This window comes from Streptomyces sp. NBC_01176 (genome assembly GCF_045039825.1).
Taxonomy (GTDB): Bacteria; Actinomycetota; Actinomycetes; order Streptomycetales; family Streptomycetaceae; genus Streptomyces.
In genome coordinates, this window is record NZ_CP108601.1 from 114,959 (window position 1) to 345,644 (window position 230,686).

148 protein-coding genes, 1 tRNA gene and 14 pseudogenes (1 of these 163 only partly in view) are annotated in these 230,686 nt (G+C 70.0%); 78 read left to right on the plus strand and 85 right to left on the minus strand.

Translation table 11 applies throughout. The annotated features are described in order from the left end of the window. Nucleotides 1–458: 458 nt before the first annotated feature. Complete coding sequence (locus OG199_RS44100; protein WP_331727893.1) at nucleotides 459–770, minus strand: replication initiation protein, RepL2; 312 nt, start codon at nucleotides 768–770, stop codon at nucleotides 459–461. Next, on the minus strand, nucleotides 767–1,219 hold the full coding sequence (locus tag OG199_RS44105) for a MarR family transcriptional regulator (RefSeq protein WP_331727896.1): 453 nt from the start codon (nucleotides 1,217–1,219) through the stop codon (nucleotides 767–769). The genes OG199_RS44100 and OG199_RS44105 overlap by 4 nt, the downstream gene beginning before the upstream one ends. A 1,157-nt stretch (nucleotides 1,220–2,376) precedes the next feature. Between OG199_RS44105 and OG199_RS44110 the strand changes: the two genes are divergently transcribed. Then, nucleotides 2,377–3,629, plus strand: a protein-coding gene (locus OG199_RS44110) for an IS3 family transposase (protein ID WP_405830692.1) whose coding sequence is annotated in 2 segments (ribosomal slippage) — nucleotides 2,377–2,659 and nucleotides 2,659–3,629 — 1,254 coding nt in all. Because the reading frame shifts where the segments join, the coding sequence is not laid out codon by codon here. A gap of 518 nt (nucleotides 3,630–4,147) precedes the next feature. Here OG199_RS44110 and OG199_RS44115 read toward each other — a convergent pair. The 4 genes and pseudogenes from OG199_RS44115 to OG199_RS44130 all read right to left on the minus strand — a co-directional run bounded on the left by OG199_RS44115 (nucleotide 4,148) and on the right by OG199_RS44130 (nucleotide 7,920). Next, nucleotides 4,148–4,579 carry a hypothetical protein gene (locus OG199_RS44115; RefSeq protein ID WP_331727899.1) on the minus strand — a complete coding sequence of 144 codons (432 nt, stop codon included), beginning with the start codon at nucleotides 4,577–4,579 and terminating at the stop codon, nucleotides 4,148–4,150. A 133-nt stretch (nucleotides 4,580–4,712) separates the two neighbouring features. Continuing rightward, nucleotides 4,713–5,283 (minus strand): annotated as a pseudogene (locus OG199_RS44120) (DUF2637 domain-containing protein); the annotation flags it as partial. Nucleotides 5,284–5,563: 280 nt separating this feature from the next. Continuing rightward, nucleotides 5,564–6,670 carry a ParB/RepB/Spo0J family partition protein gene (locus OG199_RS44125; protein WP_331727901.1) on the minus strand — a complete coding sequence of 369 codons (1,107 nt, stop codon included), beginning with the start codon at nucleotides 6,668–6,670 and terminating at the stop codon, nucleotides 5,564–5,566. Next, nucleotides 6,667–7,920: a ParA family protein gene (locus OG199_RS44130; RefSeq protein ID WP_331727904.1), complete on the minus strand. Its 1,254-nt coding sequence runs from the start codon at nucleotides 7,918–7,920 to the stop codon at nucleotides 6,667–6,669. Before OG199_RS44130 ends, OG199_RS44125 begins: the two co-directional genes overlap by 4 nt. Nucleotides 7,921–8,214: 294 nt before the next feature. On the opposite strand from OG199_RS44130, the gene OG199_RS44135 reads away from it, so the two are divergent. Next, a complete protein-coding gene (locus OG199_RS44135; RefSeq protein ID WP_331727907.1) occupies nucleotides 8,215–8,589 on the plus strand; it encodes a DUF6193 family natural product biosynthesis protein in 375 nt (124 codons plus the stop codon). Nucleotides 8,590–10,091: 1,502 nt separating this feature from the next. Here the strand turns inward: OG199_RS44135 and OG199_RS44140 are convergent. Beyond that, nucleotides 10,092–10,541, minus strand: a complete 450-nt coding sequence (locus tag OG199_RS44140; protein WP_331727909.1) for a MarR family transcriptional regulator — start codon at nucleotides 10,539–10,541, stop codon at nucleotides 10,092–10,094. 1,263 nt (nucleotides 10,542–11,804) lie between these two features. On the opposite strand from OG199_RS44140, the gene OG199_RS44145 reads away from it, so the two are divergent. The 4 genes from OG199_RS44145 (at nucleotide 11,805) to OG199_RS44160 (ending at nucleotide 14,340) form a co-directional block, all read left to right on the plus strand. Next, complete coding sequence (locus OG199_RS44145) at nucleotides 11,805–11,948, plus strand: hypothetical protein (protein WP_167519167.1); 144 nt, start codon at nucleotides 11,805–11,807, stop codon at nucleotides 11,946–11,948. After that, complete coding sequence (locus OG199_RS44150) at nucleotides 11,945–12,670, plus strand: IS3 family transposase (RefSeq protein ID WP_331727915.1); 726 nt, start codon at nucleotides 11,945–11,947, stop codon at nucleotides 12,668–12,670. Before OG199_RS44145 ends, OG199_RS44150 begins: the two co-directional genes overlap by 4 nt. Nucleotides 12,671–12,839: 169 nt before the next feature. Further along, nucleotides 12,840–14,039, plus strand: coding sequence for an IS30 family transposase (locus OG199_RS44155; protein WP_331728576.1), 1,200 nt, complete (start codon nucleotides 12,840–12,842; stop codon nucleotides 14,037–14,039). Beyond that, nucleotides 14,020–14,340, plus strand: coding sequence for an integrase core domain-containing protein (locus OG199_RS44160; protein ID WP_405834926.1), 321 nt, complete (start codon nucleotides 14,020–14,022; stop codon nucleotides 14,338–14,340). Before OG199_RS44155 ends, OG199_RS44160 begins: the two co-directional genes overlap by 20 nt. A 793-nt stretch (nucleotides 14,341–15,133) precedes the next feature. Here OG199_RS44160 and OG199_RS44165 read toward each other — a convergent pair. The 3 genes from OG199_RS44165 to OG199_RS44175 all read right to left on the minus strand — a co-directional run bounded on the left by OG199_RS44165 (nucleotide 15,134) and on the right by OG199_RS44175 (nucleotide 18,186). After that, nucleotides 15,134–15,787, minus strand: a complete 654-nt coding sequence (locus OG199_RS44165; RefSeq protein WP_405834928.1) for a hypothetical protein — start codon at nucleotides 15,785–15,787, stop codon at nucleotides 15,134–15,136. An 819-nt stretch (nucleotides 15,788–16,606) separates the two neighbouring features. Continuing rightward, the gene (locus tag OG199_RS44170) at nucleotides 16,607–16,747 is read right to left on the minus strand and encodes a hypothetical protein (RefSeq protein WP_331727920.1); all 141 of its coding nucleotides are present in this window, start codon (nucleotides 16,745–16,747) and stop codon (nucleotides 16,607–16,609) included. A 776-nt stretch (nucleotides 16,748–17,523) separates the two neighbouring features. Then, entirely contained in the window at nucleotides 17,524–18,186 is a 663-nt protein-coding gene (locus OG199_RS44175) for a hypothetical protein (RefSeq protein ID WP_331727922.1), read from the minus strand. A gap of 302 nt (nucleotides 18,187–18,488) precedes the next feature. Between OG199_RS44175 and OG199_RS44180 the strand changes: the two genes are divergently transcribed. Continuing rightward, nucleotides 18,489–18,788 carry a hypothetical protein gene (locus tag OG199_RS44180; protein WP_331727925.1) on the plus strand — a complete coding sequence of 100 codons (300 nt, stop codon included), beginning with the start codon at nucleotides 18,489–18,491 and terminating at the stop codon, nucleotides 18,786–18,788. Between the two features lie 108 nt (nucleotides 18,789–18,896). Here the strand turns inward: OG199_RS44180 and OG199_RS44185 are convergent, their stop codons facing one another. Continuing rightward, nucleotides 18,897–19,097: a hypothetical protein gene (locus tag OG199_RS44185; RefSeq protein ID WP_331727928.1), complete on the minus strand. Its 201-nt coding sequence runs from the start codon at nucleotides 19,095–19,097 to the stop codon at nucleotides 18,897–18,899. Nucleotides 19,098–19,299: 202 nt separating this feature from the next. Further along, nucleotides 19,300–21,084 carry a hypothetical protein gene (locus OG199_RS44190; protein ID WP_331727930.1) on the minus strand — a complete coding sequence of 595 codons (1,785 nt, stop codon included), beginning with the start codon at nucleotides 21,082–21,084 and terminating at the stop codon, nucleotides 19,300–19,302. A gap of 257 nt (nucleotides 21,085–21,341) precedes the next feature. On the opposite strand from OG199_RS44190, the gene OG199_RS44195 reads away from it, so the two are divergent. Both OG199_RS44195 and OG199_RS44200 read left to right on the plus strand, forming a co-directional pair. Then, the gene (locus tag OG199_RS44195; RefSeq protein ID WP_331727934.1) at nucleotides 21,342–21,845 is read left to right on the plus strand and encodes a hypothetical protein; all 504 of its coding nucleotides are present in this window, start codon (nucleotides 21,342–21,344) and stop codon (nucleotides 21,843–21,845) included. Then, the gene (locus OG199_RS44200; RefSeq protein ID WP_405834929.1) at nucleotides 21,827–23,002 is read left to right on the plus strand and encodes a hypothetical protein; all 1,176 of its coding nucleotides are present in this window, start codon (nucleotides 21,827–21,829) and stop codon (nucleotides 23,000–23,002) included. The genes OG199_RS44195 and OG199_RS44200 overlap by 19 nt, the downstream gene beginning before the upstream one ends. A gap of 97 nt (nucleotides 23,003–23,099) precedes the next feature. Here the strand turns inward: OG199_RS44200 and OG199_RS44205 are convergent, their stop codons facing one another. The 4 genes from OG199_RS44205 to OG199_RS44220 form a co-directional block, all read right to left on the minus strand. Further along, nucleotides 23,100–23,360 (minus strand): hypothetical protein, encoded by a 261-nt coding sequence (locus OG199_RS44205; protein ID WP_331727940.1) that lies wholly within the window; start codon nucleotides 23,358–23,360, stop codon nucleotides 23,100–23,102. Next, nucleotides 23,357–23,653 carry a DUF6247 family protein gene (locus OG199_RS44210; protein ID WP_331727943.1) on the minus strand — a complete coding sequence of 99 codons (297 nt, stop codon included), beginning with the start codon at nucleotides 23,651–23,653 and terminating at the stop codon, nucleotides 23,357–23,359. The genes OG199_RS44205 and OG199_RS44210 overlap by 4 nt, the downstream gene beginning before the upstream one ends. Nucleotides 23,654–23,793: 140 nt before the next feature. Next, nucleotides 23,794–24,357, minus strand: a complete 564-nt coding sequence (locus tag OG199_RS44215; RefSeq protein ID WP_331727946.1) for a hypothetical protein — start codon at nucleotides 24,355–24,357, stop codon at nucleotides 23,794–23,796. A 26-nt stretch (nucleotides 24,358–24,383) separates the two neighbouring features. After that, a complete protein-coding gene (locus OG199_RS44220) occupies nucleotides 24,384–24,776 on the minus strand; it encodes a hypothetical protein (RefSeq protein ID WP_405834932.1) in 393 nt (130 codons plus the stop codon). A gap of 207 nt (nucleotides 24,777–24,983) precedes the next feature. Here OG199_RS44220 and OG199_RS44225 point away from each other — a divergent pair, with 207 nt between their 5' ends. The 3 genes from OG199_RS44225 to OG199_RS44235 all read left to right on the plus strand — a co-directional run bounded on the left by OG199_RS44225 (nucleotide 24,984) and on the right by OG199_RS44235 (nucleotide 27,599). Beyond that, a complete protein-coding gene (locus OG199_RS44225; RefSeq protein WP_331727953.1) occupies nucleotides 24,984–25,727 on the plus strand; it encodes an SOS response-associated peptidase in 744 nt (247 codons plus the stop codon). Nucleotides 25,728–26,192: 465 nt separating this feature from the next. Beyond that, nucleotides 26,193–26,702, plus strand: a complete 510-nt coding sequence (locus OG199_RS44230) for a lamin tail domain-containing protein (RefSeq protein WP_331727956.1) — start codon at nucleotides 26,193–26,195, stop codon at nucleotides 26,700–26,702. 540 nt (nucleotides 26,703–27,242) lie between these two features. After that, the gene (locus OG199_RS44235) at nucleotides 27,243–27,599 is read left to right on the plus strand and encodes a hypothetical protein (protein WP_331727959.1); all 357 of its coding nucleotides are present in this window, start codon (nucleotides 27,243–27,245) and stop codon (nucleotides 27,597–27,599) included. Nucleotides 27,600–27,915: 316 nt separating this feature from the next. Here the strand turns inward: OG199_RS44235 and OG199_RS44240 are convergent, their stop codons facing one another. The 5 genes and pseudogenes from OG199_RS44240 to OG199_RS44260 all read right to left on the minus strand — a co-directional run. Further along, a complete protein-coding gene (locus tag OG199_RS44240) occupies nucleotides 27,916–28,101 on the minus strand; it encodes a helix-turn-helix domain-containing protein (protein ID WP_331728578.1) in 186 nt (61 codons plus the stop codon). A gap of 12 nt (nucleotides 28,102–28,113) precedes the next feature. Then, nucleotides 28,114–28,521: pseudogene (locus OG199_RS44245) on the minus strand (recombinase family protein); the annotation flags it as partial. A 201-nt stretch (nucleotides 28,522–28,722) separates the two neighbouring features. Then, nucleotides 28,723–31,260, minus strand: coding sequence for a hypothetical protein (locus OG199_RS44250; protein WP_405834934.1), 2,538 nt, complete (start codon nucleotides 31,258–31,260; stop codon nucleotides 28,723–28,725). 337 nt (nucleotides 31,261–31,597) lie between these two features. Then, entirely contained in the window at nucleotides 31,598–31,882 is a 285-nt protein-coding gene (locus OG199_RS44255; RefSeq protein ID WP_331728581.1) for a Tn3 family transposase, read from the minus strand. 17 nt (nucleotides 31,883–31,899) lie between these two features. Further along, nucleotides 31,900–33,108: pseudogene (locus OG199_RS44260) on the minus strand (DUF4158 domain-containing protein); the annotation flags it as partial. 624 nt (nucleotides 33,109–33,732) lie between these two features. Between OG199_RS44260 and OG199_RS44265 the strand changes: the two are divergent. Further along, the gene (locus OG199_RS44265) at nucleotides 33,733–34,257 is read left to right on the plus strand and encodes a hypothetical protein (RefSeq protein WP_405834936.1); all 525 of its coding nucleotides are present in this window, start codon (nucleotides 33,733–33,735) and stop codon (nucleotides 34,255–34,257) included. 309 nt (nucleotides 34,258–34,566) lie between these two features. On the opposite strand, the gene OG199_RS44270 is transcribed toward OG199_RS44265, so the two are convergent. Together OG199_RS44270 and OG199_RS44275 are read right to left on the minus strand one after the other, a co-directional pair. Then, nucleotides 34,567–34,917, minus strand: a complete 351-nt coding sequence (locus OG199_RS44270) for a hypothetical protein (RefSeq protein ID WP_331727969.1) — start codon at nucleotides 34,915–34,917, stop codon at nucleotides 34,567–34,569. 256 nt (nucleotides 34,918–35,173) lie between these two features. Further along, nucleotides 35,174–35,743, minus strand: a complete 570-nt coding sequence (locus tag OG199_RS44275) for a hypothetical protein (protein ID WP_331727972.1) — start codon at nucleotides 35,741–35,743, stop codon at nucleotides 35,174–35,176. Here OG199_RS44275 and OG199_RS44280 point away from each other — a divergent pair. From OG199_RS44280 to OG199_RS44295, 4 genes are all read left to right on the plus strand, one after another. Then, nucleotides 35,718–36,161: a hypothetical protein gene (locus OG199_RS44280; RefSeq protein ID WP_405834938.1), complete on the plus strand. Its 444-nt coding sequence runs from the start codon at nucleotides 35,718–35,720 to the stop codon at nucleotides 36,159–36,161. The genes OG199_RS44275 and OG199_RS44280 overlap by 26 nt on opposite strands. Before the next feature lie 144 nt (nucleotides 36,162–36,305). Next, nucleotides 36,306–37,520 (plus strand): hypothetical protein, encoded by a 1,215-nt coding sequence (locus OG199_RS44285; protein WP_331727977.1) that lies wholly within the window; start codon nucleotides 36,306–36,308, stop codon nucleotides 37,518–37,520. A gap of 236 nt (nucleotides 37,521–37,756) precedes the next feature. Beyond that, a complete protein-coding gene (locus OG199_RS44290; protein ID WP_331727979.1) occupies nucleotides 37,757–38,047 on the plus strand; it encodes a WhiB family transcriptional regulator in 291 nt (96 codons plus the stop codon). 278 nt (nucleotides 38,048–38,325) lie between these two features. Next, entirely contained in the window at nucleotides 38,326–38,925 is a 600-nt protein-coding gene (locus OG199_RS44295) for a hypothetical protein (RefSeq protein WP_405834940.1), read from the plus strand. A 42-nt stretch (nucleotides 38,926–38,967) separates the two neighbouring features. Here OG199_RS44295 and OG199_RS44300 read toward each other — a convergent pair whose 3' ends face one another. The 5 genes from OG199_RS44300 to OG199_RS44320 form a co-directional block, all read right to left on the minus strand. Then, complete coding sequence (locus OG199_RS44300; RefSeq protein ID WP_331727985.1) at nucleotides 38,968–40,500, minus strand: HEPN domain-containing protein; 1,533 nt, start codon at nucleotides 40,498–40,500, stop codon at nucleotides 38,968–38,970. Nucleotides 40,501–40,681: 181 nt separating this feature from the next. Further along, the gene (locus OG199_RS44305; protein WP_331727988.1) at nucleotides 40,682–40,807 is read right to left on the minus strand and encodes a hypothetical protein; all 126 of its coding nucleotides are present in this window, start codon (nucleotides 40,805–40,807) and stop codon (nucleotides 40,682–40,684) included. Between the two features lie 434 nt (nucleotides 40,808–41,241). Continuing rightward, nucleotides 41,242–41,318, minus strand: a tRNA-Met gene (locus OG199_RS44310). A 170-nt stretch (nucleotides 41,319–41,488) separates the two neighbouring features. Continuing rightward, complete coding sequence (locus tag OG199_RS44315) at nucleotides 41,489–42,493, minus strand: IS3 family transposase (protein WP_331727991.1); 1,005 nt, start codon at nucleotides 42,491–42,493, stop codon at nucleotides 41,489–41,491. A 17-nt stretch (nucleotides 42,494–42,510) separates the two neighbouring features. Beyond that, a complete protein-coding gene (locus tag OG199_RS44320; protein WP_212728002.1) occupies nucleotides 42,511–42,894 on the minus strand; it encodes a hypothetical protein in 384 nt (127 codons plus the stop codon). Nucleotides 42,895–42,999: 105 nt separating this feature from the next. Here OG199_RS44320 and OG199_RS44325 point away from each other — a divergent pair, with 105 nt between their 5' ends. Then, nucleotides 43,000–43,956, plus strand: coding sequence for a hypothetical protein (locus OG199_RS44325; RefSeq protein WP_331727998.1), 957 nt, complete (start codon nucleotides 43,000–43,002; stop codon nucleotides 43,954–43,956). A 758-nt stretch (nucleotides 43,957–44,714) separates the two neighbouring features. Then, nucleotides 44,715–45,194: a hypothetical protein gene (locus OG199_RS44330; RefSeq protein ID WP_331728000.1), complete on the plus strand. Its 480-nt coding sequence runs from the start codon at nucleotides 44,715–44,717 to the stop codon at nucleotides 45,192–45,194. A 299-nt stretch (nucleotides 45,195–45,493) separates the two neighbouring features. Here OG199_RS44330 and OG199_RS44335 read toward each other — a convergent pair whose 3' ends face one another. After that, complete coding sequence (locus tag OG199_RS44335) at nucleotides 45,494–46,018, minus strand: YbhB/YbcL family Raf kinase inhibitor-like protein (protein ID WP_331728003.1); 525 nt, start codon at nucleotides 46,016–46,018, stop codon at nucleotides 45,494–45,496. A 439-nt stretch (nucleotides 46,019–46,457) separates the two neighbouring features. Further along, nucleotides 46,458–47,291 carry an alpha/beta hydrolase gene (locus tag OG199_RS44340; protein ID WP_331728006.1) on the minus strand — a complete coding sequence of 278 codons (834 nt, stop codon included), beginning with the start codon at nucleotides 47,289–47,291 and terminating at the stop codon, nucleotides 46,458–46,460. A 1,196-nt stretch (nucleotides 47,292–48,487) separates the two neighbouring features. On the opposite strand from OG199_RS44340, the gene OG199_RS44345 reads away from it, so the two are divergent. Genes OG199_RS44345 through OG199_RS44355 form a run of 3 tightly spaced genes read left to right on the plus strand, consistent with a single transcriptional unit; the run spans nucleotide 48,488 to nucleotide 51,398 of the window. Then, nucleotides 48,488–49,480 carry a bifunctional DNA primase/polymerase gene (locus OG199_RS44345; protein ID WP_405835041.1) on the plus strand — a complete coding sequence of 331 codons (993 nt, stop codon included), beginning with the start codon at nucleotides 48,488–48,490 and terminating at the stop codon, nucleotides 49,478–49,480. Then, on the plus strand, nucleotides 49,477–51,000 hold the full coding sequence (locus OG199_RS44350) for a phage/plasmid primase, P4 family (RefSeq protein WP_331728009.1): 1,524 nt from the start codon (nucleotides 49,477–49,479) through the stop codon (nucleotides 50,998–51,000). Before OG199_RS44345 ends, OG199_RS44350 begins: the two co-directional genes overlap by 4 nt. Next, nucleotides 50,997–51,398 (plus strand): DUF6009 family protein, encoded by a 402-nt coding sequence (locus tag OG199_RS44355; protein WP_266944159.1) that lies wholly within the window; start codon nucleotides 50,997–50,999, stop codon nucleotides 51,396–51,398. Before OG199_RS44350 ends, OG199_RS44355 begins: the two co-directional genes overlap by 4 nt. A 157-nt stretch (nucleotides 51,399–51,555) precedes the next feature. Here the strand turns inward: OG199_RS44355 and OG199_RS44360 are convergent, their stop codons facing one another. The 4 genes and pseudogenes from OG199_RS44360 to OG199_RS44375 all read right to left on the minus strand — a co-directional run. After that, on the minus strand, nucleotides 51,556–52,095 hold the full coding sequence (locus tag OG199_RS44360) for a hypothetical protein (protein WP_331728014.1): 540 nt from the start codon (nucleotides 52,093–52,095) through the stop codon (nucleotides 51,556–51,558). A 459-nt stretch (nucleotides 52,096–52,554) separates the two neighbouring features. Next, complete coding sequence (locus OG199_RS44365; RefSeq protein WP_331728016.1) at nucleotides 52,555–52,995, minus strand: SsgA family sporulation/cell division regulator; 441 nt, start codon at nucleotides 52,993–52,995, stop codon at nucleotides 52,555–52,557. Between the two features lie 595 nt (nucleotides 52,996–53,590). Next, nucleotides 53,591–54,025, minus strand: a complete 435-nt coding sequence (locus tag OG199_RS44370; protein ID WP_331728019.1) for a universal stress protein — start codon at nucleotides 54,023–54,025, stop codon at nucleotides 53,591–53,593. Between the two features lie 196 nt (nucleotides 54,026–54,221). Then, a pseudogene (locus tag OG199_RS44375) lies at nucleotides 54,222–54,701 on the minus strand (YceI family protein); the annotation flags it as partial. Between the two features lie 643 nt (nucleotides 54,702–55,344). Between OG199_RS44375 and OG199_RS44380 the strand changes: the two are divergent. Next, nucleotides 55,345–55,773 (plus strand): hypothetical protein, encoded by a 429-nt coding sequence (locus tag OG199_RS44380; RefSeq protein ID WP_331728022.1) that lies wholly within the window; start codon nucleotides 55,345–55,347, stop codon nucleotides 55,771–55,773. A gap of 367 nt (nucleotides 55,774–56,140) precedes the next feature. Here OG199_RS44380 and OG199_RS44385 read toward each other — a convergent pair. The 3 genes and pseudogenes from OG199_RS44385 to OG199_RS44395 form a co-directional block, all read right to left on the minus strand. Further along, nucleotides 56,141–56,475, minus strand: a pseudogene (locus tag OG199_RS44385) (aldehyde dehydrogenase family protein); the annotation flags it as partial. A gap of 185 nt (nucleotides 56,476–56,660) precedes the next feature. Further along, a complete protein-coding gene (locus tag OG199_RS44390; RefSeq protein WP_405834946.1) occupies nucleotides 56,661–57,887 on the minus strand; it encodes a hypothetical protein in 1,227 nt (408 codons plus the stop codon). A gap of 982 nt (nucleotides 57,888–58,869) precedes the next feature. Next, a complete protein-coding gene (locus OG199_RS44395) occupies nucleotides 58,870–59,151 on the minus strand; it encodes a hypothetical protein (RefSeq protein WP_405834948.1) in 282 nt (93 codons plus the stop codon). Between the two features lie 1,710 nt (nucleotides 59,152–60,861). Here OG199_RS44395 and OG199_RS44400 point away from each other — a divergent pair. From OG199_RS44400 to OG199_RS44410, 3 genes are all read left to right on the plus strand, one after another. Further along, on the plus strand, nucleotides 60,862–62,403 hold the full coding sequence (locus OG199_RS44400; RefSeq protein WP_405834950.1) for a phage/plasmid primase, P4 family: 1,542 nt from the start codon (nucleotides 60,862–60,864) through the stop codon (nucleotides 62,401–62,403). Between the two features lie 200 nt (nucleotides 62,404–62,603). After that, nucleotides 62,604–62,981, plus strand: a complete 378-nt coding sequence (locus tag OG199_RS44405) for a DUF6009 family protein (RefSeq protein WP_331728031.1) — start codon at nucleotides 62,604–62,606, stop codon at nucleotides 62,979–62,981. A 547-nt stretch (nucleotides 62,982–63,528) separates the two neighbouring features. Beyond that, entirely contained in the window at nucleotides 63,529–64,368 is an 840-nt protein-coding gene (locus tag OG199_RS44410) for an N-acetyltransferase (protein ID WP_331728034.1), read from the plus strand. A 306-nt stretch (nucleotides 64,369–64,674) separates the two neighbouring features. On the opposite strand, the gene OG199_RS44415 is transcribed toward OG199_RS44410, so the two are convergent. Both OG199_RS44415 and OG199_RS44420 read right to left on the minus strand, forming a co-directional pair. Continuing rightward, the gene (locus OG199_RS44415; RefSeq protein ID WP_331728037.1) at nucleotides 64,675–65,982 is read right to left on the minus strand and encodes a hypothetical protein; all 1,308 of its coding nucleotides are present in this window, start codon (nucleotides 65,980–65,982) and stop codon (nucleotides 64,675–64,677) included. Nucleotide 65,983: 1 nt separating this feature from the next. Next, the gene (locus OG199_RS44420) at nucleotides 65,984–66,724 is read right to left on the minus strand and encodes an ABC transporter ATP-binding protein (protein ID WP_331728040.1); all 741 of its coding nucleotides are present in this window, start codon (nucleotides 66,722–66,724) and stop codon (nucleotides 65,984–65,986) included. Between the two features lie 377 nt (nucleotides 66,725–67,101). Here OG199_RS44420 and OG199_RS44425 point away from each other — a divergent pair, with 377 nt between their 5' ends. Next, nucleotides 67,102–67,470: a glycosyl hydrolase gene (locus OG199_RS44425; RefSeq protein ID WP_405834952.1), complete on the plus strand. Its 369-nt coding sequence runs from the start codon at nucleotides 67,102–67,104 to the stop codon at nucleotides 67,468–67,470. Nucleotides 67,471–67,701: 231 nt separating this feature from the next. Here OG199_RS44425 and OG199_RS44430 read toward each other — a convergent pair whose 3' ends face one another. Together OG199_RS44430 and OG199_RS44435 are read right to left on the minus strand one after the other, a co-directional pair. Beyond that, nucleotides 67,702–68,142 (minus strand): hypothetical protein, encoded by a 441-nt coding sequence (locus OG199_RS44430; protein ID WP_331728045.1) that lies wholly within the window; start codon nucleotides 68,140–68,142, stop codon nucleotides 67,702–67,704. A 357-nt stretch (nucleotides 68,143–68,499) separates the two neighbouring features. Then, entirely contained in the window at nucleotides 68,500–68,991 is a 492-nt protein-coding gene (locus OG199_RS44435; RefSeq protein ID WP_331728047.1) for a MarR family transcriptional regulator, read from the minus strand. Nucleotides 68,992–69,205: 214 nt separating this feature from the next. On the opposite strand from OG199_RS44435, the gene OG199_RS44440 reads away from it, so the two are divergent. After that, a complete protein-coding gene (locus OG199_RS44440) occupies nucleotides 69,206–69,802 on the plus strand; it encodes an isochorismatase family protein (RefSeq protein WP_405834954.1) in 597 nt (198 codons plus the stop codon). Between the two features lie 251 nt (nucleotides 69,803–70,053). Here the strand turns inward: OG199_RS44440 and OG199_RS44445 are convergent. Then, nucleotides 70,054–70,739: pseudogene (locus tag OG199_RS44445) on the minus strand (enoyl-CoA hydratase/isomerase family protein). A gap of 776 nt (nucleotides 70,740–71,515) precedes the next feature. Here OG199_RS44445 and OG199_RS44450 point away from each other — a divergent pair. Then, nucleotides 71,516–72,856 (plus strand): FAD-binding oxidoreductase, encoded by a 1,341-nt coding sequence (locus OG199_RS44450; RefSeq protein ID WP_331728058.1) that lies wholly within the window; start codon nucleotides 71,516–71,518, stop codon nucleotides 72,854–72,856. Between the two features lie 179 nt (nucleotides 72,857–73,035). On the opposite strand, the gene OG199_RS44455 is transcribed toward OG199_RS44450, so the two are convergent. Further along, a complete protein-coding gene (locus tag OG199_RS44455) occupies nucleotides 73,036–73,692 on the minus strand; it encodes a helix-turn-helix domain-containing protein (protein WP_331728062.1) in 657 nt (218 codons plus the stop codon). 115 nt (nucleotides 73,693–73,807) lie between these two features. Between OG199_RS44455 and OG199_RS44460 the strand changes: the two genes are divergently transcribed. From OG199_RS44460 to OG199_RS44480, 5 genes are all read left to right on the plus strand, one after another. Further along, nucleotides 73,808–74,332 carry a YceI family protein gene (locus OG199_RS44460; RefSeq protein WP_331728064.1) on the plus strand — a complete coding sequence of 175 codons (525 nt, stop codon included), beginning with the start codon at nucleotides 73,808–73,810 and terminating at the stop codon, nucleotides 74,330–74,332. Between the two features lie 594 nt (nucleotides 74,333–74,926). Beyond that, entirely contained in the window at nucleotides 74,927–75,763 is an 837-nt protein-coding gene (locus tag OG199_RS44465) for an N-acetyltransferase (RefSeq protein WP_331728067.1), read from the plus strand. Between the two features lie 1,372 nt (nucleotides 75,764–77,135). Next, a complete protein-coding gene (locus tag OG199_RS44470) occupies nucleotides 77,136–77,969 on the plus strand; it encodes an alpha/beta hydrolase (RefSeq protein ID WP_331728070.1) in 834 nt (277 codons plus the stop codon). Nucleotides 77,970–78,095: 126 nt separating this feature from the next. After that, nucleotides 78,096–80,816 carry an AAA family ATPase gene (locus tag OG199_RS44475; RefSeq protein ID WP_331728072.1) on the plus strand — a complete coding sequence of 907 codons (2,721 nt, stop codon included), beginning with the start codon at nucleotides 78,096–78,098 and terminating at the stop codon, nucleotides 80,814–80,816. A 69-nt stretch (nucleotides 80,817–80,885) separates the two neighbouring features. Beyond that, nucleotides 80,886–81,545, plus strand: a complete 660-nt coding sequence (locus OG199_RS44480; protein WP_331728074.1) for an NAD(P)H-binding protein — start codon at nucleotides 80,886–80,888, stop codon at nucleotides 81,543–81,545. Here the strand turns inward: OG199_RS44480 and OG199_RS44485 are convergent. Both OG199_RS44485 and OG199_RS44490 read right to left on the minus strand, forming a co-directional pair. Beyond that, nucleotides 81,538–82,101, minus strand: a pseudogene (locus OG199_RS44485) (RNA polymerase sigma factor); the annotation flags it as partial. The gene OG199_RS44480 and the pseudogene OG199_RS44485 overlap by 8 nt on opposite strands. 216 nt (nucleotides 82,102–82,317) lie before the next feature. Further along, a complete protein-coding gene (locus OG199_RS44490; protein WP_331728076.1) occupies nucleotides 82,318–82,590 on the minus strand; it encodes a hypothetical protein in 273 nt (90 codons plus the stop codon). Between the two features lie 313 nt (nucleotides 82,591–82,903). On the opposite strand from OG199_RS44490, the gene OG199_RS44495 reads away from it, so the two are divergent. Next, entirely contained in the window at nucleotides 82,904–83,386 is a 483-nt protein-coding gene (locus OG199_RS44495) for a hypothetical protein (RefSeq protein WP_331728079.1), read from the plus strand. Between the two features lie 10 nt (nucleotides 83,387–83,396). Here OG199_RS44495 and OG199_RS44500 read toward each other — a convergent pair. Then, a pseudogene (locus OG199_RS44500) lies at nucleotides 83,397–83,880 on the minus strand (SDR family NAD(P)-dependent oxidoreductase); the annotation flags it as partial. Between the two features lie 200 nt (nucleotides 83,881–84,080). Here OG199_RS44500 and OG199_RS44505 point away from each other — a divergent pair. From OG199_RS44505 to OG199_RS44530, 6 genes and pseudogenes are all read left to right on the plus strand, one after another. Beyond that, nucleotides 84,081–84,554 carry a DNA starvation/stationary phase protection protein gene (locus OG199_RS44505; RefSeq protein ID WP_331728082.1) on the plus strand — a complete coding sequence of 158 codons (474 nt, stop codon included), beginning with the start codon at nucleotides 84,081–84,083 and terminating at the stop codon, nucleotides 84,552–84,554. Nucleotides 84,555–84,704: 150 nt separating this feature from the next. After that, the gene (tkt, locus tag OG199_RS44510) at nucleotides 84,705–86,807 is read left to right on the plus strand and encodes a transketolase (RefSeq protein WP_331728085.1); all 2,103 of its coding nucleotides are present in this window, start codon (nucleotides 84,705–84,707) and stop codon (nucleotides 86,805–86,807) included. Between the two features lie 325 nt (nucleotides 86,808–87,132). Beyond that, nucleotides 87,133–87,381, plus strand: a complete 249-nt coding sequence (locus OG199_RS44515) for a DUF2630 family protein (protein WP_331728089.1) — start codon at nucleotides 87,133–87,135, stop codon at nucleotides 87,379–87,381. 14 nt (nucleotides 87,382–87,395) lie between these two features. Continuing rightward, nucleotides 87,396–88,925 carry a glucose-6-phosphate dehydrogenase gene (gene zwf / locus OG199_RS44520; protein WP_331728093.1) on the plus strand — a complete coding sequence of 510 codons (1,530 nt, stop codon included), beginning with the start codon at nucleotides 87,396–87,398 and terminating at the stop codon, nucleotides 88,923–88,925. Beyond that, nucleotides 88,922–89,842: a glucose-6-phosphate dehydrogenase assembly protein OpcA gene (opcA, locus tag OG199_RS44525; RefSeq protein WP_331728097.1), complete on the plus strand. Its 921-nt coding sequence runs from the start codon at nucleotides 88,922–88,924 to the stop codon at nucleotides 89,840–89,842. Before zwf ends, opcA begins: the two co-directional genes overlap by 4 nt. Before the next feature lie 54 nt (nucleotides 89,843–89,896). Further along, nucleotides 89,897–90,484: pseudogene (locus OG199_RS44530) on the plus strand (histidine phosphatase family protein); the annotation flags it as partial. Between the two features lie 355 nt (nucleotides 90,485–90,839). Here OG199_RS44530 and OG199_RS44535 read toward each other — a convergent pair. Then, nucleotides 90,840–92,228 carry an FAD-dependent oxidoreductase gene (locus tag OG199_RS44535; RefSeq protein WP_331728100.1) on the minus strand — a complete coding sequence of 463 codons (1,389 nt, stop codon included), beginning with the start codon at nucleotides 92,226–92,228 and terminating at the stop codon, nucleotides 90,840–90,842. A 550-nt stretch (nucleotides 92,229–92,778) separates the two neighbouring features. On the opposite strand from OG199_RS44535, the gene OG199_RS44540 reads away from it, so the two are divergent. Further along, nucleotides 92,779–94,836 (plus strand): BTAD domain-containing putative transcriptional regulator, encoded by a 2,058-nt coding sequence (locus tag OG199_RS44540; RefSeq protein WP_331728103.1) that lies wholly within the window; start codon nucleotides 92,779–92,781, stop codon nucleotides 94,834–94,836. 670 nt (nucleotides 94,837–95,506) lie between these two features. Here the strand turns inward: OG199_RS44540 and OG199_RS44545 are convergent. From OG199_RS44545 to OG199_RS44555, 3 genes are all read right to left on the minus strand, one after another. Next, nucleotides 95,507–98,848: a right-handed parallel beta-helix repeat-containing protein gene (locus OG199_RS44545; protein ID WP_331728106.1), complete on the minus strand. Its 3,342-nt coding sequence runs from the start codon at nucleotides 98,846–98,848 to the stop codon at nucleotides 95,507–95,509. A gap of 534 nt (nucleotides 98,849–99,382) precedes the next feature. After that, on the minus strand, nucleotides 99,383–100,231 hold the full coding sequence (locus tag OG199_RS44550; protein WP_331728109.1) for an MBL fold metallo-hydrolase: 849 nt from the start codon (nucleotides 100,229–100,231) through the stop codon (nucleotides 99,383–99,385). 159 nt (nucleotides 100,232–100,390) lie between these two features. Then, complete coding sequence (locus OG199_RS44555; protein WP_331728111.1) at nucleotides 100,391–101,386, minus strand: helix-turn-helix domain-containing protein; 996 nt, start codon at nucleotides 101,384–101,386, stop codon at nucleotides 100,391–100,393. Between the two features lie 70 nt (nucleotides 101,387–101,456). Here OG199_RS44555 and OG199_RS44560 point away from each other — a divergent pair, with 70 nt between their 5' ends. Both OG199_RS44560 and OG199_RS44565 read left to right on the plus strand, forming a co-directional pair. Beyond that, the gene (locus tag OG199_RS44560; RefSeq protein WP_331728113.1) at nucleotides 101,457–102,392 is read left to right on the plus strand and encodes an NADP-dependent oxidoreductase; all 936 of its coding nucleotides are present in this window, start codon (nucleotides 101,457–101,459) and stop codon (nucleotides 102,390–102,392) included. A gap of 36 nt (nucleotides 102,393–102,428) precedes the next feature. Next, nucleotides 102,429–103,268, plus strand: coding sequence for an MBL fold metallo-hydrolase (locus OG199_RS44565; protein ID WP_331728115.1), 840 nt, complete (start codon nucleotides 102,429–102,431; stop codon nucleotides 103,266–103,268). An 83-nt stretch (nucleotides 103,269–103,351) separates the two neighbouring features. On the opposite strand, the gene OG199_RS44570 is transcribed toward OG199_RS44565, so the two are convergent. The 8 genes from OG199_RS44570 to OG199_RS44605 all read right to left on the minus strand — a co-directional run bounded on the left by OG199_RS44570 (nucleotide 103,352) and on the right by OG199_RS44605 (nucleotide 114,993). After that, nucleotides 103,352–104,626 (minus strand): MFS transporter, encoded by a 1,275-nt coding sequence (locus OG199_RS44570; RefSeq protein WP_331728117.1) that lies wholly within the window; start codon nucleotides 104,624–104,626, stop codon nucleotides 103,352–103,354. Nucleotides 104,627–104,697: 71 nt separating this feature from the next. After that, entirely contained in the window at nucleotides 104,698–105,309 is a 612-nt protein-coding gene (locus tag OG199_RS44575; RefSeq protein WP_331728119.1) for a flavodoxin family protein, read from the minus strand. Between the two features lie 640 nt (nucleotides 105,310–105,949). Next, complete coding sequence (locus tag OG199_RS44580; RefSeq protein WP_331728122.1) at nucleotides 105,950–106,819, minus strand: aldo/keto reductase; 870 nt, start codon at nucleotides 106,817–106,819, stop codon at nucleotides 105,950–105,952. Nucleotides 106,820–106,997: 178 nt separating this feature from the next. Continuing rightward, nucleotides 106,998–107,717: a hypothetical protein gene (locus tag OG199_RS44585; RefSeq protein ID WP_331728125.1), complete on the minus strand. Its 720-nt coding sequence runs from the start codon at nucleotides 107,715–107,717 to the stop codon at nucleotides 106,998–107,000. Between the two features lie 31 nt (nucleotides 107,718–107,748). After that, a complete protein-coding gene (locus OG199_RS44590) occupies nucleotides 107,749–108,591 on the minus strand; it encodes an alpha/beta hydrolase (protein WP_331728128.1) in 843 nt (280 codons plus the stop codon). A 326-nt stretch (nucleotides 108,592–108,917) separates the two neighbouring features. Next, nucleotides 108,918–110,291 carry a hypothetical protein gene (locus tag OG199_RS44595; RefSeq protein ID WP_331728131.1) on the minus strand — a complete coding sequence of 458 codons (1,374 nt, stop codon included), beginning with the start codon at nucleotides 110,289–110,291 and terminating at the stop codon, nucleotides 108,918–108,920. A 162-nt stretch (nucleotides 110,292–110,453) separates the two neighbouring features. Continuing rightward, complete coding sequence (locus tag OG199_RS44600; protein ID WP_331728134.1) at nucleotides 110,454–113,570, minus strand: hypothetical protein; 3,117 nt, start codon at nucleotides 113,568–113,570, stop codon at nucleotides 110,454–110,456. A 502-nt stretch (nucleotides 113,571–114,072) separates the two neighbouring features. Beyond that, nucleotides 114,073–114,993, minus strand: a complete 921-nt coding sequence (locus OG199_RS44605; RefSeq protein WP_331728136.1) for a LysR family transcriptional regulator — start codon at nucleotides 114,991–114,993, stop codon at nucleotides 114,073–114,075. Nucleotides 114,994–115,181: 188 nt separating this feature from the next. Here OG199_RS44605 and OG199_RS44610 point away from each other — a divergent pair, with 188 nt between their 5' ends. The 6 genes from OG199_RS44610 to OG199_RS44635 all read left to right on the plus strand — a co-directional run bounded on the left by OG199_RS44610 (nucleotide 115,182) and on the right by OG199_RS44635 (nucleotide 120,303). Next, complete coding sequence (locus OG199_RS44610; protein WP_331728591.1) at nucleotides 115,182–115,913, plus strand: amino acid ABC transporter ATP-binding protein; 732 nt, start codon at nucleotides 115,182–115,184, stop codon at nucleotides 115,911–115,913. A gap of 151 nt (nucleotides 115,914–116,064) precedes the next feature. Beyond that, nucleotides 116,065–117,027: a glutamate ABC transporter substrate-binding protein gene (locus OG199_RS44615; protein WP_331728140.1), complete on the plus strand. Its 963-nt coding sequence runs from the start codon at nucleotides 116,065–116,067 to the stop codon at nucleotides 117,025–117,027. Between the two features lie 5 nt (nucleotides 117,028–117,032). Then, entirely contained in the window at nucleotides 117,033–117,680 is a 648-nt protein-coding gene (locus OG199_RS44620) for an ABC transporter permease subunit (RefSeq protein WP_331728142.1), read from the plus strand. Next, complete coding sequence (locus OG199_RS44625; RefSeq protein ID WP_331728145.1) at nucleotides 117,677–118,603, plus strand: amino acid ABC transporter permease; 927 nt, start codon at nucleotides 117,677–117,679, stop codon at nucleotides 118,601–118,603. Before OG199_RS44620 ends, OG199_RS44625 begins: the two co-directional genes overlap by 4 nt. A 175-nt stretch (nucleotides 118,604–118,778) precedes the next feature. Then, a complete protein-coding gene (locus OG199_RS44630) occupies nucleotides 118,779–119,531 on the plus strand; it encodes a class II glutamine amidotransferase (RefSeq protein ID WP_331728148.1) in 753 nt (250 codons plus the stop codon). 208 nt (nucleotides 119,532–119,739) lie between these two features. Further along, nucleotides 119,740–120,303, plus strand: a complete 564-nt coding sequence (locus OG199_RS44635; RefSeq protein ID WP_331728151.1) for a sigma-70 family RNA polymerase sigma factor — start codon at nucleotides 119,740–119,742, stop codon at nucleotides 120,301–120,303. Nucleotides 120,304–120,499: 196 nt separating this feature from the next. Here the strand turns inward: OG199_RS44635 and OG199_RS44640 are convergent, their stop codons facing one another. The 4 genes from OG199_RS44640 to OG199_RS44655 form a co-directional block, all read right to left on the minus strand. Beyond that, complete coding sequence (locus OG199_RS44640; protein WP_331728154.1) at nucleotides 120,500–121,462, minus strand: LysR family transcriptional regulator; 963 nt, start codon at nucleotides 121,460–121,462, stop codon at nucleotides 120,500–120,502. A 1,232-nt stretch (nucleotides 121,463–122,694) separates the two neighbouring features. Then, the gene (locus OG199_RS44645; protein ID WP_405834961.1) at nucleotides 122,695–123,360 is read right to left on the minus strand and encodes a LuxR C-terminal-related transcriptional regulator; all 666 of its coding nucleotides are present in this window, start codon (nucleotides 123,358–123,360) and stop codon (nucleotides 122,695–122,697) included. 888 nt (nucleotides 123,361–124,248) lie between these two features. After that, nucleotides 124,249–124,497, minus strand: coding sequence for a hypothetical protein (locus tag OG199_RS44650; RefSeq protein ID WP_331728159.1), 249 nt, complete (start codon nucleotides 124,495–124,497; stop codon nucleotides 124,249–124,251). Then, on the minus strand, nucleotides 124,494–124,838 hold the full coding sequence (locus OG199_RS44655; RefSeq protein WP_405834963.1) for a transposase: 345 nt from the start codon (nucleotides 124,836–124,838) through the stop codon (nucleotides 124,494–124,496). Before OG199_RS44655 ends, OG199_RS44650 begins: the two co-directional genes overlap by 4 nt. Nucleotides 124,839–124,942: 104 nt before the next feature. Between OG199_RS44655 and OG199_RS44660 the strand changes: the two genes are divergently transcribed. Together OG199_RS44660 and OG199_RS44665 are read left to right on the plus strand one after the other, a co-directional pair. Next, nucleotides 124,943–125,491 carry a transposase gene (locus OG199_RS44660; protein WP_405834965.1) on the plus strand — a complete coding sequence of 183 codons (549 nt, stop codon included), beginning with the start codon at nucleotides 124,943–124,945 and terminating at the stop codon, nucleotides 125,489–125,491. Next, entirely contained in the window at nucleotides 125,379–125,813 is a 435-nt protein-coding gene (locus OG199_RS44665; protein WP_405835050.1) for a hypothetical protein, read from the plus strand. Before OG199_RS44660 ends, OG199_RS44665 begins: the two co-directional genes overlap by 113 nt. 319 nt (nucleotides 125,814–126,132) lie before the next feature. On the opposite strand, the gene OG199_RS44670 is transcribed toward OG199_RS44665, so the two are convergent. Next, nucleotides 126,133–126,999, minus strand: a complete 867-nt coding sequence (locus tag OG199_RS44670) for an MBL fold metallo-hydrolase (RefSeq protein WP_331728167.1) — start codon at nucleotides 126,997–126,999, stop codon at nucleotides 126,133–126,135. A 474-nt stretch (nucleotides 127,000–127,473) separates the two neighbouring features. Then, complete coding sequence (locus tag OG199_RS44675; RefSeq protein WP_331728171.1) at nucleotides 127,474–127,932, minus strand: RICIN domain-containing protein; 459 nt, start codon at nucleotides 127,930–127,932, stop codon at nucleotides 127,474–127,476. A 1,305-nt stretch (nucleotides 127,933–129,237) separates the two neighbouring features. Between OG199_RS44675 and OG199_RS44680 the strand changes: the two genes are divergently transcribed. Beyond that, on the plus strand, nucleotides 129,238–130,812 hold the full coding sequence (locus OG199_RS44680) for an ABC transporter substrate-binding protein (protein ID WP_331728174.1): 1,575 nt from the start codon (nucleotides 129,238–129,240) through the stop codon (nucleotides 130,810–130,812). A gap of 55 nt (nucleotides 130,813–130,867) precedes the next feature. Here the strand turns inward: OG199_RS44680 and OG199_RS44685 are convergent, their stop codons facing one another. Together OG199_RS44685 and OG199_RS44690 are read right to left on the minus strand one after the other, a co-directional pair. After that, nucleotides 130,868–131,821 carry a helix-turn-helix domain-containing protein gene (locus OG199_RS44685; protein ID WP_331728178.1) on the minus strand — a complete coding sequence of 318 codons (954 nt, stop codon included), beginning with the start codon at nucleotides 131,819–131,821 and terminating at the stop codon, nucleotides 130,868–130,870. A 292-nt stretch (nucleotides 131,822–132,113) separates the two neighbouring features. Beyond that, a complete protein-coding gene (locus tag OG199_RS44690; RefSeq protein WP_331728181.1) occupies nucleotides 132,114–132,953 on the minus strand; it encodes an alpha/beta hydrolase in 840 nt (279 codons plus the stop codon). A gap of 639 nt (nucleotides 132,954–133,592) precedes the next feature. Between OG199_RS44690 and OG199_RS44695 the strand changes: the two are divergent. After that, a pseudogene (locus OG199_RS44695) lies at nucleotides 133,593–134,077 on the plus strand (hypothetical protein). 119 nt (nucleotides 134,078–134,196) lie between these two features. On the opposite strand, the pseudogene OG199_RS44700 reads toward OG199_RS44695, so the two are convergent. Next, a pseudogene (locus tag OG199_RS44700) lies at nucleotides 134,197–134,941 on the minus strand (MBL fold metallo-hydrolase); the annotation flags it as partial. 192 nt (nucleotides 134,942–135,133) lie between these two features. Between OG199_RS44700 and OG199_RS44705 the strand changes: the two are divergent. Continuing rightward, nucleotides 135,134–135,310 (plus strand): hypothetical protein, encoded by a 177-nt coding sequence (locus tag OG199_RS44705; protein ID WP_331728184.1) that lies wholly within the window; start codon nucleotides 135,134–135,136, stop codon nucleotides 135,308–135,310. Nucleotides 135,311–135,328: 18 nt separating this feature from the next. On the opposite strand, the gene OG199_RS44710 is transcribed toward OG199_RS44705, so the two are convergent. Beyond that, nucleotides 135,329–137,014 carry an FAD-dependent oxidoreductase gene (locus OG199_RS44710; RefSeq protein WP_331728187.1) on the minus strand — a complete coding sequence of 562 codons (1,686 nt, stop codon included), beginning with the start codon at nucleotides 137,012–137,014 and terminating at the stop codon, nucleotides 135,329–135,331. A 423-nt stretch (nucleotides 137,015–137,437) separates the two neighbouring features. On the opposite strand from OG199_RS44710, the gene OG199_RS44715 reads away from it, so the two are divergent. Further along, the gene (locus OG199_RS44715; RefSeq protein ID WP_405834968.1) at nucleotides 137,438–137,800 is read left to right on the plus strand and encodes a hypothetical protein; all 363 of its coding nucleotides are present in this window, start codon (nucleotides 137,438–137,440) and stop codon (nucleotides 137,798–137,800) included. Between the two features lie 208 nt (nucleotides 137,801–138,008). Here the strand turns inward: OG199_RS44715 and OG199_RS44720 are convergent, their stop codons facing one another. The 7 genes and pseudogenes from OG199_RS44720 to OG199_RS44750 form a co-directional block, all read right to left on the minus strand. Then, complete coding sequence (locus OG199_RS44720) at nucleotides 138,009–138,482, minus strand: helix-turn-helix transcriptional regulator (RefSeq protein ID WP_331728192.1); 474 nt, start codon at nucleotides 138,480–138,482, stop codon at nucleotides 138,009–138,011. Continuing rightward, nucleotides 138,479–139,924, minus strand: a complete 1,446-nt coding sequence (locus OG199_RS44725) for a LuxR C-terminal-related transcriptional regulator (RefSeq protein WP_405834970.1) — start codon at nucleotides 139,922–139,924, stop codon at nucleotides 138,479–138,481. The genes OG199_RS44720 and OG199_RS44725 overlap by 4 nt, the downstream gene beginning before the upstream one ends. A gap of 516 nt (nucleotides 139,925–140,440) precedes the next feature. Then, nucleotides 140,441–140,908, minus strand: a complete 468-nt coding sequence (locus tag OG199_RS44730) for an SsgA family sporulation/cell division regulator (protein ID WP_331728198.1) — start codon at nucleotides 140,906–140,908, stop codon at nucleotides 140,441–140,443. A gap of 959 nt (nucleotides 140,909–141,867) precedes the next feature. Next, nucleotides 141,868–142,151: pseudogene (locus tag OG199_RS44735) on the minus strand (transposase); the annotation flags it as partial. Between the two features lie 271 nt (nucleotides 142,152–142,422). Beyond that, a complete protein-coding gene (locus tag OG199_RS44740; RefSeq protein ID WP_331728205.1) occupies nucleotides 142,423–143,259 on the minus strand; it encodes an alpha/beta hydrolase in 837 nt (278 codons plus the stop codon). Between the two features lie 462 nt (nucleotides 143,260–143,721). Beyond that, complete coding sequence (locus OG199_RS44745; protein ID WP_331728207.1) at nucleotides 143,722–145,080, minus strand: helix-turn-helix domain-containing protein; 1,359 nt, start codon at nucleotides 145,078–145,080, stop codon at nucleotides 143,722–143,724. Between the two features lie 156 nt (nucleotides 145,081–145,236). After that, on the minus strand, nucleotides 145,237–145,488 hold the full coding sequence (locus OG199_RS44750; protein WP_331728210.1) for a Smr/MutS family protein: 252 nt from the start codon (nucleotides 145,486–145,488) through the stop codon (nucleotides 145,237–145,239). 611 nt (nucleotides 145,489–146,099) lie between these two features. Here OG199_RS44750 and OG199_RS44755 point away from each other — a divergent pair. The 6 genes from OG199_RS44755 (at nucleotide 146,100) to OG199_RS44780 (ending at nucleotide 163,251) form a co-directional block, all read left to right on the plus strand. Beyond that, entirely contained in the window at nucleotides 146,100–150,212 is a 4,113-nt protein-coding gene (locus OG199_RS44755) for an amino acid adenylation domain-containing protein (protein WP_331728213.1), read from the plus strand. Further along, nucleotides 150,212–159,775 (plus strand): amino acid adenylation domain-containing protein, encoded by a 9,564-nt coding sequence (locus OG199_RS44760; protein ID WP_331728216.1) that lies wholly within the window; start codon nucleotides 150,212–150,214, stop codon nucleotides 159,773–159,775. The genes OG199_RS44755 and OG199_RS44760 overlap by 1 nt, the downstream gene beginning before the upstream one ends. A gap of 14 nt (nucleotides 159,776–159,789) precedes the next feature. Continuing rightward, complete coding sequence (locus tag OG199_RS44765) at nucleotides 159,790–160,860, plus strand: GSCFA domain-containing protein (protein ID WP_331728219.1); 1,071 nt, start codon at nucleotides 159,790–159,792, stop codon at nucleotides 160,858–160,860. Then, entirely contained in the window at nucleotides 160,805–161,500 is a 696-nt protein-coding gene (locus OG199_RS44770; protein WP_331728222.1) for a hypothetical protein, read from the plus strand. The genes OG199_RS44765 and OG199_RS44770 overlap by 56 nt, the downstream gene beginning before the upstream one ends. A gap of 70 nt (nucleotides 161,501–161,570) precedes the next feature. Next, the gene (locus tag OG199_RS44775; protein ID WP_331728225.1) at nucleotides 161,571–162,449 is read left to right on the plus strand and encodes a TauD/TfdA family dioxygenase; all 879 of its coding nucleotides are present in this window, start codon (nucleotides 161,571–161,573) and stop codon (nucleotides 162,447–162,449) included. Between the two features lie 34 nt (nucleotides 162,450–162,483). After that, the gene (locus tag OG199_RS44780; RefSeq protein ID WP_331728227.1) at nucleotides 162,484–163,251 is read left to right on the plus strand and encodes a hypothetical protein; all 768 of its coding nucleotides are present in this window, start codon (nucleotides 162,484–162,486) and stop codon (nucleotides 163,249–163,251) included. An 18-nt stretch (nucleotides 163,252–163,269) separates the two neighbouring features. On the opposite strand, the gene OG199_RS44785 is transcribed toward OG199_RS44780, so the two are convergent. After that, nucleotides 163,270–163,584: a putative quinol monooxygenase gene (locus OG199_RS44785; RefSeq protein WP_331728231.1), complete on the minus strand. Its 315-nt coding sequence runs from the start codon at nucleotides 163,582–163,584 to the stop codon at nucleotides 163,270–163,272. A 712-nt stretch (nucleotides 163,585–164,296) separates the two neighbouring features. Between OG199_RS44785 and OG199_RS44790 the strand changes: the two genes are divergently transcribed. Together OG199_RS44790 and OG199_RS44795 are read left to right on the plus strand one after the other, a co-directional pair. Further along, complete coding sequence (locus tag OG199_RS44790; protein WP_405834974.1) at nucleotides 164,297–164,716, plus strand: hypothetical protein; 420 nt, start codon at nucleotides 164,297–164,299, stop codon at nucleotides 164,714–164,716. 17 nt (nucleotides 164,717–164,733) lie between these two features. Continuing rightward, nucleotides 164,734–164,985: a helix-turn-helix transcriptional regulator gene (locus tag OG199_RS44795; RefSeq protein ID WP_331728236.1), complete on the plus strand. Its 252-nt coding sequence runs from the start codon at nucleotides 164,734–164,736 to the stop codon at nucleotides 164,983–164,985. A 399-nt stretch (nucleotides 164,986–165,384) separates the two neighbouring features. Here the strand turns inward: OG199_RS44795 and OG199_RS44800 are convergent, their stop codons facing one another. Together OG199_RS44800 and OG199_RS44805 are read right to left on the minus strand one after the other, a co-directional pair. Next, the gene (locus tag OG199_RS44800) at nucleotides 165,385–166,980 is read right to left on the minus strand and encodes an ABC transporter substrate-binding protein (RefSeq protein WP_331728238.1); all 1,596 of its coding nucleotides are present in this window, start codon (nucleotides 166,978–166,980) and stop codon (nucleotides 165,385–165,387) included. Between the two features lie 317 nt (nucleotides 166,981–167,297). Continuing rightward, a complete protein-coding gene (locus tag OG199_RS44805) occupies nucleotides 167,298–168,095 on the minus strand; it encodes a thaumatin family protein (RefSeq protein ID WP_331728241.1) in 798 nt (265 codons plus the stop codon). 794 nt (nucleotides 168,096–168,889) lie between these two features. On the opposite strand from OG199_RS44805, the gene OG199_RS44810 reads away from it, so the two are divergent. Both OG199_RS44810 and OG199_RS44815 read left to right on the plus strand, forming a co-directional pair. Beyond that, on the plus strand, nucleotides 168,890–171,196 hold the full coding sequence (locus OG199_RS44810) for a molybdopterin-dependent oxidoreductase (protein WP_331728244.1): 2,307 nt from the start codon (nucleotides 168,890–168,892) through the stop codon (nucleotides 171,194–171,196). 307 nt (nucleotides 171,197–171,503) lie between these two features. Next, a complete protein-coding gene (locus OG199_RS44815) occupies nucleotides 171,504–172,658 on the plus strand; it encodes an MFS transporter (RefSeq protein ID WP_331728594.1) in 1,155 nt (384 codons plus the stop codon). 324 nt (nucleotides 172,659–172,982) lie between these two features. Here the strand turns inward: OG199_RS44815 and OG199_RS44820 are convergent, their stop codons facing one another. After that, nucleotides 172,983–174,257: an ArgE/DapE family deacylase gene (locus OG199_RS44820; protein ID WP_331728246.1), complete on the minus strand. Its 1,275-nt coding sequence runs from the start codon at nucleotides 174,255–174,257 to the stop codon at nucleotides 172,983–172,985. A gap of 416 nt (nucleotides 174,258–174,673) precedes the next feature. On the opposite strand from OG199_RS44820, the gene OG199_RS44825 reads away from it, so the two are divergent. Continuing rightward, nucleotides 174,674–174,931, plus strand: a complete 258-nt coding sequence (locus OG199_RS44825; RefSeq protein WP_331728676.1) for a hypothetical protein — start codon at nucleotides 174,674–174,676, stop codon at nucleotides 174,929–174,931. On the opposite strand, the pseudogene OG199_RS44830 reads toward OG199_RS44825, so the two are convergent. Next, a pseudogene (locus OG199_RS44830) lies at nucleotides 174,931–175,148 on the minus strand (hypothetical protein); the annotation flags it as partial. The gene OG199_RS44825 and the pseudogene OG199_RS44830 sit on opposite strands and share 1 nt — an antisense overlap. Before the next feature lie 3 nt (nucleotides 175,149–175,151). On the opposite strand from OG199_RS44830, the pseudogene OG199_RS44835 reads away from it, so the two are divergent. Next, nucleotides 175,152–175,324, plus strand: a pseudogene (locus OG199_RS44835) (LacI family transcriptional regulator); the annotation flags it as partial. A 65-nt stretch (nucleotides 175,325–175,389) separates the two neighbouring features. Here OG199_RS44835 and OG199_RS44840 read toward each other — a convergent pair. The 4 genes from OG199_RS44840 to OG199_RS44855 form a co-directional block, all read right to left on the minus strand. Further along, nucleotides 175,390–175,848, minus strand: a complete 459-nt coding sequence (locus OG199_RS44840) for a DUF5709 domain-containing protein (protein WP_331728597.1) — start codon at nucleotides 175,846–175,848, stop codon at nucleotides 175,390–175,392. 331 nt (nucleotides 175,849–176,179) lie between these two features. Beyond that, nucleotides 176,180–180,274, minus strand: a complete 4,095-nt coding sequence (locus OG199_RS44845; protein ID WP_331728248.1) for a discoidin domain-containing protein — start codon at nucleotides 180,272–180,274, stop codon at nucleotides 176,180–176,182. A 402-nt stretch (nucleotides 180,275–180,676) separates the two neighbouring features. Beyond that, complete coding sequence (locus tag OG199_RS44850; RefSeq protein ID WP_331728250.1) at nucleotides 180,677–182,959, minus strand: SpoIIE family protein phosphatase; 2,283 nt, start codon at nucleotides 182,957–182,959, stop codon at nucleotides 180,677–180,679. A 215-nt stretch (nucleotides 182,960–183,174) separates the two neighbouring features. Further along, a complete protein-coding gene (locus OG199_RS44855; protein WP_331728252.1) occupies nucleotides 183,175–183,471 on the minus strand; it encodes a WhiB family transcriptional regulator in 297 nt (98 codons plus the stop codon). 428 nt (nucleotides 183,472–183,899) lie between these two features. Here OG199_RS44855 and OG199_RS44860 point away from each other — a divergent pair, with 428 nt between their 5' ends. Then, entirely contained in the window at nucleotides 183,900–185,084 is a 1,185-nt protein-coding gene (locus OG199_RS44860; RefSeq protein WP_331728254.1) for a S8 family serine peptidase, read from the plus strand. A gap of 649 nt (nucleotides 185,085–185,733) precedes the next feature. Here the strand turns inward: OG199_RS44860 and eccCa are convergent. After that, on the minus strand, nucleotides 185,734–189,729 hold the full coding sequence (gene eccCa, locus OG199_RS44865; protein WP_331728600.1) for a type VII secretion protein EccCa: 3,996 nt from the start codon (nucleotides 189,727–189,729) through the stop codon (nucleotides 185,734–185,736). 331 nt (nucleotides 189,730–190,060) lie between these two features. Here eccCa and eccD point away from each other — a divergent pair, with 331 nt between their 5' ends. The 9 genes from eccD to OG199_RS44910 all read left to right on the plus strand — a co-directional run. After that, the gene (gene eccD / locus OG199_RS44870; RefSeq protein ID WP_331728256.1) at nucleotides 190,061–191,458 is read left to right on the plus strand and encodes a type VII secretion integral membrane protein EccD; all 1,398 of its coding nucleotides are present in this window, start codon (nucleotides 190,061–190,063) and stop codon (nucleotides 191,456–191,458) included. 22 nt (nucleotides 191,459–191,480) lie between these two features. Then, a complete protein-coding gene (gene eccB, locus OG199_RS44875) occupies nucleotides 191,481–192,974 on the plus strand; it encodes a type VII secretion protein EccB (protein WP_331728258.1) in 1,494 nt (497 codons plus the stop codon). A 337-nt stretch (nucleotides 192,975–193,311) separates the two neighbouring features. Beyond that, nucleotides 193,312–193,692 carry a hypothetical protein gene (locus tag OG199_RS44880; RefSeq protein WP_331728260.1) on the plus strand — a complete coding sequence of 127 codons (381 nt, stop codon included), beginning with the start codon at nucleotides 193,312–193,314 and terminating at the stop codon, nucleotides 193,690–193,692. 45 nt (nucleotides 193,693–193,737) lie between these two features. Next, entirely contained in the window at nucleotides 193,738–194,049 is a 312-nt protein-coding gene (locus OG199_RS44885) for a WXG100 family type VII secretion target (protein ID WP_331728262.1), read from the plus strand. 107 nt (nucleotides 194,050–194,156) lie between these two features. Further along, nucleotides 194,157–194,591, plus strand: coding sequence for a type VII secretion system-associated protein (locus OG199_RS44890; protein ID WP_331728264.1), 435 nt, complete (start codon nucleotides 194,157–194,159; stop codon nucleotides 194,589–194,591). Between the two features lie 4 nt (nucleotides 194,592–194,595). Beyond that, a complete protein-coding gene (locus OG199_RS44895) occupies nucleotides 194,596–197,901 on the plus strand; it encodes an AAWKG family protein (protein WP_331728266.1) in 3,306 nt (1,101 codons plus the stop codon). A gap of 90 nt (nucleotides 197,902–197,991) precedes the next feature. Beyond that, complete coding sequence (locus tag OG199_RS44900) at nucleotides 197,992–198,429, plus strand: YbaB/EbfC family nucleoid-associated protein (protein WP_331728268.1); 438 nt, start codon at nucleotides 197,992–197,994, stop codon at nucleotides 198,427–198,429. Next, complete coding sequence (locus OG199_RS44905; RefSeq protein WP_331728271.1) at nucleotides 198,422–198,754, plus strand: hypothetical protein; 333 nt, start codon at nucleotides 198,422–198,424, stop codon at nucleotides 198,752–198,754. The genes OG199_RS44900 and OG199_RS44905 overlap by 8 nt, the downstream gene beginning before the upstream one ends. Before the next feature lie 90 nt (nucleotides 198,755–198,844). Then, nucleotides 198,845–230,686: the 5' portion of a hypothetical protein gene (locus OG199_RS44910; protein WP_405834979.1), read on the plus strand. 27,096 nt of this gene lie beyond the right edge of the window; 31,842 of the gene's 58,938 nt are visible here — the first part of the coding sequence; it begins with the start codon at nucleotides 198,845–198,847; its stop codon lies off the right edge, out of view.

Below are 230,686 nucleotides of genomic sequence, written 5' to 3' on the forward strand. Positions count from 1 at the left end.
GAGCGGCCCGCACCCGGTGGGGCGGCCCGCTCGAGGCGGTGATCCGAACCGTGGCAGCCACCCAATTGGTCGTAGTGACGCTGATCCCCGGCCGACCTGCGGCACTCTGGCCAGCTGGCAGGCGATGGGCAGAATGCGCGGCGCCAGCAAGTCAAGCCCGTGCCGGAAGGTCGTACGGACGGCGTAACACAGCCACATGAGCCCGTACTGCTGGCGACCGCTGCGCGTTGCCTGATCTTCTATCTGCCAGCGGCATGGCCTCTGGAACCGGATTCGCCGTCGCGGACGACCGAGTCCTGAGCACTCAAGGCAGTCCGCGCCCCCACGGCCAAAGGGGGATGCCTTCACCGTGTCCGCAAGGCTGCGCCGACGGTGGTTATTGCTTGGACGACACAGAAGACGTTTTAGGGACCGCACCTCATGTACGTGACGTCAATAAGGTGCGGTCCCTAGGACGGTCAGGTTGCGCGTCGAAGCGGGATGACGACGTTTTCGCCCATCCTCTTCGGATCGATCCGGAAATACTTGATATGTCCGATGCTCTCCGTTTGCTCAAGCCACCCAGCTTCGATGACCTGCTTCCGGGTGCGGGAGAAGACCGAGGGCGCCATGCCCACGAGGTTGGCCAGCGTGGCTGCTGTCTCCAGAACGGCACCGGACCGGTCGGTCGGATGCAACGCGTACAGCATGACGACGAGACGTTGGTTGGCTGTCATGCCAGCTGTCTTCTCAAGCAGATCCAGGTTCTTCTGCTTATCGTCGATCATCACTGGGCCTCCCACTTGGCAGGGGCGTTTACGTTGAAACCGGGGATGTCCGGCGGGTTGCACGTCTTCACCGCTTCGCGCTGCTCCAGCCCTGTTCCGTGGAAGGCAATGTACGGGCTGATCCGGTAGAAGCTGTAGTTGCCGATCTTTCCTCGTACGATCAGAATGCGGTGCTTGGTCAGCTTCCGGTTGATCTTCCCGACCGCGTCAGAGGACATCCCCACGCGCTTCGCGATGTCCGCCCCGGTAGCCCTGAGCGGCTCCAGACCTTCCGGTGAGACACCGATCCACCACAGGACGAGGAACTTCTGGCTCGGCGTGAACGCCTTGGACTCAGTGATCGCCTCGACGCGCGCCTTGTCAACCTGAGTGTGCCGCCCAGAGAAGGCGTACGGCGCGTAGGGGACCGGCTCGCCTGTATCAGCGTCAACCAGTCTACGTGCTGCTCCCAACGGACCCTCCGTGCTTGGGCGTTGACCACTCGTTCATATGAACGGCCGTGAGGCCGACCAGATGAACATAACGTACATGAGCAGGAAGTCAATCAACCCCGCCTGACGGCCGTGTCGATTGATGTCGCCCCCTCAGGTCTTTGCCTCCTGTCAGGTGCAGCTCTCTTCGAAAGTCATGTACTTCACGTCAATCTGGTGCGTCTGTAGGGTCGTGCTACCCCGTTCCTACAGTCGTGGTGTGCGATCCCATAGTCGTTGTTCCAGTTCTCTGAAACTCCTTGGCAGGTTCCTCAGACTGAACACAACGACCAGCAGAACTTGGTACTCAGACCTTGTGGCCGGTCTGCCTGGCCGAGGGATCTGCATGCCAGTTCCAGGAATCTTGGCGCACAGCATCATTTCTCCAGGTCAGAGGCCATATACTCGGCGGACTCTCTTACCTAAGGCTGAGCTGCCACCACAGGCGCAGCTTCAGTAGTCACTTGTAACTGCGCCAGCTGCGGCGCTCTCCATGGTCACCTGGACGTACCGATGGGAATCCACCGCCACTACGAACGTCAGGTATCACACGCGGGCCCTGCTCTCATGTGCAGTCGACCTGCCTACCTGGTCGTGGAGGTGCGCTCCTAACGGGCCGCGGCTTGACACAGAACCCCGTTGCTTCCTGGCGCGTACAACCAGGACCACCACGAAACGGTCTCGCGCCAGGAAGTAACGGGGCAGCGGGGTCCAGGGGCCGGCGAAGGCCCCTGGTACCACGCTGCCAAGCCCTCGCCGGATGCATCGCTCACTAGTAGTCCCGCAACTGCCTGCCCCACCCCGACAATCGGAGGGGGCAGTAACCTGATGGTTGGGCACCGGCCTGGAGGAGATCTCTGCGACCTGCTTGAGCAGGCTCGGACAACAGTTCCTTGGGTACCTCTCAGCCGCCGACGCTCTCTTGTCATTTCCGGTGCAAAACCCTCCGGCCATGAGTTATGACTTGGCCATCTGGGAACGGGACCGGCCGACGGATGACAGGACGGCCAGCCGAGTCTTCACCTGATCCGGTCTGCCACTGCCTGTCGCAATCTCCAGGGCGAATCTGCACGACAGCCAGGCACTCATTGAACCGTTCCGGGTTCAGTGGAGACTCGATTCCGTGAAAGGATTGAGTCATGGCACGCCCTTCCTCCTATCCCCTTGAGCTGCGCAAACGAGCGGTCCGTATGGTCGCCGAGGTCCGCGGTGACTACCCGAACGAGTCGGCCGCGCTGAGGGCGGTCGCCCAGAAACTCGGCATCGGCTCGGCCGAGACACTGCGGAACTGGGTGAAGCGGGACGAGATCGACTCCGGACAGCGTCCAGGGACGACCACAGAGGAATCCGCGCAGATCAAAGCGATGAAGAAAGAGATCGCCGAGCTGAAGCGAGCCAACGACATCTTGAAGGCCGCGGCGTCTTTCTTCGCGGCCGAGCTCGACCGGCCACACACACGCTCGTAGCGTTCATCGACGAGCACCGGGCCCGCTTCGGCGGTGTCGAGCCGATCTGCCGCGTGCTCACCGAGCACGACTGCAAGATCGCCCCTTCCACGTACTACGCGGCGAAGAAACGCGCGGCCGCGCCCTCGGCCAGGCAGGTGCGGGATACCGCCCTCAAGATGCTGATCACCGAGATCCACGCGGCCAACTTCCGTGTCTACGGCGCCAGGAAGGTCTGGCGTGAGCTGCACCGCCAAGGCCACGTCGTGGCCCGGTGCACCGTCGAACGCCTGATGCGGGAACTCGGTATCGCCGGCGCCATCCGCGGAAAAAAGGTCATCACCACGAGCCCTGACACTGCCGTCGAGCGGGCACCGGACCTGCTGGACCGCAAGTTCGTCGCGTCGGCGCCGAACCGCTGCTGGGTCGCCGACTTCACCTACGTCAGCACCTGGTCCGGAGTCGTCTACGTCGCCTTCGTCGTGGACACCTTCTCCCGCCGCATCGTCGGCTGGTCAGCGGCCACATCAAAGGAGACCCGCCTCGTCCTGGACGCCCTCGAGATGGCCCTGTGGCAACGCGACCGAGACCAACACCCGCACAGGAAAGGCGAGTTGATACATCACAGCGATGCCGGGTCGCAGTACACGTCGTTCGCGCTCGCCGAGCACCTCGACCGGGCGGGCATCGCCGCGTCGATCGGGTCGGTCGGTGACGCCTACGACAACTCCCTGATGGAGTCCACGATCGGCCTGTTCAAGACCGAGCTGATCAAGCCCCGCCGCCCCTGGAAGACTCTCTCCGAGGTCGAACTGGACACCGCCGAGTGGGTCGACTGGTACTGCCACCGCCGACTCCACGGTGAGATCGGGCACATCCCACCCGTCGAATACGAAACCAACTACTACAGCAAGACCGCAAAACACCAGGTCACAGTCAAGATCTAGAGTCTCGATCAAACCCGGAACGGTTCACATCCCCCGGGTCGAGGGCAACCCGCCGATTCGCAGCCGCCTCGAACAACGGCGACGCAGACCGGGCAAGCTCCACGCCAACAAGGGTTAAGACACATCCCTCTTCCGGCGATGGTTGCGCAGCCGTGTCGATGAACGCAGGGCGTCGAGAGGCTACGGCTGCACGTCGGCCTGCAGACGGGACAGAATGCGCCAGCGCCGCTCGAAGTCCTCGGACTCCTCGGCAACGTAGGAAGAAGTGACCAGCGCGCCGTCCGCGTACCCGGGGAAACGGCAGCCTGCTGTACTGGGCCGTGATGCCCCAGTCCGCGCATACCTGTGCCACATCCGAGTACACAGGTGTCTCAGTGTGCGCCCGTTGCTCGGCCCACGCGTTGTACACGCGCCAGCGCAGAAAATGCCGACGCAAGTTGCCCGGGCTGATCGGCCGACGACCACGACCGAGCAGCCCCTTCTCCGCGCAGAAGGCAGACAGTTGCTCATCGCTGGGCTCACTCCCCGTCTGCTCCTGATACTCCATCCACGCGAGGTAGTACCGGTGGAGCAGTGAGGCCGCCACGCTCAGCACCAGACTGCTGCTCATCGAGAGACGCGTCCACACAAGGTCTCTGCGGTTCCGCTGCGGCCAGCACATCACCCTCATCTGTACGCTCGTCCATAGAAACGGTGCTCACGGTACCCGCCGACTCGTCAGCGTGGAGTTTCAGATCTCCGACTTTGCGCTCCTCGAAACTCGCGACGAAGCCCGCCAAGTCCGATCCTGTGATGGGCTGACTCCCGTCACCGGTGATGGCGTCCCGCTCATACAGGTACACCGCGAGAGCAGCAGCATCGGGGAAGATTCCATGCTGCTGCTTGTACTCCTGCCACGCACTGTGGAAGTAGTCGTACCAGGACTGGTCAGCCGGCTCCTCCTCCCCCACCCGGCTTTCGGAATCGGCTGTCGCGTAGCGGACCCGCAGGACCTGGAGAAGGGGCTGCAGTTGCTCTCCGGACAGTGGCTCGCCCGCGCCGGTAGAAATGCCATACCGGTCACGGAGCCACAGGCCCCACTGTCATCCGGCGCCACAGGAGGAAGGTGGGGAGCGGGGAGAGCATCCAGCGGGTGAGGTGGACGCCCTCCATGTGCTTGTCGGCGGTGATGTCCGCGATCCGGCCGATCGCGTGCCGGGCCGCCTCGACGGAGACCACGAACAGGACCGGGATCACGGCGTGCATGCCGACGCCCAGCGGGTCCGTGCCGGGCCGCCTCGACGGAGACCACGAACAGGACCGGGATCACGGCGTGCATGCCGACGCCCAGCGGGTCCGGCCAGGCCGCCGCGCCGTTGAACGCGATCGTCGCGACCGTCAGCAGCCACGCCGTCTGGCGCAGCAGCGGGAAGGGGATCCTGATCCAGGTGAGGAGGAGGTCCAGTGCCAGCAGGACGCAGATGCCCGCGTCGATGCCGATCGGGAAGACGTACGCGAAGTTCCCGAAGCCCTTCTTGAGGGCCAGCTCGCGCACCGCCGCGTACGAACCCGCGAAGCCGATACCCGCGATGACGAGCGCACCGGCGACGACCACACCGATCAGGATCCGGTGTGCTCGAGTCAGTTGGGGTATCGCTCCCCTCTCAGCAACCACGTCCGACCCCCTACCGGTACCTCACACCACGACGGATTTCACACTGCCACGGTCCGGGCGAACTCGTACCGCCTGAAGGCTTCTTCTGGCCGATCGTCGACAAAAGTGATCACGCGCACCGTTCCCAATCCACAGACCGCCGCAACTCTGTTGTGCGCGGCAGGCATTCTGACCACCAGCGGAAGGACGGAAGGCTGGGAGGACGCGCCGGGCCTGCCACTGACCCAAAGGCAGTGACAGGCCCGGTATCGCTTCGGGGAGGCGTCCATCCCTGTGTCCGTCAGGCGGTCCGGCGCGCGGCGACCTTCTTCTCCTGGTGGTCATTGAGCATGTGGAGCATCTTCGTGAACTCGATGTCGTTCATCTTGGCGATGAGGTGGAGGGCGATAAAGACGCCGTCGTCATACGGGAGTTTGGGCGGAGTCCGTGGGGGCGCCTCCGTGTTCTTAGCCGCTGTGGAGGCAGGCTGCGTACGGGGCTCTGGGACGGTCTCTGCGGGCTTCGGTGCCGGCGCCTCGCTGTGGAGCAGAGGGCTGGTGACGTCGGCCGGCGGGTTGTCCTCTGCCTCCACCACCGTGGTCGGCGGGGTAGAGGTTGAGACGGGCACGGCCTCGGGCGGCTGTGAGACTGTCTCCCGCTTCTCTGCCTTCTGTACCTTGCGTTCTTCCTTTTCGGCTTCCTTGCGGGCCCGCTGCTCCTTGAGCTCCTCCAGGACGTTCTGCTGCTGGTCGGCAGGCTTGTTGCCCACCGCCCGGAGGAGGTCGATGGGCTCCTGGCCGATGCGTGCCTGAAGTTCCGGCGTCAGGTTGAGAAGAGCCAGGCGCTGTGAGACCCATCCCTGAGAGCGGTGGAGGCGCTTGGCGAGGGCTGTTTGACTTCCGTGGATGGAGAGCAGCCGTTCCAGAGCACGCGCTTCGTCGAGTTCTTCAAGGTCTTGGCGGTGGATGTTCGCGACGAGAGCTGACTCGAGAAGCTCGTCTGCGGTACCGCCCTGGTCATCGCTGACCATGACTTTGACAGCACTGAGACCGGCATCGCGCGCGGCGGCCAAGCGGCTGCTGCCGTCGATGACGACGTGGGTGGTGTCTGGTTCCAGATCACCTTCGCGATCTGGGTTGGCCTTGACGTAGGCATCGCGGTTCATAACCGTGATGGCTTGCTTCTGGCCGTGGTCCTTGAGGCTTCCTGCCAGGTCGCTCAAGTCGCCAAGGCTGGTACGGGGGTTGTCCGGGTTCGGACTGATGCGATGGACTGGAAGCTCTGTCGGATCGGCGATGCCCTCGGTGGGTACACCGGTAGCGGCGGCCACTGCCTGGCGGCGGGCGCTGACGCCGCGGGTCTGAGCGCCCGCGAAGCGGCCGGCGCCCAGCTGGTCGGCCTTGCTCATGAGATCTCCCGGGCCAGTGCGCGCATGCCGATGGCCTGCTGTGACTTGGGGGCGTAGGACAAGAGAGGCTTTTTCACCCGGACCGCCTCCTTCTGTTCCTTGAGGTCTCCGATGAGGCCGACGACCCGCGGGTCCTTTATATCGACCCAGCCCTGCAGGGACGAGGTGGCGATGTAGCCGCGACGTCCGTCGTAGAGGTTGACGACGATGCCGAGATAGTCGATTTCAATCTTGAGGTCGTTGCGGAGATCGTCGATCTGATTGGTAAGCAGCTCGTAGGCGTCCGCCGAGCTGTCTTCGGCCTGCACGACGATGAGCGCACCAGACTGGCCCGGCTTCTCGCCGTCACGGCGGCGCCCGTAGTAGGCGGCCGCGTCCATGCTCAGACCGAGGCTTGGCGGGCAGTCGACGAGGATTACGTCGTAATCCCCTTCAAGGGGCTCCAGGGCGCGCTCCAGCGCGGCTTCGCGGGCGCGGACGGCGGAGAGCCGCACGTCGAGAAGGAAGGCGTCGTTGCAGGCGGGGAGGAGGTGCAGGCGACCGTTGAAGGACTCCTCTTCGATGGAGACGATCAGGTCGCGCAGGTCCCCCTTGGGGGATCCGGCCATGTGGTTGGTGAGGCTGTCCCCGTCCATCGCCAGCGGTGTAGCGCCGAGTTGGTTGGTGAGGTGGCACTGGGGATCGAAGTCGACCAGGAGGACGCGCAGCCCGAGGCCGGGCAGGTCTTCGGTGTCGAGCGGGTTGTCACTGACGACCGCGCTGTCCGAGCCTTCGATGGCCGCAGCAAGCTGCTTGGCGATGCGCACTGGGTAGAGCTGGGCTGGATCTTCGGCGAGGGCTTCCCCAGCGCCTGCGGTGATGGCGGTCTTGCCGACACCGCCCTTCTGGTTGCAGACCACAACGCGGCGCGTGATCAACGGCCGTTCGATGTGGGGAGCGGGGTTGGAGTCGAGCCACAACTGCACAGACTGTGCGAGGCCTTGGATGAGGGACACGCGCCGGTCTGTGGTGATGCGCTTGAAGTCGTCCCACTGTCCCGCCGGAAGGTCAGTGGCGAAGGAGTCGGCACCGCCGGTGTCGATGGCGGCTGTTGCTGATGCCAGGGTGCACCAGTCGTTGATGCCCTGCTCCACTGCATCCTGGATCTTGATGTGCAGCTGGGCGGCTCTGATCTTCAGATTCTGCCGGAGCCAGCCCGGCAGCTTGGAGACGACCTTCTCACGGTCGCTCGGGGTGGCTGGCGAAGTCATGGAGCTACCTTACTAACGTTCAAGATCCTTGGTGTCACCGACACGTTAGTTAACCGTAGATATAGAGTCCGATCAGCGCGCCACTCCCCCATTACGCCGTAATGTCCAGTCCCATGACACCACAGGACGCACCGCTATTACGACGTAATAGGCCACCCGCACCCTGAGGGCCGAGCAGAGCGCCGCCGCACCACCCGTAGACCTAGCTCAGCGAAGTTTGGCGACTCGCATGGAAGTTCGACCATCAGGGTGGAGCGGCTTGTCCTGCCCGAACGCAGACGTCGTGATCACGGGATGGCTGAGGAGACGTTTGTCGAGAAGACCTGGCGGCTCACGTTGGAGGGGCATCCCACGGCGCGACGAGGAGAGCCCGCAGTCATAGAGGCCGCCTACGCGGAACCCCGCCTGCGGGCCCTGTTCCCATTTCCGAGCCACGGGGCGCTCGCCTTCCACCGCAACACGCAGTTCCCGTGGAGCAACGACCTGCCGTTCATCGTGGGCGACGCGCAATCGTGCATCGTGTACGCACCGCTGAGCGCGTCGCCGCGTGTCCTGGGCGAGTCACTTACACCGAAAGAGGCGGCCGCGTTGGTGGTGGCCCACCTGCCACACGACTGCGGGCCGGCCATCGAGGGGCCGTGGCCCCCAGCGGACAGCTACACCGACTGACATCAGCCGCAGAGCAGCAGCCGCCGTGCCAGCATAACTTCACTGAGACTGGTGGGGCTTGGATGAGACGAGCCACCCGTGCTGCAATGTAAAAGAGCCACTGCGCACTGAAGCCCACCACCGATAGCCACGGCGCATGACGCACCGGCAGTCTGGTGTGCGACGACTGCGCGCTGCTCTGCCTCCAGCGCGGCTAGCTTGGAACCACCGAGCTCTTCGAGCGCAGCCGCTATAGGCCTATACAAAGCGCCAACTTGCTGAGGCCTCCCGTCAGCCCTTCGCCCGTCGAAGCCCAACCCCCAGGACAGGCTCTGGAAGCGGCTGCAACTTCGCAATACAGACCGCCCACGAGACGGCGGCGCAAAATCTCGTCAGCGCAAGAGCATCTACCGCTGCCCATGAGCTCCAGCCGATAGCGAGGGGTACGACTATCAACCTGTCCGAGTCCAAGCGCCGCAGCTCGCTGACTGCCCTGCCCACATAGAGATTGTCCGAGCCGCACAGGGGGGCAAGACACACACTCCCATCCCCGAGACGTGCCAGGTCCGCGGCGGAACCGAGCAGCACTACCAACGCGAGCCCGCCAGATAGTTGTCGCCGAGCCCCGGGCGTCGGCACCGCCGTGATGCTCGCCGTGGTTGCCCAGGAGCTGGACCGCTTTCCCGTCGAGACCCACCTGACACTTCGCCACCTGCGGCTGAGCCGTGCGAAGGGAAGAGAACTCGGCGAGGTCCTCGTCCAACTGGTCGATGAGGCCGAAGACGATGCGGAGTGCCGGCCCGTGCACGGTGTGTTGGCGGTGTTCTATCAGCAGGCTTTGCCGACCAGACCCACGGGTTCCGGCTGGGGGCTGTCCCGGAATCCACGGTGGATCGGGCGCGCGGGGCGAGGCCGCGCGGCACACGATGCGGCAGGCACAAGACGTGCGGTCTGTCTCGACGGACCGAGTCCACGCGCCTCACCCGATCAAGTCCACGCGGGTGGCACGTAGACGACCAACCTCGATGAGCCAGGACACCAGCCTGCCTCGTTGCACCGGTGCTGGCTATTACGACGTAATAGCCAGCACCGAACCCGGCTGTCTTCTCGCTGGGTCCACGCACCCCTGTCCCATCTCACCCAACGGATGTGGTGCGGGTCTTGGATGCGCTCACCTCGCGAGGCGTCACGGTGCTGTTCCAGGCCGATGCTGAGTGGATGCGCGAAGGCAGGAAGCCGTGAACATTCGTTGCGAGCGGAACCCCATCGGAACACGACCGATTGCGGACACAACAGCGTGGCGCCTCACGGCGCTGCCTGGAGACGAGCTTGCCGTTTGATCCGGGTCAGGTGCGACCGGGTCCTTGCTCCGGCAGGTGGTGCAACAACGTCAGAGCCGTCGTCTGTCAGGCAGGACGGCTCTGACGTTGTTGCGTTAACCAGGATCGGTCTCATACCTCCTCAGACTGGCTGCGACGCGAACGGATACACGTATCGCCTACCGCGTAGGCCTCAGGTAGTCGCTACAGATCGTCCGCGGCCATCAACAGCCCGTCCTGGAGGCGGTCGAGGAGACAGTTCAGATCGCTCAGCTCCCTGCCTTTCAATGTCCCGAGGTGCGCCCGTAGTGCTCGCTCTCTCGCTGCAACTCCGACCAAAAGCGTGGTGGATCCCTGGGCCGTCAGACGGACCAACTTGCAGCGCCTGTCATCGGGGTCAGGTGTTCGCGCGACAAGACCCCGGTGCTCGAGCGCTTCCACCGATTGCGTAACGGATCGAGGTGCCTGGCCGAGTGCTTGGGCGAGTACCGACTGCCGGACGGCGCCCCGGAGATTCAGCACCTCCAAGATCCTCGTGCGGGCGAGCGAGAGTCCATCCCTCGCCATCGCGCCGTCGACCGTCTGACCCAGGCGGTATGCCAGCGAGAGGTATCGCAGCCCGACCACTTCGGGAGCCCTCCTCGGATCGCTCATGACAGCTATTCCTCCACGCACTCGTTGAGTCTCCCCCGGACCTTCGCCTTGAAGGAACGGACACTTCATGAGGTACCTCATGAAGTGTCAGGGGAGAGGCCCGTCAATCCGATCCCACCCAGCATCGTGGCCCACCGAAAGAACTGTATGGACGCACTCAGGGGCCTCTCCATGGCCCTCTCACACGGGCCTCGAAGCGAACTTGTCTCGGCGTCTCACGACGGGCGAGCCCGACAAGGCCTCCGTCACCTGGCCTAAGGGGCCACCTGCGCCGTCGGCGAGATAGGCAGAGGCAGTGAGACCGACGACCGTCGGTTGGATGAAGAAAGTGCCGTCGGCCGCTGTGCGCTGGCTGAGCCACCCGTAGATGTGATGCTGGCGCATGTCGGTCCAACCGGTCTCTGAGGACTCGTCGCATTCCCTCGGCTGTACCTCCTTCCGCCTGGCTGCTGCAACGGATACCAGTAGAGACCAGAGCGCACGGCTCCTACGCGTCGTGCTGACAAGACACACCTGCCGGTAGCAGAGCAAGACCGCTGTGCAAGGTGTTCACGGAGTCAGCAGACCCCCGGCTGTAGAGGGTGGCCAGACGTAACAAGGTCCCGAGGCCAACCTGGTGAGCCGAGAACGTCTTCCTGGACACGGGATTACGGAACGACAGGCGAACGATCCCAACGACCGCGGCCACTCCGACACGGCGAACATGCCTTCCCCCATGCCCTGAGCAACAGCCCAGCTCGCCGCCAACAACCCGAGTGCGGATGCCCCACCCGATCATTGTGCAGTGGCGGAACGCGCACAGAAGTCGTACGTGGTGCCAGCATGGAGCGACACGACATGATCCCGACTAGCCGTTCCCACCTCTGAGTATTACGTCGTAATAGCCGTTCCTCCTTGGAGGCTTCAGCGAGGAAGGGAACCGGGAGTCGCAGACCCTGCCTGGGCCCCAGAAGACCGGAGGACAGGCCGCTTCTGACCTCGCTCCCAGGAGGTCGGGGCCTCCCCCTGAGTGGTGGACACGCTGATACTGGATCTGCTTGATCCGGAGGAAGCGAGAAGACCGCCGATGGCGATGAAGGACTACTCGGACGAGTTCAAGGCCGATGCCGTGGCCCTGTACGAGTCCACACCCGGGGCGACCTACAAGAGCATCGCCGCCGACCTGGGCATCAACCGGGCCACCGCGAGTGGGTGCTGCGGGACCGCGAACGCCGCGGTGTCACCGCCACGGCTGCAAAGCCGGCCGTCCAACCGGGGACGGCGGTGCCGTCCGACGCTCCGGACGAGCGGATCCGGCAGTTGGAGGCCCGGGTGGCCGAGCTCGAGGCGAGTGAGCGCAAGCTCGCCACCGAGCGGGACATCCTCCGCAAGGCGGCCAAATATTTCGCCGGAGAGACGAACTGGTGATCAGCCGCTTCCAGTTCGTCGACGACCACCGGGACACCTACGAGGTGAAGCGGCTCTGCCACGTCCTGGACATGAACCGGTCCAGCTACTACAAGTGGCTCGCCGGCGCCGAGGCCCGGGCCGCCCGGCAGCACAAGGACCGGATCCTGGCCGAGGAGATCCGCGAGATCCACGGCGAGTCCGGCGGCGCCTACGGCTCCCCGCGAGTGACCGCCGAGCTCCGCGAGAAAGGACGGCGGGTCAACGAAAAGCGGGTCGCCCGGATCATGCGGACGTTCTCGATCACCGGCATCCGCCTGCGCAGACGCGTGCGCACCACCGTCCCGGACCCGGCAGCCTCACCGGTTGCGGACCTCTTCCAGCGGGACTTCACCGCCGCCGATCCGGGACGGAAGTACATGGGCGACATCACGTATCTCCCGCTCGCCGGCGGGGAGTTCCTCTATCTCGCGACCGTGCTGGACTGCTTCAGCCGCAAGGTCGTCGGCTGGTCCATGGCCGACCACATGCGCACCGGCCTGGTCGCCGACGCGCTGCGGATGGCAGCCGCGACCCGCGGCCGTCTGGACGGCGCCGTGTTCCATTCCGACCACGGGACCCAAGGTGGATTCAACTGGTCGTCGCAACACCCTGATCTCGGAGGTGTGCGACGTGGCCACGGCGGACTGGAGTTTGAAGACCAGCGATGTTGCGGAGGGGCGGCGTCGGCAGTGGCGCGCTGATCGTGCGTTGCGGCCGGCGATGCGCTCGCCGGGGCGGCCTGATCCGTCTCGGGTCGTGCAGCGCCAGTTCTGGCGACTGATCGCCACGGGGGTCACGACGGCGGAGGCGTCGCTGGCGGTCGGCGTGTCGTGGCCGGTGGGTGCGAGGTGGTTTCGTCACGCTGGCGGCATGCCTCCGATCTCGTTGGCCGAGCCCTCGGGCCGGTACCTCACGTTCGAGGAGCGCGAGGAGATCGCGATCCTGAGAGCGATGAGCAAGGGTGTGCGCGAGATCGCCCGCGCTCTGGGGCGTGACCCCGGGACAATCTCTCGCGAACTGCGCCGCAACGCCGCCACGCGCGGCGGCAAGCAGGAGTACCGCGCGACGGTCGCCCAGTGGAAGGCTCAGCAGGCGGCCAAGCGCACGAAGAGCGCGAAGCTCCTGGGCAATGACCGGTTGCGTGGGTACGTTCAGGAGCGGTTGTCGGGGAACGTTCTCCGGCCTGACGGGATGGTCGTCGCGGGACCGCAGACGCCTCCGTGGAAGGGGCTGAACAAGCCGTACCGGCAAGACAGGCGGTGGGCGACAGCATGGAGCCCGGAACAGATCTCGCACCGGTTGAAGGCCGACTTCCCCGAGGATGAGTCCATGCGCATCAGCCACGAGGCGATCTACCAGTCGCTGTTCATCGAGGGCCGTGGTGCGCTCAAGCGTGAGCTGGTCGCCTGCCTGCGCACCGGGCGGGCGCTTCGGGAGCCTCGGTCGAGGTCACGGAACAAGCCGCAGGGGCATGTCACCGCGGATGTCGTCCTGAGTGAACGTCCTGCAGAGGCCGCGGACCGCGCGGTCCCGGGGCATTGGGAAGGCGATCTGATCATCGGGACGGGCCGGTCCGCGATCGGCACGCTCGTCGAGCGCAGCAGCCGATCTACACTCTTGGTGCATCTGCCGAGGATGGAGGGCTGGGGCGAGGTGCCGCCGGTGAAGAACGGCCCGGCGTTGGGCGGTTACGGCGCCGTCGCGATGAACACTGCCCTGACGGTGTCGATGACGAAGCTGCCCGAGCAACTCCGCAAGACCCTGACCTGGGACCGCGGGAAGGAACTCTCCGGGCATGCCCAGTTCGCGCTCGAGACCGGGACGAAGGTGTTCTTCGCCGATCCGCACTCGCCCTGGCAGCGACCCACAAACGAGAACACGAACGGGCTGCTGCGTCAGTACTTCCCGAAGGGCACCGACCTGTCCCGGTGGTCCGCCGAGGACCTCGCAGCCGTCGCCCTGGCTATCAATAACCGACCCCGCAAGATCCTCGGCTGGAAGACCCCGGCCGAGGTCTTCGAGGAACAGCTACGCTCACTACAACAACCCGGTGTTGCAACGACCGGTTGAACTCGCCCAATACGGATCCCGGGCCTTCGCCGGCCTCTGCGACCAGCTCGGGGTCACCCGCTCGATGGGCGCGGTCGGCACCAGCGCCGACAACGCGGCCTGCGAAAGCTTCCACACCTCCCTGAAACGCGAGACCCTCCAGGGCGCCCACGACTACGGTGACGCCGGCACCTGCCGCCGGACCGTCTTCGCCTGGCTGACCCGCTACAACACCCGCCGCCGGCACTCCGCCAACGGCCACCTCAGCCCCAACGAATACGAACACCGACACCACACCGCTAAACTCACGCTCGCCGTGTGATCAATAACCGCGTGCCCACCTTCACGGGGGAAGGCCCGTCTACCCGGTAAGCCAGGCTGCTCATGAGCGCTCTGGAAACGGCACCCATACATGACCCGCCTTGCTGACGTCCGGCGAAATAGAACGAGACTCCAGGCCAGATCGGAGGTGGCTCCGCAGAGAACCTGACCCAGACGGCAGTGCCGACTCGATCCCCGGAAGATGCAGCTGTCACACGGAACGATGAGGGACACGTGAACATCGACGAAGCATCCAACGCTCCCCGTCGTCTATTACGACGTAATAGACAGGTCGCTTGAGCGTCAGCGCCTACATCGGGAGCACTCGCGTAGCTGACCCGGTCACACTCCAGCGTGCCATCGGCCCCAACGTATCGAGAAGTTTCAGCTTCAGGCGCACCGCGCTCCTCGCGCGGCCGACAGGGCTGGGCTTACCGCGGCTCTGTTCTCGTCACGGTCAGACATAGGCCTCGCTTGCGTGTCGGTGCAGAATGCGTTGCAGGGAGAGGCGCACGATCTCCGGTCACAGACGCCACTCCGAGACCCCAGCGCCCAGCGACCAGATCCGCCCCACGGCTGCGTGTCTGTTGGTGACAGCGATGTCCCGTCTCGATTGATCTCGTTCGGAGTCAGGGCTGGGACCTGTGGGGACCAGATCACTTGAGATGGTGAGCTCCCTCGAATCTCATGTGATCTAGTCCGCCGCCCGCAGATGGTGTCCGTCGTCTCAATCGTTGTGGTCCGCCGGCGGCGTTTCGAAGTGACTGCAAGACTGCATGTCGAGCCAGGCCTGGCTACCCGCCCGCGAAACGTGCTGCCAGGTCCATGGCGTCCTCTGTGAGTTTGATGTGCAGGCCGGCGTCGTCCTGGGTGGCGACCTGGGTAAAGCTGCCCTCGTGCCACCAGAACACCGAGGGGCTCAGCGCGCCCGGTGACTGCTCGAAGCCCATGGCGGCGAACCGGGCCATGGCGTGCAGCGAGGAGGCCACGTTCCTGTCGCGGACGACGTGGAAGGCGAGTTGGTGCCGGTGCGGCAGTGCGACCAGGATTCCGTCCGGCGCCGGTGCGTCCTTGGTGTAGCGGAGTACGACCTCGTCCAGGACCAGGGCGAGGCTCGCGATGAAGTACGAGCCGCCCATCAGCACGTCGAAGTGGGAGCCGTCCTTGTCCCTGACCACGTTGTGCTTGTCAACGCGTACGGCTCGTAGGTTCTGGAACGCATGGTCCCGAAGGGCCGTGATGTCACCCAGGTCGGAGAGGGAGTCCGCGGTCAGCATGTCGACGGTTTCCGGGAGGTCGAGCGCCAGCACCTCCAACAGCCCCGGGACCGATGGGGGACCGTACCCGAAAGCCTTCAGGAGCGCGGGATCGCTGGGAATGAAGCGGGGGTAGAGCTGGGCCAGGAGCTGTTCGTGCGGCAGGGCCTTGAGAGCCTGAGGTCCATCCATCGACCGGATGACCCGGTCGACATGTTCGTCTACGAGCGCCCGCCAGCACCGGGGGCCGCGGCTGTCGTTGTGGCACACGGCCGCAAGATTGGAGAGGCCGAAGCGCCAACCCGAGTTCGTGGTCACGCGGCCCGGTTCGACCGTTACCTCGATGCCGCGCTCTGCGAATGCCTCGCGGACGAAGGTACGCAACCGGGCAGCCTCCGCCTCGGACAGGAACGCGAACTCCCCGTCGCGCGGCCGGTCCACCCCATCACGACGCTCTCCGCGCCGAAATATCCCCACCAGGTCCCCAATCGCTCGAAGATGCGGATCATAGCCGCGACCGGCCCAGGCACCTTCTTCAGGTGTGCACGCCCTGGTAGGGGCGTGGACGCCGACGGCTCCTCGATATCCCTTCGTGGTGGCTTGCTCCCACGCCAGGAGCCAGATCACCTGAGGCGACGAGCGAAACGGACCAGATCATCTGAGATTCCGACCAGACCGACTGAGACGGGACAAGCGATTCCGTCTCCGCCTCTCCTTCAGCAGATGTCCTGTCTCAACGAAACCAGTCGACCCCGATCCACTGACCAGGGACGACTAACTTCGTTGAGACAGGCCTCCTTGGAGCGGGCCCGCGACAATGATCCGTCAGCCTGCGGCGACTGGATTCGCCGAGACGGACGGTGGCGACTCGGTTCGCTGAGACAGGTCACAGCCTGGCCCGTCTCACTTGAAGGTTGGTCAGTCTTACCGAGCTGGGCGGGGAGTTGCAGAGGCTGCGCGGACGACGACTGGTGCTGCCATGCGTGTAACCCTTCGCCATCGTGCGGCATCTCATTCAGGAGCCGGGTCCTCGGCGATGACGAGTGCCAGCAGCATCCGGGCTTCCTGGGTGCGGGGGTGGGCCGGATGGAACAACTGCTCACAGGCGATCAGTGCCCGGCGGGCGGTGGCTTCAGCCTCGCCGCGGTTCACCAGGCCGTGTAGGGCTTGAGGGACAGAAGCCCGAACGACTCGGTTCGTTGAGAAAGCGACTCGGTTAAGTGAGACGGGACAGCAGAGCCTTAGGAGCCACCGCAATCTACGAGACCGTGCTCTGCGCCTATTACGGCGTAATAGAGGGAGGCATGTCTCGGCGTCCCAGAGATCTCTACCGTGACAGCGAGTATCCCGCACGGTTCCTTGCCAACCGCCGGTCACGAGGGCGCTCTGACCGTGGAGTGAGAGAAGACTGGAGACCTCGAAAACACCGAGGTCCCTCTATCCGTAGGCGATCGATGTTGGCGGCACGTTCCCTGTGGCCCGGCTCGCCGACGTCCAGGAGGCACTTGGTGACCGTGGGGGAGTAGAGGCTCGCTACGGTCGTGCCGTCAACGCGGGTCACATGCCTCCTTGATGCAGCTCGGCTACTCGCAGGGAGACGGGGGTGACCTGTGAGCACCCGAGTCCTCCACCAACGTGGCTCCGAGCCCAGCGACATGAGCGCTCTGGTCTGGATGGTTGAAAGGCGGGGGAAGCGCCGGGAGATCCTGCAGGTGCTGGATTCCTCTACCGCAGGACCGCCGACGGCGGAATCGTGGTTTTCGAACCACTACCGTCCGAGACCCACCGGCACTGGTGAACGCCGGCCGGTCGCTGGCACCATAAGCATTCGCCCCGGACGGAAGTCTCTGGCAACACAAGTACTTGGCCAGCGCAAGACGAAGGTCGGCTGTGGGATGCAGGGTCCGGCGAAGCAGACAGCCTGATGCTCAAGCCTGTGGCAGGATTTCGGCCGCAGCTGCGCAAGCTGCTCTCGCCTCGTCTGTCATCCCAGTCCGGTAACCCGTGCTGCGCTCGGCGATACGCACCTCGCGAACTACGGCCTTCACGAAAGTGGCCAGGCTGACCAGTTGGGTTGGAGTCTCGCAAGAGGGCAGCACGGCCTCGATCTCGTCGAGCCAGTAGGTGACGTCGTCGCCGTCATCGAGGCAAGTCCGGTGCTGGAGGAGGCGGGCCGCTACGGGCGCTAGTAGTCCGTGCCGGCGGGCGGCTTCCTGCTCGGCGCGACGTTCGGCTTCCGCCCGCGCGGTGGCTTCTTGCTGGGCTTTGAGGACAGCTTCGGGCGTGCGCCGTACTCCCGCTTCCTCGCGTGTGGCGTCTGACAGAGCAGCGGCGCGTAGGCGTAGGGATTTGTTGTAGGCGGCGCTGGATGTGTTGACGGCGAGTGCGGGAGCGAGGTGAGCCCATTCCACGTGCGCTGTTCGGGCGTCTTCGACAGCCTTTGCCTGATGGATCTCGGCCTGTTCGCGGAGGTACTGCCACAACGTCACGCGGGCCACTGCGGCCTTTTGCCGGGCACCCAGTGTCTTCAGGGCCCCGTGGTGTGCCTCGAGGTATCGCAGTGCAGCGAACAGTTCGTGGTCTTCAGGCATGCGGTGGATGTCTGGGTCTTCTGCCTCCTCATGTAGTTCGCGAAGCTCTCCGATGAGCGCGGCGAAGTCGAGTCTTCCGACGCGTGTAGCCGGTCTGACCAGAGGTTTTGTGGGGGAGGGGGACTTTCGAGACCTGCGTGCCATACATCCGATTCTGCCAGGAGGGGCCGATTCACAGAATGTGAATCGGCCTGGTTCGCACACGGACTGCTGCGAGAAGCTCCGGTCTCTCAGGCTGGTCGGATGTGACGCAGTGCGCGGTCTGTCCTCGCTCGACGAGACGGGAGTGATGTTCCTGGAACTTGCTCAGCCGGAGATCCGGTATCGGAGCGTTCGGGCCCGCCACTGGCGACGACGGCGACACCCTGCCCGGGTCCGCTGCCGTCTCTCCGTGGTCCGACCCGCGCGTCGTCGTCCAAGGCAGCGTGGATCTCGACCGCAGCGACCGGCCCTTCGCGTGGTTCGCGTTCTTCCTCCAGGAGGCGGGGCACGGCGTCGTCGACGACCGCAAGTGCGTGAACCTCTGGCCGGTCGGCGTACGCCACGACGACGCCCTGTTCTGCGAGACCGGGATCACCGGATCCTTCGGCCTCGAGACCTGAGCTGTGCCAGGGCTCGCCGTCCACCAGCAGGTCACACGTCGCGGGCAACCCGTCTGGAACGCGCGGAGGGGACGCCACCACCGGTGACGGCCCCTCCAGCTGTTCGGGTCAGAAGCGGCTCTGCACCCACACGACGACCAGGCTCACGGCCCCGCTACCGAGGCCGTAGGCGGCGCCATGGAGGACGTGATCCTGAACGCTCCGTCCGCGTCGGCCGATCCATTTCCGCAGGTCGAAGCGGATACGGGCGCGGCGTTTGACCGTGCGCGAAGGGTTCCATGCCGAAATTCTGCGGATATCCTTATCCACGTGGTGTTCCTTTCGTCGTCCTGACGTGCCGGGACATTGCGCAAGGAGCCCTCCGGCGCAGGCCTCGACAACCCGCCGGATTCGAGGGCTCCTTGTGCGTTCGCAAGAATCTACCGGTAGCCCTTCCGAACGCGATTCGGCCGACTGCGAATGGGGTGCGGTGGGGTGTTGACACCACCTCTGTCCGCAAAGCGGGGAGAGATCAGACCGCCGCAGCAGGGGAAGGTGCCCCGGCAGATTGAATGCTGTCGAGGAGCTGCCCGAAGGTGATCTCGTCGTCGGTCGGGCCCCGGTCGAGAGCCACGCTCAGGGCAGTCCAGCATTCCGGCTGGTTGCCGCACTGCGCGAGCAGGTGCGTCAGCGCGTCGCTCGGGTCGTTTCCGGTGATGACGTCGCCCGCGGGCAGTTGGCGAAGATGGTCCAGGGTGCGGTGCCGGGAGCGGAGAACGGCCTGGTAGACGTTGCCCGACGACCACAGACTGTCGGTCCGGGGAGCGTCGAGCCAGGACTGCAGCACCCTGCCCGGATCGGGGTGCTGATCGAGTTCATTGTCTGTGAGCAGCCGCAGCACGGCGGTTTCGTCGTCTTCCGGTGCGAGCGCGGCCGCGGCGCTGTGCAGCCAGTCCGGGATGCTGTTCTGCTGGCAGATCCAGGAGAGTTCCACGGGGTGGAAGGCGGGGAGCGCGTCGGTGACGGCGGCGCGCGGGGTGTGTGGGTTTGTGGCGAGAGCGGTCAGTGCGGCGACCCGCTGGTGCTGGTAGTCGCGCTCCAGGAGCTGCGCGGGGGTGGGCCGTTCGGCGCCGGCGGCGAAGAGGTACCGGCCGGTGCCGGGCGGATCGGACACGACGGCCGGCTGTGGCAGCCGCAGGAGCAGGGCGCAGGCCTTGGCCAGGTGTGATGGGTTGATGCTGAGCAGCGCCAGGTTTTCGACAAGGTCGGAGACCGTGTGGCGCTTGGCCGTTTTCGACGCGCGGGGCGCTGCGAGGAGCCGGCCGCGGCGCACGCATTCGTCGGCTGCGGCATGTACCTGGTCGGCGGCGAGTTCGAGGAGGCGGGGCCGCTTGCGGATACGATCCGCGATCCGGTTGAGGCGGAGCGCTGCGCTCACGCTCGGCTTGTGGAGGCCAGCCATCTCCGGAAGGCACAGGGCCGGCAGGCAGGATTGCAGCACGTCGCCGGTCAGAGCCGGTCCGGTCGCGGCGCCTGCGACCAGAGCCTCGGCGTCGGCGTCGGAGTCTGCGTCGTTCGGTGCCCCGGCGTGAGGCTGCGCCACCGCGGCGTGGTCGAGCAGGACATGCTGAACGGCCGGGCCCAGGACGGGATCCGCGGTGAGAGTGAGCCAGCGGTCGGGGCAGGCGGCCAGGACCGTCCATCCGGGACCTTCGTCGAACTGGTGGGGCAGCCCGAGATCCAGGCGCTGGCAGGTGTCCCAGTCCTCGTTCCGGCCAGGATCGGCGAGGAGCAGCGCGAACGGTGTCAGGGCGTATTTCAGCAGCCCGTCGAGAAGGCGAGCGGGAAGGGGCGGGGGCGAAGCGGCGTCTGGTCCGTACCGGGCGGGATTCCACCATTGGACGATGCTCTCCAGGTCGTGGCCCGACAGGTGGCAGAGCAAGCCGACGGCGTCGTCCACCTGATGAGGGTGCCGGGCAAGACCGATCACCAGTTCCGGCGTCAGGAGCTGGGCCGCCAGGACGGCGGGCAGGTCCGCGGAGGCCACCAGCCCTTGCTCCGCGAGCACGGCGATCTTCCTGTCGTCCGTCTGCTGCAGCAGACGATCCCGCAATGCGCGATCACTCACCCGCCGCAGCAGAGCCGGCAGGGCGGCATCACGGGCTTCCCTGCGCCAGTCCTCACCGCGGCTGTCGACCCCATGCGGAAACAGGGCCGGCGTACACAGCACGGTGATCACCGTGGGCAGTGCCTCGTCCGGCAGGTCTTCGGCGACGGCGAGATGCCGCCACAGCGGATACGTCCGGGCCTTCATCATCTCCGGTCCCTCCCGAGCCGCGACCCTTCGTGATCGCCACGTCACTCCACCTGTGGGGGCGACGCTACGCGTCCGGCCCGCCCCGCCGTCCCGGAACGCGGCAACGCACTGCCCGACGCGTCCGTGACGTGTCTGCGTTCGGGCTCTGGAGCACGGATACCGGCAGTGGGACGATGAGTTGAAGCCGAGGAGTGGGGGTTCCTTGCGAGAGGACAGGCGCCAGATCCAGACGGCGGTGCTGGGCAGCGCCGAGTCAGATGACCCGCTGCTGCTGCCACTGGAAGCGCCAGACGGCGGTGCTGGGCAGCGCCGAGTCAGATGACCCGCTGCTGCTGCCACTGGAAGCGATCGAACTCGGTGCCTTCCGTCGCGCGCACGCCGCCGACACGTTCTGGTGCGGCCTGCTGCTCGGCGGCTGCGGTGGTCAGCTGACCACCAAACTTTATACAGACAGAGTCTGTCATTTCGCTCACCATCCGGACCCGGACGGTGAACTCCACGAGTGCCGGCGCCGCGCCCGGGGCGTGGACAGCGCCGACCACCTGTACGTGAAGTCCGCGGCCGACGCGTGGCTGCGCGGCCGCGGGGAACAGGTCCGCTTCGACTTCGGCCAGGCCGCAGGCCTACCCGTCGGCTCCGTCGTGGACATCCAAGTCACCGACCACAGGCTGCGGGTGCACCTGGACCAGACGGTGGCCCCGGCATGGGACAGCGAGCACGAGCCGGTAGCACGTCGATGCCGGTGGACCGCGACACGCTGATCGAACGCTGGTATGTCCACCGCATCCGGCTCCACAGCGAAGGCACCGCCCGGCAGGTCCGCATCGGCACCGAGGCCTTCGCCCGGCCCGTCGAATGGTTCACCCTCAACGACTGCCACATCACAGAGCGAGGTCTCTCGACGCCTGCCGTCGAACGCATCGTCCGCGCGCACAGCGCTCCGCCACCGTCCCGGTGGGCGCCGGGCAAGACTAGGAAGGTGCCGAAGCCGGACGCTCATGCCGAAAGCCTGCTGCGCCGCCTTTTGTACGGACGCCGTATCGAATCCTCGCTCCTGGTGAAACAGGTCTGTCGGGAGATCGAGGGTCTGCGCCTGGTGAGCCCCGCCGTCCAAGAAGAGCTGGAGACCGCGGTACGCCACGCCCACATCTGGCTCGACGAGCAAAACGGGGTCTGCCGCAAGCTGTTCGCCCGCCTGGACCGGGCCGTCACAGACCGTAGAGCCGGGAAGGTCCGCCGGCTTCTGGTCCGCGTGAACGCGACAGCCGCGCACAACCGAACACAGAGCGAGAAATCCACCGTGGCGGCGGCCAGCGACTACCTCAACAGCCTCGACGACCTCACCCACGCAGCCCTGGACGCAGAAGCGGCAGCCGAACGCGAGGGTGTCGAAGCCGCCCGCGGTGTCCGCACCATATTGCAACGCCTGCGCCGCCACGACGCCTACACACACGATCTGCTGGAGGACATCGGCACTCTGCTGCGGCTGGCGGCCGTTGCCGGCGAGCGTCTGACCAGCAGTCAGTCCCGAGGCCTCGACGTCTGGAAGGCACGTGCCGATGCAGGAGCGTGGTTGCCGAGGACCCCGCTGCATGAACAGGTCGGCCGCCGGCAGTGGTGGTCCAAGCCCTGCCCGCGCTGCCACGCTGAGGTGCAGGAACGATGCGTTCTGGTGGAGGGAAGCCGGGTCGGCAGCCTGCGCGATGTCCCGCACGATGAGCGGCTGCAGCCGATCATCGCCGAGCGGAAGGCGCAGCGAGCAGCTTCTGCGGGGCGATGGCGAGTGGATGAGGTGACCTGCCCGGACTGCCGTAAGGGCTACCACACGCCGTGTGACAGCCCGAACGGGCCGCATCGCTCACGTGTCGAACTGGCCCAGGAATACACGCGACTTCGCAGGCCGCGGACGAGGAAATAGCGGCCTCCCCCTGCATCGGTTCGGCCAGCGGATGCCCGTCTGCGCGAGACTCGGTCTCCACGAACGCAGTCGCGAACCGGCTCGACTTGAACCAGGGTCAGCCGAGCCAGACGATGTCCAGAACAGACAGATGCCGCAGCGGCCGGTTGATGAAATAGACGACGGACAGCTGCCCGATCGATGCGGCCCGGACGTCCTCCCCTTCGGCGTCACCCGTGTTCCACTGCGGCCATCCCCACGGGGTCCGGGCGGCAAGATCGAGGACGTCGCGGACCATCTCCGTCGCGGGCCCCGGAAGCCCGGTCAGGATTTTCGCGGCCTGCGGCGACAGCCGCACGCCCCATGGCGCATCGGTCACCGGCGGGCACCGAGGACATCGTCCAGGTCCACGAAACCGTTCTCGTCGCAGCCGGAGTCGGTGAAGGCGTCGACGGCCGGCGCCGCGGCGACGCGCAGCTGCCAGGACCGGACGACGTCGTGCAACGGCGTGAGGCTGTAGGTGTGCCGGGAGTCCTCGAGGGCCTTCACCCAGTCCCGCTCGAAAGCGGGCACCCACGAAGCCGCCCGACGGTCGGCGCGCAGCTGAGCGAGCAGGTGGGCGGCGGCCGCGGGTGCCGGCGGTGCGGGGGCTTCCTCGGGCTGCGCGCTCACAGGCTCCTCCATCCAGGTCGTACTGCCACGGTAGCCGTGTGCAGCCCGGCAGGGGAGGGCTTCGCACCGTCGTGGCCCTCCGCCCGTGGGCCCGGCGGCCGCGGTCTGACCGGCGGCGGCCGCCGGGCCCACGGCGCGGGTCAGTCTGGTTCGACGAGCTGGCCGGTGGCGGAGACCGGGCACTGGAAGAGATGGAACGGGCCGCCCTGCCGGGACAGAACGGTGGGATGAGCGGTGAGGGACAGCAGTTGCCAGCGGTAGCGCCAGCCCGTCCCGTACCGGGAATTCGGGACGGCTGCCGGGTTGGTGGCCCATTCCGCGAGGTGCTGGACCAGGGCTGCGAGCGTGTCGGTGTCCTGGGCTGTGGTGGCGGGCGAGGCGGGAGCCTCCTGCAGCACGGCGACGATCGTGTGGGCGGTCTGCGCACTCAGCCAGGTCGTCGGCCGCTGATCGGCGACGCTGGTCCGCAGCCGCACCAGCGTGTTTTCGAGCGGGTCAGCGGTCCACGGCTTGCTGTTCTCCAGCGCCGGATCCTCCGTCAGCCACTCCAGAGTCACCGCGCACTCGCGGGCGTTGAGACCGACGCCCTCCAGCCCGGCGAACAGTGCGTGGAAGACCCGGAGCAAAACATCGCGTCGGCGCGGCTGCTGACGGCGCTCGACCAGGCAGTGCCAGCACAGCCAGCCCATCTGCTCGTAGGGCACAGCCTGGGCGAAGGGGGTCCGGCCGATCAGATCACCGGTCGCGTAGCTGTCGCCGCACAGGCTGCAGGCGCCCGCGGCCGCGGCTGCTTTGACCGAGCGAGGCCGGGGGAGCCGCCCGATCCCCTGAGGCCGGTCACCTGCGTGATGCGCTTCAGCCTCTTGCGGTAGACGCCCGCACCTTCCTGGGTGCAGACGCGGACCTCACGGAGGACCTCTCGCAGATCGTGGTCGTCACAGTCGCCCGGCCGGGGGCGGTTGACCATTTTGAGGACTCGCGTCTGCATGGCTGGCGGATCCTCACCGACGACCGCGGACAGCGCGGAAAGCGCCTCGTTCACCTGCTCACGCAGCGCATCCCCGGAAAGCGACGCTTCGTTGCCGGACGGGAGGACCTCCTCGACTCCGAACAGGGTCATCAACTGGGCCCGTCTCTCTGCTCTCTGCGTGGACTGGTCGACCCACACACTGCACCTACAGCCGGGGAGCCTGCGGACCTCGTCACACAGACGGCGTAACACCAATCACCCGTTGGTGTCGGTGCGGCGCAGCACACCACGAGCGCTCTCCCGACACGCGGCGCCCGTTGGACGGCGGTGCCACCGGGCGGCGGTGGCACAGTGGCCTGCATGTGCGGCCGCTACGTCTCGACTCGCAGTCCCCAGGACCTGGTCCAGCTCTTCCACGTCGCCGACTGGCGTCCCGAGGACGCACTGGCGCCGAACTGGAACGTCGCTCCGACGAACGAGGTGTGGGCGGTCCTCGAGCGCGCGCCACGAGAGCAGGGCGACGACGCGTCGGCGGAACGTGAGTTGAGGCCGTTGCGCTGGGGTCTGGTCCCGTCGTGGGCGAAGGACGTGAAGATCGGTGCGCGGATGATCAATGCGCGGGTGGAGACGGTGCACGAGAAACCCGCCTTCCGTCGCGCCTTCGTCAAGCGCCGGTGTCTGCTGCCCGCGGACGGCTTCTACGAATGGCAGCAGGCAACGGATGAGGCCACCGGCAAGGCCCGCAAACAGCCATACTTCATCCACCCCGAAGACGACCAGGTAATGGCACTCGCCGGCCTGTACGAGTACTGGCGCAACCCCGAGATCCAGCGCGACGACGACCCGACCGCCTGGCTGATGACCTGCACCATCATCACCACCGAGGCCACCGACGCCGCCGGCCGGGTGCACCCTCGCATGCCACTGGCCCTCACACCCGACCACTACGACGCCTGGCTCGACCCCCACCACCAAGACCCCGCGGATCTGCACGCGCTGCTTACCCAGCCCGCCGACGGGCACCTCGACACCCGGCCGGTCGCCACAGCTGTCAACAGTGTCCGCAACAACGGCCCACACCTCTTGGACAAGATCACCGCCTAGCTCGAGCCGGGAGCAGACCAACCCTGCTCGCACGCGTGAGGCTGGCCAGCGGCACGGGACCGACGGCTCCGTTCAGGGCGTGGATTCGTACACGTGGGCAGCTACCGTTTCACTGTTCGCTTATCGGCCGATGTCGGCTGTTACTCATCGAATAGTGCTCTGACAGGAAGTGCACAGGTGGCGTGCTGCAGGCGCGCGGAGAGCTAGAAATCGCTTCCACCGCGATGGCCACCGGGTGGATGGACCCTCCCGCGAACTGAGCGGCACCGCCTGCACGGTTGGCTGAGCACTGCAGGCGGCCGTCACGGAAATGTCCGCATACAGCAACATGAAACGGCGCATCTCCCATCGAGTCTGGCGGGCGGCCAAGCTGTGGGTCCTCGGCACCAGTCGGGATCCGCACATCGCTCATCGACTGCCGGTCAACGCCGGCAGGTTGTGGGCTTGCACCTCAGGGGAGTGCTCATGTCTTCTCGTTCGATCCGCCGTATCGCCGCCGCGACGCTGGCTGCGGGTGCCGCACTCGGCGCGGCCGCGCTGCCGGCCTCCGCACAGTCCAGCCCCCACCAGGCCGCCGCGTACCGCTCGGCTGTGGTCATCAGCGACGTGCAGGCCGACTCCCCGGGCTTCGACGACCGCAGCAACCGTTCCCTGAACCGGGAGTGGATCGATGTCACCAACACCTCCCGCCGCAGCGTGAACCTCGACGGCTGGACCCTGTCCGACGAGGACGGCCACACCTACACCTTCCACCACTACCGCCTCGACGGCCGTTCCACCGTTCGCGTCCACACCGGTATCGGCCGGGACACCTACCGCGACGTCTACCAGGACCGCCGCAACTACGTCTGGGACAACCGCTCCGACACCGCCACGCTGCGCAACGACCACGGCCGGTTCATCGACGACGCCTCCTGGGGAGGCCGTCACCACCGCGGCGACCACGACGGCAACCACCACGGCCGCCGCCTCTGACCCCTCCCGCCCACTGGTGACCACACAGCCGGTCACCACACCGAGCACAGCCCAGTGGCGCGCGGTGGCCCACCCGGCCACCGCGCGCCGCCGGCGCGTGACCGGCCGACGCCGTCACCTATGTCACGCCCGACCGGGCGTTGGAGGCGCCCACGGTCCGCTTTGCTCTTGGTGAACCTGTGCGGGCATCACTGACCCGGTCCGACGCCGGCACAGTCAAGCCTCTGCGGGCGGACGCCTGTCGGCGGTCGACTTTTGCTGGTTGACTTGTCCTCCGGGGAGGCCGCCATGGTCAGGGGAGCGCGTGCATCGGCGGCCGCCGTGCTGGCAGTGATGTTATTGGGAGGCTGCTCAACGGGCGGGGCACCGGAATCCTGCACGTCCAGTGGACAGGGGCCGGACGTGCAGGGCTCCGCCCGTTCGCGTCCGCCCGCGAGCACTGGTGTTCCCTCCCGGTCCGTCTGGTGCCGGAGTGGAGAGGCACATGGCCGACTGGCTTCGCGACCGCCGTCCGGCAAAACTGATGTCGTCGTCGGGCCGTTGCGCTTCTCCGGTCTCAAGGGCTGGCAGGACGGCCGCCGGACAGACTTCGGCGGCCGTACGGGGGATGGCTGGCACTACAAGATCGGCGCTGAGATCGAGCGAGGCTCGGTGGTGACGGTCTCGGTGGCACCTGAGGCGCGGCGGCGCGCCAGCCTGAGCTACGGCCAGAAAGATGGGTACACCCCGGCCGCAGAGGTGACGTTCAGCGCCTGCCCTGACTCGGACACGGTGTACATCGGCGGCTTCTTCATCTCCGGCGACGGCCGCTTCTGCCTCCCACTCGACGTCCAGGTGGGTAAGGCCGCACCGCGGAGAATCGTGATCCCTGTGTTCAGCGGCGCCTGCCGAGCCTGACCCCCACCGATGGCTCGCCGCAACAACAGTCGAGAGCGGTTCCGTGCGGCAGTCGGCGTTGCCCGAGGTGCTGGAGTACGTCACGACGCACATGGCCGCACGCAGAGCGCGGCACACCCGCGGTGAGGACCGGTGGCGGCAGGCGGAGCTGGGGACGCACCCGGCGACACACTGCTGCACCGGGTCGCCCGGCATCACTCCGGCGGCGCATCCGGTCCCCCCTCCGGATGGGGGTCCCCGTAGTAATCGCCGAAAAACCAACGGATATCCTTGACCAGGGATGATGCAGCCTGGGTCAGCGGTCAGCGGTCAGCGGTCAGCCGTCCTGGCCAGCATGTTCGATGGCGGCGCTCTCGCGGTGTTTGCGTAGTTCCCGGTAGAGCGTGGAGCGGCTGACGCCGAGGTCGGCGGCGACCTGTTCGGGGATCGCGCCGTCCTTGATCCGCTGGGCGGCTCCGGCTCTGGTGGTGGCGTTGAGCTTCGCCGGGCGGCCGGTCGGCAGTCCGCGGGCTTGTTTGGCGGCGCGGGCGCCGGCGGCGCGTTCCAACATGTAGATCCGCTCCATCTGCGCGAACATGGCCAGCAGTGCGATGGCCATGTCGGTACCGGGCCCGGAGTCGCTGGTGTCCACGGCGAGCTTGTCGCCGAGGGTGCGCAGGAAGACGCCGCGCTTGGTGAGGTCGTGCACGAGGTTCAGGGTCTCGCGCATGTTGCGGCCGAGTCAGTCCAGGGTGAGTACGTTGATCCGGTCGCCGAGCCGGGCGAAGCCGAGTAACGCGGTCAGGCCTTCGCGGTCCATGTTCGCGCCGGTGCGCTTGTCGACGTAGATGTGTTTCTCGGCGACTCCGGCGGCGTGCATCGCGTCGATCTGCCGGGCGAGGTCCTGAGCGGTCGTGCTTACACGGCAATACGCAAGATCCATCCCGCGGCTGTCCCACAACTTGACGCCGTGACGCGGGTTTTGACCAAGCCTTATGACACCAGCTTCTGACACGGTGCGACCTGCGGGAACGTGATCACGCCTTGCCGGTCGGTCGCCTGTGTCACATCCATGCTTGGACACTGGCGAAAACTCTCCGGTCGGCTACGCGCCGAGGCTGGGGGAGTCGCGGCTGGACCATCGCTACTGAGTGATGGAAATGGAGGGAACCCCGAGAAGTGCGGCGAGTTCGCGCTTTGTCTTCGCCACCAGACCGGTCTCCGTAATGAAGGCGCCTTCCGATTCGCCGAGATCGCGGATCGTGGCACTGGGAAGGTGTTGGTGAAGGTACTTGCTACAGCCTGCGGTGGAACCTCCGATGAGAGAGATGGCCCAACCATCTCCTGTGCCGATCGACACGAGTCTTCTGATGCCAAGCATCAGATCGGTTCGACCTATCCCTCCACTTGCGAGGGAATCGCTGTGGATCATGAATGCCAGCGAGCCGTTGTGTCCACACACGGCAACGCAGGGCCCAAGGTCGGTGGTGTGGAGGACGGAGTTGCTCTGATTGGTGGACGCCCCGTTTCTATTACCTTGAAGAATATATGTCCCAGGCAGGGTTGCTTGCTCTGGCCCATCGGTCGCGGCCGGGCTTGCCCCTGGATCGGGCAGGGCGGCGCGGTAGGGAATGCGCCGCTCTATAGCGCCTGACAGGCTCAGTGGCAAGCCGCTGCCGTCGAGCAGCGCCGCCGAGGAAGTGGGGCTCATCAGGGTGAGCAGTTCCGGCTGGGAGGTGATGCGGCGGGTCACCGGGTGCTTTGCAAAATCGACTTGCCAGACCCCCGTCTGGTCAGGGTGATCGGGGTCCCTGCCGTGCACCACCAGAATCACGTGATCGTGCTGGTTCTGCCGGGCCAGCCGCACCACCGCGAGCCGTTCCGGCTCCTGCATCAGTGTTTTCGCCAACTGGGCCGGATCGGGCCACAGCTCGGGCACTACCTTCAGGATGTCCATCAGCCCCAGCCAGTCCTTCTTGGCGATCACCCGATCGCCAGCCGCGTCCTCTGCCTCCGCACTGCGATTACCCGTCCGCCCGTACGCCGCCGCGAATCCCTCCGCCGCCAGTGGCACGCAGTCGTCGGCCAGATCCGCGCCACCGTCCAGCGCGGCCCGCCGCTGGTTCGCGCGCTCAGGCGCCCACTCCAGCAGCCGCTGCGCCGGCAGTGTCCGCATACCGGCATCGAAGCTCCAGGGCCGGGGGGTGGCGGTGCTGTGGGTGGGTGTCCGGGTGGTGTGAACCGACCCCCGCAGCACGGTATCGGCCGGCAGCGCCCTGTCCGTGCGGTCTCCCGGGGCTGGAGCCGGGGGCAATGTGGTAGACGTGCCGGTAGTGGTCGTGGCTGTCCACACCGGAGCGGTGACGCGGCTGGTTGCGGGTAGCAGCGCGATGCGCGCCCTGGGAACGCCGTGTTCCGAGTCCTCGTCGAGGAACAGGGTCGACGGTGCGTTCACGGTGATCAGCTTCGCGCCGCCGAGAGCCCGCGCGAGCTGCTCGCGTGCGCTGTCGGAGACCGCGTCGAAGTCGGTCGACAGCAGCACATACGACGGCACCTTGCCCTGGGCCGGCCCGCCAGCCTCGGCCAGGTCCTTGCGCAGGCGCAGGCCGAAGGCCCCCGGCGTCTCCCAGTAGGTTAGGTCCTGCCACGCGTCGTAGACGGCGAACAGGCCGTCGGCGAAGTAGCAGACCACGAGCGCCACGCTGTCGGGGTCGAAGGGCAGCTCGCCCAGTTCCCGGCTGTGCCAGGGGCGGGCCGCCGCGCGCAGTACCCCGGCGGGCGGTGCGGTGTGCGCCGAAGTCCCCGGCTGGTAGGCGTCGTTCGGCGTCCACGCCACGTACGAGGAACCCAGTACCGGCGCGGCAAGAGCGGACGAGCGGGATGCGTGGTCGCGCCGGTCGAAGTAGCACAGGCCCAGGGCGCGTTTGCCGCCGATCGGGTACGGGCGCAGCCCGGCCGGGGCCCGGGTGCCGGGCGCAGCGGAGCGTTCGACCAGCCAGCCGGCGGGGCGGGAGGCGAACCGGGAACGGTAGGCGAATCGCACCCGGTCACCGGCAGGACCCTGGGGGTAGGACGACCTGAACCGCCCGCCCTCGCCATCCGCAGTGCAGCGCACACCCAACCGCACCTTGCCCCCGGCCGCGCGGCCGACCGCATCCAGCGGCTTGACGCCCACCGTCATCTCACCGTGCGGAAACCAGACCAGGCGCCCGACCAGGTCGGCGAGCCGCGGGCGCACCGCACCCGTGCTGCACGTCAAGGCCACCACCGGGTCCTCCAGCGGGCGCTTCGAGGTATTCAGCTCCGGCAGCGCCCGCAGCCACGAGCCCAGCGCCTGATCCGTGACCGGCCGCGCCTCGCCGTCCACCATCAGGCACAGCTGGTTGTGCGGAGACGAATGCGCCATCAGCAGAAACGGTTCGAGGCCCGGCGGCCACGGCCACGTCCGCCAGTCCGCAAGCAGCGGCCGACTCGGCGGAAGACCCTGAAGGTAGTAACCGGTGACATCGGCCACCGCCCCACCAGAGACCAACTGCGCCGCGATCGGATCCCCGGCCGCGACGCTCCCCGGAACGAACCCAGGCAGGGAAGCGTGCACGACGCCCCCTTCCCCTGGCAAGGAACGGAGGGTGACATCCCTGCCGTCCAGCTCCGTCAAAACCGGAGCGTCCGTCAGCAGCACGACGGCCCCCTCGCAGGGCGAGATCGAGATTCGATAAGGCTTAACATCCGTCAAATATTACGATCTACGTGCCAATTGGGTTCAAGATCTCCCCGGTCACCCGGGTGACAGCGATCACAGCGTGCGGGCCCGATATCCACAGGTTGAGCGGTACTACCTCGCGCATCTCATGGACGAGGACCTCGCCCTGGCCCCCGCCACCCGGCCCGACGGTATCTGGGACCGCCCCTGGTGGTCTCCCGCCGACGGCGTTCCCCCCGTGGTCAGGCTCTCAGTGATGAGATTGCTGAGTCCGATCGGATAGAAACAGATAGACGGTCTCCGGGGTGGACCGGCCCTATGCGCGTTCCGGCCGCCGTGACCGCAGCGGCCGGTAGCCGGCCGGGTCGAGCTTGGCGAGTTCGGTGTCGACCTCGACGTTGATCGTGCCGTGGTAGTTGACGTTCTCGCTGTGCGCCGGGGAGATGTGCGCCAGCAGCTCGTCATCCACCGCACGGCCCTCGGCCCGCATCTGCGCGACGGCCAGGCCGTAGTACTCGCTCGTCCAGGTCACGACCGAGTTGGTCAGCACGGTCAGGCACCACGCCTGTTCGGTCTGTCCGGCCAGGAACCGTTCGCGGATCTTGCCCTGGTGGGCGTAAAGGAGATGGCCCGCAGCACGTCCGGGGTGAACTGCCGCAGGTAGGCGTAGGAATCATCCAGCATCGCCAGGTGCCCGTGGTCACGCGGCAACCGGGGGGTGGCCTCGGTGGCCGCGGCCCGCAGCCGCTCCATACCGATGGTGTTCCGCAGCCGTCCCCCGACCTGCTCGTCCTCGATGGCCGGGTCCAGCAGCACCGGCAGGATCTCGTCCAGCAGCGCCTGGCGCCCCTCCCCGGCCGCAGCCCGTGCCACCAGCGCGGCGCGCATCTTGGTCCGGGCACGGCTCTCCCGCGCCGAGACCGCCTGGTCGAACAGACCGATGACCTCGTCCAGCACGTCGACGGCCGACTGCGCGAGGACCGTCAACAGGATCGGGTGGCGGCGCTGGGGCTCGCGCCGGTCCAGCGACTGCGGCGTCAGCCTGCGCCCCACCTGAGCCAAGAACCGGCGCCGCTCGGCGGGCAGCGCGGTCAGATCCAGGGCGTGAGCGTCCAGACCGCGCAGGAACCCCAGCTTCTCCAGCTCCCTCTTGACCGCGTTCGCTGAGTCCCCGGTCGCGCCTGTGGACAGCCAGTTCAACCTGGTCGCCCCAATCACCGGATCCGCGCTCAACAGGCCGTCAAGCTCACCCATCAGCGTGGGCGTCAGTAGGTGCCTGACCCGCTGGTAGGTCTCCCGGCCCGCCTCCGCCCGCGCGGCGGCCACCCGCTCCAGCAGACTGATCACCCCGGGCCGCACCACCCGCGCGGCCGCCAGATACTCGCACGCCAGACGAAACAGCAACGAGGGCGAGTCGTGCTCCATCGCCCTCGCGAGCAGGAACTCATCCAGCTCCTTCAGCTGCAGCGCCTTGGCGCTCTTCCAGTTCAGATACCCCGACACCTCCCGCAGGTGGTCGGTCCGGGTCTGCTTACGCGTCCCGTAGAACCGCAGCCCACCCACCGGTATCTGCAGGCGTTCCGAGAGCCGGGCCACCGCCGCCGGCGGGGCCGAGGTCACGTCATCCGGCACGAAGCCGAGCCAGGGCAGCGTGCACAGTTGCACAGCCATCCCGATCCGGTCCTTGGGGCTGCGACCGCGTCCCGGATCGATGAACCCCGCGTCCGCCGGGGTCAGAGTGAAGAACCGGATCAGCTCTTCCTTGTTGATCTCCGGGAAGCCCCGCAGCCGTTCCAGCTCGTCATCCGCGAACACACGGGTCGCCACCCGGGACCTCCACCTCAACCGCCCACGCCTCGTGGGCATCGTGCGCCACACCGTAGAGTCCGTGGCGGGACACGGTCAGACAAACGGCCGCATCACTGCAGGTCCACTCAGCCCAGAAAGACCAGCATCGAGGCGCATCCGTGCAGGTCAGAGATATCCGTTGTTTTTTCGGCGAATACTACGGGGACCCCGGATGCGCCGCCGGCCTGCCCGCGCCCCGTGGGGAGGCGGCGGGCGAAGTCGTAACGGCTGAGCAGGGGATGTGCGGGGCGTTGCCGCGAAAGTGGCTCGCGTCGGCGTTTGCTCGGATCGGGTGCGGCCCGTCTGTTCAGATCGTCCATCTATGCGGTGAATGCACCAGATTGGCGTGCTGCCAGCCGCGGCACCCGTACGGGGACCAGTGTCCGAGGGAGTTCCCGGAGGTCTGCTGGCCTGGCCGGGGTGAGCCGTAACTCGAAAGTGGTTCACACTGCGCTCCAGATCGCCACGTCGTCCCACCCCCGTGCAGGAAGTCATGGGCGCCGCCCGGCGGCCGCCGAGACGGAATGCGGGCAATCTCGTTCCAGAGAGCTGATGGTGCCTCTACGATGGGTAACCACGCACGGGGCATAGCCGGGGGTCGCCATGGAGCCGAACACCGAGGCCGAGGCGATCAAACCGCGCCCGGACTATCCGCCGAGGACCCCTCCGCCCCCGAAGAAGCCGCCGTCGCCGCCCCCGCCGCAGATCCGCCTGGGCCCTTCTTCCCTGCCGCACCGCCAGCGCTCGGGCCGCGGCGGCCGCCCGGTCATGAGGAACCGTCAGGGCGCGGCGTGGTCCCTGGAAGCGCAGCCGTGGGCGCCGGGCAAGGGGTTCACTGCGGTGGCCGACCGGCTCAGGAAGTGGGGACTGACCGCTCCCGACTGTCTTGAGGACCTGGTACGGCACCTGGTGGCGACGGTCGTCGCCGACGGCGGCCGCCACGTCAGTCTCCATCTCGCCGAACAGGACGGGCAGATCCTTCTGCTGGCCTTCAGCCACCAGCCACAGCTTCCGGACCTGGAGGCCGACGTTCTGTCCCGGCTCCGGGAGCTCGGCGCGGGGAGCTGTGGCACGGAGACGGCCGTCGACGGTCGCCAGGTTTGGGCGGTCTTGGACCTGACCGCGTAGTGGCCTGCGCCGACGCGGCCAGGTCCGCGCGCCGGCGGCGGATGCCGGCACCAGCACGGCGGAGGCGCCTCATCCGCGGGGCACGCGGCGTTCACTAACGAAGGGCTGCCGATGCCCATTCGTAGGGCGAAACGGGCCCTGCCTGCCGCCGTCCAACTGCCGGCTCTCGGGGACGCACGTTGCTCATGCGCCGCAAACCAGATCGCGGCGTAGCTGTGGTGGCACCCTGTCCACCGGGAGCGGGAGGCCCCGGCGAGACCGTGAGACGGGTGCGGACAGCAAGGGAGGACGAGCAGTTGCAGAACGCAGCTACGCGTCAGGGTGAGTTGAGGTCAGCGCGGCCAGCGCCGCCGTGGCCATTTCTTCAGCTGGATCTGCCAGATCGGCGGTTGCCAGCCAGTCGTAGAGGTTGGTCTCGTCGTCCAGGTCGGGCTTGAAGGTTGCGGCCTGTCGGGGAGGGCGGCCGGACTGCGCAGCAGCCAGCGCGAGCTGTTTACCCAGTGGATCGGCGAGGGCCACAACCCAGCTGCCGGTGACAGCCTGGAGGATGAACGCGGTCCGTCGTTCGGGGTCGCTCGAGGCCGCGGGGTGCCAGGACGGGCCGAGTGCAGCGGTGAGAGCGGTTGCCAGGCGGGTGACGGCAACGGTCTGTGTATTCATGGCGTTGTTGGTCCTGCCCGATTTCTGAGCCCGCCACGGACGGGACCGAGGTCAGCGCATGGCTGCACTGGACGGATGCGGAGTGCGTGTGTCGGGCGTCATCGCCGGGCGGGATTCCCGGAGCGCTGCGTGCTCTGCCGGAAAGGGAGGGCCCGACGGCCCGGTGGTGCGTGTGGAGGAGCGGCCAGCCGTCCCGGACATCTGCAAGCGTCGCGCGGATCGGGCTGACGCTGGCGGGCTGGTGCTTGTGGCCGCGCTACACGGGCCTTGGTGTCGGATTCGCCCCTCCGGAGGTGCGGTCGAGCGCGGACATGATCTGGCGTTCACGTGGTGTCAGGGGAGGTGCGGACAGGGCGGGCAGGGGCGGTCCGGTGATGGCGTGCGGCAGGCTCGCCGGTCGCAGCAGATGCGTGGGGCCTGCTTTGAGGCCGGTCACCGTCCACAGCGCGGATGCGGCGGCGTAGGAGCCGGTGGCCGCTTTGGTGAGGCGGCGGGTGTAGCGGGCGGCCAGGTGGTCGACGAGGGTCGGGGCTCCGCCGCGGACTTCGGGATAGAGAACGTCCTGGCTGACAGCCAGGGTCCAAGCCGCTTCGACGGACCGGGCGGCCGCACGCTGGATGGTGCGGGCGGCGCCGGGTACGTGCAAGGCGTTCCGCCTCGCTTCACGGCCCGGGACCTGGGCTCCGAGCGCGGCCACGGACATGCCCTGACCGTAGGCGGGGTTGAAGGTGGCGAGGGCGTCGCCGAGAACGACGAGGCGGTCCGGCCATTGGCGGGCCTTTTCGAGGTAGCGGCGGGCGTTGCTGGTGCTGCGGCTGACGACCACGTCGGTGAGCGGTGGCGCTGGAGCGCCGGGCGATACGCGCCTTGGCTTCCGCCAGGCTGAGCTCCTTCCCATCGGCCGCCTTAAGGGCCACGTATCGGTGCGCTTCCGCCGGGTCGTGGGCGATCTCGGCGAGTGCACGTACGTCCGGCATGCCCTCGGTGTTGCGCCAGATGACCGGGCATTCGTCGTCGAGGATGGCGGCGAAGACCTCGGCGAGCAGCAGGTTCGCGTGGGCCTGGCCCTCGCGGGTGTCGCCTCCCAGGCGCACCAGAACCGCGGCCATCTCCTCGCCCGTGGCGTCCCGAGCGGCCGTGACGAGCATCTCTCGCGCGGCGGCCCGGATGTCGTCGAACGTCGGACGGCTGGCCATGGCGCGCTCCTCAGGGCCGGACTGAATCTGGGGACCAGGTCACCGTAGCGGTTGCCGCCGGTCGTCACCTGGGCCCCAGCGATACACGCCAATTCGCGGTGCTCTATGCAAAGGACGTCACGGAGCGGGCTTCGTGCTGGCTAGCCTTGATGCGCGTGGCCGCGGGTGCGGCTGCACGGCGAGAGGAAGTCGATGCCCGACCAGGACCAGGCCCCCACCGAGTCCCCGGCCAAGGCGGAACCCCGCACCCTGACCATGGAGTTCCGGCATGTCCACCGGCTGGCCGATCCCGCCGCGGAGGGCGTCCAGGCCTGGCAGATCTCCCTCACGGCCGACGACGAGACCGTGGCGCGGGTGCGAGCAGTGCGCGGGCAGTACTGGAAGGCCCACAACCTTGGCGAGCGCCTGGCCGACGAGCAGTCCCTCGCCGCCGCGGCAGCAGGACAGCTCTTTGACGCGGAGGGTCAGTTCCTGCCCGTCTACGAGGCCTTCGTCGAACTGCCGGGCAATGTCCTGGTGATCGACGGACTCGAGATCGCCGCGCCCTGGGACGATCCGTGGACCGTCGCCGGGATGATCTCCAGCATCATCGACCGGTTGAGCGATAACCAGTACGCCGTGATCCTGCCCCGGGCCTCGGGCGACGCGAAGGACGCGCTGCTCACGGAGGCGGGAGTCCTGCTGAGCGCCGAACCGTTCTCGGACGAACTGCTGATCATCGACACGTCGCTCGCCGTGCCCGAAGAGGCCGCCCACCGGGTGAGCGAGCATCTGCGCCACCGTGGCCGCTACGGCGAGGCCGGCCTCTTGAGCGAGGACTGGTGCGAAGAAGACGACGAGGGGGAGGAGGTCCTTACCGCGCGGACGCGAGCGGTGCTGGCCCTTGTGCTTCGGGAACTGGCGGACCAGGCGTGGCAGGAGGTGTCCGCGCTGGGGGAGCAGCCGGCCGCGCGCACCACCGGCGGAGTTTTCGGGTCGCTGCCGCGGGTGACCTGGCACCAGGACAGTTCGTGGCGGCGGCAGATGGCCCGGGCGTTCGACGACCTGGCCGCCGACTGCACGTCCGGCGCCGAGGTGGAACCCCGCTGCACCGGCGAGGAGATGGCCCTTCACCTCGGCATCGCCCGCGCCCAGGACCTCACGCACAACCGGCCCCGGCTCGTGTCCGAAACGGTGGCCGGCCTGCCCGAAGCACGCGGGGACGGCGACTGGGACGCCTGCTCCGACGTCCTCTTCCAGGACCACGACGTGCTGATGCTGTTCGACGACTCTCTCGTCGGGATCGACGACGCCGAAAACGATCTTCACCAGTCGATGGGCATGGTCAACCTTGCCCCGCTCGACTGGTTTACGCCCTTTGACACTGAGCACGTCCGTGACCCCGAACGCGGCTACCGCCACGCGTGAACCCGTCCTACGCGACCCTCCGCGCCCGCCAACCGTGACGCCGCTGAATACGTCACGCGATGCCCCCGGCGTGGACCGCCGGCCGAAGTACGAAACTCACGACTCGATTACCGTCGGCCGTAGTCGGGCTCCAAGGCGTTTCGCGAACAGTGCGCACGACGACGGCCCGGGGGTGAGCTGGGATGGCACCTTCCTCAGCGCACTATGGTTGGACGGTCGTGGGGGAGAGGGAAGTCATGACGAGTACGAAGGCCGACTGGCGAGAGAACTCCGCCTGCGGCAGTTCCGACGCAGACGACCTGTTCGCGGACAGTCCACGCCAGAAGCAGGCCAAGGCGGTCTGCGCGAGGTGTCCGGTGCGCACCGAGTGCCTGGCCGAGGCCCTGGATGAACGTATCGAGTTCGGTGTGTGGGGCGGCATGACCGAGCGCGAGCGCGGAGCTCTCCTGCAGCGTAGGCCGAACGTCGCCTCCTGGCTCTCCGTACTGGAAGCAGCCCGGAGCAGCATGGCGTCCCGCTCCAGCTGAGTACGCGGTTCTGTTCACTGGTTTCGACAGCCGTAGTTCAGTTCGTCGGGAGGCACGGAATCCAAGGCATGTCCAATGCCCACGCGAAGCGACAGCACTCGGCCCGACGAGCTACTGGATACGTCGCCCGATGCGCGGGTTCCTGATCGACGGCGGCAACGCGTAGACCGATACGACACCGGCTGCAGCTACGGCGTGTAAACGAGCGTCCTCGTTGCACGCTTCGTTGAGTAGGGGTACTCAGGCACGCCACCATGAGCGGGAGCGATGATCAGGGCATGTCGAATCGCCGCAAGCTGTCCATCGCCGTGTTCGCCTCGGCCGCGCTCATGACGGCCTGCGGAGTGCGGGCCGAACCCTCCGGGGACGACAACGCCCTGGCGTCAGCCACCGCCACGCCCTCGCCAGCGCCCACACCAAGGCCCGAATGCGCCAAGGGAGCCACTGAGAGTGTGCCCTCGTCATCATCGTCGGAGGCCGCGACAACCGCTCCGGCCAGCAGCGCACTCCCGGAGAATCCGCACTACGACGAGAACCACGCGTACCGCATGTCCGAGGAACTCGCCCCCGAGAACCGGGCGGCGGGGGAGGCCAGCGTGCGTCTGCTCCATCCCGCTCTGGAGATGATGCGAAAGAACAAGCAGTTCGCCGAGAAGGACGTACGGACCTTGATGGCCAAGTGGGGATGCGGCGACGACAACGGGCTCGCGATCAGCTCCGGGTGGCCCCAGTACGAGCGAGTCCAGTTCTCCTTCCACAACGGTAGGGCCTGCGTTTCCGCCGAGATCACGCCGAAGGGCGTGACGACCGAGGTCTACGGCGCTTATGCCGAACCCGACCTGTCCGGGCCCTGCGTCGAGAACCGGGGCGGACACTGAGCAGACCCTCCGCAGGATCGACGGTGAAGTCGGATCCTGTGCCTATTTTCGTGAAGGTGGCTGCACGTGCGGTGGGGATGTGGCGGTGGCTGTCTCCTGCGGGAGGACGGGGAGGGCCTCGTTCTCCCCGGTGTTGTCGGATGGCGACTCAGCCTCGGGGGGCGCCCACAGCCGTGGGTTGATCCGGTGCGCGAGCGCGGGCCAGTCGGCGATCGTCTGATGTGAGAGCGAACGCATGCCACGGTGTCGCTCGAGTCGGTCAACGAGGCTTGCGCCAGAGGGGAGGCCCGCCTCAACGAGAAGGCGGAGCGTGATGACGGCTTCCGTCAGGCGCAGTGCTCCCGCGAGTGCTCCGGCATCTTCATGGACGCCGTCGGATGCCGTGAAGCCATGGCTCAGGACGTTGCGGATACGAGCGGTGACGAAGGCCCAGGGGCGGACAGCACCGCTGAAGAGCCACGTGCAGACCTCCGATCCGAGGCCCTCGGCCAAGGCGAGCAGGCGTTGTTCCAGGGACACTTCTGTGAACTTGACCGCGTCGCGAACGGCCCGTCGCTCACGGGACGTGAATGTGATCGTCTCTGACTGTTCGAGAGCTTTCCGCACGCGTTCAGCGAAGGGATGCTCGGCTGGATCGGCGTACAGGGACCGATGCAGAGTCTCGGCCGCGTTCACGACGTCCAGGAGCTGGAGCTGGAGAGAGCCCGAGCGTGAACGCGGCTCCACCGAGTCCAGCGAGACCGAGCAGCGGCGGGCCAACTCCAGCCATGCGGGGAGGAACGACGGTATGTCCTCGACAGCAGGCGCCAAGGGAAAGGGAGCAGGCACGGATGAGGGGAGCGTTTCGGGTTCCTTGCCGTCATGAGGATCGACATCGAGGAACCTTGTGAGAGCCTCTCCGTGAGGAGATCCGGCCGGAACTAGGCGCAGGTTGAAGACGCTGACCGGTTCGTCAACCCCGATGGCCACTAGCGCCCTCAGGGGCCCGGCAACGTCCTTGTCGACGTCGTCCAGGGTGAATCCGGACGGCCTGCCGGCCATGGCAATCACACGTTCACGCAACGACTTTCCACGTCGCCCGGAATGGCGCTCCGTCCGGACTCCAATGGTGATCGTTCCGCCGTTCAGAGGTACGACGACGTCGTCCGGTGCGGTGTAGGCCCCTGCGCGCACGTGTGGACCGCGTAGCCCGCTCAAGGGCCACCACGCGGGAAGGCCAGTGATCTCGAATGCAGCGGCGGAGAAACGGGTTGTGTCGGTAACGCTGCCGCCACGTACGAGCCTGGCGACGCGCCACTTCATCACCCACTGGTCGCTCGTGCTCTCGGTGGCATGGGGGTCAACACCGGTCACGTCGGCGAGGTAGCAATGCAAGAGCGTGTATGGGATCCCCAGGCAAGAGCCCCAGATAGTTGTCGGCGGGACAAGGTGAAGCCCTTCTCCCCCGCCCCACTTCACCAGCAGGCTGCCGATGAGGTTCAGCTGCCAGCCACCGTCGATGCCGGTCAGCGTTCCTGGTACACGCACCGTCGGCGCATCGGGAGTCCACCAGGCGCCGTGAAGCTGCTCGCTCACAATCCCCCCTGCTTGTCTCTCCGAACACTGTATGAGTTGGACGCCATCACCTGACACCAGTCAGCCACAGCGCACGCCACTGGTCGCCTGCTGAGTCCACATACGGCGCTGAACTGCCGTGGCTACAACCGGGCGGTGGCTGCTGCTGGGGACCCCACCGCGAGGGTGAGGGCCCCGACCATCATGGTGTCCACAGCGGGGATGCGGGGCGTGCTGCTGAGGAGTCGGCGAGCAGCGACATCACGCCTCCAGGGATGCCGAGTTGCGCCAGTGCCCAGTCGAGCGAGGCAGCTTCGCTGTCGCACATTCTGGCGATCGCGCTCGTTTGTTCCGGTAGCAGGATGCGGCGTGGGATCGCGGGCCATGGCCTTCAGCGCACTGGACGAGCGCACCGCACCGGGTGTGACGCGCGGGGAGCAGAAGCGGAGATCGACCGGTTGGCCGTGCACGGCCCGACCGGTTGCGAGTGTCGTCGCCGTAACGGCTGGTTGGACAGGAGGACGTGGCACGTCACGATGCAGTTCAGGCCCGGGTGCCAGCCGTGGAAGGCACATGGGCCGACATGCGGTGGCGTTGGAGAAGTTCCGTGGCAACCGTGACGGAGTGACCAATCGTCCTGCTGGAGGACACCGGCGTGGAGCGTGAGCCTCTGCCGACCTGGACGAAGGTTCGGGGCGAGGTCATTCACCGTGCCGGACAACGCATCCGGACCCCGTGACGTGGGGTCACGGGGTCCGGAGTTGGTAGCGGGGACAGGATTTGAACCTGCGACCTCTGGGTTATGAGCCCAGCGAGCTACCGAGCTGCTCCACCCCGCGTCGATGGACTGCAGCCTACGGCATGTGAGTGATCCAAACGGACCATTACTCGGGTGTCCTGCCGACTCGTTGAATCTCGGCTTCCAGCTGCCGGGTGCGCTGGTGCGAACGGCTTCGGAGCGCCGGACCAACGGACGGAAGATTTCAAGTCCAGTGAGACGGTCGTGAGGCTATGAGATTTGTGGTGCGGGTTCCCTGCGCTTGGCCGGGTCGTTGATCCATGCCTGCTGGGGTATCCGGGGTGGTCGGGGGCGGCGGCCGAAGCGTTCGGGGTGGCGGGCGTATGCCTCGGCGAGGGTGACGGCCCGCTGGTCGCGGACCTCCTCGGCGGTGCCGAAGTGCACGCTGGCTGGTGTGTGCCAGCCGATGCCCGAGTGCCGGTGCTCGTGGTTGTAGTACGCGATGAACGCGTCGAACCAGTCGCGGGCGTGGGCGAGCGAGTCGAACCGTTCTGGGTAGTCGGACATGTACTTCGTGGTCTTGAACTGGGCCTCGCTGTAGGGGTTGTCGTTGGAGGTCTTCGGCCGCGAGTGCGACCGGGTGACGCCGAGGTCGATCAGCAACTGCGAGACCTTCTTCGAGGTCATCGAGGTGCCGCGGTCCGCGTGCACGGTCTGGGGCACGATGCCGTTGCGGGCGATGGTCTCGATCAACTCCTCGGCCCGCGCTGCTGATTCGGCCCGCTCGACGGTATGGCCGACGATGTAGCGGCTGAAGATGTCGAGGATGACGTAGGCGTGATACCAGACGCCCTTGACCGGTCCGGCCGCCTTGGTGATGTCCCAGGTGAACACCTGCGAGGGCCCGGTGGCGACCAGTTCGGGCACCGACTTCGCCGGGTGGGTGGCCTGTCTTCGGCGCTCGCCGGACTGCCCCTTCTCGCGCAGAATCCGGTACATCGTGGAGACGGAGCAGTGGTAGCGCCCGGCATCCAGCTCGCGGGCCCAGATCTGGGCGGGCGGCAACTCGGCGTACTCGACGCTGTTCATCAGGTCCAGGACCGCAGCCCGCTCCTTGGCCGTCAGAGCCGAGGGCTGGACCTGCCGCTTGCGGGGTCCGCGCGGCGGCGCCGGACGCAGCCGACGGTAGTGGGTGGCTCTGGAGCGGCCGGTCAGCCGGCAGGCGGCCGTGATATCGAGCTCGCCCTCGATGCCGGTGAACGCGTCGTCGGCCACCGGGTCGACGGCAGCGTTCAGTCCGCGCCCTCGGAGATCATTTCCAAGAGCGCGGAAGCTTTTCCCATGACTTCCAACGCGGCCTTGTTCCGGGCCAGTTCCTTCTCCAGACGCTCCACCTGGCGGCGCAGCTTCTCGTTCTCCGCCACGGCAGCAGACTTCTTCGGCCTCGCCGGGCCGGTGCGCTGGTCGACCAGCTTCTCCAGGGCCCCGGCATCCCGCGCGGCCCGCCATTCCTTGACGTGCGAGTGGTACAGGCGCTCGCGGCGCAGGACCGCGCCCTTCTCGTTCTTGGGCGCGGCGTCGTACTCGGCCACGATCCGCAGCTTGTACTCGGGACTGAAAGTGCGGCGCTTCGGCCGGGGAGCCGGATCGGATCCGGCGGGCTTGGTGCTGGTCATGAGGGGGTGGTTCTCCTGTCGTGCCCTCTCAGGCTAACCCGACGAAGCGGGTCGTCTCACCTAAGGCTGACAGAGAGGGGGACGGGATGGCCGTCGGGGCCGTCAGTGAGCCAGGATCCGTCGCCCAGGGACACCGGCTCGAGCTCATCCGACACGGTCCACGGCGACGTCTCCACATCGCACCAGACGCTCAACTCCCGCATCAGACGCGGCGATCAGCGCCCCTCTTCCCGTCGAGGACCCTGGCCGGGCGCCCAGACCCGCTATGAAGTCAAGGCCGACGGATGGCGGGCCGTCGCCGGCGTCCTCGAAGAACACCGTCCCGTCCTGTACTCCCGGCAGGTAGGTGACCTCAGCGCAATGGCCCCAGAAGTCCTGGACGAGCTGCGCGACATGCCGGTCGGAACGGTGCTGGACGGAGAGCTGTGCGCCGTGGTCGGCGACCGCCTCGACTTCACCGCGCTGGCCCGCCGCCGCGGCCGTGACCGCCGGCGCTGGCCACCGATCGTGTACCTGGTCTTCGACTGCCTCGCCATCACCGGCACCGACCTGCGCCCCCGCCCGCTGCAGGAACGCCTGGACCGGCTCGGCGAGTTGTTGAGGCCACGGCCCAGTGTGATCCAGCCGGTGCCCGCCACCACCAGCCGCACGGAGGCCCTGGCCTGGTGGGAGCTCCGGCCCCATGGCCTGGAGGGCGTGGTCGCCAAGGGCCCGGGCAGCCCGTACGCGCCCGGCCGCACCCGCTGGCTGAAGATCAAGCATGTCGACACGGTGGACACGGAGATCGTTGCGATCGCGGGCTCCCCGGGCCGCCCCGCCTACCTCGTCGTCCGGCTCCCGGACGGCGCCCTCGCCCAGACCGCGCAACTGGACAGCACACAGCGCTCCACCGTTGGCCGGGCAATCGGCGCCGGCGTCCGGGAGGCGCTGCCCGGCGGTGGCCACCGGGTGGTCACGCCGCTGCTCGCTGAGATCGAGGTGGGAACCACCCGGCACCGGACCGTGCGGTTCGTTCGTCTCCGCGCGGACCTGGGTCCGGCCGAGCCGGGGCCGTCCGGGTGAACGGCGCGGTGTCGCGAGCGCCCTGACCGTAGCCCGGACGTTACAAGGAGGGGAACCGGCGCGGGAAGGAACGGGCGGAGGACGGATGGCGACATGGCAGGACGAGCCGGGCGCCCGGGAATGGCGCCAGGCCGTGGAGACGGCCGACTGTGCCCACGGCCCAGGCGTCCCCCCGGGCGAGCTGCCGGGCTACCTCCAGGCTGTGCTGCGATCGACGAGGTGGTGCGACTTCTGGCCGACCCCACCGTGCCCGGCGCGCTGACCGCGGCTCGGTCGGCGATACGGCGCGCACTGCGAGTGATGCCCCAGTCTGGGCCTGACCAGCTGTGCTACGAACAGCGCTGGCGCGGACGTCACCGATGGGACGGTCCGCTGCAGGTGTGCGACCGGCCAACCTGCGGCCGCTGCCTGCCACTGAAGGCCGCGGCGGAAGAGGCACGCCCAGCATGAGCCACCGTTGGACGGTCCGAGGCGAGGCCACTCCCGAGAACGCATGAGCTGCGGGCGCTGCGATCGAGGACGCGAGGCTGCGTAGCGGGAGCAATATAGGATCCATGAACGTGGCACACACATTCGATGGTCTCGTGCGGCCGATGAGGCACACGGCCGGGTACTGGAGCTGCGAGACACCTACGGCCGTCCCACGGTGACCCCGTGGCGGCCAGAGCAGACCGAGGCGTCCGAGAAGACCTGGCAGCACTGGCCGGATCTGGCTGCAGCAGTCCAGGCCGCCGTCACCGAGCACGCGCAGTGAGCGTTTGGTTCTCGGGCGCCGAGCGGGGACGCGTGCCGGGGTCGACGGCGTCCGCCAGGTGTGGACCGGCGCCGCGCTGATTGCCGCGGCCGGTGCCGAGCCTCCGCCCCTCGACCACGCCCGCTACGCCTCCTCGACCCTGTGGCGCCTCGGCTGCGGCTGTGACGACTGCCTGGCCGTGCGCCGCCGACACCCGCTGCCGGCGGCGCACGGCCTCCGACGCCGCATTCCCCAGCAACGCCGCCGCGAGTTCCTTGAGTTGCTCGCCAGCGGCGAGGTGGCGAGCCTCGCGGAGGCCACCGAGCGGGCCCGGGTGACGGCGGGCCAGGTGCTCGGGCTCGCCAGCCGCGACGACGATTTCCGCGACGCGCTGGACGAGGCCGGGATGGCACTGTGCGCCGGGCGGCAGCGGATGCTGCGGCCCGGTGGGCTACCGCAACGGCTCCTGCGGACCGCCTGTTGGCGCGCACACCGCCTGAAGTAGACCATCGCCGTGAACCAGGCGGCGGCCTTGCGCGGGTGCTTCAACTGCAGCAGGTTCACATAGGCGTACATCAGGCAGCGAGCGGGCCGCTTGTCGAGCAGGCCATACGGCAGGACGTGGCTGAAGGGGTAAGGCCGCCCACTGGACGCTCTGCCCTGTCTGCGGCGGTACGGCTTGGTTTCAGGCTGGGAGCCGACCCGGCGGGCTCCCAGCAGCGGCCTGTTCAGCCAGGGCGCGGTGGCGACGGGGACCGGACCGGGCCTTCCAACAGGCCTGCTGCCATGCGAGGCAGCGGGCCGTCAGACGGAAAACCGGGCGGTGATGACCGCACGGGCCAGCGTGTGGCCGGAGAGATTGAATCCGAGGAACGCCGGGGGCATGCGGTGATCGAGGCCCAGGGTCTCCACGTCCACGGCATGTACGGCGATGTAGTAGGTGTGTTCACCACTGCCGGCTGGCGGAGCGGCACCGACGTACCGCCTCATACCGGCGTCGTTCGCGAGCTGCCAGGCCTTCTCCGGGAGCCCAGGCCCCGACTCGTCGCCAGCGCCAGCGGGCAGCGCAGTCGTCATGGCCGGGATATCGGCGACCGCCCAGTGCCAAAAACCGCTGGCGGTCGGGGCGGTGGGATCGTAGACGGTGACGACAAAGCTCTCGGTCTCCTCGGGGAAACCCGACCAGCTGAGCTGGGGAGAGGTGTCGGTGCCGCCTGCCCCGAAGATGCCGCTCGCCTGGGCACGCGGGAACACACCGCCGTCGGTGAAGTCGGCGCTGGTCAGCGCGAAGGATGGGACCTCGGCGATGAGGTCGTAAGGAGTGGACATGGCTTTCCTCTCGGTACGCGCGGTCGGTGAGTGCCGCTGCACGCGCTCGGCGCGCAGGACGCGGCCGTATCGCGACTACAGCCGCTGAACGTGTTGATGCCGCGTCCGGTGGAATCCGCGGACGGCCGCAGGCACGAGGGGGTGCGCCGTACGTGAGCCGCCCGGCAGTGGAGAACGGCGTACCTACACTTCGGATCCTGTCGAACGGGAAGCATGCAATGCGGGCGCCGTACACCGCCCTCGGTTTATGCTCCGAGCGGGCTCCGGTCCCGCACGTCCATCCTGGCGGAGCAACGGCCGGAGGCGATCCGTCGATCGACTGTCACTCGCTCAAAGCGTCACCGGCACGGATCGACTCCGCTAGGTGATACCCGCAGTGGCTGGCTCGTCTGCCAGGGGACCTCTCTGGAAGATGTGTAAGGAAACAGGCCTCAGTTGCTCAGCGCAGGAACGCCAGCACGTCTTCGGTGAACTGGTGGTGGTGCTGAAAGAGAAAGCCGTGACCGGAATCGGGATATACCTTCATTTTTGCGTTCGGCAGTGCACCAGCCAAGAGATGAGACGTGCTCGGGGGTACGACGAAGTCGGCGTCCCCTCCGGCCACGAACACCGGGTGCTCGATGGCTGCCAGTCGCTGCAGGGCCCGGTGGTCGGGCACCCCCCACTCGACCACAGCTTCGTACTGGTCAGCCCGGGCCGCTGCTGAAACTGGCGTGTCCCTGCCGTGCTCACGTTCAATATAGCGGCCGATGAACTCCAGACCGAGGCGCTGGCTGGTCTCGGTGTGATTGAAGAAGGTGTACAGGTAGTCCTGGATCCCGGGCCTGTCGAAGTCCACATGCGCGAGGACGTCGTCTGAGTAGCCCTGTATTTCGGGGGCTCCGCGAGGAGCGGTGGCGGCAAGAATCAGACGCCGTACGGAATTAGGACGCACCAGCGCCAGCTCTTGCGCGACGAATCCGCCCATTGAGTGGCCCAATAGGTCTGCCTGCCGCACCGCCAGGGCCTCCATGAAGGCCAAGGTGTCAGCAGCCAGGTCGCGGACGGTACGGCAGACCCGCCCGGTGCTGAGGCCTACGCCAGCACTGTCAAAAGCGATGACATCGTGTTCGACGGCCAGACGGTCCACGAGTGCGGTGTCCCAGCTGTCCAAGGTTCCACGGAAGTGCGACAGCAGCACGAGAGGTGTGGCTCCTGAAGGGCCGCAGCGACGGTAGGTGTACCGCACTCCGTTGGCTGCCTCGATCGTGCGGTTGGGCTCGGCGACGTACATCTCGTTCCTTCGTCGTGGAGGGCGGCGTCAAGAACGCACGAACGAGGCTGAGTCTGCCCGCCGGGGCGGTTCTGGCCATAGGCCATTTGACGGTAGACGTGGACACGGCCGTCACCTTTTCTCAGTTGCCACGCCCATTCCCTGTCGGCGACCTCTGAGGAGGAGAGGTCTTCTTCTCGCCTCGCTCTTGGCGTGCGTGCGCGTTCCAGTTCAGCGCGCTAGGTAGTTGCTCGTCGAGTACTCGAGCATGCCGTGGAACCTGCTGGCACTCGTCACAGGGCGATATGTCGTGTGACTCGAGGACCGTCGGGAAACGGCAACAAAAAACGACCTGGCCGGGCCCGTGAGTCGTGCCTGGGCATCGGTGACCCGTCCGCCGGGACAGCCTGCAGCGCAGGAGCGATCGGCGGATGCGTCGCCGATCGTCGAAGAACTGCCAGGGGGAGGGGCAGCACGGGCCGGCTGCGGGTATCTGCTGACAGCGCCCCTCTTCGACTCAGATACCTACGTCGTCGTGCTGGGAAACGAATGCCGACGGGCACGCCTGGACTGCCGGAGTCACAGTGGCTCACGCTGGGCCAGCAAGGTTCCCTCAAGAACCAGACCATTGTGTTCGCACAGTTTGCGGACTTTGCCTGGATTCCGTCGCCGCTGACCAGACGCCTTCGGTAGCCCAGCGACTCAAAATGCAGCGACCCAGCGGACGTTCGGTCGCTGGGTCGCTGATGGAAGACTGCCAGCTCAGAAGCTTAGAGGTAGTACCGCAGCGACTCAAGCGACTCAAGTTCGGGGTATATGAAGACATTGGCGTGTGCGTGTGTGCGTAATATATAGAGACCTTCAGTCGCTTCAGTCGCTGTCGCGATCCGGAAACTGCTCCTGAACAGGCTTTTTGAAGATTCCCTTACCTCAGCGACTCAGCCGCTCACAGTCGCTGCCCCCTGGTCTGAGTCGCTGTTCGCCCCAGCCGGGCGATCAACAAGTCTCGCCTCGTGTTTCACCCGCGCCTCCAGTCTCTGTTCAGGACTTTCGCTAGTCTGTGTTCGTCATTGAGTCGCTTCGGTCGCTGATAGGGGGTGCTAGTGCCTGCTGAGCTGCAGTTTCCTCACAGCGACCCAGGGACCCTGCGAGTCGGCGACGGTCGCTCGCTGGCCGTCGCCCGCTGGTGCGCCCGCCGAGGATGGCCCGTACACCCACTGGCGCCCGGCCGTAAGACCCCTACCGCCAACTGCGTTGACTGCCGTACGTCCCCGCACAAACCAAATGCTTGCCCATGCCTTCCCGCAGGCCGTTCCTGCCACGGGTTCCACGCGGCCACCCTGGACCGACAACGGATCGACCACTGGTGGGGACAGCATCCGGACTTTGGGGTCGGTGTCGCCTGCGGCCCCGCGAGACTGGTTGTGATCGACATCGATGCGCACCATGCCGAGCTCCCGGCCCGCGACCGTCTCCTGCCGGGGATTCCGATCGGGGACCACGTCGATCTTTCCGGGCTGGAAACTGGATTCCACAGCCTCGCCGTCCTGGCCGCGCTGCGCGGCCTACCCAGCCCAGCTGAGGACTGCACCACCTTGCGTGTCAGAACCCCCTCCGGAGGCATGCACGTCTGGTATCGAGCCACGGACAACCGCCGCTGGCAGTGCTCAGCGGGTTCCAGCGCACGCCGGGCGCTGGCCTGGCAGGTCGATGTGCGGGCACACGGCGGGTACATCGTCGTGCCTGGAACAACGACCGCGCAGGGCGAGTACGTCGCCATCGGCGATGTGCGGGAGCCGGCCCCTCTTCCTGGCTGGCTGGCACAGGAACTGGAGCGCACCGGCCATCTTCCGGCCCCGAACGTTCCGGCGCCGCGTGCCGTCCCACCAAGGGCTCAGCAAGCAGTCGTCGCGGCCGGTGGAGGGCGTCAGCGCCTCTCCCGGACCCTGACGGCAGTCCTCGCCCCAGTGCAGGCCTGTGCGCAGGTGTCTGAGGGCGCTGGCTTCTCGGACGCGCTCAATCGTGCAGCCTTCACCATCGGCGGACTGGTCGCGGCCAACAGGATGACTCGGGAAGAGGCCGAGACAGCTCTGCGGGAGGCCGCAGCCCAGGCGCGCCCAGGCCAGGAAAGGCGCTCCGAGCAGATCATCCGCAGTGGACTAAACGCCGGCCTCGGCAAGCCGCTATTCACTCAAGGGGGGCGGTCATGACGTCGCCCCGCAACGAGACACTCTTCGACTTCGACGCCGCATCGGTTGCCGCCCAGATCCGCAGCCAGGGTCACGTTCAGTTGCCCACGCAGGGTGAGGTGGAGCGCGGGACGGCTGCCGTGGACGCAACAGCGGCCGGACTGCTGCCCGACACGCTCTCCGACCGGGGCAACGCCAAGCTGTTCGTCAAGCTGTACTCCAACGACTACCGGCACGTACCAGGCATCGGCTGGTACCGCTGGGACACCACCCGCTGGCAGATCGATGAGGACGACACCGTACTCTGGGCAGCCGGAGACCTTGCGGAAAATATCGCTACGCACGATGCACGCGGCCTGTTCACCAGTCAGGCGCTGCAGCAACACCGGCGCCGCGCTCTGTCCACGACCGGTATCAACGCGATGCTGACGCAAGCGAAGTCGGCTCCGGGCATGGTCCTCAACGCCGCGCTGCTCGACGCTGACCCTTACGCGTTGTGCACGCCCGACGGCATCGTCGACCTGCGGACGGGTGTGGTGAAAACACCCGATCCCAACAGGGACTTCCACTCCCGCTCGACCTCTGTCGGGCTGGAGCACGTGGCCACTCCACGCTGGCATCGTTTCCTCTCCGACACTTTCGGAGAGGACGTCGAGGGCCGCGAGATGATCGGCTACCTGCAACTCCTGCTGGGATATTCCATCACTGGTGACGTCGGAGGCCAGGTCCTGCCATTCCTCTTCGGCTCCGGCAAGAACGGCAAGTCGGTCCTGCTGGACGTGTTGATGAAGCTCTTGGGCGACTACGCGGACGCGGCCCCGCCCGGCTTCCTGATGTCCCGTCCCTACGAGGGACATCCCACGGATCTGGCCGAGCTCCACGGCCGGCGTGTCATCGTGTGTTCTGAGGTGAAGCCGGGAGACCGGTTCGACGAGGCCCGGGTCAAGCTGCTCACGGGCGGCGACAGGATCAAGGCGCGCCGCATGAGGCAGGACTTCTTCAGCTTCCAGCCGACGCACAAGCTGTGGTTGCTCGGTAACCACCGCCCCGAGGTCGGAACCGGGGGTTTTGCCTTCTGGCGGCGTATGCGCCTCATTCCGTTCGAGAGAGTGGTCTCCGACGACCGGAAGATCGACAACCTGGCCGACATCCTTGTCACCGAGGAGGGCTCCGGCATCTTGGGCTGGCTAATTGAGGGCGCTCGCCGTTACCTGGTGGGTGACCGTGATCTCACTGGCCCCCAGCGGGTGCGCATTGCCACCACGGCCTATGCCGAAACGGAGGACCATACCGGACGCTTCTTCGAGGAGTGTTGCTCCCTGGCCCCTGGACTACGAACGGAGCAGGCAGGTCTGTACGCGGTCTACAGGTCCTGGTGCCAGACCGAGGGAGCACCTGCATTGTCTTCGAGAGCGTTCGCGGCTCGCGCCCGTGAACTCGCAGGCCTCGCCTCACCCAAGGAGATGATCCTGTCCAACCAGCGCAAGTATTACCCGGGTATCGGACTGCTCAACGACGAGGGAAGGGAAGCATCCGCATGAGCTCCCTGATCACTGATGACGAGATCAGCGACGAATCCGAGATCGTCTGGCTGGAGGACATCGACGACCTGGATTACGTGCGTCAGAGCCTCGACCGGTTGCCCTCCCGCCGGGGAAAACCGGCTTATCACCGTGACGGGAGGATGGTCGGATACGCCCTGCTCGGCGCAGCGGCGAAACCGTCGCGTTCCTCGGGCACATTCCGCCGCCGTGTTTTCTGGTTGCTGCCGCACGACCGCGACTCAGAGCCTGCGGGCCTCTACGCCAAGGGGGCGCCTGCGGAGGCCGTGGACCCCCGTACGCTGGCCGCGCGTATCAGGGGCTACAAGACGGAGCGCTCCGAGGGCGGGCCTCCGTCGACGGCTATGCGGGAGCTCGGCATAACGCTTCCGCTGTGAAGCCGCCCCGCGCCGCACCTTTAAGCCTGCGGTGCCCGGTGCGTAGCACTGCGCGACATGCTCTGCCGCGGCGCCGCCCGGTACAGAGGGGCGGCGCCGATGCTGAGGTGAACTCTCAGGGGACGGCGGAGTCCCTTGCTGCCCTGTTCTTGTTCTCCTAGTCGCCCGGCGGCACGACGGTGTACATCACCGAGCGTCCCTGCCTGTGCCGTTCGATGAGCCCCTTGGCGACCAGCCCCTCCAGCGTGTTCCTAACGACCTGCGGTGTCGGAACGCGCTCAGGATGCTTGGACATCACTTCCTCACGAAGCTCTGCGGCCTGTCGTGGCTCGACGTGCTCCTTGAGAAGGGCGAGCAGGAGGTCCTTGAGGAGAGGACCGTGTTCCTTGCCCGGCCGCCGCCCACCTGTGCCGGCCCGTTTGGTTTGAGTCGGTCTTGAGCGGGGCGCGCTGGTCTGTGATACCGGGCTTCCGGACGCGACGGGTGAGACGGAGGCTTCTTCGCCCTGTGCCTGTTCGGGCACGCTCGCGGATTCCTCAGCCAGGCTGAGGATGTCCAGCAGCAGTCTTTCCTCCTGCCGGAGGGTGTCCAGGTGGGCGATCAGGTCCTGCTGCTGGCGGCGGTTCTCTTCCAGGTCCGACGCGGCTTGCTCTATGTACCGTGACCGCACCGTGGTGCTGGCTGACTTGCTGAGCACAGCCTTCTCTCCCTTGTGTATGGATGACCCTGCGCATCGTACTCACGGGACCGCGTCGCGGCCGTTGGATGAGCGATGAAAGGCTTCCAAGGAACACCGGACAGCAGTGTCCCAAGACACAATAAGGGAAAAAGGGCGTTCTGTGTCACACGTATGTTCCCTGAGGTCGCTCGATGGCCCGTCGTCTCGTCGTCGCTCGGGCGCCGGTGGATGTGCCGACCGCCTCGTCACGGAGGGCGGCGGAGGGGAGCGCTGTGAACATTCCCCTCCGTGACGGTCATCCACAACCTGCCGGGACCCTGATGCGCTTCTGCATGGTGTGCAACCGGTCTTGGCGGGTCTTTCAGAGATTCGAGGTACCGCTGCTGCCTCGGAAGGCACGCCGTGTCAGAGGTGAACCTTACGGCCTGCCGTTTCGTGGCAGGCATCGACACCTACCCACCTCACCGGTACAGTGTTTTATGCGGGCGGCAGCAGGTCGGCGGCGAGGGTGTCCCAGTCCATCTGCAGGTTTTCACTGCCCGCGGGCACCACCGTGTAGGTCGTCTCCAGCCACTGGCGTATTGGATGCAACTCGCCGGCGAATGTAGCGGTGCGGTGAGGACGATCCAGCCGCAGGTACAGGGAGGGCGTCTCTGTTTGCTGTCGGGAGGGCCAGATTTTGACGTCGCCCTCCCCGCTGAGTTCTTCTGTTCCGGCCAGCAGCAGGTCGCGGCCCACAACCCATGTGACGTGGTCGCCTGGAGAGTTCACCAGGCTGAGACGGATGGAGTAGGGATTGTCCATGTCGTACCCGAAGCGACAGACGACGGTCGCGCTCTCAGGTGGTGCCGCCAAGTTGTGGAGCGTGGTGAGCAGCGTCAGTTGTTCCCTGTGGTGTTGCAGCCACTGCTGATCCATGCGTCCGTTCCTTTGCAAAGTTGCCATCGGTGACCCGTCGGTGATCTCGCTTGACGCTGGCTCGTGACGCTGAGCAGCGATCCGGCTCTCGTAACCGGCGCACTGACCATGCGTATGGCTGGCTTGGTATCGCCGTGTCGGACGGTCCGTGTAGTGGTGCCAGGCTTGAACACCGAGGGTGGAAGACCAGCGACGTCAGTGCGGCAGCTCTGTAGCAGGCACGGAACGCCGCTATAAGCGCGCCGTTCACTTTCACTTAGCCTGTTCCAGGAACCTGTGTCGCGGAGGGGAACAACGACTCCAGACCCGTGAGCGGGACCGAGCCGGTCGGCCGGACCTCCGCAGGCGCTGGCTGCAGCATGGCGGCCTGGTCCTGATGGGCCTGTTTCATGGATCCTCCCGGGAAGCCGGTGTGAAGGGTGTGGTACTCACCTTTCCGTGGTGGCACGACCGGCGCATAGGTCGACTGACTAGGCTTCGGGTCGTGTTCCCTGTCGAGCCGCTGACTGAGAGCGAGATTTGAGGCACCTGTCCGTCCTGGGGTAGTGGCTCGGTGTGCCTGTATCGCGATCCGTGTCGACATCTGTGTCCTTTGTCACTCCTGCTCTGCGGGCCGCTCCGGGGCGAGTAGGACTGCGATATCGCTCGTGTGTACGACTGCATCGCTCACTCGGGGGGTCAGCAAAGCCGCGAGTGAGCCGCGGTGATGAGGGCTGAGCACCAGAAGGTCTGCCTCGAACTCGTCGGCGGCGTCAGAAATGAGACGCGGTATCACCTGCGTTACGCCACGTGTGAGTCGACCCTCGGCCTTGAGACCCGAGGCCTGCAGCGTGCGCACCGCTGCCTCGAGGAGCATCGTTCCCTCGGCGTCGGTCTCCAGGCTCACCACCGCGTCTCCTGCCACGGTGAACGGAACGACGTGCAGGACGCGGACCTCGGCTCCGGTGGACCGGGCCAGGTCGCCGGCCATGCGCAGTGCCGACTCGTGCGAGGGGCTCGGGTCGAGGGCCACCAGGATGCGTTCGAACATGCGATGTTCTCTTTCGTCGGCTCAGCCCGCTCTGGCAGGACAAGCTCCAAATTCAATGTGACTGCTTCATGAACGGTGACGCGTGTGTTGGCATCGTCCGCGTGTGCGGTGCACGCCAACAGCGGTCACTCGGCGACTCTTCGCGTACAGCCGCAAGGACGGCCTTGTACGAGTTCCGCCGCTGTGATCGGCGAGGTCAGGCAGCGTGTTCCGAGGAGCGGTGCAGCTTCAAGTCGAGGCACACGGCCACCTTCCGGCCGACCAGGAACGACGGTCCGTAGCGTACCCCCGCAGCCCGCCGGTCGAGCGGGGTGGTTGCGATGACTTTGGCTGCTTGGTCATCGTTCTGCTCGGCCCGGACCGTCAGGTGTATCTCACTGGTGACCTCGCGCAGGGTCAGTCGGCCCTTGACCAGCCAGGTACCCGGTTCCTGCGGCACAACGGCCGTGGAACGGAAGGTGAGGTGCGGGTGGGCGTCCGCATGCAGGAAGTCTTCGCCGCGTACATGCGTGTCCCGCTTCGGATGGTCGGTCGAGAGGCCGGCAGCGTCCAGCGTGGCTGTGACGGTCGAAGGAGCCCCGTCGGCGTCTACCAAGACTTCGGCGGACAGGATCGGGAACCGACCATGAACCGTTTTGAAGATCATGTTGCGGACGGAGAATGCGGCCGTGCTTTTGCTCGGGTCGACCGATCACGTGCCGGCCTGGATTGAGTTCGACATCCTGGACTCCCTGTTCGCGGGCGGAAGGCAACGCCCATAAAAACCGAACGATACTCTGATTTTATTCCCAGCCGCAGCACCGATCGGTTCGGGTGCCGGGCGTAAGGCGCGAGCGAGACAGACGACCTCACCGCGGATGGCAATCGGCGACTACTGCGAGCAACCGGCAGTTACGCCGCGGCCGACGCGCGCTTGCGGACGTTGTGGACGCCGCATCCCGACTCCATCGCCAAGCACTCCGGGCCCTCTCTGTTCGCGGCCAAGGACGCCGACGGCTGCCGGCTTATGTCGTGCAGACCTGATGCGGCGGCCAATCGTACGGTCCTACGGCGTGGCACAGCCGATTCAGCCCCCACGCCCCGTCGCTCAGGGTCGGTACAGGATCTCCCTAGCACGCAACCTTCAAACGTATCTCGACGGATGTGGTCATCAGCTCAACTGACTTGTAATGAAGGTCAGTTGTTGACCAAAAAAGGCGACACACGTATCTAGGAGTCGGTTACGCTCGGCGCCCGACCAGCCACCTCCGGAACATCTCGGTGTGGTGGTCGGCTCTATGCGCCATGTCGCAGAACTTCCGGTAGAGATAGGACGTCACATGACTTTGTCAAAAATCGGACGGCGGACGGCACTGGGCGCCGTCGGAACCGGACTCGTGTTGGCCGCGGTGCTCGCCACCTCCGGGACCGCTTCGGCGGCGATCGGCAGAGGGCATGTCGAGGTGTGCTCGAACGGGAACTTCGCTTCGTACCTGAAGTGGTACGACGAGGATTACCAGGTGCAGGGCCGCAGTGCCACCGTGCCTGAGGGCACGTGTCAGACGTTCGCCGTGCCGGCGAACAACATTCTGGCGGAGCTGTACGGCATCTGGAACACGCAGCCGGATCAGAGCTTTCTCGTCGGCGGTGCCGACGAGTCGACGGATTCACCGGCCACGCTGATCCGCGCCAAGGGCACCACCACGAACCCGTGGTTCACCGTGCAGACGTGGGGCACCGACCCCACGCCGCCTTACATGCCGCGCTAGGCGGGCTGCCGGCTTACTGGGCCGGCCCGGGGCCCAGGCAGCCACCGCGATCCGGTGAGATCACGCCGGCGCATCCGCGGCCTGAAACCGACACCCGCGCAGCCCTGAAGGATGCCTTTACACGGGATCCACGCCGTCGTACCGAGAATGAGACCAGTCAAAGGGTTGCCCGTCAGCGGTGCTGGGTGCCGGGTGCGTGTGCCACTGCCGGCACGGCCGCCCAGTGCCGTGTGGCGGAAAGTCGGAGAGGACCGCCAAGTCCCCGGCGTCGCCGCGCACCCGACCCTCTCTGCGGCGACTCGCGAGACGACAGGTGAGGCATCCCTCGCCAGAGCGCGTGCCCCCGTGGGGCCTGTCCGTCGCGCGGTCAGCCGGCGATGGTCTTGTACTCGACGTACTGGCCGAGGCCGACCGTGCCGAACTCCCTTCCGATGCCGCTGTTCTTGAATCCTCCAAAGGGTCCGTCTCACGGACAACGGGGCGCCGGTGATGGAGAACGTTCCGGTGCGCACGTTCCGGGCGATGTCCAGGGCGCGGGACTGGCGGTCCAGCCGCCGCCCAGGCCGTAGGGGGAGCCGTTGGCGATGCGGACGGGATGGACGGCGTCGTCGAAGGGGATGACCACGAGCACCGGGCCGAGATCTTCTCCTGCGGGATCCGCATGGAGTTGTCGACATCGGCCAAGAGGGTGCGGGCCACGTAGTAGCGCGGTCCTGGCGTACAAGCTGGCGACGCTCGCGGCTCTGGACGACATGGTGAGGACCGGCGCGCACTTCCAGGACGCCTTACGGTGCATCACCGGCGGGATGTCTTTCGACACATCCCTTCCCAAGTCTGCACAGCGGTGGAGCCCGACGGCTGGCGCGCCGCGGCGACTGGGGTATCCCTCAGCCCGAGGCCGTCCCTGCCTTGTCGGCCGGGTTCCGAGTAATCATGCTCGGGGTGGGCGCCCTGAGAAGTGCGCTCAGCGTGCCCGTGCGCACTACGTCGAAGCTCTCGTCCTTGCGCCAAGCGGTGAGGGCACGTCTCAATTGTTGGACCGCTCGACGATCGGCTGACGAATCGCATGCGGCTGCCGCAGGCCCGTCGAGTTCGCGCAGCAATACGGCGTTGCGTTGTCCCCTCTCCGCCCGCAGCCTCGCAAAACGGGTTCCAGGCGGGAAGAGCACGACGTCCGGGTCGCCGGCCTCCAGAAGGGCCGTGCGGCGCCCTGCGGTAGAGAGGATGACCAAGTCCGTGTTACCGCGTCGGCCTGGCCACCCGGAGATGGTGCCCGCGCACCAGTCCGTCGCTGTGGCCGTGCTGTGTGCCGCATACCGTGCCAGGTCGTTGTCGGCAAGTTGGACTCGCAAGGTGACGGGCCCGGTGAAGGCGGGGAGTTTGCGCAGCCCCGACGTCAGCCGCCGACCGAGCTCATCCGCCAGGCCGTCGTCGGCATCGAGCGCCGAGGCGACAAGGGGATGCCCGTCATGCAGCAGGTACAGACGCAGAGCCGCCAGCTCCCGGGCTGCCTCCTCGGGTGACTGATCACCGCGCAGAGCGGGGTGCCGACGTAGCAGCTCCTGGGCGAAAACGACACACGGCTCGTACGCTTCGCTCCAGGTAGCGCGGAGCTGGTCATCGACGGTGAGGGAACCGGCTTCTGCGGCCGCCGGCCGGGCTGGCGCGAAGTCTTCGACGGAGACGGTCGGTGCCGCTGTGGGCCGGACGGCGAGGGGGAAGTCGCCGAGTGGCGCAGGTCGGCTCCCCGGCGCCTCGAGGTGCACGCCGGACACTTCAACGGGGACGGAGTAGTCGGCGGTCACCCGGAGCGCGATGTCCTGGGCGAGTTGCCGCAGCGCCGGAGCGGTCCGGGGATCACCGTCGTCGTACAGGACCCTCTCGTGCGACTCGTCCACCGGCAGGGTGCGGGGCCCGGCGTGCGCGGGTTCGGCCGCACCACGTACCCACAAGCCGCAGCGCAGGACTTCCACCACCACGTCCGGGCCGTGCTGATGCACGCCGGGACGGATCAGCGGCAGGGTGTCGACCGGCCATCGGTGATCCGTGATGACCGGGGTGGAGTTCGACGCTCCGTCACGGGTCGGCGGGAAGTGAACCACTTCTCGGGTCATCAGCGGTCGGCTCGGCGTACCGTCGGGGCGGACCACGACGACGGGATCGTCAGCAGGGCTGCGGTCCGTGGAGCAGACGGGGAGCCCGGTGTACGACCGGATCGTCCCGCTGACCGTGGCGGCCAGCGCCTCCCCGAACGATGCGCCGGCCGGGAGGACGACTGGGCCGAAACAGCTGAACCACGTGTGAGGGCGCAGATGTTCAGGCAAGGACGTCCAGAACCGGGCGATGTCCGCGAGAGGCACGGCGACGGCACCGGGAACTCCTACGACCACGGTGAGCGCGTCCGGTCTGCTCCGCACACGCGTCACGAGGAACGAGCGGTGCTCTGGGAGCGAGTCCGGCGTCTTGCTCGGCCGAAGCCACAGGCCGGCCGGAAGGGGTTCGGCGCGCGTCCACTCTGAGATGGACGCGGGCATGCCACGGAGGTCGTTTTCCCAGGCGGGGCACGGAAAGCGCCAGGCCACCCACTCCGTGTCACCGCTCGGAGTGTGGCGGGTCCATCCTGAGCCCCTGTCCGGGCTGATGAACAATGCGCCCTCGGCGGTGGGCCACGGACGGCCTTCCGCCGTCACCACGTCCCGTCCCGTCCGGGTGGCCAGCCACTGGGCGGCCTGTGCGCCACCACCCGCAGGGACTCGACCGAAGAGAAGACGCAGACCCTTTCTGCCGGGCGGCAGAGCGCGCACGACGGCGTCCAGGACGTCCGGTGGAGCGTCCTCCGGAATGTCGATCACCACCAGGGTGAACTCGGAGTCACGCGCCAGCCCAGTCGCGTATATGTACGAACGCTGGTCCACCGCGCCGACGGGGTGGACCAGCCAGGCGTCACCGGCACGCCGGGCCGCCATACGCAGGGTCTCTGACCGTGTCCGCGTGCTCGATCGTGGGGCTGTCACCGGTGTGCCGGTCGCTTCCCGCAGTCCGTGTGCCTGCCGGGGCGAAGCCGCGCGCACGGCGTGCTTCGCCTCGCGTGCTGGTTCAATGACCGGTCCCCGTCTGCCACAGCACGGTTTCTTCGAGCCGGATCTGCACGTTTCCGTCGTAGGTGATCACTAGGACTGCTCCTGGATGGCCGTTGGTGTGCGACGACCAGTGGACGTCGCCATGTGGGTCGTAGACGGCCAGGAGGCCGTCGTCCTGAAACACCGTCTGGAGGTCCGAGCCCGCGGTGTGCGCGGACCAGCGGGTCACGTTCCGCTCGTCGGTGACGACGAGGTCGCCGGACGGTGTCATGGCCAGGGTGGCTTTGCCGTACGGCACGGACTGCCCCGGCCGGATGACCCGAGTGGCCTGGATGACGTAGGGCTTCGCCGTTGGAGCCGGAGTGGAGCCGGGCGCCGCGGTCGATCCCGGGCGGGTCTGGGAGGCGGCAGGTGCGGCGTGGATCGGTGTCGACGCCTCCACCGGTGTGGCGCTCGCGCCCGGGCCTGAAAGGGTACTTGCCTGGGGGGAGGCAGAGGAGTGGTCGCCCGTGCGGGCCGGGTGGGGCGTGGATGAGCGCGTCGCTGAGCCTTCAGCACCTGCCGACGTGCGTGTCTCCTCATAGGGAACGGCGCTCCGTGTCGCTGCCGCTTCTCCTGACTCGTCGCCGCCGGCCCGTCCGGAAATTAGTGCCGTGGCCACCACGACGATTCCGACGCACGTCGCGGCGGTCAGCATGGCCGTTCGTGCGCGCCCACGTCTGCGAGGAATTCCGGCGGCTTGAGCGTCGTCGGCCGGTGCCGGTCCGGCGGGGGTCAGTTGAGATACGGAGGCGCTGGCGGGCTCCGACCTCAGCTCGGACGGCCCGGACACAGCCGGCCCCGAGACCGGGACTGGGTCGGCGGGTGCCAGCTCCTCGGGCCGGGCGGACCGGACGCCCGCAGGCGTGCCGTGCGAGGGGCTTGGGGCGACGGGTGAGGGCTCAGGCGCCCCGACCTCGTCTACCCACGGAAGCTCCTCGCCCCACAGAGGCGGCTCGTTGGTTTCCTGCCGTGCCCCCGGCAGGAATTTTTCCGCGTGGGGCGCCGATGGTGCACCCTCGTTCGGCCGCGGTGCCTGGTTGACACTCATGTATCCCACTTCGTCATCGCGGTTTGCCGCCCGACCTGTCAGCGGATGTGCAAGGGGAACTCTGAGCACACATGTGCCGGGATCGTTCCGCTGTCCTCGCAGGAGACCTGCTGAGTGGAAGCGGAGTGGTGAAAAAATCCGGTGGCTGCGGTCCGAAGACATGTGCGAGCGCCAGCGCAGGCTAACACAGGCGCTGACCGTCGGAAATACCCGGACGGGAGTGGTCGTTGCGTTTCTGATCATGAAGGGTTGCACACGTGCATGTGCGGCAGGTTTCATGCCGCGGGCCTCAGCGGCAGCAGAGATACCCGCTTGGAACGCGCAGCGGCACAGGGACGGGTGGAACTGGCCCGCTGCCCCTGGCTGGCGAAATGTTCCCGCAGCCGATCACGCGCCGGACGATCTTGGTTCCACGTCGCATGCTGCCCGGGACGCACACGGCAAGGTTGGACAAACACCTCTCGGGCGGTACCGCAGCACTATGTCGATTCCCGGAGACGCGAAACAAGTGACGAGAGGAAACCCCTACCAGTGTGCGAACAGCTTGTGAACACACGTTTCTTGAGATACCTGGGGCACACTTGAGTGTCGACCGGCCCTACACTTCTGCAACGCAGTCCCTTTGGTCCCTGAACCGAACCCCGTCGGATGCCGAACAGTCGACACCCGACATCGACGTGACTAGGACTACCGCGTGCCACGCCAGCACATCTCCCACGCATCTGGTGAGGGAGGGAACATGTTCCGCAGAAAACAGGTCACGAGCCGCATCGCCCTCGGTGAGGGCTTGCCGGTCCTGGCCCTGACCCCGGCAAACGTCCGGCGGGGCGACTGCGCCCGACGGCCCCGTCGATCGTGGCTCCAGGACGCCCGCAGTTCCGTGGGACAGGCAGAGCCACGCGGCATTTCGTGGCGCCGATGAACAGCACCGCACCGAGGCCCAGTCCGAGCCGCTCCAGCTTCCCGAGCCCATACCCAACCGCGGAAAGCACCGCATCAGTACTGGTGGAGACGGCCCGCCCCCTGCCCAGCAGGCCAGAATCAGGCGACACCCAGACCCGGCAGTACGCCGGGCACCGTCTGCCGTCGACGCTTTCCGACCGGGGTAACGCCCGGCTTTTCGCCGAGCTGCATCACGACCGGTTCAAGCACGTCGAGGGGCTGGGCTGGTTCATGTGGGACGGCTGCCGCTGGCGGCGCGGCGGTGCGGAGAAGGCCGCTTTGTGGGCTGCCGGCGACATGGCGGAGCAACTGCCCGACCGCGACCCACGAGGTGTCTTCGACGATCGCGAGGTGGCCGCGCACAAGCGGCGCACGCTGTCCACGGCCGGCTTGAAGGCCCTCCTGTGCCAGGCGAGGAACTCCCCCGGCCTCTCCCTGGATCCCGACCGGCTCAACGGCGACCCCTACGCCCTGTGCACGCCAGCCGGGATCGTCGATCTGTTCAGCGGGCGGGTGCGCCCCGCGGAGCCGGTCCGGGACTTCCACTCCCGGGCCACCTCGGTGGCCCCGCTCTACATGGCGACCCCTCGCTGGCACCGGTTCCTGTCCGACACCTTCGGTGAGGACGCCGACGGTCGGGAGATGATCGACTTCGTCCACCTGCTGCTGGGATACTCGATCACCGGGGACGTCGGCGCGCAGGTGATGCCGTTCCTGCACGGTGAGGGCAAGAACGGCAAGTCGGTTCTGATGGACACCATGATCCAGATCCTGGGCGACTACGCGGACGCCGCCCCGCCCGGCTTCCTGATGGACCGGGGCGCCGTCGCCGAACACTCCACCGAGCTCACCGAGCTCCATGGCCGCCGCCTGATCGTCTGCAGTGAACTCAGGCCCAGCGACAGGTTCGACGAAGCACGCGTCCGCCTCCTGACGGGCGGCGACATGATCAAGGCCCGACGCATGCGTCAGGACTACTTCTCCTTCTCCCCCACCCATCACCTGTGGTTGCTGGGCAACCACCGTCCCGAAGTGTCGACGGGCGGCTACGCCTTCTGGCGCCGCATCCGCCTTCTCCCCTTCACCCGCACCGTCCCGGCCGAACGCAGGATCGGCAACCTGGCTCTCGAACTGGTCCGGGACGAAGGGCCCGGAATCCTGCAGTGGCTGATCGAGGGGGCCCGGCGGTACCTCGCTACGAGGGATCCCCTGGACGGGCCGGAGCGGGTTCACACGGCCACGAGTGACTACGAGCATTGCGAAGACCACATCGGGCGCTTCCTGACCGAGCGCTGCACCAGGTCCAGGGGGGCCGCCCCGGAACTGCGGGTGGAGCAGGGCGCCTTGTACGCGCAGTACACCGCCTGGTGTCACGCGGAGGAGGATGTCGGCCCCGTCACCCCCCGTGCCTTCGCCCATCGGGTCCGGCAGGAGATCGGTGCCACCTCCCCCGCCGACATGATCAAGTCGAACGGCCGGAAGTACTACCCCGGCATCAAGCTGAGGGAACCCGGATGAGTGCCGCGCGCAGGAACAGGTGCCGGCGACAGATCCCTTGCCGGGACGTCGCCGGGATCTAAGATGACGCCGAGCCCCACTGATCACATACGCTTCCTGCGCTCCGTACCGTGGGCCTCTGCGCGGGCCGCAGCCGTCACAGCCGCCCCGGGCCGCGTTTCACCCTGCGGAGCACGCCGACAAAGGAGAGGCCGCGGCCCATGAGCTCGCTGTTGACCGAAAGCGACCTGCTCGACGAGGAAGAAGTGGTGTGGCTGGAGGGTCTCGACCACTTGGACTACGTCCGTCAGACGCTCGACAAGACCCGGCGCAGAGCGAGCAAACCGCCCTACGGGCGGGACGGACGCATGGTCGGCTACGTTCTCCTGGGCACCCGGGCCATGCCTGACCCGGACAGCGGACAGTACCGCCGCCGGATCTTCTTTCTGCTTCCCCATGACCGGGACACCCTTCCCCAAGGCCTGTATCGGGAGGGCTCGCCCGGCGAAGCGATCGATCCCCGCACCATCGCGCCGCGGCGGCCCGGAATGAAGACAGTCCGCTCCCAGTTCGGCCTCGGCGCGATCCGTGTTCGCTGAAAGCCTCACCGAGGGTCCGGGCCGCGTCGCCTGTTGCGTTCCCGGCCTGACCCCTAGCGACACTCGCGGTGCGGCCGCATCAGCCCCCACGGGACCGGTCGGCCCGCGGCTCCCTGGTGCAGTACGGACGCTGCGAAGAAGCTGTATCGGAAGACATCGGCGACCCCGGAGTTGCTTCTCGGCCTCTCGCACCGCGCTCTCGTCGCGGTCCAGTTCGGTCCCCACCCTTCCAGATCACCCCGAGGGGCCCGGAGGCGGACAAGGACTCATGGAGACGGCGGCCGCGGTTGGGTAGCACCTGCCCTCCCAAGCACCCCCAACCCCTTCCCCGTCTCCGGGGACGGACGTGCTCGGCTCGATGCAATCGACGTACCGGGGTGGTGGTCACACCTATGACTTCGTTTGCCTTCTCCGCTTCACATGTGAGATACACCCCCAGAAGCCTGACGCAACGCAGTGCGGTAGAGGCCACTGGGAACGTGGGGAATCCCCCCTCTCGCCGTAGCCCTTCTGGACTTGTACACACCCGAGAGATGGGAGAAGTGGCATGACGACCACCGTGCCGCCGTTCGTGCTCGCCGAGCAGACCGAGATACGGGCGTACGTGGACTTTGTGACAGGGGCTGCGGCACCGGTGCGAGAGGCGCTGGGTATCGACTCCCTGCGTGCGGGGTCGGCGCTGGCGCTGGCGATCCGGGAGGATACGAGTCGCTTCTTCAACAGGGCCGGAGGATTCGGGACAGATGAGCCGATCACCGTAGACGTCCTGGCGCAGGTGTGCGACTTCTATCGTGAGCGGGGCCTACTTCAGGGGGCGCTCATGGTTGCGCCGTCGTTGCTACCTCCGGACTGGGCCGCAACCGCCGATGAATGGAACCTGGGCCCAGGCAATCGTCTCGTCAAGCTGGGATGCGACATCGAAAGCGCACTCTCCGCGACGGACGGTGTTGCGGCGCTCGACCCTAGCCTCCGTGTGGAGATGGTCGAGTCCCACCACGCTTACGAATGGGCCACCGTCATGATGACCACTTTCGGGTTCACGACGCCGGGCATGATCGACATGGCTGCGTCGAGCGTGGGCAGGCCTAACTGGCGGCAGTACGCGGTGTGGGAAGGCGAGCGCATCATCGCGGTCGGAAGTGTCTTCCTCAACGGACTTTGCGCGAACATGTTCGGCGGAGCGACCCTCCCCGAGGGCCGCGGGCGCGGCGCCCAGTCGGCACTGCTCACGGCTCGCGCCCGGGCGGCCCTGGCTGCAGGTTGCCGATGGCTCGTCGCCGAAACCGGAGCGGAAGGCCCCGGCGACCACAACACGTCTCTCCACAACATGCTGAGGGCCGGGTTCGAACCGCTCTACGAGCGGCTCACCTGGCTCTGGCACGCATAGTCGAAGCCAAGCAGGAAGGCCGTGCGGCCCGCGCCCTCCCTCCTGCTGGAGCTGCCCGAAGAGACGCAGCCGTACCCATTCGTACGCGGGCACGTCTCCCTGAGCGATCGCACTTCCGCCGGTGGACGATCGCCGGCTGACCGATCCTGTTCGATTCCACGTACTCGCCGCGTCCGTCGGCACGGATCGTGTCCCTGGCCCGGGAACTCACGCCCACTGGCACGCTGCATTGGTGTCCCCGGCGCGCCGGGTGCCCATGCCGACGCCCGACCACGGTGCGCCAAGGCGCTGGTCGAGAGGAGTACCTCATTCCGTGGCGAGCGCGCGTATGACATTCCTGCGCAGGGCCAAGTGCGCCGACAACACTTCGGAGCACAGGACCAGAACGAGTCCCGTGACCGCAACCACAGCAACCGCGCCGAGCCCGAAGGAGGGCGGCACGCGCAGTGCCCAGGCACCGATGAGTCCGGTGGCGATCACGGTCGGAACGGCGAGAACGGTGGCCGTGACCGCGTAGATCACCGCCTCGGCGACGGCGGCAGCCACCACTGTCGTGGACGTTCCACCGCTGACGAGGAGAAGCGCCACCTCATGATTGCGTTGCCGGCCTGCCATGAACAGGGTCACCGTCGCTCCCGTGAGGGACAGCAGCACTGGCCCTCCCAGAAGCAGCACGACCCCCCCGGCCGAAAGGGTGCCTCCGCTCGAAGCCGTGCCCTGAGAGGCGTAGAGACCTCCGGCCAGGGACATGGCCAGGACGAGGGGATTGATCACCGCTGCGCTCTGGGTGGCGCGGTGCACTGCGGCCTGACGGGCGAGGTGCCACCAGCTGGACAGCGACGCGGGGACGACCGCGGTCCAGGCACGCAGCAGCCGTGCCATGAACACCGGGCTGAGGGCAGACAGGAATGCCGCGCTCAGCGGCCCGATGAGCATGAGCGACGTCGCCGCCTTGTCGGGATCCGTACCGGGCAGGCCGATGACGATGCTGGACAGCACGAGGACGAGGGCGGAACAGGTGATCCAGCGCGTCGCGCTCATTCCCCGGCTGGGCAGCTCAGGATCGCGCAAGGCCTGAATGGCGGGTGTCCGGCCGGCGCGGCGGGCACCGCGCGCACCCCCGACGAGCACCGTGAGCAGGACATAGGCGATGACGGACATGGCCGCGGCCGGGCTGTAGACGGGCGTCAGGCCGCGCAGCTGGGGAACATCGGCGAAGCAGAACGCGAACAACGGCTTCAACAGGGGTACCGCGATCACGGACCCGGCGGCACCGCCCAGGAGAGCCATGAGAGCGATCTGTACCTGTACCACCGTACGGACTTGACCCGGTACGAGGCCGACCAGCTGCCACAGGGCGTAGGAGCGCTGGTGCAGAGTGACCGCCAGGTTGGTGATCGAGCCGAGGACGACCACCGTCGACACCGCTGTGAAGAGGATGACGGTGCCGCTGATGCCGTACAGGGCCAGGCCGGCGGTGCCACCCACTGCGAGGGCGGTCTGGATGTCACCGACGACCACCGCGCCGACGACAGCGGCCACGGCGGCGACCAGCGCGGCGCCCACCCAGATCCGCAGGCTCTCGATGAGATCGCCGAGGACCAGTCGCCACATGTCAGACCACCTCGTCTTCGCGGAGTGCGACGGCGTCGAAGACCTCGGCGGCGCTGGGGTGGTGCAACTCGTGCTGGACGGCGCCGTCTCTGAGGACCAGGACCCGGTCGGCGCGCGCGGCCGCCTGCAGGTCATGCGTCACCATCACCACCGAGCAGCCGTCGGTCGCAGTGTCCCTCAGGAGATTCAGGACCTGCGCTCCTGCCTCGGTGTCCAGGGCTCCGGTCGGTTCGTCGGCGAACACGACGTCGGGGCGCATGGCGAAGACTCGAGCGAGGGCCACCCGCTGCTGCTGCCCGCCGGACAGCGTCGCGGGCTTCTGCCGGGCCTGCGCGCTCAGGTCGACCGCCGCCAGGGCAGCGTCGACCCTGCTCTGGTCGGCCTTGCGGCGGGCGAGACGGGCGGGGAGCGCTACGTTCTCCCAGGCCGTGAGTGAGGGAATCAGGTTGTACGACTGGAATACGAAGCCGACGTGATCACGTCGCAGCCGGGCCTGAGCCTTCCGGTCGAGGTGGGCCAGGTCCTGACCGAGCAGGCTGACCCTCCCCTCGGTGGGCAGCTCCAGTCCGGCCATGCAATACAGCAGCGTGGACTTCCCGGAGCCGCTGCGGCCGACGATGGCTACGAACTCGCCACGGGCGACGTCGAGCGAGATTCCCCTCAGCACCGTGGCCGGGGTCTGATCGGGGCCCGCAGGCAGCACCTTGTTGAGGTTGCGTATTTCGAGGAGGTGTTCGCTCATGTATGTGATCCTGACGGGCGGAAGGTGTGAGTACGTCATTCCGCAGTGTGTCGTGTCTCCATCCCCAGGGGGACGTTCCCCCTACGGGGCCGCCGCCGTACCCGCCGCGACCGGCCGCACTCACCTGAACGAGCGGTCGACTTCCGGTTGGTCATGCCCTGCTGCCGCAATCCTGTCCGCACGGGGCGGCAGAGCCGGGACGCCGATCCGCCGGACGGGATGAGCGCCTGGCATCCGGTCGGGATGATGGGCGCCGACGGCCCGCCATGTGTCATTTCCGGCGTCAACCTGCGTTGTCCGGGGTGGGCACGGACTCTCCGATCGCGCAGACTTCGACGACCGATCACTACGACCTCGGCCATGAAGGGGAACGAACGATGCGTACGAACAAGAGGGCCGCTGCCCCCCTTTCGGCCGCGGCGATGCTGTCCGGCCTGCTGACCTGGGTCGCCGCCCCGGCGGCCGACGCCGCGGACGGCTGCAACAACGACAACGGCAGGACCGTGCGCACGGCGTTCGGGGGCCGGGGGCAAGGTACCGAACTCCGGGTGAACGGCTCTGGAAGCAGCACCTGTGCCTGGGGCCGCATCATCGGCGGCGCGCCGGGCATGCACGTCTGGGTGGACCGCAGGAGCGACGGCGGCCGGACCTGGGGGCCCCAGCTGGGCTGGATCGAGATCAGCAGCGGAGGCAGCGTTTGGACCGAGGCGTGGCGGGACGCCAACGGCAAACTGATGCGCGCCTGACGCGACTCGGGCTACGACACCGCGATCACCTGCACCGGTTGGTACTGAAGTCAGGTATCTCGCCGAACCTCCGGAGCCTCGTCACGCCCGGCTCGCGGAACAACGGGAGGTCGTCTGCGTCCGATCAGGACGTGCGGGTGTCGGCTTCCGGCCGTGGGTGCGCCGGTGCGTAGCTCACCGGATCGCGCTGAGTGTCCGCGCGCTGGCGCCGGGCCGGAAGCCGACGGGCCGTCAGCTTGCCTGGCGCGGCATGGGCGGAGGCGGCGTGGGGTCAGTACCCCACATCTGAACGGTGAACCACGGGTTGGTGGTGGTGCCCTGGGCACGGATCAACGTGGCCGGGGAGTCCGTCGACTCGTCGGTGCCGCCGGCCAGGAAGCTCTGGTCCGGGTGGGTGTTCCAGACGCCCCAGAGCTCCGCCAGGACGTTGTTCGCCGGGACGGCGAAGGTCTGGCAGGTGCCAGCGGGCACGGTGGCACTGCGGCCCTGCACCTGGTAGTCCTCGTTGTACCACTTGAGGTAGGAGGCGTAGTTCCCGTTCGAGCACACCTCGATGTGCCCGGTGCCGATGGCCGCCGAAGCGCTCCCGGACGTGGCGAGCACCGCGGCCATCGCGAGCCCCGTTCCCACGATGCCCAGCGTCGTCCGCCGTACCTTGTTCGACAATGCCATGTGATGTCCCATCTGTCGGATGCGTCGAGACACGACGCCCGGAGCCGGCCATTCCGCCAGGAGAGTCCCGCGCGGCCGGTCGGGCGTCAGCGTAACCTGATCGGGCGAGATACGTGTGTCGATTCGAGGAACGACAACCGGCTTGTGACACCGCCGAGTTGACCTAGGGGAACACGTGCGGTCGAAATACTTGTATGCGGGCGTGCGCACGGACGGCTGTGCTCTAGCGGCAACCGACGGACCCCCGACTGGCCGGTCTCGAAAAGCGGCACGAGTCCGGCCATCGCCGCCAATCGTCAGCGCGCGCCAGGCCCGGTAGGGGGCCCCAGTCGGCGAGCCGGACGAGTCACCCGGGGGTCAGATGCAGGAACCCGAGACGGGCGCTGCGTCGGCGAAGGGGCCGAAGGCCAGCTCACGCAGCAGCGTGACCAGGAGCCGACGCTCCTGCGGCCTCACGCCCGCCAGCAGCTCCTGCTCCGTGAGTGAGATCTCCGTCGCCGCACGGTCCGCGACGTCGCGGCCGCTCTCGGTCGCTTCACAGACACGTGTTCGCCGGTCGCTCACGGAAGGGCGCCGGACGACGAGGCCGGCACCTTCCAGGCGGTCGAGTACCGCGGTGAGCGTCGTCTTGTCCAACCCGAGGTCTTTTCCGAGAGCGAGCTGACTGGTGGGTGTGCCTTCGGCGATGGTGCGCAGGACGACGTAATCCCGCACCCCGAGGCCGTGCCGGCGGGCCACCTCGTCCTGTGCGCTGCCGAGTCCGGCAGCGACCCGGTGCAGCAACCAGTTGAGGTCGGTGGCGAACGGGTGCTCACCGCTGCTCTGCGTCGCGGACGTCGAGGGTGCCATGGCCGAATTCTAGCAGTGTTCTGACGCAAGACGTTCCGATCCAAAAACTTCCGAACTAAGAATTTCTATCTCCAGAACTTCTTGCCCTGGAACACCCTGATGCGTAGCGTGTCTGTCTGCCGGAACCCGTCGACATGTGTCGACGGAAACTGCCGGCATCCAGTAGAAGGGGACCGTCATGCCTGTTCTCCAAGCCGAGGAAACAGCGCTTGTGATGATCGATCACGCTGTGGGCTTCGCCAACCTGTTCCGCTCACACCACCTGGCCGAGCATGTGAACAACACCGTCGCTCTCGCGAAGACCGCGTTGGTCTATGACCTGCCTCTCGTAGTGACCAACGGCGCCGACACCTCTCCCTCAGGTCCGCTCTTCGGCCAGTTCAAGCAGGTGCTGGGTGACAGGGAAGTCGTCGTACGGCAAGGCAACTTCGATGCCTTCGCCACCGAACGCTTCGCCGAAGCCCTCGCCGCGACCGGCCGCCGGAAGCTGCTGCTGTCGGGTCTGATGACCGAGGGGTGTGTGCTCCAGACCGCTCTGTCAGGGCTGGAGCGGGGGTACGACGTCCATGTCGTGGTCGACGCCGTCGCCGGTGAGACTCGAGAGATCCATGACGCGGCCGTCCAGCGTATGGTGCAGGCAGGAGTGGTGCCCGTGACATGGCTGTCCGTGGCATCCGAACTCCAGGGCACCTATGAGAACCTGGCGACCGTCGAAGGGTTCATGGGGCTCATGGCGGAACATTCGCCCACCCTCGGCATGTATCTCCAGTACTACGGCGCCCTACGACCCGGCGGTACCGCGGCCGCCTGAGGGCCGGCGCGGTCGAAGCACCGCCGGTCGGCCGGCCACCGTCCGAGCCGGCACCCGGCTTCGGCCGGCACGAACTGGGCCGACAGTCCCGTGCCCTTGGACTGCCTGGTGGGCGGCGTTCCCTCATCGTAGGCGGGAACGTGGTCACGACCATCGCAAGCGGCCGCCCGAACCGCTGCCGCGGCCCGGCGCTCCAGGACGACGGCACCCACCGGTCTGGCGGGCAAGACGCCACAGACACCCTTCCTGTTCTACGAGGCAGCAGAGCCGACTGGGCTGCCGCCACCCGCCCCGAGGCCTGCGGTGAGGCCGGAGAACAGGCGCCGCTCCGCGCTGACGGCCTCGTGGAATGGCAGCCTCGATCCGGTGACGATCGACTCCTTGGCCGCGAACAGAGCGGGCCCGAAGTGCTCGGCGACGGAGTCGGCCCAGCGCAATGCCGCCTGCCGGAAGTCCTCGGCCGGCAGGACGGTGTTGACCCAGCTCACCCGGAACGCCTCGTCGGCGGAGAAGGACCTGCCGGTGAGGATCACTTCAGCAGCATGGGCGGGGCCGATCAGCCGGGGCAGTCGCACGCTGCCTCCCCCGCCGGGGATGAAGCCAGCGGTGATCCCGGTTGCTGGAAGCGCGCATGCGTGGAGGCGACACGGAGGGTGCATGCCAGGGCGGTTTCGTTGCCGCCGGCGGACGCGAGCCCGTCGATGGCCGCTATGGTCGGCTGCGGAATGGTCTCGAGCAGGCTCAGCGCACGCCACCAGGACCCGAGTTCCTCCTGGCTGGCCTGACCGGCCCCGGCACGGGCCAGGTCGGAGAGTTCGGCGTGATCGATGAACTTCCCGTCCAGTCCGCCGGCCAGCATGACCACCCGCACTCGTTCGGTGTCCCGACCGAATTCCTCCAGCAAGTCACGGAGTTCGAGCACGGAACGGAAGTCCATGACGTTCTCCGGGGCTCTGGTGAACGTCGCTACGGCAACGCCACCGACGCGCTCGACGGTCCATGTGGTCGTGGTCTACTTCCGATCTCTGGCTGACAGGCGGGGAAAGACGGCGGGTTCGCTGGATGTGGCGGCCGTACCGAGAAAAGGATGCGCCGCGCACAACGCGCCGGCCATGCGTCATGTGACCCAATTCCTGGCCTGGTCCACCATCCGTCCCCGGGGTACGGCGCTCGGTTGGCACCGTCCGTTCCTCAGACACACCCTCGGTGCGCGATCTGCCACCGGAATCGCTTGTCCACCTCACGTCGATGCCCGGTGGAGACGAATGACCCGATCAAATCGGTACCCGGGGTCCCCCGAGCTGACGACCGGATCCGGACAAGGCTGCGCGCCCGGCACCCCGGTGAGCCCCACACTCCGCTGTGCGAGTTCAGGCGGGGCCTGGGTCTCCGGACGAGCGACCCCGAGGCCTACGCCACGGAACGCCAAGAACACACATGTGTCGTGCCACTCCTACCGCCTGCGCGGTTCGCGGGTGTGCGCCCGCGGCTGTCAGGGTCGGCCGGGCGGCGGCCACCAATAGGTGTCGCGGCCGCCGGGTTGTTCGCCGAGTCGTAGCAGCAGCCGCTGCACTAAGGTCAACATGCTGCGGGGTGCGCGCACAGCCGCCCGGACGACGACCGCGTCATCGGAAGATTCCCGGGCCGCGCGTCGTTACGTCGACTCATCAGCTGCGGCACACCTCGTTCTGCCCGTCGTCGAAAGGCTTGCCCATGCCTGTTCCTGCCGGCTCCTCGTCCGCTCTCGAGTTCACGCTGCCCGAACCTCTCGCGGCCATCGCGACATGTCCCGGTGACCCCGGTTACGAGGCCGTACGCCACACCTACACGCGTCCGGGCTCTCCCGCCGCAGTGCTGCGGGTACGGAACGAACGGGACATCGGGGCGGCGCTCGCCTTCGCCCGCCAAGAGCATGTGCCGCTCACCGTGCGCAGCGGTGGCCACGGCATCAGTGGACGGTCCACGAACGACGGGGGACTGGTCATCGATCTTTCGCTCCTCGCCTCGGTGACGGTGCTCGACGCCGAATCGGGACTGGTGCGGGTCGGAGCGGGGGCGCGGTGGGGAGATGTCGCCGCCGCGTTGGCGCCCCACGGACTGGCGGTGTCCTCCGGAGACACCGGAGACGTGGGTGTCGGGGGACTGGCCACCGCCGGCGGCATCGGCCTGATGTCCCGCAGGTACGGGCTCACGGTGGATCACATGCGAGCGGCCGAGCTGGTCCTGGCGGACGGATCCCCCGTGCGCACGGACGATCTCCACGATCCCGATCTGTTCTGGGCCGTCCGCGGCGCGGGAGCGAACTTCGGTGTCGCCACGGCCTTCGAGTTCCACGCATCCTCCGTGGAGGGGGTCTGTGTCGACGTCAGCCTGTACGACGCCTCGGACACGGCCGCCGCGCTCACCCGGTGGGGCGAGGCCGTGGAGGCGTCCCCCCGCGAGGTGACGAGCTTCCTCACCCTGGTGACCGGGCCGGGGGGCCGCCCGGTCGCCCAAGCGATGACGGTGTACGCCGGCACCGACCTGGAGGCGGCCGACCGTGCGGTGCGGAACCTGCGATCCGCGGGACCTCTGCTGCACAACCGGCTGTCCGCCACCTCCTACCACCGGCTGGTGCCGGCCGGGCACCAGCCGCAGCGTGCGCAGCAGCCGTTGTCGGTGGTCCGCTCAGGCCTGCTGCACCGGCTCGACACCGCGGTCACGGAGGCCATCGCCTCCGTGGCCGAGGCAGCCGGGATCGTACAGCTCCGCTCCGTCGGAGGGGAGGTCAACGACATGCCCGCAGCGGCCATGGCGTATGCGCACCGCAGTCAGAACTTCTCCCTGATGGCGGCGACCGTGCCCGCCCTGGCGAACGAACTCGACCAGCGCTGGGAAGCCCTCACCCCGCACGTCGACGGGCTGTACCTGAGCTTCGAGACGCGCACGGGGATACGGCAGTTGCGGGACGCCTTTCCCGGGCCCGTACTCCCCCGGCTGATCGCCCTCAAGGCTCACTACGACCCTGAACACCGCTTCGACAACAACTTCGCGCTGCCCACGGGTCCCGCCTGATTCCACGGACCCGGCATAGCGGTGCCGTCGGGCGCCTCCGTGCGCCGCGGCACCGGGCCATGTCCCACAGGCAGGCACGCCTGGTGACAGCCGCGTTCGGCGAAAGCACGCGCGGCGGCGTCCAGAACAGCCTGACGGTGCGGCTCCGGACGGCGGGCCGGGGCGCCGGCCCTACGGCTTCACGGCGGCGTCAGTCCGCCGCCGTCGGTGACGACGCCCCGCATCAGCATCTCGAAGTGGCCCCGAACGTGCTCGACGACGTCGAAGGAGGGGTCGATGAGCCACTGCGCCGTCAGTCCGTCCGCCACCGCGACCAGGGAACGGCCCAGCGCTTCCGGATCGACGTCCGCCCTGACGAGTCCAGCCTCGATGGACGCCTGCACCGCGCGGGCGTTGTTCACCCGCATCAGTTCGAACCGCCGCCGGAAGTAGTCATGCGCCGGATGTGCCGGGTCGGTGGCCTCACCCGCGGTCGTCGTGAACAGGCGGGTGAGACCGGGGGAGGGCACCTCTTCCCGCAGCATGTCGAGCATGTGCTCGAGCAGCCGTCGCAGGCCGTGCGTCGGCGGGTCGAAGCGAGAGGCCCACGACCGGTCCTGGAACTCAAGGACGGCCAGCAGGAGAACGTCCTTGCCCTTGAAGTGGTGCAGCAGTCCCGTCTGCGACACACCTGCAGCCCTGGCCACCTGCGCCAGTGATGTCTGGTGGTAACCCTGCTCGGCGAAGAGCCGGGAGGCGGCCTCCACGACGGCCGCACGGCGCGCGTCGGCCGCGGCGTAGCTGCCGGTGGCCCTTCGCCGACGTCGGCTGCCGTCCGTGATGAGGTCGTCTGTCACTCTCGCACCCTACGCCGAGGACCGGACCGACCGAGCCGCGAGCGGAATAAAACCAGAGTAGTATTCGGTTTTTAAGGGCGTCTCGTTCCGTCGCCCTACAAGCAGGGAGTCCAGGATGTCCAGCGCGATCCAGGCGGGTACATGGTCCGTCGAGCCGACCGGAAGCACCGCCGCCTTCTCCGTCCGCAACATGATCTTCAAGACCGTTCAGGGCCGGTTCCCGATCGAGTCCGCCGAGGTCTCCGTAGACGCCGACGGAGTTCCCCGGTCCGTCACGGCCACGCTGGACGCAGCCGGCTTCTCGACCGATCACCCGAAGCGGGACACACATGTGCGCGGCAAGGACTTCCTGCACACGGACGCCCATCCGCACCTCACCTTCCGTTCCACGGCCGTCGTACCGCAGGAGCCCGGCACCTGGCTGGTCAAGGGCCGACTGACGCTGCGCGAGGTCACCAGCGAGGTGCACCTGACGGTCCGGGCGGAGCAGAACGGCGACGACACTGCCGAGGTCGTCGCCACCACCCTGCTCGACCGGCGGGCCGCGGGAGTCGGCTACGGACCGTCGTTCCTGGTCGGTCGGAAGGTGGCCGTGGAACTCGACCTGAAGCTGCACCGCGCCTCGGAACACGCAGCCTGACGTCGCCGGTCCCTGCGGCAGAACTGGAGTCTCTGACCGGGCCAGCCGCCGTACCTGAAACAACGCCGTGCGCAGGGCGGCCGTTGGCGCACGCCGTGTCGCGGATGCGGGACAGCCCGGATCGCTCCGGCGGAACGCAAGTGGTGAGGTCCCTGGTTCCGGCGGTACGGCTGCCACAGGGCTGCACCGCATCGGAGTCCCACGGGGCCGGATGCGGCCGGCCCGTGGCCCCGTGGCCATGGCCCGGCACAGGCGCCTCGCTGACTCCGTACCGGACGACGGCATGGAGACGGCGGCCGAAGAGACGGGAGCCGTCGTTCGACGCCGGCCTGATCCTCCGGGGGCCATCACAGCAGTCAAGGCTTGGAACGCAGTGGAAGAGGCACGCAGAGTGAAGGGCCGCCGACGAGGAGTCGTCCGTCGGTAGCCACGGGGCGTCTGCCCGGCTTAGCCTACGAGATGCACGCCGGAATGCTGGACGTACTGCGTGCGAGATGCGCGGCAGCGGCCGCTTCGGGTACTTCGAGGAAGCCGACGAGTCCGCCGCAGCTGTGCTGGACTTTCGTACACACCCACGAAAATGGGGGAGTTGGCATGACGACCACCGTGCCGTTCGGGCTGGCCGAGCAGACTGAGATCGGGGCGTACGCGGACTTCGTGACCGGGGCCGCGGCACCGGTGCGAGAGGCGCTTGGCATCGGCTCGCTGCAGGTCGGACCGGCGCTGGCCCTGTCGATCCGCGAAGACCCGAGTCGCTTCTTCAACAGGGCGGGGGGATTCGGGGCAGGCGAACCGATCACCGTGGACGTCCTGGAGCAGGTGTGCGCCTTCTACCGCGAGCAGGGCGTATCCCAAGGGGCGTTCATGGTCGCGCCGCCGCTGCTGCCTCCCGACTGGGCCGCAACCGCCGGCAAATTGAACCTCACCCCAGGCAATCGGCTCGTCAAACTGGGTTGTGACATCGAGGGCACACTTTCCGCGGCGAACGGCGTCGAGGCTCTCGACCCCGGACTGCGTGTGGGCCCGGTCGAGCCCCATTATGCGCACGAATGGGCCACGGTCATGATGAACACGTTCGGGCTCGCGACGCCACGCCTGATCGACATGGCCGCCTCGTGTGTAGGCAGGCCGAACTGGCGGCAGTACGCAGTGTGGGAAGGCGAGCGCATCATCGCGGTCGGGAGTGTCTTCCTCAACGGACGGTGTGCGAACATGTTTGGGGCAGCGACCCTCCCGGAGAGCCGCGGCCGCGGAGCTCAGTCGGCACTGCTCACGGCCCGCGCACGGGCAGCCCTTGCTGCAGGTTGTCGATGGGCCGTCGCCGAGACCGGAGCGGAAGGCCCCGGCGAACACAACACATCTCTTCACAACATGCTGCGGGCCGGGTTGGAGCCGCTCTACGAACGCGTCACCTGGCTGTGGCGCGCGTAGCCGAGGCCGAGCAGAAAGGCCGTGCGGCCCGAGCCTCCCCCTTCCGATGCCGGAAGCGCTTTGGGTCGGTTGAGTTGGGGCGTGCAGAAGAACAACACGCTGATTCCGGTTCTGGGGCAGATCGTTGTGGTAGACCTCGGCGACCAGGAAAGATGCGACGTTAGCCGTCGCTGTAGAGCGTGGCGTCCACGACGGTGGTCAGGCAGATCCTGCAGCTCAGCGAGCCGTTTACCACATGACGGCGCACGCGAATCAGACATCAGCGTGTTGTTCTTCTGCGAGCCCTTGGTACCGCCCTGTTCCCGGCCGGATGGCGACCTGCCCGGTGGTGAGCACCTCGCCGGTGCGTGACCGGTCCGAGGTTTTCGCTCGGTTCCGCCCGAGTGCCACCGCTTGGTGACCGCCGACAAGCTGATCCGGCCGCACTGGACGCTGTCAACGCCGCTGAAACAATCAACTCGGCCGGACGGAGCGCACGTTGTCCTGGGGCAAGGCCTGAAGGGACAGACGGTGGAATCTGCGAGGACATGATCGTATGCATCATTTCTCCTCGTCACCCCGCGCCAGAAGGACAGCCGATCCCTCAGCGGTGAACGCTGTCTTTCCCGAAGCGGCGGTAACGCAGACTTTTCCAGGTCAACACTGACGGAGTCCACCGGTACGTCCTGGGCAACATCCACCTGCGCACCCTGGACGGCCGCCGTCCACGGCACGGAGTTCTCGGCGGTCGCGAAGGACGCGGTGCGGGCCGTCGTATGCATGCCCGACGCCCGACCAGAGACGTCGAACCCGGCCTCGCGGCTCCTGGCGGAGCTACGGGACGCCGTCCTCCTGCCCGACCGAGCGGGCACAAGAACCGCTGCGCTCCCGGATAAGGTCGAGTGGCAGCGGCTCGACGGGGGCCGGACCGCGGTGACCCACGCTCTGCAGGCACTCGACCCGAGCACCTGCGCGCTCGTCATGGAGCTTCCCCGCAGACCGTCGGTGTCCGGGACGACGGCCGGCTCCTGCCCGACGACGCCACCATCTTCGGGGACGACACCGTCGTCGCCCTGTTCGACGGGACAGGCGTACCGATCAGACACCTCGACAACGTGACGGGTCCCTCCCACACCGGCACCACCCGGCCGCAGGCCGTGACCGGCGTCCAGGTCGCTGACGCAACCAGCATCCACAACCGGGCCACCGAAGAAATCGCCACCGAGGACATCGACGGGTCCGGCCGAGACGTACCTAGGAGGCGTGTCGAAACGGGGAGAGGGAAGGGCCTGTCCTACGGTCAAATGGCCGATGGCCAGGCTCCAACGGACGGGCACACTCGACCTTGTTCATGCGTTCTCCGTGCCGCCCTCCACCATGATGAAGGATCGAGATGTACGTCGACGAGCCCAACCAGGCCATCGAGGCCGCCAACGGAGTGCGATACGCCTATCGCCGCTCCGGGCCCTCCGGCGCTCCCTCGCTCGTGTTGCTCTCGCACTTCCGTGGGACGCTGGACAGTTGGGATCCCGCGCTCGTCGACGCCCTCGCCGTCGAGCACGACGTGATCGCCTTCGACAGCGCCGGCGTGGGGCTCAGCAGCGGATGGCCCTGCCGGACCGTCCGTGACCTGGCTGCTGACACCCTGGTCTTCCTGGAGGCCCTGGACGTGCGGCAGCCCGACCTGCTGGGTTACTCGATGGGCGGGTTCGTCGCGCAAGAACTGGCTCTGCTGCGTCCTCACTCCGTGCGCCGTTTGGTCCTCGCGGCCACGGCTCCCCGAGGAGGCCCCGGCATACACGGCTACCCGGACGACGTCCTCGCGCATGTCGGCGTGGACAGGCGCGGGGTCCAGGACTACCTCTACACCTTCTTCAACCACACCGAGACGAGCCAGCGCAGTGGTCTGGAGTTCGTGGGCCGCTACATCGAACGCGAGCATGACCGAGACGCGCCGGTCTCGGCGGCGGTCTGGGCCGCACAGTACGAAGCCGTGGTCGAGTGGGGCGTCCCCGACCACGGAGCCCTGGAGCGACTGGCGGCCGTCGACCACCCGGTGTTCGTGGCAGGAGGCGGCAACGACCTGGTCGTACCCCCGCGCGCGTTGCATCTCCTGAGCGCTGCGCTGCCGAACGCAAAGCTGAAAGTGTACCCCGATTCCGGTCACGGTTTTCTCTTCCAGCACCACCGGCAGTTCACGGAAGACGTGTTGGCGTTCCTGCGCTGAGTGGCTGGATATGTTTCTTCGACGACCTAAGTCAGCTGACATATGTGTTTGCTGCCAACTGCAAGCAGGATTCATCCTACCGTCCGGGCACCGTGCCCCCCCGGTTTTGGAGGAGCCTTGTCTCTGGTGGGTCGCACGTCCGAGCTGAGTGTTCTGGAAGAGGTGTTGGTAGAGGCCAGCGTCGGGGGCAGGGCCCTGCTGCTCGAAGGCGACCCGGGAGTCGGTAAGACCGCCCTCCTGGAGGCCCTTGCCGCCTGTGCCCGGAACCACGGAGCGCCCATCCTGCGCGTGGTCGGGGTGGAGACGGAACAGGAGCTGGCGTTCTCCGCCCTGCACCAGCTGCTGTACCCGCTTCTCGACCAACTGCCCAGGATCCCTGCCTTCCAGGGTCAGGTGCTGGAACAGGCGCTGTCCATCCGTGAGGGTTCACCCCCCGGCCGGCTCGCCATATCCGCCGCCGCCTTGGCGCTGTTGCAGGTGGTGGCCAAGGAAGGCCCCGTTTGCGTCGTGGCCGACGATGCGCACTGGATCGACCAGTCCAGTGCCGAGGTGCTGCTCTTCATGGCGCGCAGGCTGACCGGCTGCCGGGTGGCGTTCGTCATGGCCGCCCGCAGCGGGTGGAACGGTTTCGTCGATCCGGCCGGTCTGCCCATACTCACCCTGTCGCCCCTGGACGCCGGGGATGCGCGGACCTTGCTCGAACACCGTCATCCGGGACTCGCGGAGACGACTCGGCGACGGTTGCTCGACGAGGCCGAGGGCAACCCATTGGCGCTGATCGAGCTGCCGCAGCAACTCAGCGCGGCACAGCGCCGCGGCGAAGAGTCGCTCCCCGTCAACCTGCCGCTCAGCGCGCGCCTGGAGAGTGTCTTCGCCGACCGGATCCGACTGCTCACCCCGACGATCCGGTTCCTCCTCCTCCTGGTCGCGCTCGACGGACAGCGCGGCAACCTCCAGCTGATCCGGGAGGCATGGGCAACCACGGGGGAGCAGTGGGAGGACACGCTTCTGGAGGACAGCGAAGCCAGCGGGCTGGTCCGCATACACCAGATGGACGACAAGGTGGCCTTCTACCATCCCATGGTCCGTTCGTGCCTCGTCTACATGTCATCGGCGGGCCGGCGGCGAGCCGCTCACCGCGCGCTGGCCGCCGTGCTGGGCGACGCGCCCGACCGGCGTGCCTGGCACCTGGCCCACGCGGCGGAAGGTCCGGACGAAGCGGTTGCGCTGGAACTCACCCAGGCTGCCGAGAGTGCTCTGGCGCGGGCCGGAGCGGCAGAGGCGGCGGCGGCCTATCGCCGGGCGGCCGAACTCAGTCCCCACCGCGAGGCTCGCGCCCGGCGCCTGGAGGAAGCGGCCTTCGCCGCCGGGATCAGCGGCCAGCTGGAGGCAGCCAGCGAGCTGGTCGCCGCGGGCTCGGCGGAGACCCTGCGCGGAGCGGTGGCCGCCGCCTACGTCCTCTTCCACCGGGACGGGGACAGCGACGCGGTGTTCCGCTTCCTGCTCCCGGTGCTGCGGCAGGGCCCCCGCGGTGACCGCCCCGAAGACCTGGCGGCCTACGACGACGCCTTCTACGTCCTGCTCAACTGCGCCGTGTGGGCAGGTCGGCAGGATCTGTGGCCGTCCGTCTACGAAGTCCTCGACCATGTGTCGGCGATGGCACGCATGTGTTTCGACTGTGTCGCCGATCCGGCGCGCACCGCGCACGACGTGCGAGAACGCCTCGACCGGGCCACGGCGGAGCTGCCCGCCAACACCCCCTTCTGGCGGGTGAACTGGCTGATCTACACCGCCCTGTATCTGGACTGCTTCAGCTACTACGACAGCGTGTGGCGCGACTTCGTTGGACATGATGCCTACGACAGCCAGCGCTTCGTTCTGCTGGCCCGCGCCCACGACTCGTACATGCGAGGCGACTGGGACACCACCCTGACGCTCGCTGGCGAAGGCAACAGCGACGCGGCGGGGCACGGATACAACTTCACTCACATACTCTTCACGTACGGACTGGCCTCCGTCGCCGCCGGGCGCGGTGACGAGGAGGCGCTGCGCAGGCATTGCGATGTCATCGAGGCATGGGCCGGCCCCAGGAAGTTCCAGCTGATGCTGGCAGCGGTGAACGAAGCCCGTGCCCGGGCTGCCATCGGCCGGGGCGACTTCGAGGAGGCATACCAGCAGGCCGCAGTGGTGACCCCGCCCGGGGTGCTGCCAGCGCACTACCCCCACGCGCAGCGTGTCTTCCTCGATCTGGTTGAGTCCGCCGTGCGCACCGGGCGGATCGACGAGGCACGTGCTCACGTCGCAGCCGGCCGGCAGGCGCGCCTGGACGTCATATCACCGCATCACGCGGTCATCCTCGCCGGCGCAGCCGCGGTGGCCGCGCCCGACGAGGAAGCCAGGGAACTCTACGAGGCCGCCCTGGCCATCCCGGACGCCGCACTGTGGTCCCACGAGTACGCCCGGCTGCGTCTACTCTACGGCGAGTGGCTGCGCCGGCGCCGGGACTACACGGCCTCGCGCGTTCACCTCGGGGCGGCCCTGGAAATGTTCGAGCACCACCTGAAGGCCCCGCTGTGGGCTCAGCGCGCGCGCGACGAGCTGCGAGCGGCGGGTGTCACCGTGGGTGTCTCGGAGGGCTGGGACGCGGCTCTGATGAGTGCCCAGGAGCGTCGGATCGCCGAACTGGCGGCCGGTGGGCTGTCGAACAAGGAAATCGGGCGCAAGCTCAACATCTCACCGCGTACCGCGGGGTCCCACTTGTATAAGGTCTTTCCCAAACTGGGCGTCACGTCCCGCGCGGCATTGCGCGACGCCCTGGCCGAGCTCGACCGACGTGGTAAACCGTGACGGCCCGGGGGGCCGCCCAGGGTGATCGAAGTGAAGTGCCGGCAGGCACCGGAACCAAGGGAGCGGAACATGCGAGTTGCGATTGCCGGAGGGCACGGGCAGATCGCCCTGCGCCTCGAACGTCTGTTGTCAGCGCGTGGTGACGACGTCATCGGGTTCATTCGCCGCGCCGAGCAGGCAGCCGACCTGCGTGCTGCGGGAGCCGTGCCCGTGGTGTGCGATCTCGAAAAGGCGTCGGTCGCGGATGTCGCGGCCCACCTGTCGGGGGTGGACGCGGTGGTCTTCGCGGCGGGTGCCGGGCCTGCCAGTGGTGCGTCGCGCAAGGACACCGTCGACCGGGCGGCCGCCGTCCTGTTCGCCGACGCCGCGGAGGCGGCGGGGGTGCCCCGTTACCTGATGATCTCCGGGAAAGGCGTCGGCACCGAACCCCCGGCCGGTACCGACCCTGTGTTCGCCGTCTATCTGAAGGCAAAGGCGGAGGCCGACGCCGACCTGCGCGCCCGGGTGGGACTGGCCTGGACCATCCTCCAGCCGGGGCCGCTGACCGACGAGCTGGCCACCGGGCGTGTCACTCTCGCGGAGTCCACTCCCCGCGGTGACGTCTCCCGCGACGATGTGGCACTCGTCCTGAAAGCGCTGCTGGACGAGCCGGGCGTGGCGGGTCGCACCCTGGAACTGGTCGGCGGCGACACTCCCGTGGCTGACGCCGTGCGCGCGGCAGCGAGTTAAGCTGCTTCTTCATACGTTGCACCCGTACCGCGGCACGCCGGCCCGACAGGCCCAGCGCGGCCGCGAGTTCGGCGCGTCGCAGCTCGCCGGTCTCCTCCAGCCACCACAGGGACAGCAGATCCTGATTGTCCTGGTCGAGCCAGCGGGTGGCCACCGCGACCTCGCGGCGCTGCTCGGTCAGACCGAGGCGCAAGGTGGTGAGTCCGGCGAAGTCCAGGGCGGGATCCGCGATCGTGTCCGCATCCCTCAGATCGATGTCGCGTTCCCGGGCGGCGGCCCGTGACCGCACGTGTTCTTGGGCGTGCCGGATGGTGATGGCCACCAGCCAGGACCGGAAGGCACCGGGATCCCGCAGCGTCGGCAGTCCCCGCACCATGCGCAACAGCGTCTCCTGAACGACGTCGTCCACGTCAGCATGACCGTTCAGCGCCCGGCCGACGATGTTGTACACCAGGGAGAGGCACTCGGCGACCACGGCCGCCAGCGCCTGTGTGTCTCCGGCCTGTGCAGCAGCCACCACCCCGCTGTCGGGGCCGCGCCGGTGGTTCCTGCGCATATGGCTCCATTCCCTCAAATGTGGCGCCCGCCGGGTCGACGGACGCGCCTCTGCTCAGGGAGACGAACATTGACCGCTTCCACTACAGAAATTCGGCGGCGACGCCGGACACCGCAGGAGTTCCGGGCCGCGCCGCGCCCGAGGTCGGGCTCCGGTCGGACTGGGGTACGGCTTTCCCGGGCGGGGCGTTGCCACCGGCCGCCCGGGAAAGCGGCGTCAGTCGGCGCAGGGGACCAGCAGGCCCGCCAGGTTCCACTCGTCCACGCGCTGCATGAGCTCTTGGTGGATCACCGCGGGGTTCAACCCCCACACACCCGCAAGACGGTCGGCCGCGGCGTGCGCGTTCCCGCCCTGCTCCTGCAGCGCGAGCCACATCGCGGTGGCCTCGGGCGGACACAGCGACCAGTTGCCGCCCGGAGCGTGAAAGAGCATCTCTCCGCTTTCCAGAATGGTGAGCAACACCCCGGACACGGGACGGAACCTGGGCATGTCGTCTAGCTCTTCTCGTCCGTTCACGTGGGGTGGAGACGCGTACGGGGCGCGGCTGCGCTGCGCCGGGACCACGGTCCCCGCTGTCAGGAATCACGGAACACGTGGTCTCCGGCTTCACACCAGTATCACACGTGTGAGTATTGAACCCCGTGCCCGATCGTTCTCGTGTCTCAGTTGAGGTGCTCTCCGGCTCGGGGAGGTCTCCGCCTGCCGCCTGGCGGTGTTTCGTGACCACCGATCGGTGAAGGGACGGCATGTGTCCTCTTGTGTGATCTTCCGCGGCACCGCCTCCTTCAGGCGGTGACCGGGGATGCCGGATGACTGGCTGGACGAAGCAGCCGAGGTGCCTCTGGGCTGGCTGGCCGCTGAGGGGACTGCCTGGTGGCTGCTGGAGTGCGGGGATGTGTGCTGGCCGTGGTCGCCCTTCGAATGCCGTGCCACGCACGAGGTGTTGGCCCTCACCGCTCTGCTGACGGTGCCGATGGGGCACGCCGGACCGTCCCCCGGTCGGCGGCTGCCGGATCTGCGGAAGTTGGTCGAGGACGACCGCGCGTGGGCCCGATGGTGTGCGGAGAGTCTGGTCTCTCCTCAGGCCCAGTTCTCTCCTGCCGATCTGGCCGTCGCGGTCATGACCTGGCAGCGGCTGGTCCAGCCGCACGGGCTGGGACAGGAGGCGGACCCATGGGATCTGACGGCATCGTCCCCTCCGCTCATCAGCTTCCAGGTCGGTGTCAGAGGGGCCCGCCGACTGCTGGACGACCTGCTCCAGCGCTGGTACGGCTACCTGCCCTGAGTGATAGCGGCTACTTCGCCAGTTGCGGGTAGAGAGTGGCGAGGTCCTTGAACAGGCCGCCTGCACATGGCGGGTCACGTCGTCGGCCAGCACCTCGTACCTCGTACGCATCGGGCTCACGCCGTCCAGCGCGAGTGCCGCGACGTCGTGTGGGGAGGACTTCGCGGCCTCGATGTTCGGCGTCATGTCGGTGTCCACGTAGCCCACGTGCAGTTCGGTGACGGAGATGCCGCGGGGCTGGAGCGCGAGACGGAGCGAGTTGGTCTGCGCCCACAGTGCGGCCTTGGACGCGCTGTAGGATCCGGCGACCGCCAGCCAGGACAGCACCGAGTAGACGGTCAGGATGTGGCTCCCGCCGTTACGCTCGGCTCGATGAGCGGTACGAACGCACGGGTCACCAGCAGTGGTCCGAAGAAGTTGGTTTCCAGCTCGCGGCGCACGTCGTCGACTGGGGAGTCGAGGAAGGAGGCACCCATCGAGACACCCGCGTTGTGTCCCGTCTCGCCGGGACATCCCGTCGGCTGCCGGCGTCGTCGTAAGTCAAACGACGGATCAGCGCAGTCGGAGGGCCGCCAAGAATGAGGGCACAGGCCCCGGTTACGGCTGCACGAGTCAGCCGCCGGGAGAGGTGTTCTCCACCGGACAGGACTTCCACGTCGATGCCGGACGGAGACGTACGACGAAGGAACGCAGCATGAGCATCATCTCCAGTCCGCTTCCCGAGACGGAACGCAAGGTGACCGGAGCCGCCCTGCAGGACACCCTCGTCGACCTGCTGGACCTGTCCCTGGTCGCCAAGCAGGCGCACTGGAACGTCTACGGTCCGCGTTTCCGCTCCATCCACCAGCAACTCGACGAAGTGGTCACCATCGCGCGTGACTATGCCGACCAGGTCGCCGAGCGTGCGGCCGCGCTGGGAATCAGCCCCGATGGGCGGGCGGGAAGCATCACCGTCGGTAGCGGCCTCCCCGGCTTCGAGGCCGGCTGGATCGCGGACAGCGCCGCGGTGGAAGCGCTGGTCCAGGCATTCTCGGTGCTCATCGACCGCGTGCGCGCCCGCATCGAGCACACCGGTCAGTCCGACCCCGTGACCCAGGACCTGCTGATCGGGCTGACCGCCGAACTCGAGAAGCAGAGCTGGATGTTCCAGGCGGAGAACCGCAGCTGACGCGGGCGGCGGGAGGCGCTCCGCCGCCGGACGGATGTGACGTGCCACCGGCACGCGGACCGGTTTGGGTCCGAGTCGCCCGCACCGACATCCCGGCGCGCCGCGCCAGCCGTGGTCGGCCTTCATAGCAGACAAGATCGAGGAGAGACGATGCCTTCCACGCCGCCCCACCTTGACTGGACCGAGTTGGACCAGCGTGCCGTGGACACTGCCCGCGTCCTGGCCGCCGACGCCGTACAGAAGGTCGGCAACGGCCATCCGGGTACGGCGATGAGCCTGGCGCCGGCGGCGTACACCCTCTTCCAGAAGGTGATGCGGCACGACCCGTCCGACCCCGACTGGGTGGGCCGCGACCGTTTCGTGCTGTCCGCCGGTCACTCGTCGCTGACCCTCTACACGCAGCTCTACCTGGCCGGCTTCGGCCTGGAGCTGGAAGACCTGGAGTCCTTCCGGACCTGGGGCTCGAAGACCCCGGGCCACCCGGAGTACGGCCACACCAAGGGCGTGGAGACCACCACGGGACCGCTCGGCCAGGGTGTCGCCAACGCCGTCGGCATGGCCATGGCCGCCCGCTACGAGCGCGGCCTGTTCGACCCGGACGCGCCGCAGGGCGAGTCCCCCTTCGACCACTTCATCTACTGCATCGCCGGTGACGGCTGCCTCCAGGAGGGTATCTCCGCCGAGGCGTCCTCGATGGCCGGCCACCAGAAGCTCGGCAACCTGGTCCTGCTGTGGGACGACAACCACATCTCGATCGAGGGCGACACCGAGACGGCCGTCTCCGAGGACACCGTCAAGCGCTTCGAGGCGTACGGCTGGCACGTCCAGCGCATCGCCCCGAAGCCGGACGGCGACCTGGACCCGCACGCCATCTACAACGCGATCGAGGCCGCGAAGAAGGTGACGGACAAGCCGTCCTTCATCGCGATGCGCTCGATCATCGCCTGGCCTGCCCCGCACGCGCAGAACACCGAGGCCGCCCACGGCTCGGCGCTCGGCGAGGACGAGGTCGCGGCCACCAAGCGAGTCCTTGGCTTCGACCCGGAGAAGTCCTTCGACGTCGCCGAGGAGGTCCTCGCCCACACCCGCCAGGCCGGCGAGCGCGGTGCCGCCGCCAAGGCCGAGTGGGAGAAGTCGTTCCAGCTGTGGCGTGACAGCAACGCCGAGCGGGCCGCCGAGTTCGACCGCATGGCCGCGGCCGAGCTGCCCAAGGGCTGGGAGGAGAAGATCCCGGTCTTCGAGCCCGGCAAGGGCGTCGCCACCCGCGCGGCCTCGGGCAAGGTGATCCAGGCGCTCGGTGCCGTGATCCCGGAGCTGTGGGGCGGTTCCGCCGACCTCGCCGGGTCGAACAACACGACCATCGACAAAGACAGCTCGTTCCTGCCGGCGGACAACCCGCTGCCGGGTGCGAACCCCTACGGCCGCACCATCCACTTCGGTATCCGCGAGCACTCCATGGCCGCGGAGATGAACGGCATCACCCTGCACGGCAACACCCGTGTCTACGGCGGTACGTTCCTCGTCTTCTCCGACTACATGCGCAACGCCGTGCGGCTGTCGGCGCTGATGCACCTGCCGGTGACGTACGTGTGGACGCACGATTCCATCGGTCTCGGCGAGGACGGCCCGACGCACCAGCCGGTCGAGCACCTCGCCTCGCTGCGCGCCATCCCCGGTCTGAACGTGGTCCGCCCGGCGGACGCCAACGAGACCGCGATCGCCTGGCGCGAGATCCTCAGGCGCTACACCAAGGTCTTCGGCAAGGGCGCTCCGCACGGCCTGGCGCTGACCCGCCAGGGCGTGCCGGTGTACGAGTCCAACGAGGACACGGTCAAGGGTGGTTACGTCCTCTTCGAGGCCTCGAACGGCACCCCCGAGGTCATCCTCATCGCCACCGGCTCCGAGGTGCACGTCGCCGTCGAGGCGCGCGGGCAACTGGAGGCCGACGGCGTGCCCACCCGGGTCGTCTCCATGCCGTGCGTGGAGTGGTTCGAGGAGCAGGACCAGGGGTACCGGGACAGCGTGCTGCCGCCGTCCGTCAGGGCACGGGTGTCGGTCGAAGCGGGTATCGGCCTCACCTGGCACAAGTACGTCGGGGACGCCGGCCGCATCGTTTCTCTGGAGCACTTCGGTGCTTCCGCCGACGGCAAGGTGCTCTTCCGCGAGTTCGGCTTCACTGCCGAGAACGTGGCCGCCAAGGCCCGGGAATCCATCGCCGCCGCCCAGCGGTTCACCGCTGCCGGGAAGAGGTGACCCTCTTGACCTCTCAACCCGGGCAGCCTGTCGGCCGCGAGGGTCGGGAGCCTGCTCTTGCAGAGGGCGGTTTCGCAGGCGACGGCCACTGCCAGCAGGGCTCCTACCTCTCGCCCGCAAGGCGGCCGTCGAAGAGACCATTCGTTTGACCAATACGGCCGACGTCCGCGGCGCCGCCGACACCCTGCACCCGGTCCAGTCAGGACGTCACCACCGCGAGAGCGACCGACCTGCTGAAGTCCACCCAGGCGGAGTTGCCATTCCACCGGAATGACTCCCGTGCGGACGGCCACCGTCGAACAACGCGAAGAAGGAGCGACACGATATGGACGAGAACCAGGAGATCCTGCACCGGATCACGGAAATGGCCGAGGAGGAACGGTCGTTGCGTGACTCCCTGGGAGCAGGCGACGGAGACGGTGACGCCGAGCGGGCCCGTCTCGGGGACCTGGAACGCGAGTTGGACCAGTGCTGGGATCTGCTGCGGCAGCGCAAGGCCATGACAGAGTTCGGGCAGAACCCCGACGACGCGCAGGCCCGGCCGCAGTCCGTGGTCGAGCACTACGTGTCCTGACGGCGGATCCGCAGATGAGAGGCATCGACAGCAATCCGCTTCGTGATTCCGCAGACCGACGGCTCCCGCGTATCGCGGGGCCGTCGGGCCTGGTGATCTTCGGGGTCACGGGTGACCTGTCGCGCAAGAAGCTGATGCCCGCGGTCTACGACCTCGCCAACCGGGGTCTGCTGCCGCCGGGCTTCTCCCTGGTCGGCTTCGCCCGCCGCGAGTGGGCCAACGAGGACTTCGCCGCCGAGGTCCACGACGCCGTCAAGGAACACGCCCGCACCCCGTTCCGCGAGGAGGTCTGGCAGCAGCTCATCCAGGGGATGCGCTTCGTCCAGGGCACCTTCGACGACGACGACGCCTTCGAGCGGCTCCGCTCCACCATCGAGGAGCTGGACAAGGCGCAGGGCACCGGAGGCAACTTCGCCTTCTACCTGTCCGTCCCGCCGCGGTCCTTCCCGGTCGTCATCCAGCAGCTGAAGAAGCACGGCCTAGCGGACCAGAGCAGCGGCTCCTGGCGGCGCGCGGTCATCGAGAAGCCCTTCGGCCACGACCTGAAGTCGGCCGAGGCGCTCAACAAGGTCGTGCACGAGGTGTTCGAACCGGACCAGGTGTTCCGGATCGACCACTACCTCGGCAAGGAGACCGTCCAGAACATCCTGGCGCTGCGTTTCGCCAACACCATGTTCGAGCCGATCTGGAACCGGTCCTTCGTGGACCACGTGCAGATCACCATGGCCGAGGACATCGGTATCGGCGGCCGCGCCGGCTACTACGACGGCATCGGTGCCGCCCGTGACGTCATCCAGAACCACCTGCTCCAGCTGATGGCCCTGACCGCGATGGAGGAGCCCGCCTCCTTCGACGCGGACGCGCTGGCCGCCGAGAAGGAGAAGGCGCTCGGCGCCGTACGGCTGCCGGACGACCTGGGCAAGCACACCGTGCGCGGCCAGTACGCGGCTGGCTGGCAGGGCGGCGAGAAGGTCACCGGCTACCTCCAAGAGGACGGCATCGACGGCAAGTCGAAGACCGACACCTACGCCGCGGTCAAGGTCGAGATCGACAACCGCCGCTGGGCGGGTGTCCCCTTCTACCTGCGCACCGGCAAGCGTCTGGGCCGCCGCGTCACCGAGATCGCGGTGGTCTTCCAGCGGGCCCCGCACTCCCCCTTCGACCACACGGCGACGGAGGAGCTGGGCCAGAACGCGATCGTCATCCGCGTCCAGCCCGACGAGGGCATCACGGTCCGCTTCGGCTCCAAGGTGCCCGGCACCTCGATGGAGATCCGGGACGTGTCGATGGACTTCGCCTACGGCGAGTCGTTCACCGAGTCCTCGCCGGAGGCTTACGAGCGGCTGATCCTGGACGTGCTGCTGGGCGACGCCAACCTCTTCCCGCGCACGGAGGAGGTCGAGCTGTCCTGGAAGATCCTCGACCCGATCGAGCAGTACTGGGACCAGCACGGCAGGCCCGCCCAGTACCCGTCGGGCACCTGGGGTCCCGCCGAGGCCGACGAGATGCTCGCACTAGACGGACGGAGCTGGCGCCGGCCATGAAGACAGACCTGACGGACACCACGGCAAGCAAGATCAACGCAGCACTGATCGACGGCCGCAGGGCCACGGGCGCGCCCGCTGTCGGCATGGTCCTGACCCTCGTCATCGTCACCGACGAGGAGAACGCCTACGACGCTCTCAAGACGGCCAACGACGCCTCGCGCGAGCACCCCTCGCGCACCCTCGTGGTCATCCGGCGGCACACCTCCCACGGCCCCCGCCCGTGGTCCGGCTCCCGGCTGGACGCCGAGGTGCTGCTCGGCGCGGAGGGTGAGACGGTGGTGCTGCGCACATACGGTGAGGCCGCCGACCATGCCGACTCGGTGGTGCTGCCGCTCCTGCTGCCGGACGCCCCGGTGGTCGTGTGGTGGCCGGTGGCCGCCCCCGACGACCCGGTGAAAGACCCCCTCGGTGCGCTGGCCCAGCGCAGGATCACGGACCTGTATACCGCCGAGCGCCCACTGGAGGTCCTTCGGACCCGAGCGCTCTCCTATGCGCCCGGTGACACGGATCTGGCCTGGACCCGGCTGACCCTGTGGCGGTCGATGCTGGCCGCCGCTATGGACCAGGCCCGGGAGAAGGTGACGTCGGCGGCCGTCGAGGCCGAGGCGGATAACCCGAGCGCCGAGTTGCTGGCGCGCTGGCTGGGCGCCCGGCTGGGTGTCCCGGTGGACCGGGTGGTGACCGGCGGGCCGTTCGTCACGGCCGTACGGCTGGGCACGGAGCACGGCGAGATCGTCGTCGACCGGCCCGCGGGACCGCTGGCCACGCTGACCCTGCCGGGCCAGCCGCCGCGCACCCTCGCCCTGAAGGTCCGCCCCACCTCCGAACTCATCGCCGAGGAGCTGCGCCGCCTCGACGCCGATGAGATGTACGCCACCGCCCTGCAGGGCGAGGCCGTCAAAGTAAACGTCTGAGATGGCCCAGTCAGCGTTCGGCGGCCACGCCGTAGAGCGGGCCAGGTGACCGGGGTGGGCGAGCTGCTGCTGGTACGGCACGGGGAGACCGGGTGGACGCTCTCGCGCCGGCACACCAGCTTCACCGACGCGCCCCTCACAGAGCACGGGAGCGGCAGGCCCGAGCCCTCGCGCCGCTGCTGGCAGGGCGCCGGATCAGCAAGGTGCTGGTCAGCCCCTCGCAACGGGCGCTTCGCACGGCGGCCCTGGCAGGGCTGGCGGACTGGACCGAGGACGCGGACCTCCGCGAATGGAACTACGGAGGCTACGAGGGCGTCACCACCGCGGAAATCCACCGCGCGCGGCCGGACCGGAACCTGTGGACCGAGGGCACGCCCGCGACACCCCACGGCCGGCCTGGGGAGAGCCCCGGCACGGTGGCGGCACGCGCCGACCGTGTGCTCGTCCGGGTCGCGGAGTCGCTGCGTGCCGCGGACTCCGCCGATGTGGTGCTGGTCGCCCACGGCCATCTGCTGCGGGTCCTGACCGCCCGGTACCTGGGTCTGCCGCCCGCCGCAGGGGGGCCTGTTCATCCTGGACACCGGAGCGCTGTCCAGGATGGGCAGCGAGCACGGCCGGCCGGCGCTGATGGCCTGGAACGTCACGGACGCGTCGACCGGAGCGAGCGAGCACGGCTCGTGGCGACGGGGTGCGGCTGACCCCGTGTGCCGGTGCAGGGACCGAAGGGATCGTCGTGTGAGATCACGGCAGAATCTGTGGTCCCTGCGCGACGCTATGCCCGGGCTTGGGTCGCTTGAGTCGCTGTCCTGTGAGCGTGCAAGCTCTGACCTGCGGTTTCGCAGTCTCCTGAGTTCATCGACCGAAGAGTAGCTCGGTCGCTGAACTCAGGGGACAGCTTGTTTCCGGGCGCCTGGCTGCACGCTGGCCGGGCTTTTGATCCCTTTTTGCGCGGCGCCGACGTGTGGGGGACGGCCGATGTCCGCCCCCCACACGCACCTCAGTCCACCCAGCTGGTGAACAGTGCGTTCAGTCCCTCGGCCATGGTCGGATGCGCGATGATTCCGTCCCGGAGCCGGGTGAAGGGCAGGCCGGCCCACATGGCCGTCTGCACCACGGTGAGGACTTCGGAGGAGTCGGGGCCGAGCAGGGCCACGCCCAGAATCTCCTCGGTGTTCCGGTCCACGATCGCCTTCCACAGGCCACGGGTCTCGCGCATGGTGCGGGCCCGCGGAATGGCCTTGACGGGCAGCCTGGCGACCCGGATGTCGCGGCCCGTGGCGCGAGCCTGCTCCTCGGTCAGTCCCACCCGGGCCAGTTCCGGGTCGGTGAAGAGGTTCCACGGGACCAGGCGCCCGGTGGTGCTGCGCGTACCGCCCGTGATGTTCTCCTTCACGATGCGGTAGTCGTCCAGCGAGACATGCGTGAACTGCGGACTGCCCGCCACGTCCCCCACCGCCCAGGTGTGCGGGGCGTCGGTGGCAAGGGTGTCGTCCACGCGCACGAAGCCGCGCTCGTCGATCCGCACCCCCGCCGCGCCCAGACCCAGATCGCGGGTCACCGGGTCGCGCCCCGTGGCCGCGAGCACGTCGTCGGCGACGAGAATCCGGCCGTCCTCGAGTACAAGGCGCACGGCATCCTCGTCGCGGGCGGCCTCCTTGACGGTGACACCCGCGAGCACCTCGACCCCGTCCTCACGCAGGCACTCGGCGAGCACCCCGGAGATGTCGCCGTCCTCCCGCGGCAGCAGACGCCGATTGCGGTCGAGCACCGTGACCCGGCTTCCGAAAGCCGCGAACATCTGCGCGAACTCCAGGCCGACGTAGCCCCCGCCGATCACCACGAGGCGCTCCGGGATGCGCTCCAGATTCATGATCGTTTCGCTGGTCAGCGGTTCCACATCGGCCAGCCCCGGCACCGAAGGCATGTGCGGAACCGTGCCGGTGTTGATCACGACGTCCGTGCCGCGCACCACCCGGCGTCCGCCGTCGTTCAGGTCGATCTCGACCGTCCGCTCCGCCACGAAGCGCGCCGTACCGAGGACGAGGTCCATCCCGCTGTCCAGGAACTGGCGATGGTTGAGGTCCACCATGTCCGCGACCACGCCCTCCTTGTGGGAGCGCAGCATGTGCAGGTCGACCTCGAGCTTGCCGAGGCTCAGTCCCAGCGACTGGGCGGCGGCGGCCCGGCGGGCGAGCCGGGAGCTCGTCACCAGGGACTTGGTGGGGATGCACGCCACATTGATACAGGTGCCCCCGATCATGCCGCGCTCGACCATGACGACTCTGCGACCGGCTCGCGCGAGATCCATGGCAAGGGTCTTTCCCGCCTTACCGCCGCCCACCACCAGCAGGTCGACGTCCTCAACGACGTCCTGGGAATCGATCATGACTGTGCGTCCTCCTCAGAGGTGAACCGGTTGTGGACGGCGGTGACCCGGAGCCACGCCGTGCACGGGCCCGGTTACCCCCACTCCGTAGGATCGCCTTGTCCCGGACGCCTGGCATCCGTCGATTGACTTGTGTTCCGGCGTCAGCTGTCCTGACCGGCCGCCGGACCGGCCCGCACCAGGCCTCTTTCGCCGGGGGAGCCCGTCGGGCACCGTGCCCGCCCCGGCTGCTCGCCGCGCCCGCCCGGTCCCGGCCGACGTACGAGGCTCTCCGAGCGGGGGTGAGTCATCCGACCGATGCCCGATGTCGTGGCGGACCCTAGGTTTGTCCCGCGGGACCGGCCGGATGGCGCATCTGCCCGGGTCCCGTCGTGCGGGCGCTCCTGGTTGCCCGGATACGGGCCGCGGCGCGCCGAGGTCCGCCGGTCCGGCCCGGGAGTGCCCGCACCGTGACGAGCGTCCGTGCCGCACTGTCGCCACGGCCGGGTCCGATGGCGGGCCGGCACCCAGCGGGATGCCGAGGCCCGCGCAGGAACGAGTGGAGACCGCCATGATCACAGCACACCCCACCGCGGGGAGCGACCCGCGCGGTGACGACGTCCGCTTCCGCGTCCTCGGTCCGGTACGCGCATGGCGGGCGGGCGCGGAGTTGCCACTCGGTCCCCGCCAGCAGCGACTCGTCCTGGCGGCGCTGCTGGCCCGGGCGGGACGTCCCGTCTCACTGACGGAACTGGTGGCCCTCCTCTGGGAGGAAGACCCGCCCCGCAGCGCGGCCAACGCGGTGCACCGGTACGTGGGTGTGCTGCGGCGCCTGCTCGAACCGGGGCTGCCGGCTAGGGCGCCCGGAAGGTGGCTCGTACGGCAGGGCGGCGGCTACCTGATGCGGGTAGGCCCGGACCAACTCGACCTGCTGGCGTTCCGCGCCTCGCTGCGACGGGCTCGGGCCGCGGTCACCGCGGGAAGCACGCAAGAGGCGGTGAGCTGGTTCTGCGCGGCGCTGGAGCAGTGGCAGGGACGGTGTGCGGCCGATCTGGAGGCCGCCGTGGGCGATCACCCGCTGTTCGCCACCCTGGAGTTCGAGATCGTCGCGGCGGTGACGGAGGCGGCGGACGCCGCGCTGCGCAGCGCTGCTCCTGCTTCCGTCCTGCCGGCCGTGCGCCAGGCGGCGCAGCGTCACCCCCTGGACGAGCGGCTGCAGGCGCGGCTGATGCTCCTGCTCGCCTCGGACGGCAAACAGGCCGAGGCGTTGCTGATGTACCGGCGTGTGAGCACCGTGCTGAGGGACGAACTCGGTGTGGAGCCGGGGGTGGAGCTGCGTGCCGCGCACAAGTACGTCCTGCGCGGCCAGGCGGAAGGCCCCCGTCCTTCGCAGGCCACCGCGACGGATTCGGACACTACGGTGCGCTGGAACGCCGCGGTGGGAACGGGTGCGGGTATCGACGTACGACCGGGGCCCGCCATGGAAGAGGAGCCCCGGACCCCGCCACTGGTGCACCCGGTGCCTGCTCAACTGCCGGCGGACCTGCCCTGCTTCACCGGGCGGGAACACGCCATGAAGCAGGCACTGGATCTCGCCGGGGAGACGGGCGGAGCCCTGCCCGTGCTGGCGATCGACGGCATGCCCGGGGTCGGCAAGACCGCTCTGGCGGTGCGCCTGGCCCACCGGGTGGCGCCGCGTTTCCCGGACGGCCAGTTGTTCGCCGACCTCGGTGGCTTCACGTCCGGCAAGGGCCCGTCGGACCCGGGCGCGGTGCTGTACGGGTTCCTGGAGGCACTGGGTCTGCCGCGGGGGCGCATCCCCGAGACGACGGACTCCCGGGCGGCTCTGTTCCGCAGTGTGCTGGCCACCCGCAGGGTTCTGGTCGTGCTGGACAACGTTCTCGACGTGGAGCAGGTGCGCCCGCTGCTGCCGGGTGCCTCGCAGTGCATGGTGGTGATCACCAGCCGCCGGCGGCTGAGCGGACTCGCCGCAGCCCTCGGGGCCCGGCTGACCGGTCTGGACGTGCCCTCCGGCACGGAGGCGATCAGGTGCTTCCTGCAACGGGTCGGCGTCGGCCGCCCCGACGCGGACGCCGGTGCGGTCAAGGAGATCGTCGAACTGTGCGGCCGCCTGCCCCTCGCCCTGAGCATCGTGGCCGCCCGCGTGCTGGGCCGTCCGGACCAGCCGCTGAGCCGGATGGCTGTCGAACTGGCCGCGGCCGGTGAAGGACTCGACGGGTTCAGCGACGACGACCGCGGCAACGACCTGCGTGCCGTCTTCTCCTGGTCCTACCGCACGCTGGGTCCCGACGCGGCGCGGATCTTCCGTCTGCTGCCCTCGCACCGGACGGCCGAGTTCGGCACCGGGGAGCTGGCGGCCGCGGCGGGTCTGTCGCTCCAGGCGGCGACCGTGGCCCTGGGGGAACTCGTACGCACCCGGCTTCTGACCTCCGTACGGCGTGACCGGTACGGAGCACATCGCTTGGTCATCGCCTACGCCGCTGAACTCGACCGCGCGGTGCGGCAGCGGCCCGCAGGAGTTCCGCGTGCGAACGTCCGTCGGGCCACGGAGCACCTGGAGGTGACCCAACCCGGCAGGGACGACGCGCGCATCATGACGGCCGCGTGAGCGGTGTTCCGGGCACCCGGGACGCCGACCGGACCGGCCCGGGACGCCGACCGGACCGGCCCGGGGTGCCGCTGGCCGGCACCCCGACGGGCGCTCGTGCTGCCTCTGATGGCGGGTGCTGGGACTGCCGGTGGTGATGCGGGAAACGGGCACACCCTGCCGGCACCGAGTCTGCGGACACCGGGAACTTCTCCTCCGGGGCCGTGGACGGCGACTGTGCGTATGCGGCTGCCGGTCGGAGGGGCCCTGGCGCCGGAGCGGACGCCGTGCGGCGGCGGGGACGGCTCACGCGCTCGGGCACCCCGGGGGGAGGTGCGGGAGCCGTCGGCGTCGGGGGTACGCCGTGCGTGAGCCGTCCGACGCCGGGCCCGGCAAGTGGCCGGGCCGGGGGAGGGTTCCTTGTGCGGCCGGTGCGGCCCATTGGAACAGCAGGCGTCGCCTGCTGTCCAAGACGGATCCGTCATCACCTGATGCCGGGCAGGCATCGCCGACCATCGGTCATCTCGTCGGCGGGTGCCGACGGGCTGACGACCCACTCGGAGGGCGGATCGTTACCGTCACGTGTGCCGCAGCATCAGCGGCGGTCACGGACCACGTCGTCTGCGGCGGGCGGGACGGGTGGACCTTGCCCATCCACGGGTGTCCCGGGCGCACTCTGCGAACCGCCCTCTCAGGCCGGCGTCTCGGCGGCCGTCGCAGCGAAGAAGGGTAGGTCCTCCGGCAGCAGCCTGGTGAGCGCGATCACATCCGGGTTCACCACACCGCCCAGCCGCCCCGCCTGGCGAGTCATCATCTGTTCGACCAACTGCCGGGCCAGACGGGCGTTGCCGAAGGACCGCGAGCGGGGCAGGGCGTCCAGATGGACGCGCAGAGCCTCCAGCGTCTCCTGGGCGCACTCGTACCCGGCCGTGCCGGCCTGCTCCTGGACTATGGCGAGCAGTTCGTCCGTGGAGTAGTTCTCGAACTCGACCCTGCGGGTGAAGCGGGAGGCCAGCCCGGGGTTGGACTCGAGGAAGCGGCCCATCTCGTCGGGGTAGCCGGCGACGATGACGACCACTTCGTCGCGGTGGTCCTCCATCAGCTTCAGCAGCGTGTCCACCGCCTCCCGGCCGAAGTCCTGCGGCGAGTTCTCCGGTGTCAGAGTGTAAGCCTCGTCGATGAACAGCACACCGCCGACGGCTCGTTGAAACGCCTCGGTGGTCAGCTGGGCGGTGTGGCCGATGTAGCGGCCCACGAGGTCGGCTCGCGCCACCTCGACGAGCTGGCCGCGCGGCAGGACACCGAAGGAGCGCAGCAGGTCGGCGTAGAGGCGCGCGACCGTCGTCTTACCGGTGCCAGGCGGCCCGGAGAAGATCAGGTGGTGGCTGATCCGGGGGGTGGGCAGCCCGACCGCGGCCCGCTGCCGGTAGGCGGACAGCAGGTCGACGATGCCGCCCACCTCGCGCTTGACGGCCTCCAGACCGGTCATGGCGCGGATCACCGCGAGGACGTCGCTCTCACCGGGCCGGCTGGTGCCGGAGCGGATCTGCGCCGCCTCCTCGTCCCCCACGTCCTCGGGCAGCATCAGGGTCAGGTCCGACTCGCCGGCGTCCGGCAGGGACGCCAGCCGGAGCGACTGACGGTCCACCATCTCCTCGAACACCTTGCGTGCGGCCCGGCCGTTGCCGAAGGTCGCGTCACGGCGCATGCCGGAGAAGTGCAGATGCAGCGCCTGCCGGGTCTCCGGGTCGAGCCGGTAGCTGTGGCTCGTGCACATGTTCTCGGTGATGGTGACGAGTTCGTCCACGGAGTAGTTGTCGAACTCGATGGTGCGGGTGAACCGGGACGCCAGACCGGGGTTGGCGGAAAGGAAGTCCTCCATCTCCTTGGAGTAGCCGGCGACGATGACCACCGCCTCGTCTCGGTGATCCTCGATCAGCTTGACCAGGGTGTCGATGGCCTCCTGTCCGAAGTCGACCCCCGAGCCCTTGCTGTCCGACAGCAGGGTGTACGCCTCGTCAATGAAGAGCACGCCCCCCAGCGCCTTGCGGAAGGCCTCGGTGGTCTTAATGGCGGTGCCGCCGATGACCTGGGCGACGAGGTCCGACCGGGACACCTCGACGAGGTGCCCGGACGGCAGCATGTCGAGGCGGGCGAGGATCGAACCGTACAGCCGGGCCACCGTGGTCTTGCCGGTGCCGGGCGGGCCCGCGAAGACCAGGTGCCGGCTCATCGGCGGTGCGGGAATGCCCAGTTGGGCGCGCCGCTGGGTCAGTCGGCCGAGGCTGACCAGCATGTTCACCTGCTGTTTGACCCCCGACAGACCGACCAGGGCGTTCAGGTCGGCGAACGGGCCCTCCACCGGGGGCCCGTTCTGCGGTGCCGCGGCCGGACCGGTACCCGCCGTCTCTCCGCCGCCCGTGGCCGGTTCCGCCGTCTGCCAGTCGTCCGGCAGGCCGTTGTCCGAACTGTCCAGGCGCTCCACCGTCAGGGCCGGGCCGGGCCTGGTGTGCCGCAGTCCGGCACCCTGGTTGGAGTGCACCGTGCAGCCCGCGACCGTGATGGGCGCGGTGCCGTCCAGGCGGATGCCGTCACCGGTGTTGCCGGTGAGCACGCAGTCGGTGAGGGAGCCCTTGCCGCCGGCTGACACCAGGACACCGTGCGCGCGGGCGCCGCTGGCCCGTACGCGCGTCAGGGAGACGTCGCCGCCTTTGTCCACCGCGATTCCCGAACCGGCACTGCCGGTCACGTCGCAGTCGCGCAGGGAGGCATTGCCGCCCTGCGCGACGGACACCCCCGCCTTTCCGGCCGTTCTGAAGGAAGAGCCGCCGAACTGCGGGTGCCCGCCCTGCTCGACCCGCACGGACGGTCCCGTGCTGTCCTGGACCTCGCAGTTCTCGAAGCGGCCCTTGGCGCGGTCACCGACGACGATGCCGGCGTCGCGGACGGCCGTTACCCGTACCCGTCGCAGCAGCGGGCGCGCCCCGGACCGCAGGACGACACCCGGACCGTACGTGCCCGAGACGTGCGCGCCCTCGATCTCCCCCTCGGCTTCGTCGGTCAGCAGGAAACCGCACTCGCCGCCGCCCTCGACCTCGGTGTTCAGCAGGTGGGGCGCGCTGGACTGCTCGACGTGCACGGCCGCCTGCGCGGCTTCGGCGAAGACGCAGTCGGTGTACCGACCCCGGGCACGTTCGGTCAGGAACAGCCCGCTGCCGCCCGTGTGGCTGGTCGAGCAGTGTGACAGCTGCGGGTCCGAGCGGTTGGCCACGGCGAAACCGTGTCCCGTCGTGTCGTGCACCCGTACGCCGGTCAGCACGGTCCGTGCGGTGCTCGCCAGGTAGACGCCGAGCGCGCAGTCATGCACGGTCGTGCGGGTCACGCCGATACCGGTCGTGCCCTCCAGGGCGATGGCGGGCCGGTCGGTGGAGGATATGTCGCAGCCTTCCAGCCGGCCTTCGGAGCGGCCGTTGGCCAGGACTCCGTTGCCGCGGGCGTCGCGCAGGGTGCAACCCCGTACGACGATGCGCCCGTCCTCGCTGATCACGATGGCGGAGGTGCCCATGTGCTCCAGGGTGCAGTCCTCCAGGACGCTGCCCACCGCCGAGGTTTCCACCACGCCCGCGCCGTCCGGGTTGGTGACCCGGCAGTTGCGCATCGCCAGGGACCCCGTGCTCCGGCTGAGCAGTGCCGTCCAGCCGGATCCGAGCACCTCGCAGCCGTCCAGAGCCACCTGCCCGCGGACCGCGTCGACCACCGGGAGGTCGTCCTCGTTGCCGCGCAGCACCAGGTCGGTCAGGAGGACGGCGTCCGCGGCAAGGGTCACCGCCGTACCGTTGCGGGGTGCCAGTTCCACCGACCCCCTGGGACCGTCGGCCACGATCGTGACCTGCGCGCGGATGGTGAGACTCTCGGCGTACACGCCGGGTCGGAGCCGGATGACCGTGCCCGCGCGGGCCCGTGACAGGGCGGCCGCGATGGTCGGGTGGTCACCGGCGCCATCCTGGCTCACGGTCAGTGTCGTGCGTGCCACGGCCGATCCTCCTCAGTATGCAGCCGCAGGTCGTTCCGGCTCCGGCTGCCGGCCGGCAACCGGACCTCTGCGGTGATGCGGGCCCGGACTCCCGTATCGCCGCCGGGCCGCCCTGAGCGGCCGAGATGCGCGCGGCAGTTCGGGTGGTGCACCTCTGAGGGTATCCAAGGAACACATGTGGCCACGAGCCGACTGCACATGAGGGTCCGCCGGAACGCACTCGCCGTGCGTTCCCGCTGCACATGTTGCCCCGGATCCATCACACATGTGCACCTGGACCTGTGCCCGACGGGGTGCGCGTGCGGGTGGAAGGAGAACGGCCCAGGCGCCGACGGCCCGTCAGGAGCGCAGCGCGCCCGGCGCGACGGCGACGTCCTCGGTCACGGAGAAGGACTGGTCCGAGGTGGCCGTGGCGTGCAGTCTGGCGCCGTCGGCCTGGGCGGCGCCGGCCCGGCCCCCGCCTGCGACCGCATGCGGGAGCCGGGGAACGGGCGGCAGGGAAGCCCTGATCCCGGACGGGGACCGGGTGCTGTGTCAGGAGACGGTGGTGCCGGGGTAGAGGTGCTCGGCGGACTGGAAGAGGATCGTGGGGTTGATCCGGGCGAGGTGCCGCGCCGTCATCAGGTCGGCGAACTCCTTGGCGTCCCGTGCCACCGTGCTGAGTTCTTCGACGTCCTTGAGGTACTGGCGGGTCTCGTCGAGGTGGCGGGGGTCGTCATCGCTGCCGGGGGCTTTGTGCCCGGCGACAACGGCCTTCGGGCGCAAGGCCCCGATCTTGTCGATGGCTGAGACCCAGTCGCGGCGGCGCTGGGCGTCACCCCCGGCCAGGAAGAGGTGCACGCCGTTGTAGACGATGTCGCCCGCGACTGCGAGACTGAGGTCGGGAACGTGGACGAAGGTGGTGTCCTGGGTGTCGCTGTCGCCTGCCTCCACGAAGCGGACTTCGTGGCTTTCGAGGTCGAAGGTGTGGCCGTCGACCGGCGTCGGCACGATGACGTCCTTGACGATCTGGCCGGGGAACTGGCTGTTCCAGTAGTCCATGAAGCTGGTCGTCTGGTACTGGGCGAGTGCCACGGTCCCCTTGGTGCCCAGGATCTGCGCGTCGGGGAATCGCTTGGCCACCTCCGCGAAGCCGAACCAGTGGTCGCCGTGGCCGTGCGTGGCATACATGGCGAGCAGGTTTTTGCCGGATGCGGCCACCCAGTCGGCGACCTCGCGGGCCTTGTCCTCGGTGTGCGGAGCGTCAACCAGGATGGCGTCGCGCTCGCCGTAGATGAGGGTGGAGGCGATCGGAGACCAGGCCGGGACCGGCCGTACCGAGGTGCCGTCGGGCAGTACCGCCGGCGGGGGGAGGGTCACCAGGACGTCGTAGCCGAGAGCCATCACTTCACCGCCTGCCGCGTCGTGCCGGTCGCCTGGAACTCACCGCAACGGTGCGTCAGCGTCGTATTGTTCATGCATCCACGGTCCGGCCTGACCCAACGCCGGGCAAGGGAGCGACGGCCAACTAGCGCCAGAAGTCTGCCAATCGGGGCCGGAGTGCTACGCGGGTGCCTCGGCACGGTCCGACCGGACGGTCGCGGCGGCAGCCTGGAAGGTGCGGCGGTAGGCGAGCGGAGAGACGCCGAGTTCCGCGTTCATGTGCTGGCGCAGTGAGGTGGCGGTGGCAAAGCCGACGTCGGTGGCGATCTGGTCGATGGTGAGGTTGCTGGATTCCAGCAGGTGGCGGGCGCGGTCGAGGCGCTGCTTGATGATCCATTGACGGGGTGGCAAGCCGGTCTCCTCGCGGAAGCGGCGGGCGAAGGTGCGCAGGCTCATGTGGGCGTGTTCGGCCAGTCGAGGGACGGTGAGCGGCTCGGCGAGGTGTTCCAGGGCCCACTGCCGGGTGGCGGCGGTGGAGGAGGCAGGGTCGTCGGGGACGGGTCGGGCGATGTACTGGGCCTGGCCGCCGTCGCGGAAGGGTGGGACGACGCAGCGGCGGGCCGCGCGGTTGGCGAGTTCGCTGCCGTGGTCGGTGCGGATGAGGTGCAGGCACAGGTCGATGCCGGAGGCGGCGCCGGCGGAGGTGAGGATGGCGCCGTCGTCGACGAACAGGACGCCCTCGTCGAGACGGATGTGTGGGTACCAGCGGCGGAAGTAGGCGGCGCATTCCCAGTGGGTGGTGGCGGGGCGTCCGTCGAGCAGGCCGGCGGCGGCGAGGATGAACCCGCCGGTGCAGACGGAGGCGATCCGGGTGCCGGGGCGGATCCGGGAGAGTGCGGCCGCGACGGGTGCGGGCAGGTCGCGGGTCAGACGCGTGGGCTCGATCGGGGTGACGACGACAGTGTCGGCCTGTTCCAGGATGTCCGGCCCGTGCTCGGGCATGACGGAGAACCCGGCGTTGGTCGCGACCTGGCCGCCGTCCGCGGAACAGAGGCGGACGTCGTAGTGGCCTTCGGCGGCGCCCAGGATGCGGGCCGGGATGCCCAGTTCGAAGGGATAGACCCCGTCCAGGGCGAGGACGGCCACGCGGTGCGGAGCGCACCCGGAATGGTTCATGGCAGAATTCTATCGAGTATTGGCGTATCGGCCATTGCCCGTGATCGTCCAAGGACAGACGGTGGGAGGCATGAACGACACGATGCTCACCATCAGCCAGGACGAGCTCGGCGGCCCCGAGGTCCTGAAGCCCGTCACCGCCCCTGTTCCGAAGCCCGGCCTCGGCGAGATCCTGATCCGGGTGCACGCGGCGGGTGTGAACCCGGTCGACACCTACAACCGCGAGGCCGGCGTGCTCGTCGGCGAACCACCGTTCGTGCTCGGCTGGGACGTCTCCGGAACCGTCGAGGCCGTCGGTGCCGGCGTCACCCTGTACGAGGCGGGCGACGAGGTGTTCGGGATGCTGCCCTTCCCACACGGCCACGGCGCCTTCGCCCAGTACGTCCTCGCGCCGACCCGCGCCTTCGTGCCTAAGCCGGAGAATCTCGGCCACGTGCAGGCCGCGGCCCTGCCACTCGCCGGGCTGACCGCCTGGCAGGCCCTGGTGGAGACTGCCCGTACCGGCAAGGACAGCCGCGTCCTGATCAACGGCGCGGCCGGCGGCGTCGGCCACCTGGCCGTCCAGATCGCCAAGGCGCAGGGCGCGCACGTGGTCGCCGTGGCCTCCACCCGCAACGCCGACTTCGTACGCTCGCTGGGCGCCGACGAGGTGATCGACTACACCACCACCGACTTCACGCAGACCGTCCGTGACCTGGACGTGGTGCTAGAGGCCGTCGGAGGCGACTACCTCGTGCGCGCCCTCAACTGCCTCAAGCCCGGCGGCGTCCTCGTCACGACCCTGCCGCATACCCTCGCCGACGCACTGCCGGAGGCGGCCCGCCGAGGCGTCCGCGCCGCGGGCCTGTTCGTCGAGGCCGACCGGATCGGCATGACCGCCCTGGCCGAACTCGCCGCGACCGGGCGGCTGGTCCCCACCGTCGGGGCCACCTACCCGCTGGAGCAGGTCGGCGCCGCACAGAGCGCCAAGCCGGGCCGCGGCAAGACGGTCCTCACCGTCGCCTGACGCCTCTGCCCGCCCCGCAGAGGAGAAAGCACGGCCATGGCCTCGCTGCACTTCTCCACGCTCGCCCAGGACGGCGTCCCGCACGCCGGTGACCAGCGCATGCCCGACGGCAACCGGCTGGTGTCGTCCCCGCTGACCACGACCCTGATCCTGGGCGAGCGTGAGGCCGCCCTGGTCGACCCACCACTCACCAGGGAGCAGACCCGCACCGTCGCCGACTGGGTCGAGCGCTCCGGCAAACGACTCACGCATATCTACGCCACCCACGGTCACGGCGACCACTGGTTCGGCACCGCCGAGCTGATCCGCCGCTTCCCCACGGCCCGCGCCTGGGCACTGCCCGGCGCCATCGAGATGATGCACCGGCAGGCCACCTACGAGCGGGCAGAGATGTGGGACCGCGTCTTCCCAGGCATGGTCGGCGACACCCCCGTGCTGGCGGCCCCCGTTCCCGAGACGGGCCTGCTTCTGGAGGGGCACGAACTGCGCGCGGTGGAGACCGGGCACACCGACACCGACGACTCCAGCGTGCTGCACGTCCCCTCCATCGGCCTGGTCGTGGCCGGAGACGTCGTCTACAACAACGTCCACCTGTACCTGTGCGAAGGCGTCCTCGGCGGCTTCACCGCCTGGCTGCGCGCCCTGGACATCGTCGAGGACCTGGAGCCCGACTCGGTCGTCGCCGGTCACCAGGACCGCACCCGACCCGACACACCCGACACGATCGCCCAGACCCGCGCCTACCTCCACGATGTCGAGGACCTCCTCACCGGCGAGCCCACCCCCCACGAGTTCTTCGACGCGATGATCCAGCGCCACTCCGGTCGCCTCAACCCCGCACCGCTGTGGTACGGAGCCTTGGCTCTGCTCGGCTGAGCCGGCCCCGGCTGCCCCGAGACGCGGCGCAGGACGTCCTCGGCGCGCTCGACCAGCCGGAACTTTCCACCCACCCGGGGCGTTCACGTTCCTTCGGCGAGCCGAGGCTGGTTGGTGCGGCGCGCCCGCAGGGCCAGTGAGAGGGCCGCAGCCGCGGCGAGCAGGGCCACCACTGAGCCGTAGACGATGACGGTGGCGGTCAGCGGGACGAAGTCACTGGCGATACCGGCCAGCAGGACCGGCGCCCCGTACGCGGTGTAGGCGACGAGGTAGACCGCGGCGAAGAGGCCCCCTCGGCTGGCGTTGTCCGCGAGCGGACCCAGGATGCGCAGGGAGGAGCCGAAGGCCGCGCCCTGCCCGGATCCGCCGAGGAGCGCGCCGACGATGACCAGCGGCAGGCTGCCAGCCGCGACGCCGACGACTGCGAGGGCGGCGCCCACGAAGATGAGAAGCGCGCCGACGCGGGTGGCCCGCTCGGCGGCCAGCCGGCCGAAGGCGATGCCCGCCACGGCCGCTGCCATGGGCTGGATGGCGACGATCGCGCCGTTCACGGCCGCGCTGTGGATGCCGAAGACCGAACTGTCGAAGGACGGCGCCAGGCCGAGGAAGAGGCCGGAGAACATCCAGCCGGCTGCGACCAGGGGCACCAGGGACCAGAACCATCCCCGGGCCGCCCGGAGGACGCTGAGCCTGGGCCGCAGCGACGCCAGGACACCGGGGTGGCGGTCGGCGGTCTCGGGGGCGGCCAGCACGGAGGCGATGCCATAGACCAGGACCACCGCCAGGCCGATGAACACGACCGCCGTCGGGTGATCACTGGTCTGGACGGCAACGCCGGCGAAGAGGGCCCCGAGAGCCAGTCCGCCCACCGGGGCGGCGCTGGTCAGCACGGTCATGACGGGCCGGCGCCTGGGGCTGGCGAGTTCGATGATCGCCGCGGTGAACGTGCTGGTTGCCGCTCCGGTGGCCATGCCCTGCACGGCCCGCGCGGCGATGATCCAGCCGATGTTGTCGGCGGCCAGGAAGAGCGCGCTCGTGACCAGCAGCAGGAGCATGGCCCCCACCAGGACCGGTCGGCGGCCGATGTGGTCCGAGACGGAACCGGCCACGAGCAGGGTGGCCAGCAGCGTCACCGCGTACACGGTGAACGCCGTGGTGAGCTGCCAGGCGGGGAAGCCCCATTCGCGCTGGTACAGCACGAAGAGGGGGCTCCCGGCGCCGGCTCCGAAGGCGACGGCGATCGAGGCGGTCACCACGCCGAAGGTGGCCAGGGGCCGCCCGGAGCCGGACGGCCGGGCGGGCGCCGGGCGTCGGGGTGGGGGAGTGGTCTGATGTGGCGTGACTGCAGAGAGCTTCACGGCGTCTCCTCGTGCCGGTCGTCCGGGCGGGTCGGGGGGCGGCGTACCGCCCCGGAAGGTCGCGTCGACGCTCAGACCGTGCCGGCGAGGGCGCGGCGTCCGGCGCTGATCAGGGCGGCCTGCCGGGCGACGCGCGCGCCCAGGTGCTCGGCCGTTGCGATGTCCGCCTTGTGGACGGTGTCGACTCCGCCGTCCAGCGGGGTCTGTGCGCCGGCTCCGCCCCAGTAGCCGAGGCGGTTCAGGTCGTGCTCGGAGGCGGAGCTGGAGTTCCACCCCGGAGCCAGGCCCAGGCTGACCCACAGCATCCGGTGCTGGGCGGCGAATGCCGCGAAGAAGGCCAGGGTGTTGTTCTTGTCGCCGCTCTTGGAGGCCGAGTTGGTGAATCCCGCCGCAAGCTTGTCCGCCCAGCGTCCCTCCGCCCAGCGGCCGCTGGTGGCCTCGGCGAAGGTGTGGAAGCCGGCCGAGGCGCCGCCCATGTAGGTGGGCGATCCAAAGATGATCGCGTCCGCAGCGTCCAGCCGGTGCCACTGCTCGTCGGTGATGGTGGTCACGTCCACGAAGATCACGTCGGCTCCGGCGTCGGAGGCCCCGCGCCGCACAGCCTCGGCGAGCACGGCCGTGTGCCCGTAGCCGGAGTGGTAGGTGACGGCGACGGTCGGGCGGGGGGCGGTCTGCTCGGACATGCTCTGCTCCTGTGGGTCGAGTGCGAAAACGTTCGGCGGGGGCGCGGTCGCCTGGGTACTTCCTGGCCCCTCGAGGTCGACTGCGCCGTTAACTGGCGTAGCCACGCAATGAATATGGCCGGTCGCCTTGATTCAGTCAAAGCGATTCCGCCCTGCCGTAATTCCCGGGATCCGCCGCAGCGTGCGGGCGATCTTCCCGGCAGCGGTGCCATCCCGTGTCCCGAACAGACGCGACCGACGCCGTCCGGCGCGGCCCCGGCCGGCTGGGACAGCGGCGGTCGGTGGTGGTCGACGACTTCGGTGGGACCCCATGCCCCGGGCGAAGCCGGCCCGTCCCCGGCGGGGAAGCCGTACCAGTAGGGCACCTGTCCGGTCGAGTGGGTCCACGTGCGGGCGGAGACGTTCGAAGCGACCCTCCCGGGCGGTCGGCGAGGTCAGCGGCAGCGCCGCCGCGACGGATCGGCCGCGCCGATGGTGCGACGCGACCGGATCACGCTCGTGCGGCTGAGCCGTCCCCGGCCGCTCCCGCATCCCGGGGCGTCGCCGTCGGCGAGCCCCGCCACCGAAAGACCCGCCGCACGCACCGATGCCCGCGCCCTTCGGGGTCTCCGTGGGGCCTCGGGCTCGTGCCGGGGTGGTCTCAGCCCCGGGAGAACGGATCGCTCAGAGCCTCGAAGTCGGCCGGCGACAGCTCCAGCGAGGCCGCCGCCACGTTGTCCTCGAGGTGCTCGACCGACGACGTGCCCGGGATGGGCAGCACGACCGGTGAGCGGCGCAGCAGCCAGGCCAGCGCGGCCTGGGACGGCGAGGCGCCCAGGTGGGCCGCGACGCGGTCGAGGGGACCGCCCGGCCTGGCAAGCTGCCCGGTGGCCAGCGGGAACCAGGGCAGGAAGGCGATGTGGTTCGCCTCGGCGTACCGCAGCACGTCCTCCGAGTCGCGCTGGGCGACGTTGTAGAGGTTCTGCACGGAGGCGACGGGCACGATGCGGCGAGCCCGCTCCAGCTCGTCGACACCGACCTCGGAGAGCCCGACGTGAGCGATCTTGCCCTCGTCGCGCAGCTCCTTGAGGGCGCCGATCTGGTCCTCGAACGGAACAGAGGTGTCGATGCGGTGCAGCTGGAAGAGCGGGATGCGTTCCAGCCCCAGCCGGCGAAGGCTGGACTCCGCCTGCGCCCGTAGATACGTGGGACGGCCGTTCGACCGCCACTGTCCGGGGCCCGGGCGGGTCAGTCCGGCCTTGGTGGCGATCACCAGGTCCTCCGGGTACGGGTGCAGCGCCTTGTGCAGTAGCTCCTCCGCCGTCCCGGGTCCATAGGAGTCGGCGGTGTCGAAGAGCGTCACGCCGAGCTCCACGGCGCGGCGCAGAACGCGCACACCCCTGTCCTGGTCGGGGAAGGGACCCCACACTCCCGGCCCCGTCAGCTGCATCGTGCCGTAACCGAGTCGGTTGACCTTCAGGTCACCGCCGATGGTGAACGACCCGGAGGACGCCGCTGAGATGCTACTCATTGCTGTCTGCCTTTCTCGTTCGGGCCACCCGCGGTCGGGGTGGCCCGACGGCACCGTGAAGCGCCGCGATCCGTGTTCGTGTCGCGCGGCCGCCCGCCGGGGACAACCGACCCCGCCGCGCGTAGCGGCCGGACGGGAACGGCGGGGCCGCCCGTCGCACGACAGGGTGCCGGGATGTTCAAGAGACGGTGACGTTCTCCAGGTGCACCGAGACGACCAGCGGCTCGGGCACCTTGTGGCCGTTCTCGTCGCGGCTGTAGATCATCCGGGTGGTGGGAATGACCAGGCCGGACACCTCCTGGTGCCCGGAGATGTAGTGGGCGGCGGGGGTGTCGCCGGCGATCGCGACGCTGTAGTCGCGCCGGCGGATCAGCCCGGAGCCGTCCACGTACAGGGTCTGCTCGGAGCTGAGGGTGGCGATGCTGTCGGGGAAGACCACGTGCAGGCGGCGGAACTTCTCACCGTCCTCCGTCCACGTGCCGATCTCCTCGGTGCGTACCCCGGGGAAGGTCAGCGAAAGCGGCTCGGCCAGGTAGGTCCACATGGCGCTGCCCGAGAAGTAGGCCAGCTGCAGCCTGCTCCACGGGGTCATCAGATCGTGGCCGGCGAAGGAGGCACGCGGGTCGAGGAGTTCGTCCACGAGGTTGCCCTCGGTGTCCTCCACCGCGACCCGGTCCCCCGTGAAGGTCACGCGGTGGCCGTCCTCGAAGAAGGGTTCCTGCCGTACGTACTGCCGGCGCAGGCCGACGGTCACGTCCACGTCGTTGAGGGCCCCGGGATGCCCCTTCATGCCCCACAGGGCGCCGCCGAAGAACTGGCGGGCGCTGATCCGGTCGGCCTCTTCCCAGCGGGCGCGGCCGCCGTAGGCGTCGAAGATGGTGTTGAGAAGGTCGGACACGGTGCGTCTCCTGGTGGCGGTGCGGTGGGTGTCAGCTGAGGAACTCGTTGACGTCCTTGGCTGCTTCGGTCGGGTACTGGAACAGCGACGCGTGGGCGGCATCCGGGTAGATGCGGATCTGCGCGTCCGGGATGAGGCCCGCCATCAGGTGGCTGCCCCGTGTCGGGATCATCAGGTCGTTGTCGCCCTGCAGGATCAGCGTCGGGCACTGGATGCCGGTCAGCCGCTGCAGCGCGCCGTGGTCCGGGATGCCCCACTCCAGCACGGCGTCGTACTGGGCGTCGCGGGAGGCCAGGCTGCTGGGTACGTCCCGGCCCTCGGTGCGGGCCAGGAAGCGGCCCAGGAACTCCACGCCCTTGGCCTGGCTGGTTTCGGTGTGGGCGAAGAAGATGTAGAGCAGGTCCTCGCCGGTGGGCACCGCGGCACGGGCGTGCGTCTCGATGTCCTTGCGCCAGCCGTGCATGCCCGGGGCACCCTTGGGACCGGTGCCGACCAGGATCAGGCGGCGGATCAGCCGCGGCCGGACCAGAGCCATGTCCTGCGCGACAAAACCGCCGATGGAGAAGCCGAGGAGGTCGATCTGCTCCAGGTCCAGCGCCGTGGTGAAGCTGATGATCTGCTGGGCCATCTGCGCGACGGTGGTCGCCGGCGTGCCGGTGGAGGAGGATACACCGGCGTAGTCGACCAGGATGACCTCGCGCTCAGCGGCCAGCGCGTCGACGAGGGCGGGGTCCCAGTTGTCGAGGTTGCCGGTGAAGTGCTGCAGCATCACCAGTGGTACCCCGCCCTCGGGGCCGAGCCGGCGGTAGGCGTAGCGGACGCCGTCCGCCTCTGCGAACTGCGTGGGGGCGGTGTGGTGCGTCTCTGAGGCCATCGCTTCTCCCTGGCGGACTGTATGTGCGTGCGGACCGGGTGTGTGGGCGCCGGGTCACGAACGTGGGCCGACGCCTGGCCCCGGTCTTGCGGCCGGCCGGGTCTGCCCGACTGCTCGGTGCCACGCGACGAGCATGACCGTCACATGTGGAAAGTTTGTGGCGCACTTCTTGCACACATCGTGCCGGGAGAAGGATGGTGACGCGAACGCCCGGCCGGGCGGAGCCGGCTGGGCGTTCGCGTCTCAGGCGTCCAGAGGGCCACCTGGACGCCCGGGCCGCGGACGGGGGCGGTCCGCCGCGTGCGCAGCGTCCCTCCGTCCCGCGGTCAGTGCTGCGTACCGGCCGACCACAGGACGGCGTGGCCGGCGGACTGGATGACGACGTTGCCGTCGGCCTGTATCACCAGTTGCGCCCCGGGGTTGCCGGCGGTGCCGGACGACCACGCCGTACCGTTCGCCTGCGTGTAGACGACCAAGTGACCGTCGTCCTGGAAGACGGCCTTGTACCCGGTGCCTCCGGTGTGCGAGGACCACCGGACCGTCCCGTTCTCGTCGGTGATGACGAGGTTGCCGTCCGTCCGCATGGTGACCTTCATACGGTCTGACGCCACGCTCTCCCCTGGACCGAGGACGGTGGTGGCACTCACCACGCGCGTGCTCCACTCCCGCTTGGTGGTCGCAGGCATGGCCCTGGCGGTGGCCCGCACCGGCGTCGCGGCGGGGCCGGCCGTGGTGGTCCCGGCCTTGGCGGGCGTGGCCCTGGTCGTCGCGGTGCCAGACGTCCTGGCCGCCGTCGTCGTCGGCTTGCCCGCAGCCGACACCGCGGCCGTGCCCGAATGCGCGGAGGGCTTCCGCTCCCCGGTGCGCTGCGTGGCCGACGCCGTATTCCCGGCGCCCGTCAGGAGGCCGAGCCCGGCCCCGGAAGCCCCGGACGCGTGGGCCGCGGCCTTGCCGGCCGACGGACGCAGCAGCCCGGCATGCTTGCCGTGCGTGCCGGAGGCGGCCGGGGCAGGGCGGGGTGCGGCGCCGTCGGAGGTTTTGTGCACGATCCTGGGCCCGGCCGCCGGCGCCGGCGTGGGGACGGCACCGTGGGTGTCGTCCCCTTCCGCGGCCGGCGAGGGCGCCACCTGTGGAAGGACCGGCCCGGCGGTGCCCTGCGCGGGGTCCCGCAGCGGCTCGAGGCTCGGTGTTCCGTCGGTGACGGTCGCCGTCCCGTCGTCGGCCGCGCCCGGAGTCTCGGAGGCGATGGGGACCTGCCGCCCGAGTCCTTCGTAGGAGGTCCGGCCGCCGTGATGCGAGATCAGCGGTACCGACGCCAGGACGGCCCCGGCGAAGGCGGCGGCCATCAGGAACGGCTTGCCGGTCCGGTGGCCGGCGGGTGCCCGGCCCGCGCGAGGGCCGGTGGCGCGTCCGGGAGCGCTGAGCATGCCGCGCAGGCCCTGCTCAGCCTCGGCTTCCGACTCCTCGTTGCCGGGTGCGGCGGCTGCGGCTCGGGGGGCGGGCGGAGTCAGGTCAGAGCCGGTGGAGGACCCTTCCGCCTGCGGCCCGCGTGCGCCGGCGGGGCCGGATACTGCGGGAACCGGGGCGGGCAGGGATCGGGAGGCGCTCAGGTCTCCGCCGTAGACGGTCCCGGGCCGGGCCGGTGCGCTCTCCGGGAGGGGCGGGTGTGCGGCGATGCCGTCCGCGGACGGCAGTGCCACGGCGCGCCGGATCCCGCGCGCGTCAGCTGTCGGCGCAGACGGCGGGGCGCCAGAGGACGCTGGGTACGTCGATGACATCCGTGCTCCTTCGAAGGGAGGTGTTTTCGGGCAGACCGTCCGCACCTCGTCGTCGGCGCGGTGGGGACGGGGTTTCGGGAAGAGTCACCGGCCAGGGGCGGCGGGCGAGGCGTCCGGCATGATCCCCAGGACGCCACGTCGTCCGGCGGCCCAGACCGGGTCGCCGTCCCGCCCGGCGGGCTCGTCGGCCAGGGCGCGCAGACGCTCCAGGACCGGGACGTCTGCCGTGTTGAGCATGCCGGGAGCGGTCGGCGGGGTGCCCGGGGGGACCTCCCGCAGGACCACCACGCTCACTTCGCCGCGGTCGCGCACCTCCAGCACCCTGAACCGGCTGCCCGGCCCGAAGACCACGTCGGTCGACGCGGCCGGACCGGCTTCCCTGAGCGACCCGACCCTGCGTCCGGTCGACGACCAGATCAGGTAGTGGTCGTCCGCCAGCGTGGGGTACCAGGGTTCGCCCACCGCGCGGCTGATCACCGGGACGGTGGCGCCGACCTCCTCACCGGGCAGGAGCATCGCGGTGCCGTCGTCGAAGACGCCGGCGGTCAGCACGGTCGCGCCCCGGTAGGAGGGGAGCCTGCGCAGTCCCGAGGCCAGGCAGGCCAGGTAGGCCACCGCGTCGGGATCCCGGCGGTCCAGAGCTGCCGCGAGTTCCCGTTCGCCCAGGCGTCCCTCGCCGGCGCCGAGGTAGGCGTACAGGGCCGCGAGATCGGCGATCGGGTCACCGTCCTCCCCTCCCGTCGGGCGCAGGCCCGGCAGTGTGGTGAGGGTCCGCTGGGCAGCGCTGGTGTGGCGCTCCCAGTCCGCGCCCACGTGGGAGCGCAGACCCTGCCGCTCGGCGGCGCTGCTGCGGTGGTTGGGCAGTACGGGCACGTAGGTCACCTCGCGCAGAACGGCCTGTCCAGGTGCCTCGGAGGGGCTTTCGGGCGACGCGGATGGCGCTTCCTCCGGGTCGGCTGCCGCGGTCTGCGGGGCCGTGCCGTCGGGGGACCAGGAGTTGTCGCCCGGCTCGAAGCCGGTGGAGGAGGTGAACAGGGGGGTGAAAGGTTCAGGCTCCGGCAGCGGCCCGGTGGGCTGAGGTGCGGACGGCGGAAAGAGGGGGTCGGGCGGTGGCCACGCGGCCACGGGCTCCGCCGACCGGATGGCGCCCTCCTGGGGATCGGCCGGGTTGGGGCCGGGAGTCTGCGGTGCAGGGCTCACCCGCACGTCGTCCGCGTCAGCGTCGGTGGCCCGCGCGGTCTGTGTGGTGGACGTGGTCGGCACGCTGGGGCTGGCGGACTTTGGGCCGGCCCACCTGTCGCTCATGTCACCGTCGGTGGCCCGCGCGGCGTAGGGCTCGGCCGGTATGGGGGCCTGGAGGGAAGGGTGTTCTTCCCGAGCCGGCCCGTCCGCGGAGTGCGGGTCGCCGCCGGAGGGGTGCGGCGCGGAGGGGCCAGCCGGGACGGGGGCGGCGTCACCGGCCGTGGCCCGGGTCGGCACCGCGTCGCCGGTGCCCGGACGGGCGGTGCCGCTCGTGTGCGGGTCGAGGAGCGGCGAGGACGCCTGCGCCTGGGGCGTGGAGGCGGGCGTCGCGGCCGTGGTGGCGTGCCGCGCCTCGGGGAGGTGCGGTGAGTCCGGCTCGGGGGCGCCCGCTCGCGGGTCGGGGCTCAGCGAGTACTCGGCCGGGCCCGTTCCCCCAGTCGTGGTGACGTACTGGACGGGCGGTGCGATCGGCGGGGCCTCTGGCAGGGGCGGCCCGGCGTGCGGGCCGGGGGTCGGCGCGGCGGGCTGCCCGGGGTGGTCCGCGAGAGGGACGCGCAGCACCTGGGCGGTGTCCGCACGTGCGCTGGACCAGCCTTTGGGCGCGAGAACCATGCCGTGCCGTATCGCCAGGCGCCGCAGGGTGCGCTGGCCGGTCGCCCCGGTGTTGCCGTGCACCTGAATCATGGCCCGCTCCCGGACCTCGTCCTCCAGCGACGCGAACAGTCGATCGAGCGACGGCCAGAGCGAGTCGTCGATGGCCCGGCCCGGTCCGCCGAGGTCGATGGCCACCACGTCGCCGTCGGCCGGCCTGGCGGCGGTCAGGGGCGGCCGGTCGCCGTGGCGCCCCACCCACAGGCCTGACCAGGTCAGTGTGGTCTGCCAGCGGTCGTCGAGGAGGAAGACGCCGGGTTCGGAACCCTCCTTCAGCCAGGCCGCGGGGGAGCGCAGGTTGCCCATGCGCGGCTCCGGCGTCCGATCGGCTCCGGCCGGAGAGCAGGTGACGCTCTCCACGTAGGGCTCCCAGGCCGGGCTGCCGTCCGGGCCGACGATCACGGTGCGCGCGGTGCCGTCCAGCGGGTCCGCCGCCAGCAGCACCGGCAGGCCGCTGGTGACGTCGACATCGAGCCCCAGTGTGTCCGCGGTCTCCTGGCCGAGGGCGAGCAGGTCGCGCCCGTTCGCCGGGACGAGCCTCACGCTCGCACGTACGCGGCTCGGCAGCGCCGCAAGGACGTCGGCGACGGCGTCGGCGCTCACTTCCGGCGCGTCGGGCGCGTCGGGCGCCCCCACGAGCAGCAGGGGCCTGCCGGGATCGACCGGAACGGCGAAGCCGAGCGATTCGGGGCCGCCCGACGGCGCCGACACCGGCCGGACCAGCAGCCCCGCGGGCATCTGCTGCACGACGTAGTCCTCGGCCACGACGGCCGGCACCCGTGCGAGGTGGCTCTCCCAGGCGGGCCGCGGAAGACGCGCGCCGATCCGGCGGGGCACCGCGCCGGGGACGAAGAGCCACCAACCGCCGAGCGACGTGCTGCCGTCGGGGGAGAACAGCGAACCCCCCGGCACGATGAGCGCGGGTCCGCTCGGCGCGATCACTTCCAGTCCCCAGTCCTCGCACAGCCGCCGGGCCGGCGAGGGCGCCGCCCGGCGATCGAGGGCGCCCTGGGACATCACCAGGCGCACCAGCCGTACGCCCCTCGCCCGCAGTCCGCCGACCAGGGGGGCGAGAGCGCGGGCGAAGGCATCCAGTTCCTCGTCCGCCGGCAGGGCACCGACGAGTACGGTGGCCTGCCCGGGAGCGTCGTGCAGCGCTTCGGCGGCCTCGGCGAGCGCCTCCGGGAGATCCTCCTCGCGGTGCACCAAGTGGACGCCCTTCACCCCGGTCACCGTGAAGGCGGCGGCCTGCGCGCCGGCGGGGGCGTCCGGGGTCCTCTCCTGCGCCCTGCTGACCCGCCGGACCATCAGGCGGTCCGCGCCGACGGACTGGCGGGCTGCGGGTGACGCGGTCGTGTGCCGCGAAGCGTGAACCGGTGCACTCGGCCGAACGAAACGGTCATGGTCGGCTCAACTCGCCTTCATCCGCAGGTCTCCCGTGCCCGTGACCCCGTGGTCGGCGGACGTGTCGCGCGGTGGGTGACACGTCCGCCGACCACGGGACGGACCGGCGCCGGGGAACGGGGAGGGTGTCGCCCAGCGTCGGAAACTAGAGCAGGCATGGCCACGCCCGCGCCTTCGCACTGTGACACATGTGCTGGGAGAAACCTAACAGGTGGCTGGCATCGAAACAGCCGTCCACGTCAGGGTTTTACCAAAACCGACATGCCGAGCTCAGGTGTCCGGAGGGGGTGTGGAGACAGGTGTGTACGGGTTCCGTGGCCGGTCGTCGTGGCTCGTTCAACATAGGTGCAGCGTCTGGCACTGTGATGTCGCGTGCTCGCCGGGGCGGGGGCTTGCCCACGGCCCGTCAGGGCCCCGGTCCGCCGAAGCGTTCGCGCAGCTCACCGGCCACGGAGCGGACCTCGCGCAGCACCGTGGCGACCGCAGGCACCCTGGCCATGTCGGGCCAGAGCAAGGCATAGGTGTGCCGGAGCGGCCAACTGCGCAGCGGCCGGTGGACGACCCCGGGGGCCAGGTGCGCGTGCAAGGCCAGTTCGCTCATGAGGCTGACGCCCAGGCCGGAGGCGACCAGGGCCTGGATCGCGCTCACGTCGTCGATCGTGGCGGCGATGACCGGGCGGTACCCCAGGTTGGTGCAGGCCGCCAGGAAACGGTCCCGGAAGGACTCCATCACCCACTCCCGGGAGGCGAGGTCTGCCAGGTCGACCGTGCTGCTCGTGGCCAGCGGGTCGTCCTCGCGCATCAGCACGCACCTCCGGTCGGTCATCAACTCGGTGCGCAGCATCGCTCCTTCGCCGTCGGGCAGGTCGTCGCCATCCCAGTCGCACAGCAGACCGAGATCCGCCTCGCCCGCCCGCACCATACGCCGCGCGTCGGCAGGTTCCGCCTGGGAGACGGTCACTTGCACATGCGGGTGCGTGGTGCGCAACCGGGCGACGAGTTCGGGAACCAGCGTCACGCAGCTGCTCTGGAACGCCGCTATCCGCACCAGTCCGCCTCCACGCGCCACGACCGAGGCGACGTCCTGGTCGGCCGCGCGCAGGGTGGAGAACACGGCATCGGCGTGCCGGACCAGGACCGTGCCGATCTCGGTGAGGCGCAGCTCACGGCCGGCCTTCACCACCAGCGGCGCTCCGACCGACTGCTGCAGGCGGCGCATCTGGTAGCTGACAGCCGGCTGGGTGTACCCCAGGGAGGCGGCCGCCGCCGTGTAGGAGCCCGTACGCGCCACCTCGGTCAGCACACGAAGCTGGTGAACGTCCAACATGCAGCCACCATAAGTGACTTCAATACATGGCAGAAAACATCTTCGTTGGACACCGTGCTCATACGTCCGGTCAGAATGGAGCACTTGGCACGCACAGCACGCTTCATCCGCAGGAGTTCACGGTGATCATCACACCTCTGGCCGGCCCGGCCGTACCGCGCGGGACCAGCGCCGGCGGTGACCGGCGGATGCTGGTACGGATCCAGGGCGTGGACAAGTACTTCGGTGAGCACCAGGTGCTCCACCACGTCGACTTGGACGTCGCGGCCGGAGAGGTCGTGGCGGTGGTCGGTCCGTCCGGTTCGGGCAAGTCGACACTGTGCCGGTGCGTGAACGGCTTGGAGCGGTTCGACAGGGGCAGTGTGCTGGTCGACGGGGTGCCCCAGCCCGCCGAGGGCCGTGGACTGGCCCGCTTCCGCGCCGACACCGGCATGGTCTTCCAATCCTTCAACCTGTTCGGCCACCTCACCGTGGAGCAGAACATCACGCTGGCCCCCGTCAGGGTCCGCGGCATGTCCCGGGCCCTGGCCCGGGTCCGGGCCGCGGAACTGCTGGAGCGCGTCGGCCTGGCGGACAAGGCGCGCGCACACCCGGCCCAGCTGTCCGGCGGTCAGCAGCAGCGGGTGGCCATCGCCCGCGCCCTGGCCATGGACCCCAAGGTGTTGCTGTGCGACGAGCCCACCTCCGCGCTCGACCCCGAGATGGTGCAGGAGGTGCTCGACGTACTGGCCGCCGTGGCCGCGGACGGTACCTCCATGATCGTGGTCACGCACGAGATGGCGTTCGCCCGGGAGGTCGCCGACCGGGTGGCGTTCATGGACGGCGGCCGGCTGCTCGAGGAGGCGTCCCCCGACGCGTTCTTCACCGCACCGCGGCACCCCCGTGCCGTCGAGTTCCTCTCCAAGGTCCTCAGACGCTGACCTCCCGACCACGGGTGAACACGCGCGCGCCGCGATGGACAGCGCGCCACCCGTAGCGTGCCGCCGCCCCGCACCACACCTCCCCGCCGCGGGGCGGTGGCACGCATCCCCCACACCTGCGCCCATGCCTCGCCCACCACCGGAGTCGTTCATGCCCCTTGCACCGAGAACCCCGAAGCACATGCGCCGCCGTGGCGCAGCGGCGGCGTTCGTCGCCCTCGCCGCCACCTTCGTCTCCGCCTGCTCCGGCTCCGGGTCGGACGCCGCGAAGGTACCGGGCGCCCCGGCCGCCCCCACGGCCGGGCCAGGCGCGGACGCCATCAGCACGCTGGTGGCCAAGGAGCGGCCCGCCGCCGCGGCGTCGCTGCCCGCAGGATCGACTGCGGCGGCCATCCGCAAACGGGGCACCCTGATGGTCGGCGGCACCCAGACCGCCGCCCTGTTCTCCCTGCTCGACCCTGCCACCGGCCAGGTCCACGGCTTCGACGCGGCCCTGTCCCGGCTGCTGGCGAAGTACATCATCGGCACGCCGCGCACCGAGCTGGTCAATGTCACCGCCGCCACTCGCGAGGCGCTGCTGAAGAACCACTCCGTGGACGCCGTCTTCGCGACCTACACCATCACGCCCGAACGGGCTAAGGTGGTCAACTTCGCCGGCCCCTACTTCGAGGACGGCCTGGCCATCCAGGTCAAGAAGGGCAACGACGGCGTCAAGACGCTGAAGGACCTCGCCGGGAAGACCGTCACCACCCAGTCCGGGTCGACAGCCGCCACTGTGCTGAAGGACAAGGCCCCCTCAGCGAAGATCCAGCTGTTCGACACCAACACCGAGTGCCTGCAGGCGCTGCGGCAGGGCCGCGCCGACGCCTACGTGCTGGACCAGGGTGTGCTCGCGGGCAACGCGGTCACCAACCCCGACGTCAAGGTGCTGGCGGAGAAGTTCAGCTCGGAGCCCTACGGTATCGGCCTGCCGCTCGACAAGCCCGACTTCAAGAAGTTCGCCAACGCCTGGCTGACGAAGATCGAGGCCGACGGCACCTGGGCCGAGGTGTGGAAGCACACCATCGGCACCAAGGTACCCGGCCCGGTACCGGCACCGCCGAGGATCGGCTGACCTCCATGGGCGTCGTCACCTCGCACCTGGACGTGTTCGCCGAGGGCCTGCTGACCTCACTGCAGATCAGCGCCGCGACGTTCCTGCTGGCGGCGGCGGCCGGCTTGTTCCTGGCCTGCTGCCGTATCAGCCCGGTGGGCCCGCTGCGCTGGTTCGCGGCCGGCTACGTCACCGCGGTGCGCAGCGTACCCCTGCTCGTCCTGCTCACCCTCTTCGTCTTCGGGCTGCCGGAGGCCGGGGTCGTGTACTCGCTGCTGTGGACCGTGGTGACGGCGATGGGCGCCTACTGGGCGGCGTTCTTCTGCGAGACCGTGCGGGCCGGTGTCAGTGCCGTGCCCACCGGGCAGATCGAGGCGGCCCGCGCACTCGGGCTGACCGGCCGTCAGGTCCTGTCGTCCGTGATCCTCCCGCAGGCGTTGCGGTCCGTGCTCCAGCCGCTCGCCTCGCTGCTGATCGCCGTGATCCTCAACTCCTCGCTCGCGGCGGCCGTCGGCGTCACCGACGAACTGACCGGACAGACGGTGCTGCTCGACCAGCGCTACGCGCAGCCCCTGGTCACCTTCGCGGCCGCCGCCGCCTGCTACGCGGTGCTGACCGGGACGGTCGGCCGCCTGGCCGCCGTGCTCGACGGACGTCTGGCGGTGCGGCGATGACCACCGCACCGTCGCAGCCGCGCGCCCGCAAGCCCGGTCCGGCCGGACCGCCCAGCGAGACCCCCGGCCGGCGGGCACGTCGGCCGCGGCCCGGGCAGGGTGAGGCCGAGCACCTCAGGCTCTTCGACGTTCCCGGTCCGCGCACCCGGCGGCGCATCGCCTGGGCCACCGCGGCCTCGGTGACGCTGCTAACGGTCCTTCTGGGCGCGGCGGCACGGCAGTTCGCCGTGCACGGACAGCTCGACGCCGACAAGTGGCGGCTGTTCACGCAGTGGCCGGTCGTCCGATACCTGCTGCTCAGCCTGTGGGCCACGGTGCGGGTCGCCCTCGTCGCCGGGGTCCTGGCCCTGCCCATCGGGGCGGTGCTCGCGCTGGCCAGGGTGTCCGGCAGCGGTCTGCTGCACCGGCCGGCCGGCTGGTACGTGGAGGTCATGCGCGCCGTTCCGCTGCTGCTGCTGATCTACGCCTTCCTGCTCGGCCTGCCGGACATCGGCGTCCGGATGCCGCTCTTCTGGCAGTTGGTCTGTCCGATCGTGCTCACCAACGCGGCCGTGTTCGCCGAGATCTTCCGTGCTGGCATACGGGCACTGCCGGGCGGCCAGCACGAGGCCGCCCAGGCGCTCGGCCTCACGCACGGGCAGGCGATGCGACTGGTGGTGCTGCCCCAGGCGGTACGGCTGACCTCACCCGCCCTGGTGGGCCAGCTGGTCCGCCTGTTGAAGGACAGCACGCTCGGTTACGTGGTCAGCTATCTCGAACTGCTCAACTCCGCCAAGGTACTGGGCGAGTACAACCACACGATCGTCCAGAGCTATCTGGTGGTCGCCCTGGTCTTCGTGGCGGTCAACACCGCGCTGGCGATTGCCGCGGACGCGCTTCGGCGCCGCGTCGGCGCAACCGCCGTGACGCCCGGAAGACGCTGACGCTCCCGGTCCCCACCGCATGACGGGCATCACGCAGGCCGGGGCGGGCATGCCGTCCCGCCCCCTCCCGTGCCCCGGTGCGGCTCCCGGCGCCACTTGAACCGCCCTTGCGGCGAGCGGTGCCCGGGGGCTCCCGCGCCCCCTTCCCCGGCAAGCCTCGACGAAGGACTATGACGTGTGCCGACTGCTCGGCGTGGTCGCCCGGCGACCCGCAGCTCTCACCGACCTCCTCACTCCCGATCTCGATCCCTTCCTCGCCCTCGCCACCGAGCACGCCGACGGCTGGGGCGTGGCCCGGCGTACGGCGGACGGGTCCGTCGGCATCATCAAGGACCCGCGCCCCGCCGGGCAGGACGCCCGCCTGCGCCCGTTGCTCGACACCACGGTCACCGACGCGGCGCTCCTACACCTGCGCATGGCCACTCCCGGATCCGGCGTCACACTCGCCAACACCCATCCGTTCGGCGACTACCGCAGCGCCTTCGCGCACAACGGCGACTTCTTCCCGGTCAACGCGCTGGACGACGTAGTCGTCCCCGCACTGCCGGAGGCCGCCGAGGGCGACACCGACAGTGAGCGCTTCCATCTGGCCATCCGCCGCAGGACGGACGACGGCATGGATCCGGTCAAGGCGGTGCTCCAGGCCGCCGACGACATTAGGGCGCATGCCGAACGCTCCGCCAGCCTCAACTGCCTGCTGCTCACCCCGAACGCGCTGCTGGCCTACGCCGAGCACGACCCCGACTCCGAGGTGATCGCCCGTCGCGGCGCCGACTATTTCCATCTCCGCTACCGCAAGACCGCTGACGCCGTCGTCGTCGCCTCGACCGGGTGGCCGCAGCCCGCTCCCCACTGGCAGCGCGTTCCCGAACGGGGTCTGCTGGAGCTGGTGCCCGGAACGCTGGAGACCAGGGTGCACCGGCGCTGAGCGTCCGGTGACGGCGCTGCCCCGGCCGAGCTCCTGAGGACCCCTCTTCCGCCCGGACCGAGCGCGCACCCGGTCCGACACCCGCGCCGCCGGCGTCGCGGGGACCCGACAGCGGACGGCTCCCGTCAGCCGTCCTGCCGGCTGCGCAGCGGCCCCGAGACGGTCAACTTCTGACCCGCCTGCCGCTCCCACGAAGGAGAAGACGAGCATGAAGATGAACCCGGCTCCGAAGGCGTCGCCTTCGTCCCCACCCCCCGCTCAACAGCTCTACGTACAGGGTCTGATGGCGCAGTACCGAACTGCTCTGGTGGCCTACGCCGAGCGTCTGCTGCTGGACCGCCACCTGGCCGAGGACATCGTGCAGGAGGCCTTCATCCGGGCGTGGCACCATGCGGACAAGCTGCGCACGGGTGACGGTTCCGTGCGTAACTGGCTGCTTAAGGTGACGCGCAACCTGGTCATCGACCGCGCGCGCAGTGCGGCTGTCCGGTACGAGAGCGCCGTGGAGGAGTTACGGGACCTCCCGGAACCCGACCACACCGACGAGGTGCTGGCGTCCCAGGAGGTCCTCATGCTGCTGCGGGGCCTGTCCAGCGAACACCGTGAAGTGCTCGTCCACGTGTGTCTCTACGGCTTCACGGTGCGTGAGACGGCCCGTCGACTGGGGATCCCGCAGGGTACGGTGAAATCACGTCAGCACTACGCCCTGAACACCCTGCGGCGCCGTGTCGGCCTGCTGCCCGCCCATCGGGTGGAGGTCGCGACGGGTTGAGCAATGCCCGTAGGCCCCGGCGGACGCCGTCCCCGCCGATGCGTGCATGTCCCTCCCCGTGGGGTCGTGGTGGCCCGCCCACCTCACTGGATACACGAGAAGGGCCGACGAACGGTTCACACCCGCGAGGCACCGACGGGAGCAACGGTGCCGCCGTCAGCAGGTGCACACCCCGCCCCGGCCGGGGCGGGGGCTGTCAGCCATCGGTCGACGACAGGACCGGGGACCAGATGTCCGGGCGGGTGCGCGTCAAGTGCGTGGCGGCGGACCGGCAGGCCGCGACGAAAGCGGAGACGGCCGCCGATTGGTCCGCCTGCCGCCACATGACGCTCATCCGTACGGACAGCTCCGGCAGGCGCACGAAAGCCAGCCGGGACGAGACGTCCAGGCCCTGGGACGCCGGCACAACCGAGCTGCCCAGCCCAGCGGCCACCAGGGCCAGAGCGGCGGTCGGCGCGGTGGGCACCGGATTGAGTTCCGTACCGGCCGCGTTCGCCCTGGCGCTCAGGACGGACCAACAGTACTGCCGCTCCCGCACCGGGAAGAGCAACGGATCCTCCGCAAGCGCCGACCAGGGCATCAGGGTGTCGCACGCCAACGGGTGACCGGCGTCGACCACGCCCATCACCGGCTCCTCTACCAGCGGTTCGGCCGCCAGACCGGCCAGCGGAGGCTGACCCCAGGTGAGTACCGCGTCCACCCGGTGCTGCACCAGGGCTCCGGCCTGTTCCTCGTCGCCCAGGTCCAGGACGGCGACCCGGGCGTGTCCCCGGGCGACCCGGAACCGGAGGATCGCTTCCGCGAGCAGCCCGCCCGCGGCGCTCGGCAGCGGGGCCGCGACGGTCAGGGCCGACCGGGCCGTGCTCGCGTAGGTGCGAGCGGTCCACAGCAGACGGCTCTGCTGTGCCAGCATGTTCTCGGCGTCCGGAAGGACGAGACGACCGGCCTCGGTCAGCGTCGCACCGTGGGCGGCGCGGTGGAACAGCTGCACGCCCAGGGCGCGTTCGAGCTGCTGCACGTGCCGGCTCAGCGAGGGCTGCCCCATGGAGAGAAGGGCTGCGGCCCGCCCGAAGTGACGTTCCTGCGCCACCGCCAGGAAGGCCCGCAGCCAGCGCGGGTTTACGTCCAGGCCCGGTCGTGGGTCACCGGCGGCGGTCATCCGCGCCGCGTCCGGACAGCTGTCGGCGTGCCTGCGAAGCTCGGGCGTCCAACCCGGTCACGGAAACAACGGCTGACGGCGCCCGCGGGCGCCCCGCTCGCGCCGTGACTGTCGTGCGGCCGCACCGACGAGATCGGCTGCACCCGCGAGGGCGATGCTGGCATGTACGGATCCTTACGTGTGTGTCGTCAGGGCGTGTGTCGCCTGTGTGTCGCCAGGACGTTGAGTTGCCGGGACGGGACGGGTGACCGGGGCCAGTGGCCGTGCGGAGGGGATGGCTGGCGAAGCCCTTCGGTCACCTTCTCGACCGGGCTGGGCACGGAATGACCAGATGCTGGGCGGACGCACGGCAGCGGCGGTCGGCTTCCTGGACGAGGCAAGGATCGGCGACCGGCCGGGCCAGGTCGATGACGTCGCCGTCGACACGCAGGGTACGGGATCCCAGGGTGCGGCAGATCCTGCGCATCCGGTGGTTGGACGACTCGGTAACCACGAGGACGGTGTGCAAACCCAGGTGCTGCCTGGTCCAGGGCATACCGCACAAGGGCCGTCCCCAGCCCCAGGTTCTGCCAGGCGTCCTCTACCAGGATGTCGAGTTCACCCACGCCTGCCGTGTCCGTGAGCAGCAGACGGGACACCGGACGGGGCGTCCCGGGCGCGGGTGACCCGACTCAGGCCGCGACCGGCGTCGATGAGAGCGGCCCACTCGGCGAAGGTCAGACCGCGCCGGGCGCTCTGGTAGCGGCTGTAGGGCGACTGCGGACTGGAGCGCGCGTGCATCGCGTTGACGAGCTCATGGTCGTCCAGTGTGGCGGCACGGGTGGTGGTCCGCGCACCACCACGCGTCGTGATCGTGTGGCAGCCGGCAGGGGAGACGGGGCAGCCGGTGCGGGAGCCGACACGTGGGTGGCTCCTGTCGTTCGTTGCACCCTGTTGGCAGCGGCCTGCGCTACGCTGCGGAGCGTACACGCGGATGCCGGGGTGATTGGGGTGGGCAAAGGGGGAGTCGGTCGCCCGACACGGAAACCGCAGGCACCTGAGCGTGCGCTCCCGCCGTCGGGTGCCGCCAGACGGCGGGCACGGTGGGATTTCCGGCCCGCTGGGCGGGGACGTCCATTCGCCCCAGCCTAGCGGTTGCGGGACACACGTGTTTCCCGGGAGATCATGGTCATCCATCGTTTCCTTCCGGGGCGCGGGCGGTCCACTCGGCGGGCCGGGCCGTTCCACCTGGCCTACAGTTGCCCGCTGCGGATGGCCCAGGCTACCGCCTGGGTGCGATTGCGCAGGTTCCGCCGCGTGATCATCTCGTGCAGGATGTTCTTGATGGTCCGCTCGGAGTAGTTCAGGTGTGCCGCGACCTCCGCCGTGCTCAGTCCTTCGGCCACCAACTGCAGCACGTTCACTTCCCGCGGGGTCAGCTCGGGAGCGCGTGAGCGCTGCGATTCCAGGACCTGGAGTCTGTTGAGCACGGTGCGAATCATGGAGGCGGGCATAGGGGACCGTCCGAGCACGGCGTCCCGGGCGGCCGCCACCAGGTCGGCGAAGCGGATCTCCGCGCGGAGCAGCACCCCGACCACCCCGAGTGAGACGGAGTGGACCAGGTGCCGCTCGCTGACCGCGTCCGCGACGAGCAGGACGGGTAGCCGACGGCCGCCCGGGCTGCCGTCGGCCTCCTCTATGACGCGCAGGGTGTCCGCGGTGACCTCGTGTGCCAGGACCAGGCCGATTTGCGCTTCCTGCCGCTCGGCCCAGGGCAACACACGCACACCTTCCATGGCGTTCAGACACACCTGGGCGCCCTCCTCCGTGAGCGCGTCACTGGCCGCCAGCGTGAGGGTGACGGGGAGTGCCCGGGTCGGCGGACCGCTCTCTCGGGTTCCGGAGGGCGCTGCGAGCACGGTGGCTTCCGATGTCAGGCGGGGCCATCCGCCCGGGAGGATGGCCGCTGATTCCGGGGCCTGCGCGAAGTAGCCCTGCATGAGCCATCACCGAGTTCCTGCTGTGCGCCGTCGAAGCCTCACCGGAGCAGTCCGCGGACGCACGGCGGGGAAGTGTGGTACGGAGGGAGGCCGCTCGCCGGGCGACCGGGAAGCCGGTCCGAGGTCTGCCCGCGCGCAAGGACCTGAGCCGGCCGCGCAGCAGGATACCGCGTGTGCCGCAACGGGCGGCCTCCACCGGTTCGGTGGGGCTTGGCGGGTGGGGTGAGCATGTCAGTGCCTTCTGCCGCTGGTCGGTCGGGTGGAGGTGACGGGTACTCGTCCTCGGTGCCCTCGGAAAGATGCTTCGCGGGCGTGGGTCACGAGGCCGCAGCACGGGCCTGCGCATCGGGACGGCACAAGGCTATGCGCCGCCGAGGTCCGCGCCATCCGTCAATCGACATAACCGGCGACGGAAGATCGAAGCCGGTGGAAGCGCCTGTCCTCGGTCGCCCCACCCCGGCCTGTGGCGACCCTCGCTCCTCCGGGGCTGCGGGGGGCGTGCAGCAGCAGATCCCTTCGCCGTGTGCCGCCTCCCGCATCCGGCGGGGTGCCCCGTGTGCGGCCACCGCTCGGCCGCCCGCGGGCCCGCTGCCGACGTCCGGGGTGACCGCTTCGCAGTCGTAAGACGGATTCGACGCGCATGACATGCCCGGCGTGATCGGCGGGCCGGGAGCCGCGACACGGAAAGCGACCGCGACCCGGGTCCCGCGCCACCGCACGTCCATGCCGGCTCAGTGCCGTACGCCCCGGGCAGGGCCGCCCATCCGGGCACCGGGCGTTTTCCTCACGTCACCGAGCAGAGAAGGGTTACTGGATCGCCGACTGGGCGTCACCGAGAGCGGTCACTCGCGGGGAGCCGTAGGCGCCGCCGGACTCGCCGTGGATCTCGAGGATCTCCTCGGCCAGGATCCGGTCCTTGTGCTGCCGGGCGGCCCGGGCCTCGGCGCCGGCGAGCCACTTGTAGTAGCTGGACCGGTTCACGTCCAGGACGTGGCAGAGCCGCTTCACCTCGTAGGTGTCCCGGTGGTCGTCGACGAACTGGAAGCGGCTGATCACCAGTTCGTCTCTCCGGCGAAATACTTGGCCGCCTTGCGGAGGATGTCCCGCTCGGTGGCGAGCTTGCGCTCACTTGCCTCGAGCTCGGCCACCCGGGCCTCCAACTGCCGGATCCGCTCGTCCGGAGCGTCGGACGGCACTGCCGCCCCCGGTTGGACGGCCGGCTTTGCAGCCGTGGCGGTGACACCGCGGCGTTCGCGGTCCCGCAGCACCCACTCGCGCAGGGTGGCCCGGTTGATGCCCAGGTCGGCGGCGATGCTCTTGTAGGTCGCCCCGGGTGTGGACTCGTACCGGGCCACGGCATCGGCCTTGAACTCGTCCGAGTAGTCCTTCATCGCCATCGGCGGTCTTCTCGCTTCCTCCGGATCAAGCAGATCCAGTATCAGCGTGTCCACCACTCAGGGGGAGGCCCCATCAACTGAGCAGGTTTGCCCCAACCCTGAGCATGGGGTGGGGATTTTCAAATATCGCCATCACCCACCCGGCCACTGCGCCGCATGACGGCGGGGTGCTGGTCATCGACGATTCCGGGGACCGCAAGGACGGCAGCGCGACGGCGCATGTGGGCAAGCAGTATCTCGGCTCGGTCGGGAAGATCGACCGTGGTGTGGTCACGGTGACCACCTGCTGGGCCGACGAACGCCTCTGCTACCCAGTGCATGCCGTGCCCTACACCCCCGCCCACCACTTCCCCGGCGGGAAGAATGACCCGGCCTGTTGCACCAAGCTGCAGATCGGGGCCGCTCTGGCCCGCGCGGCGAAGACAGTGTGCGTGGTGTTCCGGGCGGTCGTGGCGGACTGCGCCTACGGCGACCACAACACCTTCCGCGCTGAACTGTCCGACGCCCGCCTGCCGTTCGTGATGGCCCTCAAACGCGGCCATGGCACCTGGGTACAAGGACGCCTTCCGGCCCGTCGATGCCGCCCGCGAACTGGCCTGGCACGGCCCCGAACAGAGCGGCGACTGGCAGCTGGTGACCCGCAACTTCCGTGACGGACGCACTGCGACCTGGTGGGCCGCCGACGCCCAGCTGGGCTGGTGGGGACCGGAGGGCGTGATCCGGCTCGTGGGGGCCACTACCGACCCGGCCACCCTGCCCGAGACGTCCACCCGGTACGTGGCCACCAACTTGCCCCGGCCCGGATCACCCCGCGAGCAGCGCAGCCGGCACCGGGCCGCCGACCTCACCGGGGTGGTACGGCTCTACGGGCTGCGGCACTGGGTCGAGCAGAGCTACAAGCAGGTCAAGGACGAACTCGGCTGGGCCGACTTCCAGGTCCGATACCGCGATCCGCCGCCACCAGGCCCTCCGTGAACTGCGCGTTCATTTTCTGCTGGAACACCTGGTTCGCGCCGGACCCACCCCGGTCCGCTCCGGTCGGCTCACCACCCGAGTCTGGCGCACCGTCAGGACCGGCAGAGAGGGGGAGAACCTGGGTCCCAGCAGCCCCGACCGGCCTGCTGGCCCCAAGCCATCCGGGCCGTCCGTGGCTGGCTGACGCCCCGGGCCATGCTGCAACGCTACTGGCGGGCCTGGACGGCGAAGCCCCCGCCCCCAGCACTCCAAGAACTGATCAACACCGTCGTCACCGGCAGACCCCTGAACCTCTGCATCCTGGTCTAACAAACCACCGCTAGCGTGAGCCGTCCGCTGCCTTGGCCGGGTACTGGGAGGTGGCCGAGACGTACAGCGTGTACGGGTTGCCCCGTTCACCGTGCGCCGCCGTCATCGTCCTGATCACGTCGGCGGCATTGTCACCGGCCTCCACCGCAGCGTCGAAGTCGGTGAGGTAGCGGCGGGAGGCCGCGATGATCCCGGCGACGTCTGTCTCGTCGACACCGGGGTGCTGGTGCCCCGCGACCAGCCGCCGGGGACGCAGGTCCTCCACGGTGGCCAGGGCGCGCTGCCAGCGGCTGCGCGCAGCCCGGTCCGTCTGCGCGAGCCACATGTGGATCCCGTTGTAGGCAACGTCGCCGCCCACCACCGCGTCCAGGTCCGGCACATGCACCACACTGGAGGGGTCGGTGTCACTCTGACCCACCCGCACCGGCCTCAGCTCGTGGCCGTCGATGTCGATCACGTCGTCGGCCAGGGGGCGGGGAGCCACCCGCCGGTCCGGCAGGCTCCCGGGGAAGAGAGACTCCCAGTACGCCAGGTAGGGGCCGCTCAGCTGCTCCTCGGCGAGGGGCACTACCTCGGGGAGCGCCACGGCCACCGCGTCGGGGAAGGCGTCGAGGACGACGGACAGCCCCAGGAAGTGGTCCGCGTGGCCGTGGGTGACGTAAACCGTGGTCAGGACCTTGCCTGTGGCCCGGATCCAGTTGGTCAGGTCGTGTGCCTCCTTGGCCGTGATGAGCGCGTCGACGAGCGCGGCCTCGCGCGGCCCGTGCACGAGTGTCGCCGTGCTGGCGGGCCAGGTGGCCCGCTGCCGGGTATCCCAGCCCGGCACCGTGGTGGCGATGGGCTTGTAGTCGCTGGTGAAGACGTCGATCGACAGCATCCGCGCTGCTCCGTTCACGTGGGCGGACCGTGGCCGGGCGGTCCGCCGATGCGACCGGCCCGGTGCGAACGCCGGCCCCGCCACCCGGCACAGCCCCCGAGGGGTCCGCGCCGCGGTGGCGGATTCCAGTGCGTCCGGTGCCACCATAGAAACGGTCAGTGGAATGTTTGTGCTCACGTCGGCGGTGTCAGTCAATCGGCTCGGCCAGGCCGCCGCCCGGACCTGCCGGAGCGGTCCCGCTGCGAGGGGCCGTGCTCAGAAGCCGGTCGGCGTGTTCCTGCCGGTCGCCTTGCCCGCATCCAGCACGCGGCGGGCCTCGCGCAGGCGCTCCGCGTCGATCGGGCCGAAGTCGTCTACGGCGACGAGCTGTCGAACGGCTCGAGGATGTCTGCACGGGTGGCCCGGCCCCGCCACGCAGGTACGGTGCCGCGTCCCCGCGGGATGCGGGGCCCCGCTGAGCGTGACCGGGAGCCGTCAGCCCGTGGGCAGACGCCACCGCTGACCGGCCTTGCCTGTGCAGTCCATGATCGTCATGCGGGAGCCGTCCAGGCACCGGCCCGACTGGGGGTTGAACAACTCCTGCTGTGCGTTGGCGACCCAGACCTGGTCCGGAGTGCCGTTGCAGGCGAACGACTGAACGGCGGAACCCGCGGCCGTCTGTGCGTCGACGATGTCCAGGCACCGCTCACCGGTGGCGTCGCGCAGGGTTGTCGGACAGTGTCTGCCAGTGCTGGGCGTCCGTTCCGCGGCAGGCGGCGAGCGCGACCGCGGTGCCGCGTCGTACGCGGCGGCCCCTCCGGCCGTCAGACAGATCCCGTCGGAGGCCACCACCGAGGAGTCGTCGCCCCGTTGCCGGACGTCTTCGGCGTCGGCGAGGCGTCTGCCGAGGCCGTGCCCGCCGTCGGCGCGGGTGCGCCCGGGCAGTCCCCGCACCCGATGCGGGACCGGCCGGGGTGGACGGCGACGCGGTTCCGGCCGCCGGCAGCGGCGCCACCACCGTGTCGGCCGGTCGGCTCGGGAGGAGCGCGTCCACGGACATCGGGTTCCGGTCTCCCGTGAGGCGTGACTCGATCAGCAGCGCGCCGACGGCGGCTCCCACCACGAGTACGGCGATCGCCGGTGCCGCGAGGGGGGCCGACCGCGCCGCTCCGGGCGGCGCGCCCGTGCCGGTGCCGGCCGGGTCCGTTCGGCTGGCACCGGGTGCTCCTCGGTGCCAGCGGCCGGGAGCGCGGGTGAGCCCACTGCTTCCGGGGCAGGCGCGTTCGCGATCGTGGTCCGGTGGACGGTCCCGCAGCCCGGGCAGTTGAGGGCGCCGTTCAACTGGCGCCGGCAGGATTCGCAGTAATCCATGACGGCCTCCGTCGGCTCCGTGCGCCGAGGGTGCTCGGCGCACGCAGAACCCGCTCCTGGGCAGGACGATGGCGAGCTGCCGCCCCGCCGGATCCGGCCACGCCCGGGTCCCGACCGCTCTCGGCGGGCGGGGGACGACCGAAGCGGGAGACACGGCGCGACGCGCCGCGGCCGGTGGGACCGGCAAGGACGGGCAGATCACGGCACGCGCGCCCACCGTCCGGCGCTCCGTCTCACGTAGAGCCGTCGACGACACGCTGCCGTCGCGGATCGTATCTCAGGATGCGAGCACGTGTGCACGGATGGAGGCGCAGCATCACCTCACACGTGTGCCCGGCGCGGCGGGTCACGAACGCCCCCTTCCTTGGGCCGGTGTCCTGGCGGAACCCGGGGCGAGGTCCGGCCCGATGGATCCGCTCACCTGCGGTTTCGTCGAACCGTGACCACCCGTGCGAGTGGGACCGCTGCTCACCTGCCGTCACTGTCGCAACCGGTCGCTCGGTGCACGCGTGCCTCCGGGCAACGAGTGCAACGTTGCTGCCTTTTGGGGCAGGGAGGCCGTCGTCAGACCGCCGGGTGGGGGTACGCCCGCACCTTGCGAAGGGCGCCCAAAACGCTCCTAAGCCTTCAAATATTCAGCCGGTTACCGCAGTTCAGGGCGCATTCGCTCCAATTGCGGCGCCAAAACGTCGTCGCGGCGCCGACTTGCACCGGCTGACTAGTCTCGCTGTGACACCATTCATGGCATACGTGTCTCGCATGTCCCGACCTCACAGGAGACCTCGGACGCCGTACGGCACAGTCCCTCCCGAGAGCTCGCACGCGTGTCAGCGAAGCACCTTCCCGTCGACCCCGTCTGTCCTCCCTCCTGCAGAAAAGGCACGTGCAGTGAATCCACGCAAGAAGTGGCTCGTCCTGCCCTCTCTGACGCTGTTGTCCTCCCTGCTGACGGGATGCGGTACCGGGCTAGGGGCCTGGAACAGCGGTCCCCACTTGGTGGTCGGCATGTCGGACGACGTACTGGCAGTGGACCCCGCCTCCGGCTACGACCCGGGGTCCTGGCTGTTGTTCAACAACGTCTTCCAGTCCCTGCTCACCTTTCCCAACGGGGGAACCGAGCCGGAGCCCGACGCCGCGCAGAAGTGCTTCTTCACCGATACCCGGGCCCGGACCTACCAGTGCACCCTGAAGGACGGACTGAAGTTCAGCAACGGTGACCCGCTCACCGCCGAAGACGTCAAATTCTCCTTCGAGCGGGTGCTGCGCATCAACGACCCGGCCGGCCCGGCGGTGCTGCTGCAGTCGCTGGACCGGGTCGACACCCCGGACGACCGGACGGTCGTCTTCCGCCTCAGGGCCTCCGACGCCACCTTCCCCAGCAAGATCGCTTCCGGTGCGGGATCCATCGTCGACCACCGTGTCTACGACCCGGATGGACTGCGCAAGGAGGCGACGGCGGTCGGCTCAGGGCCGTACAAGCTCGACTCCTTCGACAAGCAGAAGGCCGTTTTCTCCGTCAATCCGAACTACAAGGGACTAGCCGAGACCAAGAACTCCGGCGTGACGCTGAGGTTCTTCCACGGCAACCAGACCGCCCTGAAGGAGAGCGTGGTCGAAGGCGCAGTGGACGTCGCCTATCGGGGACTGAACGTGCAGGACATCGCCGACATCGACGAGCAGATCGGCAAGAAGGACCTCGATGTCGTCGAGGGAACCAGCGCCGAGGTGCAGCATCTGGTCTTCAACATGAAGGACCCGATTGCGGGCAATCTCGGGGTGCGAAAGGCCATCGCCTACCTACTAGACCGGGAAGCGCTGATCAAGCAGGTGTACCACGGCACGGCCATCCCGCTGTACTCCCTCATCCCCGCCGGGATCGGCGGGCACCATACCGCGTTCTTGGACCGCTACGGTTTCTTGCCCTCGAAGAAGGAGGCCGCCGCCGCGCTGCGTGCCGAAGGCATTGAGGGAAAGGTGAAGCTGACGCTGTGGTCCACCCCCTCGCGCTACGGCCCGGCCACCGACCAGGAGCTCTCCACTATTGCCGACCAGCTCAACGCGAGCGGTCTGTTCCGGGCCGACGTGCGCTCGCTGCCCTTCGACCAGTACGAGAAGGCGGTGGCCGCGGGCAGGTTCGGCGTCTTCGTGAAGGGATGGGTTCCCGACTACCCCGACGCCGACAACTTCACGTCCCCCTTCTTCGGCAAGGGCAACGTCTTGGAGAACAACTACTCCAACCGCACCATCACGACTACATTGCTGCCGCGTACCGCCGCCGAGACCAACCGCGCCGCCACCACCCAGGACTTCGAGCGGCTCCAAGACATCGTGGCCGAGCAGCTGCCGGTACTGCCGGTGTGGCAGGGCAAGCAGTACGCCGTCGTCCGAGACGACGTCCGCGGTTACGAGTACTGTCTCGACCCCTCGACGATCTTCCGCTTCTGGGAACTGTACAAGGCGTGAGGAGCCGTCGGCAGCGCCGCGTGTGGCGCCGGCGGTTCGGGTGAGGGATCGCGCCTCACCGGTCGTGGAACGAGGCCCGGTACGCCTTCGGCGTCAGGCCGACGACCTGGCGGAAGCGCGCCCGAAAGTTGGACAGCGAGGTGAATCCGGCCGCCTTCGCCACGCCTTCGACGGGCAGGTCGGTCGACGCCAGCAACTCGCGTGCCCTGCCTATGCGCGCCTGGGTGACCCACTGCTGGGGGGTGACCCCGATGTCCCGGGGGAACTGCCTGCTCAGCGTGCGTACGTTCAGTCCGCACCGTTCCGCCATGGCGTATAGGCTCAGGTCCGCGGACAGGTTGTCGTTGATCCAGGTCAGCAGGTCCGCGAAACGCGATGTGCCGGGCAGCGTCGGATGGTCCGGGACGGCGAAGGGTGCCTGCCCTCCGGGCCGTTGCAGCGGCAGGAGCAACTGCCTCGCGGCACGCGTGGCGACCTCCGCTCCGAAGTCGCGCTGGACGAGGTGCAGGCACAGGTCCAGGCCGGCGGACGCGCCCGCGGACGTGACGATGGACCCGCTGTCGACGTACAGGGCGTCCGGGCATACCTGCACGGACGGGTGCCGTCGGACGAGTTCGTTCGCCAGGGACCAGTGGGCGGCCACGGGGACGCCGTCCAGCAGCCCGGCCTCGGCGAGTAGGAACGTCCCCGTCGACAACGCGGCGATCCTCTTGCCCGTGTGGACCGCCCGCCGCAGGGCCAGGAGGACGTCGGGGGAGACCGACTCCCCGTCGACCGGCCGGCCGGGCACGATGACCGTGTGCGAGTCCCGCAGCACTCCCCACTCCTCCCAGCCGCGCGCGGTGAGACGCTGCGCGGGCACGCCGGGCTCCAGGGCGCATAGAAGCAGCTCGTACGGCCGGCGGCCGTCGGGCAGGCGTACGGCGTTGAGCACCTCGTAGGGAACCGCGAGGTCGAAGGCACTCGCGTTCTCGAGGGCGAGGATCGCGACCTTCAGCGTGGATGTCATGTCGTCGTTCTCTGTTCGTTCGCGCAGCCTGTTGTCGTCCGACCGTGAACCCGGTGGCGAGCCTTCTCGTTGTTCCCAGTGAGGGACCGCGTTTCTTCAGCGCGGAAGGACGGGAGAAGGACGGCCGGTTCGAGTTCCACTCCCCCCTTGGCCGCCGTCCGGGCCCCGACCCTGGGCAGCTCCGCCTCCACACCCCCATGTGGAGGCGGAGCTGTTCCCTCCTTCCGCGGCCCCTGCCACCGGGGGAAGAGTGTTCCGACGGCGAACAAACCCGACGCTGGCGGCGCCGGCTTCAGAGGGAGAGGAAGCGGTTGACCTCGTGGGCGAAGTCCTCAGGGTGCTGGAAGAGGAATCCGTGTCCGGCGTCGCTGTAGAGGATGATCTTGGCGTCCGGCAGTCGCTGCGACATCGCGTAGGTGGCGTAGGCGTGGATCATCACGTCGTGGGCCCCGTTGGCTACCAGGACGGGCAGAGTGAGCTCCTCCTGGCGGTCCCAGTAGCCCTTGAAGCTGCCGAGGGCGGCCAACTGACCGCGGAAGGCATCGGCGCTCACCGCGGCGTTAGACTGCTTGAGCCGGTGGTCCAGCCGCCGCAGCGACGCCAGGCCGGCCGCCCGCGCCTTCTCGGTCTCCGGGAAGAAGAGGTAGAGGAAGTCGTCGTCGCCGTTGTCCGGTTTGCCGGTGGTCTGGGCGACACGCTCCGGCGGGGCGGGCAGGTCGGGCACACCGCCGGCGGAACTGCCGGCCACCACCAGACGGTGCACGAGCTCCGGCGCGGCGGCCAGGGCGACGCCCTGGGCGACGATGCCGCCCATGGACCAGCCCAGCACGTCGATGTCGGTCAGGCCCAGAGAGCTGATGAAGGCAAGAGAGCCCTGAACCAGCTCGTCGACGGTCACCGGCGGCTTGCCGGTGGAGAAGTTGGTGCCGCGGTTGTCGAAGATGATGACCTCGCGCTCCGCGGCCAGCAGATCGAGGAGCGCCGGGTCCCAATGATCGATGGTTCCCCGCAGCCGCATGTGCATGACGAGCGGACGGGTCCCCTCGCGCCCGAAACGGCGGTAGGCGAAGCGCTCGCCGTCGGGTCCGTCGACATGGCGCGTCTCGGCCGAGTCGGCCAGGTAGGTGGTCATGGGTGACTCCTGTCATCGGGTGGTGTGCGGTCGGTCTGTGTGCGCCCGGTGCGCCGGGCGGCAAGCGGTCGAGTGGTGCTGCCTGCGCGGAAGCCGGTTCCCGTCCGTTCCGACTCTCGGCCGGTGTGGCAGGTGCGCAGGTAAGGGAGCCCGGGGTACCGGCCGCACGGAAGATCGGCTGACGTGACCGGGTCGGACAGGGTGCCGTTGGCCACCGGTCCGCCGTCGCACGGGGCTGGACGATGACCGGTGGGGCGGACGCCGCGGGCCCCGACCCGGATGCGCACCTGCCGGACCACCGTGCCGGTGCCCGTTCCGTGACGTGGAGACGGCCGGCGACGGCGGCTTCGGGCCCGGTACGTGGCCATGGGCGGCTCCCGAACCAGTTGTGCCGGCGACGGCGGTGATCGGACGGTGGACGTCGGCTTCCCCGACCCCTGGGTAGCGCGGGCCTGGTCTTCTGCGCGGCCGGGGTGTCGCGTCAGCGCCGCCCTCCCAGCGTCCCCCCGCGTTGTGGATAGTTTGTGGGCCTTCGTGAAGCCCCGGTCGGTCCGACGGTCCAGTCTGGGGGGTGCCCCTATGTCTTCGGTCAAGGGAAACGGGGGCGCGTTGCGTCGGTGAGCCGGGCAGCATGACGGGGTGGCTGATCTGCTGTGATGACGTGAGTTCCTTCTTGGACCCGGACCTGATGGGGTCGTTGCCGGACGTGCGTGTCCCAAATGCCTCGGTGGAGGACTGGCCAGCGGTCCTCGAGCTTGTCGCGGAGAAGGGCTGGAAGTGCCAGTACTCCGTGGGGGAGTCAGAGCTTCCGGTGCCTGGGGCGGATGCCGTGCTGGCCCGCCCGGCGGATGCCGAGTGCCCGAACCTGCGGGTTTGGCCGGCTGACGATGTGCTGGCGATCTTCCGTTTTCATGCCGACGATGAAGTCGACCTCGACGTCGACCTGAGGGAGTTGCAGGGCCCGGATCGACTTGAATGTGTTCTGCGGCTTCCTTCGGGAGATCGGGCGGTGGTTGGGGAAGCCGGTGCTGATGGACCCGGAAGGCGACTTCGGCCATCCGGTGCGCGGCTTCGATGTCGAGGCCGATCGAGTCGTTCTCCTCGCAGAACCGCAGGTCAGGTGACTGAGGCCGACGGTTGCGGTTCGTAGAGGGTTCCGTCACGGAGCATCGCGAACAGAACGTCGGCCCGGCGTCTGGCGAGGCAGAGCAGGGCCTGAAGAAGGTAACGGGGGGTACCTCGTGGCCCGTTCGCGGGCGTGTACGACGGCATCCTTCAGCGTGCCGCGGTGCAGGGGGCCGTGCCCGGGCAGGACGGTGTCGGCGTCCACCGGCTCCAGCAGCGTTAGGGCGGCAAGCGCCTGCTCGCGGCCGGTGTGGAACATGCCAGGTAGGAGCTGCGGCCCGTAGACGCGCGAGGTCGGATGGGCGGTCACCAGAGTGTCCCCGCTGATGAGGACGCCGAGGCCGGGCAGATGATAGGCGCATTGGCCGCCCGTGTGCCCCGGTGTGTGGACGGGTACGGGTGCGCCGGGAAGGTCCCGTGGGCCGGGTGCTGGGAACGGCGACGGGCACGTGTGCCGTCCCGCCCGAGCGGATGGCATGCACGGCCCACGGCACGACTCCACGGCGCCAGGCATTGGCCAGCACCTGGCCCACCGACACCTGGTCCAGGAACTCACGCCGGGCGGGCGGCACCTCCTGCTCGTGCATGAGCACCGGGGTGCCGTACGCCGAGCGGATGCGCTGGGCTCCGCCGATGTGGTCGTTGTGGGCATGGGTCACCAGAATGGCTGTCACGTCCTGCGGTTCCACCCCCACAGCTGCCAGCGAGGCGAGAACCCTGGTGTGATCGCCGGGGTAACCGGTGTCGATGAGGGTGGCGTCGCTGCCGCTCTTGACGATCACCCAGTTGGTGTTGCTGCCTGTGACCAGGAACACCTGATCGTCGACGCGGACGATGTCCTCGTCACGCAGTGGCCGCGACATGTTTATCCTCTTGTTGAAACGTATGCTAGACGAGAGTTCGGCGGTCCGCCCGGAGACGCACATGTGATCTGGCTGCAGTTGCCCTACCAGAGGTAACAAGATCACAATGCAGGTGTGGCCGTCGTGCGACACCCGTTGCGGTCACACCTCTTTCCTGCCCCACCCGCGGCAGCCGTTCTTCATGGAGTGCCCATGATGTCCACTCAGGAGCGCCTCGCCCAGGCGGCCGACGACTACGAGGAGCATCTGCGGAGCTGCCGCCAGTGCGGCGCCGAGACGATGCCCTGTGCGGTGGCCAAGTATCTTCGCCGAGCACACAACAATCTGCTCCGGGCGGCACGTCGGCAGCAAGACGCATTCCACCGCTGAGACGCGGACTGCGCCGTGTCAGGGCTGGGAGACCAGGGCGAGGTACTGGTGCACCGAGCGGACGGCGCTGGCGCCGTCGCCGGTGGCCGCCGCGACCCGCTTCATCGAATCCGTCCGCACGTCTCCTGCGGCGAAGACGCCCGGCACGCTCGTCTCGTACGGCAGTGGGGCGCGGCCCAGGCTCTCCCATAGCGGCCCCAGCATCGCCGGTGTCAGCGCGCGGTCGGTCGGGACGAAACCCTTGTCGTCCAGTGCCACATGGGTCAGCCAGCCGGTGGCCGGCTCCGCTCCGATGAAGCAGAACAGGCCCGCGCACGGGATCCGGCGCGTCCCGCCTCCGCGCTCGGTCAGAGACACACTGTCCAGGCGGGACTCCCCGTGCAGTCCGGTCACCTCGGTGCCGGTGCGGACGGTGATGCGGGGGTCGCTCACGATGCGGTCCACCAGGTAGGAGGACATGCGGGCGCCCAGGTCGTCGCCACGCAGCACCAGGGTGACACCGGCGGCGTGCCTCGCCAGGTGGAGCGCCGCCTGTCCGGCGGAGTTAGCGCCGCCGACCACGACGACCGGGCGTCCGGCCACCGACTGGGCCTCCAGATCGGTGGCCGCGTAGTAGATGCCGCTGCCGGTCAGCTCGGCCCACCGGTCCACCGGCAGCGCACGATAGCTTGCGCCGGTGGCCAGCACCACCGCCCGGGTACGGATCTGGGTGCCGTCCACGAGGGTGATCAGGTGTGTGTCCCGGTCCGTCTGCAGGGCCACCACCGGGCAGGGACTGGCGATGTGGGCGCCGAACTTCAGTGCCTGGACCGCGGCGCGCGCGGCGAGATCGGCACCGCTGAGACCGAACGGGAAACCCAAGTAGTTCTCGATGCGCGCGCTCGTGGCCGCCTGGCCGCCAGTGGCGACCGCATCGAGCAGCACGGTCTCCAGCCCCTCGGAGGCTCCGTAGACGGCCGCCGCCAGACCCGCCGGGCCGGCGCCCACGACGACCAGGTCCGACGTTCCGCGGCCGGTGCGGCGGTAGGCCAGGTTGAGCCGCTCGCTGAGTGCCCCAGGGGTGACCCGCGGCAGCACGTCGCGGCCGATCAGGGCGATCGGCAGGTCGGCCGGGTTCAGGTCGGCCGCCGAGCGGATCCCTCGACCCTCCGCGGAGTCCTCCGGCAGCCAGGAGTAGGGGACTCCCTGGCGCGCCAGGAAGGTTCTCAGGGCCATCCCCGTGGCGGAGCCGGCGTCGCCCACCAGCCGCAGTGTCTGTTCCGTGGCCAGGCGCAGCAGGCGGCGGCGGGCCAGGAATGTGCGCAGGAAGACATCGGACAGTTCCGTCTCCTGCTTCATCAGCAGCCGCAACGACCGCGCGTCCACCCGGTGGATCGTGCCCGCGGTGGTGACCCGTATGGTCAGGCCCCGCCGCTGTCCGGTCAGCAGACCGAGTTCCCCGGCGAACTGCCCGGGACCGTAGCTGAAGAAGACGTCCTCGCAGTCGGGTGCCTCGGAGGGGCACAGGGCCTCCAGGTGGGCGGTGCCGCACAGCAGCAGGTCACCGGAGTCGTCCCCGATGTCGAAGAGGACCTGTCCGGCGGCGACCTGTTCCGGTTTCGCGTAGCCCAGGGCCCGGGTGAGCTGCTCCTCGGTCAGCCGGGACGCCGCGACCGTCATGAGATCCTCGGAATGCTCGCCTATTTCAGGAAATGAGGTAGCCATGTGCCGAGCATGCCATTGGCAGGTGTCTCGCGCCAGGCTCATGTGATCTGTGACGTATGCGGCACATGTGTGCGCGGACGGTGACATGGCAAGGCATCCGCCCACTGCCATGCCATGCGGTGGGACGCCACGGCGCCGACGCCCGGCACGCCGTGACAGGGCGTCGTACGCCGGGCATCCGGCCTCTTCACTGCAGGCTGACAGGGCACCAGGGACGACGGCCGCGTGCGGCCACCCCTCAGAACGGCGCCCCCGACAGCAGATCGTCCGTGGTGACGACCTCGTGGGAGATAAGCGCATAGCGCTGCACCATCTGCTCGATTCCGCGGCGCTGAGCTGGATGTCCAGGTCGGTGGTCGCAAAGACGTCGAGATTCTTGTGCGGGGCGACGATCACGTCACCGGGGCCAGGCTGGAAGTCGGGGTGGAACTGCGCATCTCGGCCGCCCGCCTCGAACATGCGGTTTTCGAACATCATGCGTGGATCCCGGACGGGTGCTTCCAGTTGTCGTACTCCTCGTCGGTGTGGGACATGGGCGAGAGGAAGGCGGGAAAGCCCTTGTCCCACACCGACGAGGAGGCGCCTGAGGTTGTCCACTGTGCCGACCCGCTCAAATTCCGCCTTGAGGTGGCGAGCCTCTGCCCCCCTCCGGAGAAGACCTCGTTGACGGTGTCGATCATGATGAGGCCGATCGGCGCAGAGGCCGTGGTCGAGCTGGTCACCTTCGCGCTTTCCTTTCGTCCGGACATGGTCGGTCGGGGGACGACTCGCCGCGGGTGGGCGTAGGGGTACGGGTGTGCGGCCGGGGACGGCCGTGCTGCGCTCAGCCTGCCACCGGCGAAGGGCCGCGGCATCGGTGATCCGACTGACTGCACCTCGCGTTGCGGGCCCGGTGCAGGAGCGCGCTGAGGGGTGGCACGGCCGGGTGAGCCGCGTCCGGCGCCACGGGGGGACTGGGGCCGGAAGCCCTTGCTTCCCGTTCGACTCCAGGCGTTCACGGTTCCAGTGCGGACGGCAGGTGCTTGCGCGAGCTGACCCCCACCTTGACGTAGACGTGTGAGAGGTGACTCGCCACGGTCCGGTGGGTCAGACCGAGCTGCCAGCCGATGCCCTGGTTGCTCAGCCCGCTGACAGCCAGCCACGCTAACTCGTCCTCACGCGGAGTCAACCCGAACTTGGTGGCCCACAGCCTCTGCGGGGACGGCGAGGCGTCTCCCGTCGCCAGCAGTTCGGAGTCCGCGCGGCGCACCCATGCTCGCGCGCCCAGCGAGTCGAAGGCATCGCGTGCCCGCTGCGACTGGTCACGGGCTTCCCGCACCCGCCGCTGCCGGCGAAGCCACTCGCCGAACGCCATGCGGGTGCGGGCCCGCTCGTAGCGGACCGCCTCGGCCTCCGGCACCGAGAGCGCAAGGCTGAAGAGCCTTCCGGACTCGGCGCCGTCGCTCAGGATGGCCTGCGACCGGGTCACCAGATGCTCCACCAGGACGGATCGCGGGACGGCTCCGCGGAGTCCCGCAGAGCCCGCCCGAGTTCTCGGCGGGAGCTGATTCCCAGGCGGGGAAACACCTTGTACAGGTGCGAGGCGACCGTCCTCGGAGAGATCACCAGGCGGTCCGCGATCTCCCGGTTCGACAGTCCCCGGGCGGCCAGTCGCACGATGCGTTCCTCGTGCGCGGACAGGGACGACATGCCGTCAGCGGCAGGGCCGGCGGCCTCACCTGGTGCGCTCACCCCGATTGCGCGAAGCTCGGCGCGTGCGCGTGACTGCCAGGGGTGTGCGCCGAGACGAGTGAAGTCGCCGTGGGCGCTGCGCAGATATGTGTGGGCTGCGGAGAAGCTGCGCCGACGGCGCAGCCAGGTGCCGTGATCCAGCGCCAGTCGCGCGCGGTCGAAGGGCCGGGGGGAAGCCGGGGCCGCCACCTGAGCGCGGTTGAACAGGTCGGCAGTGTCGCACTCGTCGGTGTGTGCGGACAGCAGCGCCTGTCCATGACGCATCAGGAGCGTCCTGGTCGGTGAGAAGGATGCGAGCCCGCCGCGGACAGCCTGGTCGTGGTGCGCATGTGCACCGGCCACGTCGTTCCGGGCCAGTGCGGCGTGGATGGCGTCGACGTGCGAGCGCCGGGTGATGAGGTCTCGCGCTCCGTCGTTCGTTCCCGGCCAGACCTCTTCCCGGACGGCTGTGGGCTCATCCTCCTCCTGGGCCAGCAAGTGGGCGGCGTACGCAGCGAGTCGCAGATGGTGGGTGGAACCGCTGGTCTGTGCCCACTGCCGGATTTCACGCAGCAGTGCATGCCCTTGATCCCGGTGGCCCTGGTAGGCGCAGACCAGGAGAAGTTGAGACTTCAGGACTGTGGCCAGGTGGCCCATCCCTTCTTTCTCGAGGCCGGGCAGCCGGGCGCCGACGAACTCGTGCAGCTCCTGCCAGCGGCCCTCTGCGGTCAGCAGGGCCGCACGCAGCCCCCAGCAGTACGGGAGGTGGGCGCCCTCTCCGCGGTCCGTGCCTCGCAGCACGGTGGCCAGCAGCCGGTCGGCCAGAACGGTCTCGTCGATCTGCCATGCGGCGTCCGCCAGCCAGTTCAGCTCATAGGGGTGGCTGCTGCCCGGCGTCTTCAGAATGCGGACAGCGGCCTTTGTCAGCCTTGCGTGGATCTCCCGCGAGCGTCCCACCACGTCCAGATGCGCTGTGACGGCGATGTGCAGCGGGTCGCCTGTCGTGTCCTGCCGCCGCAGGGCCAGCAACGCCGCGCGCGCCGGCTCCGGCCGGCCGGTGACCGAGCTCAGGGTCGCAAGCTGAAACGCGCACCAGTCCCGTATGTCACCGGCTACATCGCCCGCGATGAGGGCGTCGGTCAGGGCCGCGTTGCTCACGTCGGCGTGAAACTCGGTGGCGAAGAGGGCGCTGGCCCGCACCACGCCTATCGCGCCCGTGCGGTCGGGGGCCGAATTCGCGGCTCAGTGCCAGAGCCAGGTGCGGCTGACCGCTGCGCGCGGCCGCGAGGGTCGCAGTCGTGTAGAGGCGCGTGCGCTCGGCCGGAGTGGGACTGACGTCTCCCGCGCGTCGTAGGGTGCGGATTGCCAGGTCCCAGCGCTTGGCCACCAGGGCCGCCTGCGCCAGCGTCTCCAAGCGCCTCGGCTGGCCGGACCGGGCGGTCCCCACCGCGTCCGTGGCGCGGGCGGTCCCGGGCTGGAGCAGGCCGAGGTCGGTCCACGCCGCATAAGTCATTCGACCTGAATGAGTCTTGCATCCGGCTGACGCTTGTTTTGCGACAGAGGCCTCTAGGGCGGCCCGAACCCGCGAGTCGTCCGGGCCCCCGTTCATCGCAGGCCGGCTTGCACCGGCATGCCTACGCGGCCATACCGGCGTGAGCGTGCAGGCCGGTGGAGTCCGCGGAGAAGGAGTGGGCAGCGCCGCACGGTTTCAGGAGGTCACGTCCGGTCGAACCAGTGTGCGGTCAGGGTGTCCCAATCGATCATCCGGTGCTCGGTGCCCGAGGGGATCAGCGCGTACGTGGCGTCGAGCCAGTGTCGGATGTCGGCCAGGTCCGCCTCGAAGGTGACCTGCCCATGGGGCCTGATGAGGCTGAAGCAGAGGCGGGCGGGCTCGCCGGGGCGCCGGTAGGAGGGCCAGACGCGGAAGTCGCCCTCGCCGCTTGGCCGCCGCGTTCCTTGGGCCAGCAGGTCCCGCGCCACCACCCAGGTGACACACAGGTCGATGTCCGGATCTCCGAATAGATCCACCGCCACCGCGTACGGGTCGTCCACGGCGTAACGCATCCGGCACAGCAGGTGGTGGGGACTGTTGGGGTGGAACAGCCGCCGCAGCGTGGTGAGGAGCACGGGCGGGCCGCACTGTGCCGACGCCTCGTGGCCCGTGTGCGGTCTGTCGGTGTTCATGTGGTGGACTCCCTTTTGCGGTCGTTGTTCGGTCTGCTGTTTCCTGCCGGTCTATGTCATGTTCGGCGTGGCAACCCGGTCACGCATCGGTAGAACGACTGTCTATGGTGCCCGTGAGGTGCTCCGCCGGATCTGGGCGTAAAGGCCGCTGATAGCGTGATCAAGCCTTGGGGAAGGCGGCCACCGCCGAGCCCCTCACGAGCCCCTCTGTGCCTCTGCGGCGGTGGGACGGCGGCCTCCAGCCTTTCCGCCCATTCCCCTGGCGTGGTCGGTGCGCGGCCCTCGCCGGGACGCCAAGGCCGACGCCCGCGGGCCCGATCCGTACCCGATGTGGTCCGCTGCTACGGCCGGGACCTTGAATCTCCGGTCCCGCGTTCCGCTGAGGTGCAGGTGGGCCACGTCCGCAGCACAGTCGTTGGCCCGGACGGCCCGGACGGCCCGGACGGCCCGGACGGCCCGGACGGCCCGGACGGCGCCGAGGCCTTGGCTTGGCGAGGTGTCGATCTCCTCGCGCGGGCCGCGCCGACCTCGCCGCGTGGCCTGCGCGGAGCGGAACGCCCGCGGCTGCTCCGCGAGGGCATGGCGCGAGCGGGGTCGCGGAGAAAACCGCAGGTGCCGACGGCGACGAGGCCATCGGCACGGACAGGGGTACCGGACGCGTGAGCAGTATCGGAAGCGCCGCAACATCAGGGCATGGGTCCGCCGCCTTCCGCAGGCGTCACCATGCCGCTGGAACTTGCCGTCGCTCCGGTGTCCACCGTCGAGCAAGCGAAGGGCGTCGTCGGTCCGGTCGACGGCTTCCGCCCACGTCAGCGCCCGATGACGCACCCGTCATCGCCATCGGTACAGAAGCCGCGGGTCCGCTCGGACACCAAAGGGGCGACACAGGACCCGCTGCTCATCCACCGGAGAGTTCTGCGAAAGGAAGCCCTTTTGCAGTACGTGCTTGAGAGGTCATCTCAATCGGTGAGTCTGCGGTAGCAGATGAGAGTGCGAGCGATGCTCGTGAACGCGAGAAAGTGTTCGGCTTTGCCCTCGTAGCGGCGGTGGAGGCGGCGGCAGGCGGCGAGCCAGGCCATCCTGCGTTCAATGGTCCAGCGGTGGCGTCGCTGCGAGGTCTCGATGCCCTGCGGGCGATGCGGTGCCGGATGCCCCGATTGGTTAACCATCGGTATATGCAGTCGTAGCCCTTGTCGGCGCGGAGTTGGCCGGGCTTGCGCCGACGGGGACCTCGGCGCTCGCGGTCGTGGAGTCCACGGACCTGAGCTGCGTGCCCGGCACTCCGTCCTCTTCGGCGGCGGGCCCTGGCACCAGGGTCCCTGCGACATCGCCGGCCTGTCCGTCACCGTGCGCGCGACGAGACAGCGGGCCGCCCTGGCCACGGCCAGGGCGGCCTTGCGAGGCTGGGCCCGAGTGCTCGTCCGGGGTGCCGGCCGACCCTCGAACACCGCCACTCCCCCCGGCCCTTTCGATGGGCGCCCAGTCCCGGCCCGCTGGAGTGGAGCCGGGGGGGATTACTTGGCGAGGAAGGTGAGGAGCGCCTCGTTGACCTCATCGGCGTGGGTCCACAGCAGGCCGTGGGGGGCGCCCTCGATCTCGACGTAGTCCGCGTGGGGGACGGCCTTGTGGAAGGGGCGGGCGGTGGATTCGATGGGCAGGATGTTGTCGGCGGTGCCGTGGAGGATCAGGGTGGGCACGTCGATCTTGGGAAGGTCCTCGCGGAAGTCGGTGAACCAGGTCAGGGGTGCGGCGGAGGCGGCGTAGGAGCCGCCGGAGGCCGCGACGGCCCAGCTGTTGCGGACGGCTTCCTCGCTGATGCGGGTGCCGAGGTTGTCCTCGAGGTTGTAGAAGTCCTTGTAGAAGTCGGTGTAGTAGGCGTACCGGTCCGCCTTGACGGTGTCGGCGATGCCCTGGAAGAACTCGATGGGGGCGGCGCCGAGGGGGTTGTCGTCAGTCTTGAGGAGGAAGGGCTCCAGGGAGGCGAGGAAGGCGGCCTTGGCGACGCGAGCGGAGCCGTAGGTGCCGAGATAGCGCCCCACTTCCCCGGTGCCCATGGAGAATCCGACGAGGGTGACGCCGTGGAGGTCGAGGGTCTCCAGCACGGTGTTGAGGTCGGCGGTGAAAGTGTCGTAGTCGTAGCCGCTGGTGGGTTGGCTGGACTGGCCGAACCCACGGCGGTCGTAGGTGATGACGCGGTAGCCGGCGTCGAGGAGCGCCGCAGTCTGCCTCTCCCAGGAGTGTCCGTCGAGGGGGAAGCCGTGGATGAGGACGACCGGGCGGCCGGTGCCGTGGTCCTCGTAGTACAGCTCGATGTCGGTGCTGTTCTCCTGGCCGACGGTGATGAACGGCATGGTGTTCCCTTTCAGAGAGGCAGTGTCCTCGGACGGGGGCGACGATAGGACGCGGTCCCCCGCCAGGGGCAGTCGGCGCGTTCGCGCCGTGCCGAGTGACACCACCTTCACCCCGAGACGACGGCCCGGGGATCCGTCTAACGACTTACGCGGCCGGAAACACGTGACTCATTCGCTGCCTGCCGGTGTCCCGTGCGGCCCGGTAGACGAGCGAACCAGCTGGCGGCGTACCGTGCAGGAGAACCCACACAGTCCTGCCCTGCTCGGACGACGGGAGTCCGCTCGGGCGCCGCGTCGGCGGTGCTGCTACGGCACCGGCGCCGTGCAGGCTCGCGGGTGGAAGCGCTGGGGCTGCCGACTTACGCGGCCGCGGCACTGCCGGGCCAAAGTGCCGGAGACGCATGCCGAGGGTGGGCGAATGTTCCGCCACGAGCCCCATGGAGCTTCAGCCGGCTCGGGTGCCTACCGTTGCGTCGGAGGCACTGCCTGGGTCTGGCTCATGTCATGGTGCGGGGTGGAGATCAGGGTGCTGGGGTGCCCCATGCGACGCATGCCCTGGCGGTAGGCCCACACGGCGCGTTCGCTCTCGCCGCTCTTCTCCAGGATCTCGGCCAGTTCGGACCAGGCGAAGGCCGCCTGGCGTCCGGCTTCCGAGGCTTCGAGGAGCAGGGCGGCCCGCTCGTACGCGGCCTGTACCGCCTCGTGGTCGTCGCGCAGCAAATGCGCGGCGGCCAGCACGAGTTGCACGCGCGCGCTGTCGAGCCGGTGCTCGGGGCCCAGCAGGTCCAGGGCGCGCTGGGCGTGTTCGATGGCGCTCTTCGGCTGACCGAGCATCACGTCGGCCCGGGCCATGGCCGTCTCGACGTAGGCGACGTCGATGCTGCTTCCCAGGGAACGCTGGGTGGCGGCGTTCTGTTCGAGGGGGACCATGGCGGCTTCGGGGTTGGCGTCCTCGGACTGCGGCAGCACGGTGGCGTGCGCGTTTCGGACCCGCGCCAGCGCACGCTCGTCGTCCCCCTCCGCGTAGATGGCGACCGCCTTCCTGATGAGCGTCAGGGCCTCGCTCGACCGGCCCTGACGGTGGAGGACCACGCTGGCGTTCCAGTAGGCGCCGCCCAGCGCCCTGCGGTCGGTGAGGATCTCCGCGTGGCTTATGGCCTGGGAGGCGAGGAAACCGGCGCGGTGCAGGTCGCCGCGCTCGCAGTAGACGCCGATCAACGTGGCCAGCAGTTCGAGGTACTCGACGGTGGGAGGCAGCTCACCGGCCTGCGCCAGCATGTCCTCGGCGACCTCTACGGCTCGGGACAGGTTGCCGAGTACGCGGTAGCAGCGGCACAGGGACATGACCACGTTCAGCTGGTCCAGCGCTCGTCCCTGCGTAGCGCACTGCCGGCTGAGCGAGTCGAAGCGTGTCGCGGCCTCTTCGAGTTCGCCCTTGTGTTCCAGGCACTGTGCGATGCCGAGGTCCACGGTGAACAGGAGATCCCTGTGTTCGGGAGCCGACAACTCGGCGCGCAGGTCGGTGAACCTGTCGAGCGCCGTGTCCGCGTCGCCGTTGCGTAGGGCGAGTTGCGCGTAGCGCACTTCGACCTCCAGGCGGACGACGTCGGGCTTGGCGAGCGGTCCGGACAGATAGGCGACGTCGCATCCCAGCCGTTCGGCGAGCTGCGCCATGACCTCCTCGGAGGGAACGCGTTTCCCGGCTTCGAGGAGTGAGACATAGCTGGGAGACAGATTGGGCTGGGCCAAAGCCTCCTGCGAGAGTCCGGCCGCCCTACGGAGGCGGCGAATCCGTGAACCGAAAGGCTCGTTCTCCGTCACTGTGACTCCTCACTTGACACGCTCCGCGCCCGTTCTTGACTGCTCTGTCGATTTCTGGTGGTCGTTCGAGCCGGGAGTGGGTGTGAGCGTGGCGGGTGGGCACACGTGCCTGGGTGTCCTGCAAGAGTGGGGCGCGGCGCGGCCCGGCTCACGAGGTCAGCGCCGGGCGAAGTGCACCAGCACTCTTCCGGGGTTGCCGCTGCTGACCTCTACCCGGTCGTACAGCCGCCTGATGTGTTTCTGGGCCAGGAACGCCAGGACGCGCTCCCTCAGTTGGCCGGTTCCCTTGCCGGCAATGACCTCGGCGACCGGTTCACCCGACTGCTGCGCCTTGAAGATGAACTGACGCAGGGCGAGTTCGATGTCCCGGTTGTTCCGGAAGATGGGATGCAGGTCCAAGCTGAGCATGGTGAGTGGCCGTTCGGTGCGCTGCACGGATAAGGACGGTTGCCTACGGTTCTCTTCGTACCGCAGACGGTTCGCCAGAGCAATGTGCGCGTCGCTTGATCCGAGCATACGTATGCGGTGACATCCGACACATGTGCGTCGGGTCCGTCCGGACCACCCGGCCGGGCGATGCTACCGCGCAGTGGCTCGAGAGGGCGTCACCCGGCCCCCGGCCTGTGCCTGTTCCTGATGGCTTCCGATTACGTACCAGACGACTGTTGACAGCGCCTGACACCCTGTTCGATCATCGCGGATGTCTCGGACCTCCGTGGGTGTGTCCGCGCCCCGGATCCCAGCGGGCAGTGGCGGACCATCGCACCTGCCGACGAGTCGAGGCGGACGCCGGAACGCCGACGCATTCCGCGCACCGCGGAAGCCGCGCTACGGCGCTGTGTCTCCGTCACGCTCACCGCCGAGAGTGCCGAGTCCCGCCCGCCATCTGGCGAGACCCTGCCTCGGTCTCACCGTGCAGTGCGGTCCCGCTTCCACCAAGTCCCTCGTCCATCCAGCAGACGGTCACTCAACGGGAAGGCCAGGTAACGCCGGTGCTCCACGCCGCCCACGCGTCCGCCATGAGCGCACCACCGCCCGCGCCCGGCGGGTACGCACCGGGGGAGCGTCTCCGTCCGGCCTCATTCGGGCAGCAACGCCTTTGGTTCCTGTCCCAGTTGCCCGGCGCGAACGCGGCGTACAACGAGCCCCTGGCCTTCCTGCTCAGCGGTCCACTCGACCCGGCCGTCCTGGGCACATGCCTCGACGCGCTGACCGTGCGGCACGAGACGCTGCGGACCCGGCTGGTCGAGCGGGACGGCCGGGTACTCCAGTGCGTCGATGCACCCGGCGCCGGATTCGCCCTGGCCGTCGACGACCTGACCAGGTGTCCCGACGCCGGCGCGTGCCTGGCGGCGCTGCAGGAGGAGGAGGCGGCCACCGCCTTCGAACTGGCCGCTGGACCGCTCGGGCGCGGTCGGCTGATCACCATGGGACCGGACCGCCACGTCCTGCTGCTGACCTTCCACCACGCGGTCTTCGACGGGCAGTCGATGAACGTCCTGCTGCGCGAACTGGCTCAGCTCTACCGCGAGTCGCTTGCGCCGGGCCGCGACGATCCGCTGCCGCCCCTCACCATCCAGTACGCCGACCTCGCCGACGCCCAGCTGAGGGCCGTCGGTGACGGCGACCTGGCGGACCAGGAGACTTATTGGCGGCACACGCTCGACGGAGTCCCGCCCGTGCTGGATCTCCCGTCGGACCGCCCGAGGCCGCCGGAACAGCGCCACGGCGGCGACCGGGTGGAGTTCGGCGTCGACGCGGCGACGACGAGCGCGTTGCGTACGCTCGCCCGCGGGCACGGGGCGACCCTCTTCGTCGCCGTGCTCACCGGCTGGGCGATCCTGCTCTCCCGGCTGTCGGGACGTACGGACATCGTTGTCGGCACTCCGGTCGCCAACCGGCGTGGCCCCCTGGCCGCCGGGCAGATCGGCTTCCTCGTCAACTCCCTGGCCCTGCGCGTCGACCTTTCCGGATCGCCCACGGGGGCCGAGGCCCTCGCGCGGGTCAGGACCGTCGTTCGCCAGGCGCTCAGCCACCAGGACCTCCCCTTCGAGAAGGTGGTGGAACTGGTCAATCCGCCCAGGAGTGCGGCGCACACCCCCCTGTTCCAGACGATGCTGGCCTGGCAGCCCGACCGGAAGGGCCTCCTCGACCTGCCCGGTGTACGGGCGGAGCCCCTGCCGCTGACGCACGCTCCCGCCCGTTTCGACCTGTCCCTCGTCGCCGTCGAGTCGGGAGACCGGGTCACGGGGCACGTGGACTTCGCCACGTCCCTGTACGACCGGTCCACGGTCGTGCGCTGGAGCGGCCACCTCCAGCACCTGCTGCGCGACCTGGCGCTCCATCCCGACCTGGAGATCACCGCACTGGAGCTGATGAGCGCGGACGAACGCCTGAGTCTGCTCACGGACTGGGACGCGGGCCGGCACGCACAGCCGGACGCCCTGCCCGGTCCGGCGGACCTCCGTGCCGGTGAGGCGGGTGATGCGCGGCCCGGTCCGGCGGTGGACGCCGTCGCAGGCGCGGCGGCGGGCGCCTGCCCGGGTGAGGCCGGGGCGGACGCGCTCCCCACGCCTTCGCCACAGACGTTCCTCGCCGCGAGCGGCCTCGTCGAACTCTTCGAGGCGCAGGTGCGTGCACGATCCCACCAGACGGCGGTCGTCTGCCGGGACGGCACCCTTGACTACGCCACGCTCGACCGCCGGGCCAACCGGCTCGCCCACGCCCTGACCGCCCGGGCCGTGCGTCCGGGTGACGTGGTCGGGCTGCATGTGACCCGTTCGTGTGCCCTGGCCGTCGGAATCCTCGGCATTCTCAAGGCGGGCGCCGCCTACCTGCCCCTCGATCCAGCCCAGCCCCGCGACCGGCTCGCGGACATGGTCGAGGACGCGGCCTGCCCGGTGGTGCTCAGCGACGTGGAGGACGAGCGGCGTCCCGGACCGTGGCTGAGCCTGCCCGTCGTGGAGGCGGAGGGACACACGGACGCGCATCCGCCGCGCGGCGTCGGACACACACCGGACCGGCTGGCCTACGTGATCTTCACCTCGGGGTCCACCGGCCGGCCCAAGGGCGTCGCGGTGGAGCACCGCAGTGTTCTCAACCTCTTCGCCAACTGGCAGGAACGCATGGGTTCCCGCCCCGGTGACGTCGGCTCGGCATGGTCGAGCATCGGTTTCGACGCCTCCGTGCACGAGCTGCTGCTGCCGCTCACCACCGGCGGAGCGCTGCACATCGTTCCCGAGGAGCTGCGGGGCGATCCGCAGGCGCTGATGGGATGGATGCGCGAGCACGCCGTCGTCCAGGCCTTCCTGCCGCCGGCCTACGTCAAGTGGATCGACGAGGACCCCGCCGGCCGACTGAGCGGGCTGTCCCTCAGAACGCTGCTCACCGGAGTGGAATCGCTCACCGAAGCCGCACTGCACCGCCTCACCCGGCACCTGCCCGGCCTCGCCGTCTGCTTCGGCTACGGCCCGACCGAGGCGACGCTCTACAGCACCGCTTACCACAGCCCCCGCCCGCTGGAGCGGCCGTGCCCCATCGGCCGGCCACTGGACGGCACCCGGATGTATCTCCTGGACTCGCGCATGCAACCGGTCCCGCCCGGCGTGGTCGGTGAGGTCTACCTGGGTGGGGCCTGCCTCGCCCGGGGCTACCTCAACCGCCCGGATCTGACCGAGGAGCGTTTCCTGCCCGATCCCTTCCGGCCGGGAGAGCGGATCTACCGCACCGGCGACCTGGCCCGGCGCCTGCCGGACGGCCAGGCGCACTACGCCGGCCGCGCCGACGACCAGGTCAAACTGCGCGGGTTCCGGATAGAGCCGGCGGAGGTGGAAGCCGCGTTGAGCGGGCTGCCCGACGTCCGGGAAGCCGTGGTCGTGGTGGACCGGGACGGGACCGGACAGCCCCGGCTGGTCGCCGGGATAGGGCGGGGCGAGGCGGGGGCGCGTTCCGCCCAGGACTGGCGCGCCGCCCTGGCGCGGCGGCTGCCCGACTACATGATCCCGGCGGTCTTCGTCGATCTGCCCGCCCTCCCCCTCGGCCGCAGCGGCAAGCTCGACCGTCCCGCGCTGCTGGAGATGGCCCGCGCGCAGTCCTCGCACCAGGTCAACACGGCCAGTCCGCGGGACGACGTCGAGCACGTCCTGTACCGGATCTGGCGGCAGATCCTGGTGCACCCCGACATCGGCATCGACGACAACTTCTTCGACGTCGGCGGCACCTCCCTGTCGGCCATCAAGATGGCCCACGCCGTCGGCCGGGCCTTCGGCCGGTCCGTGCCCGTGGCCGAGATCATGCTCAGGCCGACGATCGAGGCCCTCGGCGCGCTGCTGCGTGAGGGTGGTGTGCGCAGCGGCCCGGGCAGCGTCGTGGAGTTCCGTGCCGGGACCGCCGCACGTGTGGTCTGCGTGCACCCGGCCGGAGGCACGGCCTTCTGCTACCTGCCGCTGGCGAAGTACCTGCCCCAAACGGTCGGCCTGTACGGCATCCAGTCCCCCGGCATCAATCCCGGTGAGGAACTGCTGCCCAGCGTCGAGGCGATGGCCCGGACCTATCTGAAGCTCCTCGAACCGCTGGGACCCGGCCCGCTGGTGCTGACCGGCCTGTCCTACGGCGGCCTCGTGGCCCACGAGATGGGCCGGCTGCTCGCCCTCGCGGGCCGCACCGACGTCAGTGTCGTCCTGCTGGACACCCAGGCCACCGACGACCCCGCCGCACGCGCCGCCATCACGGCGGCGGACATGGCGGAGTTCCGTGACAAGCTCGTGAGGTTCAACGGAATGTATCCCGGCATCGAAGACATCCAGGTCGAGCGGTACTTCCGCGTCTACAACCACAACCGCATGACCGCCCGCGACCACGTCCCGGGCCGTTCCCCGGCGCGCCTGGTGCTCGCGCAGGCCGTACCCGACGGTGCCGACACCGCCGAGCACGCGCAGGTCCGCGCCTTCTGGCGGGGGCGCTGCACCGGTGACTTCCGCGTCGAGCCGGTGGAGTGCGACCACTGGGAGATGCTCGAGAGTGCCGAACTTCCCCGGGTCGCCGCGGTGATCGCCGCCGAACTCGCCCACCACGGTGGCCCGGTGGCCGCCGCGGCGGCGCCCGCCGGTGCCCTGCCGTCCGGGAGCGCGTGATGGACGACCGCTTCTCCGCCGGTGAGGCGGCCGACATGGCGGGTCCGGCGCACTCAGCGGCGGGAGACGCGCGCCCCCGGTGCGCCGCTGTCCAGGCCGCGGCCCCCCACGGCCCGACGCCCTCCCTCCTTGCCGACGCGGTACTCGCCCGGGCCCGGCGCTGCCCAGCCGCACCCGCGGTCGTCGACGGCGCCGCCGTGTTCGACTACGCCCGGCTGGACCGGGCCAGCGCGCGGGTCGCCGCTCGGCTGCGCGCGAACGGGGTCGGGGCCGGCCAGTCCGTCGCCGTCTGTCTGCCCCGGTCATGGCGGCTGGTCTGCGTCATGCTCGGCATCCGCCGGGCCGGCGCGACCGTCGTGCCGCTGGACCGCCTGAGCCCGCCGGAGCGCCGGCGCCACATCATCGAGGACTCGGCGGCAGTCGCCGTCGTCCACGACGTTGCTGATTCGCTCGACCTGCCCGGGAACCTCACCGCGCTGGACGCGAGCCTGCTGATCGCCGACGAGGACGGGGCCGGCCCGGAGCCCGGCGGCCCGGAGCCGGCCGACGCGACGGGGGCTGCCGGGGGGACGGCAGCCGATGGGACGCCGGCCGGTCGGACGGCAGACAGGTGGACACCCGGCGCAGACGGGGCCGGGCGGAGCGGGCGCGCCCCCGGGGAGGTGCACGTCCCGCAGGACGCCCCCCGGGCCGGCGCGGCCACCGCCGCGTTCGTCTTCTACACCTCCGGCACCACCGGTCGCCCCAAGGGTGTCGAGGTCACCGACGAGGGCGTGCTCCGGCTGGCCCGGCCCGGCCGGCTGACCCCGCGGCCGGGCGACCGCTACGCCTGCCTGTCCAACCCCGCCTTCGACGCGCTGTCCTTCGAGGTGTGGACACCGCTGCTGACCGGTGGCACGTGCGTGATCCTCGGCGACCGCGAGGTGCAGAGCCCGCACGCACTGGCCACCGCCCTGCGCGACCGTGCCGTCGACACGCTGTTCATCACCGTGTCGCTGTTCAACGCCGTCGTCGACGAGGTGCCCGGCTGCTTCACCGGTGCCCGGCACGTCCTGATCGGCGGAGAGCAGCTGGGCGCTCGGGTCGTACGGCGCTGGTACCAGGCCAACCCCGGCACCGGTACCGTCCTGCACAACGCCTACGGCCCGACCGAGGCCACCACCTTCGCCCTGTCGTACGCCATACCCAGGGACTTCGAGGGCGATGCCGTTCCCCTCGGCGGTCCGCTGCCCGGCACCCGCTGCCTGCTGCGCACCGAGGACGGCGGCGTCGCCGAGCCGGGTGAAGTGGCGGAACTGCTGCTGTCCGGGCCCGCACTCGCCCTCGGCTACCGCAACCTGCCCGCGGAGACGGCCGAGCGCTTCGTCACGCTGCCCGACGACGGCGGCGAGGAGCGCTGGTACCGGACCGGCGACCTGGTCCGCCGGGACGACGACGGCCGCGTGACCTTCGTCGGGCGCGCCGACCGGCAGGTGAAGGTGCGCGGTTTCCGCATCGAGCCGGGCGAGGTGGAGCGGCTGATCCTGACGCACCCCGAGGTGCGCCGGGCCCGCGTGTGCACCCGCCGCGAGGACGCGGACCGCCACGAACTGCTCGCCTTCGTCGTCCTGGGCGGCGGGCTCTCCTTCGAGGAGTACGACCGCCACCTCTCCGCCGTCCTCCCGGCCTACATGCGCCCGCACCACACCCATCTCGTCGACGACATCCCCCGCAACGCCAACGGCAAGGTGGACGACGCCGCCCTGCTGGGCGCCGCCCGCACCCCCTGGCGCGGCGAGCGCCGCACCGGCCTGCCCGTCACCGCCGCCCAGCGGGCCCTGCTCGAGGTGGCGGAGGAGGTGCTGGCGGTCACCGGGCTGCGCCCGGACGACCGGTGGATACCGAGCGGCGGGGACTCGCTCAGGGCCCTGCGCTTCCGCCACGAGGTGCTGCGCCGATTCGGTGCCGACCTGCCGTCCGGCCTGGTGCTGCGAGCCGACTTCGCGCGGCTGGCCGAGGCCGTTCGCGCCGCGGACGCGACCGGTGGTGACCACCCGCCCCTGCCGGCCGCATCAGCGGAGGCGACGGCACCGGCCACCAGTGAGCAGGAGCGGCTGTGGCTGCTGCACGAACGCGAAGTCGAGGACCGTTCCTACGACGTACCGCTCGTGTTCCGGGTGCACGGAACCGTGGACCCGGCCGCGCTGCGCCGAGCGCTGCGCGGGCTGGTGGCACGCCACCCGGCACTGCGCACCCGGCTCATGCCCACGCCCCGTGGCCTGCTGCAGCAGGTGGACGCGCCCTACGACCCGTGGCAGTCGTGCCGGGCCGTCGAGGGCGAGCCCTGGCAAACCACGGCGGATCGTTTCTTCGCGCATCGTTTCCTCCTGCGCGACTCCCGCATGCTGCGGGCCGCATGGGTCCCGTCCCGGGCGGCGGACGCCTGCGGACCCGGCGGCGGACTCCTGCTGCTGCACCTGCACCACGTCGCCGTGGACGGCTGGTCGGTGAACCTCCTCCTGCGCGACCTCACCGACGGCTACGCGGCCGCGCTCGCCGGTGACGCGCCGCCCGGCCCGGCGGACCGGGCCGTCACCCCCCTCGACTTCGCCCGCTGGCAGCGGGAGTGGCGCGCGTCCCCCGCCTACCTCCGACACCGGTCGCGGCTGCGCGACCACTACGAAGCAGGCGGCGAGCTCTCGCCCGCCCTGCCGGCGTCCGAGACACCTGTGCCTCGTAGGGCCGGGCTGCTGCGGACCTCTGTGGACGTGGTCGGACGCGGCGCGCTGGACCGGCTCGCCGCCGAACGGGGGCAGACGCGGTTCCACCTGCTGCTGTCGGCGTTCGCCTGCAGCCTGTACGGCGTCACCGGCCAGACGCGGCCGCTCGTCGCCGCACCCGTGGCGAACCGGCCCCGGCCCGAGTTCGCCGAGACGGTCGGGATGTTCGCCAACACGGTGCTGCTGCCCCTCGGACTGGACCCGGACCAGCCGGTGGGCGAGCACCTGGCACGGCACGCCGCACAGGCCGGCTCCGTACTGGAGGGGCAGGAGATCGCCCTCGCCGACGTCCTGGCCGACCACTCCTTCCGCGCGGCAGGGCCGCTGTTCGACTTCATGTTCGTCCTGGAGAACACCGACTTCTCGGCACTGGGCCTGCCCGGATGCGAGGTGCGTCCGCTCTGGCCGCGTCCGCTCGACGCCAAGTGCGCGCTCACCCTGTCGGTCGTCGAGCACGACGCGGGCTTCGACTGCCTGTGGGAGTACCGGGACGACTTCGGCGCCGACCGGGTGCGGGCCGCGGCCCGCCTCTTCCGCCAGGCCCTCGACCGGCTGTCCGACGGCGCGGACGCCACCTTGCGCGAACTGGTCCTGCCCTACCGCCGCGGCCTGCCAGAGCCGGGGCGGGGGCGGGTGAGCGCACCGGACTTCACCACCGTCGCCGAGGGCTTCGCGCGGCAGGTCCGGCGCACCCCTGCGGCACCGGCGGTGACCGACGGGCGGACCGTGCTGAGCTACGCCCGGCTCGACGCCTGGGCCGAGGCCACCGCGGCGGAGCTGCGCCACCGGGTCCCCGACGACCCGGCGGCCCCGGCGGCCCTCGCCCTGTACCTGGAGCCGTCGGTCGAGCACATCGTGGCCCTGCTGGCCGCAGCCCGCCTCAACCTCACCGTCGTCCCCCTGGACCCGGCCTATCCGCCGGCGCTGCTCGCCCACGTGCTGCGGCAGGCCGACCCCGTGTGTGTGCTGACGACCCCGGAGAGCGCCGAGGCGCTCGACGCCGTCGCACCGCCGGGACTGCCCCGCCACCTGCTGCGCTGTGCCGGCGAGCCGTCGCCGCGGCCGTCGTCCCGGCCCGCCGCACCGCCGCACCGGGCGCTGCGGCCGCTGTACACGCTGTTCACCTCGGGCTCCACCGGTGTCCCCAAGGGGGTGCAGGTACCCGACGAGACCCTGTGCAACCTGCTGACCTGGCAGCGTGCGGAGGGCGGCCTGACCGCTCCCGCCGTCACCCAGCAGTTCTCCATGCTGTCCTTCGACGTCTCCTTCCAGGAGATCTTCGGCACGCTGTGCTCCGGCGGGTTGCTGCGCCTGGTCGACCCCGCCTGGCGCCACGACGTACCCGCGCTGCTGGACGAGCTGGAGAGCGGGCGCGCGGAGCGCCTGTTCCTGCCGTACGTGGCGCTGCAACTGCTCGCCGATCACGGCGTACGCACCGGCCGGTACCCGTCGCGGCTGCGCGAGGTCGTCACCGCGGGCGAGCAACTGGTGTGCACCGACGCCATCCGCCGTTGGTTCGCCCACCTGCCCGGGGCACGTCTGTTCAACCACTACGGCCCCACCGAGACGCATGTCGTCAGCGGCCTGTGCCTGGAGGGGGATCCCGCGGCGTGGCCGCTGCGCCCGGCAATCGGGCGGCCCGTGTCCGGAGCCGTGCTGCGGGTCGTGGACGACGGCGGACTGCCCGTCCCCCCGGGTGCCACCGGGCATCTGCTGATCGGCGGCGTCATGGCCCGGCGCTGTTATCTCGGCGACGCCGCCCTCAACCACTCCCGCTTCACCGACGACCCGGAGGCGGGCACCTTCTACCGCAGCGGAGACCTCGCCCGCTTCGACGAGCAGGGGCTGCTGCACTACGCCGGACGCGAGGACGCCCAGGTCAAGCTGAGCGGACACCGGCTGGAGCTGGGCCAGGTCGAGGCCGCGCTGCTGCAGTACCCCGGTGTCGCCAACGCCGTCGCGGTCGTGGACGACGGCGTGCTGGTGGCCTGCCTGCAGCTGCGCGGCGAGGACCCGGACCCGGCCGAGATCACCCGTCATCTGGGCAGGCTGCTGCCCCGCCATGTGCGGGTGGGCCGGTTCCGCCGCCTCGAGGCGCTGCCCCGCACGCCGAGCGGCAAGCTGGACCGGCAGGCCGCGCTCACCGGCGGGGGCCGCGAGTTGCTCGCCGGTGACGAGCCGGGTCCGGCCCGGTCACCGCTGGAACAGCGACTGACCGACCTCTTCCGGGAGGTGACCGGCACATCCCTCGCCGTTGCCGAGAGGTTCTTCGACGCGGGGGTCACCAGCCTGGACCTGATGCGCTTCCAGCTGCGCTGCTCGGGTCAGGACGGCCTGGCGTTCCGTATGCCGGATCTCTTCGAGCACGTCACGATCCGGGCGCTGGCCGGCTTCCTGGACCGGCGGGCGACTGCCGATGAGACCGACGGCGCGCCCGCCGCGACGGCGCCTGCGCGCCTGTCGTCCGCGCGGGCCGACGCCCCGCGGGCGATCGCCGGCGACCGGACACGGGGGCGTTCACGGTCCGCCGAGGAGCCCGTCGCCGTGGTCGGCATGGCGGTGCGCCTGCCCGGCGCGCGCGACCTCGCGGCCTTCTGGGACCTGGTCGTCTCCGGCCGTCGCGGCATCGAGCACTTCCCGGCGGACGAGGGCCGGGTGGGCGCGCGCAGCCGGCTGGACGGGCCGCTGGCCTTCGACCCGGGGCGCTTCGGCATCAGCACGCAGGACGCCCGTCTGATGGACCCCCAGCAGCGGCACCTGCTCAGCGCCTGCGTCGAGGCGCTCGCCCACGCCGGCTGCGCCGACCCCTCGGCGCGGCGGGTGGGCGTGGTGGCGGCCTGCGGGGAGAACACGTACTTCCAGGCCATGCTCCGCGAGGCGGACCCCGCGGCCCTGCCCGACCCGTTCCGGCTGGCCCTGCACCACGAGAAGGACTTCCTGGCCACCAAGGCCGCCTACCACCTCGGTCTGACCGGCCCGGCGTTCACCGTGCAGTCGGCATGCTCCAGCTCGCTCGTCGGCGTCCACCTGGCCGCCGGACTGCTGCGGCAAGGGGAGGCCGACATGATGCTCGCCGGCGGCGTCCTCGTCGATCCCGGCCTGAGCGACGGATACACCTACCGGCCTCAGCACATCTTCTCCCCGGACGGCCACTGCCGGCCCTTCAGCGCCGACGCCTCCGGCACCGTCGGCGCCAGCGGCGTGGGGGTCGTCGTACTCAAGCCGCTGTCCGCCGCCCGCCGCGACCGCGACACCGTCTACGCCGTCGTCACCGGCTCCGCGCTGAGCAACGACGGCGCGGCCAAACTGAGTTACAGCGCCCCCTCGGTGACCGGACAGCGCGGCGCACTGCGCGCCGCCCTGGACCGCGCCGGCCGGGGCGGCGACGAGGTCGGCTACGTCGAGGCGCACGGCACGGGCACCCGCCTCGGCGACCCGGTCGAGGCGGCCGCGCTGCGCCAGGCCTACGGTCTGGCGGACGACGCGCACCTTGCGCTGTCGTCCGTCAAGAGCCAGCTCGGGCACCTGGGCGCGGCGGCGGGCATCGTCGGCCTGGTCCGGGCGGTGCTCGCCGTGCACCACGGCGTCATCCCGCCCACGGTGGACTTCGACCGGCTCAACCCGGAGATCGACGACGGCCCCTTCCGCGTCCCGACGGCGGCGGAACCCTGGCCCCACGACGTCCCGCGCGTGGCCGCGGTGAGCAGTTTCGGCATCGGCGGCACCAACGCCCACCTGCTGGTCGAGAAGCCGGACGGCCCGCAGGGCGCCGGTGCGCAGCCGGCGCCCGCCACTGGTGCCGGTTCCTGCCTGCCCCTGTCGGCCGCGTCCGAGGCCGCCCTTCGGGCGGACGCCCGACGCATTGCCGACTACCTGAGCGCACACCCGCAGGCCTATCCGCGGGTCCTGCGCCACCTCCAGGCCGGACGTCCCGCGCTCGCCCACCGCGCCGCCGCCCTCTGCCCCGACGCCGGGACGGCCGTCGCCTGGCTGCGCTCGTCCTTCCCGGTCACCGCACCCGGCGACGGGTACCGGACGGCACCGGACGGCACGGCCCCGCCCGGGCCCGTCGAGGCGTGGACGACCGGTGACGCCGCCGTGTGGCCGGACGGTCCCGCGAGCGCTCCCTGGGACTTCCCGCCGCCCGCCCTGGACGAGGCCGACTACGACTTCGAACGCGCGGTACCGGCCGAACCGCCCGCACCGGACGCGCCCGCCGGCCCTCCGCGACGGCTGCCCCCCGGCCAGTGGCTGCACCAGCCGGTGTGGACGCGGTTGCGCCGGGCGCGCACCCAGGCGCCCGCCCGGGGGCGCACCGCCGTGGTCGTCACCGGCGCCGGAACGGACTGGGCCGCCTGGCGGGTGCTGGAGCGGCATTACACCCGGGTGGTATGGGTGAGTGCCGGGGCGGCACTGGTGCGACACCCGGACGGCCACTACGAGGCCGACCCGGCCGACATCGCCCACCTGACCGCCGTACTGGCCGACGTCACGGCCTCCGGGGCCGGCGTCGACTGGCTGCACGCGCTGCCCCTCACCATCGGCGGCGGGATCGGCGAACAGGCACTGGACAGCGCGCGATGGGCCTGCCTGGACACGGTGGCCGCGTTCCTGCAGGCGCTGGCGGACGTGGCGGACGACATCCGGCCGCAGCTGTGGCTGCTGTCCCAGCAGGCCCAGGCGGTCACCGGCGTGATCCGCCGCCCGGAGGCGGCCCTGCTGGCCGCCGCGACCGAGGTGCCCCGCCAGGAGCTCGGTCTGAGCGCGCGGTGGGTCGATCTGCCCGGGACCGACCCGGACGCCTGGGCACCGTTCCTGACCGGGCTCCTGCTCCACGAGACGCCCGCCCCTGCCGTGCTGGCCCTGCGCGAAGGCTTCTGGTGGCACCGCACGGTCCAGCCCGTGCCCGCCCCGGCCGAGCCCCGGGTGACGGGCCGCGGGACCCATCTGATCCTCGGCGGCACCGGAGGCATCGGCCGCACCGTCGCCGCGGCCCTGCTGGGCGACGACCTGGACAGCCGCGTAGTCCTGCTCTCCCGGCAGGCGACGATGCCCGCGTCCCTCGCGCGGTGGGACGACCGTGTCACCCTGGTGCCGGCCGACCTCGCCACGGACGACCTGGACCTGATCGCCGAGCGCCTCGCACCGCACCTGCGGGACCTGACGGGCATCGTCCACGCCGCCGGCGCCGCCGCCGGCGCGCTGCTCGTGCGGCGCGACCCCCGCGCCGCCCGCCGGGCCACGGCGGCGAAACTGCGCGGGGCCCTGCTGACGGAACGCCTGATCGCCACGTACCGCCCCGACCACGTCGTCTACTGCTCGTCGATGGCGGCCCAGTTCGGCGGCATAGGGCAGTTCGACTACGCCGCGGCCAACGGCTGCCTGGACGCCTTCGCCCAGTACGCCCCCGGGGAAGCGGCGGGGGACACCGTGCGCACCGCGGTGGCATGGGACGCCTGGCGCGAGCTCGGCATGGCCCAGGACGCGGCCGTCCAGGACGCCCGCCACCGCGCGCACCTCACCGTCGCCCTCACCCCCGACGAGGGCGCCGCCGTCTTCCGGCAGGCCCTCACCCTGCAACTGCCCCACCTCCTGGTGAACACCACGCCGGTGACCGAGGCGCGCCGCTTCTACGAACCGCTGCCGGGCGATTCGGCCGCGGGACCACGGCGGGCGGGCGGCACGGCTGCGGGGAGCCGTGGGACGTCCGGCGCCGAGGGCCAGGACGGCCCAGCCGGCGCGGTCGGTCGTCGAGCGGGAGGCGGCGACGTCGCGGCCCGGCTGGCCGAGGCCGTGTGCGACCTGCTGGGAGTGGCGCAGGTCGACCCGGCGGCCTCCCTGTACGACCTGGGCGCGGACTCGCTTGCCCTGCTGGAACTCGTCGCCGAGGTGAAACGGCGCTACGGCACCGAGATCGAGCTGTCCCGGCTGAGCCACCGCGTCAGTCTCGACGAGATCCTCGGCCACCTGGTCACCGCCGGGGGAGCCGGGCACGAGGCGGGTGCGTCCGTAGACGTCGAGGTCTGGCAGCACGGCACAGGCCCGGACGTGCTGTGCCTCGTGCACCCCGTCGGCGGTGACATCCGGGCCTACCGCCCGCTGGTGTCGGCACTCGACGACCGGCTGACGGTCTGTCTCGTGGCCGACCCCGCCCTGCGCGACGCACGCACACCCACCTGGTCCATCGCCGAGCGCGCCGAGCACTACCTGGCGGCGGTCCGGGCCGCGTTCCCCCGTGCCGGCCGGCGACTGAACCTGGCAGGGTGGTCCTTCGGCGCGTGGACGGCCCTGTCGATGGCGGCCGCGGCGGAGGAGTCCGGCCCGCCCGTACACCGTCTGTACCTGCTCGATCCGCCGCCGCCTGGAGCCGGCCCTCTCGCCGCCGCCTACGACGACCGGCAGGTGGACGCCGTCTTCGCGCGCGAACTGGGCGGGAACCGGGCCGGTGACCTCGGCGAGCGGGGACGGGACTACGCCGCCCGGCTGGCCCGCTGCTGCCGGGCCAACCTCGCGGCTATGGCGGTGCACCAGCTGCCCCGGCTGGCCCGTACCCCCGCCACCGTGTGGCTGGCCGAGCGTCCCGTCGCGGATGTAACCGCCCTGGCCCCGCAGCCCAGCCCGGCGGGGGAGTGGACCTCCCACCTGCCCGCCCCGCTCCGGATCCACCGCGTCGACGCGGACCACTACGGGCTCGTTGCCCCACCGCACACAGCGGCGATCGCGGCCGTCGTCGCGGCGGACCTCGCCGGGTCGGCCGCCGACAGACCGCCGGTCCCCGTGTCCGTCCTGTCCGACCACCACTGAGAGAGGTTCACCCCGTGCAGCACCCCTACACAGGCCTGCCCGCCCGGTCCTTCTGGCGGACCGCGGTCGCCGAGGCCGACCCGGCCGAAGCCGGTGACCTGTGGACGCCGAAGTTCGGCATCGGACAGGACGAGCCGGTCATCACCGCGGGCTCCTGCTTCGCCCGTCACATCGGCCCCGCCCTCCTGCAGGAGGGCATGCACTGGTACGACGCGGAACCGGCGCCTGCGGGGCTGACCCGAGAGCAGCGCCAGGCCCGCGGATACGGCAGTTTCTCCTTCCGCACCGGCAACATCCACACCGCGGCGGCGCTGCGCCAGTGGTTCGCCTGGGCCTTGACCGAGGAGCGTCCACCCGACGAGGTGTGGCACGACGAGGACGGGCGCTGCCACGACCCGTACCGGCCCACCGTCGAGCCCGACGGGTACGCCTCGCCCGAGGAGGTGCTGCTGGCCCGGCAGGCCACCCTGGCCGCGATCCGCCGTGCCCTGTCCGAGGCGGGTGTCCTGGTGTTCACCCTCGGTCTGACGGAGGCATGGCAGGACACCGTCCACGGCACCGTCCTGCCGATGTGCCCGGGCACGGTGCGGGGCACCTTCGACCCCAGCCGGCACGTCCTGGTCAATCACACGGCGGCCCAGGCGCACGACGACCTGGCCGCGGCCGTCGCCCTGGCCCGAGCCGCCAACCCCGGCCTGAAGACCGTGCTGACGGTGTCCCCGGTGCCGCTGACCGCGACCGCCACCGGACGCCACGCGCTGGTGGCGACGACCTACTCCAAGTCCGTGCTGCGAGCGGCCGCCGGACAGCTCGCCGACCGGCTGGACCACGTCGACTACTTCCCGTCGTACGAGATCGTCACCGGACACCCCTACCGGGCGGCCTCCTACGAGTCCAACCTGCGCACGGTCAGCGCCGACGGCGTCGCCTTCGTGATGCGGCACTTCTTCCAGGCTCTGCACGGCCGTACCTCCCCGCGGCAGCCGGCCGCCCGATCCCAGCCCACCGTCATCGGAGAGGACCAGTCGTGTGACGACGCCAGCCTCGACTACTACAACCCCGGCCCGGTTCCTCCTGCTGGGTGACTCGCACGCGGCGTGCGTGGGGCAGGCGGCCCGAGCGGCCCACCTGTCCTTCGCCGGCGGCCCCGTGGGATCGGGACGTGACTTCCTTGGCCCATTCTTCGACGTGCGCGGCACCGGCGTCACCCTGCGCGACGCCGAGGCGCAGCGCCTGTACCGCTCGGCCCTCGAGGCCCTGGGCATCAGGGTGCTCGACCGGCTGGAGGTGCCGCTGGTGTGCACCTTCGGGTTCGCCGCGCACACGGTGGCCACGGCGGAGAACTGGGCCGTCCACCGTGACGACCGGGGCGACTACCTCCCCGGCTTCCTCGACAGCGAACTGTTCGCCTCCCTGATCAGGGCCACGGTGCGCGGAGCGCTCGCCTTCTACGACCACACGACGGCACTCGGCATGCGCGTCCTGGCCCTCATGCCCCCGCAACGGGTGCCGGAGATGTCCGACCCGCGGGTTTTCTTCGCGGCCCAGGAGGTCATCCGGCAGGAACTGCTCGCACGGGGCGTCGAGGTCGTCGACGTGCGAGCCCGGGTCACCGACGCCACCGGCCTGCAGCGCGCCGCCTTCTGTCAGGCCGGCGACACCATCCACGGCAACCTCGCCTTCGGCCGCCTGCTCGTGGCCGAACTGCTCGACCGCGGACTGTAGACCGCGCCCCACCCCGGACCGTCGCCCCACCCGCCACCCCCGACCGACCACCACTTGCCCGGAGGCACCCATGGAGGACCACGCCCTGCAGGCCGTCGAACGTCTGACGACCCGCCCGCCCGAGCAGTACGAGACCCTCTCGGTCACCCCGATCACCCCGCTGATCGGCGCGGAGGTCTCGGGTCCGGACCTGTCGGGAGAACTCACCCCGCAGCAGGAGAAGGAACTCAAGCACGCGTTCCTCTCCCACCACGTCCTGGTCTTCCGCGACCAGGACCTCACGCCCGAGCAACACAAGCGGTTCGCCGCACTCTTCGGCGAGCTGCACCCGGTCGTCCTCGCCGCCGGGGACGCCGACCCCTACGTACTGGAGATCAAGGCCGACAAAGACTCCCGGGCGGTCGCTGGCAACGGCTGGCATGCCGACGGCACCGCCGACGCCGAGCCGTCCCTCGGCTCCATGCTGCAGATCACCACGGTCCCCGAGGGCGGCAGCGGCGGCGACACCCTGTTCGCTAACATGCACCTGGCCTATGAACTGCTGTCCCCTGACATGCGCGCCTTCCTCGACGGGCTGACCGCCCTGCACGACGGCGCCCTGCCGTGGACCGCGGCCGGCCGGACCCCGCCCCCCGAGTACGACGTCCCGCGCACCGAGCACCCCGTCGTGGTCCGGCATCCCGAGACCGGCCGCAAGCTGCTGTTCGTCAACGGGCCGTACACCTCGCACATCACGCAGCTGTCCCGGCCGGAGAGCGACGCGCTCCTGCAGATGCTCTACGACCACGTCGCCCGGACGCCGCTGCTGCAGTGCCGGGTGCGCTGGCAGCCGCGCACCCTGGTCTTCTGGGACAACCGCTGCGTGCAGCACCACGCGGTCTGGGACTACTTCCCGCACACCCGGTACGGCCGGCGGGTGGCCATCGACGGCACCCGGCCCCGGTCCTGACGGCCGCACCTCCCCGCTACGAGCGAAGGCGCCCATGACCGACAACGCCGGCAGAGCTGTGTTCACCGCCGCCCCGAGCGCGGTCCACGCCGTCCGGGCGTCCGCCGCGAACTGGCTGGAGGAAGTACGTCCGCAGTGGCTGCGGCAGCTGCTCGTCGCCGCACACGAGCAGCTGCCCGCCGCCCTGCAGGACGACTGGGCCCGCGAAGCCCGGTACGTCCTACGGACCCGGCCGCCCGCGGCCGGGCTGCGGGTGGTGCACGCGTGGCAGACCCGGACCGTCCTGCCGCTGCTGGCCACGGCCTGGGCCCGGAAGCCGTCCCCGGAGCTCGACCGTCTCGACGCACTGCACCGCACGGCAGCCGTCACCAGGATCACCCCGGACACCTGGCGGTCCGGCCTGACACCGGTACTCCGGCGCCTGTACCGCTCGTCCTACGACTACCCGGCCGCGTGCGCCGTGGCGCGGGCGGGCGCAGCCGCCTGGGCCCTGGCCAACGGGCACACGCCGGAGCAGGCGGACGAGTACGGCCGCCGGTACGCCGAGCTGAGCGCCACCGCGAACGCCGAGGCCTTCGCCGAGGCACACGCCCGCGCACTCGGCGGGCTGCTCGCCCACGCCTACGCCACCGACCACGACGATGGGTACGCGGCCACCTATCCGGGGGCCCAACTGCGCGCCGTGGTAGCGGCGTCGGGTCCAGGCACACAGGCCGCCGGCGACAGCCCGGGCGCCTGCGGGCCGGCGCCGGTGCCGGCGATCCTCGCCGACGGCCTGCTCGCGGTCCTGCGGGAGGGATGACCCGGGTCGGTCCGCCGGTCAGACCTCCAAGGTCCTGAGCCGTTCGATCCGGATGCCCCCGTCGGTCAGTTCGCCGGCCAGTTCGGCGAACGCCCGCAGGTGCTCGCTCTGCGCGTGCGCCCGCAGATGCTCCTCGCTCTGCCAGACCTCGTGCATCACCAGCAGACCGGGGTCGTCCAGGCCCTGGTGCGGCACGTACGTGAGGCAGCCCTGCTCCTGCCGGGTGGCCGCCACCAGGGGCGTCAATGCGGCCCGGAGTTCCTCCTCCCTGCCGGGGCGCGCCTGCATGCGCGCGACGAGGACGACGAGTGTTCCGAATTCCTCGGTGGTCATGACATTTCCTCCTGGGACGAGACGAGGGAGCACCGTTCAGGTGCACGTTCTTTTCGCCAGCGACAGTCCGTGCCGACCGACACGGTCCTCGGCGGGGGTCCGGCGCGCCGGACCCGAGTTCCTGCCGACGATACCGGTGGAGATTGTGTGGACGGCCGCGCGTCCCACGATCACCGCCCGCCCGCCGCCGTGTCGCAGACCGAACGAACCCACCCCGAACACCACGCACTCCCATTCGGCACACGTGTGACCCGGTGAATCAAGTACCTTGGCACAGAGGTGATCGGTGACACGTGGCGGGCTCGTGACCTGTTCGTGGACTGTCCGGCACGCTGCCGGACGACGTGCGGCCGCATGACGACGGCCGCTTCACTTCGTGCCGGCCGCCGGAAGTCCCCAGGTGCAGCGTCCGGTACGCAGCCCGTGCGGTCGACGGCGGGGCCGGCGACCGCTACGGTCGTTCTCGATGCTCGGTGAGGCTTTTGCGAGGCCTCGACCCTGCCAGGCGGTCGGCGATGTGTGTCAAGGCCACCATGCTCGCCCTGCGTGGCGAAGCCGGCCGGGCCCGCGAGCTCGCGGCCCGGCCGCGGCGGGCGCCGACCCGCTCGAGATCAGTGCGCTCCACGCTGCGATCCTGGCCGTCCGGGGGGCCGCAGCCTGCGCCGAGGGTGATCACGACCTGGCCTTCGAACACCTGCGGGGCCTGTTCACCGTGGGTTCCGACCCCCAACCCCTGCACTACCGTGCCTCGCTCTACCACGTCGGCGACCTGGCGGCCGAGGCGGTCTGTGTCGGCCGCCAGGCCGAGGCCGCCGCGGTACTGCGGTCTGTTGCTGGTCGGCTGGCCGGCGGGGACGCGTCGGTGCGGCTGGCCATGCAGGTTCACAGGGCCCGCGCCCTGCTGGCGTCCGACGCCGAAAGCGGCGAGCACTTCCAGGCCGCGCTCGCCGACCCGGAGGGCGAGCAGTGGCCCTTCGAGCGGGCCCGGATCGCCCTGGAGTACGGCCAGTGGCTGCGCCGGCGGCGCAGAATGGTGCAGGCACGGACACTGTGCGCGCAGGCCCTCGCGACCTTCCAGCAGCTTCGTGCCCGGCCGTGGGCCGAACAGGCTGCCGAGGGCCTGAGGGCCTGAGGGCCTGTGGCGCCGCGATGCCGCCCGAGGACGGGGGCCGGGGACGGCTGCTCGACCGGCTGACCCCGCAGCAGAGCCAGGTCGTGCGGCTCGCTGCCTCAGGGCTCACCAAGCGGCAGATCGCCGACCGGCTGCTGCTGTCGCCGCGGACGGTGGGTTTCCACCTCTACCAAGCCTTCCCGAAGCTGGGCGGGACGTCGCGGGCGCAACTGCGGGACGCGCTGGACGCCGGATCCGGCGACCGGGGCGGACCGGTCCCGGTGCGCTGACGCGCGGTGCCGGGGAACGCGCGGACACGTGTGCCCGCGCTTGCGTCGCCTGGCGGAGACGTCGGGCAGACTCGCCGGGTGGGCCGGGGCCGTCCGTACAGGCATGCTCGGCCCCTCGGCCCCGCTTCCTGCGCGTCCGCCCTGCGCGCAGAATCCAGGGAGCTACGCGTCATGCTCACCCGAGGACTACGTGTTCGCGGGCCACGGGCAGGTGGCGCCGGTCCGCGCGCGGGCGGGAGACGACCGCTGCGTGACGCCGACGGCGAAGCGGCGCGGCGCATCCGCCCTACGCGACCAGGTTCTCCTCAGCCCGGTCACCGCTGCCTGGTCACCACTGCCCGGTCCAACGCCTCGCACGACAAGTCCTGACCCGTTTCGCAGCCGGGCGTCGGCCGCTCGTCAGCTCTTCCTACCGCGCTTGAGTTCCCACAGACTCAGGGCGGCCGAGGAGTTGATGGCATAGGCGGTGCCGGTGATGCCGTCGCGGGCGGCGATGTACTGCTTGCCCTGCCACAGCGGGAGTATCGGCACGTCGTCGGCGACGATGTCCTGGATGCGCGTCAGGCTCCCGACGGCGTCGAGCCGGTTGGTCTCACGACGTGTCCTCGGAAGCAGGACGTGGCGGATCTCGCTGTTGACGTACGGCGAGTTGAGCGTGTTGTCCTTGTCGAGGAAGGGAGCGACGTAGGTGTCGGCGTCGGGGAAGTCGGGGAACCAGCCCAAGCCGTAGACGTCGTAGGCGCCCTTGCTCTCGGCCGGTCTGAACCCGCCCCATCGGGTGCCCTGGACGGAGACGTTGAACAGGCCGCTGGCGTTGAGCTGCCGCTGCAGGATCTTGAACTCCTTGCCGGTGGCCGGACCGTAGTGGTCGGTCGTGTAGTGCAGCGTCAGCTTCACGGGGGTGGTGATGGCCGCTTTCGCCAGGATCGCCCTGGCCTTGGCCACGCTGGGCTCGCCGTACTTGTTGAAGAAGGAGTTGGAGTGGCCGGTGATGGTGGCGGGGATGATCGAGTACAGAGGCTCGGCCTGGGTGCCGTAGACCTTGGCCACCAGTTCGCTGCGGTCGACGAGCTGCGCCATCGCTCGTCGTACCGCCCTGCTTCTCACCGTGGCGGCTTCGGTGTTGAAGCCGAGGAACTGTATGTCCAGACCGGGCGTCTCGACCAGGTCGATGCTGCCGTCGCCGGTGTCGGAGAACTTGCGGATCTGTTCCGGCGACATGGTGCGGCTCATGACGTCGATGCCGCCCTCGGCCAGGGCCGCGCCCATGGCGTGGGAGTCCGCGAAGGACCTGAGCTCCACCTTGTCGTTGTTGAGTGTCACCGCCCCCTTGTACCGAGGGTTCTTGGTGAACACGGCGTCGGTCATCTCGCCCTTGGAGACGTCGGCATCCAGGACGTAAGGGCCGGATCCGTCGACCGAGAAGCCGTTCCGCAGTCTGTTCTTCGCGTACTTCCTGGGATGGACGATGCCTGCGACGGGTGTCGACAGTTTGAAGGGCAAGGTGGCGTCGGCGGTGTTCAGGTGGAAGACGACCTCGCTGGCGCCCTGCGTCTCCACGGTGTCGATGGTGGACAGCAGGCCGAAGACGCCGCTGTCGGCCCTGATGGCCCGGACGCGGTCGATGGAGTACTTGACGGCGGCGGCCGTGACGGGGGTGCCGTCGGCGAACTCCAGGCCCTTGCGCAGGGTGCAGGCGTAGCGTTCGTTGCCGGTGTCGGTGAAGCCGCACTCCTCGGCGGCGTCTGGAACGGGGTTGCCGCCGCCCTTGGGCTGGGTCATCAGGGACTGCACGGTCTGGCGCAGGATGTTCCAGGTGCCGACGTCGTACGCGTAGGCTGGGTCGAGGGGCGCAGGGGCGTTCTTCGAGGCGATGAACCGGTCCGTTGTGCCGACGACGATCGCGCCGCCGCCGCTGTCGGCCCCACCGCAGGCGGCGAGTACCGGTGCGAGCAGACCGGCCACGGCCGGTAGCACCAAAGTCTTACGGTTCATGATCGAACTACTCCAGGGCTGTGGATTCCGCTTCCCCTGCCGCGGGTTCGGGTGGGAGGTGACACGGAGGAGGAGCTGTGACTATGTCGAGAGGCTAGTGCGCGCCGGTCCGGCTCGTTCGGTGACGCGGAGGAAGGGGGTCGGACGGGGCGGCCGGTGATCATTTGGGGCGCTGCCCGTCAACCTCGGACATGCCAGATCGCCATGGAGCCCGAATCGCACCGGTAAGACCGGTTCGTTCGACCGCGTCGGTGACGCCTTCCGGACCGGAGGAGCGCGGGGATGCTGCCTCATGGGGCAACGACCCTGCACTCCTGTCACCCGTCCTCAGCGCCAGTGTGCACACGTGTGTGGAGAGTGTGATCGAGTGGCCGCGCCGTGTGCCTGGCCAGCCGTGCCACACTGGCCCCCCGCGCGTCAGCTTCCGCTTCGGCTGACCCCCCAGTGATGCGGTAGTCACAGTCGCCCGAGCAGGTGAGCACGCTGGTCTCGTCGTCGTTGACGTAGGAGTAGGCGAAGGGCTCCGCTTTCTTGAACACCGCCGCCGAGTTCATCCGCCAGGTGGAGGGGACGCGGCGGGAGCGCGGGGCGTACTGCCCTTCGCAGCAGGTCCGGTCCGTCCGGTAGACCAGACAGGCGCTCAGACAGGCCACGACTCGGCCGTTGCGGAGGCGTTGCAGAGCGGCCGGACAGGAGGCGTTGGCATCGTGCGTGCAGCGGGAGGCGGCGCACCCGTCGGCGTTCACGCGGTCCGTGCCGCTGCCCCCGAAGGAGTTGATCCACATGGGCAGGTTGTTGCCCTCGACCAGACTGACGTCGTAGAAGTCCATGCCGTTCCACGCGTTCAGGTTGAATTCCGCCAGAGTGGAGGGGAACTCGCCCCACCTCCGCCCGCACTGGAAGTGCCCGCAGCCCCCGGTGAGGCAGTCGCCGTTGCCGGCGGCGTCGAAGGAGCAGCCGGTACGTGCCCAGACCCTGGCGTCCCAGTGAGCCGGCACGGTGAAACTCCGGCTTGCCCCGGGCGGCAGCACCCACCCGCTGGCGGCGACCGGGTGCGCCGGATCCCGGGCGAGAGCAGGCCAGATGGTCTGGCTCAGGCGGTTGACCAGGGTCACGGTGCGGGTGCCGGAGCCCCCCGGCCGGACGGCCGGCCGCCGAGGCGGAGGAGGTGCCCGTGGCAGTGGGACGGGAAGCCGTGGCCGAGGGGCGGCGGTTGGCCGTCGGCCCGGACGGCGGCGCGGTGGGCTTCACACTGTGTGAGGGACCGGAGACGGCGTGCCGGCCGGTGAGTCGGCGAGGACGGGCGCGGCGCCCGCGGCGGCCTGCCCCGCCGCGGACCGGGCGGGCGTGTGCGTCCGGGCGAGGAGCGGACCGGCCGCCACCGCCAGGCAGGCGAGGACCGCGACCCCCGTGACGAGCGGGCCGCGCCGGACGCGGGGAGCCCGATGCCTGGTGGGCGTGCCGAACGGGTGAGCTGGCCCCTGCTTCCGTCTTTTCCGGTGAGACGACGCCTGGCGACGCTCCATGAGGTCACTTCCCGGGTTTGTTGTCCTGCTCATGCTGTACCGGTTACCGGCCGACTGAGGTCCCGCAACGGAGACGGGGAGCTGGGAGGCGTGACAACGAAAATCCGGTGGCCAGAATCCCCGGTGGAGGGCCGGCCTCAAGGGCCCGCGTTGCCGTCGCCGCGCACATTGCGTGTGGAGTCCCGGCGGGGGACCTGTGGGCGTACGTGTGTCAGGTGGTGGCGTGTACTACCGTGAGCGCGTGTCGCGTCACCGGTTCACGGCTGCGACCCTTGCCCGAGCGAGGTGCACGATGTACTGAGCACCGGGTAGGCCCGTGCGAGCATACGTATGTGGCTCGGCCGTGCCCTTCGGACGGACAGTGCACGAGAGCGGGAGTTCGGATGACTCAGTGGCAAAAGACCGCCTGCAGTCTCTGTTACGTCAACTGCGGACTAGAGGTCCAGACCGACGGCCGGAAGATCACCCGCGTCCGCGGTGACCGGGAGCACCCGCGTTCCGAGGGTTACCTGTGTCAGAAGGCCCAGCGGTTGACCTGGTACGGCGACCACGGCGACCGTCTCACGACGCCTCTGCGCCGCCGTCCCGACGGCACGCACGAGCCGATCGACTGGGACACCGCCCTCACCGAGATCGCGGACCGGCTGCGGGCGATCAGGAACGACGACACCGGCGGGGACGAGGGGCCGATGGCCTACGTCGGTGGCGGCGGCCAGGGCAACCACTCCGGCGGCCCCTACGGACACGCTCTGCTGCAGTGGATGCGTTCCACCCGGATGTTCGGCGCGCTGTCGCAGGAGAAGACCGGCGACTTCTGGGTGAACGGCAAGATGTTCGGACATCAGACCTGCCACACCGCCGAGGGTGTCGAAGAGTGCGACCTGCTCCTCGTCATCGGCTGCAACCCCTGGATGGCGCACGGCTTCAACCGCGCCCGCAACGTCGTGAACACCATCAAGAACGATCCTGCGCGCAGGATGGTCGTGGTGGATCCGCGGCGCACCGAGACGGCCGCGGCCGCCGACCTGCATCTGCCGTTGCGGCCCGGCACGGACGCCTACCTGCTGGGCGCGATCCTGGCGCTGATCCTCCAGCGGCGCGGGCAGGACGAGGCGTTCCTGAGCGCGCACACCGAGGGTTTCGAGCAGGTCGCCGAGGTATTGCGCCGCATCCCGGTGGACGAGTTCATCACCCACACCGAGGTGCCACGGGCCGACGTTGAACGGGCAGTGGACCTCATCCTCGGTGCGCGCGCCATGACCGTCCGTGTGGAACTCGGCATCCAGCAGGGACGCAACTCCACCCTCAACAGCTACCTGGAGAAGCTGCTCTACCTGCTGACCGGTCACTTCGGCCGACCCGGCACCAACGCGCTGCACTCCTGGCTGACGCCGCTGTGGACGGAGTCGACCGGCAGGCGCTCGGCGATCACCGGGTTCGAGTACATCGGCGGCTACCTGCCGTTGAACACCCTCGCCGAAGAGTTCCTGGCCGACCGCCCCGACCGGGCGCGGGTGATGTGGGTCGACTCGTCCAATCCCGCCAACACCGCCGCGGACACCGCCTCGTTCGAGCGCGCCATCGCCGCCGCCGAACTCTCCGTCGTCGTCGACGTGGCGTACACCGAGACGGCGGCGCTCGCCGAGTACGTGCTGCCCGCAGCCTCGCAGCACGAGAAGTGGGAGTGGACCTACTTCACGTTCGAATGGCCGGTCAACTACTTCCACTTGCGTCCTCCGATGTTCGACCCGCTCCCGGGAACCATGGCCGAGGCCGACATCTATGCCCGCCTGCTCGACAAGCTCGGCGCGCTACCCGGCCAGGAGGTGCTGGACCGCCTCACCGAGATCGCGCGCACCGACCGCGTGAACCTCCTATCGCATGCCGCTCCGCTGCTGAAGGACACGCCCGGCCTCGCCCCGGTCCTGCTGCACCTGACGCTGGGCCGCACACTGCCCGCCGGCGCGGCGCCCGCGGCGGTGCTGTGGGCCGGTTGCCACCAGGCGGCGCGGCGCATGACCGTCCAGGTGCAACGGGCGCTGGGCACCGGGCTGACCGGTCCCGCCCTCGGTGAGGAGCTTTTCGACCGGATCCTTTCCTCGCCCGGCGGACTCGCCTTCAGCGAGCACACCCACGACGAGGTGTGGAGCCTGATGCGTGGCGAGCGCGTCCGGCTGGACGTTCCGGAACTGCTCGAGTGGCTCGCCGGGCTGGACCCGGCCCAGAACCGGCCCGACCCCGAGTTCCCGCTGTCGTTGATCGGCGGCCAGCGACGCAGTCACAACGCCAACCAGATCCTGCGCCCGCCGGCCTGGCGCCGTACAGATCCAGACGGCGCGCTGCGGGGGCGGGCCGAGGACCTGGCCGCGGTGGGAGCCGCGGAGGGCGACTGGGTGGCGGTCGTGTCGCGGACCGGACGCATCGTGGCCCGCGCCGAGATCGACGGCACGCTCCGCGCCGGTCAGCTGGCGCTGCCCCACGGTTACGGCATGTCCGTTCCCGACGGCCAGGGCGGACGCGTGGTCGACGGCCCCCGCATCAACCTCCTGACCGACGCGGCCGACCGTGACCCCATCGCCGGTACTCCGCATCACAAGGACGTCCCGGTGCGTCTGGAACCGGCCACCGCCGAGGAGCGGGACGCCGCTCAGCGGGACAGCGAGCGGGTCCGTCGGCTGGTCACGGGCTGAGGGCCCGGTCGTGAGGGGGCCCGCACCGCGTGCGGGGCGGTGCTGGGGCGCGTACACCACTCCCTGCTGCGCCGCTGCGGAGGCGTCCCCCGGACGCCGGTTCCCTACCGCAGGCTCCAACGTCCAGCCCGGCCGGCCGACCAAAGGCAATCCTGCCGACGGCATGCGCCGTGTCAGGTCAGTTGCAAAACCCAACTCGCACGTTCCGCTCCGCCCCTCGAGCCCCGCATGAGCACCCCCGAGCAAGCCGTCGAAACCCCCGGGACACCCGAAGCCGGTCATCCGCCGCGACAGCCGACGCCCGTCGATCGATCCGCGGCCAGCCGGCCGGCTCGCCGACCGCTACGGCCGCAAGCGCGTGTTCCTCATCGGAGTCGCGGGCTTCGCCGTGACGAGCGCGCTGTGCGGACTGGCGCCCAGCGCCGGCGTGCTGATCGGCGCCCGCGCCCTGCAGGCCGCCTTCGCCGCACTGGTCTCCCCCACGTCACTGGCGCTGATCCTGCCCGAGTTCCCACCTCAGCGCAGGCCGTTCGCCATCGGCGTCTGGGGAGCCATGGGCGCGGTCGCCGCGGCCCTGGGGCCGACGTCGGGGGCGCTACTCATCCAGAATCTCTCCTGGCGCTGGATCTTCCTGGTCAACGTGCCGGTCTTTGCGGTGACCCACGGCCTGCCCGACCCGGTCGGCGCGGCCCTGATCGCCGTCATTCCCGCCGCGCTGAGCCTCGCCATCATCGAAGGGCCTCGATGGGGCTGGTCTGACGAACGGGTGGTGGGGTCGTTCGTCGTCGCCGTACTGATGCTGCCGGTCTTCCTCGTCCGCACCCGGCGGGTTGCCCGGCCCGTCATGGATCTCGCACTTTTCAAGAGCGCGCAGTTCCGCCTGGTCAACGCCGCGACCCTGATCTTCGCCGCCGCTTTCTTCGGCGCGCTCCTGGCCACCCTCGTTTTTCCGCAGACCGTGTGGCACTACAGCGTGCTGCGCGCGGCGCTCGCCGCCTCACCCGGCCCGGTGATGGTGGCGGTCCTGGCCCGCGTCTCGCCCAGTTTCTCCCAGACGTACGGCCCACGCCGGGTGCTGACCACGGGCGCCGTGTTGTACCGCGGGGCCCTGGCCGCGTACGCCGCATGGGTCGGTACCACCCCGCACTGGCTGTACCAGTGGCTGCCCCTGCAAGCCGTCCTGGGCGCCGGTATCGGCTTCACGCTGCCCGTGCAGTCGACCGCCGCTGTACAGGAACTGCCCCCCGGCCGGCTGGCCGTCGGATCGGCGATCAACGCAGCCTTCCGGCAGCTCGGCGCGGTGCTCGGCATCAGCCTGTTCGTCGCGGTGGTCGGCCGGCCCGGCCCGGCTGCCGCGCTCGACGCGTTCCACCGTTTCTGGTGGCTCTTCGCCGCGCTCGGCCTGGCGTCCGGAGCCATGCTGTGGACCACGCCGGGAGCCCTGGGACGCGACGCGCGCTGAGCTGTGCCTGGCGGCCGGGATGACACGTATGTTCCCGGCGACTTCCCCGGGAGCGGTGACCACGGGCGGCAGGCAGCGCCGACGGGCCTCGCCGGCGTCCGTCGCACCGCACACCAGAACTTTTCTGTTGTGCGGCGGCCTCCGCAACGGTCTCCTCTGTGTACGCGCCATGACAGCGCACTGCGACCGCAATCCTGCTCGAAAGCATCGAGGAAGGCACAAGGATGGCACGACGCAACCGGCACGGCGCCAGGCGCGGACGGTACTGGTGTACGCATCGGCAGCCGCGCTGGCGACGGCCCTGACCGCGTTCGCCGCAGGTGATCAGGCCGTGCCGGCCGCCCGCAGCGCGGTGAGAATCAGTGTGCGCGTCACGGTGACGACCTCGCTCAGACGCACCTGCTCCCGCGGCCCGTGGGCGAGGCTTACGTCGCCGGGCCCGTACTGCACGGTCGGGATGCCCTCCGCCGCGTACAACCGCAGGTCGCTCCCGTATGGCGCGCCGGCCTCGGGCAGCGGGCGCCCGCCGGTGACGTCGGCGTGCGCATGGCCTACCAGGGCCGCCAGCGGGTGGCCCTCGGGCAGACTGCCGCTGGCGAACTTGCCGCCAGGCCACGTCACCCTGGCCGGATGGTCCCGCAGCCAGGCATCCCGGGCGCAGACCTCGGCGACGCACGCCTCCAGCTCCGCGCGGGCGTGCGCCACGTCCTCGCCCAGCCGGACTCCCAGCCGTCCCTCGGCCACCAGGAGGCCGGGCACGCTGCTGGCCCAGTCGCCCGCCCGGAGGGTGCCGACGGACACCGGGCAGGGGACCGGGTAGCCGGTGAGCAGCGGATGGCGGTCGACATTCCGACGGGTCTCGAGCGCGGCCAGCGCCCGGTAAACGGGGAGGAAGGCGTCGACGGCGCTCACACCGGCATAGCGGGTGCTTCCGTGTGTGGCCTTGCCCGGTACCTCGATCCGGAAGGTAAGCGCCCCGGCATTGGCCCTCATGAGGGTGGAGCCGGTGGGCTCGGCGATGACGCAGGCGTCGCCCGTGTGGCCACGCCGCAGGGTCCCGAACGCGCCCAGCCCGCCGTCCTCCTCGCCGACCACGAAGTGCACCGCGAGGCGGCCGCGCAGTCGCACTCCGGCGGTGCGGATCGCCGCCAGCGCGGTGAGCACCGCCGCGAGTCCCGCCTTCATGTCACAGGCGCCGCGGCCGTGGACTACGTCTCCCACCACCCGGGGGACGAACGGGTCGCCCACCCAGTCGCCGAGGTCGCCCGGCGGCACCACGTCGACGTGGCCCTGCAGGACCAGCGCCGGTCCTTCGCCCTGGCCCGGCGTGCTGCCCACCAGACCCCACGCCTCCGTCCGAGGCACTTCGGTCCCCGGGAAGTCGGGGTGAGCCCGCAACGCCGGCAGGTCCATGGACCACAGGTCGACGTCGAGATCCAGGTGCTCCAGGCGCTGGCCCAGGAGGTGCTGCAGTTCGGACTCGGCGGCACTGCCTGTCACGCTCGGCACGGCGATCAACTCCGTGAGTAGCCCGGCGAGTCCCGCCTCGTCCACAGCGGCGAGCGCGGCCGACTCCCGTTCGTTCTGGCATATGGTCATGACAGCCTTGGTCTCCCGAGGTAGTGGTAGTGGTCGTCCGGAGACTAGAGACACGTGTGCCCTCCCGGCAACGGTGAGTCGTCACCTGTGACCCTGGGTTGCTGCTGGCCGGATCCGGAACGGGTTCGAACCAGGACGGCCACTCACACGTGTTTATGATGCAGGACCTTTCCGTAGGCGTCGGCTGGGGTACGGAAGGCAAGGCCGTCTCCAATGGGCGGCTCCTGCGCGGCTGTCGCCCCACGTGGGGGTGGGTGCGTCGGCCCGAGGGGCCCGGCATCGGCGTGCCGGGCTCCTCGCTGTGCCGTCCGGATCCTCGTTGCCGACCGGGGCCCTCACCGCCCCGTCGAACTCCGACGGCCTGCGTTGCGTGTCCTACTCGGCAACTAGCTCAGGCGTACAGACAGGTGAAGACCATGATCTCTGCACGATTCAGCCGTGAGGAAAAAATTCATCACCTGGTCAACTGGTCCACTACCTGGGTCAACCACGGCCGGGGGGAGAGCATGTGGGCGTACTCACTGCGACTGGGCGGGTCACACGCCCTGCTGAACGGCTGGGCCGGCAATCCCAGGCTGCTGAAGCTCCTCACGGCGGAGGAGCGGCGGCGCCTGGAGATGGCGCGCGCGAGATCGGCCCAGGTGTGGCGCGACCGTGAACCGGCGAGACGCTGAGCCGGGACCGACCCGGTCAGCTGCTCCCGGGCGCGGGACGCCGTGCCGTTCATGTCCTGCAGGTCGACGGCGTCGAGCGCCCGGTCCACCGCGCGCAGGATGTCCCAGCGGCGCGCGCGGAGTCCATCGGCAGCTCGGCCATCAGCTCTGAGCACCTCCAGGTCGATACCAGCTGCCACACGGTCTCGTCGAAGACGGCGAGGTCCGTGCGGGGCAGCGGTGCCGCATGGTCAAGCTTTGTGGCTGTCCGCGCTGTCCCGCGACAGCGTGGAGTTCGGCCGGACCGCCGCGCGGGAGCTGACCGCGTTGCTCGACGGCTCATCAGTGCGCACCGTGCGGGTGCGGCTGCCGGGCCTGATCGCCCGGGAGAACACGGCGAGGGGTCGCGGCGCCCGACCGGCAGCGGCCGGGCGGCGCCAGGAGGCACGGCCGGGCGAGAACGTCCGCCCGGCTCGGAGTCATCCCCGGAGATACGTGTCGGACTGGGGGATCAGGTGCATGGCGGCCTCCTCGGCCGACGCCCCGGCACCGTCCAGTCCCCGGTCGGACGCGGCCAGAGGGGACGAGGTGTCGGCCCGGACGCCCTCGTCGGGTGCGACGAGCCGTCCGGCACGCGCTTCACCGACCTCGGCGTCGATCAGCTCGCCGTCGGTGTCCCAGGTGTCCCCGATGCCGTCGCCCTCGGGGAACCGGATGTCGGGTACCTCCTCGGCCAGGCGCTCGTCGAGACTCTCCCCGCGCAGCCGTTCGGCGGCCGTGACCCCGCTGTGCTGCACGGCCCACGGCCGTTCCGGCGGCGAGTAGCCCTCGTCCAGGGCCTCCTCGCCGGCCCGGTAGTCCAGGGTGTCGGAGGCGTCCAGCACTCCGGCGTCGTCCTGTACGTCGGAACCGTCCGGCTGGTAGACGTCGTCACCCATCGCTTCGTCGGTCAACGTGTTCCTCCATCGCGTCGAGGGCCGGACGGCCGCGGCAGCCGCTTCTCCGCGCCCGGCGAGCAGCGGCACCACTTGGGGCCACGCGTGATGCAAGCGTATCCGCGCCGTCGGGCCGCCGCGCGCAGCGGGTGTGTGAGCGCCTGCGGCGGCCCGGCGGCCGTTCCCGCCGTACTGCCGGCTCGACGTCGCGGTACCCGCCGGGACGGGGGCCGGGCGTGCTGTGTCCCGTCAGCCTTTGCCCCCGCCCACCGTGCCGGCACCGGAACGGCACTGCGAGAGGTACCGACCGCCGGATGCCGGACCGTCGGAGGTGTCAGCCTCGCACCGTGGTGGCCGGGCCGTTGTAGGCCTCGATCCGCAGGGCGGGGCGCCCCGAGGTGAGGGCTGCGGCCGGCCAGGACAGGCCGACCTGCCGGGACTCACCGGGCAGTAGCCACAGGTAGTTGTCGCTGTAGAGAGTCGGCAGCACGCGCCGGCCGGTCGCCTCGTCCAGCAAGGACAGCCGGACCATCACGGCCACGGCCGAGCCCCGGTTGCGTATGCTCGCCGTCAACTCGTGCCGGTCCCCGGCGCGGGACACCTGGGTGATCCTGCCGGTCGTCCTCACCTCGGCGACGTCGTTGAGGGCCCGCATCGCGGACGGCTCGCGGTGGCGCCAGTAGGTGTTGCGGGACACCTCCCGGCCGTTCGCGTCCTCGAGTGTCAGCCGCAGCAGGTGCAGGGCGGGCAGGTCGTCGGTCCATCCGGCGGTGAACGCCTCGGTGGTGCCTGACCGCTTCACGTCCACGCGGGCGCTTCTGCTCCGGCCGAGCGGCCGGCCCGTCAGGTCGAAGAGCCGGGCGGTGACCGTCGCGTTCTCCAGGTCCGCCGCCGTGTGGTTGACCGCCAGGACCCGCCAGGCGGCCGGGTCGGCCTGGACGTGCAGCGCCTCGCACCCGGAACGGGACCCGTAGTAGGCGCCGTTGACGTCGAAGTCGTAGTCGTAGGTCTGCCAGACCGTGCTGTGCCAGGCCGGATGGGACATCCACAGCATCAGACCGGAGGCGTTGTCCCAGAGGTTGGCGTTCCACGCCTCGAACATGGCGCGGTAGTTCTCGTAGTTCACGAACTGCGCCTTGCGGGCGAAGTCGTCGAGATCGCGCGCCTCACCGAGCCGGTCCTCGATGGCCGCCCAGTAGTTCTGCGGCGCCTGGTTGCCGTGCTCGCTCCAGTCGTGGTAGTACCACGCCCCGCCGATGGGCCACTCCTGTTCGTCGCCGGTCATGTTGCGCAGGCTGGCGGCGGTGGACACCACCGGCATGCCGATCTCGGTGTGGAAGCCGAAGTCCTTGCTGCTGTAGGTCAGCGGGTCGAAGTACTTCTCCGGTTCCACCCAGCCGTAGGGGCCGCCGCCGGTGACGATCCCACCGGCCGAGTTGCTCTGGTAGAGCAGGCCGGGCGCCTGCCGTTCGACGGCCAGGCGCATCCCGGCGTCGATCCCGGCCGGCGGGTTCCCCTCGTTCGCACCACACCAGACGGTCACGCAGGGATGGATGCGGTAGCGCAGGACGGTGTCCCGGGCGATCGCGTTGTACGCCTCGACGTCCGGTACGTCCATGCCCCATGCGTTGGGGAAGTCGTTCCACACCAGGATGCCGTGCCGGTCGCAGGCGGCGAAGAACTCCTCCCGGTCGCTGGTGCCGACCCAGTTACGGATCATGGTGAAGTTCATGTCGCGGTGCATGCGCACTGCCGCGTCCATCCGCTCCGGCGGCATCCGGCGCAGCAGTTCGTCCCAGCCCCAGTTGCCGCCGCGGGCCAGCACCCGGACACCGTTGACGCTGATCCTCAGCGGATCGGGGGCGTTCGACACGGACTTGACGTCCGTCCACTTGGCACCGTCGTCGGAGACCTGGATGACGTACGTCTTCGGATACGCGGTCTCCCATACGACCGCCACGCGGTCGAACGACTGCCGGGATCCCAGGTCGACCTGGATCCACTGGTGGTCCTCGTACTGCGAGGACCAGCGAGTGCCCGCGTCGCCGTCGGTGGCGTGGGACGCCGGGTGGTCGGACTCCTCGGTGGAGGCCGTCGCCTCCCGGTGCAGCGCCAGGTCGGTGCCGGGGTGCGCACGGTCGACGACGCTCAGGGACCACAGGGAGTTGCCCCAGCTGGTGTTGCGCAGGCCGCAGTTCAGCCGCAGGTAGCGGGCGGTGACCTGGTCGAAGTCCTCGATCTGGAGGCTGGCCCGTCCGTCGCTGAAGGGCAGGGGCACCCCTCCGTTGTCGACCGAGGACACCACGTCCCAGTCGGTTCCGTCGGTGGACACCTGCACCTCGAACGACCGGGCGTAGGCGCGTTCCCAGACGAGGTCGACCCGGTCGAAGCTCCGCGCCGAGCCCAGGTCGACGCGGATCCACTGATCGTCCTCGTATGCCGAGGACCAGCGGGTGGCCGGGTCGCCGTCGGTGGCGTTGGCCGGCCCGTGCCCGTCGCCGTCCGTGCTGGAGGCGTCGGCGGGCGCGTGCAGCGCGAGGTCCGCGTCCGGCCGGGCGCTGTCGAACACGGACAGGGCCCACACGGAGCTGCCCCAGGACGTAGCCCGGGTCAGGCACCTGATCCGGACGTACCGGGCCTGACGCCGCTCGAAGGTCACCGACTGGGCGCAGGAGTCGCCGGTCGAGGTGAACGGCAGCGGGGTGTCGTGCTCGTAGCCGAACTGCCGGATCCCGAAGCGGCTGGTGCGCCGGTCGCTGACCGCGCCGTCGACCGAGGTCGTGAGGGTGAGTTCGTACAGGTGCGGCTCGCCCAGCCCGTTGGGCCACCACAACCGGGGTTCGTCCACCCGTAGCGCGCGGAAGGAGTCCGGGGCGAACACGACGTCGACGCCGCCGCCGGCGGGCACGGTGACGTCCTGGTACACCCGGACGCCGTCGAACGCCGCGGTGACCCTGGCCCGGCGGTCGGTGGAGTCGGCGTTACGGACCGGCACGACGATCGTGAGCTCGGCGACGGAGAGGTCCGGCAGGCCGGGCAGCAGGGTGTCCACCCGCGGGTCGCCGATGACGACGTGCCCGGTGGACCTCAGCCGGACGTGGTTCCAGATGCCGGCCGCGCGGTCGCGTACGGCGGGCATCCAGTCCCAGCCCGAGGCCGCGAGGTAGGTGGGGGAGTTGCGGTTCATCTGCTCTGCGCCCGCGTCCACCCAGGCCTGGCCGAGCGGACCCTTGTCGCCGGGGCTGCCGGGCACGGGCATCGGGGTGATGCCGACCGCGAGGGCGTTGGTGCCGCGGGCGTCGAGCAGCGCGGTGACGTCGAAGGAGGCGCGGGCGAAGGGGTACGTCAGCTTGCCGGCCTGGTGGCCGTTGAGCCAGACGTCCGCCGTGTGGTTCACGCCGTCGAACTCCAGCCAGGTCCGGCGGCCGGGACCGGTGGGCAGACCGCGGGGCAGCGCGAAGTCCCGTTTGTACCACCACGCATGGCGTGACAGGGCCTCGGGCACGCGCAGGTTGTTCAGCCCGGCCACCGGGTCGGGCAGCTTGCCCCGGTCGACGAGGGAACCCAGGACCGTGCCGGGGACCGTGGCGGGAAGCCAGCCGCTGGTGTCGACACCGGGCCGGGACAGTGCGGCACCGTCCCCGCCGGCCCGGTCGTCCCAGGTGAGCCGCCAGCCCGACTCCAGCGGTACCGAGCCGTCGTCGGCCACGGCGAGACCGGGCGCCTCGCCGTGGTCCGTGCCCCAGTCGGTCCAGCCGGTGGCCGGGGCCCGATGTGCCCTGGGTGTGCCGTAGACCTCGAACCCGTTGAGGCCCAGGGGCAGGGGACTGGATCGCCTGCGGGAGGTCATGCGTACCCAGCGCGCGGCCGTCGGGCGGGGCAGTTGGATGCTCACCGCTCCACCGGTTCCCGCGGTGGTGCGGTACACGCTCGTCCAGGAGGCACGGTCGACGGACGTCTCCAGCACGAACTCCACCGCGTAGGCGGACTGGATCTCCTGCCCGGTGGTGCCGCTGTGCGGGTTGTCGCCAGCCGGCGGGGTGAACACCGGGTCGGCGGCCTCCGCCTCGAAGACCAGGCGGATCGAGGTCACGTCGCACACGGCCTGCAGGTCGACGGCGATCCACTGCGGGTCGCCGTCCCCGGCTCGCCATCCGCTGCCGCGGACCCCGGGCACGCCGAGCCCGTCGACCGCGAACGAGCCCGGTGTGGGGGCGTAGGCCGTGGAGGAGACCGAAACAGGCCGGTAGCGGGCGAGTTCGTCCGTCCCGGACTGCTTGCTGCCGGCGGCGGTGTCCGCGGCGGCAGAGGCGGCCGGCGCCGGGAGCAGGCCCTCCAGGCCGAACCCGGCCAGCAGGGTCGCCCCCGTGGTGACGACGGAGCGCCGCGAGGGGCGGCGTGGATATCCGGCTGAGTCGTGCAGGGGCATGACATACCAATCGGGACGGCGTGGGTGCGGGCGGCGTTGCGCCCTACCCCGCGGCGGCGCAGGATGACAACGTTGCCAAAGCGTCTGGCGCCGGACGCCTCACTGTCAACCCTGTGGAGCGACCTTCTCACGGCATGTTTCTCGCAGGTTCTCGGGCGGCCGCGCCAACCTGCGAGAAACGTGCCGGCCACCGGTGGCCCCTCGGGGCCGGCGAGGTTGGTCGGCGCCCCACGCGCGGGGCATGTTTCTCGCAGGTTCTCGGGCGGCCGCGCCAACCTGCGAGAAACGTGCCGGCCACCGGTGGCCCCTCGGGGCCGGCCAGGTTGGTCGGCGCCCCACGCGCGCAGCACGGTGACGACCGGGCCGAGGGTACGGCCGAGCGAGGTCAGGTGCGCGGCGGCTCTATTCCTGCGGGACGGGCAGGTCCAAGACGGGCATCTCCAGTGACACCGTCTTGCCGCGGCCGTTGGGGGAGGTGTTCCACCCCCCGGCCAGCGCCTCCACGATGAGCAGGCCACGGCCGTGCTCGGCCTCGGCGTTGTCCTCCTCGGCCAGGGCCAGGGGCGAGGGGATCGGCGGGTCGCTGTCGGAGTCCCGCACCTCCAGCCGGACGTGGTCGGCGAAGGCGCGCAGGCGGACGTCGACGTCACTGCCCGCGTGGACCAGGGCGTTCGTGACGAGCTCGGAGACGAGCAGTTGCAGGGTATCCGTCATGGTCGCCAGATCCCAGGCACGCAGCTGCGCCGTGACGAAGGCGCGGGCCGTCCTGACCCCCTGCAGGTCGCGGCGCTGCACGTGCAGCGCCGCCGTGCGCGGTGCCCCCTTCCCGGCTGCCGCCTCGTAGCGCGCCAGGAGCAGCACCGCGTCGTCGCGGAGCTGCTGGGGTACGGTGGCTTCGGCCATCCCGGTGACTTCGGCGACCAACTGGTCGGCGAGCTGCTCGAGGTCCTCTCCGGTCTCCGGGCCGACACCGTCGAACAGCGCCTGCGCCCAGGACACCGGGTCGGCGGAGGTGTACTCGTTCAGGCCGTCCGAGTACAGCATCAGGACGGATCCCGGCCGGAGCGTGTGCTCACGGCCCTGGTACGCATGATCCGTGGTGACGCCCAGGGGCAGGTTGGCGGGCGCGTGGAGCGGGGAAAGACGTCCGTCCGGGTGCCGCACCAGGGGCTGGGGGTGGCCGGCCAACGCCACCTCGGCCGTACCGCCGGAAGTGTCCAGGGAGACGACGCAGCAAGTCACGAGCAGGTCCGCGCCCAGCTTGGCGAGCAAGCTCCCGGTGCGCTCGATCACCACGGCGGGACGGTGTCCCTCCGCGGCGTAGGAGGCGAGTGCGGTCCGTGCCTGGCCCATCAGCGCGGCACTGTTCAGGCTGTGTCCCTCGACGTCGCCGACGACGAGCACGATGCGGTCGCCGGGCGCGCTGATCACGTCGTACCAATCGCCGCCCACCTTGGACGTGATGTCGGCGGGCCGGTACCGCGCAGTGGCCGTCAGCCTGGGGAACATGGGGACAACGGGAGGCAGGAGCTGGCGTTGCAGGTGTTCGGCGACCTGCTGCCGCTGCGCGCTCAGCTCGACGCGCTGCACCGCCGCGCCGAGCAGCCCCGCCATCATGGTCATGAGGGCCCGCTCCTCCGGTGGAAAGCCTCGGGGCCCGTCGAAGAACAGGCAGCACACGCCGAGGACGTCGCTGCCCTGGAGCAGGGGGACGTCGAGGACGTGCCTGTTCCCGACGAGAGGCAGGTGTGCCTCGGCGAGATCGGAATGCGCCGTGGAAACGGTGTAAGACCCGTCACCCGGATGCGCCGGCTCGACGGTGCGGAACTGGGGGCCGGCACAGAGGGCGTCCGCGGCCGACGTCGGAGCGTTCACTCTGCTGCCATGCAGGCCACGAGCCAGTTCGGAGGAGTCGCCGCTGTGTCCGACGACCCAGAAGCGTCCGTCCTGCGCCACGGCGAGGACGACGGCCCGGGCACGCAGTGGCCTCATGACGCAGGACCGTGCGGCGGCGGCGACCTCCTTCCCGGTCGTAGCCTGGTTCAGCAGGTCGGCGAGTCGGCGCAGCGGGTACATCATGCTCGTGCTGTCCGAGCCGGGCACGTCGGGAAGACCCCAGCCCGCCGTGCACGCACCTGCGGGCCGTGCCGGGATGAGCGTCGGTGTGGCGGCGGCGACGACTGCCTCGCCGCGCTCGCTGAGCGCCGTGAGGGCTGCGGCGAGCTCTTTCCCGGCGTCCTCCAGTGCCGCCTGGTCCGCGGCCGAGTAGCGGCCGTGGGTATCGAGCCGGAGAGCCATCACGGCACCGAAGCGGCGGTGCCCGGCGACCACCGGGGTGGCGAGCGCGAGGTAGGGATACGACAGTGGAGGCGGTGGGGGCTTCGCCTCCGGGCGTGCTTCCAGGTCACCCACCGTGATGTCCGAGGCGAGCGCGCGAGCGGGCTCGTAGGGCGAGTCGAGGTCCGCTCCGGGGAGGAGACTGAAGATCGAGGGCGGACTGCCCGCGATCATCGCCACTTCCAGGCGGGTTCGGTCGGCGTCCAGCAGATAGACGGCCGTAGCGACCGCACCCAGCCGGCGCACCGTCTCGGAGACGGTGCGGTGGAGAGCCTCGCCGAGCCCAGTGCCGATTCCCCCGGAACCGTCGTCGCCGATGTGGGTCTCGAAGGTGCTGTCGCCGGTCACCGATCACCTCCTTGCCTGCGGTGGCGAACCCTGAGGCGGCACGTCGTTCGCACGTTTTCGCCGCCTTGGTGAGAGTGACCTCTTCGGTTCCATCCTAGGGGGACGGGCGCGGTGGCCGCGCAGATCGGCCCGTCGATTCGACATCGTGTCCGCGCTGGGCAGCGTGGACGAGGTACACAACAGCCGGCGGAACGGTCCGTGAGGACCTGGCAGGCTCACGAGGCTGCCGGCAGGTCACCGCTTTCCGGCCGGTTGCGGTCGGCTTCCGACAACCCGCCCCACACGCCGTAGTGCTCACTCGCCGCGAGCGCCATGCCCGCGCACTGCTCCCTGACCGGACACTCGGCGCACACTCGGCGCGCCCGCTCCTCGCGCTCCCGGCGAGGGCGTCCGCGCTCGTTCGCCGGCGAGTAGAAGATCGAGCTGTCCATGCCCCGGCAGGCAGCGTGACGCTGCCAGTCCCACAGGTCACCGACGGGTCGGAGCTGACGAGGGTAGCTGGGTCTGGTCATGGTCACTCACCTCATGAACGGTCTGCCGAGTCTTGTTCGGCCGAGACTGCCCCGGGGGAAGGGCTGGCACATCCGTCGTTTGACTGACCGGAACGCATGAGCGTGCGCAGCTCCGCCTACGTCTCGCAGGCGGTTTGCCGTGTAAGTGCGGTCAGTGCCGGCTGAGGTGTGAACGGAGGCGCACGGGGCCGGAGCCGGCCGAGGCCGAAGCCCGCCTTCGGCGCGACCGGCTGTCTTCCGGGCGATCCGCGTGTGCACACCTGACCGACGGGCGCGCATCCGGCATGACACCCGCGCACGGCTACGATACGTGTCATCTTCCGGCAGTTGACGGCGAAGGCGACGGAGGCTTTGTGACTCCCAGGTTTCTCCCACGTACACGGACACGGACACGACCTCCGCTCGCGTGCGGCGGCATCCGCACCGGCGTGGCAGCATCCGCCGCCACTGCGGTGTTGCTGCTGTGCACGGCCGCGGGTCCGGCAACCGCCGCACCCACCGCGCCCACGGCCTCGCCGTCGCCCTCGGCGAGCGCGCTGAGGCTGCCGGGCATCCCCGCCCGCCTCGACGCCACGACGACGACCTGCACCAAGGGATCCGCCACCGTCATGACCCAGGTGCCCTGGGCCCAGCGGGTGCTCGGGCTCGCCGAGGCGGGCTTGCTGACCGAGGGCGGGGGCGTCATGGTCGGTGTGGTGGACACGGGTGTCTCGGCGAAGGCGGCAGCGCTGTCCGGCCGTGTCACGGTCCAGCCGGGCGCGGGCTCGGACTGCGTGGGGCACGGCACTTTCGTGGCCGGGCTCATCGCCGCCGCGCCGCGCTCGGGCGTGGGATTCGCCGGTGTGGCGCCGGGCGCGCGGATCTTTGCCGCACGCGGCACCGACGCGACCGGGAACGCCGACGCGAAGACGGTAGCGCGCGGGATCAGGGTGGCGGTGGACGCCGGGTGCCGGGTCGTGACGGTGTCGGCGGCGCTGGCGCACAGCGACTCCTCGCTTGCCTCCGCCGTACGCTACGCAGGCGCGCACGACGTACTGCTGGTCGCCCCCGCCGTGCCGGACGACACCTCCTCCATCCAGGACGAGACGGCTTCCCCCACGCGGTTCTGGCCGGCCGCCGCGCCGGCTGTGGTGTCGGTGGTGGACTTCGGCGCCGACGGCAAACGCCCCGACGGCGCGCTCGAACCGGCCGAGCCGGACCTGGCGGCGCCCGGCGACCTGGTGAGCGGCATCGGACCGTCCGGCCACGGCCACTTCGTCGGCAGCGGAGCCTCTTTCGCCGCCGCCTACGTGGCAGGCGCCGCCGCCCTCGTACGGGCCTATCACCCGGACCTGACCGCCGCGCAGACCGCCGACCGGCTGGAACGCACCGGTTACCCCGCCGACGTCCCGCGTCTGGACGTCAACGGCGCGCTCACCGGCGTCCTGTCCTCCGGCCCGGTCACCGAGCCGTCGGCGGCCACCGGGTTCCGCGTGCTCGCGGTCGTCGGCGACGGCGGGACGGTCCGCCGCGCCGGCGCGCTGACCGCCGCGTGCGCCGCCCTGGCCCTGGCCCTGGCGGCGACGGCGGCACTGCGCCACCGGGCCCACGCCCGCAGGGGTGAGCACGCCTGACGATCCGCCGACAGGGCCCGCCGCCGTGACGGACACAACCCGGTGCCGCAGGACGGCATGGGCCGGAATGCGGGCGGACCGGCCCGGGCGGGCACCGAGTGCGGTCCGGGCCGCCGTCGGGCGCGGCGCGGACGGGAGCCGGACGTGGCGCGGACCGGGGCTGCCGTGGACCAGGCTCCGGCCGGTCCGTGCCTGAACCCCGCCCGTACCCCACATGGTCCGACTGGTTCCGGCACCGTGCGCGTACAGCTACCACCGGTGGGGAGTGGCGCCGAGTAACTACTTGGGACTGCGGTCGCGTCGCTGGAGGCGGCGCGGTCACTCCACGACGGACCCGTCGTCCGCCGGCCCTGTGGCTCTTCCACGACCCTGCCGCCGCGGCCTACGACGTGGTCCGGGACGCTTCGAACTGTCCCGGGCCACGTCGCCTTCACCGTGTCCCCGGCCAGGGCCCGAGTCCGGGGGTCGGGCCAGGGCCCCGGTTGCCCGTTCCCGCGGGATGCACGGACCGGGCACCGTCGGCCGCAGGGACAGGTCCGGACCGAGGCGGCTGTCCATTCCGGCTCGAACCGGCCGTACAGATGCAACCGCCTGGACCTCACACGGCCCCGGTCCCCGCCCGTACCCCGCCCGGCCGGTCGGGCCACGATCAGGCCGCATCCGGGCCCGGTGTCCCCTCGGGGTCCGCGACCGCCGTCTGTATCTGGGTGGTCCGGCGGCGGGTGACGTACAGGCCCCGCCCCGGCGGCAGGACACGGGGCTTGACGCCGAAGACGTGGCCCTCCGACGGCGGGCACGACAGCAGCAGCCCCGGCGAGTTGACCTCCAGGACGCGCCGCACCAGCGGGTCGTTGACGCCGCGCATGGCGCCCGCGGCGGCCCGGGCGACGATCACGTGCACGCCGACCTCGTAGCCCAGCGGCAGGTGCTCCAGAAGCGGTTCGAGCGGAGTCTGCATCGGCTGGGCGACCAGGTCGTAGTCGTCCACCAGGACGAACAGCCGGGGCCCCGTCCACCAGTCGGCCAGCCGCATCCGGGCGGGTGAGATGTCCTGCCCCGGCGTGCGTTCCGCCAGTGCCCGCCCCACACCGGTCACCTGCTTGCGCAGCTGGTCCACCGAGACGGCGTGGCCCAGCCGGTACTCCTCGGGCACGGCCTCCACCAGTTGGCGGCGGTAGTCGACGACCAGGATCCGCGCCTCGGCCGGGGTGAACGTCCGCACGATGTGTTGGGCCATCAGCCGCAGGAGGTTGGTCTTGCCGGTCTCGCTGTCACCGAACAGCACCAGGTGCGGCGTCTCGGAGAAGTCGTGCCAGGCGGTGCCCAGTTCGGTCTCCTCCAGGCCGAGCGGGAAACGGAAGCGGCGCTCGGGTGCGACGGGCGGCAGCTCGTGCGCGTCCAGCCTGGTCGGCAGCATCCGCACCGCCGGCGCACCCGGCCCCGGCCAGCTCTCGGTGACCGCCGCCACCAGATCGCTCACGCCGTCGGCCAGGTCGTCGGCGCGTTCCGCCCCGTCGATCCGAGGCAGCGCCGCCAGGTAGTGCAGCTTGCCCTCGACGGTCAGGCCGCGTCCCGGGGAGCGGGGCACGCTGCCCGCCTTGCGGATGTCGACCACGGAGTCCATCGCGTCGCCCATGCGCAGTTCCAGCTTGGTGCCGGCCTGGTCGCGGATCGCGGCGACCAGCTCCACCCAGCGCGCGGCCGTGATCACCAGGTGGATGCCGTAGTTCAGCCCGCGTGCGGCGATCTGGCTCAGCGCGGGGATGTCGTCCTGGAAGTCCTGCCGGACGGTCGACCAGCCGTCGACGACGAGGAACACGTCGCCGTACGCCTCCTCGGGGAACTCGCCGGCCGCCCGGCGGCGGCGCAGCGTGGCCATGGAGTCGATGCCGTGCTCCAGGAACATGCGTTCGCGCCGGGCCAGCAGCGAGGTGATCTCCGCGAGGGTGCGGCCCACCCGCTCGGTGTCCAGACGGGTCGCGACCGAGCCCACGTGCGGCAGCCCGGTCAGTCCGGACAGGGTGCCGCCGCCGAAGTCCAGGCAGTAGAACTGAACCTCGCGCGGTGTATGGGTGAGCGCCAGCGCCGTGACGAACGTGCGCACGAGGGTGGACTTGCCGCTCTGCGGGCCACCCGCGATGCCGACGTGCCCGCCCGCGCCGGACAGGTCCACCGTCAGCAGGTCGCGTTTCTGCTCGAAGGGCCGGTCGACGACCCCCACGGGCACCCGAAGCGCGCCGCGCCCGGCCCAGTCCGCGGTCGTCAGGCCGTATGCCGGGTCCGGCGACAGCGGCGGCAGCAGCCGGTCCAGGGTCGGCGACTGGGTCAGCGGTGGCAGCCACACCTGGTGCGCCGGCGGCCCGGAGTCCCGCAGCCGCTCCAGCGCGACCGACAGCAGCGACGGCGTGTCCTCCTCGTTTTCCCCGCCCTCGCCGGGCGGCTGCTTCCCGGCGGCCGGCGGCAGCTCGCGCTCGGCCACCCGCTCCCCGCTCCAGGCCACCACCTGGCTGGCGACCCGCTCCTGGACGAGGGCGCCGGACCGCTCGCGGTATCCGCCGGAGACGTACGCCGCGCGGAATCTGGTCAGCGGCTCGGTGCCGCTCTTGAGGAACCCGGCGCCGGGCTGCGAGGGCAGCTCGTAGGCGTCCGGCACACCGAGCACGCCACGGCTCTCCATCGCCGAGAACGTGCGCAGGCCGATCCGGTACGACAGGTGGCTCTCCAGCTGGTGCATACGGCCCTCGTCCAGGCGCTGCGAGGCCAGCAGCAGGTGGACGCCCAGCGAGCGGCCGAGTCGGCCGATCATCACGAACAGCTCCATGAACTCGCGGTGCGCGGAGAGCAGTTCGCTGAACTCGTCGACCACCACGAACAGGCTGGGCAGCGGCGCCAGCGGGGTGCCCGCGGCGCGCGCCTTCTCGTACTCCAGCGCGGACGTGTAGTTGCCGGCCGCGCGCAGCAGCTCCTGGCGGCGGATCAGCTCTCCGTGCAGGGCGTCCTGCATGCGGGAGACCAGCGCCGCCTCCTCCGCCAGGTTGGTGATGACCGCGGAGGTGTGCGGCAGCTGGTCCAGGCCGAGGAAGGTCGCGCCGCCCTTGAAGTCGACCAGCACGAAGTTCAGGGACTCCGAGGAGTGGCCGAGCGCCAGCGCCAGCACCAGCGTGCGCAGCAGCTCGCTCTTGCCGGAGCCGGTGGCGCCGATGAGCATGCCGTGGGGGCCCATGCCGCCCTCCGCGGACTCCTTGATGTCCAGCTCGACGGCGCGTCCGTCGCCGCCGACCGCGATGGGCACCCGTAGCCGGCGCCCCGCGGAGGTGCCGCGCCGCTCCCAGTAGGTCTTCGGGTCGTGCCGGTACAGGTCGGGGATGCCGAGCAGGGTGGTCAGCTCCACGTCGGTGGCGAGCGGCTGGGCCGTCTCCGCGGTGACGCCGCTGCGCATCGGGGCCAGCACCGCGGCCAGTGCCCGCGCGGAGACCGATCCCAGCCGGTCGGCGCGGCCCAACGCGGTCATCGAATCCTTGCGGCTGCGGCCGGTGCGCACCAGCCGCACCTCGCCCTCCTCGACGTGCAGGCGCAGCGTGGTGCGGCCCGGCCGCCACGGCAGGTCGCCCGACAGGTCGAGTACCACGGTGTTGCGGAAACCCGCACGGGCCAGCGGGTGGCCGGAGGGCATCTGTCCGCCGTCCACCACGATCACCGTGTACGGCTCGTCCTGGCTCGCCGTGGCGCCCGCCTCGAACGGCGGCCGGTCGGCGAAGTCCTCGCCGAGCAGCGCCTCCAGTTCGCCGGCGGCGGAGACGAACAGACGGACCGGGCCCGCCCCGTCCGTCTCCACCGGGTGGTGGGTGTGCGGCAGCCACTTCGCCCAGTCCCATTCCCCGGACCGTTCGGCGGAGACGCAGAAGACGATCACCAGCTCCTGCGGGGAGTGCGCGACCGCCAGCTGGCCGAGCAGGGCCCGCGCGACGCCGAGCACCTCTTCCCGTTCACCGCGCAGCAGCACCCGCGCCCACGCCGGAAGGAAGATGGCGATGGGCTGTCCGGGGACGGTGGAGTACGCGTTGACGAAGGCGCGCAGGGCGTGCGCGGTCAGCGGGTCGAGGTCCTCCACCGGCTTGGTGGCATTGGTCGTCAGCCGCATGCCCAGGCGCTGCTCGCCCACCGCGAGCCGCACCTCGCCGAAGTCCTGGTCGGACGGACGGCGCTCCCACAGCCGCGTGGTGCGCGCCAGCGCCCACAGGGCGGTGGGTTTCGGATGCCGCCACGCCAGGGCGCTCTGCTGCTCGGTCACCGCCGCCCTGACCTTGCGGCGGGCGCCGCCGAGGTAGCGCAGGTAGTCCCGGCGGGCCCCCTTGAGCTTCTGCCGGCGCTCCGTGCCGCCGCGCATCAGCTGCCCGAGCAGCATGAAGACCATCGCCAGCGCCATCACGCCGACCACCACGTACGTCATCGGACCGGAGGACTGGCCGGGACGCGCGTACAGCAGCACCATGGCACCCGACATCATGGCCATCGGCAGATAGGTCATCAGGCCGGCGCCGCCGTCCGGTACCCGTTCGGACAGCACCGGCGGCTCCTGGAGCACCATCTCGCCCTCGGGCATCTCGGGCCCCCGGCGCCGGGCCGGCCTGCGGAAGAAAACCACGCTCAACGGAAGACGTCCTTCTCAACGGGATGCGAAGCTCGAAGCCACGGGGTCCGCTCGCAGGGTGTGTGTCGCGTGTGCGCAAACGGAAGGCGCGCGGACGGCGGTGTGCTGGGCAACATGTGGGGCCCTGGCGCCGTACGGCGACACCTGTGAGACTATCGGGCACCACCGAGGTCGCCAACAGCGGTTCGCCGCATGCCGGTTCTCCGCCACGCCGGTTGCCGGTTCCGGCGACCGGCTCTCCCCCGAGGACCCCCGACAGGCTCCGGTCCAGGGGACCTCCATCGGCCCCCGAGCGGCACCCGCCACCGAAGAGGTGTGAACACATATGAGTGAAGGATCAACGACGGGCGTGTGCCGGGTGACCATACGGGCCCCGGAGAAGATCCTCGACTTGGCCGTACCCGCCGACATCCCGCTCGCCGACCTGCTCCCGGTCGTCGTCGCACAGGCCGGCGAACAGCTGGAGGAAGCCGGGCTGGAGCACAGCGGCTGGGTGCTGCAGCGCATCGGCGGTGAACCGCTGGACGGTGAACTGACCCTCGACGCCCACGACCTGCGCGACGGCGAAGTACTGCTGCTGCGCCCGGAGGCCGAGGCACTGCCTCCGGTGCGCCACGACAACCTGGTCGACGCCGTCGCCGGCACGGTTCGCGACCTGCCCCACGCCTGGACTCCGGAGACCGGCCGCTGGACCCTGCGGCTGATGACCGCCGCCGCCCTCCTGGCCTGCCTCGTGGTTCTGGCACTGCCGGGCGACCCGCTGTCGCGGGCCGCGCTGGCGGCCGGCGCGGCGCTGCTGGCCCTGGCCGGCGCGGGGGCGGCGGCCAGGGTGATGGAGGACACACCCGGCGCAGTGGTGCTGGGCCTGGGCGCCGGCCCCCTGCTGGGGTTGGCCGGCGTCCTGCTGACCGGCGACCCGTGGACCGCCCCCGGGGACCCGGCCCGGGCCGGCGCGCATCTGCTGGCGGGCTCGGCGGCGGCCGGAATCGGCGCTGCCCTGGCCCTGTCTGTGGTCTCCGCCCCAGTCGTCGTCTTCGCCTCCGCCATCGTGGTGTGCGTCGCCGGCGTCCTGGGCGGCGTGCTGATGATCGCCCTGGACGTGCCCTTCTCCGCCGCGGCCGGCGTCGTCGCGGTGGCCGCCGTCGTCTTCGGGGCGTTCGTGCCGCGGCTGTCCTTCTCCCTGGCCGGTCTGCGGCTGCCGCCGCTGCCCACCACCCCCGAGCAGCTCCAGGAAGGGATCGAACCGCACGCGGGCGAGGACCTCGCCCGCCGCGCCGCGGCCACCGACCGCTGGATGAGTGGCTTCTACCTGGCCGCGGGCGCCGTGTGCGCTGCCTCCATGGCCGGTCTGGCCCGCCGCCCGGAGCCGCCCCAGCTGGCCACCTGCGTCCTGCTGGCGCTGCTGCTGTTCCTGCACGGACGCAGCCTGGGCACGGCCTGGCAAAGGCTGGCGCTGACCGTACCGGCCCTGCTCGGCCCCCTGCTGGCGGCGGCCTGGCTGGCCGCCCACGGCGGCGGCGGTGTGCGCCTGGCGGTTGCGGCCGCCCTGCTGCTGTGCACCGCGGGCCTGGCCGTGGCCTCCTGGATCGTTCCCGGCCGCCGCATGCTGCCCCACTGGGGCCGGGCCGGAGACCTGCTGCAGTCCGTGACGGCCTTCGCGCTGCTGCCCGCCGTGCTGTGGAGCCTTGGCGTGTACCAGATGCTGCGCTCGGCCAACGGCTGACCGGCGAACGAGGAGATACGTCATGCAGAACCGGCGGGACCAGGTCCAGGCACACCGTTTCGTCGTCTCCCGGCTGACCAGCGGCCTGCTGCGCGCCGACCCCGACGCCCCCGAACCGTCCACCCGCCGCACCGACAGGGGCGTCGCCTTCGGCGCCGTCTTCGCGGCCGTGCTCGCCATCGGCTTCCTGGTCTACGGACTCATCAGCCCCGGCGGCGCCACCGGCTGGCGCGATGGCCACACCCTGGTGGTGGAGGAGGGCACCGGTGCCCGCTACGTGTTCGACGGCGCCCGGCTGCGCCCCGTGCGCAACTACGCCTCGGCGCGCCTGCTGGTCGGCGCGGACCTGAAGACCGACACGGTCTCCGCGGCCTCTCTGCGGGGCACGCCGCACGGTGATCCGGTCGGCATCGAGGGCGCCCCCGATGACCTGCCCGACGCCGGCCCGCCCGGCTCCGGAGCCTGGGAGGTGTGCGCGGGAACGCGGTCGACCGACTCCGGCGAACGCGCGGGGACCACCACGCTGGTGGTCGACTCCCGCCTGCCCGGCGACGCGGTGGCGGACGGCGTGCTCGTACGCGACGACAAGGGCGGCCTGTTCCTGGCGTGGCACGGTACCCGCTTCCGGCTGGCGGCCGGGCAGGCCGCGGCCGCGGCCCTCGGCTACGGGGCGGCGGACCCCCTGCCGGTGTCCGCCGCCTTCCTGGACGCGGTGCCGGCGGGCGCCGACCTGGCCGCACCCCGGGTGGCGGGCCAGGGCGGGGCGGGCCCGGACGTGGACGGCACCGCCACGCGGATCGGCCAGGTCTTCGTCGTTCGCACGCCCGGTTCCGCCCAGCAGTACTACCTGCTCCTGCGCTCGGGCCTGACCCCCGTCACCACCACCCAGGCAGCACTGCTCCTGGGCGCGTCCAGCACCCGGGAGAAGGCCTACGGAGGGAAGGCCCCGCAGGCTCTGGCCCTGTCCCCGAACACCCTCGACCGCATGCTGGCGCCGAAGGGTTCCCATGGAGAGGCGGCCGGCGTGCAGCGGTCGGGCTCCGTGATCCCCGCCGCGCCGCCGGTCCTCGCCCCGAGCCGGGACGACCGGAACCTGTGTGCGCGGCTGACCCCGCAGGGGGACGCGGGCACCGGTGTCGCGCTGGTCGCCGTGGACTCCTCGGCCGTCGCCGCCGGGGCCACCGCTCCCGGCCGGGCCCTGGTCCCGGCCTGCCTGGCGGTGGACGCCGTGTCGGTGCCCGCCTCGGGCGGCGCCCTGGTACGGGCACTGAGCAGCACGGGCTCGAGCATGGGCGACACCACTTACCTGGTGACCGACACCGGTCGGAAGTACCGCATCGCCTCCGCGGACGCCGCGACGGCGCTCGGCTACGACGTGAAGCGGGCCCACAAGCTGCCCTCCCCGCTGCTCGACATGCTGCCGACGGGGCCCGACCTGTCCCCGGAGGGGGCCCGGGCGGGCCGCAGCGATGCCGCCGGCGGGAGCAGATGCGCGGGAGGACACGCAACGTCCTGATACGTGTGACCGGTTCGATGACTCACGGGCAACTGGTCACTCTCTGCAGGTGACTTGACAACTCGTAGGTACATGTCGAGCACGCATCGCGGCATACTTCACACACATGACTGGGCGTCACTTGTCGGCCCCGCCGTCGCATGTTTATCATTGCGGTGACTCCACCGTCCGATTCTGACGGCCCGTTCGATGTGTCGGCTGCAGCAGCCTGACATACGCACACGTAGTCGGCCGCAGCCGGACACGCGCACAGATGTTGCACGTCCCACGGCGAAACTCCGCCATGGCAACGACGTGCCCCGCTCGATTCGCCGATGGATCGGAAGGCAACGACACGATGAGCACTCCCCCTGCCAACGGACGCCTGCAGGAATCCTCCACCGCCACCTACGGTCACGCCATCTCCAGCCTGGAGAGCGCCAGGAGCCAGATGACGCTGATCCAGGGCGACGTCCAGCAGGCGAAGGCGACCCTCCAAGCGCACTACCAGGGCGAGGACGGCCGCGCCTATGCGCGGGTCATGGACACCTGGCTGAACGAGGTGGACCGCATCAAGCACACCTGCGAGGCCATGGAGAACCAGCTGGGCAACAGCATGCAGTCCTCCAACAGCGCGCAGGCCGGCGCCCATCAAACCATCGTCGACGGCGACGGACACCTGACGGCGTTCGGATCCGACGTCGAGAACGGCACCTACAACGCCATGCACGGCGCCTGACCCACACCGCTCCCCTCCGTTCCACCCCCGACCAAGGAGAACACCATGGGCGCCGAAGACGGCATCTACATCGACCACGGCCAGGCACTGACCTTCGCCGAGGAGATGATGCACCAGACGACACGTATCAGCGGCGTGGTACACCAGCTCGAGGGCGAGCTCGCCGGTATCGTCGGCAACTGGCTCGGCCCCGACCGCGACATCTACTACGGCAAGGTCCAGCCCACCTGGAACTCCGAGGTCCAGGCGCTGTCGACCATCCTCCAGCGACACGCTCAGACCCTCGACAACATCAGCGACATGTACACGAAGACCGTGAACCGCAACGCGCAGGGCTTCGAGGAGATCAGGTTCTGACGGCGCCCACCGTCCGCCCGTCCCACCGCGCCCCCGAGGTGATCCCGCGTCAGGGAACTCGCCTCAGCAGCGTGTGCCGCCGTCGTAGTCAGTCGTAGGGGAAGGCAATGCCGGATCTGACCAAGCTGGACGCTCCCTCCCTCCGTACGTTCGCCGAGACGGACGTACGTGAGGCGGGGGACGAAATCGCCAGGCTGCGCACCTCCGACCAGGAGGGGCAGTCCCTGTACGACATCTCCAACGCCCCCAACGGGCCTTTCTTCATCGGTCCGATGGCCGGCGACTCGGACACCGCGGGCAAGAGCCTGGTGAGCCACACCATCCAGTCGGCGAAGGCGATCGACTCGGTGCTCAACCGTCACCTCACCGCCTTCCGCGATCTGCGACGGCAGCTCGACGACGTGGTCGACACCATGCTCAAGACGCAGGGGGAGACCCTGCAGCAGGTGGACGGGCAGAAGTTCCTGTCGGCCATCAGGGGCTACGACGCGGACATGTCCGGCGGTACGTACTCGTCGAGCAGTTCCACCAGCTCGGGCTGATCCCATGGCCGTCGACAACTGGGAAGACATCATCAAGCTGCTCACGGGCTGGACACTGCCCGGGCGCTCGGAGGTGACCGGCGTCAAGGGGGACAGCGGCACCCCTTGGATCAACGTCAAGATCAAGAAGGAGAAGCAACGGAGCACGACCCCGCAGATCCGGCTCGATCCCGGATACGGGGCGACCTTCCAGTACTTCGTGCAGCACGGCAAATCCGTGGACATGTACACCGCGCAGATCAGCTACCCGGGCGATCTGGCGAAGGGTACGACGTACTGGGAGCGCAGCAGGGAGGCGCTGAACCGTCTGGTCAACCAGTTCCAGTCGTCCGGTGAGCCGTCCGCCTACGGCGGGGATCCCGGTCTCACGGACGGTGTCGACCTGCGCTCCTTCAACAAGGCGGCGTACTCCTTCGACCGGGCCGGCGAGTTCTTCCGCAACCGCACGGCGGTCCTGAAGAACTGGCTCGACGCCCTCGGAGCCGACAACGCGGCGTGGAAGGGCACCGCCGCGGACGTGTTCCGCGACCTGATCGACGACCTGCACAACAAGTACGACCACTACACGACCCAGCTGAGGCCGCCGGGCTTCACGCCCGAGAACACCTCGGTGGTCACGGGCACCCAGGCCTGGACGCTGCACGGCGACAACCTGATCGGGGCCCAGAACGACCTCCACCGTGCGTACACGGACCTGAGCAGGCAGCTCGACGACTTCTACTGGCGCCGGGGGCGCGGCGTCAGCGTCACCTCGGTGGACGGCAACACCAGGTCGCACGTCCCGCCGGCCGAGCCGACGAGCATCCTCGACGAGCTGATGTGGGACGTCCAGTGGTTCATCAGGCAGTACAACCATCCGAACGTGGCGTATACGACGACGAGGTACACCTCGAACACCTCGTCACAGACGGTCACCGTCTGGCAGCCCAGGGCCGGCTTCTCTGCCAACACCGCCTGGGGCAATCTGAAGGACCAGAGCACGTGGTCGGGCCTCGCCCAGGAGGCGATCAACCGGTGGACGAACAATCTCCAGGCGAACCTGGACGAACCGGCACACCGGACCGCCACCGATCTCGGCGTCAAGTGGACCCAGGTCCTCGACTCCGGTCGTGACACCCGCTTCGCCTTCGAGGACATCCCCTCCGTCAGCCTCGCCGACAGGCTGGCGAAGGAACAGGCGGAGAAGGCGCAGGAGGACGCGCAGCGGCAGGCCGACGAGGCCGCGAAGGAGGCGCAGCAACAGCAGGAGGACGCCCAGAAGCTGGCCGAGGGGCAAATCGGCAAGTTCACGAAGGGCGTCACCGGTCTGACGAGCGAAGGCTCCCCCGTGGGGAGCACCTACTCGTCGGGCGACCCCCTGGCAGGACAGACCTTCCAGGTCGGCGCCACCGACGTCGGCACCCCGTCCTCCTCGACGGACGGCCTCACGGACACGGCTACGCCGAGCTCGTCGGCCTTCGTGAGCGGCCTGCCCACGGTCGGTGGCCCACAGGCCTTCGGCACGGACTCGGCCACCGGCACGCCGGCCACGCTCGCCGCGAACGGAGCGGACCCGCACTCCCTGCTCAACGGCTTCCCCTCGGCCACGGATCTTTCGGCGGGTACGCCGTCGACGGCCGATCTCTCGGCGGGTGTGCCTTCGACCACGGATCTTTCGGCGGGTACGCCGTCCGCGGCCGATCTCTCGGCGGGTGTGCCCTCGGCCACGGACATCTCGGCGGGCACGCCCTCGACGGCCGGCGTCCCCGCCGTGCCCGATCTGTCGACCCTGCTCTCCTCGCCGGCCACGCTCGGCACCTCAGGACCCACCAGCCCCGACGCGGCCGTCTCGTCGACGAGCGAGACCGGAACGCCCCTGTCGATCCCGTCCCTCACCGACCTGAGCCCGGTCACGGGCACGACCGGGCCGGTCAAGACCAACTCCGACGGCAGCACCACCGCGGCCACCGCCGGCGGCGGCCTCGTCACTCATTTCCCGGACGGCAGCTCCGTGGCGGTCGGCCCGGACGGAACCGTGACGACCACGACGGACGACGGCGTGACGACGACGAGCACCCTGCAACCCGGGCAAGTGCTGACCAACCCGGACGGCTCGACGATGTCGCTGAGCCCGGACGGCGGGGTGACCACCCACCTGACGGACGGTTCGTCGTACACGTCCCACCCGGACGGCAGCGTGACGACGACGAACCCGGACGGTACGTCGACGACGCAGTTCCCCAACGGCCTGACCGAGACCGTCGGACCCGACGGACAGACCCACTTCACCAACCCCGACGGCAGCGTCACCACCCAGAACCCCGACGGCACGGTAAGTACCAGCTTCCCCGACGGCAGCACCGCGACCGTCGACCCCGAGACGGGCACGGTCACCACGCTCACACCCGACGGCCAGACCGTATCCACCCACCTGGACCCGGGCCAGAGCCTGGTGAACCCCGACGGTTCCACCACGACCATCGGGCCCGACGGCTCGGTCACCACGACCCTGCCCGGCGGGGGCACCTACACCCTGCACCCGGACGGCACGGTCACCACGACCAACCCGGACGGAACGGCTCTCACCCCCTCCGACGGAACGGCCACCACCCTTCCGGACGGCACCCTCACCCAGCTCCCCAAACCGGCCGACCTGCCCACCATCTCCGGTGGCCCCGGCACCCTCACCACTCTGACCCCGGACGGCGCCACGACCGTGCACTACCCCAGCGGCACCACCGCCACCACGGGGGCGGACGGTTTCACCACCACGTCCTTCCCCGACGGCAGCAGCACCGTCAGCGGTCCCGGCGGACAGTTCCAGACCCTGCCGAGCCCCGACACGGCCGGCCTCCTCGACGGGCAGGCCGGAGCCACCGACGGGTCGGCCGACCCCGGGCAGGCCCAGGCCCTCGGCGGGCTGGGAGGGGGAGCGGGCCAGGCCGCGACGGCGGCGGCCGGCCAGGGCGCCGACCCCGGCCTGTCGGGTCTGCTCTCACCGATGATGATGATGTCCGGAATGGGCCGCATGGGCCAGGGCCAGCAGAACAAGGAACAGGAACGGATCCGCGAGGTCTACGGCGACGACGAGTCCGACGGCGCCTTCTTCCACACCCAACAGGTGGGTCGTCCGGGATCCCAGGCGGACCCGGACCCCGACCTCTACGAGGAAGAGGAGGAGGACTCCGAGGAACTCCTCAGTCGACCGCGACGGGATCAGGGAGCCGGCTACGTCCGCCCGTCCACGCAGAGCGGATCCGGCCGGCCGGACGACGGCGGTGACGTCTGGGGCACCGAAGAAGGCGGTCTGCCTGCCTCGATCGGACGGTGACTGTGACCGGGGCGCATCGGCCATCTCCGTCACCTCCGCTCCCCCTTCGTCGTCCCCACCCCGTACTGCACCCCCCTGTGAGGAGGAACCGTGAAAGAAACGTTCGAGCAGCACATCCAGCAGGCGTTGTCCGAGTTCACCCAGCACCGCGAGGCCCTGGCCCGGGTGCGGGGGGAGATGGCGTCCCTGTCGGCGACGGTGCGGTCGAAGGACCGCGCCGTGGAGGTGACGGTCGGTGCCCAGGGCGAGGTGACGGCACTGCGCTTCCTCAACAACAAGCACCAGACGATGCCGGGTCAGAAGCTCGCCGCCAGCGTGCTCGACGCCCTCATGCAGGCCCGCCAGGACGTGCTGTCGAGGGCGACGTCCCTGTTCGGCTCCGTCTCCGGCATCGGCTCCGGCATCGTGGGCGCCGATCCGGAGGAGTTCGACCTGGACCGGCTGCTGGACGCGGCCGGCGCGACCGCCCGCCCGGAGGCGGACAAGGTCGCCCCGGCCGCCCACCGCCGGGGAGGCTCGCATGGCTGACGACCGGGTTTTCGCCGCCGAGCCCGACTCCGTGGTGCGCGGCGGTGACGTCACCGACCGGATCAGCCAGATCCTCGAGCGCCTTTCCCACGGCTACGCCGACGAGACCTCGTGGGACGCCGGCAACCCCCCGTGGGGCGTCGGACAACTGGGCACCGTCTTCGCCAAGCAGTACGTCCCGCCGCACAGCGAACTGCGGGACGCGGTGTCGGCACTGGCCGCGGCGATGCTGGGCGCGGCCACGAAGACCCTGACCTCGGGCCGGAGCTTTTCCGGAGCCCAGGACCACGCCGTTCACGAAATCGAGAGCAAGGGCCGACGGTAGGCAGAAGTGGATTTGTCGCCTGGGTCGCCGTTGGGCAACCTGCTGAAGTTCCTCACCGGGATGGAGTGGCCTGATCTTGATCAGGCTGCGATGCAGCAGCGTGTGGTGGAGCCTCATGTGGAGCTGCAGCGGGACCTGCACGAGTTGCAGAACCTGATCGCGCAGGTGTCGCACTCGGTGGAGGGTGCGGTGGAGGGTGCCTGGAGCGAGGCGTACGCGCGGGCGATGGCGACCTTCGGCACCGGGGCCGGGGCCGATCAGATCAAGGCGCTGGTGGATACCGCGGAGCAGTTGGCCCGGTACGGGGAGAAGACCCGGGCGGACGCGGCGTACTACAAGAACATGATCGTCATCCAACTCAACCTGTTCTTGGTGGAGTGGTCGCTGATCATGGCGATGGCGGTGTGGAATCCGTTCGGTGCGCTGGTGGAGCAGGCGGTGCTACGGGCGACCTATCAGGCGATCCTGCGGAGTCTGATCTTCCGGTTTCTGATGGGGCTTGCGGCCCAGGAGGTGCTGAACGTCGGGTTGGCGGCGGCGACGCACGAGTTCGCGAAGTGGCTGACCCAGGAGCAGGGTTACACGCTGGAGGATTCCGACCAGCTGTTGAAGCAGGCGGTGGGGTTCGGGGCGTTGCAGGGTGTGTTCGGTGCGTTCGTGCCGTTCGTGGGCGGTGCGCTGGGGGGCTTGCTGGGCAAGGCGTTCGGGCGGGATGCGGCCGGGGCGGTGCGGGGGGCGGTGGACGCGGCGCTGGCCGATGCGCAGCGGGTCAAGGCCGCGGGCCGCGACGTCGCGGGTGAGGTGGCGGGTTCGGGTGTGAAGCCGGTTGCCGCGGATTTCGGGCGTGATCTGGCGGAGCGGACGATCAATCTGGCCCGGGTGCTGGGTGAGGGCCGTGCCGGTGCGGTGAGTGACGGGCTTTTCGCTGATATCGGGAAGGTGTTCGAGCTGCATCTGGCCGGGGCGATGGGGGCTGTGGCCGCCCGCCGGTTGGGTGAGGACTGGGCGCGGGCGTTCGCGGGGTCGTTCGGCAGCCGGGGGATGGAGGCGGCGCTGGCGGTGCCGTTGCGGGGGCTGCCGAGGCACATGGGCGGGCTGCGGGGGGCGTTGTCGCGGGAGGTGGCGCGGGCGTTCGCGCCGGACTTCGGGCGCAAGGTCGCTTCGCTCGCGGGGGAGGCCGTCTCGTGGGGCGGTGCGATGAACCTGGCGGAGGGCACCTACAACGCGATCACCACGGGCCGGTTCACGACGTCGCTGGCCTCGTTCACCTCCGGTGCGTTCGGCGCGATGCTCGGGCATGCGGGCGCGCATCTGGGGGGCAAGGCGGGCTGGAAGATCGGCTCCGCCCTCGGTCTGCGCAGGCCGTCGACCGTGTCCGGCGCGGGCGCGGGCGGCACCGACGCGGGTACGGGTGCGGAGGGCGTGAACGCGCTGCCGGGTCCGGATCATCCGCTGATGCGGCCGGCCGCCGACCTGCGTTTCACCCCGCCCCGTACGGTCTCCGACGGCCCCTCGTACTACCGTCCCGCCCAGGACACAGGACTCCCGGCCGCCACCGAGCCGGCCGCCGCGCACACGAGTACTGATACGCAGAACACGGGTACCGGTATCGGTTTTAGTACTGATACGCAGAACGCCGGTGTTCTCGCGGGCCGTGCCGACGACAGCGCGGACGTCGTCGACGTGCGCGCTGAGGATGACGCTGTGTACCGGGCGCTTTCGGAACGGCTGAGCGGACTCACCGCCACCCCGGGGACCGTCAGCCCGGTGCAGGGTGGGATGTCGGGCGGACCGGTCCAGAACGAGGGTATGGACGTGTCCGGCGGAGGCTCGGACGCGTGGGGGCGGTTGGGGCGTCTGTCGGTGCCGTCGGGTCCGGTGGGTGCGTTGGGTCCGGTGCCGTCAGCCATGGCCGGGGACGGTGTGGTGCCCGGGGGTTCACGGACGCCGGACGCGAGCGTGGGGCCGGACGTGTCGGACCGGGGCGCGGGGCTGGACGGCCCGGTCCAGGGCGAGGTGTCGGGGGTCCCGGTTCGGGATGTGGATGATGTTTCCCGTGGGGACGCGCTGGGCCAGCTCAGCGGTCTGTCTGTGCCGTCGCAGGAGTTGCCGCGCAGTCCTGTGCAGAATGCGCCGTCGGTGCCGGTGGGGCGGCCGGTGTCGTCGGTGGAGCAGGTGCGGGGGGCGGTGTCCCGGCTGGAGTCGCTGGCCCGTGAGGTGGGTATGCCGGCTGGGGAGCGGGCGGTGTTCGCGCGGTCGGTGCGGGACGCTGCCGAGGCGGGCGACTGGCATCAGGCCGCCGGTGAGGTCGCCGCGTTCCGTGACGGAATCCGGATGCAGGATCTGCGGGGGCGTTACGAGGCGTTCAGCGAGCAGGTGGAGGGCGGGTTCGGCCGACTGGAGCCGCTGGGTATCGACCACGGTCAGTGGCAGAGCAGGGCCGACGCGGTCCGTGCGGCGTGGGCCACCAGGGACCCGGACGTGGTGGATGGTGCCCTGCGTGATTACACCGCGCTGATCGAGCGGCATGTACCCGCCGATGTTCTGACGGGCCGTGACCTGCCGACGCATCATGATCCGGATCTGGCCCGGCTCCGGCAGGAGTTGACGTCCGGGGCGGGGGGACGCGACACGCTGGGCGAGTACCAGCGGATGAAGCCGGTGTCGGAGAGTCTGCGGGACCGTCTGGACCTGGCGGTCTCGGGTGGGGAGGCGGAGCAGCGGGAGGCGGTGCTGCGGCAGCGCATGCTCACCGCGGACACCCCGGAGCAGGCTGCGGCCGCGGAGCGGGAGTTGCGGGACCTGCGGGAGGCGCAGGAGTTGTCCGCGCGGCTGGACGCGCTGCGATCCGACGCGCCGGATGCGGACAGCCCGGACGGAATCGACGGGTTGCAGCGACGCCTCGACGCCCTGCGCGACGACACCCGACCCGACGAACACGAGGACGCTCTGCGCCGTCAGGTCGACGCGGCCACCACCGAGGAGGACCGCGCGCAGGCGACGCGAGAGCTGCAGGACTACCGCGACCTGCGGCAGTTGCAGCAGCGTCTGGACACTCTGCGCGACGACACCCGGCCCGACGAACACGGGGACGCTCTGCGCCGTCAGGTCGACGAGGCCACCACCGAGGAGGACCGCGCGCAGGCGATGCGAGAGCTGCAGGACTACCGCGACCTGCGGCAGCGTCTGGACGCCCTGGAGCAGAACGACACAGAAGACGACGGGACCGGCCCGCAGTCGGAGGAGGAACTGCGTCAGCGGTTCATGGCGCTCACCGCCGACGACACCGGCGCGGTGGCGGACCTGCGCCGCCAGATACTGGACGGCACCGACGAACACACCGACGCCCTGAACCTCCAGCAGCTTGGGGACCTCCTGGACCTCCGGGAGACACAGCGCCGGCAACACGTCGCGCGCCTGGAACAGGAGCTTGACACCCTCACGCAGCAGCGGCAGGCCGGACACCGGGCCCTGCTGGAAAACCTGCACGCACCCACCACCGACCCCGGCGGAGAGAACGTACGGGCCGGAGAAACCCCGGAGACCGGGAGGCGGACCGCGGACGACCGGACCGGCCCGGACGGGACCACGGACCGGATCGAGGTGCGCCGACGTCTGGACGAGGTGCGGACCGAGTCGGAGCGGCTGGCCGAACTGCGCCGCGAGATGGGCACGGCCCTGCCACGCCTGGAACGCGACGGCCACCTCGCACGGATCACCGACCGGGGCCTGACCGCGCGCAACGAGCAGCAGAACTCCGCCAGCCGGCCCGAGGACCTGGCACCGCGGCTGCCGTCCCCGCCCACGACCCACGCCACGCCGACCACCGCGGGCCGGTCCGGTGGGACGGCCGACCCCGACGTGTCGCAGGCGGGGTCCGACCCGCGGGCCGTGTCCGACCCGCAGGCCGACGCCCGGGAAACGGCCGAAGCGCAGGAAACGGCCGAAGCGCAGGAAACGTCCGATGCGCCGCCCGTACTCGACACGTTCAGTTCACCGGTTTTGCCGGACGTCCCGAGGACCGCTCCCTCCGGCCAGGACGGCCGGAATGCCCCCGGGCGGGACGCGGAGGCGTCCGCCCGGCGCGTCCCGGGTGTCGGTGAGGAGATATCGGAGCTGCAGCGTCCGCCCGCCGGACACGAGTCCACCGACGAGCGGGAATCCGTTCCGGGCGGCGAGCAGGACGTCGTCGTACCGCTTCTGCCGCCCCCTGCCCTGTCGGGTCCGGACGCGCTCCGCGCAGCCCTCCGCGTCGACAGCGGTGGCGGCGCGCTCACCCCCGAAGTCACCGGCCGGGACAGCGAGCCCCTCAGCGACGACGGCCGGGCCTACGACGACTCCGACGAGTCCACCGTCGCCGAGGACACCGACTCGGAGAGCACCGTCGCCGAGGACACCGAGGTGCCGACCACCGGTGTCGAGGCCGGCGACCGGACGAAGGCCACGCTCCCCGGCGTACGGCCCGATGTCCCCCTTGTCGCCCCGGGCACCGTGGAGACCGGTCCGGACGTCGATCCCGCGGTCGACCTGACGGTCACCGGGTATGAGCCGCTGTCGGCGGAGCTCCCGCCGCAGGCGTCCGGCGCAGGGACCGTGCCGGGGCACGTCCTGGGTGCCGGCGAGGTGCGGACCGACCGCGGGCGGCCCTTCGGTGGCCGCCCGGGGCGGCCGGCGGAGGGTACCGAGGCCTTCGTGTCCGAAGCAGGCAACGAGGGCGAGCCGCCGACCGTACTGCGGCCTGCGGCATCCGGGGAGCGCACGGACGTCGGCTACGACTGGACCTGGTACCGCGACGACGCGACCGGCTCCGAGGTGCTGAGGCTGGTCCGGCGCGTTCACCTGGTGCCGGACGACGTGAGTCCGCAGGAACTCGGGCGGCTCCAGGAGTCCCTGACCCAGGCGGTCGTCCAGATCCTCAACGCCCCCGGCTACCAGCTGCCGCAGCAGCAGCCCGACCAGGTCACCGGCGCCCTGGCGTCCGGGCCGCGCCTGGTTTTCGACGTCGCCTTCGCGGACCACCCCGACGCGGCGCACACCACGGTCACCGTCCGGCCCGGCCTGCCCGACAGCAGCCGGCCGATGGTGCAGGGCGTCTGGTACACGGGTGTCCACCCGGTCGGCCTGCTCCACGAGTACGTGCACGGCTTCGGTGTCCAGGACGACGGAACGGACAGCCGTGTGCTGCTCAACCCGGGCGGTCTGCGCCCGGTGACGGTGGCGCCGGGCACGGTGAGCCTGATGGGGCCGCTCGGCGGCCCGGTGTCGCCCGGGCAACTCGTCCTGTCCCCCGAACACCTGCGCCAGGTCGCCGAGGTCATCGCCCCCTACCTGCACCGGACGTCCACCGTTCCGGCACCGGAGCACGTCGCCCCGGCCGGGGCACAGGACACCCGGGCGAGGGCGGCCGACCTCGAGCCGGCCATCAACCTCGACCTGGTTCACCATGGGGCACAGGACGGGACCGCGCCTGACCGTACGCAGACCACCGAGCCCCTGCCGGACGCTGTCGACGGCGGCGCCGGGACCGCCCCGGCCCCGGCCGAGCGCGAACACGCCGAGTTCGAGCAGGCCGTTGGTGTCCACTACCACCAGGACCCGGCGGCGCTGAACGCCGCCCGCGTGGCCGTGCGCCGTCTGTTCGACGTGTTGCGCGCCGCCTACCCACAGCACTCCAAGGACGTCCTGGCCGCTTCCTTCGTCACCACCGACCCGACCAGTGCGGGCCAGGTCGGCCCCCCGTTCGACGGCTCACCCGCCGTGTGGCTGGACGCGCTGCTCACCGACGGCAGTACGCGCGAGGTCATGACGGCCTTCTTCAACGCCATCGGATGGAAGGCGCTCTACGAGAACGATCCGTCGGTGCCGAGTCTGACCGCCGTGCTCCGGGAGCTTCTGGCCGCCCCGCGGGACGCTTCCCATGGCCCGGTGTCGGCACAGGGCATGGACCTGGCCGCGCGGCTCGGACTGAACCGGTCCTCACTGGAGGCGTACGCGGCCTTCCTCAACGGCGGACCACGTGCGGAACTCCTGCGGCGCACCCTCGACGAACCGGCCTGGCGCGACCAGGGGCACCTGTTCGAGGAGGGGAACCCGCTGGCTCTTGGCAGCCTGGCGGGTCACCGGACCGGGGACTCACTGAAAGACCCCCTGGAGATCGTCGCCAGTCAGTCCTCCCGCGTCGAACGGCGCGAGGAACTGCGGACAATGACCGGGCCGAAGAAGACTCCGAAGGACTACACCTACCTGGGCGTCCCGCTGACCGGGCGGGAACGCACGTTCCTCGCCCGCTTCTCCCCCCCGGTCTCCCTCCTCGGCGTCGACGTCGAGGAAGTGCCCCTGGACACGCTTGAGTTCGACCAGAACACCGGTGAGCCCGTGCTCACCGAGGTACTGGCCCGGCCGGACGTGGTCACCGTCGAGGTGCGGCGCAGGTCCACCCCCGCCACGGCGTCGCTGGGCTCACACGTCGATGTTCCCGCCGCACTGCGCACCGGCGGGCCCGTAGAACGCGTCGTCGCCCTCGTCCGCGGCCGGTACGCGCACCCGGAACCCCGGGCCGGGGACCTCGTACTGGAAGGAGAGCAGGGACCGGAACTCCCGCTGGGCTGGGTCGAGGGGACGGCCCGCTTCGATCTCGACGAGCGGTCGCCCTGGTACCGGGAGTGGCACGACGCCAAGGGCATGCCCCTGGTCGCGGGTGTCTCCGGCACTGCCCTGCGCATGCTGCGGGTGTTCCAGTGGCTCGACGCGGAGGGCGCCGACATCGGCGACTTCCGCAAGGCGCTGATGGGCTGGATGCTTCCGGGCCAGGACCACTCGCTGTTCGAGATCATGCGGGCGTCCTACCTCGCGGACGCGGCCACGTCCGAGGAGGTACGGGGTCTCCACGGCGACGTCCGGGACCTGTACGCGATCCCCGGACTCGTACCCCCGCACCTCACGCCCCCGGCTCCGCGCCCGGTCACCGAATCGGCGGACGTCGCTCCGGCGGTGGACTACGCGATGGTGCACCTCGAAGATGCCGAGAACCCGGCGACGGACGACGAGTGGGTGCCCGGTGACCTCCATGCCGAGGCCGAGGCCGAGGCCCTCGCGTCCCTGCACGTCGAGGTCAATGCCCAGCTGAGGCAGCTGGGCTGGTCGCACGTGCCGGTGGACCTGGACACCGTCCAGCGGGTGAGGGGGGAGCTTGCCTCCTCGGTGCGCGGACCGGAGCGGTCCGTGGCCTACGAGATCGCCGGCCGGATCGCAAACGGTGGTGAACCCCTCCGGCTGCCCGGTGGAGCCATCGGTTGGGAGATAGAGGACCGGCACCTGCTGGTCTTCGCGGGCGCCCCCATGAAGAAGGGAACGGTGCTGGTGAGGGGGCATCACCTGGAGATCCAGATCGACCAGCGCCCCTTCTACCGCCTGTACGACGGCCGTTTGATCGGGGTGCCCGACCGAGCCTGGCAGGCCACCCCGCCCGGTGCCGTTGCCCCCCAGAGGGAAATTTATGGGATCCCGGAGGTTGTGGCGGCCCCGCATCGGGTGCTGGCCGAGGAAAGCCGCCCCCCCCTTGAGGACGGCGTACGCTGGGCCGAGCATGTGCGGGCCCTTCTGGCGTCGGTGGACGCGGCCGGCCGGCCGGTGCCGCTGACACTGCTGTTCGCCGAGTCCGAGGGCTGGGCGGTGACCGAGCACGGTCGCAACGTGTCCGTCGCCCCTGTGGTGGACGGCCACGCCGACGAGGCGTACCCGCAGTACACGGTCGGCGTCCCGCTGATCGGTGGCAACGGGGTTCTTGACTTTGTCGAGACGAACCTCGAGAAGAAGTGGCAGCAGGTCCTCGCCGCCGAGGGCAGGGCGTTCGGGCGGCAGGTGGCCGCTCTGTACGCGAGTCGGCTGTACGGGGGTCCGGTCGGAGTCAACCTGCTACCGTTCCTGCGCGCGGTGCCCGGGATCGACGAGGTGTGGTTCTACTCGCGGCTTCTGTTCATGCACGCCACCGCCGTTCCGCTGCAGAAGCGCTTCTTCCCGGCCTATCTCGTCAAGAACATGCTGTGGGCGGCGCTGCGGACGCCTTTCGGCGACCTGCGCCACGGACTGCGTCCACAGGTCCGCGCCTTCTTCGAGGCCTCCGACGGGGAGATCGTGCGGCTTCTGGTGCCGTCGATGCAACTGGCGCTCACCCGCCATGCCCGTAACCACGGGGTTCCGGCGGGGGACCTCAGCGGCATCCTGCGGGAGACCTCGTGGAGTGGACTGCCTGTCAGCGACTACGTCACCGCGGCGCTGCGCGGCGAGACGGCGTCCGGATCGCAGGTGAGCCAGAACGAGTCGGTCGGCATGGACGACTACTTCGGCCTGGACACCAACGACGGCCGGCTGCCGGTGGGTCTAAGCCTGCTGGAACTGAGGGAGTTCCGGTCCAAGGACGCCACCGCGGCGCAGATACGTCAGGACCTGGCCGACATCGGGGCGGTGGGGGCGAGTGCGTACAACCGCGCCCGGACGTCGCCCCGCTCCGCCGCCGGTGAGGGTGACGCGGTGGGACGGCTCGTCGACCATCCGCTGCTTCTACGGGTCGCCCACATCCTGGAGAACCTGACGCAGTCCCCTTCGGGAAGTCCGACGCGCATCATGCGCAACCTCGTGCGGGAGCGGATCAGTGAGGCCGTCGGGGCGTTTCTGCTCAGCGGTGAACTGGCTCCGTTCGTGACGACCGAACTCCGGGCCTCCGTGGACAGACTGGAGGGGTATCTGCAGGGGCTACAGGTTCAGCGCGGGGGTGCTGATCTGTTCACGAGCATGCTGACCGTGCACGGGTTGGCGCGTGACCTCCTGTCGGACCTGGAGCGTGCGGCGACGGCGGGGAGGCGCCCGGGCGACCGCGCCACCGCTCCCCAGGCCGTCGCCTCGCTGGGTCACTCGCAGACCGGTGCGGATCTGCCTCCAGCCGTGGACTACGCGCTGGTCCATCCCGATGACCGGGACTTCGTGGTGCGCAGCGGTGCGGAAGAGGTGCTGTGGCGCCTCTCCGACCGTGATCCGGTCGAGGTGTTCCAGCAGGGCTTCGCGGCCGACGACACGGCAGCGCACGCGCCGTTGTGGGAGTGGGCGGTAACAGATCCTGACGCCTCGCCCCAGGTGTCGACGACCCGCGACCATGCGTTGTTCCGGAGGAAGCGGTTCCGCTACCGGATCGTTCCGGCGCTCAACGACGTTTCGACGGGTGCGGACGTGAACGCCACGATCGCGCGTCGGCGTGGAGCGGGTGAGCTGTCGCCGCAGGAGCCTTTCGATGACATGGCGGAAGGGCAGTTCGGCGAGGCGTACGAGGTGGCGTTCGCCGGGATCATCGCTCCGCGGGCGGTGGTCAGTGTCTACGACCGGGTCACTCGGCAGACCGGTGTCTTCAACTGGGAGACCGGTGCGGTCGCTTGGATTCCGGGCGAGCTGGATGCCGGCACACATGTCGGGTCCGAGGACGAACTGTCTCCGTACGAGGCCTCGGACATGGCCACGGGTGTGGCCACGGGTGTGGCCTCGGCTGTTGTGGCGGATGGTCTGAGCGATGACGCTGCGGTGGGGGCTGTGGCTGCCGAGGGGGCCATGGGTATCACCGGCGTGGCAGGCGTACAGGGGGCGGGTGCCGCCGCTCTGGGTGAGCGGTATGGTGCGGGTGAGGTGCGCACCGACCGTTGGATTCCCTTCGGTTCCCGCAGCCGGGCGGACCTTCCGGAGGCCTTCGTGTTCACGGTGGCGGGGGACGGCAGTTTGCTGTCGGTCCAGCGGCCCCCGGCGTCCGGTGAGCGCACCGAGGTCGGTTACGCGTGGGTGTGGTACAGCGGCGCCACCCCGGCCGACGGTGTGCTGCACCTGACCCGGCGCATCCACCTGCGTGCTGAGGATGCGAGTCGTGAGGAGATGCGGGGTGTCCGGGAGGGCCTGGTCACGGCTCTGCAGGCCTATGTCAACGAGCGTGGATATCAGCTGCCGGTGACGCAGCCCTTCCAGGTCGCGGGTCCTGGGACGTCCGGTCCGGTGCTGCGGGTGAGTGCGGAGTTCGTCGGCAGCGAGGAGGCCGCGCACACCGTGGTGGAGGTCCGGCCGGGCCGGCCGGGGATGTCTGGCGGCATGGACCAGGGGGTCTGGCACGCGGGTGTGGATCCGGTCGCCTGGGTTCACGAGTTCGTCCATGGTCTCGGTGTACGGGACGACGTGCTCGACCGGCGGGCGTTGCTGGCGCCGGGTGGTCACGGTGCGCAGGTACTCGAGGAGGGCGACTCCAGTGTGATGGGCCCGCTGAGTGGCCTGCCCCAGGAGCAGCGGTTCCGCCTCACCCCGGACCATCTGGCGCAGATGGCCGCGGTGTTCGTGCCCTACGCGCACGCTGGTGAGATCCCCGCGTTGCGCGGCGAGGTGGTACGGCAGGCCGGGGCGCCCGTCGGCGAAGGACATGCGCCCGACCAGTCGGCTGCTGTCGACTACCAGTTGATCCACCCGAAGGACGACGACATGGGCGTGGAGGAGAGCCAGCCCACCGATACGCTCTGGCGGTTCTCGGCGGAGGAGCCCGAGAACGTCTTCGCGCATGGCTTCCGCGCCGACAACGTCGCCAACGTGGTGGACCTGGACGAGTGGGTCCGCAAGAATCCCTACGCCCAGTTCGTGTCCACCACCCGGAACGCCGAACTCTGGTACAAGAACAAGCGGTACCGCTACCGCGTCGCCCCGGCCCGCAACGGCGACACCACCGGTGTCGACGTGATCGCCACGTTCCAGGAGACGGCTAATCCCCTCGTCGGCGTCGTCGAGCCCGAGGCGGAGGTGGCGTTCACCAGGGAACTCCGTCCGGAGGCGATCGTCGGCGTCTACGACCGGCAGGAGGACCGGACCGGCACCTTCGACGCGACGACCCGGACGATCACCTGGCGCCCCGGGGGCCGTGACGACTGGATGGCCGAGAACCCGGCGACGGACACCGCTCCGGCGGTCGACTACACGATGGTGCACACGTATGACCGGGACTTCGTGGTGGAGAGCGACGGGGGGGAGACCGTGTGGCGCTTCTCGGGCGCCGAACCGGATCGGGTGTTCACCGAGGGCTTCACGGCGGACAACCCCTCCCAGGTGGTCACCGTGGAGGAGTGGCAGAGAAACCTCGCTGCCCCCTACGTGGCCACCTCCCGCAACCCGAAACTCTGGTACCGCAACAAGCCATACCGCTACGAGATCAGTGCGGCGCTCAACACCGACCCGACCGGCGTCGACGTCAACGCCACCCTGCGTGCACACGGCGGGAAACCTCGGTTCTCCGAGGAGGAGGAGGTCGCCTTCACCAGCAGAATCGATGCGGAGGCCGTGGTCGGCGTCTACGAACGCCGATCCAACCGGACCGGCACCTGGAACGAGGACCGGGGCACGGTCACGTGGACGAGCGGTGACACCAGTGCCGAGGCGGCCCGGGTTCTTGGCCTCTCCAAGGACGCTGTGGCGGTGGAGGCGGCCGCGGGGATAGGCGTACCGGCAACCGAGCTCCCCGCCACCCCGCCCGACACCGCCGCGTTCGCCTCTCACCCGTTCACCACGGACACCGCACCGGCTGTGACGCACGGACCGGACCGCGGTCCCGTGGCGTCGGACGGATTGACCGGGGCCGTGGACGCGACAGCGGCCGAGAGCGATCTCGCGCTGCGGCTGGACGTGGACCAGGAGACGGCGCGAAAGCTGCTGGAGAAGGCCGCCGCGCTGTTGCCGACGGGCCTGGACGCGCAGACGCCGGCACAGCAGGCCGCCGTGCACCAGGCGCTCGTTGCGATCGCGCAGGAGTTGGCCGGGTTCGGCGATTCGCTGGTGGGGGACCTCGCGAAGCAGTGGGCGGACCGGATCTCCGGCATGAGCTCATTGCCCCCGGCGCCGCCCACCGGGTCGGCGCTACCCACCGGTGCGGTGGCTGTCGCCCAGGGCGGGCAGAGTGCCCGGCGGGCCAGTGGGGCGCGGTATCCGGCGGTGGACCAGGCAAAGCTGATTAGCTGGTCGGAGGAGTTCGACCGGGCACGCGTCGACGTGGAGGGACGGGAGTCCGCCGATCGGGACTCGCTGCTGCGGGAAGCCGTGCGGATCATGACAGGCCGTCACCAGCCGCCGCCGATCGACCGGACGGAGCCGTCGGAGGGGGAGGAAGCCTACCGGGAGCTGTACGACTCCATCGCCCATGCGGTGGCGTACCGGCTGGCCCAGGGCGGCGAGCAGCAGGCGGAGCTCCTGTCGGAGGAACTGCGCGTCGAGTTCGGTACTCAGCAGCGGTATGGCCTTCCGGGCGGCATGCCTCCCCGAGCGCGGAACGCCCAGGAGTCCGTGCCCGGCACGGCTTCGCGCAGCGGTGCCCCGCCGACCGACGCTCAGTTCACGAACTGGTTCCGCACCGCTGTGGCGCAATCGCTGCGTGCAAGGGGCTACCGCCCCGACCTGGTGGATCAACTGATGGGACCGCTGGCCAGGGTGGCGAGGAATACCTGGCACGAGGCGTGGCCGGTCAAGCAGGCCGCATTGGTGCTGGCGGCCCTCCCGGAGTGGGGCGGGGACGGGTACGGCGCCACGTTCCACGCTCTGACCCGGCCCGAACGCGTGGAGGTGATCGAGGCGGTTGCCCTCCAACCGCGTCTGGGGAGGCTGCTGCATGCGCACCCAGACCTCCTGAAGGAGGTGTCCGAGTCGGACACCGTGCTGGATGCCTTCATGGAGCTGCCGGACTACATCCTCACCACGTACATCCGGAATCCGAGGTACGTCGAGGACCTGCTGATGCGGTCCGACAACGGACGACGCGAGCTCATGGAGGCGATTGCGGGCGAGCACGATGCCCCTACGTCACTGCTGCGCGCGCCGGGACTGCCTGCGGCGCTCCACCGGAAGGTTCCGCTGATCCTGGCAGTGGCAGTTCCCGGACCTGTGGCGCAGATTGTCTCTCTGTTTCCCCAGATAGGTGAAGTACTGGCGGCACAGGCCAGTGTGAGCAGTGCGGCGGCGTTCGCCAACGAGTGGTCGCTGAGCGACGCTCTGCTCCACGCGTTGGCCGCCGGAGTCGACGTCGACTTGGTGGGCCTGCTCGGCAACCGGCCGTTGCGGGCCGCGTTGCAGGCGCATGCCGGTCTGGCGAAGCTGCTGGTGAGCGTGCCGCGGCTGCTGGCGGCGGCCATGAACGACCACCTCCGAGTGCTGGGGATCCTGGCGCGGGGGCCGGAGCTGGTCGACGTTCTGGAGGACCTGCCGGCGTTTGCGGGGCGGCTGGCGCGCGATATGGAGTGGCTGAGCGCGGCGGTGGACAATACGGCCGTGGCCGTGGCCCTGGCGAGGCGGCCGGCCCATTTCGACGGGGTGCCCGACGACTTGCTGCTGCTGGCACTGCAGGAGTCGGAGCCGCTTCCGCTTCCGTCCGCGTCGGCCCCATCCGCGTCGGCGTCGCCGCTGGAGAGGGCCAAGGCGGCCAGTCCCGGCCTGCGCGCGCTGCTGACGGACGAACCCCATCTGGCGCGTCCCTTGCAGGAGAACGGGGTTCTGGCCGAGACGCTGGCGCTCCACCCTCATCTCCTGAACACGCCTTACGAGTACCGGCGTCTGCTGTCCGCTTCCGGAACAGGGCTGATCCCGCACATACGCGAGGGCTCCCCGCTGCTGGCTCCGCATTTGCTGCGTTCCGCCCTGCGCCACGAAACGGTCCGGAAATGGTTCTTGGTAGTGGGCGACCGGCTGGTCTCGGCTCCCTCCTCCGACATACGCCGCAGGATCGCGCTCGAGGCCGAGGCGGACCCCAGGGTTGGGAAGATGCTGTTCCAGATCCCGGCACTCGCCGGTCTGTTGAGCTTGGGCGCGGACCTGTCGAGGTTCAGCATTCTGCTGAAGGGCTGGGCGGCACGGCCCGAGGACGAACGCATCTTCACCAAAATTATGCTTTCGGGCGTCTACGGTGCCCTACTGAAAGTCTCCGACACGCGTCGGCTTCTCGACGTGCTTTTCCAGGATGACGCCGCACTGATCCGCATATCGGGCAAGCAGGCGAAGCTCCTGAACGTACTCACCGACGACATGGTCGCGAATCTGCAGGCCCATCCGCAGGTGGTGAAAGAGCTGGCCTCCCGGCCCGCCGTGGACATGTCGTTCCAGCACTGGCAGGCGTTGTTCGGCGACAGCTCGATGCTTGCCGCGCTCGGCGATTCGCGCAATGAGACCGTGCTGAGGCTGCTTGCGTCCGCGCCGGAGGCGCTCCGTGAGGCGGTCGCGCGGCCCGGTTTCCTCGATGCGCTCGACAAGCGCCCGATCCAGCAGGCCGTGCAAGACGCCGCCGCGAAGAAAAAAGGGAAGAAGAAGGGCTGGGCCGGCGGACTGGTCAATGCGGTCCAGCAGCATGCCGGTGAACCCAGGCTGTCGCCGGAAGGTGTCGAACTCGGCGAGGCAGACCAGTTCTTCGCACGCTCATGGAGCCTTGCGCAGGACGACGCCAATGCCGAACTCCGTGCGTTCCTGAAGAAAGTGAACGAGGAGCAGCGGCTTGCGAAGCTGCTGGCCATCGACGCAGCGGTCCGGGGGAACAGCGAACTGCTCAACGCGGCGAAGCAGAGCCCGGCCCTGGGCGCGGCCCTGTTCACCAATGCGGAACTCGCGTTGACTCTGGAGGCCAGGCCAATGCTGCCGCGCCTCCTGGACCGCACCTCGGGGTTCCTGCCCCTGCTCAAGGCCAATGAGGACCTGACGAAAGCGCTGCGCACCAACGACTATCTCTACCGCTACATGATGGAATTCCCCGGTCTTGTCGAATTCCTGATCGACAACGCCGCACCCGTCCGTGTGCTCGTCCAGAACCGGGAGCACTCGCGGCTTTGCTTCCTGGCACCGGAGATGTACCGGATGTTGAGTGCACGGGACCACCTTGCGCGCCTGGCGAACAACAGTGAGGACGTCACGCGGGTCTTCGCGGACCGTGATCCGGTCGCTCATCTGCTGGCGGAGCCTGCGGCGGACGTGTTGGCCGCCGAGTTGTACAAGCTCCTCGCGTTGCCGGGTGGGCAGGATGTGGTGCGTGCGGCGGTGAGCGGTGTGCACGTCACACGGGCGCTGGTACGTGCCCCGCAGCACGCCGAGCTGCTGTGGGACTTCCCGGGGCTGGCCGCCGAGGTCGCGGACCACGCCGGTGTGTTCCGCAACGCGGACCATGTCGAGCGCTTCCTGACCGCCGACACGCTGCTGGATGCGCTGGACGAGCGTCTGGACGAGCGTCCGGAACTGGTGGCTGTGGTGCTGGGCGATGCGGACCTGCTGGATACGGCGCTGCTCAACCCCGGTGTGGTGGAGGCGCTGGCGGCGGACGCTCAGGTGGCGCGACTGCTGACGCGTCGTCCGGAGGTACACCGGGTGCTGCGGGAGCGGCCGGAGACGGCGCAGGATCTGGCGGGTGACTCGCGGACCTTGCGGCGGGCGCTGGAGGGTGTGCCCGGTCTCGCCCTGTTGCTGGCAGATGTGCGCCGGGTCGGAGAGGATCTGCGGGCGGCGCCATGGCTGGTGGACGCGCTGCTACGCAGCCACGCCCTGGTCGACCAGGCGCGCGTGAACAGTCCGTTGTGGCGGGCGGCGCGAGCCAGTGAGGTGCTGGCCGGCCTCCTGACGCGGCAGGTGGCGCGGAGGCTGGTGGGCCGGGACGCGTTGCTGGAGGAGCTGGCGAAGCGGCCGGGGCCCCTGTCGGATGTCGGACGGGAGGATCTCGGGCGTCTGCTGGCCAACACTGATCTGACCCATTTCCTTGACGGGCACGCGTGGTTCGCCGGGCGGTTCCTCGAGGACGCGCGGTTGCGTGCCCGAGCGCTGGCGACGCCTGGGCTGGCAGGTGACCTGCGGCGGCTGGTGGTTCGTTCGCCGGAGCTGTTCAGGGAGGGGGCCCAGCAGGCGCTGCTGGAAGAGCTGGCACCGGCCGGCCCGTCGACGCCTGCGGCGGAGACGGGCCGGGCCGGGGCCGTGCAGGCCGCCGGTGCGAAGGGCGCGGGCCGGGCCACCGGGGCGGCGCGTCCGGACGGGAAGCGGGCCGTAGCCGTGCGTACGGCGGGGCCGGAGGCGGTGTGGGCACAGGCGCTGGCGTCGATGCCCGAGGTGGCCGGGCTGCTGCTGGACCCACGGAGCGCGGAGATGGTCCGCGAACTGGGCAGGCATCCCGACCTGCTGGTGCTTCTGTTGAGCTCGGCATCGGTGCTGGAAGATGTGAGTGCCCGTCCGGAGGCGTGGCGCGACTACGCGTTCGGCGAGTTCCTGGCGTCCTCACCGGACGGCCGGCTGGAGGACTTCGACGGCGACCTCCAGACACACCTGGACCAGGTGGGCGTGGTCGTCGAAGGCACCTATCACAGCCGGGTGCGTGAGGAGTCGCTGAAGGCGTGGACGCGTGCCCGCGCGGAACGGGACGCACAGCAGGCGCGGGTGGCCGCGGAGGCGGCGCAACGACTGCGAGCCTTCCGGCCGGACGATCCCGGCACGTGGGAGTACGGCGGGCGGCCTCTGTTCACCGCCGATGTGCGCCTGACGGACCCGGATGACCTCAAGGTCGTGAAGCGGGTGGCGACGGGGGAGTTGCGGCCGCAGGAGAGCGAGGTGCGGCCCAACAAGGCGCTGCACGTGCACCTGCAGGGCGGCAGCGGCGGCGCGTCGTTCGCCTATGTGCTCGGCGCGGACGGCATGGTGGACGTACTGGTCTATGCGGTCAGCACGCGCCGCAAGGACAACAGCTACCGCTGGGACGGATCCGGATCGCGCTATGTCGACGGTCCGCTGGAGATCGCTGCGGTGCACAACCACGAGGCCATCGTGGAGTCAAGGAGGCTGGTCGAGCAGGCACGGGAGCTGTCCGCCGCGGAAGCCACGGGCAGGGAGAAGGGGAGGGACAAGGGCAAGGGCAGGGAGCGGACTGGACAGGCGGGCACGGAGAGCCTCTCCGAGGCGTCCGGCGCGATCGGCGATCCCGGACTGACGGCCTTGGCCGATGCGCTGTCCGCGTATCACACGGCCCGCGCCGAACAGGAGACGGCGCAACAACTGCGCGACGCCAGGGCCCAGTCCCGGGCGTTGTCACAGGCGCGGAGCAAGGTGGATGGAGCGCGGAAGCGGTTGGCGACCCTGGGACTGGATCCGGACGAGCTGGCCGGGACGTCGGGCGCGACCCAGGCGGCCCAGCTGGCCGAGCTGCTGGACGTCTCCCAGGACGAGGCGAACAGCCTCCTCACCACGGCGAGCGGCCTGCTACGACCTCCGGTGCTGATCGGCCAGGACACACAGACCCTGGAGCAACGCGCGGCGGTACACGCCGCACTCGCCAGGACCGCGGAGAGCCTGCACCGGCAGGGCGAGGACGCCGCCCGCGCGACCGCCGACCGGCTCGTGGAGCAGAACCCCGCCCTACGGTCCCCGAACGCCGGACCGGTCGGCGGAGTACCGCCCCGGCGGGGGACCCAGGAGCTCGCGTCTGGCCGGGCCCCGCGCACCGGCACCTCGGGGACCGAGTTCGTCAGCGAGCTCCGTGAGGTGGCGCTCGAGGTACTGAGCGAGATCGGCTACGGCTCCAACCCACTGCCCTTCGTGCTCGGCGCCCTCACCAAGGCGGCCAAGCGGACCTGGCACGAGGAGTGGCCGGTCTGGGAATTCGCCACGATGCTGGCGCGCAACCCGTGGTGGGCCGAGCCGCAGCACGAGAAGACGGTCGACTCCCTGGTGCAGCCGGACCGTCTGCATGTGATCAGGGTGCTCGCCAACAGCGTCAACCTGGGCACGCTGGTGCAGATGCGGCCGGATCTCCTCGAGGTGCTGACCGATGCCGGCATCATGCTGCAGGGAATGAGCACCCTGTCCACCGAGGCTCTCTGGCAGTACGTTGAGCACCCGGAGTATGTGGACGACTTGCTGGTGCAGACCAACGGCCGTCGGGAACTGGTGGAGGCGATCGAGGCAGATAACGGGTCGGTCTACTCGTTGCTCGGCGTTCCCGGGCTGGCCACCGCCCTCAACCGCAACGTCCCGCTGATCATGGCGGTGGCCAGCCCCGGCCCGGCCGCCGCTCACATCGTCGAGAACCGCGAACTCGCTGCGGCGCTCGTGCAGCGCGAAGGGAAGGTGGACGACGCCTGGGCGTTCAGCCATGAGTGGTCGCTGGTCTTGGCCCTGGCGGAGAACTTCCGTTCGGGCGGATCCTCCATCGACTACCGGTCCCTCCTCGAGAACGGAAGACTGCGGGAGCAGATACAGCGCCACTCCGACCAGGCGCGCCTGCTGGTCAAGGCTCCCCGCCTGCTGGCCGCGGCGAAGGCGGACGCCGATGTGGTGGCGATCCTCGCCGAGAGCGGACGGCTGGTCGACATCCTTACGGGCGTTCCCGCCTTCGCCGAACGGCTCGCGGACGACCTCCAGTTGCTCTGGGCGGCCGTGCAAAACCAGGCCGTGGCCGGGTTGCTGTCCCACGACCCGGGCCACTTCGACGCGGTGCCGGACGCGGACCTGCTGGGCGCGCTGCGCGACGCGGTGGCCCCGCAACCGGCCGCCCCCGCTGATCCGGATCCGTCCGCCCCCCCTCTGGACAGGGCCAGGGCGGCGATCCCCGCTCTGGACGCCGTCCTGACGGCCGATCCCGCTCTGTCGGGCGTCCTGGCGGAGAACGACCACGCCCTCACAGAGGTGCTGGCGCGCAACCCCGGTCTTCTCACCGACCCCCACGAGTACCGGCGTCTGCTCGCCCCCGGCTCGGCGACGGTGCGCGCGGCAGTGAAGCACGGATCCCCGCTGCTCGTCCCGAACCTGCTGCGGGCCGTACTGCGCCACGAGACGGTACGCCATTGGCTCGTGCAGAACGATCCTTACGCCGTGGCCGCCCCGGCCGATGTGCGCACCAGGTTCTTGCGCATGGTCAAGGACGACCCCGACCTCGGAGAGATGCTGCTTTCGCATCCCGCGGCCGGCCTCCTGCTCGACTCGCACCCAACGTGGAGCGTCTTCAACCTGCTGCACAAAGCCTGGGAGCTACGGCCCACCGACGAACGCGTCTTCAGCCACGGGACGGTGCAAGGATACGAGGACGTGCTGGCCGCCGTCACCGACACACAGCGACTCCTCGACGTGCTCTTCGCCGACAACGCCGCGCTGATACGTATGGCGAGGGAGGAGCGCAAGGTACTGGAAAGCATCAACGACGACGCCGTGGCGAACCTGCACGCCCACCCCGGCGTGATGGCCGAACTCGCCTCCCGGCCGTCCGTGCCGCTGCCCGTCAACCACTGGCGCGCGCTGTTCCGCAACGCACCGCTGCTCGAAGGGCTGACCCGCAACCAGTCCGTGCTGGCGCTGCTCGCGTCCGTGCCCGAGGTGCTGGGTGAGGCGATCGGGCGCCCAGGCTTCGTCAAGGCGCTGGAGAACAAGGACTTCCTGGACAGAGTGGCTCAGATTGCCGAGGAGAAGAAGAGACAGAAGAAACAGAAGAAGCGGAGCTGGATGACGTCGATCGCCAACGTCGTCAAGGATTACGGAGGTGAGGCCGCCCTGTCTCCCGAGGGCTCCGTGCTGACCCCCGCGAGCACCCTGCTGGCCGGCTCCTGGCACCTCACCCGGGACGAGGCCGTGAGCAGGATCATCGAGCAGAACCCGGACTTGGACGAAGGCGCGCGACAGGAGCTGAGACGCATCGACGCGACGGTCCGCGGAAACGACGCCCTGCTCGACGCCGCACGCAAGAGCGTGGCCATGGGTTCCGCGTTCCTCGTCAACAGGGAACTCGTCCGGACGCTGGAGGCCAGGCCGCAGCTCCTCGAGCGTATGCAGGACCGCATGTCGGGGCTCCTGCCGCTGCTCCACCGCAACGCGCCTTTCGCGGTGGCGCTGCGCACCAACGACTACCTCTACCGATACGTCATGGAAGAGCCCGCCGCGACCAACCTCATGGGCTCCTTCCGCGTATTCTTCCAAGGCGTCGTCGAGAACCGTGAACTGGCCCGGCTCTACCACCTGAATTTCAGGAGCTACGGCCTGGCGCACACCGACCGTCGTGTGGAGGACCTGACGTACGTGTACGAGGAAGTCGCCCGTGCCTTCGCGGACGACGATCCGGTCGTCCTTGTACTTCTGGAACCGGAGGCCAACGAACTGCTCAATGAGCTGATCGCGATCCACAACACCCCGGACGCGGGTCCGGGTCCGGTGGTGGTGCGTGCGGCGGTCAGCGGCCTACCGGTGATGCGGGCACTGGTGAAGGCTCCGGAGCTGGTGAGGACTCTGGCGCGGGTGCCCGAACTGGCCGCCGCCGTGGCGAAGCACTCCGCGGTGTTCACCGATGCGGAGCAGTTCGGCCGGGTCATGGCGGCGGACGCTCTGCCGGCGGCACTGGACGGCCATCCCGGGCAGGCCGGAGTGGTTCTGGCCTCCGCCGAACTGCTGGAGACGGTGCTGCGCACCCCGGGTGTGGTGGCAGCGCTGGCGGCGGACGGAGAGCTGGCACCCCTGCTGGTGCGTCGCCCGGAGACGCACCGGCTGCTGCGGGAGCAGCCAGAGGTGGCGGCTGATCTGGCGGGCGCGTCGCGTTCCCTGCGCGTGGCGCTGGACGTGGTGCGCGGTCTGGCCGGGGCGATGGCTGGCGACGAGCGCGTCGGGCGGGACCTGCGGGAGGCACCGTGGCTGCCGGCGGCGCTGCTGCGGAGCCATGGTCTGGTGGACCAGGCGCGGGCGGATGGACCGTTGTGGCGGGCGGCGCGAGCCAGTGAGGCGCTGGCCGGCTTCCTGACGCCGCAGGTGGTGCGCAGGCTGGCCGACCGGGAGGGGCTGCTGGAGAGTCTGGCCGCCGCGCTGGACTCCGCGGACCAGGAGCCGCTTGAACCGGGCGGACCGGAGTCCCTGCCTGAGGCCGGCCCGCGGGACCAGCTTCGGCGTCTGCTGGGCGACACCTTCCTGACGCGCTTCCTCAACGCCCATGCCGGGTTCGCCCGGCGGTTCTTCGCCGAGCCGCGCTGGCGTGCCGCCGCGTTGAAGACGCCTGGATTCGCCGGGGATCTGGAGCGGCTGGCCCGGGACACGAAGCGTTTCCAGGAGCTGACCGAGGACGAGTCGGGGGAGCTCCTGCTGGCGGCGCTCGCTCCTGCGCCGGCCGCGACCGCCCCGGGCGGGACGGCCGAGCGCGCGGCTGCGGGCAGGTCCGCCCGGGGGGCGCGCTCCGGCGGGGGAAGGAACACGGCGGCGACCGTACGGGCGGCGGCGCCCCAGTCGGTGTGGGCCCAGGCCCTGGCGTCGGTGCCCGAGGTGGGCGAGCTACTGCTGGACCCGGCGGGGGCGGAGCTGGCCGGGAAGCTGGGCGAACACCCGGAACTGCTGCCGTTGCTGCTGGGCGCTCCCACGGTGGTGGAGGACCTTTCGCGGGATCCGGGGGCGTGGCGCGACTACGTGTTCGGTGAGTTCCTGGCCACCGGCGAGGCCGGTCTTGAAGACTTCGACCATGACTTCCAGGCTCATCTGGACCGGGTGGGCGCGATCGTGGAGGGCGCCTTCCACGACCCGGTGCGGAACGCGGCGCTGGGCGTGTGGAACTGGGCGCGTGCGGACCGGCAGGCACGGGAGGCAGCTGAGGCACGGGAGGCCGCGGCGAAGCTGGCGGCGTTCCGGCCGCAGTCCCGGGACACGTGGGAGCACAGCGGGCGGCTGGTGTACGCCAACCACGTGCGGGAGGAGAGGCTGACGGCGGAACAGCTGCGTGTTCTGCAGGAGGTGGCCTCGGGAGACCGGCTGCCGCAGGAGGGCGACGTGCGGGCCAACCAGGCGCTGCATGTGCACCTTCAGAGCGGCAGCGGTGGTGCGTCGTTCGCGTACGTGCTGGCCGGAGACGGTCAGGTGGACGCGCTGGTGTACGCGATCAGCACCACGCGGCAGGGCAACAAATACCTGTGGGACGGGAACGGCACGAAGTATGTGTCCGGTCCGCTGGACATCGGAACGGTGTCCAACCATCCCGCCCTGGTCACGTCGCGGGACCTGGTGCGGCAGACGGCGGAGCAGGCCGCGGCCGACGCGGCCCGCAACCGCGCGGCCAAGGGCAGGAACAAGGGCAAGGGCAGTGGCAAGGCCGCCGAGAAGGCGGAGACGGGCGCCGTTCCCGCGTCCGCCCCCGCGTCCGTCCGTCCGGCTGATCCCGAGGTGACACGGCTGGCGGCCGCGTTGTCGGCGTATCACAGCGCGCTGGCCGAGGAGGCCGAGGCGCAGCGGGTACAGGACGTCAGGAACCGGGCACGCGCCCTGGCGGCGGCCAGGAACGCGGTACAGGCGGCGCAGCACAAGCTGCGGGCGCTGGGCCTGGACTCCGAAGCGCTGACCGGTACGCAGGCCGTGGCGCCCGGGCCTGCGGAGCGACCGGGCACCGCCCGCCGCTCACCGGGCCAAGGCCCGCGCGGCGGCGCCTCGCCGGGGCACACGGAACCGGGCACGGCCCCGGCTGGTGGGTCCTTTGGGGCAGGCCGCGACGCCGCGGCCGGGCAGGCCGGTGTGGTCGTGATCGGGGACGAGGCCGTGCTGCTGGGAAGCGCGGAGGTGGTCGCGCGCTCCGGGAACGGCTCTTACTCCGGGGAGTACGTGAGCCGGTATCAGGTGGAGCGGTACCGCCGTGGTGACGGCGAGACGGTCGCTCGCTTCGTGGCGCGGGTCGCGTGGGAGTTCGACCCGGAGGGAGATCCGCGGGCGGCCGACGAGGACGGGGCACCGGCCACCGGCACGCCGAGTCGGGTCGAGGAGTTCGAGAGCCGGATCCGGGAGGAACTCGACGAGGTGTGGAACAGCGGTGTCCGGCTGCCCAGCGGTGACCTGCTCAGGTTCGACCCCGAGTTCGTCCCGTCGTCCGCCGATGCGCACCGGACCGTTCTCCTGTCCACCCGACAGTTCCGCTCCGACGAGTGGACGTTCTCGACGGTGGACCGTGATCCAGGGACGTTCGCCCATGAGATAGGGCATTGGTACGGACTCAGCGACGAGTACCGCGATGCGTCATCGGGCTTCCGTCCGGTGCATACCGACGGTGGCCTGATGGCCAGTCTGTCGATCGACGTCCATGGCCGGAATCTGGTCGATGGGGATGCCTCTTCGGCGGAATCCTTCACGCGTCCCAGCCGGTTGTACGTCGCCGCGCGGTATCTGCGCCGGCTCGGCGCCGACGCGGAGGCGGCGTTGCGGGCGGCGGGGCCCGCGGGCGCGGGCGCGGGTGCGGCCCAGCGGGGCGACGGGCTGCCGGAGCGCGCGGAGTTCTCCCTGGAGGTCCGGCAGGCGGCTCTGTACGGCGGTGCGGGCGGTGCCGGGGGGCATCTGATGCCTGTCGGGCTGTCGGACCGGCCCCGTCCCGAGCGGGTGGGGAAGCCCCACCAGAACGGCGTGTTCAGGGTGGAGCCGGCCGGCGGGGCGTTGGTATCTGGCGGGGGGCTGCGGGACGGTGACGGCTGGAGCGGGGCGGCCGGGGACTTGGCGGCGGGTTCCGGCCGGCAGGCGGGGGAGCGCGCCACGACGGCGATGTTCCCCCTGCACTGGACCGACGATGACGCCATCTACGCGGCCGAGCAGGCCTACCTGTGGGCGCTGCGGCACGACGGCGTGTCCGCAGTGCCGGGGCGTGCGGCGGCGTTCCGCTGGGTCGGTGAGTACGGCGGGGTCCGTATCGAAGGTGCTGTCGAGCGCATGGAGTTCACCGGTTTTCGGCCCGCCGACGACCAGAGCGGGCTGGTGACACCGCGGTACATGCAGCCACCGCCGGAGGGGGTCGAGTGGAGGGGGCCCCGGTTCTCCCAGCGGGCGGAGGACGTGGCGCGGCTCGGTGACCGCCGTGCGCGCACCGGCGTGCACCAGCTGCCTCTCCCGTACGGCGGTGACGCCCCCGGCGTCGACGTCGTTCCCTATGAGGACCTGGACAACGGGACGCACCGGGCGATGGTGCGGTTCCTCGACCCGTCCGTACGGGACACAGCAGTTGAAGCCGGTCTCAGCAGCCGCTGGGAGTCCCATGTAGACGGCACGGATCACACCATGTTCCCCAGAGAGTGGGGACCTGCCGAGGTCCGCGACGCTGTCGCCACGGCGCACATGTCAGCCCTCTCGGACGACACGTTCCTGGAGCGTCCGGACGGCTCCTACCGCTGGGTGGGCGAAGCCGCGGGGGTGCGGGTCGAGGGCATCGTCCGTGACGACCACCACGCCGCGTTCCGTCCCACCGCATGGCAGCCGTCCCTGCGCTGGCCGGACGAGAAGCCCCTGGCCGAGACGCTGCCCGAGCGGGTGGGCTTCTCCGTCGAGGGCGCCGAGCACGCCGCCGAACACCGGTACGCGCTCTTCGCCGGCGGTCAGTTCGGCGTCCGGCTGACGATTCGGGTCGCCCTCGTCCGGGGTGAAGCGGGCGACCGGCCGGGAGACGCGGGCGAGTACGCGCGGCGTTTCCAGGCCGCGGTCGACGAGGTGTACGGGCGGCTCTCGCGATCCGACGGTGCCCCGTTGTTCCGGCTGTCGGTCGACGTGGTGGCCGACGCCGCCGCGGCGCACCGGACCGTCCGGGTCACCGGAGCCGAGGACGGCGACAGCCTCCCGGCGGACCTGCCCCGGCTGCTGGGCCTGCCCGCGGACGCCGGGATCCTGCTCAGCTCCCTGCTGCACGTTCCCGGTCCCCCGAGCGAGCCTGACGCGTGGAGCCACGCGGCAGGCACCACCGAACTCGCGCTCGAGGACGCCCTGCTGACGGCCCACGACCCCGCGGCCTTCCTGGACCACAGCGACCTAGAGGAGAACCGCCACAACGCCCCGGGCGAGCCCTGGCCCTCCCTGGAGGAGCGTTCCCGGGCCATACTGGACACGCTCCGTGACGGGAACCTGTTCCATCCGGCTCTCATCGACGCACCCCGGTCTCCCGACGGATTCCCGGCGGGGTGGACTTGGGCCGACGTCCTGTACGCCGTTTACATGGTGGCTGAGGACCCCGCGAACGTCCTGCCCGAGGACCCGGGCACCGGCACGCGGACCGTGCGCGGCGCGTTCTTCGACCGCCTCGGCATCGAGGCCACGCTCCAGGACGGCCTGATCACCGACTTCCGGAGCACCGGCCCGGTCACCGGCGACGACCTCACCCATGACATGCCTTTCCCCAAGACTGGCCCGGCCAAGGGGACAGGACGTGCGGATTCCGGCGCCGCCAGGACCGCACCGGCGGCCGCGGAAGACTGGAGGGCGGAGGCCGACGCGGCAGTGGCACTCACGGACGCTCGGCTGGCCCTGGACGCCGCCTTGGACATCCTGCTCACCCAGGAAGCGCGCTACCTGGAGGGGGTCGGTTCCTCAGCAGATGCCGGTCACGAGGGGATCGTGCGGGCGTGGGAGAGCTACGTCGACGCTGATGCGGCTGAGTCCCGTGCGGAGCGTCACTGGGCCGAGGTGACGGGCGGGGCGCCGCTTCCGCAGGTGCAGGATGTGCCGGCGGGGAGCAGGCTGCCCGGTAGTGCCAGGAAGGTGCCTCACTGGCTGCGGTGGCGGCCCGGAGGGAAGGGCCGCGTCGGCGCCGTCGCACCCGAGGGGGTCGTGAAGGCGGTTCACCACGTGCCGTCGGCCAGCCACCTCGTCACGGAACTGCCGGATGGCTCTGCCATCCGTGCCCTCATCCCCACCGGCCAGGACCTGATGGTGGCTTACTGGCTGCGCGACCCGGAGACTGCCAACGGGTGGCCCAGGACCGAGACCAGGGAGGCGTACGAGGGGGATCTCGAGGCACAGCAGGATGCTCTGACACGGGGACTGGCGAGTGCCGGCACCGATGCAAGGCTCACTGATGCCCTGCGTCAGCAGCAGGAGTCGTTCGCGGAAAACCGGCGTCTGTTCCATCTCCTGGAGGACCGTGCGGGGTTGCGGGAGCTGCGGCCTCCGCAGCTGGCGGCCGTGATCATGGCCGAGCGGCGTTCCCTGCGCGACCTGGTGAGCGACCGGCAGCAGCTGACCGACAAGCTGCGCGATGGTGACTGGGCCTGGTCGAAGGACTACCCGGTCCAGGGCGACGACGTCGACCAGCTGATCGACTCCGTGCAGAACCACCTTCGCAATGGCATGTCGCTGACGGTGAACTTCCAGCCGCACAAGACGGTGAGTAACGGCGAGACGCTCCTGGACGTGATGCTCCAGGACCCGAAGGTGTTGATCCGCAACGCCTGGGAGTCCACGCCGGGCGATGTGGCGTACCTGCGCACCCGCGGTGCCGCGGAGGAGAAACTGGGCTATCCGGCCTCTGTCAGGCGCACAGAGGCGGCGTCCGGGATCTATCCCGGTCAGCCGGGTGAACAATTCGCTCCGAGCGCCACGGATCGTGAGGATCTGCCACGCTATGCGGCCCTCACTTCTCGGCACCGGCGGCGAGGTCTGCCGATCTACGGTTCGGCGGTCTTCCATCTGAAGCCCGAGGTGATGCAGCGGGCCACGTTCACGCCGATGGACAGTTTCGGTGAGGGCCTGAGGGGTGCCGAGGGCGTCACCGGCCAGCTCAACATGCTTCCGCTGCTGAACCACGGGACCGAGAGCCTGGTCCGCCTGGCCTTTGCCGAGGCGACCGGCTTCCGGTACGACAGCGAGTTCCTCCGCCTCCGGGACAGCGGGATGCTGGATCGCCGTCTCGTCGGGTACTTCGAGGCACAACTCCATGGTGGTGTGCGCTGGGCCGACCTGGATCGCGTCGTGCTCTTCGACACCGGGGTGGGCAAAGCGACGCTACTCGACCAGAGGCACCGGCTCGAGCAGTTCGCCCGGGACAACGGCTTCTCCTTCACTGTTGAGACATATGCCGCGCCCACCCCTGGCTCGCGTTCCGGAGCCCCCATTGCGATTTCGCCAACCCCCGGCGCCTGGACTTCCCCTGCTGCGCCCGCCGCACAGGGGACGACTGAGCCTGGTGAGTTCTCCGGCCGGTCGATCGCCCAGCTGCTGAACGGCCCCCTTCGGAGAACCGGCCCGGTCACCGACGCGACCGCGGGCCGTCCGGCCCCGCAGGCCCCGGCCGCACCGCGCTTCCACCCGGCGACGCGGACAGCACCCGCCACCGGGCCCGGCACCGCGGAGGCCCTCCGGCCGCCCGGCGACGCCGAGGCGGCGGCCCCCGGCGCATCCCTCACCGTGCACCCCGTCATCGAGGCCGCCGTGCCCCTGGCGGTGGCACGGATGGGCCGGGAGGACGGAGGTGCACGCGGCCTGGTGAACATGGCGCCGGTCCCCGGCCACGTCCTCGGCGGTCTGCACGAGTCGGTGATCCGGAAGGTCGAGCGGATACTGCTCGCCGACGGCGGAATTCGCGCGGTGACCGAGGCACTGGCCCGGCTCAGGCGAGCCGAGGGGCCGGTCCGCGAGGACGTGACCGCGCGGCTGACTCCCGAGTTCCTGGCCTCCCGGCAGCGGCAGCTGCTCAGCGCGGAAGGGCTGCGCGTACCGCTGCGGACACTGGGCTCCCGCGACCAGGCCCTGTGGGTCAGGATGCGGCTCGCCGATCCCCGCCCGGCCGCGTCGGAGCTGTTCGAGGTGCCGGCCGGCATCCAGCGCTGGGGAATGGGCTTCACCAGCGTCGACCGCACCGAGGGCACCAGCGACCTGCGGTCGGTGAACCTCGCCGGCTCGTACACCTGGCCGCATCCGGACGCGCCCGTGCTGCGGTCCGCGTCGGCCACCGGGCAGCTCTCCCTCACCCACAACCAGCGGGCCGCCTCGGCATCGGTGGCAACAACCGTGTGGAGCCTGGACTACCAGGCCGGTCATGGCGAGCCCGGCTTCGCGTACGACTGGGACGCGGCGATCGAGTGGAGGATCGCGCCCGACCCGGCCCGAGCGACGGACGCCGACGCCGATGGCGACGCCCGTGAGACCGGGTGGCAGGTGCAGGAGGGCTCTGCCTGGCAGCAGCGCACCTGGTTCCCGGAACACCTGCTGCACCCGCCGGCCCCCCGCCCCGGTGGACCGCTCACCCCCGCGCCCCTGGCCGACCTGCTGGAGTACGCCCCGCTCCTCGCACTCGAGGCCTTCCCCTGGCACGAGAAACTCCACCAGGACGTCGTGGAGGCGTTCGGCGATCTACTGAAAGACCTCTCGCCGGCTTCCCGGGACGCCCTGCGGCACTACCTTTCGGAGACTGGGTTCCGCGGCGGCCCGCGCATGCTGCTCGGTGAGCACGCCTCGCCCCTGCTGTTCGCCGCGAACGGCGATCCACTGGGCTTCCTGACGCTGCGTCTCGACCTGACCGTGGCCGGGCCCGCCCACGAGGGTCTCACCACCAGGAACACGGTCCTGGAGTTCGACGTGATCCGGACGATGCGGGCCACGTCCAGTACGTCGGTGACGAACGGCGTCGGAGTCTCCGTGGGCGCGGGCGTGGGTCTCCTGGGCCAGTTGAACCTCTCCGGGCGCCTCGGCACCCGGTTCGCCGAGACGTACGCACTCAACGCCGGCGGCAGCGTGCTGATGTCGCGCGGTCTGCGCTCCGCCCGGCCGCACCTGCTGCGGAACGCGGTGGCGGTTCCGCACATCACGCTGGTGCGCGCCGACGGCCCGCCCGTGCAGCCGATGCAGGGCCCTCTCACCTCCGACACCCGCGGCTACCCGGTGATCCTGCGGGTACCCAGCACGGAAACCGTGGGGACCCCTGCGGGCCAGTCGACTCCTGCGGACGACTCGGCCGTTGCCGACCCGTCGGCCCATGCCGACCGGACGACCTCCATCGAACGACCGGCCACCGCCGACCCGACGGCCTCCACTGGACGACCGGACGCCGCAGACCAGTTGACGAGTGCCGGCCAGTTGACGAGTGCCGACCGGACGCCCCCGGCCGACCAGTCGGCCGACCGGTCGGCCGACCTTCGTCGCCCGCCCCGTCACGCGCCCCGGGACGTCCGCGAGTTGCGCTCACTGAGCCTGTCGGTGACACCGCTCCGGCTGGACGGCGCGGACCCGGTGTTCCAGCACATCGAGGAACAGCTGCGCTCCCTCGGCTTCCTGCCCGCGCAGTCCCCCGAAAGTCACGGCGACGTCACCCAACAGTGGCAACGGCTGTCCAACGCACGGCAGTTGGCGGAGGCACGGTCCGCCGTGGCGCTGCGTGACCTCGTGGCGCAGCCGAGGGACCTGCACTTCACCCGATCCACCGCGTTCGGCTCGGAGACGGTGGTCGCGCACCTCAGCGTGCGCCCGCGCCCGGCGGACGCGCCCGGCGAAGGGATCACCCACGTCCGGCACCTGCCCGGTGTCAGGATGCTGAACTTCGTCGCCTCCTGGTCCGACGGAACCGAGCAGCGCACCCGGACGTCGAGCGCGGTGAGCGCGGGACTGTCGGTCAGCGGCCGGATCCCCACCGGGAACGGGGTCCTCGGCGGCGTCGACCTCGGCCTGGACTACGGCTACAGCCACGGGACCTCGGTCACGGACGCGGTCAGTACCCAGACGGGCCAGGAGAACTACCTCGTCACCTCCGACGGTCTGGACGTCTTCCAGGTGCCGCTCGTGATCGGGGTGGAGTTCTCCTCGACCCGCGGCCACGCCATCGAGGCCGCCGAGTCGAACGGCCAGGCACGTCTGGCGGTTCCCCCCTCCCGCACCCTGGACGCCCCGCACCAGGACGGCCCCTCCCCGCGGCACGGCATCCGTGCCGTCACCGAGGAGGACGAGCGGATGCTGGGGCTGCGCCACTCCGGAGCGGTGATCGGCCTCCCCGGGGAGGCTTTCGTCGACCGGCTCGACGGCAGCGCGACGGTCCGCGAGGCGATGCACCGCCTCCTGGTGTCCTTCAGGACGGACCACGACGCGCAACCGGAGCAGGAGGAACAGCGGGAGGCACGCACGGAACGGCAGGAAGCCGCAGGGCAGGAGGCACCGCGGGAGCGGACCGCGGAGGACGACGAGGAGGCCGAGCCCGGCCCGATGCCCGGCGCCTACCCCCCCGAGCCCGCGCCCGGGGAGGGACTGCGGCTGCCCCTGTCCGTCGCCGGGCAGGGCACCCTCGCCGGGACGCGCGGCCCGGGCGTGGCGTCCGGAGCGGTCGAGGGTGCCCGTGGGCTGCTGGGGAGGGCCGTCTCCCTGGCCGTCGACGCGGGGCGGTACCTGCGGACGACGGCGGTCGGCCCGGCCATGGAGGACCCGGCCGCCCTGGCTCAGGCGGTCGTGCGCACCGTCGCTTCGCACTCCCATCTCCTGGACAAGTTGCCGCAGATCCTGAACGGCAGCCTCGACTTGGGAACGCAGAGCACCGGCGTCGTGGGAACGAGGGTCGAGTTCAAGGTCGAGGGCTACTTCAAGAACGTCACGCGAGGGCTCGAATCGCCCGACGAGGGCGCGTTGGTCACCGAACGGTGGCACGTCTCCGGCAGAGGGTCCGGCGTCACCGTCTCCAGCAGCAGCAGCCATTCCGGTTCCCCCATGACGCAGGTGGGCCTCGCGTTCTCGCAGGGCGGCGTGTCCGGCCGCTACGGGCTCGGCGTCGGCCGGAGCGAGAGCGACACCCGCTCCGACGGGGTCACGGGGTACCGGATCACCAGCCAGAGCGGGGGCCGCCTGGTATGGTTCCGCGCCGACCTGACGATGGTGATCGAGGCCCGCCGTGGCAGGCACCAGTTGCTCCACGACCTCGTTTCCGACCTCGGTTCCCGGGACCCCGAGGTGCGGCGGACGGCGGTCGAGATCCCCCAGGCGGTCGACTTCTTCATCGATGAGCGGGACCTCGTCCGGTACCCTCGGCTGGCCGAGATCGCCGGTCTCACCGACCTGCCCGCCCCGCCGCCCCGCAACCTGCCCCTGCCCGCGACGTACGTCTCCAGCGGCGGCAGCGTCGGAACAGGTACCGTCACCGAGGTCACCGAGCCGACCGCCACCGCCAACAACGCCGCCACCGCCGGGGCCGCAGGCCCCGCTGCGCGGAAGGCCCTGCGGCAGACCGTCGAGGACCTCGTCGAGAACATCGCCCCCGGCAGCACCACCGTGGGCAGGGGCGCCCACGTGCCGGGGCTCCGCGAGCGCATCGGCGAACTCACCTCGCCCCGCAGCCTCCAGGCGCTGATCGCCGCCCGGCACAGCTCCGTCTCCTTCGTTGCCAACAGCTGGCTGGGCCCGCGGCTGGTACGGATCTCACTCACGGCCAACCCGGCGCCCGGCTTCGAGAGCGTCCTGGGCCGGCCCGTCGCGGCCGGCACCGATCTGGAGACGCAGTTCGTGCGGGCCACCGGCAAGGGGTCTCCCCTCCCGGCGCCCGGTACCACCGGCCACTCCACGTCCCGCAGCCGCACCGACGAACTCGGCCTCACCCTCTCGGGCAGCGGCAACGGCGTACGCGGCGGTCTGCCCGTCAGCGACGGCGTCCGAGACACCGTGGGGCAGAGCGCAGGCTTCACGAACGACGAGCGGGTATGGCTGCACACGGTCGCCGCACACGTCGCCGACTACCTGGTCCCCTACGACATCGCGATGGACGTCAGTTCCTCGCTGCTTCCCAACGCCCTTCTGCTCGTACCGCAGATGGTCCTGCACCCTTGGGTCCACGAACAGCTCACCGCGCTGGCGAGCCGTGCCGCTGACGCGAGCGGGCTGAACCGGCTGTGGTCCCCCTGGTCCCCCCTGACGGTGCGGGCCACCGCCAGGGTCGACGCGACACTCCGGCTGGGCGCGGTGGACGCGACGCCCGAGGGGCTGCCCACGCTCGTCGAGCCGTCCATCAGGACCGAGGACCCCGTCGCGCCGCTCCAGCCGCCCGTGGACGCGTCGGTCGTGTCGTTCGAACGGCTTCTGGAGGGCGATGCCTGGCAGCCACACGGCCCCTTCGAGATCCAGCACTTCGACGCCCTGCCGCACCTGGCGCAGGCCCTGCGCCAGGTGGCCCCGACGCTGCGCGGGCACCGCCGCGAGTTCGCGCAGAGCCTGTCC

Coding starts and splice junctions, on each gene's coding strand:
- OG199_RS44540 (WP_331728103.1), top strand. CDS start 92,779: ATGATCACAGCACACCCCACCGCGGGGAGCGACCCGCGCGGTGACGAC.
- OG199_RS44460 (WP_331728064.1), top strand. CDS start 73,808: ATGTCCAGCGCGATCCAGGCGGGTACATGGTCCGTCGAGCCGACCGGA.
- OG199_RS44390 (WP_405834946.1), bottom strand. CDS start 57,887: ATGACCCGAGAAGTGGTTCACTTCCCGCCGACCCGTGACGGAGCGTCG.
- OG199_RS44265 (WP_405834936.1), top strand. CDS start 33,733: ATGGAGCCGAACACCGAGGCCGAGGCGATCAAACCGCGCCCGGACTAT.
- OG199_RS44270 (WP_331727969.1), bottom strand. CDS start 34,917: ATGAATACACAGACCGTTGCCGTCACCCGCCTGGCAACCGCTCTCACC.
- OG199_RS44410 (WP_331728034.1), top strand. CDS start 63,529: ATGACGACCACCGTGCCGCCGTTCGTGCTCGCCGAGCAGACCGAGATA.
- OG199_RS44685 (WP_331728178.1), bottom strand. CDS start 131,821: ATGACATCCACGCTGAAGGTCGCGATCCTCGCCCTCGAGAACGCGAGT.
- OG199_RS44740 (WP_331728205.1), bottom strand. CDS start 143,259: ATGCCGTTCATCACCGTCGGCCAGGAGAACAGCACCGACATCGAGCTG.
- OG199_RS44800 (WP_331728238.1), bottom strand. CDS start 166,980: ATGAACCGTAAGACTTTGGTGCTACCGGCCGTGGCCGGTCTGCTCGCA.
- OG199_RS44425 (WP_405834952.1), top strand. CDS start 67,102: ATGCGTACGAACAAGAGGGCCGCTGCCCCCCTTTCGGCCGCGGCGATG.
- OG199_RS44550 (WP_331728109.1), bottom strand. CDS start 100,231: ATGGCTCTCGGCTACGACGTCCTGGTGACCCTCCCCCCGCCGGCGGTA.
- OG199_RS44580 (WP_331728122.1), bottom strand. CDS start 106,819: ATGAGTAGCATCTCAGCGGCGTCCTCCGGGTCGTTCACCATCGGCGGT.
- OG199_RS44405 (WP_331728031.1), top strand. CDS start 62,604: ATGAGCTCGCTGTTGACCGAAAGCGACCTGCTCGACGAGGAAGAAGTG.
- OG199_RS44760 (WP_331728216.1), top strand. CDS start 150,212: ATGGACGACCGCTTCTCCGCCGGTGAGGCGGCCGACATGGCGGGTCCG.
- tkt (WP_331728085.1), top strand. CDS start 84,705: ATGCCTTCCACGCCGCCCCACCTTGACTGGACCGAGTTGGACCAGCGT.
- OG199_RS44810 (WP_331728244.1), top strand. CDS start 168,890: ATGACTCAGTGGCAAAAGACCGCCTGCAGTCTCTGTTACGTCAACTGC.
- eccD (WP_331728256.1), top strand. CDS start 190,061: ATGAGTGAAGGATCAACGACGGGCGTGTGCCGGGTGACCATACGGGCC.
- OG199_RS44845 (WP_331728248.1), bottom strand. CDS start 180,274: ATGCCCCTGCACGACTCAGCCGGATATCCACGCCGCCCCTCGCGGCGC.
- OG199_RS44465 (WP_331728067.1), top strand. CDS start 74,927: ATGACGACCACCGTGCCGTTCGGGCTGGCCGAGCAGACTGAGATCGGG.
- OG199_RS44515 (WP_331728089.1), top strand. CDS start 87,133: ATGGACGAGAACCAGGAGATCCTGCACCGGATCACGGAAATGGCCGAG.
- OG199_RS44730 (WP_331728198.1), bottom strand. CDS start 140,908: ATGAACACCGACAGACCGCACACGGGCCACGAGGCGTCGGCACAGTGC.
- OG199_RS44690 (WP_331728181.1), bottom strand. CDS start 132,953: ATGACCACCTACCTGGCCGACTCGGCCGAGACGCGCCATGTCGACGGA.
- OG199_RS44420 (WP_331728040.1), bottom strand. CDS start 66,724: ATGAGCGAACACCTCCTCGAAATACGCAACCTCAACAAGGTGCTGCCT.
- OG199_RS44155 (WP_331728576.1), top strand. CDS start 12,840: ATGCCTCCGATCTCGTTGGCCGAGCCCTCGGGCCGGTACCTCACGTTC.
- OG199_RS44130 (WP_331727904.1), bottom strand. CDS start 7,920: ATGACTTCGCCAGCCACCCCGAGCGACCGTGAGAAGGTCGTCTCCAAG.
- OG199_RS44490 (WP_331728076.1), bottom strand. CDS start 82,590: ATGCCCAGGTTCCGTCCCGTGTCCGGGGTGTTGCTCACCATTCTGGAA.
- OG199_RS44655 (WP_405834963.1), bottom strand. CDS start 124,838: ATGGCGATGAAGGACTACTCGGACGAGTTCAAGGCCGATGCCGTGGCC.
- OG199_RS44615 (WP_331728140.1), top strand. CDS start 116,065: ATGCCCCTTGCACCGAGAACCCCGAAGCACATGCGCCGCCGTGGCGCA.
- OG199_RS44590 (WP_331728128.1), bottom strand. CDS start 108,591: ATGGCCTCAGAGACGCACCACACCGCCCCCACGCAGTTCGCAGAGGCG.
- OG199_RS44565 (WP_331728115.1), top strand. CDS start 102,429: ATGGCCTCGCTGCACTTCTCCACGCTCGCCCAGGACGGCGTCCCGCAC.
- OG199_RS44435 (WP_331728047.1), bottom strand. CDS start 68,991: ATGGCACCCTCGACGTCCGCGACGCAGAGCAGCGGTGAGCACCCGTTC.
- OG199_RS44135 (WP_331727907.1), top strand. CDS start 8,215: ATGGCTGAGGAGACGTTTGTCGAGAAGACCTGGCGGCTCACGTTGGAG.
- OG199_RS44750 (WP_331728210.1), bottom strand. CDS start 145,488: ATGCTCAGCTTGGACCTGCATCCCATCTTCCGGAACAACCGGGACATC.
- opcA (WP_331728097.1), top strand. CDS start 88,922: ATGAAGACAGACCTGACGGACACCACGGCAAGCAAGATCAACGCAGCA.
- OG199_RS44380 (WP_331728022.1), top strand. CDS start 55,345: ATGACTTTGTCAAAAATCGGACGGCGGACGGCACTGGGCGCCGTCGGA.
- OG199_RS44895 (WP_331728266.1), top strand. CDS start 194,596: ATGGCCGTCGACAACTGGGAAGACATCATCAAGCTGCTCACGGGCTGG.
- OG199_RS44605 (WP_331728136.1), bottom strand. CDS start 114,993: ATGTTGGACGTTCACCAGCTTCGTGTGCTGACCGAGGTGGCGCGTACG.
- OG199_RS44670 (WP_331728167.1), bottom strand. CDS start 126,999: ATGCTGTCGATCGACGTCTTCACCAGCGACTACAAGCCCATCGCCACC.
- OG199_RS44320 (WP_212728002.1), bottom strand. CDS start 42,894: ATGACCAGCACCAAGCCCGCCGGATCCGATCCGGCTCCCCGGCCGAAG.
- OG199_RS44600 (WP_331728134.1), bottom strand. CDS start 113,570: ATGGTCCGGCGGGTCAGCAGGGCGCAGGAGAGGACCCCGGACGCCCCC.
- OG199_RS44340 (WP_331728006.1), bottom strand. CDS start 47,291: ATGTACGTCGCCGAGCCCAACCGCACGATCGAGGCAGCCAACGGAGTG.
- OG199_RS44335 (WP_331728003.1), bottom strand. CDS start 46,018: ATGTCCACTCCTTACGACCTCATCGCCGAGGTCCCATCCTTCGCGCTG.
- OG199_RS44780 (WP_331728227.1), top strand. CDS start 162,484: ATGACCGACAACGCCGGCAGAGCTGTGTTCACCGCCGCCCCGAGCGCG.
- OG199_RS44640 (WP_331728154.1), bottom strand. CDS start 121,462: ATGACCGCCGCCGGTGACCCACGACCGGGCCTGGACGTAAACCCGCGC.
- OG199_RS44705 (WP_331728184.1), top strand. CDS start 135,134: ATGATGTCCACTCAGGAGCGCCTCGCCCAGGCGGCCGACGACTACGAG.
- OG199_RS44470 (WP_331728070.1), top strand. CDS start 77,136: ATGTACGTCGACGAGCCCAACCAGGCCATCGAGGCCGCCAACGGAGTG.
- OG199_RS44350 (WP_331728009.1), top strand. CDS start 49,477: ATGACGTCGCCCCGCAACGAGACACTCTTCGACTTCGACGCCGCATCG.
- OG199_RS44555 (WP_331728111.1), bottom strand. CDS start 101,386: ATGAACCATTCCGGGTGCGCTCCGCACCGCGTGGCCGTCCTCGCCCTG.
- OG199_RS44635 (WP_331728151.1), top strand. CDS start 119,740: ATGAAGATGAACCCGGCTCCGAAGGCGTCGCCTTCGTCCCCACCCCCC.
- OG199_RS44795 (WP_331728236.1), top strand. CDS start 164,734: ATGCCGCCCGAGGACGGGGGCCGGGGACGGCTGCTCGACCGGCTGACC.
- OG199_RS44195 (WP_331727934.1), top strand. CDS start 21,342: ATGACCCGCTGCTGCTGCCACTGGAAGCGCCAGACGGCGGTGCTGGGC.
- OG199_RS44665 (WP_405835050.1), top strand. CDS start 125,379: ATGGCACCTGGGTACAAGGACGCCTTCCGGCCCGTCGATGCCGCCCGC.
- OG199_RS44625 (WP_331728145.1), top strand. CDS start 117,677: ATGACCACCGCACCGTCGCAGCCGCGCGCCCGCAAGCCCGGTCCGGCC.
- OG199_RS44305 (WP_331727988.1), bottom strand. CDS start 40,807: ATGTGCGACAGCGAAGCTGCCTCGCTCGACTGGGCACTGGCGCAACTC.
- OG199_RS44365 (WP_331728016.1), bottom strand. CDS start 52,995: ATGGATCAGCAGTGGCTGCAACACCACAGGGAACAACTGACGCTGCTC.
- OG199_RS44755 (WP_331728213.1), top strand. CDS start 146,100: ATGAGCGCACCACCGCCCGCGCCCGGCGGGTACGCACCGGGGGAGCGT.
- OG199_RS44905 (WP_331728271.1), top strand. CDS start 198,422: ATGGCTGACGACCGGGTTTTCGCCGCCGAGCCCGACTCCGTGGTGCGC.
- OG199_RS44165 (WP_405834928.1), bottom strand. CDS start 15,787: ATGGATGGACCTCAGGCTCTCAAGGCCCTGCCGCACGAACAGCTCCTG.
- OG199_RS44495 (WP_331728079.1), top strand. CDS start 82,904: ATGCCGGATGACTGGCTGGACGAAGCAGCCGAGGTGCCTCTGGGCTGG.
- OG199_RS44575 (WP_331728119.1), bottom strand. CDS start 105,309: ATGTCCGAGCAGACCGCCCCCCGCCCGACCGTCGCCGTCACCTACCAC.
- OG199_RS44225 (WP_331727953.1), top strand. CDS start 24,984: ATGTGCGGCCGCTACGTCTCGACTCGCAGTCCCCAGGACCTGGTCCAG.
- OG199_RS44505 (WP_331728082.1), top strand. CDS start 84,081: ATGAGCATCATCTCCAGTCCGCTTCCCGAGACGGAACGCAAGGTGACC.
- OG199_RS44175 (WP_331727922.1), bottom strand. CDS start 18,186: ATGCCTGAAGACCACGAACTGTTCGCTGCACTGCGATACCTCGAGGCA.
- OG199_RS44840 (WP_331728597.1), bottom strand. CDS start 175,848: ATGGGTGACGACGTCTACCAGCCGGACGGTTCCGACGTACAGGACGAC.
- OG199_RS44890 (WP_331728264.1), top strand. CDS start 194,157: ATGCCGGATCTGACCAAGCTGGACGCTCCCTCCCTCCGTACGTTCGCC.
- OG199_RS44450 (WP_331728058.1), top strand. CDS start 71,516: ATGCCTGTTCCTGCCGGCTCCTCGTCCGCTCTCGAGTTCACGCTGCCC.
- OG199_RS44785 (WP_331728231.1), bottom strand. CDS start 163,584: ATGACCACCGAGGAATTCGGAACACTCGTCGTCCTCGTCGCGCGCATG.
- OG199_RS44190 (WP_331727930.1), bottom strand. CDS start 21,084: ATGATGAAGGCCCGGACGTATCCGCTGTGGCGGCATCTCGCCGTCGCC.
- OG199_RS44825 (WP_331728676.1), top strand. CDS start 174,674: ATGATCTCTGCACGATTCAGCCGTGAGGAAAAAATTCATCACCTGGTC.
- OG199_RS44885 (WP_331728262.1), top strand. CDS start 193,738: ATGGGCGCCGAAGACGGCATCTACATCGACCACGGCCAGGCACTGACC.
- OG199_RS44355 (WP_266944159.1), top strand. CDS start 50,997: ATGAGCTCCCTGATCACTGATGACGAGATCAGCGACGAATCCGAGATC.
- OG199_RS44290 (WP_331727979.1), top strand. CDS start 37,757: ATGACGAGTACGAAGGCCGACTGGCGAGAGAACTCCGCCTGCGGCAGT.
- OG199_RS44610 (WP_331728591.1), top strand. CDS start 115,182: ATGCTGGTACGGATCCAGGGCGTGGACAAGTACTTCGGTGAGCACCAG.
- OG199_RS44480 (WP_331728074.1), top strand. CDS start 80,886: ATGCGAGTTGCGATTGCCGGAGGGCACGGGCAGATCGCCCTGCGCCTC.
- OG199_RS44880 (WP_331728260.1), top strand. CDS start 193,312: ATGAGCACTCCCCCTGCCAACGGACGCCTGCAGGAATCCTCCACCGCC.
- OG199_RS44140 (WP_331727909.1), bottom strand. CDS start 10,541: ATGAGCGATCCGAGGAGGGCTCCCGAAGTGGTCGGGCTGCGATACCTC.
- OG199_RS44285 (WP_331727977.1), top strand. CDS start 36,306: ATGCCCGACCAGGACCAGGCCCCCACCGAGTCCCCGGCCAAGGCGGAA.
- OG199_RS44620 (WP_331728142.1), top strand. CDS start 117,033: ATGGGCGTCGTCACCTCGCACCTGGACGTGTTCGCCGAGGGCCTGCTG.
- OG199_RS44370 (WP_331728019.1), bottom strand. CDS start 54,025: ATGTTCGAACGCATCCTGGTGGCCCTCGACCCGAGCCCCTCGCACGAG.
- OG199_RS44775 (WP_331728225.1), top strand. CDS start 161,571: ATGGAGGACCACGCCCTGCAGGCCGTCGAACGTCTGACGACCCGCCCG.
- OG199_RS44560 (WP_331728113.1), top strand. CDS start 101,457: ATGAACGACACGATGCTCACCATCAGCCAGGACGAGCTCGGCGGCCCC.
- OG199_RS44415 (WP_331728037.1), bottom strand. CDS start 65,982: ATGTGGCGACTGGTCCTCGGCGATCTCATCGAGAGCCTGCGGATCTGG.
- OG199_RS44855 (WP_331728252.1), bottom strand. CDS start 183,471: ATGACCAGACCCAGCTACCCTCGTCAGCTCCGACCCGTCGGTGACCTG.
- zwf (WP_331728093.1), top strand. CDS start 87,396: ATGAGAGGCATCGACAGCAATCCGCTTCGTGATTCCGCAGACCGACGG.
- OG199_RS44710 (WP_331728187.1), bottom strand. CDS start 137,014: ATGGCTACCTCATTTCCTGAAATAGGCGAGCATTCCGAGGATCTCATG.
- OG199_RS44230 (WP_331727956.1), top strand. CDS start 26,193: ATGTCTTCTCGTTCGATCCGCCGTATCGCCGCCGCGACGCTGGCTGCG.
- OG199_RS44535 (WP_331728100.1), bottom strand. CDS start 92,228: ATGATCGATTCCCAGGACGTCGTTGAGGACGTCGACCTGCTGGTGGTG.
- OG199_RS44660 (WP_405834965.1), top strand. CDS start 124,943: ATGGGGTGGGGATTTTCAAATATCGCCATCACCCACCCGGCCACTGCG.
- OG199_RS44430 (WP_331728045.1), bottom strand. CDS start 68,142: ATGGCATTGTCGAACAAGGTACGGCGGACGACGCTGGGCATCGTGGGA.
- OG199_RS44440 (WP_405834954.1), top strand. CDS start 69,206: ATGATCGATCACGCTGTGGGCTTCGCCAACCTGTTCCGCTCACACCAC.
- OG199_RS44400 (WP_405834950.1), top strand. CDS start 60,862: ATGAACAGCACCGCACCGAGGCCCAGTCCGAGCCGCTCCAGCTTCCCG.
- OG199_RS44125 (WP_331727901.1), bottom strand. CDS start 6,670: ATGAGCAAGGCCGACCAGCTGGGCGCCGGCCGCTTCGCGGGCGCTCAG.
- OG199_RS44295 (WP_405834940.1), top strand. CDS start 38,326: ATGTCGAATCGCCGCAAGCTGTCCATCGCCGTGTTCGCCTCGGCCGCG.
- OG199_RS44820 (WP_331728246.1), bottom strand. CDS start 174,257: ATGACCATATGCCAGAACGAACGGGAGTCGGCCGCGCTCGCCGCTGTG.
- eccB (WP_331728258.1), top strand. CDS start 191,481: ATGCAGAACCGGCGGGACCAGGTCCAGGCACACCGTTTCGTCGTCTCC.